Source organism: Vibrio sp. T3Y01 (assembly GCF_013114525.1).
Classification (GTDB): domain Bacteria; phylum Pseudomonadota; class Gammaproteobacteria; order Enterobacterales; family Vibrionaceae; genus Vibrio; species Vibrio chagasii_B.
Genome location: NZ_VTXJ01000009.1, coordinates 57,672 through 222,860 on the forward strand (window position 1 = coordinate 57,672; position 165,189 = coordinate 222,860).

Sequence of the window (165,189 nt, forward strand, 5' to 3'; positions counted from 1 at the left end):
TTAGCAAGATCAGTCGGCCATTGGTCAAACGGCACCGGGCGACTGTATAGGAAGCCTTGCGCCTGCGGACATTGTAGCTGTTTAAGCAAGTCAGCTTGCTGCTGAGTCTCAACCCCTTCAGCGACTAAGCTAACCTTGAAGCCTTTGGTGATATTGACGATAGCGGCAACAATTGAGCTGTCTAGGTTCTCTTTATCGAGCTTGCTGACGAAGCTGCGGTCGATCTTAAGGCAGTCGAATGGCAGTTTTTGTAGGTAGGCCAGCGACGAATATCCGGTACCAAAATCATCAATCGCAATTGAGATACCTAATGCTTTGAGTGTCAGCATGTTGTCGATGACCGTTGGGTCGTTGTCGACGATTCGCGATTCGGTGATCTCCAAGGTGAGGTTCTTCGCTGGTAGCTTGGTCTCACTCAGAGTCTTCTTCACTAAATCAATGAACCCATTCTCACTAAGCTGGTCAACTGAGAGATTAACGTGAATAGAGAAGTCTTCACTCCACTTGCCTGACTCGATTGCGATAGCCGTATCTCGGCAAGACTTGTGCAGGATCTGCTTACCTATGTCGTAGATAAGGCCGCTCTCCTCGGCAAGAGGAATAAACTCTAATGGTGAGATAATGCCTTCATCTGTTACCCAACGCGCTAGCGCTTCAGCCCCTATGGTTGAGCCTGATTCGAGATCGATGATTGGCTGATAAAATGGTTCGAACTGTTGAAGGTCGATCGCTTTATTGAGACGCGCCAACATCTTGGTTCTATGCCTAGAAGCGTTCCCCATTTCCGGGCTGTAGATACTGACGCGGGCTTTGTCTTGCTTGGCGTTGCTCAATGCAATGCTGCTATTGCGAAGCCACACAGCAATATCTTGATCGTTGGATACATGGACAATACCGATAGAGACTTTGACAACCACACTCTCAGACTCCATCGCAAACGGAGAGGCGAAGGTCTGCAGTAGGCGATTTGCCAGCAGCTGAACGTCACTCTCTTGAGTGACGCTTGGTGCGTAGATAGCAAACTCATCACCACCAGTACGAGCCAGTAGATACTCTGATGGCAGCATGCCTCGTAAGCGCGCTGCCGATATGATCAACAGTTGGTCGCCATTGTAATGACCAAGGCTGTCATTGATGTCGCGGAAGCGGTCTATACCTACCAAGAAAAGCGTGCCTTTATCGTTTCCTACACTTTTCTTGGCTGCATCGATAAAGCCCTCTCTGCTATAGAGCTTAGTGAGCGAATCATAAGTCAGCTGAGACTGAAGCTGCTTGAATGAGGTTTTCAAGTTGCTGGCCATCTCATTGAACGCTTCGACTAACATACTGGTTTCATAGATATTGCCAGACCTTGGCATGCTACTGTCCCAGTCACCGTTGGCAAGGCGCTTTGCAGCATCAGCGGTGGAGGTAATTGGCTGGGTTACTCGGTTAAAGGCAATTAAACCTAGGATGATGCCAATGCAGCTTAGTGCGAGTCCAATCAACCAGCTATTTCTTTGACTTTCAGGCAGTTCACCAAGCAGATTAGTTTCTGGGATCGACATGCCGATAAACCAAGTAATGCCGTATTCATCTTGATAAGGCGTTATTTGATTGAAGTACTGCTCGCCATCTAGGGTAAACCTGAAGCGTTGGACGCCCATATTTTCAATCAAGTGCTGCTGGTCAACGTAGCTGGCGCTCTCTCGTATCACAGGGTTAGCACTCTCGATGGCCAATAAGCGTTGGCCTTTATGTGTTTTTCCTGTCCCCCAAGAAACCACACTGCCACTACCTGAGTGGGCAACCAAGCGTTGCTGCTGATCGATGATGTAAACCGACGCATCGGTTTTTTCTTTCAGTTCTCTCAAGAATGCGTTGAAGGTGTTGATCTTGATATCGCTAACGATAACTGCTTTGAACTCGTTGTCGTCATAGATAGGAGCAAGAGCTGAAAGGGTGATCTCTTGGCGTTCGTCCGCGTTGGCATAGATTGGAGACCATGACGGCTGTTTGTCATTGACCACTGGGCGATACCAAGGACGAACTCTAGGATCGTATCCGGAAATGACCGAGCGAATATCGTCACTGATCTTACTGCCGCGATAGATAACCAGCTGATCTTGAGTGCGGTCATCTTGGAGCATTAAGGTATAGCCGTTGTTGGCCTCTTTACGAAAACCGATATAGTTACCGTCTTCTGAACCAAAGCCGATCACATCTAATTGAGGGACGGCTGTGAAATGGTCAGAAAACTTATAAAGGATGTAGTCTTGAACCTGACTCAGGTTTCCGGGCTGATAAAGCTTGTGATAGCCGATGTTCTGACTGAGCGAGAGATTGGCGTGAAATGGCCTTTCTAAGAATTCGGCCAGGCTTTTGTGAACGTTATCTGTGAGTGATGTTAGCTGACGTGCACTAATATCATTCACCATCTCTTTGTAGCTTTGCTTTTGAGTGAAAACCATTACGCCCATAGTGCACAGAAAAATCAACACGAAGGGCAGAACCACAGCGGTTCTCAATGTAATTTGTGTTTTCAAAGACATCGTTAGCTACAACTTTGGTGAATAGTGTACTGTAATTGTACCGACACTATTCAAACCAAGCGACACTTTTTTGGTTAAAAAGTAGCTGCATCGAGAGTCATATAAGGCCTAGTACAGTTCTTTGAGTTTACGAGTTAGGGTGTTCCTTCCCCAGCCCAAAACCTTGGCTGCGTCTTGTTTGTGACCATTCGTATGGTTGAGTGCAGCCTCTAGCAGTATACGTTCAAACTCCGGAAGAGCATAAGTGAGCAGCTCTTTTTCTCCTGAATCAAGCGCACATTTTGCCCAATTAGCAAGTAGCTGCTGCCAGTTATCTCCAGTACCTGATGGTGTGGCGGTTTTTTCTTCCAATAGCTCCGGTGGTAGGTCTGAAGGAAGGATTTCACTACCGCTCGCCATCACGGTCAACCAACGACAGATGTTCTCTAGTTGACGAACGTTACCAGGCCAATTTAGCTGGTTCAGTTTGATTATGGTTTCTGGGTGCAGCGTTTTCACTTCCACACCCAACTCTTCAGCCGCTGAGGCTAGGAAATGATGAGTCAGCTTTTCGATATCTTGTTTACGTTCACGTAGGGCAGGAATGTGAATCCGAATCACATTGAGTCGGTGGAACAAATCTTCACGGAAATCGCCTTCATGCACTAGTCGTTCTAGATCTTGGTGGGTTGCCGCAACGATACGAACGTCTACCTTAACTGCAGAGTGACCGCCGACACGATAGAACTGACCATCAGAAAGTACACGCAACAAACGAGTTTGAATATCGAGTGGCATGTCGCCTATCTCATCCAGAAATAGGGTGCCGCCGTTGGCTTGTTCAAAGCGTCCTTGGCGAACGCTGTTAGCGCCGGTAAAGGCACCTTTCTCGTGACCAAACAGTTCGGATTCGATGAGGTCTTTCGGTATTGCCGCCATATTGAGAGCGATGAAAGGCTTCTTTGCTCTTGGGCTATGACGATGCAAAGCGTGAGCAACCAACTCTTTACCGGTACCCGACTCACCATTAATCAGTACTGATATTGATGAGCGAGACAGACGACCAATAGCACGAAATACCTCCTGCATTGCCGGAGCTTCACCAATGATCTCTGGCGCATTGGTCTCTTCAGAGGCCTCACTGGCTTGTTCGCGCTTCTGCTCTTGGCTGTGGGCGATCGCTCGTTCTACGAGCGTGAGCGTTTCATCGATATCAAATGGCTTAGGCAGATATTCAAAGGCACCTTTTTGATAAGCATTGACTGCAGCATCTAAGTCGGAGTGCGCCGTCATGATGATCACCGGGAGGTCGGGAGAGCGCTGATGCACTTGATGCAATAGTTCGATTCCGTCAATGCCGGGCATGCGAATATCAGACACTAGTACATCGGGTGTCTCGCGTTCAAGAGCAAGCAGGACGCTCTCGGCATCAGCAAATGTTTCACACTTTATATCCGCAGACGAAAGTGTTTTCTCTACTACCCAGCGGATAGAGCTGTCGTCATCGACGACCCAAACGTATCCCTTACTCATAATTCAATTCCTTTGCAGCCAAATCTATTGTGATAATCATTGTTTTTATTGTTCTGTATTCGTTTCTTGCCTGAAACTCAGTTTCTCATTGAGGGGTGTCACTTCGTTTAAATCGGCAAGTAAATCGTAAATGTGGTGTTCCCTGGCCAGCTCTCGACATCGATTTTTCCGTTGTGCTGGTCGATCAGGTTCTGAGAAATGGATAGTCCCAGCCCTGTGCCGCCTTCACGGCCACTGACCATGGGGTAGAACAGGGTGTCTTTTAATTCATCGGGGATACCCGGACCGTTATCGCTGATCTCAATACGTGCCGCGAGTTTGTGTCGCTGACCATGAATGTTGGCTTGATGCACCGTTCTGGTGCGAATGGTAATTTTGCCCGAATCTTGTGCCTTTAAAATCTGAGCCGCATTGCTCACGATATTGAGCATCGCCTGTTCCACCTGCGCTGAGTCCATCACTATTGGTGGCAAGCTTGGATCGTAGTCTCGCTCAATCGCCAGTGTGGAGCCGGACTCGAGCTCGACCAACTGTCTGACTTTTTCGAGTATCTGGTGGAGGTTCTCTTCTGACTTGGTTCCCGGCTTTTGTGGGCCAAGTAGGCGGTCGACCAGAGCACGCAAGCGGTCGGCTTGCTCAATAATGATCTGGGTGTATTCATTCAGCGACTGATCGGGAAGCATCTTTCCAAGTAATTGCGCTGCCCCTCTTAAGCCACCTAAAGGGTTCTTTATTTCATGAGCTAAACCGCGCACTAACAGCTTCGCCGCTTGTTGTTGCGCATGTTGGTTTAACTCTTGGCTAAGGCGCCTTTGCTGGTCTATCTTGCGCATCTCTACGAGCAACAGGGTTTCACGCTGCCAGGTAATTGGACTAACCGTCACCTCAAGCATCAGCGGGCGGTTGTCGACGACAAAGGTCACGTCGCTATCGGTAATGCTCTGGCCGCTTTGTAGAGGTTGAGTTAGAAGCGCTAAGTCGAGCGAGGCGTGTTGGATAAGTTGACTTAATGGGTGATCAACAATGCGTCTCGCACTTTGTGAAAAGAGTTGTTCAGCCGCCGGGTTGGCGTATCGCACGTATAACTGCTCATCGAGCATCAATGTCGAAGTCACCATATTGTCGAGAATGGCGTTGGAAAGATGGTGTGTATCTATGCTGTCGCTTTTGGCTGATCGATTCACTGTTTCGTCCTTGAACTGGTGTTTTTTCTCACTGCACCAAATTGGTGCGTAGCTAAGTTCAAGTATGGCGCATATCAATCAGAAGCTAAAGATAATTCAATAAAGTTGCTGAAAGCTGTTGAGAACAGGTAAAAAATCGCGGTAATTCAGTCTCTTTTAACCCATTGGCCTACTTGATCGTCGCTCGATGTAAATACACGGTGACTGGAGTAGTAGATGCAATAAGCTTGCCGCTTCTATGTGCTTGAATTGCAATGGTGTGAGTACCTCGATCGATATCTTTCAACTGCCAAGTCGGTTGAGTTTGTGGTGCGCCATAACGTCGCCCATCGAGCATCAATTGCAGTTGCTCACCAATGCCCAGTTTGCGGTTGAGTTCGATTTGAATCGAGATTAACCCACGGTTGCTACGAATGGTTTGATCGTGAATAGGAGTGAGCATGGTGAGAGCTAGTGGCGCTGGGACCTCTCGCTCAGATTGCTGTGTGTTGGGTTGATCTTGGCTTGGAGAGGGTGTTGAAGCTTTTGCGTCAACGGGTTGAGAGCTCTCAAATTTAGGTGCGGGTGCTGAGGCTTGAACATCCGGAAGCTGAAGTGACTTGGCACCTTCGCCTGTTGGTGTATCACTAAAATGGAGTACGTCATCTTCATCCACCCAGGTATAAACCGTTTGAGCTGAGCATGAGAGTGCGACTGTTAACCCGATCAGGAACAGTATGTTTTTCATATGGTTGGCCTCTTTTCACCGTTAGGTGATTTCACGTTTGGCGTTGGCTTTGTTATTGATTTTATTGTATTTAGTTCGACAGGCTCTGAGGGCTTTTGTCTATTATCTTAGGCATGGTACGAAGAAGGAGGGGTTGGGAGAATATAAAAAAGGCCCGCCTGCGAGGCGAGCCTAATATTTAGTTAGCGATTCTTACAAGGTTGCAGTAAGAAATGGCTTATCTCTACCTGAGATTAAACTGAGTAGTACAGTTCGAACTCAAGTGGGTGTGTAGCCATGTTCACGCGTTGTACATCGTCAGATTTCAGAGCGATGTAAGAATCGATGAAGTCGTCAGAGAATACGCCGCCAGCTGTTAGGAACTCACGGTCTTCGCTAAGCGCTGCTAGAGCTTCTTGTAGAGATTCTGCAACTGTTGGGATTTCAGCTGCTTCTTCTGCAGGAAGGTCGTATAGATCTTTATCCATAGCTTCGCCTGGGTGAATCTTGTTCTTGATGCCGTCAAGGCCAGCCATAAGCATTGCTGAGTAGCATAGGTATGGGTTAGCTGCTGGGTCACCAAAACGTAGCTCGATACGACGTGCTTTAGGGCTTGGTACTACTGGGATACGGATAGAAGCAGAACGGTTACGTGCTGAGTAAGCAAGCATTACAGGTGCTTCGAAACCAGGTACAAGACGCTTGTACGAGTTTGTAGATGGGTTAGCAAACGCGTTGATTGCACGAGCGTGCTTGATTACACCACCGATGTAGTAAAGCGCCATTTCAGATAGGCCGCCGTACTTATCACCAGCAAACAGGTTAACACCGTCTTTTGCTAGAGATTGGTGAACGTGCATACCAGAACCGTTGTCACCAACTAGTGGCTTAGGCATGAATGTCGCTGTTTTACCAAATGCGTGAGCAACGTTGTGTACAACGTACTTGTAGATTTGAGTTTCATCAGCTTTTGCTGTTAGCGTGTTGAAGCGAGTTGCGATTTCGTTTTGACCCGCAGTTGCTACTTCGTGGTGGTGAGCTTCAACTACTAGGCCCATCTCTTCCATTACTAGACACATTGCTGAACGGATGTCTTGAGATGAATCTACAGGAGCTACTGGGAAGTAACCGCCTTTAACGCCAGGACGGTGACCTTTGTTACCGCCTTCGAATTCAGTACCTGTGTTCCAAGCTGCTTCTACGTCGTCGATCTTGAAGAAAGAACCAGACATGTCGTTTGAGAACTTAACGTCGTCAAATAGGAAGAACTCTGGCTCTGGACCAACTAGAACTGTGTCTGCGATACCAGTAGAACGTAGGTACTCTTCAGAACGTTTAGCGATAGAGCGTGGGTCACGGTCGTAGCCTTGCATTGTTGCAGGCTCTAGAATGTCACAACGGATGTTCAGTGTTGCGTCTTCTGTGAATGGGTCCAGTACAGCAGATGCTGCGTCTGGCATCATTACCATGTCAGATTCGTTAATGCCTTTCCAACCAGCTACTGAAGAGCCGTCAAACATTTTGCCTTCTTCGAAGAAGTCTGCATCAACTTGGTGAGAAGGAATAGAGATGTGCTGCTCTTTACCTTTTGTATCAGTAAAACGTAAGTCGATAAATTTAACTTCGTTCTCTTGGATCAGGGATAGTACATTTTCTACTGACATCTTGGATAACCTCCAGTGTTATTAATTCGGTATTAGCTCGATTCGGTTGAAACTAGCATTGATTAATGTCTAACAAGTGCATTAATCGATGCTGATTTATCTATAGCCAAAAGCGTGCCAAAAAAATTATTCCATTAATTTCAATGATTTACTTGTTTTGTTGTTTCGCTTACTTCTGATTTTGCACCAAAATGATCTCTGGTTGCACCAAGTTGGTGCGATTGTTTGTCTGTGCACCAATATGAGACAAAAGCGAACACCATTCAGCAATGAATTGCAGACATTGTCAATCCACTTTTGTTATTTAGCCAGAGTTTCGGCGAGTTACTCGCGTACGAGACTTTTTAGAATCCTACAGATTTTGCTAGCCAACACTGTACTGAATCAAAGTTAAGCCAATGTGAATCGCTAACTAAGAAAAAAGCCTTGGTTCAGATCACATATTTCTGGGTTTTTGTCTAGAATCTGGTATATTATTGACCGTTTTTTTAATCAAGCTAGTGGCATTTCCTCTATTTTCAGAGGTCATTTGCGGCTACTTTTATGAGTGAATCGAGAATCCATGTCTACTCCACAGATTGATAAGTTAAGAAATATCGCGATCATCGCGCACGTTGACCACGGTAAAACGACTTTGGTTGATAAACTGCTACAACAGTCAGGCACTCTTGAGTCTCGTGGTGAAGCTGAAGAGCGTGTCATGGATTCGAATGACATCGAAAAAGAGCGTGGCATTACCATCCTTGCTAAGAACACAGCAATCAACTGGAATGATTACCGCATCAACATCGTAGATACCCCGGGACACGCGGACTTCGGTGGTGAAGTTGAGCGTATCATGTCTATGGTTGACTCTGTTCTGCTTATCGTTGACGCAGTTGACGGCCCAATGCCTCAAACTCGTTTCGTAACGCAAAAAGCATTCGCACACGGTCTTAAGCCAATCGTTGTAATCAACAAGATTGACCGCCCAGGCGCTCGTCCTGATTGGGTTATGGATCAAGTATTCGACCTTTTCGACAACCTAGGTGCGACTGATGAGCAGCTAGACTTCACAGTTGTTTACGCTTCAGCTCTAAACGGTTGGGCAACAATGACTGAAGGCGAAACTGGTACAGACATGGAACCATTGTTCCAAGCTGTTGTTGATACAGTAGACGCGCCAGCTGTTGACCTTGACGGTCCACTACAAATGCAAGTTTCTCAACTAGATTACAGCTCTTACGTAGGTGTTATCGGTGTTGCACGTGTTACTCGTGGTTCTGTTAAGCCAAACCAACAAGTATCTATCATCGGCGCTGACGGTAAGAAGCGTAACGGTAAAGTAGGTACTGTACTAGGTTACCTAGGCCTTGACCGTCACGAAGTTGAACAAGCTAACGCTGGTGACATCATTGCAATCACTGGTCTTGGTGAGCTTAAAATCTCTGACACTATCTGTGATGTGAACAACGTTGAAGCGATGACTCCGCTTTCTGTTGATGAACCAACAGTAACAATGACGTTCCAAGTAAACACTTCTCCGTTCGCGGGTAAAGAAGGTAAGTTCGTAACTTCACGTAACATCCTTGAGCGTCTAGAGAAAGAACTAGTACACAACGTTGCACTACGTGTTGAACAAACAGACGATCCAGACCGTTTCCGTGTATCTGGTCGTGGTGAACTTCACCTTTCTATCCTGATCGAGAACATGCGTCGTGAAGGCTTCGAGCTAGCAGTATCTCGTCCAGAAGTAATCATCAAGAAAGACGAAGATGGCAACCTAACAGAACCGTTTGAAACTGTGACTATCGACGTGCTTGAAGAGCACCAAGGTGGCATCATGGAAAACATCGGTCTACGTAAAGGTGAGCTAACTGATATGTCTCCAGATGGCAAAGGCCGTGTTCGCATGGACTTCATGATGCCTTCTCGTGGTCTTATCGGTTTCCAAACTGAGTTCCTAACGCTAACGTCTGGTTCTGGTCTTCTTTACCACACGTTCGATCACTACGGTCCACACAAAGGTGGCGTAATTGGTCAACGTAACAACGGTGTTCTAATCTCGAACGCAACAGGTAAAGCTCTGACTTACGCTCTATTCAACCTACAAGAACGTGGTCGTCTATTCGCTGAGCACGCGGACGAAGTATACGAAGGTCAAATCATCGGTATTCACAACCGTTCAAACGACCTGACAGTAAACTGTCTGAAAGGTAAGCAGCTAACGAACGTTCGTGCATCTGGTACTGATGAAGCACAGGTTCTTTCGCCACCTATCCGTCACACTCTAGAGCAAGCTCTTGAGTTCATCGACGAAGACGAACTAGTAGAAGTAACGCCAGAAAACATTCGTATCCGTAAGAAGCTTCTTACTGAAAACGAACGTAAGCGTGCAGCACGTCCAGCTAAAGCTTAATTGCTCGCTGACTAGCTTCTAGCTAAATAAGAAAGCCCTGAGTAGCCAAGCTGCTCAGGGCTTTTGTTTTTTAGTTTGTTTAGATTCTAGTAAACGGGATGCGAGATATGAAGAGCGCGTTTAGACTGGAAATAGCTAGGTACTAAGAAGGTGAGTATCTTCGGTGCCTGTTCTTTTTTATCCATTTCCTGTCATCGAATCGTCATTCCAGAATTGAGGAACGAAATATCTGGAATTTCTCTTAGATATACACTGGCAGCAGGCAAGATATGCTCACTAAGTTAGAGCGTAGCTTTGATTGCTAGCTGACTTTCAACGAACAGCACTCGCTCAGCGACCGACATAAACGGCACTTCAACCACCTCATAACCTAGCTCTTGATAGACGTTGACTAGAGCGTGGTGAAGCTCTAACGCTTCTTCAAATGGGTAAGGGCGCACTTCATCTTGAACATAGATCGAAACCTCGGGGCGACAGAATAATACTTGAGAGTGGTAACCTTGGCTTGCATCTCGGTAGGTCGCATCTATCTCTAGGTTAGCCTGAGCCAAATAACCGCAGATGTCGGGAATGGCGCGATCGAGAAAGGCAATCGGATGTTGATTGGCTTGGTCTTTTTGCTCGCACATCACACCTAAACAAAGCTCAGCAAAGCCGGGAAGGTCTATCCAAGGCAAGGTACCGTCTTCAAGCTGACTTTGTTGTTCTATTAACTGGCGAGAGGACTCTGCGAAGTTGGGGTAACCCGCATCAGCCAAGGCATTAATAAGTGTGGTTTTTCCGGCGCCAGGGCCGCCAGTTATAATGATTGGGTTCATACGGGCCTATCTTGTTTTGTCTACTTTTGATTCAGCTGAGCAAGGAATTTATCCGACTCGGCAATCGCTGCATTCATCTGTTTGATCGCGTACGCGATGTCTTTTTCTAGGCTCATAAACTCACCTTGCAGTGAACCAACCGCACTCGCATTGAGGTTGTGTTTCAGATAAAGGGTGTTGTCTCGCAGAGTATTGAGTACTGGGTCCATCTTCTTCTCTGCACGCTTCATGGCTGACAGCATGGTTTGGTAAGACGATTTAGTTTCACGCAGTTTTTGTTCACTCGATCGACGTAGGGAGTCACTGGTGTAGAGGTCGAGTTCGGCTTGCCACTCTTCAAATAACGCATCAGACACATCTTCAATCGCAGCGATTCGGTCACTCACATTTTGCGCTGCTTTTTCGCTGTCTTGGTATTTATCGTTTATTTTGTTGTACATGTCTTCTAGGTCGCCGCCACTGAAATTAGTCAGGCTGCTGAGTGCTTCAAGTGCGCTGGTAAACTCTTCCTGAGCATCCTGCTGCGACTCTTTTGCATCTTCTACTCTGTCGACCATGATGTCACGTTTGTGATAGCCCACTTGCTCCATTGCAGAGTAATAAGCGGATTGGCATCCAGTAAGAGTAAAAATAGAGAGGACTATAACTATTAAATAAGGCATCCTTGTTTCCTATAGTTAAATAATATCAATCGTAGTAAATAACCGCTCAACCTAGCTTGTTAAAATGCTCGATAACGGCGTTAGAATTTTTGATTGTAGAATAACTACTTATCAAAACTATTCTTTGCCGAGAAGGGTTGCCTTGTTCTCAAGCCTTTTTCCTACGCTATTTTTGAACACTTATTCACTGTGATTGATATATCGGAATAATAATTAGGACTATGAACGAGTTACCAGGGAGTTACAAGTTGAAGATTACAAAGGTCGGCATACTTAGTATCCAGTATTTTCGCTACCTTTTAGCACGTATGACGCATGACCGAGTCAATGTGAATGCGGGCTATTTGGCGTACATTACCTTGCTTTCAATCGTACCCATGTTGACGGTTTTGCTCTCGATCTTGTCATCATTTTCCGTGTTCGCGGATGTGGGTATTGTGATTCAAAACTTCATCATTACTAACTTTGTTCCAGCATCAGGGGATGCGGTGCATGGTGCCTTGTTGGAGTTCGTTGCCAATACCGGCAAGATGACGGCGGTTGGTAGTGTGTTCTTATTCATCGCTGCGTTGATGCTGATCTCTAATATCGATAAGAACCTAAATTACATCTGGCGTGTTACTGAGAAGCGACGTGCAGTGCTGTCTTTCTCGATGTACTGGATGGTGCTCACTCTCGGGCCAATCTTGGTTGGGGCGAGCATTGCAGCCACCTCATATGTGACATCATTAAGCTTGCTACAAAACGAAGTGGTATCTGGCGCCTTTAATACTCTGATTCGCAAACTCCCTCTGATTCTCTCTTTCTTTGCGTTCTTTGGTTTATATCTACTGGTACCCAATAAGAAAATCCACTTTTCTCATGCAGCCGCTGGCTCTTTGGTAGCAGCATTACTGTTCGAACTCAGTAAGAAAGGCTTCGCTGCTTATATTACTCAGTTCCCTTCATATCAGGTGATCTATGGCGCGTTGGCGGCTATCCCGATTCTGTTTGTTTGGGTTTATTTATGCTGGCTGATCGTGCTGGTGGGTGCTGAGGTGACGGCTGCGCTCGGTGAGAAGGAAGAGTGGAGTGAGACGCAAAAAATAATGGTACACTCCACGGATAACGACAAAATCACAGAGCAAGGAAACAACAGTGATAGCACTGATTCAGAGAGTAAGTGAAGCTGCCGTCCGTGTTGATGGCGAAGTAGTTGGTGAGATTGAACAAGGCTTATTAGTACTATTAGGCGTAGAAAAAGGTGACGACGAAGCCAAAGCGAAACGTTTGATGGAACGAGTGACGACTTATCGTGTCTTTGGAGATGAAGACGATAAAATGAACCTCAACGTGAAGCAGGTGAATGGCAAGGTGCTAGTAGTTTCTCAATTCACACTGCCAGCCGATACCAAAAAAGGTACACGAGCAGGTTTTTCTCGTGGTGCTCATCCAGAAGATGCCGAGCGTCTTTACAATTATTTCTCTGACCAATGCGAATCAGTATTGCCAACGGAACGTGGCCGATTTGCAGCCGACATGAAAGTGTCTCTGGTTAATGATGGCCCAGTAACATTCTGGCTGCAGGTTTAAGCTTAAAGGAATAAGCATGTTTAAACTCATAACCCCAACCACCGAAAATCAACTGAACAAGTATTACCATTTTCGTTGGCAGATGTTGCGTGAACCTTGGCGAATGCCCGTAGGTTCTGAGCGTGACGAATACGATGGCATGAGTCACCATCGCATGATTGTAGATGGTCGAGGTCGTCCGATGGCGATTGGTCGTCTGTATATCACCCCAGATCTCGAAGGTCAGATCCGCTACATGGCGGTAAAAAACTCTCGCCGTAGTAAAGGCATGGGCTCACTGATTTTAGTCGCACTAGAGTCGCTGGCTCGCCAAGAGGGCGCTAAGCGCTTGGTGTGTAACGCGCGTGAAGATGCGATTTCATTCTATGAAAAGAACAGCTTTGAGCGTCGTGGTGAGATTAACGACCAACGTGGTCCTGTACGTCACCAACAGATGGTGAAGCCGCTTGATCCAATGGCGGACGTTTTGCGCAAGCCTGAATGGTGTAATGAGCTTCAGCAGCGTTGGGAGCACCAGATCCCTATCAGCGATAAGATGGGCATCAAGATAAACCAGTACACAGGTTATCAGTTCGAGTGTAGTGCTCAGCTAAACCCGAATCTGAACCCACATAACACCATGTTTGCAGGCTCTGCTTTTACGCTAGCAACACTGACTGGTTGGGGAATGACATGGTTACTGATGAAAGAGCGCGGTCTGACGGGCGACATCGTTCTAGCTGACAGTAATATTCGTTACCGCCATCCTGTGGAGCAAAACCCTGTCGCCTCTACTTCTTTAGATGGTATCAGTGGTGACTTGGATCGCCTCGCATCAGGAAGAAAGGCACGTATCATTATTCACGTGACCATCCACAGCGGTGATGTAGAAGCCGTAGAGTTTACTGGAACCTACATGCTTATCCCTGACTACAAGAAGATCCTGTCAAGTGACAGCAAGGTGAGCGAATAACTTCACGCTTGCTTGATGATAGGTTGAGTTATGGATTGAAAGCGCTACTCCCTTGGAGTAGCGCTTTTTTGTTGGCAGTCGCTAATCGCTGTGTACTCCGGTTGATCAAGCTTGCCAGAGATTTGGTTGCATGGGTCGGACAGCATAATTGAGAGAGTGTGTTGTTCAGTTTTAAGCAAGTCTAGCTCTCCAGAAACTTCGCCATTCAAAGTTTGAACTCTCTGTGAACCTTCCTCTGCAGCGGGTGCACCAATAATGTGCATCGGTTGAAGCGTGAAGCGACCACGGTCAAAACTCGCGTTGAGTTCAGGGATTTCAAACACGTTATCGGTCGAGGTTTCAGAAAGCGTATCGTTAAAGGTCATCACACCCTGACGAACGCTGCCTTTAAGTTGGCCTGTGGTTGAATAGCCCAACATGAGTGAATCGCCATATAGGCCAGAAGCTTGCAGTTCAAATTCACCATAGCCTGTGGCATCGAGTGGTAAGTCGAGTTGCTGCAGCATTGGCGAGATAGGTAAGCCATCCGCTGAGATATCGACACTCCACGGTTTGCTGACTTGGTTAAAATCGAGTGTTGCATTGGCTTCGATATACCCCTGCTTAAGTGGAGCAAATAGGCGTGTTAGAGTCCATTTCCCCTGGTCACTGTTCATTTCAATCACAGGTTGAGCGCTGAGAATACTTTGGTAGCTGGCATCGTTTGCGCTGGCCATCAGTTCTCCTTGCCACAATCCTAGCTTTCTATCCTGAAGCAGTTGAACTTGGTGTCCTTCAATGTGCAGCCTAGAGACTTGCCAGTAAGGCTTTTGTGCAAGTTGTATGAGCTGGGTGCGTTCTACATTCAATCGTTCTATAGAGGCTTGTTGAAGCTCTTTAAGCCAGGGTGAGAGGCGCGCTACTGGCTGTGTTTTATTTTGGCTTTCCGTGACCCATTTAATGCCCTGTAGGTCGAGCTGCACCAATCTAATGCTGCTAGGGGTGACCTCACCATTGAGCTGAACGGTGCCTTGCAGAAATTGAGTATAGAAATCTTCAATCAGTATCTGGTTTGGCTCTAGGCTTAGCTTGATATTTGGCTCGACAAACATGTCATCATCAACAGTGACTCCTTCGGCTTGCAGAGAGAAAAGCGCTTTCTGTTGTCTCCACAGTTCGAAAGGTAACTTGATGTTTTCTAGTGAAGCATCAAAGGCTGCAAGATGTCCGCTTTGCCATTCGATGTCGCTACGTAAAATATCTAAGCTGTTGATATGGTTGATACGAATGCCCGCTACATCCCACTCTTTGCTCACTAGGCTCTGAGTTTGCTGCTGGTTGAGGCGTAAGCCATCAACGGTAACGTTCACTAATGACCAATCATGCTTATATTGCTCTGCTTGCCCAGAAATTTTGGCTCCGCGCCACTCAAACGAAGCGCCATAAAGGGTGCTGTCGCTCGCTTTAAGGTCAAGGTTGATCAGAAGGTTATCGAAGGCTTCACCTTGCCAATAGAGTTGCGAAGCGGAAAGTTGGGTTTTGCCGTAAGGCAGCAGTGTTTGATTATTGCTAAAGGTTGGCTCGGCGATCTGTAGGTCGATGCCTCGCACATTAAAGCTGTTGGTTGAAAAATCCAGGTTATTGATCGCCAACTGGCGGAGCTTGAGCTTTTGTTCGGTTAACAGTGGTGAGAGCGTTTCTAGATCGTTCGCTTCCAACTGGATACCACTGATTAATACAGAGTCTAAGACGAGTTTGGCTTCAATGAGAGAGTCAGGGCTGAACCAGAGATCGACCTTATCGATATACAGAGGTGGTTGCTTTTCTGGTTGGGTATAGGTGATTCCCATTAGGGTGATGTGATAAGGCGCTTGATACTCGACATCTTCAATGACCACCGGTTGGTCAACCGTGTGCTTGATAAAAAAGTTAGCAACATCCGCACGGTATTGAGTCTGTAGGCTTAATAGCAACGCTGCGATAATCGCAACGGCGATAGCCAACACAATGCCGAACACCATGAATACCTTTTTCATTCCCTGAAAGCCTTACATTTCAATAGTCTTAAAACAGAGTGGAACAAAAAGGGGCAAGCATCAACAAAAAAGCCCCTCAAAAGAGGGGCTTGCTACAAAAATATCGTTTTAAATGGGCGTTCGCTTTTGGCTTAGCCCGAGCAGATGCTTGGATTAGTCGAGTTGTGGGCCTGCCGCAACCAGTGACTTACCTTCAGCGTTGTCAGTGTACTTATCAAAGTTATTGATGAAGCGTTCTGCTAGATCTTTCGCTTTGCTTTCCCATTGTAGTGGGTCTGTGTATGTGTCGCGTGGATCTAGGATCGCTGGGTCAACATCGTGCAGCGCTAGAGGCACTTCTAGGTTGAACATAGGGATAACCTTAGTGTCAGCCTTGTCGATAGAACCATCTAGGATAGCGTCGATAATGCCACGCGTATCTTGGATAGAGATACGTTTGCCAGTACCGTTCCAGCCCGTGTTTACTAGGTAAGCTTCAGCGCCAGCTGCTTCCATGCGTTTTACAAGTACTTCAGCGTACTGAGTTGGGTGAAGCGTTAGGAACGCCGCGCCGAACGCTGCAGAGAAGGTTGGAGTCGGCTCTGTGATACCGCGCTCTGTACCTGCTAGTTTCGCTGTGAAACCAGATAGGAAGTGGTACTTCGTTTGCTCTGGAGTCAGTTTAGAAACTGGTGGTAATACACCAAATGCATCAGCAGTCAGGAAGATAACCTTTTGAGCGTGACCTGCTTTTGATACTGGCTTAACAATGTTGTCGATGTGGTGAATCGGGTAAGAAACACGAGTGTTTTCTGTTTTAGAACCGTCATCAAAATCGATAGAACCATCGCCACGAACCGTTACGTTTTCTAGCAGTGCATCACGACGGATTGCATTATAGATTTCTGGTTCTGCTTCCTTAGATAGACGGATCGTCTTCGCGTAACAACCGCCTTCAAAGTTGAAGATACCGTCGTCATCCCAACCGTGCTCATCATCACCGATTAGTTCACGTTTAGGGTCTGTTGATAGCGTTGTTTTACCTGTGCCCGATAGGCCGAAGAATACCGCTACATCGCCTTTCTCACCAACGTTCGCACTACAGTGCATTGAAGCAATACCTTGCAGAGGAAGTAGGTAGTTCATCATTGCGAACATGCCTTTCTTCATCTCACCGCCGTACCAAGTACCACCGATGATTTGAACTCGCTCTGTTAGGTTGAAAGCAACGAAGTTCTCAGAGTTTAGGCCCTGTTTTTCCCAATTAGGGTTGGTTGTTTTAGCACCGTTCATTACCACGAAATCTGGCTCGAACGTTGCCAACTCTTCGTCTGTTGGACGAATGAACATGTTCTTAACGAAGTGCGCTTGCCACGCTACTTCAGTGATAATACGTACACTTAAGCGTGTATCTGGGTTAGCACCACAGTAACCGTCAATCACAAACAGGCGCTTGCCAGATAGCTGAGTTGTTACAAGCTCTTTTAGCTCGTTCCATACTTCAGTTGTGATCGGTTTGTTATCGTTTTTGCCTTGATCTGACCACCACATGGTATCGCGGGTCGTGTCATCTTTAACAATGTACTTATCTTTCGGTGAGCGGCCAGTAAAGATACCAGTGTCAACAGCAACAGCACCTAGCTCCGTTACTACGCCTTTTTCGTAGCCTTCCAAACCTGGCAGTGTTTCTTCAACGAATAACTGCTCATAGCTAGGATTGCGAAGAACTTCGGTAACGCCAGTAAGTCCGTGCTTAGTTAGATCAATTTGTGCAGCCTTAGTATGTTCCATAACGGTCATAGGTGCTCCTTGTAGGATATTTTGTAGGGATTTTGTATTAATTTTTTATTGTTATCTGCTCACCATGCTAGCAACGAGACTCGGGGGAAACAGGGATACAGCTCAAAAAATATCCATATTAACCATGGGGTTTTAAGTGTCTCGTCACATATTGGCCTAACTAGTCTATCCTGTACGCAAACCTTTGCGCTAGGGGCGGGAACATTATTAATTGATTAAAATTAAGCGGTGATTTTATTACGAGATGTTACGAAGTTTGCGCTATTTTGATCACAAAAAAGGCCAGCTTAGTGCTGACCTTTTTGGGGTAAATTACGTGTTTTTGGCACGACGTAAATTAATGAACCGTATTGCTGCCTTTATCTGCTGCTTCTGCATACAGTGCATCAACGTCGTTCTTGTCGAACGAGTAGTTCGTATCACAGTAATCACAGTGAAGAGCAACGCTACCTTCAGTACTTAGGATGTCGTAAATCTCTTCTTGAGCAACGGTAATGATCGCTGCTGCGCTGCGTTCACGAGAACAACCACAGAAGAATTCAACTGGCTGTGGTGTGAAAAGTTGTACTTTCTCTTGGTTGTACAAACGGTAAAGCAGTTCGTTTGCTTCTAGAGAGAATAGCTCTTCGTTTTTCACTGTGTCTGTTAGCTGTTCTAGGTGCTCGAAGTCATTTGGAGTACCAGTACCATCAGGCATAACTTGCAGCAACATACCTGCAGCGTGTGCTTTGCCTTCGTGCTCACCAGTACGTAGCCATAGACGAGTCTTAAGCTGCTCAGAGTTCGCGAAGTAACCTTCAAGTACTTGAGCTAGTGTGTCACCTTCAAGACCAACGATACCTTGGTAACGTTCACCTTTCTTAGGGTCGATAGTGATCACTAGGTGGCCTTTACCCATTAGGTCGTGTAGACCTGCGTCGTCAGCAATTTCGCCTTCAAAGCGAGCAACACCGCGAATCTTTTGGTTATGGTCGCCATTGATAACTGCTAGAGATACCGGGCCGTCACCTTGCAGCTGCATAGTGATAGAACCTTCAAATTTTAGGGTCGCAGTTAGTAGCGTAGTTGAAACCAATAGCTCACCCAGCAGCTTTTGTACTGGAGCTGGGTATTCCTTGCTAGAAATAATCTGTTGGTACGCTTCATCCATTTGTACCAATTCACCACGTACTGATAGGTCTTCAAATAGGTAGCGATTTAAAACATTGTTTGCCATTTGGCTATTCCTTCTAGCTTATTGATGCTTGAACTTGATGATGTCACGACGTTGCTTTTTATCAGGGCGACGCTCTGGAGCTGGGTTATGTGCATGCAGTTTACGCTGTTTTGCAAACTCTTCTCTTTTTGCCAAGCTCTCGGTGGTTTCTTCATAGAGGGTTTGAGCGATCGGTGCTCCACCACGATGGGCTGAGATTTTCTCGATCGTTACCGTCTTTTCTTCATTACCTTGGCGCAGTGTAATAACTGCCCCAAGTTCGACAATCTTACTTGGCTTGCTGCGCTGACCATTATAGTGGACTTTGCCACCATCGACCATGTTACGAGCAATAGACCGAGTTTTGTAAAAGCGTGCTGCCCACAACCATTTATCGAGTCTGACAGCTTCATTAGAAGTTTTCATATAGGGCTGTGCCTTATTAAGTGAGAAATGAATGCGGTTTAACTGTAGTGAACAGTGCGCAACATGTTTTTGATGATGCTTATCACATTAGGTAGAAGTTTTATGTGGAGGCGGTTAGCATTTTTTTCAAGTCATATTGCAAAATCGCTATGTAATGCCGATTTATCGATTTGCTATGATATAGTTCAAGATCTTATGCTTATATAAGCTCGGTATCGAACGAATGAATAAAAAAGCTGAAAGTTTAATAGTTTGCAGCGTTTGTTGTCATGAGAAGGGGCAAGGGAAGTGAACTTTTTAGAGCTCAAAAATCGTATAGGAAATTCTCCTATGTTGAGCCGCTTATTAGATAATGGATTTGTGCTTCAGCAGAAACTGAGTATCGCCACTTGTTGTGTACTCATTGCCGCTTCAGCATGGATTTTAGGACAACTTGTCTGGTTTGTTGAACCTGCCGAGCAAACGGTTGTGCCTTGGAAAGCAACGGTGTCGTCGTCTGCTACGCCTCAGTCGACTCTCGATATCTCTTCTTTACAACAGAGCAACATGTTTGGTGCCTATAACCCAAGCAAATCCGCAGTGGTTGAGCAACAAGTGATTCAAGATGCACCCAAGACACGCCTTAACCTCGTCTTGGTTGGTGCGGTTGCCAGTTCTAACCCTGAATTGAGCTTAGCGGTGATTGCCAACCGTGGTACGCAAGCGACTTATGGGATCAATGAACAGATAGAAGGCACCAGAGCTAAACTAAAAGCCGTGTTAATCGACCGCGTGATCATTGATAACTCAGGTCGTGATGAAACGCTGATGCTAGAAGGTATTGAGTACAAGCGTTTAGCGGTATCAGAACCTGCACCACGTCGTGCCTCTTCTTCAGTTCGTGGTAATAACCCGGCTTCTGCAGAAGAGAAGCTTGATGAGATTAAAGCGAAGATAATGAAAGACCCGCAACAAATCTTCCAATATGTTCGATTGTCTCAGGTGAAACGCGACGATAGTGTGATCGGTTATCGTGTGAGCCCTGGCAAAGATTCAGAACTTTTTAACTCTGTTGGGCTCCAAAACGGAGATATTGCAACTCAGTTAAATGGTCAAGATCTGACAGACCCAGCCGCGATGGGCAACATATTCCGTTCAATCTCAGAACTGACAGAGTTAAATCTGGTCGTTGAGCGAGATGGACAACAACATGAAGTGTTTATTGAATTTTAAAACTTTGCGTCTAACGAAAGACGAAAGTGTAGGAGAAGTACGTGAAGCATTGGTTTAAGAAAAGTGCATGGTTATTGGCAGGAAGCTTAATCTGCACACCCGCAGCCTTCGCTAATGATTTTAGTGCCAGCTTTAAAGGCACTGACATTCAAGAGTTTATTAATATTGTTGGCCGTAACCTTGAGAAAACGATCATCGTTGACCCATCGGTGCGCGGAAAAATTGATGTGCGCAGTTATGACGTACTCAATGAAGAACAATATTACAGCTTCTTCCTCAATGTATTAGAGGTTTACGGCTATGCGGTCGTTGAAATGGACTCAGGTGTTCTGAAGATCATCAAGGCTAAAGACTCTAAAACCTCTGCCATTCCTGTTGTCGGTGATCGTGATTCTATCGCGGGCGACAGCGTAGTAACACGCGTTGTTACCGTTCGTAATGTCTCGGTTCGTGAGCTTTCTCCTCTGCTTCGCCAACTGAACGATAATGCGGGCGCGGGCAACGTTGTGCACTACGACCCAGCGAATATCATTCTAATCACTGGTCGCGCGGCGGTTGTAAACCGCTTAGCTGAAATCATCAAGCGTGTTGACCAAGCGGGTGATAAAGAGATCGAAGTGGTTGAGCTAAAGAATGCTTCAGCTGCTGAGATGGTACGTATTGTCGATGCGTTGAATAAAACCACCGATGCGAAAAACACCCCAGCTTTCCTACAGCCTAAATTGGTTGCGGACGAGCGTACCAATGCAATCCTTATCTCAGGTGACCCTAAGGTTCGTAGCCGTTTAAGAAAGCTGATTGAGCAACTTGATGTTGAGATGGCAACCAAGGGCAACAACCAAGTTATCTACCTTAAGTATGCAAAAGCAGAAGACTTAGTTGATGTACTGAAGGGTGTGTCGGACAACCTGCAGTCAGAGAAGCAAACTTCAACCAAAGGTAGCTCATCTCAACGCGATAAAGTCGTGATTTCGGCGCACAGCGATACCAACTCGTTAGTCATTACCGCACAACCTGACATCATGAATGCGCTGCAAGACGTGATTGCTCAGCTAGATATTCGTCGTGCTCAAGTACTGATCGAAGCTCTGATTGTTGAGATGGCAGAAGGTGATGGAATTAACCTTGGTGTGCAGTGGGGTTCTTTAGAGAACGGTGGAGCAATTCAGTTCTCTAACGGTGGCCCCAAAATTGGTGAAGTAATGGTTGGTCTTGAAGAGGCTAAAGATACGACATCGACTACAGCTGTTTATGACTCAGATGGCAACTTTTTACGTAACGAAACTACCACAGAAGAGGGTGATTACAGTACGCTAGCTTCTGCGCTTGGCGGTTTGAATGGAGCTGCATTACCTATTGTTATGGGAGATTGGACAGCCTTGATCAGTGCCGTTTCGACTGATTCAAACTCAAACATCCTGTCTTCTCCAAGTATTACCGTGATGGATAATGGTGAGGCGTCGTTCATTGTTGGTGAGGAAGTACCGGTTCTTACTGGCTCGACGGCGGGCTCAAGCAACGACAACCCATTCCAAACCGTTGAGCGTAAAGAAGTCGGTATCAAGCTTAAAGTGGTTCCACAAATCAACGAAGGCAACTCAGTACAGCTGAACATTGAGCAAGAAGTATCGAATGTGTTGGGTGCAAATGGTGCAGTCGATGTTCGTTTTGCTAAGCGACAGTTGAACACATCAGTCATGATTGAAGATGGTCAAATGTTGGTACTTGGTGGCTTAATTGATGAGCGTGCACTAGAAAGCGAGGCAAAAGTACCAATCCTGGGAGATATTCCATACCTTGGTTACTTATTTAAATCTACTAGTACTCAGGTCGAGAAAAAGAACCTAATGGTATTCATCAAGCCGACCATTATTCGTGATGGTATGACGGCCGATGGTATTACTCAGCGTAAATACAACTTTATTCGTGCTGAGCAGTTGTATAAGTCAGAGCAGGGCCTGAAGCTGATGGATGACGATAATATTCCAGTGCTGCCTAAATTTGGCGAAAGCATGAGTTACCCGGCTGAACTTCAAGCCTTCATTGAACAGATGGAAACAGAATAATGGCTGAATTGGTAGGGGCGGCACGAACTTATCAGCGCTTGCCGTTTAGCTTTGCGAATCGTTACAAAATGGTGCTGGAGTATCAGCACCCAGAGCGCGCACCGACACTGTATTATGTTGAACCACTGAAATCAGCGGCGATCATCGAGGTGAGCCGTGTAGTGAAAGATGGTTTTACACCACAAGCGATCACTGCCGATGAATTTGATAAAAAACTGACCGATGCGTACCAACGTGACTCTTCAGAAGCTCGTCAATTAATGGAAGACATTGGTGCTGACAGTGATGACTTCTTCTCGTTGGCGGAGGAGCTGCCACAAGATGAAGACTTGCTTGAGTCAGAAGACGATGCGCCAATCATCAAGCTAATCAACGCGATGCTGGGGGAGGCGATCAAAGAAGGTGCTTCGGACATCCATATCGAGACCTTTGAGAAGTCGCTATCGATCCGTTTCCGTATTGATGGTGTGCTGCGTGATGTTCTTGCACCAAGCCGTAAATTGGCGCCGCTGCTCGTGTCACGTGTAAAGGTTATGGCGAAGTTGGATATTGCGGAAAAACGTGTGCCACAAGATGGTCGTATTTCACTGCGTATTGGTGGCCGAGCAGTCGATGTTCGTGTATCAACCATGCCTTCATCACACGGTGAGCGTGTGGTAATGCGTCTGTTGGATAAAAACGCGACCCGCCTAGATCTGCACAGTTTAGGTATGACGGCAGAGAACCACGAGAACTTCCGTAAACTCATTCAACGTCCGCACGGCATTATCTTGGTAACGGGTCCTACAGGTTCGGGTAAATCCACAACCTTGTATGCAGGCCTGCAAGAGCTCAACAGCAACGAACGCAATATCCTTACCGTTGAAGATCCAATCGAATTCGATATCGATGGTATTGGTCAAACACAAGTGAACCCTAAGGTTGATATGACCTTTGCTCGTGGTCTACGTGCGATTCTTCGTCAAGACCCGGATGTGGTGATGATTGGTGAGATTCGTGACTTAGAGACCGCGGAGATTGCCGTTCAAGCTTCTTTGACGGGTCACTTAGTGATGTCGACCCTCCATACCAATACCGCAGTTGGTGCGATTACGCGTCTGCGCGACATGGGCATCGAACCATTCCTTATCTCTTCTTCACTGCTGGGTGTTTTGGCCCAGCGCTTAGTTCGTACCTTGTGTAACGACTGTAAAGAGCCTTATGAAGCGGACAAAGAGCAGAAAAAGCTGTTTGGCTTGAAGAAGAAAGACAGCCTGACCCTTTACCATGCCAAGGGGTGCGAGCACTGTAGCCATAAAGGTTACCGAGGCCGTACTGGTATTCATGAATTACTGATGGTTGATGAATCGGTTCAAGAGCTGATTCACAGCGAAGCGGGTGAGCAAGCGATCGAGAAAGCAATTCGTGGCACAACCCCAAGTATTCGAGAGGATGGCTTGAGCAAAGTTCTGAAAGGGGTAACGTCCCTAGAAGAAGTGATGCGAGTGACCAAGGAAGTCTAGTATGGCGGCATTTGAATACAAAGCGCTGGATGCCAAAGGCAAAAGTAAAAAGGGCTCGATTGAAGCGGATAACGCTCGTCAGGCTCGTCAGCGCTTAAAAGAACAAGGCTTAATACCGGTTGAAATGGCTGAAGCCAAAGCAAAAAGCAGTAAGGGAGGCAGCGCGCCTTCTACTGGTTTTAAGCGTGGTATCAGCACGCCAGACCTTGCTTTGATTACTCGCCAAATTTCTACATTGGTTCAATCAGGCATGCCGCTAGAAGAGTGTTTGAAGGCCGTGGCAGAGCAATCGGAGAAGCCTCGCATTCGCACTATGTTATTGGCGGTTCGTTCTAAAGTGACGGAAGGCTACTCGCTAGCGGATAGCTTGGCTGATTACCCGCACATCTTTGACGAACTGTTCAGAGCCATGGTGGCGGCAGGTGAGAAATCTGGGCACTTAGACGCGGTACTGGAGCGATTAGCCGATTACGCCGAAAATCGCCAAAAGATGCGCTCTAAGCTGCTGCAAGCGATGATCTATCCTGTGGTGCTGGTGGTGTTTGCGGTGACTATCGTTTCGTTCCTATTAGCAACGGTAGTACCCAAGATCGTTGAACCAATCATCCAGATGGGACAAGAGCTTCCTCAATCGACCCAATTTTTATTGGCATCGAGTGAATTTATCCAGGATTGGGGCATCCAATTACTGTTGCTGATCATTGGTGTGATTGTGTTGATTAAGACCGCGCTCAAAAGACCGGGCGTGCGTCTAAGTTGGGATCGCAAATTGTTGAGTATCCCGCTGATCGGCAAGATAGCGAAAGGTATCAACACCTCTCGCTTTGCACGCACACTTTCAATTTGTACCTCAAGTGCGATTCCAATCCTTGAGGGGATGAAGGTTGCGGTTGACGTTATGTCGAACCACCATGTCAAACAACAAGTATTACAAGCATCAGATAGCGTGAGAGAAGGGGCAAGCCTGCGTAAAGCGCTTGATCATACTAAGCTCTTCCCGCCGATGATGCTGCACATGATTGCTAGTGGTGAGCAGAGTGGTCAATTAGAGCAGATGCTGACTCGTGCAGCCGATAACCAAGACCAAAGCTTTGAGTCGACGGTAAACATTGCGTTAGGCATTTTTACCCCGGCACTTATCGCTCTGATGGCAGGTTTGGTGCTGTTTATTGTGATGGCGACTCTGATGCCAATGCTTGAAATGAACAACTTAATGAGCGGCTAACACTGTTCGTAGAACGTTTTTGGATCATCGAGAAGAAGGACAATATTCCCCTCAACTCGTTGTCTGTAATTTGGAGAAAATAATGAAAAACAAAATGAAGAAACAATCAGGCTTTACTCTACTAGAGGTGATGGTGGTTGTGGTTATCCTTGGCGTGCTGGCGAGCTTTGTTGTACCTAACCTATTGGGTAACAAAGAGAAGGCTGATCAACAAAAAGCCATCACAGATATCGTCGCGCTAGAGAACGCGCTAGATATGTACAAGCTGGATAACAGCGTTTACCCAACAACGGATCAAGGTCTTGATGCACTTGTTTCTAAGCCAAGCAGCCCAGAGCCACGTAACTACCGTGATGGCGGCTACATCAAGCGTCTACCTAACGACCCATGGGGCAACGAGTATCAATACCTAAGCCCTGGTGATAACGGCACTATCGATATCTTTACACTTGGCGCTGATGGTCAAGAAGGTGGTGAAGGTATTGCTGCGGATATCGGTAACTGGAACATGCAAGACTTTCAGTAAGCCTAGGCTTATTGTCGCTTGACGCCGTTATTTGATGGTCGGACGTAAACATATGGAGTCTGCAAGGTGAAAACTACGCACAAACAGCCAGGTTTCACCTTGATTGAGATTCTTTTGGTGTTGGTATTACTTTCAGTAACGGCGGTCGCAGTGATTGCGACCATTCCTACCAATAGTAAAGATGTCGCCAAAAAATACGCTCAAAGTTTCTATCAACGAGTTCAGTTACTTAGTGAAGAAGCGATTTTGAGTGGGTTGGATTTTGGCATTCGCATCGATGAAAAGAAATCGACCTATGTTCTAATGACGCTGAAGTCTGAAGGTTGGCAGGAAGTCGAATTCGAAAAAATACCCTCTTCAACAGAGTTACCGGAAGATCTTGCTCTATCACTCAGCTTAGGCGGTGGCGCATGGGCAGACGATGATCGGTTATTCAACCCAGGAAGTTTATTTGATGAAGATATGTTTGCTGACCTTGAAGAAGAAAAGAAACCTAAGCCACCTCAAATCTACATCTTGTCGAGTGCTGAAGTGACACCATTTACACTCTCTTTTTATCCCAATACAGGCGATACCATACAAGATGGGTGGCGCATTAAAGCGTCGGATAATGGTGTGATTCGACTGTTGGAACCAGGAGAAGAAGATGAAGAGGAATAACCGTTCTCCTTATCGCTCTCGTGGTATGACGCTACTTGAGGTGTTAGTGGCACTCGCGATATTTGCTACTGCGGCGATCAGTGTGATTCGTGCCGTAACCCAGCACATCAATACATTGAGCTATTTAGAAGAAAAGACCTTCGCGGCTATGGTCGTTGATAATCAAATGGCTTTGGTGATGTTACACCCGGAGAAGCTGAAAAAGACACAAGGCACGCAAGAGTTGGCGGGTCGAGAGTGGTTTTGGAAAGTTACCCCAATTGATACGGCTGATAATCTGCTGAAAGCTTTTGATGTCAGCGTGGCAACCAGCAAGCAAGCTTCTCCAGTCGTTACGGTGCGCAGTTATGTGGTCAACTAAGAGAATGCGGTTAGTTAAAAGCATGACGGTAAATAACAGTATGGCTCGCAAACAAGGTCTATCTTCAAAAGGGAGAGGTTTTACCTTAATTGAAGTTTTGGTCTCAATCGCTATCTTTGCCACACTGAGCATGGCGGCCTATCAAGTAGTGAATCAGGTGCAGCGAAGCAACGAGCTTTCAGCTGAGCGCAGCGCTCGTTTGAATCAACTGCAGCGTAGTTTAGTTATCTTAGATAATGATTTTCGCCAGATGGCAGTGCGACAATTTCGTACTGATGGTGAGGAAGCATCATCTAAGCTGATTATAGTGAAAGAGTATTTATTGGACTCCGATAGCATTGGCATCGTGTTTACTCGTCTTGGCTGGCACAACCCACAGCAGCAGTTCCCTCGAGGTGAAGTCACTAAAGTGGGCTACCGCCTTAAAGAAGAGACCCTCGAACGCGTATGGTGGCGCTACCCAGATACACCTGCGGGGCAGGAAGCGGTTATTACCCCTTTGCTTGATGATGTTGAAACTTTGGAGTTCGAGTTCTACGACGGAAAGCGTTGGGGCAAAGAGTGGCAAGCTGATAAGTCGTTACCGAAGGCGGTGAGACTTAAGCTGACGTTAAAAGATTATGGTGAGGTAGAGCGAATTTATCTGACACCAAGTGGCACCCTAGATCAGGTTGGTGGTGACTCAAACAGTGACTCTTCAGGCAGTAGCGAGGGGAACGATGATGCCTCGAACTAATCAGCTTGCATTAACGAGACGAGCGTTAGGACGTAAGCAACGTGGTGTCGCGCTGATCATTATCCTGATGTTACTGGCGATAATGGCAACCATCGCAGGCAGCATGTCGGAGCGCTTGTTTACTCAATTTAAACGCGTTGGTAACCAACTGAATTACCAACAAGCTTATTGGTATAGCATAGGCGTTGAAGCGCTCGTGCAAGATGGTATTAGGCAAAGCTACAAAGACAGTGATACGGTCAACTTAAGTCAGCCGTGGGCGTTAGAAGAGCAGGTATTCCCGTTAGATTATGGACAAGTTAAGGGGCGTATTGTTGATGCGCAATCTTGTTTTAATCTCAATGCACTGGCTGGAGTGACAACCACTTCCAGCAACCAGACACCTTATCTAGTGACGGTTTGGCAAACCTTATTGGAAAACCAAGACGTTGAGCCTTATCAGGCTGAGGTTATCGCGCATTCAAGCTGGGAGTTTGTCGATAGCGATACTCGAGCAACTTCTTCAGCAGGCGTCGAGGACAGCACCTATGAGGCGATGAAGCCACCTTATGTCGCAGCAAACGGTTTAATGGCGGATGAGTCTGAGCTAAGAGCGGTGTATCAGGTGACTGGTGAAGTCATGAATAAGGTTCGTCCTTTTGTGTGTGCCTTACCGACCGATGATTTTCGACTGAACGTGAACACATTGACGGAGCAACAAGCGCCGTTATTGGAAGCGATGTTTGCACCTGGCTTAAGTGAGTCGGATGCGAAACAGCTGATTGATAAACGCCCGTTTGATGGCTGGGACACCGTAGATGACTTCATGGCCGAGAGCGCCATTACCGCGGTCAGTGCTGAAGTCAGCAAAAAAGCAAAAGCATATTTAACTGTAGATAGCGCCTATTTTGAGCTAGATGCAGAGGTTTTAGTTGAGCAATCTCGTGTACGTATACGAACGCTTTTCTATAGTAGTAATCGAGAAACAGTGACGGTGGTACGCCGTCGTTTTGGAGGAATCAGTGAGCGAGTTTCTGACCGTTCGACTGAGTAGCGAACCACAGAGCCCAGTGCAGTGGTTAGTTTGGTCGACAAGCCAACAAGAAGTGATAGCAAGCGGTGAACTATCTAGCTGGGAACAGCTTGGTGAGTTAACGCCTTACGCTGAAAAGCGCAGTTGTATCGCTTTATTGCCGGGAAATGAGTGCTTAATTAAGCGTGTTGAGATCCCGAAGGGTGCTGCTCGCCAGTTCGATTCTATGCTGCCGTTTTTATTAGAAGACGAAGTCGCGCAAGATATCGAAGACTTACATCTGACTATTTTAGATAAAGACGCAACGCATGCCACCGTGTGTGGTGTGGAACGCGAGTGGCTGAAGCAGGCGCTGGATACTTTCCGCGAAGCTAACATTATCTTTCGTAAAGTATTGCCTGATACCTTAGCGTTGCCTTTAGAAGAGCAGGGCATCAGTGCGCTACAGATCGACCAACATTGGTTATTGCGTCAAAGCAACTATCAAGCAGTGTCGATCAATGAGGCGTGGCTAGCGATGTTCTTACAAAGCGATTGGGTTGCCTTAGATGACGAAGAGCAATCACCAACGATTTTTAGCTACACCGCACTGCCAAGTGATGACGTTCAACAGCAAAGTGGCATTGAGTGGCAAGCTAAGCCTGCTGAACTAGTGATGTCTTTACTGAGCCAACAAGCCATCACAAGTGGCGTAAACTTACTGACTGGCACCTTTAAAACCAAATCTTCATTCAGTAAGTACTGGCGTGTATGGCAAAAAGTAGCGATCGCAGCTTGTTTGCTGGTGGCGGTGATCGTCACTCAGCAAGTCTTAAAGGTTCAGCAGTACGAAGCACAAGCCGAAGCGTACCGAACGGAGAGTGAACGTATTTTTAGAAGCGTACTTCCGGGCAAGCAACGTATTCCGACGGTCAGCTACCTTAAGCGCCAGATGAACGACGAAGCTAAGAAGTATGGTGGCTCGGGAGATGGTGATTCCTTACTTGGATGGCTAGCGTTACTGCCAGAAACTTTAGGACAAGTGAAAGCCATCGAAGTGAATAGCATTCGCTACGACGGCAACCGCTCAGAGGTGAGATTGGAAGCGAAAAGTTCTGACTTCCAACATTTCGAGACTGCGCGAGTGAAACTTGAAGAGAAGTTTACCGTTGAGCAAGGGCCATTGAATCGTAATGGTGATGCCGTATTTGGTAGCTTTACCCTTAAACCCCGTCAATAAACTGCGTAAGGAGATCAGTGATGAGAAATATGATTGAGCCACTCCAAGCGTGGTGGACTTCAATAAGTCAAAGAGAGCAACGATTAGTGATCGGTTGTTCTATTCTATTGGTGGTAGGCATCGTGTACTGGGGGCTATTGCAGCCGCTTAGTCAGCGAGCTGAGATGGCGCAAAACCGTATTCAAAGTGAGAAGCAACTGCTGACTTGGGTAACCAATAAAGCCAACGAAGTGGTGGAGCTGCGAGGAAGTGGTGGGATTGTTGCTAGCCAGCCTTTAAACCAATCTGTGCCAGCTTCTATGCGTCGTTTCAAGATTGAATTAATTCGAGTTCAGCCGCGTGGCGAGATGCTGCAAGTCTGGGTGAAACCTGTGCCTTTTAATCAGTTCGTAGATTGGCTGACATACTTGAAAGAGAAGCAGGGTGTCGAAGTTGAGTTTATGGACATTGATCGCTCCGATAACCCAGGGGTTATTGAGGTCAACCGACTACAGTTTAAACGAGGTTAATGTGAAACGCGGTTTATCTTTGAAGTTAGGTTTACTTTTTGGCGGCATCTTTATTGTCTTTTTCTCGGTTAGTCTGTTGCTGCATCTACCGGCCTCTTTTGTAATCAAACATGCACCGGCTGTGCGTGGCTTGAATATTGAAGGTGTTGAAGGAACGGTTTGGCAAGGCAGCGCTAATAATATTTCTTGGCAGCGTGTTAATTACGGTTCAGTACAGTGGGACTTCCAGTTCTCTAAACTCTTCCAAGCCAAAGCTGAATTAGCGGTTCGTTTTGGTCGTAATAGCGACATGAACTTGTCAGGAAAAGGGCGCGTTGGGTACAGCATGAGTGGTGCGTATGCGGAAAACTTAGTCGCATCAATGCCCGCTGCTAACGTGATGAAATATGCGCCAGCGATTCCAGTCCCGGTTTCAATTGGTGGACAGGTTGAGCTGACGATCAAGCATGCGGTTCATGCTCAACCTTGGTGTCAGTCTGGTGAAGGCACTGTGGCTTGGTCTGGTGCTGCCGTAGACTCGCCTGTGGGGGCGCTGGACCTTGGGCCTGTGATTGCTGACATCACTTGTGAAGATAATACACTGGCAGCCAAGGGCTCCCAGAAGAGTGCTCAAGTGGATAGCGAGTTCTCTGCGAACGTTACACCAAATCAAAGCTACACCTCGGCAGCATGGTTCAAACCGGGTGCAGAATTCCCGCCAGCCATGCAGAGTCAGCTTAAGTGGCTTGGTAATCCAGATAGCCAAGGTAAGTACCAGTTTAGCTATCAAGGACGCTTCTAGTTAGCTTCTTAATAACTAAGCTCTGCTGGTTATCCGATAACAAGACATTAAAAATGGGCACCTCATCGAGGTGCCCATTTTATTTTAATGCTGTACCAGCTAGCTTAGGTCAACAGACCCTAATCTTTGCTCTGTAAGATCTCGGCCCATGGTAAGTCTGCATCACCTAGAACAATGAAGTTCGGGTTCTCTAGCGTCTCTCTTTCATTGTAAGAGAGTGGCTCTAATTGCGTGCTTAAGATACGTCCGCCTGCTTCTTCCACGATGCACTGTGTCGCGGCGGTATCCCACTCGCCAGTAGGCCCAAGGCGCAAGTAACAATCGACAGCACCTTCTGCCACTAAGCAGGCTTTGAGTGCTGCAGAGCCTAATGGCACTAAGTCGTAGTTCCAAGCGGGACTCATACGGCTAGTGATACGATTGATGTCTTGGCGACGGCTGATCGCCATTGCAATAGATTGGTTTGGTAACTCATGACGATGCGTTTTGATTTTAACGCTGTCGTTAAGGTCTGGAATCTTCCAAGCTCCCTTACCGCTGTAAGCGTAATAGCTCACACCAGAAACTGGTGCATACACTACACCCATTACCGGCTTGTTGTGTTCAATTAAGGCGATAATTGTCGCGAAATCACCGCTTCTTGCGATGAACTCCTGTGTTCCGTCTAGTGGGTCAACCAGCCAGTAGCGGTCCCATTGTGCACGCTTTTCTAGGCTAATGTCAGCGGCCTCTTCAGATAGCACAGGGATATCTGGTGTGAGTTCACTCAGTTTTTTCGAGATCAGTTTATGCGCAGCTAGATCGGCACTGGTGACTGGCGTGTCGTCACTCTTGGTGAACTCTTCGTAATCTTTCTTTTCGTAGATCTCTAAGATGAGTTGGCCTGCGGAGCGAGCAACCTCAATCACAGAGGGTAGGAGATGAGACAAATCTTTTGTTGTTGGCATAAATATTCTCTTACTCTTCGGGGCGCTTATGGCTTTAATTATTATTTAGCGAGCGAAGGGTCAATAGTAGGGCGGTAATACTGCGAGCTTCACAGAAGTCGAGATGCGTTAATAGCTCTTCGGCTTGAGCAAGCGGCCAGCGCACAATGTCCAGTGGTTCAGGTTCATCACCTTCTAGCTTCTCTGGGTAGAGATCTTCCGCGATAAACAGCGTCATTTTGCTAGAAAAGTAAGAGGGAGCGAGAATCACTTCCTTGAGCGGAGTGAGTTTGTTAGCACCAAAGCCAATCTCTTCTTTGAGTTCACGAACCGCGGCGTCACTTGGTTGCTCACCTGGATCAATCAGCCCTTTTGGAAAGCCGAGTTCGTAGCGCTCAGTTCCCGCTGCATATTCACGTACTAATAGAATATCGCCTTGCTCAGTAATCGGAACCATCATCACTGCGTTGCGCCCGCTAGGCTTCATGCGTTCGTAAGTGCGCTCTTCACCGTTTGAAAAGCGTAAGTCGAGAGACTCGATAGAGAATAGTCTTGATTGAGCGACAGTTTGTTTAGCCAAAATCTCTGGCTTGGTCCTTTTTGTCATTGCGCTCGCTCCTTAGCTCATTGGAATTCTTTCTTATAAAGTCATTCTAATATAGGGGAAATGACCTTGAGTTCCTAGATCCGAGTTTTCATATCCGAAAATTATTGAAGCAAGAATCGATTACGATCACTTGAATACCTTACTCAAGATGGTAACGAGGTGAAGTTTTACTGGATAACAAAAGAGTATAGAGAGAACGTGATAGCCCTAACTTGCTAATCCATAAAACAAAAAAGGTTGACGCTTGCGCATCAACCTTTCAAAAAATCATTCATACTTAATCAGAGATTAGTAGTAAGAGTGCTCACCACGATCGTGCTCTGTTGCATCACGAACAGCAGTCAGTTCACCTTCGAACTGTTGAAGAAGTTCTTTTTCGATGCCTTCTTTTAGCGTTACATCAACCATAGAACAACCGTTACAACCACCACCGAATGCTACGATAGCTGCGCCGTCTTCAGTGATTTCTACCAAGCTAACGTGACCGCCGTGACCAGCAAGTTGTGGGTTAACTTGCGTTTGAATCGCGTATTCAACACGTTCTAGAAGTGGTGCATCATCTGAGACCTTACGCATCTTAGCGTTTGGTGCTTTAAGCGTTAGTTGAGAGCCCATTTTGTCACTAACGAAGTCAATTTCAGCTTCATCTAGGAACGGTAGGCTTAGCTCATCTACGTATGCAGAGAAAGCTTCGAATTTAAGTTCTGTGTCAGACGCTTCAATAGCATCTGTAGGGCAGTAAGAAACACCACACTCTGCGTTTTGTGTACCTGGGTTTACCACGAACACACGAATGTTTGTACCTTCAGGCTGCTGTGACAGCAGATTGGCAAAATGAGTTTGAGCTGTTTCTGTAATAGTAATATTTGACACGACGAATACCTGAGTAAATTTGTAGGCTATTAGCGCCATTCTACTCCTGTCAGATTTGTAATTCAGCCCTTTTTTGTTGGATTGCTGTACAAGTAGCGACTCACGCCAGTTATCCAGAGGGCTCAGGAGTGCGGCAGATGCAGTAAATATCAATCCTTTTCACCCCTACTTCAAGTAATAATTGGCATAATTGATACACAGTACTGCCTGTGGTTACAACATCATCAATTATCGCGACATGCGAGTAATCCATCGCTGAGAAGCTGGTGTTTCTCATCGCGAATGCGCCTTTCAAATTACTTTTTCTGGCTGATTTAGTGAGCCCTTGCTGCGAAGCGGTTGAACGGATGCGCTTGAATAAAACGGCATGCTCCACCTTGAGCTCTTGAGCGGTGTAACGCGCCAGTAGCTGACTTTGATTAAAACCACGATGAAAGTATCGACGCCAATGTAAGGGAACACTGGTGACTAGCGATGCCGGTTCTTTGATGCGTGACGCGAGCAAGGTCGACAGATCTCGGGCAAACCAGAATTTATCGGCATACTTCATCTGTTGGATATAGCCTGCAGTTGGAAAGGTGTAATCACCGACACAATAGAGCCGATGCCAAGGTGGCGGGTTAGCTAAGCACTCACCGCATTGTTCGACGGCTGTGACCGTTTTCAATCCGCACCTTTGACAGCGAGGCACTAGCTCGAACAGCTTTAGGCAACTATTGCACCATCGAGGGTGGTGATCATCTGGCTGTTTATCTAGCTTACAGAGGTGGCATTGAGGTGTGACCAGACGTGGTGTGTGTTTTTGTAGCCAATCGGATAACATAGCTCGCGATGCTTTTGGGTTATGGTGTTCCTTTTGCTCACCATACTGAAAAGTGCAGGTTATCGCTGATGGAAAAAGTAGGGAATATTGAGAATGAGTGACGCGTTATATTGGCATGTTTCAGGACAGGGCCCCGATTTGGTGTTGGTTCACGGCTGGGGAATGAACGGTGCTGTCTGGCAGCAAACCGTTAATGCGTTAGAGACTGATTTCCGTGTGCACGTTGTCGATTTGCCAGGTTACGGACACAGCTCTCATTGCCACGCTCAAGATCTTGAAGAGATAGCCCAGCAACTGTTGGCCGAAGCACCAAAGCAAGCGATTTGGGTCGGCTGGTCACTTGGTGGCTTGGTAGCGACGCATATGGCTCTTCATCACCCCGATTATGTGAGCAAGCTGGTGACGGTTGCTAGTTCACCGAAATTCGCAGCCGCGAAAGAGCCGGTGCTATGGCGCGGTATCCAACCCAACGTATTAACCGCGTTTACGGAACAGTTGGTGGAAGATTTCCAAACCACCATCGAACGCTTTATGGCATTGCAAGCCATGGGCAGCCCATCAGCAAGGCAAGATGTAAAACAGCTCAAGCAAGCGGTGCTGTCTCGCCCATTACCAAACCCTGATTCATTATTGTCAGGACTGAAGATGTTGTCTGATGTCGATTTAAGAGAGCAATTACCGGAGATTTCCGTTCCTATGCTGCGCTTGTATGGTCGATTAGACGGGCTAGTACCAATCAAGGTTGCCAAAGACTTGGGCAATGCACTGCCTCACACCGAGCAATACATCTTTACTCAATCCTCGCATGCACCGTTTATGACGGAAGCGGATGCCTTCTGCAGTGAGCTAGTCAGCTTCGCACAAAAATAATTGCTAAATTTATATCCGGCTCGGTCGATATATAACCTAATACCAATCACAGTAAGTGTTCAACAATAGCGTTTTAACAAGCTAGGATGATCAGTTATTTACTACGATTGGTATAACACCAACGTGTTGCATGATACTCAGACCTAACTCTCTCCAGAGCTGATTGCGGTAAGTTGGGCTATGCCTGTTGTGTGTTCTCGGTACAACAGTGTTATGGCAATAGTGATGGGCGATTCTTGAGGAGAGTTCGCGATGATTGTGTCACCTGCAACTGCAGTGAGTGTGCCACTAATCGCCCCGTCCGTTAATGTGCAAACAGAGCAAGTTGCGCGTGATAATAGAGTCCGAGAGCCTGTTGCTCCCGCAGTAGCATTGGCGAGAACCAATGCAGAGCGTAAGGTAAAATCAGACGATAAACGAAGGCAGCAGTCGGCTTGGGATCCTTCAGACCATCCAGGTTATGAAATGGAGAACGAGTCAGAGGCCAATTCGGTTAGCCAAGAAGAGCCACAAGACCCTTTTGAGCGGCTGTTCAGCTTGTTAGCGCTGAGAACATACAGTGCTGACCAAGGAAAAGGCTATACCATGCGTTTCCGCCTGCCAAAGCATGTTTTAGATGCGGCGATTCAGGAGGGACAGATGGAGAAACGACGTAAGGTCATAAAATATCATTATGGTCATGCTGTTGCGCCTCATGCTCCATCAGAGATGCTAGTCGTGTTGTAAGTCGAAAACTTATGACCCCATCAAGCTTCGATGTCTCTTTTGAACACATAATAAAAAAACCTGCATACCCTAAGGGATGCAGGTTTTCTGTTTTAGGCGAATCTGTTTTTCAAATGCGCTATTGGATTATTTTTTCGCTTTAGCAAAAGCAGCTGCGAATGCACCGCCCATTGCGCCATTTTGTTGTGGCTCTTCACGACGGCGTTGTCCACCTTGCGAGTGTTGATTCGGGCGGCTTTGCGTGCGAGGTGCACTTGAACGTTGAGCTCGGTTGTCTTGTCCCGGCTCATCTTTCATACGCATGCTGAGTGCAATACGTTTACGCTGAACATCCACTTCCATCACTTTCACTTTCACGATGTCACCCGCTTTAACCACTTCACGTGGATCAGAGACAAAGCGATCGGTAAGCGCTGAAATGTGTACTAAACCATCTTGGTGAACGCCGATATCGACGAAGGCACCGAAGTTAGCCACGTTTGATACCACACCTTCTAGAATCATGCCTGGCTCCAAGTCTGAAACGCTGTTTACGCCGTCGGCGAAGGTAGCAGTCTTGAACTCAGGGCGAGGGTCACGGCCGGGCTTATCCAGTTCTTTGATGATGTCAGTCACCGTAGGTACACCAAAGTTTTCATTGGTGTAATCAATCGCATGCAGGCCGCGTAGGAAGTCTGTGTTACCTACCAAAGACTTGATGTCTTTCTGGTTTTTCTCAGCGATGTTCTTCACCACTGGGTAAGCTTCTGGGTGCACCGATGATGCATCTAGCGGGTTCTTGCCGTCCATGATACGCAGGAAGCCAGCACACTGTTCAAAGGCTTTTGGTCCCAAACGAGCGACTTTTTTCAGTGTCGTACGCGCTTCGAAGCGACCATTTTCATCACGGTAGTCGACGATGTTCTGAGCGATAGCGCTAGAAAGGCCCGCTACGCGAGTTAGCAGCGCAGCCGAAGCGGTATTCACATCAACACCCACCGCGTTTACACAGTCTTCGACAATCGCATCTAGGCGCTTAGCAAGCATGGTTTGGCTTACATCGTGTTGGTATTGGCCCACACCGATCGATTTAGGGTCAATCTTCACAAGCTCAGCTAGAGGATCTTGTAGACGACGCGCGATAGACACAGCACCGCGCAGTGATACGTCCATATTCGGGAACTCTTTCGCTGCTAATTCAGATGCTGAGTACACCGATGCACCGGCTTCGCTAACGATGATCTTTTGCGCTTTGAGGTTGCCACGTTTAATCACATCAGCCACAAAGCTGTCGGTTTCGCGTGAAGCGGTACCGTTACCAATCGCAATAAGGTCAACGTTAAACTGACGAACCATTTGCTCAACAATGTGAGCTGATTTGTCGTATTGCTTTTGTGGTGGGTGAGGGTAAATGGTTTCTGTCGCGAGAACCTTACCTGTTGAATCAACAACCGCGATTTTCGAACCGGTACGTAAGCCTGGATCTAGGCCTAGCGTTGCACGAGGGCCAGCAGGAGCAGCCATCAGTAGGTCTTTTAGGTTGGTGGCGAATACTTCAATCGCTTCGATCTCTGCACGCTCTTTCATCGCGCCCATGAGTTCGGTTTCCATGTGCATAGAAACCTTAATACGCCATGCCCAGCTGATTACTTGCTTACGCCATGCATCTGCAGGTGCACTGCTCAGAGTAATACCGTAGTGATCAGAGATGATGTTTTCACAGTAAGAACCACGAGCGCCTTCTTCTTGCTCTGGGTCTGCGTTCATAGCCAATGTTAAGAAGCCTTCATTGCGGCCACGTAACATCGCAAGTGCGCGGTGAGACGGCACTTTGCTGAGAGTTTCGTTGTGCTCGAAGTAGTCTTTGAACTTCTCGCCTTCTTGCTCTTTACCTGCTACCACACGAGCGACGAGCTCTGAGTTGCGTGTTAGATGTTGGCGAATCTTTTCTAGCAGATTTGCGTCTTCCGCAATACGTTCCATGATGATCGCACGAGCGCCATCAAGAGCGGCTTTGGTATCGGCAATGCCTTTATCGTTGCTGATGAAGTTCGCCGCTTCCGTTTCTGGATCGTGCTGTGGTTCATTCCACAGTGTGTCGGCAAGTGGTTCTAAACCCGCTTCAATCGCGATCTGGCCTTTAGTGCGGCGCTTTGGTTTGTAAGGTAGGTATAAATCTTCTAGACGAGTCTTGCTGTCGGCTTGAGTGATATCACGCTCGAGTTCTGGCGTGAGTTTACCTTGGTCTTGAATCGACTTAAGAATTGTTTGGCGACGATCATCAAGTTCACGAAGGTAAGAAAGGCGACTATCAAGGTTACGTAATTGGGTATCGTCTAAGCCTCCCGTAACCTCTTTACGGTAGCGGGCAATAAAGGGAACGGTATTACCGTCGTCAATTAGGGTTACTGCAGCGGTGACTTGCTCAGAACGAACATTCAGTTCTTCAGCGATCAGTCGACAGATAGCTTGGCTCATCCGATGAATCTCTTATTTAATATCGTGACAAATACATGGGGGTGAGCGTACGCTTTTTCTAGCTTTGACTGTGTAATTATCCTGTCAGAAGTCGAATTTCCGTTTGTGATACCCGCTTTGTGCGAGATCTCTTACAAGTGATGTGAGACTAAGTCACTTTAAACTCAGAAAATTGTCCCAATAAAAATATAAGTTAATGATTTAGTTGGTTTTTATGTTTTTGGGCGTATTTCCCACAGTAAATGTTTTTTAGGACTATCTAGGAAACACGGCCATTTCCCGTAATATTTAACTTGTCGACAGGGAGTTGGCAGGAACAGGAAAAAGCCTAATGGACTAGGTATCTTCAGGATGAAGATTTGATTACTTAGGATGAGTGGTCAGCAAGGAAGTGATAATCTCTGGATGAGATTCGCCAGTCAGGACGACAGGCTAGAATGGACACCGCTAGGATGGCGATGAACAAAAAGGAAATTGGTTAAAGGATTTAGCCACTATCAAGGAAAGATGCAGGGAGCACCTTATCTCGAAGAGATAAACAGTAGCCGGATTGCTGCGATAGAGACTTAACCCCGCTAGGCGAAAGCCTTGCGGGGTTTTCTTTTATCTGGAGTTTGGGTTTTATAGATACTCAGTACATCGCTAAGTGACTAATAAGTAGAATTATTTGTTGTCTGCGTAGCAAATCGAGTTAATGAACCACTCTTTGTCGCCTTCCGGTGTTTTTACCGTAAATTCATCATCCACTTCTTTCTTAAGTAGAGCTCTAGCCATTGGCGAGTCGATAGAGATATAACCTTTAGCATCGCCATAGATCTCTTCTGGACCGACAATTCGAAACTTCTTAATTTCCCCATCATCATTCTCGATTTCGACCCAAGCCCCGAAAAATACCTTACCTTCTTGTTGTGGCGAGTAATCAACGATCGTGACATCAGGTAGGAACTTTCTCAAGAAACGAACTCGGCGATCGATCTGACGAAGTAGACGCTTATTGAAGGTGTAATCTGCGTTTTCTGAGCGATCTCCAAGGCTTGCCGCCCAAGTGACTATCTTAGTAATTTCAGGGCGTTTCTCGTGCCATAAGTGGTCATGTTCGGCTTTGAGCTTGTTATAACCTTCTCGGGTGATAAGTTTGGTTTTCATAAATCTTACTTAATGAAATGATGATCTAAGATAGAATATATAGAAAGGCAACATACGTTAACAATTATTTAGGCGACTTTTTCTCCAATAATGTTACATTTTTAATGTATTAACTCATTAGACTGTGCCCAAAAGCTTATAACCCAATAAGCGATTAATAGGTGGAACCATTACATGCAAGAAAACTACAAAATTTTAGTGGTCGATGACGATGCTCGTTTACGTGCACTGTTAGAGCGCTATCTGTCAGAGCAAGGCTTTCAAGTGCGTAGCGTGGCAAACAGTGAGCAGATGGACCGCCTGTTAACCCGTGAAAATTTTCACTTGATGGTATTGGATTTAATGTTGCCGGGCGAAGATGGTCTATCGATCTGTCGTCGTCTACGAAACGCAAACAACTCACTGCCTATTCTAATGCTGACGGCAAAAGGTGATGAAGTGGACCGTATTGTTGGATTGGAAGTCGGTGCTGATGACTACCTACCAAAACCATTCAACCCACGTGAATTGCTTGCTCGTATCAAAGCAGTATTACGTCGCCAAGTGATTGAAGCACCAGGCGCACCAAGCACTGAAGAGTCTGTGGTTGAGTTTGGTGAGTTCCGCTTGAACTTAGGTACACGTGAAATGTTCCGTGGCGAAGAGCCAATGCCGCTTACTTCGGGCGAATTTGCAGTGCTTAAGTCACTAGTTACCAATGCTCGTGAGCCAATGTCTCGCGATAAGTTGATGAATATGGCTCGTGGCCGTGAGTACTCAGCAATGGAGCGCTCTATCGATGTTCAGATTTCACGTCTACGTCGTCTAGTGGAAGAAGACCCAAGCAAACCTCGCTACATCCAAACGGTGTGGGGCTTAGGTTATGTCTTTGTTCCTGATGGTAAGGCTGTGTAAGTCAGCTTAATAAGCTCTACAGCAACTTTATTGATTCTGTGATTCAGAGTTCTCTATTTACGGGCCATCTCATTGATATGTGATGGCCCGTTTTGTATTCAGGATAATTGTTTAGAGTTATAGTCATATAACGCTTTGTTTTTTCTCTCTACACTTTGGGTGCCCCATGCGCATACGTAGCTCCTTTACTCAGTCGATAGTGCTTTTCTTAACGCTATTGGTCGCTAGCCAAATCTTTTCTTACTACGCCGTGTTTAACTACGCTTTGATGCCGAGCTTACAGCAGTTTAATAAGATATTGGCGCACGAGTTAAACCTAGTATTGGACCAAGGCAGTGATATCGAGATCGACGCACCACTGCGCCAGCGCGTACTTGAGCAACTTGGAGTAACGGTCCACGCCAAGGACAGCGAAGCGGCGGGTGAGTATTACCACGCAGTATCGATTGACCTGATGAGTGAGGAGATGACCAAAGAATTAGGCTCTGAAACAGAAGTGCGACTGATCTTAGGTAAAGAGAGCTATGTGTTGTGGATGGACATAGCACAGCTGCCTAACTCATTGATTCGAATTCCACTCTCTGAGCTACAAGAAGAAGACTTTGCACCGCTATTTCGTAATAGCTTGATCATGGCGATGTTGATTGTCGCTGGTGGTTGGCTGTTCATCCGATTGCAAAACCGCCCACTCATTGCACTTGAGAAAGCGGCGCAGGGTGTCGGTCGTGGTGATATTCCACCGCCACTGCCTGTGCAAGGTGCTCAAGAGATTCGTTCAGTAACTCGTGCCTTCAACCAGATGTCGAAAGGTATCCAAGAGTTAGAAGAAGACCGAGCTTTGTTGATGGCGGGTATCAGCCATGACTTACGCACACCATTAACACGTATTCGTTTGGCCACCGAGATGATGTCGCCAGAAGATGCCTATTTAGCGGAAGGGATCATCAGTGATACCGAAGAGTGTAATGAGATCATTAGCCAGTTTATGGACTACTTGAAGCCTGTCGATCGTGAATCATTCCAAGCGGTGTTTGTGGATGATATTGCCCGCGAGGTATCAAGTTCTGAAGGTGGCTATGAGGTGCAGATTGAAACTGATATTCCGGATACCATGAAGCCTGCATTAGGAAACCCGATCGCGATGAAGCGTGCGGTAAGTAACTTAGTGGTGAATGCGCTGCGTTACGGTAATGGCTGGGTCAAGGTATCAACCGGCATGACAGCGGATAACAAGCTAGCTTGGGTGACAGTAGAAGATAACGGTCCGGGCATCCCACAAGACCAGATCGGTAAGCTATTTGAACCTTTCACTCGTGGCGATACAGCGCGTGGTAGTGAAGGAACGGGGTTAGGTTTGGCAATCGTGAAACGCATTGTTAGCCAACACCAAGGTGCCGTTGTGGTGAATAACCGCAGCGAAGGCGGCTTAAAAGCGCAGATCAGTTTCCCTGTTAAACCCTAGTTGTCATCGGTCCGTGTGATTTCGATGAATTTGGTTCGGGGAACTATTAAGAGATCCCCGACTCGGTCATTCTTCCCTCTCGGGGATGACGGTGTGATAAGTATTCAGGTTCATTGAGTACAAACGGTGCGCTTAACCTTGAAGCTCTTTCTTATTATGTAGAACTGAGGCTAGAGAAAGAGGTTGAGTAAGACTGGTGGTAAAATCTGAGTCGGACGATACCAATCCGCAACCTTTCGTCATTCCCTATCGTGAGGAACGAAGGAGTAGGGAGTCTCGCTCTTGGTTTATTAACGTAATACGTAGAAAAAGGCTTCCTTATGGAAGCCTTTTTACGTTGTAAGCGGGAATGTGCGGGCCAATTACGCCTTAGAATACACATCACGTTCACCCAACCAGCGATTGATGATCGCCTTAGCGTTATCTGGATAGCTATCATGAATGTGGCGTGCGATACGCTGCACTTCAGGAATTAAACGTTGGTCTCGTACCAAGTCGGCAATCTTGAAGTCAGCCAAACCTGTCTGCTTAGTGCCAAGCAGTTCCCCGGGGCCTCTGATCTCTAAGTCTCGCTGAGCAATTACAAAGCCATCGTTACTTTCACGCAGTACGCCTAAGCGCTTCTGAGCGGTTTTAGACAGCGGTGAGTGATATAACAATACACAATGGCTTGCGACTGAACCACGGCCAACACGGCCACGTAATTGGTGCAGTTGTGCTAGGCCAAGACGTTCTGGGTTCTCGATGATCATTAAGCTCGAATTCGGAACATCCACACCGACTTCAATCACCGTTGTCGCAACCAATAGGTGCAGTTTGTTTTCTTTGAACTCCTGCATTACTGCCTGTTTCTCGGCAGGTTTCATTCGGCCGTGTACTAAACCAATTTTTACATCAGGTAGTTTGCGTTGCAGCTCTTCTGCAGTGTCTGCAGCAGCTTGCGCTTCCAATACTTCGGATTCATCAATTAGCGTACACACCCAATAGGCCTGCTTGCCTTCATTAAGGCACGCATTACGCACCCGTTCGACAATATCATCACGTTTAGTATCAGGGATCGCTACGGTTTGAATCGGTGTTCGTCCCGGAGGTAGCTCATCAATGATTGAGGTTTCGAGATCGGCATAGGCTGTCATGGCGAGCGTTCGCGGAATCGGTGTTGCGGTCATCACCAACTGATGTGGGTAATAGCCCTGCTTAGCGCCTTTCTCACGCAGCTCTAATCGCTGGTGGACACCAAATCGGTGTTGCTCATCAATGATGACTAAACCAAGGTTTTTGAACTCGACATGTTCTTGGAATAGGGCATGAGTACCGACCACCATTTGCGCTTCGCCACTGGCAATGCGCGCCAGTTCAGTCTCTCGAGCCTTACCTTTGAGTTTGCCTGCCAACCAACCGACTTGAATCCCCATGGCTTCAAACCAGTTGGCGAAATTGATTGCGTGCTGCTCAGCCAATAGCTCGGTTGGTGCCATCAGTGCTACTTGCTGGCCATGTTCCAGTGCGCGAACAGCCGCTAGTGCTGCAACCAAGGTTTTACCTGAACCTACATCGCCTTGTACTAAGCGCATCATTGGGTGTGGCTTTTCTAAGTCAGTTTCAATCTCTTGGGTTACGCGTGCTTGAGCATTGGTTGGCGAGAATGGCAGCTGAGCCAGTAGCTTATCTTTGAGTGTATTCACTGGCGGAAGCGGCATCGCTTTGTCTTGCTGTCCTTTACTGCGGACCGACAGCATCGATAGGTTTTGAGCCAGTAGCTCTTCCATAATCAAGCGCAGCTGTGCTGGGTGTTTACCTTCATCAAACAACTCTAGGTCGATACCCGGAGGCGGTCTGTGAATGGTATGCAGTGCTTGTGCTAGGGTAATTTGATGATCGTATAAGCCAGACGGTAGCAGCTCATTGACGGCTGCTTTGTCGATCAGTTCTAACGCTTGGTCGGTCAGGTTACGCAGCGTGACTTGTCTCAGTCCTTCAGTGGTTGGGTACACTGGAGTCAGGTTCGCTTCCACGTCTGGTTGCTGTCTTGGAGCAAAGAATTTGTAATCAGGATGGACGATCTCAAGTCCCATATTGCCACGCTTGATTTCACCATAAGCATGGACTTGTTTGCCTTCGGCAAAGTTGTTCTTCATACCTGCAGTGAAGTTGAAAAAGCGCAGCGTAATAGTGCCATTACCGTCGCTGATCTTTACCGCCAACATCTTACGTTTACCGAAAATGGTATCTACGCTCATCACCTTTCCTTGGACTGCGGCCCAGATTCCAGCGTGCAGTTTGATGATCGGGTAGATACGTGTTCTATCTTCATAGCGCAAAGGCAGATGAAACAGCAGGTCTTGCACATTGTTAAGCCCAACCTTTTCCAGTTTCTCTGCGACTTTAGCGCCGACTCCAGATAAAGAGTTGAGAGGGATAGCAGATAAAAGCTGTGACATAACAAGGCTCATAAACGTAAGAGTGATGATCTATTCAAGCATTTTACTGGATTTTTGTACAGGATAAAGCTTAGAAGCAGATACGGGATTCGAGTAAACGAGATGCGAAGAGATAAGAGCAGATTCGGGATGCGGGTAAACGAGATGCGAAAAGATTAAGAGCAGATGCGAGATGCGGGTAAACGAGATTCGAAAAGACTAAGAGCGAGTGCGGGGTGTATGTAAATGGGATATGAGAGGAATAGGGCGCTATAAAAAACTAAAGCAGACTCGAAATACGAAAAGTTGAGTGGTGAAAAGCTTTTGCTCTTCGCATCTCGAGACTCGTATCTCTCATCTGCCTTATCGCTTTATCTATCGATATTCAAAAACTAAAAGCGGATGTGGAGCCAAGATAGTGAGTCATGAACGAAGTTTTTGCTCTTCGTATCTCGCTATCTCGAATCCCTCATCTTTACTTTGCTCTAGTTCTTACGGCGTCTTACTTTGAGCGCGTGTGGCATCACACGTAGCTTCTTCATAATGCTCGCAAGGTGAACACGATCTTTAGTAGTCAGCAAGATTGTCACTGTGTACAAGCGTCCATCACGTTCTTCGGTCGAAATACCGTGAATGTTTGAGCCTGTTTTCGAGATAACGTTAGTTAACTCAGCCAGTGCACCTTGGTGGTTCTGCAGATCAACCTGAAGTTCAGCTGTGAACTCTTGGTCGTAATCGTCAGACCATTCCACCGCCATATACTTGTCTGGTTCTTTTTGGTAACCACGAACGTTTGGACACGTTTCACGGTGAACCACAAGACCACGACCTGGAGATACATGGGCAATGATGTGATCATCTGGAATCGGGTGACAACAGTTGGCGAACGTTAGCAGTAGACCTTCAGCACCACGGATTGGAAGTTTCTTCCTAGGCGTGTCGCTGTTGTTTTCTACTTCAGTCAGTTCGTCAGCATCACCTAGCAGGCGACGAGCAATCACGATACTCATTAGCTCACCAAGACCAATTGACGCGAGCAAGTCTTCAATGCTGTCGAGACGAAGATCAGACAATACATGTTCAACGTTCTCTTGGCCGATATCACCAATCGAGTGTTCGCCAAGTGCGTGGTTCAGTAGACGACGACCTAAGGTAATCGACTCTTCACGACGCATAGTCTTCAGAACCTGACGGATCTTAGTACGTGCACGTGATGTCACCACGTAGTTGAGCCATGCTGCATTCGGACGTGCGCCCGGAGCACTGATGATCTCAATGGTTTGACCGTTCTTCAGCGATTTACTTAGTGGGTAAGGGTTCATGTCTACACGAGCACCTACACACATGTTGCCGACATCGGTATGTACCGCGTAAGCAAAGTCGACCGCTGTAGCGCCAGCAGGAAGTTCGACAATACGACCCTTCGGCGTGAACACGAAGATCTCATCAGGGAACAGATCAGACTTAACGTTTTCAATGAATTCGAATGAGTTACCCGCGCTTTGTTGTAGCTCAAGTAAGCTCTGCATCCAACGTTGTGCTTTAACCTGTGCGGTTGTGCCATTACTGCTGCGTGAGCCGTTGCCTTTGTAAGACCAGTGTGCCGCGACACCTTTGTCTGCCATTTGATCCATATCTTCAGTACGGATCTGAACTTCAACTGGCACCCCGTGAGGGCCGATCATTGATGTATGCAGAGATTGGTAGCCGTTGGCTTTTGGTACCGCGATGTAATCTTTCATGCGGCCAGGACGAGGCTTGTACAGGCTGTGTGCCTGACCAAGTACGCGATAACAAGTATCTGGGGTATCAACCACCACGCGGAAAGCGTAGATGTCCATAATGGTGTGGAAACGCTGCTCTTTGGTTTTCATCTTGTTATAGATGGAGAACAGGTTCTTTTCACGACCAAGTACGCGAGCAGGTAAGCCAACTTCTTCAAGGCGGCCTTCAATTTCGCTATGGATACGTTGAATCATCTCCTTACGGTTACCACGCGCAGCTTTCACTACGTTTTTCAGTACGCGATAACGATTAGGGTAGAGGGCTTCGAAGCCCAGCTCTTCTAGTTCGGTCTTGATGTTATGAATACCAAGACGGTGAGCTAGTGGAGAATAGATTTCTAGGGTTTCACGAGCAATACGGCGCTTTTTGTCAGGGCGAAGTGCCCCAAGCGTACGCATGTTGTGAGTACGGTCAGCTAATTTGATCAAGATAACGCGGATGTCTTGCACCATGGCAAGAACCATCTTACGGAAGTTCTCTGCTTGCGCTTCTTTGCGATCACGAAATTTAAGCTTATCCAGCTTAGATACACCATCTACCAATTCAGCAACGGTATTGCCAAATTTTTCCTCTAGATCTTCTTTCGTGACATCACAGTCTTCAATCACGTCATGAAGTAGAGCAGCTTGTAGGGTTTCGATATCCAGACGCATTTCTGCCAGGATTCTTGAAACAGCTACAGGGTGGATAATGTATGGTTCACCGCTTGAGCGGGTTTGCCCTTCATGGGCGTCTCTCGCTACCACATAAGATTGACGCAGAGCCTCAATTTGAGGCTCTGTTAGGTATTCTTGGGCAACGTCTTTGAGGCTATCGAATAGATACAAATTAAAGGCCCGGAAGGTTAATTAGTTCGAATGACGTTCTTATCGAGTGTGAGCGATGCTGCTTACTGCTGCAAGTTCAGCCGCTTCTTGCTCTTGTTGCTCTTGACGTTCACGAGCATCTAGTACGTCTTTAGTGATAAGACCTTCTTCGATTTCGCGAAGAGCGATAACCGTTGGCTTATCGTTCTCTTCTGGCACTAGTGAATCTTTACCGCCAGTTTGCATTTGACGTGCGCGGCGAGCCGCAATAAGAACTAGGTCGAAACGGTTGCCAACTTTTTCAACAGCGTCTTGAACAGTTACGCGTGCCATGAGGACTCCAAATAGTAATTAACTAATAAATTTTTGATGACGAGAAAGTATACAAGTTTAACTAGAGACTTTCTAGATCACCGTATACTTATCTCAATGGAAAATCTAGCCTTGCTAGCTTATTCCGCCAGTAGAGCAGTAAGCATGCCGCTGTATTTTGCTGCTTGCTTATCTTCTTTTAAGCGCTCCGCACGAATGATAGCTCTGAAGTCCATTAGGGCTGCATCAAAGTCATCATTCACGATCACGTAGTCATACTCATTATAATGAGAGATTTCTGACTTCGCTTCGCTCATGCGTTTCGCAATAACTTCTTCGCTGTCTTGACCACGAACGTTTAGACGACGCTCTAGCTCACCATTTGATGGTGGAAGAATGAATACACTCTTCGCTTGAGGCATCTGTTCACGGATCTGACGAGCACCTTGCCAGTCGATATCTAGGAATACATCGATACCGCGGTCTAGGTTTTCTTCAATCCAAACGCGTGAAGTACCGTAGTAGTTGCCGAATACTTCAGCGTACTCTAGGAATTCATTCTTCTTGATGAGGTCTTCGAAGTGATGCTTCTCTACGAAGTGGTAGTGAACACCATTTTCTTCACCAGGGCGCATACCGCGAGTGGTGTGTGAAACAGATACCTTCATTGCGTAGGTTGGATTGGTTTCTAGCATTGCTGAGATCAAGCTCGACTTACCTGCGCCACTAGGTGCAGATACGATGTAAAGAGTACCTTTGCCCATCTGTATATTTCCACTGTTGGTTGGATTGAGTGAAGGCGATAAACCGACACTATAAAAGATAGCACTGACCTTAATTACGTTCCGGTAATTGCGCGTATAGAGCGGCAACTGGTGAAAATTAGGTCAGAAAAATGGAGGCGAAGAGTAGCATATTTAGATGATTGAGAACAACTGGCTTGATCGTTATTTATTGGCGAATGATCTTCTCAAAGATCGTTCTAGAAGTGTAATCACTCATCAACTGCACTTTTTTATGTGATCTCGACAAAATTTGTTGAAGTTTTAATCTCAATCCTTACAATCCGCGCAAACGATTAAATGCTGTATATGTTTGATGAAATGGATCAAATGTTTCTACTACCGAGCCTATCTTGGTGACTACAGTTTTTAGTGTAGAGACCTCTCTATTCTCACAGCATTTGAATCCCCAAATTCTTAATTTATTGCAAAGGTTTTGTTGTGAGTACCGATTCCACCCTGAAAGCCCAGAACACCTCTGGTTCGCTTGATTCAATGTTTAAAATCACTGAAAGAAAGACCACGATCGGCACTGAGCTGTACGCAGGTTTCATTACTTTCTTGGCAATGAGCTACATTCTGGCGGTTAACCCAGCGATTTTGGGTGGTATCCCGGGTATGGATAAAGGTGCGGTATTTACTGCAACGGCTTTGGCTGCGGCTATCTCGACGTTAATTATGGGCATCTGGGGTAATTACCCTGTGATGCTAGCTCCGGGCATGAGTATGAATGGCTTTTTCAAAGGCCTGCTATTGAGTGGTTCTGTGGCTGTGCTTTGGAATGAAGCGCTATTTGGTATCTTCCTTTCTGGTATTTTGTATCTCGCATTCTCATTGACCAATATTCGTAAATCGATGATTGAATCGATCCCAGAGGACTTAAAGCTGGCGATTACGGTCTCGCTCGGTTTGTTCATCGCGTTCTTAGGTCTTAAGAACGCGGGCATCATCGTTTCGAATCCGTTTGTATTGGTTGGTTTAGGGGATATCTCAGACCCACAAGTGATCATCGCTTACATCAGTATTTTTATTGCGCTTGGCTGTATGGTTCGTGATATCAAGCTAGCGACATTTATCTCATTCGTATCAGCGATTGCACTGACAATCCTAGCTGACGTGTTCATGGGTACATCAAATGCGCCAATCCCAGAGCAGCTAGTCGCGATGCCACCGAGCATGGCAGGTAGCTTCGGCGCGATTTTCGATTTCTCTGCGTTCACCCCTGAGAAAATGTTCGATCTATTGTTCATCGTACTTATCTTCCTGATTGTCGACTTCTTTGATGGCTTGAGCACGATTGTTGGTGTTGGCCGTGATGCAGGTATCATCGATAAAGATGGTAAGGTGCCAAATGCGAAGTCTGCTCTAGTGGCAGATGCGGGTGGTACGGTGATTGGTTCGATTCTTGGTACCACATCGATTACTGCTTTCTCTGAGTCGGGTATTGCCTCTTCTCAAGGAGCGAAGACAGGTTTGGCGGCAGTGATGGTTGCAGGCTTGTTCCTAATCTCGCTATTTCTGTACCCAATCTTCTCTATTTTCTCGGCGGCTATGGTTGCGCCGGCGATGGTCGTGGTAGGCATCTACATGGTGGGCCGCCTTGGTCAGATCAATTGGGAGAAGAAAGAGTCTCGCATTGCAGCCTTCTTCACCATTATGTTCACGGTACTAAGCTTCTCACCTGCAAATGGTATGGCGATGGGCTTTATCAGCTATGCATTCACTATGGTGGTCGCAGGTAAGGGTAAAGAAGTTCACCCGTTAATCTATGGCCTGTGTGTGGTGTTCCTAACCTACCTGATTCTGCTTTAAGGCTAATTGGCCGAGTTAAGCTGAGACAAAGAATGAATAAATGGCTCTGCAGTGAATGTGGGGCCATTTTTGTATCTGCTTCAACAAAAGGTGTGCCATTGTTGGTGTTCTCCGATAGAGAAGGGGCGACTTATATTGAGGCATGCTATTGTAGAGATTGGATTAATTATTTTTGAAGAGTGACTATGCCTTCTCATTTACCCAAATCTTTCAGTAAGCCTTTCTTAAAGGTTTTCCATATTCTTGAAGCGGTGCTGCTGGTGGCGATTACCCTTGCAACACTGTTTGCGATGCTTGAGGAGTTCATGCACGTCTTCACAGAGCGCAGAGTACAACTGACCGATATTCTGTTGATGTTCATCTATCTCGAAGTGTTGGCCATGGTTCAGCAGTTTGTGATGAACGGTAAGATCCCTGTGCGTTATCCAATCTACATCGCGATGATGGCGATCGCTCGTTACATTACTCTGGGAATGAAGGAACTCGATGCGGTTCTGATCGTTTGGCTATCTTTAGCAGCATTTATTCTAGCGGCCGCAACCTTGCTGATTCGAGTTGGTCATCACTACTGGCCGTATGTGGACCTTCGAACCAAGCAGCCGGACGAGTAAAACCGTCGACTTATAAGTCATTTAAGAGCCCAGCCATGTCGCTGGGTTTTTATTATCCCTATTGTGTCAAAAAGACATTAAGATGTCTTTTTGTATGTTGTTAATATGGAGTCTTAATGACTCCTTTGCTTGTCTTTTCCTTGATATATAAGTCTTTGTGTTGTGGCATGAATGTTGATTAGTGAGTATTAGACTCATATAAGGAACACGCTATGCATTTTGAAAGCACTCATTACAAACCTGAAATATTCTCCGAAAAGGTTGCGCTTCTTGTTACTCGACTTCTCAAAAAAACGCTTAACCTGTTTTATGGAAAACATTTAGCCAAACGTGCGATGTTGTTGGAAACCATTGCGGCTGTACCAGGCATGGTCGCAGGTGTATTTAACCACCTTAAAGCACTACGTCGTATGAAAGATGACGGCGGTTGGATTAAAGAGCTATTGGATGAAGCAGACAATGAACGGATGCATTTGATGATTTTCCTGACCGTTACCAAGCCATCCATTATAGAACGCATCTTAGTGATGTTACTGCAGTTTATCTTTCTCATCATCTACGGCGTTATCTACCTAGTTTCTTCTAAAACTGCGCATAGGATTGTCGGCTACTTTGAAGAGGAAGCCTGTAACAGTTATTCAGAGTACATATCCAAAATTGAAGAGGGGGCTCTGCCCAACCATCCAGCGCCAGAAATCGCGATTACCTATTATCGCCTACCTGAAGGCGCAACATTCTTAGATGTGCTTTTCCGTATCAGAGAGGATGAAGCTAAGCATCGCGACAAGAATCACGACATTGCCAATCTCTACAAAACGAAAGACTTACCTGAACATCAATGCTAATGCTCCTTTATTACTAAAATAAAGAAAAGCCCCTGCATCTTTCGATACAGGGGCTTACTTGTATTAGCTCTGCATTGGCTTATTCAATGTTCTGAATTTGCTCACGCATCTGTTCGATAAGAACCTTTAGCTCTACGCCAGATGCTGTGATGTCAGTGCTGATAGACTTAGACGCTAGCGTGTTTGATTCACGGTTGAACTCTTGCATCATGAAGTCCAGTTTACGGCCACATGCGCCGCCTTTCTTCAATACTGCATTGGCTTCTTTCACGTGAGAGTCAAGGCGGTCTAGCTCTTCGGCTACGTCTGACTTCTGTGCGAGTAAGATAAGCTCTTGCTCAACGCGAGAACCTTCAAGCTCAATTTTCGCTTCTTCAAATTTGTTAAGCAGTCGCTCACGTTGCCATTCTAGGATCTCAGGCATGCGTGCACGTACTTTTACCACTTCTTCAGTGATTGCATCTAAGCGCTGTACGATTAGCGCCTTCATGTTCTCACCTTCACGAGCACGAGCATCAATGAACTCTGCAATCGCATCGTTGAACGCTGCTAGCAGGTCTTTGTTGATCGCATCCATGTCTTGCTCAGGCGTTTCCATCACACCAGGCCAGTTCATTACTTGGAATGGATTCAGACGGCTCTCTTCACCTGTCATGGTCATCACTTGGTTCGCCGCATTGATCACTTGCTGCGCCAAACCTTCGTTGATGCTTAGCTCGCCTTTTGCTGCTGGGTTAGCTTCAAAGCGTAGGTTACATTCTACTTTGCCGCGCGCTAGGCGCTTACGGAAACGCTCGCGTAGGATTGGCTCTAAACCACGGAACTGTTCAGGCATACGGAAGTAAGTTTCTAGGTAGCGCTGGTTTACACTACGGATTTCCCATACTGCGCTGCCCCAATCGCCTTTTACTTCTTTGCGTGCGTACGCGGTCATACTATAAATCATCGAATTTTCCTGTCTTTTATCATTCTGAAAATAACGCGCACGCATAGTATCACGATACGGGTGACAGCCGAAGCTCATCACTTTTGCTAAGGAATCACTTTTCTTGAACAGCGTCTTCGAATGGTAAATAGCTTTGCACGATAAACTGCTATATAATCTCGCCCCAATCAAATATGTCTCACCCCTTTCTTAGGTGATGCACGCTTTCGATAGTAAATCACTTCAGACTGTTAATAAGGTAGATACCAATGCGTCCAAATGACCGCGCTGTAGATCAAATTCGTCCAATTAAAATTACTCGTAACTACACAGCTTATGCTGAGGGTTCTGTATTAGTTGAGTTCGGCAACACTAAAGTTCTATGTAATGCGACGGTAGAAGAAAACGTACCGCGTTGGTTGAAAGGTCAAGGAAAGGGTTGGGTAACGGCTGAATACGGCATGCTGCCACGTGCAACGCACACTCGTAACCGTCGTGAAGCAGCGAGCGGTAAGCAAGGTGGTCGCACGATGGAAATCCAACGTCTGATCGCTCGTAGCCTACGTGCTGTTGTGGATCTTAAAGCTATGGGTGAAATCATGATCACTGTAGATTGTGATGTTATTCAAGCAGATGGCGGCACACGTACTGCGTCTATCTCTGGTGCAAGCGTAGCAATGGCTGATGCAATCAAGAGCCTACTAGACAGTGGTAAGTTGAAAAAGAACCCAATGAAAGGCCACGTAGCGGCAGTTTCAGTGGGTATCGTTGGTGCAGAAGCACTGTGTGACCTTGAGTATGTTGAAGACTCAGCAGCCGATACCGATATGAACGTTGTAATGACGGAAGACGGTAAGATGATTGAGATTCAAGGCACTGCAGAAGGCGAACCGTTCAGCCACGAAGAGCTGATGAAGCTTTTAGCCCTGGCGAATAAGGGCATTGCCGATATCGTCGAAGCGCAGAAAGCAGCGTTGGCAGAATAGTTTTTAGATAGCTCCCAGATTGGGGGCTATTTTTTTGTCTGTAAAACCTGAAAGGGTAGTACAGAGCGTAAGTTAAGTTTTATTGAGTAAACATAGAGGATGAGCATGAAAGCATATCAACGTGAATTTATTGAATTTGCACTAGAGAAAGAAGTACTTAAGTTTGGTGAGTTTACTTTAAAGTCTGGCCGTAAGAGCCCTTACTTCTTCAATGCTGGATTGTTTAACACAGGCCGTGACCTAGCGCGCTTAGGTCGTTTCTACGCAGCAGCACTGGCGGATTCTGGTATTGAATTTGATGTACTGTTTGGCCCTGCATACAAAGGTATCCCAATCGCAACGACAACAGCTGTTGCACTGGCCGATCACCACGATGTAGACACGCCTTACTGCTTTAACCGCAAAGAAGCAAAAGACCACGGTGAAGGTGGCAACCTAGTCGGTAGCGCACTGGAAGGTCGCATCATGCTGGTGGACGACGTAATCACTGCAGGTACTGCAATTCGTGAATCGATGGAAATCATCCAAGCGAATGGTGCTGATCTAGCGGGCGTTCTTGTTGCGATTGACCGCCAAGAGAAAGGTAAAGGCGAGCTATCTGCGATTCAAGAAGTAGAACGTGACTTTGGTTGTGCGATTATCTCTATCGTTAGCCTGACTGACCTAGTAACTTTCCTTGAAGAGAAGGGCACTGACGCAGCGCACCTTGAAGCAGTGAAAGCGTACCGCGCTCAGTACGGCATCTAATACAATTTGTTATAGCTATAGAATGCAAAAGGGGCTGATGAATCATCAGCCCCTTTTCTTTTGGTTCAGAATAGTATTTATAGCGGCTACTCTACTTATAACGAACACCGCGTTCAGCTTCTGGGTCTTCCATGGTTTTGAAACGCTTGTGTAGCCACATCCACTGCTCTGGTGCGCGTAAAATAATCTTCTCAAGATAGCTATTCATGTAAGCGGCAGCCGCTTTTTCATCTTTTTGTGGATAGTTATCTTCGATGGACTCATCGGCCATGATTTCATATTTGCCGTTGTCGTTTCTAAAACCAGAGCCTGGAACAATCGCGCAGCGGCTGGTGTAAGCCAGAATACTAGTACCAGTAGTAGTACACGCATCAGGCACGGCGAAGAACGGTACAAACACTGACTTATTACGGCCGTAATCATGATCTGGAAGGTAGAAAAGGATCTCACCCTGACGCAAGATTCGGATCATGCGCTTCACATCTTTACGGTGAATTAGGCGGTTGCCGTTTTGGGTACGACCACGGTATTGAATGAACTCATAAGCAGGGTTGTTGTGTGGACGGTACACTCCTAAGCCAGGAATACCGAGTACAGCCATCGCTCGTGCGGTGATCTCTAGGTTCAAGGCATGTACACAGCACAGAAGGACACCTTTGCCATTGGCTTTGTGTGTACGCAGCATCTGAGTGTCTTTATCTACTAAGATTCGCTTAAAGCGCCACGTCGGCCAGAACCAAGTAATACCGGTTTCGATCAGCGCCATACCCGTATTCTTAAAGTTCTCGTTCACCATAGCCGCAACTTCATCTGCTGGCTTGTCTGGGAAGGCTAGTTCTAAATTGCGAGTGGCGACTGCGACGCGCTTTTTGCCATAACGAGCGCCTAAAGTGCCCAATGAGCGGCCTAACAGTAATAACAGGCGGTAAGGTAGAACGTTAACGATAAGCGCCAACAACCCAAAGCCGAACCATACTCCCCAATATTTAGGGTGAAGCAGTGCCAGTGTGAAAGGCGGCTTAGTAATAACGTGTTGTGCAGTGCTGCTTGTCGGAGAAGTTTTCGTCATAACCATCACTTAAAGTTGGATTGCTACTTAATCTGAGCGCTGAGTAGTGCCCAATAAGCATCGAAGTTTTCTGTCGGTTGATATTTGAAGTCAGAACGTACAAAGCGATTCAGACTGCCTTCAACTTGGCCGAGTAATTGTGCTGCTAAGATTTTCTCATCAACTGGGAATGATTTCCCTTCACGAAGCTTTCTCTCGCGCAGAATTTGGCGAAGTTGAGTCTCAATGCGTTCGAACAGTTGATTGATGCGGTCACGTAGGCGCTCGTTTTCAAACATTAGAGCATGGCCAGATAAAATTCGAGTCAAGCCTGGGTTACGTTCTGAGAAAACTAAGATCAGTTGCAGTACTAGGCGTATGCGCTCTAGCGTGTCTTTCTCTTCATCCAGAATGCGGTTGATTCGAGACATCAAGGCTTCTTCAATAAACTCGATAAGGCCTTCAAACATGCGAGCTTTACTAGGGAAGTGGCGGTAAAGTGCTGCTTCAGAAACGCCAACTTGCTTGGCTAATTTTACCGTCGTGATACGAGAAGCACCTTCGGTCGATTCCAACATTTGTGCGAGAGCTTGTAGGATTTCTTCACGACGGTTTGATTTTCGAGTACCAGCCATCTATTTACTTCCTTTCCTAAAGATGAGGATTGAGTGAAGAAGGATTATAAACACCATTCAATTCTGTTTCCTAGTTTTGTAAGCCCTAGGTCAACAGAATCGAGAGGTGTCAGCAGATTGTCAGCTCAAAATTGTCTATTTATCCGACAATATTGCTCTAATCAGTGAGTTAGTGATTCTTTTCTAGCAGTTGTTGGATCTGCTCAAGGATCTGGAATCCAAGCGCACCTTTGCTATCCAATGGCAGAGATTTATCGCCATCTTTCCAATAAAGGTGCAATTCGTTACTGCTACTATTGAAGCCTTGACCTTCAACAGATACATCATTAGCGCAAATCATATCGAGGTTCTTTCGCTCTAGCTTACCGCGGGCATATTTCTCTACATCTTGTGTTTCAGCCGCAAACCCTACTGTGAATGGACGTCCTTCAATCATTGCCGCGACAGAAGCGACGATATCTGGGTTTTTCACCATTTGAATCGTCATGTCATCTTTGCCATCTACTTTTTTAAGTTTCTGGTCTGCAATGGTCTCTGGGCGGTAATCAGCAACCGCGGCGCAGCTGATGAAAACATCGTGTTGAGCGGCGTGAGCAGTAACGGCATCAAACATCTGTTGAGCACTATCGACATCGACGCGAGTCACTTTGTCTGGAGTAGCTAGCGACACAGGGCCGCTCACTAAAGTGACCGTTGCGCCTTGTTTAGCTGCGGCTTCAGCTAACGCGTAGCCCATTTTGCCTGAGCTGTGGTTTGTGATGTAACGTACAGGGTCAATGGCTTCACGAGTTGGCCCAGCAGTAATAAGTACAGAGCGGCCAGCAAGTGGTTTAGGTTGGAAGAAGTCTTCACAGCGGTGCACAAGCTGCATTGGCTCTAACATGCGGCCCATGCCTACATCACCACACGCTTGTTCGCCAGCCGCTGGCCCCCAGATTTCACAACCACGACGTTTTAGCGTCGCGATGTTCTCTTGAGTCGCAGGGTGGCTATACATTTGTTGGTTCATTGCCGGTGATACCGCAACTGGTGCATCGGTCGCTAAAACCAAAGTGGTCAGTAGGTCATTACCCATGCCTGCAGTCATGCGTGCAATAAGATCGGCAGTCGCCGGTGCTAACAATACTAAATCAGCCCATTTTGCGAGTTCGATGTGACCCATTGAAGCTTCAGCAGCAGGATCAAGCAAACTATCAGACACTGGCCTTCCCGAGACCGCCTGCATGGTCAGTGGAGTGATGAACTCTTTGGCTGCATTGGTCATAACGACCTGCACTTGTGCCCCACGTTCAACCAAACGTCGAGTCAGCTCGGCACATTTGTAAGCAGCGATACCACCACTAATACCAAGAAGAATTTTTTTCCCTGCTAGGCCTTGTTGGTCAGCGTTACTCAGAGGGTTAACCTGTGTTTGCATGATTCTGTTCCTTAATTTTTCTGCGACTTACGATATCAGAACAAAGGATGAGTGCCTAGAAGCAGAACTTGAACAGACTTGACGCTCATCAAATTGGCGTTATCAAACTTATCAATTACACGATTTTGTTGATGGCTCGGCTGACTTTCTCTTTATTAAAGGATCTCTGGATACACGATAGTTACGCTGATGGGTTATGTTCATAAGCAATGGATTTGCTCTTCTATGCCGATAAATAAAATGCCTGCTGAATCGATGCCAAGAGAGAAACTACTCACCAGAGGGCCTGATTCTTTGAGTGATGCAGAGCTGCTAGCTATATTTCTTCGAACGGGCACGCAAGGAATGAACGTTCTAGAGCTGGCAGACAAGCTGCTCAAGGACTTTGGTTCGCTCAGGCACCTTTTTTCAGCAACACAAGCTGAGTTTTGTGCTCATAAAGGGATGGGGCAAGCGAAGTATGTCCAATTGCAAGCCGTACTGGAGATGACGCAGCGTTACCTCGCGGAGACTTTATCCCGAGGCGATGCACTGACCAGCCCGAGTCACACTAAGCTTTATCTCTCGAGTATTTTGCGCGACCGCCAGCGAGAAGCCTTCTATATATTGTTTCTTGATAACCAAAATAGGGTAATAAAGGATGAGGTGATGTTTGAGGGGACGATTGATGCTGCATCGGTTTATCCCAGAGAGGTCGTTAAACGGGCACTTCACCATAATGCAGCCGCGCTCATTCTGGCACATAACCACCCTTCGGGTATTGCAGAGCCAAGCCAAGCAGACAGACGAATAACTCGTCGATTGACTGATGCCTTAGCGCTGGTGGACATTCGAATTCTCGACCATTTTGTGGTCGGAGACGGCGAAGTTGTCTCTTTTGCTGAGCGCGGATGGATTTGAATCACATTTTAGGTTGTTAACTACGTTAAATCTGCTATCATTCCGCCCACATTTTTAGACCTAAAATCAGCTCTGATTACTCAAGCAAGCTGCGCTGCACAAAAAAAGATCACGAAATCCGCAAAAAGGATCTGTTCGGGTCTTGAGCAATGCGTGTCAAGTTAGTATAATGCGCGACCTTTGATAGCCTTGTATGGATTTTCCATAACGGTTTTTACCTTCTATTTTTATTGATAGAGAGGTTCGGCCACCAAGGTTGATATCGAGCTGAAACGATTGGAGAAGACATTCATGTCCCGAGTATGCCAAGTAACTGGTAAGCGTCCAGTAACGGGTAACAACCGTTCACACGCACGCAATGCTACTAAGCGCCGTTTTCTGCCGAACCTACAAACTCATCGTTTCTGGGTAGAGAGCGAAAAACGTTTTGTTAAACTACGTCTAACTGCTAAAGGCATGCGTATCATTGATAAGAAAGGCATCGATGCTGTTCTTGTTGATATCCGTGCACGTGGCGAAAACGTTTAAGAGGAATTAAGCAATGGCTAAAGGCATTCGTGAGAAAATTCGTCTAGTATCTTCTGCAGGTACTGGTCACTTCTACACAACTGATAAGAACAAGCGTAACATGCCAGGCAAATTTGAGATCAAAAAGTTTGATCCAGTAGTTCGCCAACACGTTATGTACAAAGAAGCGAAAATCAAGTAATTGATGCTTTTTTGGCTCTTCTTCAGTAGAAGAAAGAATTGAAAAACCCAGCTTAATCGCTGGGTTTTTTTATACCTAAAATTTGGTGACCTCACGTGCCTTTTAGTCTTTATAAGGATCTAGCCGGTACAAATAGCAACATAGAAAGTATCGCCACTTTCACGATATACTGAAGACTCAATAGGTTAGATGGCAGAATCAGATGAGATATCGTGGACGCAGGTGGAACAACATACTCATGTTAAGCGTGATCGCTTTTATTGGGGTGCTCAACCTTCCTACTTTGATCAAAGCGTATCTTATCGAGCCAGAACCTGAGCAACAGGTTAGTAGCCCCTATCCCTATCTGTTAAATCCTGGAGCAGAGCTTCAAGCGTTGCACTTTGCTAAGTGGTCATTGGTACTCGAAGATGGCCAGTGGAGCTATCAATTGAAAGGTTCCGCCCCAGCTCAAAGCATTAGCGCTCAAGAACGCTCTCAACGCTGGCAGCAGCTTGTTGGTACCGAGGTTGATTCGCAAACCTATACTGACCTTGCTTCTCAGCTTACTACCCCACACACCATAGAAGTGTGGTATCAAGACCAAGAAGAGCCTCAACGTATTACTTATTATCAGCTGCCTGAGTTTTGGTTGTTAAAAAACTGGAATGATCAGTGGTTGGCGGTGTCTATTGAAGAGAGCTACCTGTTTCCAAGTCTTAGCCAAGACAATCCCTCAACATCGGACGATTAGATTATGCCTGAATTACCCGAAGTCGAAGTAAGCCGCATGGGGATCTCGCCTCATTTAGTCGGCGAGACCATTAAGACACTGACCTTTCGTACGCCAAAGCTGCGTTGGGATATCCCACAAGAGCTTAAAAAGCTAGAAGGGCAGGTGATTCGTGCGATCTCGCGTCGTGCTAAGTACCTGTTAATAGAAACTGATACAGGTACTGCAATTGTTCATCTTGGAATGTCTGGATCACTGCGCGTATTAGATGCCGATTTCCCCGCGGCAAAGCACGATCACGTGGATCTCAAGCTGACTAACGGCAAAGTACTGCGCTATAACGATCCGCGTCGTTTTGGCGCTTGGTTGTGGTCGGCGCCTGATGAAGTTCACTCTGTGTTGCTTGGCTCTGGACCTGAGCCGTTAACCGACGATTTTAATGCTGACTACATCGCTGAGAAGGCAGAAAAGCGTAAAGTTGCGGTCAAGCAGTTCATCATGGACAACAAAGTGGTGGTCGGTGTCGGGAATATCTACGCTAATGAAGCTTTGTTCTCTGCAAAAATCCACCCGTTACGATCGGCAAACAAAGTGACCAAAGCCGAATGGATCTTATTAACCGATGAGATCAAGCAAGTACTCGCGACGGCTATCAAGCAAGGTGGTACTACGCTGAAAGATTTTTCTCAGGCTGATGGTAAACCAGGCTACTTCGCACAAGAGCTGCAAGTGTATGGTAAAGCAGGTGAAAAGTGCCCAAGCTGTGAAGCGCTGATTCAAGAGCTAAAAGTCGGTCAGCGCAATACGTTTTATTGCGAAGAGTGCCAAGTATAGAAAATCTGAACTCGTGTTCACTTTTTATTGCTAGTCGGTAGGCTAGCGAGTGGCTACAATTGTACTAATTATATGAATTGAGAATAGTAGAATGAAATATTTAGTAACTGGCGTTGCTGGTTTTATTGGCTCTGCAGTGTCAGAGCGACTATGTGCGGCAGGACATGAGGTTATAGGTATCGATAACCTAAATGACTACTATGAAGTCTCTCTGAAACATGACCGTCTTAAGCGTATTGAACATGAAAACCTTACCTTTATCGAGCTTGACCTTGCTGATAGAGAAGGTATTGCTGAGCTTTTTGCGCAGCAAAAATTTGACCGTGTGATTCACCTAGCAGCACAAGCTGGCGTTCGTTATTCAATCGATAACCCAATGGCCTATGCGGACAGCAACCTTGTTGGCCACTTAGCTATTTTGGAAGGCTGCCGTCATAATAAGGTTGAACACCTAGTTTATGCTTCTTCAAGCTCGGTATATGGCTTGAACCAGAAAATGCCATTCCACACGGCAGACAGCGTTGACCACCCGATTTCATTGTACGCAGCGACTAAGAAGTCGAATGAACTAATGGCGCATACCTATTCTCATCTATACGATGTGCCGACAACAGGTCTACGCTTCTTTACGGTTTACGGCCCTTGGAGCCGCCCTGATATGGCGATGTTTAAGTTTGCGAACTTAATCGTGGCGGGTAAAGAGATCGACATTTACAACAACGGCGACATGATGCGTGACTTCACTTATATCGATGATATTGTTGAAGGCATTATCCGTGTACAAGACCGAGTTCCAGAAAAACAGCCAAACTGGACAGTAGAGCAAGGTTCACCAGCGACCAGCTCTGCACCATACCGAGTGTTCAACATTGGTCATGGTAGCCCAGTTAAATTGATGGATTACGTTGAAGCATTGGAAACGGCTTTAGGCATTGAAGCGAAGAAGAACTTCATGCCAATACAACCTGGTGATGTATACGCAACTTACGCCGATACTGAAGATCTGTTTGAAGCAGTTGGCTACAAGCCTCAAGTTAAAATCCAAGAAGGCGCGAAGGCATTCGCAGATTGGTATAAGGTTTACTACTCACTGTAACCCCCAATTGTAGTTATAAAAAATAGCGCTCAATGAGCGCTATTTTTGTTTTTGAATGCAGGGTTATTCCACTGTTTTCAGTTTGATCTTATCTGCAACTTTCTGTGGCACAAACTGACTTATGTCTCCACCATGTATCGCGACTTCACGAACAATAGTCGAAGACAGGAAGGCATACTCTTCCGAAGGGGTTAGGAACACGCTTTCAAGGCCGGGGAGTAGCTTGCGGTACATGCTAGTGAGACCGAACTCGTACTCAAAATCCATAGTTGTTCTTAGGCCGCGTACCAATACGTTAGCTTTCTGCTCTTTGGCAAAGTCGACAAGTAAACCAGAAAAGCCTTCAACAGATACATTAGGTAAGTGAGACACGGCATCACGCAACAGCTCTACTCGTTCATCTAACTGAAACATGGTCTTTTTGCTTGGACTCGCGGCTACTCCCACCGTGATATGATCAAACATGCTAGCAGCACGGACGATAATATCGAGGTGACCATTGGTTACCGGATCGAAAGTGCCTGGGTAGATAACGTGTGTGGTCATATTAGCTTTCCTTGCTTGGTGCTTTACTAGAGTTTAAGGCCTTATCGAGTTGCTGCTTTACCATATCGAGTGTGATGTCTTTCATTAAATCATCGCCTTTTGCTCGAGTTCCCCACGGAAGGTCTTTAACCGGTTTCCCTTGTTGCGCCTCTACGTGCTGTTGATAAACACTGACTACGATATCAAGGTCATTGTAGGGGCCTGTTCTTCGAGGATCGCTGTGTGCGTATAACCCGATAACAGGTGTTGATTGTGTTGTTGCTAGGTGTGCTGGGCCTGTATCTGGTGCTATCACCACGGTCGCATGTTTAAGTACGGCGGTAAGTTGCTTTAGGTTAGTTTTGCCAATTAAGTTGATAGCAGGAGCTTGGCATAGCGCTTCGATGTCCTTACCAAGATTTACCTCTCGTGGAGCAGGAGAGCCACACAGCACCACTTGCATCCCTTTCTCTGCTGCATAATCGGCAATAGCGGCATATCGATCAGTTAACCAGTTACGTGAATCTTTGCTTGCGGCAGGGGAGATAACTAAGGTTTGTTTCCCAGCCATGGTGTCGATGGCTAGCTGTTCGTCTTCTGGCGTTAAAGGAATGTCCCATTGGGGTTTATCGAAAGGCACACCAATGTAGCGAGCAAATTCGGCAAAGTTATCTAAAACATGAAATTTGTCTGAAATAGGCAGATGGCGATTAGTAAAGAGTGATTGCATTTCACGAGTGCGATTTTTGCCAAACCCCACCTTGCACTTTGCCTTTATTCCCCATGATAGTACGCTGGCTCTGAGTGCGGCTTGCATATGCAGAAGAGCATCAAATTTACGACCAGATAGCTGGTGCCATAATTCACGCATTCCTTTGAAGCCTTGTTTCTTATCGAAAACAATTACCTCAATACCTGGCAAGTCGCCGATCAGCATGGCTTCTATTTTGCCGGTTATCCAAGTGATTTTCGTTTCAGGCCACTGCTTCTGGATGGCTTGAACCACAGAAATAGCATGACAAACATCGCCAATCGCGGAGAGGCGAAGTATGCAAAGAGATTGAGGTGCAGTTGAGAACAGTGACATAAAGTGCCCGAAAAAAGTGAATAACATCAGAATTATGCAGATACTCGCATTAGTTGTAAAATAGCAATGACGAAAAGCGACCCAAAGGCCTCATAGATGGAAACGATTAACACTAAGAACCAAACAATTTGGTATGACCCTGAACTTCTGGCACAAGTGCCGGAGGGTGAGATGGTTCAGATCTTTGAGGCAGAATACTGGCAGCAACGTGAGTCTATTTCAGGGAGTGCACAGGGGCGTGGTACCACCTGGTTTATTCAACTTGATGGAATGCAAGCCGCGTTGCGTCACTATCGCCGTGGTGGGCTATTTGGCAAACTCGTTGAAGACCAATATCGATTTTCTGATTGGGAAAGTACGCGCTGCGCGATGGAGCTTAATGTTCTTAATGTATTAGCTAATGCAGGTGTGAATGTACCTAAGCCTATTGCCGCTCGGGCAACGAAAAGCGGACTATTTTATCGTGCAGATCTGATGTCGGAACGAATCCCCAATGCGAAAGATCTGGTTGATGTCTTGGTTTCTGATCCGATAGATGCGGATGTTTATCAAAAGATTGGCCGCGAGATACGCAAAATGCACAATGCTGGGGTTAATCACACTGATCTCAACATCCATAATATCCTTCTTGATGACTCGCAAAGGGTGTGGATTATTGACTTTGATAAGTGTGGTCAGCAAGCGGGTGATGACTGGAAAGAAGGCAACTTGAATCGCTTAAAGCGCTCGTTCTTAAAAGAAGTGAACAAGCGCCAGATTCAATGGCATGAGTCTGATTGGGAACCGTTGTTAAAAGGCTATCAAGGTTAATAGCCATTAATTAATAATAGTAATTAACTAAGAATCGTCATTAATTAAGAATGTATTCCAAGGTTTTATTCAACGCCCCTCGGTTCTGTTCCACCACTTGATAAGCTGCTAATCCTTTAATTTTACGCAATTCTGATTGTTTGAACAGTTGTTGGAGTTGGCCTGCGATATCTTGGCTATCTTGACAAATAACCACGGCATTGGCTTCCAGTAGCTTGTCAGTGATCTCGCCGAAGTTAAAATAGCTAGGGCCATTCAGTAAAGGTAACTGAAGGGCCGCCGGCTCTAGCAGGTTGTGGCCACCTACCTTATCGCCCACAAGACTTCCGCCCATAAAGCAGACATCAGCGCCGCCGAGTAGTACTAACATTTCTCCCATTGTATCAGCTATATAGACTTCAGCATCAGACGTTATTGGCTGCTGACTCGTTCGAGTGATCGTGTTGAAGTCGTGCTGTTGAGCTAGCTCTGTCACTTGGTTAAATCGCTCTGGGTGGCGAGGCACGATCATCAGTAGCGCACTAGGGTTGTCTTTAAGAAGTTGCCTATGGGCATCTAAAACAATTTCATCTTCACCTTGGTGAGTGCTCGCAGCAATCCAGACATCACGATGAAAGCCGACTTGCTCCCTCAAAGCTTTACCTTTTTCTACTTGTTCAGAAGAGATTTCAATATCAAACTTGATTGAGCCCGTCACATGCACTGATGCTTTATCTAATCCTAGCCTTACGAAGCGTTTTGCATCACTAGGGTATTGGCAGAGTACTTGATAAAGGTTTTTCGCTAGAAGGTTAAAAACGGATTGGAATTTAGCATAGCGCTGGCACGAGCGCTCAGATAGGCGAGCGTTGAGTACTGAAATAGGAATCCCAGCTTTCGCGACGCAGTGCAGTGTGTTTGGCCATAATTCTGTTTCCATGATTAGCATCTGTTTAGGCTGAACAGTTTTCAAGAAGCCTCGTACACACCAAGAAAAATCAATCGGCATGTAGCGATGCTCGACCAAATCACCAAGCTTTTCTATTTGCTCAGCACCTGTGCTGGTTGTCGTGGTAACGATGATGGCTTGATTTGGGGCTCGCTGCTTCAATTGCTTGATAATAGGTATCGCAGCAATAGATTCACCAACGGACACCGCATGAATCCAGATAGGGCTTTTACCTTGAACTTGCGGCGTGATACCGAAATGTTCTTTCCAGCGCTTACCGAAACTTGGTTTGCCGGGTTTGCTCTTATAAAGCCCATAGAGGAGCAGTGGAGAGGCCAATGACAATATAAGAGTGTATATAAGTCGTATAAGCATAAGAACAGTGACACCAGAGGGTAAAATCAGTAATCAGAAGAGTATTTTCTTCAATCTCGAAAGTAAAGAGCGTTATAATTAAATGCTTAGTGACACTTTCAAACGGAAATGGTGAACTCTATCTCATCGCTTATTCAAACCGATCAATCCTATCGTTTTTTGCTCTATGTCGAGCAAAACTACTCATTTGCTATCCTTCGTCCATTTTATAACTACGCGAAGCAACTTGGCCATGACGTAAAGTGGTTGCTCGTTGGTGAGGATGCTTCTGAACATCTTTTATTAGAGCAAGAGCAGCGCGTGTCTTTGACAGAAGCTGTCGCCTATAACCCTTCTGCTGTTTTAGTACCCGGTGATCGCGTTCCTGCTTTTATCCCAGGTTTGAAGGTACAAGTGTTTCACGGTTTGAATGAGAGTAAACGAGGGAACTTATATCCTGAGCGTGGTCTATTTGATTTGTATTGCACAGAAGGCCATGAAAGAACCAGCTCATTGGAACCACTAGCTAAGAAGCGCGGCTACTTTCAAGTCAAAGAGACTGGCTGGTTGAAGCTAGATAGCTTGTTAAATTACCAAACCAGTGACAAGCCTTTTGAAAGACCTCAAATTCTATTCGCTTCCACTTTTTCGCCAAGTTTATCCTGTGCTGAATTGGTTTATGAAGAGCTTAAGCGCCTAAGTAAACTGAGCCAGTGGCAATGGTTAGTCACACTGCATCCTAAAATGAAGCAAGAGACACGAGAAAAATACCAAGCGTTAGAAGGCGATAATCTTCTGTTCTTCGATAATGATCGAGTGATTGAGATGCAGCATCGTGCTGATGTAATGGTATGTGACAACTCATCGATCTTTCAGGAGTTTTTGTTGCTCAATAAGCCTGTTGTTACGGTAAACAACCGAGATCCTCAAGCGAGCTTCATCAATGTTACCCAAGCAGAGCAGTTAGAATCAGCAATTCAACAAGCTATGCGACCGGATGAAGAAAGAGACAAAGCTATTGCTAATTATGGTCCCTCAATAACGCCATATTTGGACGGTCAATCCTCAGCTAGAGTTCTGAGTGCTATTACGGATGTGCTAGAAAGCGGTTGGCAGGATAAAAAGCCAAAAAATTGGATTCGTAACTTTAAAATCCGTAAATCATTAAACTATTGGAAATTCTAGGGCTGAATAATGAGAAAACATACCCTGTCTGTCATTGTTATTACCAAGAATGAAGAAGACCGAATTGAAACTTGCCTTAAATCTGTGGTTGATATTGCTGATGAGCTAATTGTGTTAGACAGCGGATCAACGGACGCAACCGTTGAGATATGCCAAAAATACACAGACAACGTGACCATCACAGATTGGCCGGGCTTTGGTAAGCAAAAGCAACGAGCGCTAGATAAAGCGACATGTGATTGGGTGTTATCAATCGATGCAGATGAGGCTTTAGACCCTGAAATGAGCAAGACTCTTGTTGAATTATTAAAACAAGATCAAATCAAACATACTGCGTACAAACTGCCTTGGGGAGTGACTCTTTATGGCACGACTCTAAAACATGGCCGCAGTGCTCGCGCAGTATTAAGACTGTTTAAGAGAGAAGGTTCTCGATATACGTTAGACGAGGTTCACGAGACAGTCGTTCCTGAGCAAGGCTCTACAGGAGTACTGAAGGGATTTCTTCTTCATTATACCCATCGCGATTATGGTCATGGTTTAGACAAAGCAGCGCAGTACGCTTGGCTTGGATCGCAAAAGTACCATCGCAAAGGTAAGAAATCACACGGCTTATTTTTAGCTTTATTACGTGCAATATGGACGTTCTTCCTTGTGTATATCATTCGCCGTGGCTTTATGGATGGCAGTGTCGGCTTCATTATGGCGATGACTTACGCTCAAGTGAATTTCAATAAATACGTCGGTTTGTGGATTCTTGAAAACCGCTCAGATGATCGCTCAAACGACCAAGCCAAATAGGAACCGAGAGATGAAGATTTTAGTTTGTGCATCTTACTTACATGCATGGAATAGTTTGCGTCCAGAAGCTGCGATTTTTATCGAGCTTGCGCGTCAAGGTCACCAAGTCACTATCATGACCCAAGGTGAGTCTGAGCATGTATCAAAGCTAGAAGAGTGCGGTATTCGAGTCGTTGATGGTTATCCAAAGCGTAAAGTTTGTTTTGACACCATTAAAAAGATTCGCCATGAGTTAAGAACGCATGATTACGACATCTGCTATGCTTTCAACTCAAAAACGATACCTAATGCGGCGTTTGCCTGTATTGGTTTCAAGGTTAAATTAGTCGTTTATCGAGGCACTACTGGAGGTTTATATCGACATGACCCAAGTGCTTATCTAACTCAGCTCCATCCTCGTGTGGATGGTATTGTGTGTGTATCTGAAGCAGTACGACAGGATGTAGTGAAGCGTGTTTGGAAGAATAAAGATAACGTTGTTACCATATACAAAGGGCACGAATTAGATTGGTACAAGGTACCACCAACTGAGCGCTCTGAATTTGGTGTGAGTGAAGAGGATGTTGTTGCGATTACTGCAGCGCACGTAAGGCCAAGTAAAGGTATTTCCGTTTTGCTTGAAGCGACCAAATACATTACGGCACCCAACTTCCACCTTATTTTAGCGGGTAGCGGCTATGAGCCTCACTTTGATGAGATGAAAGCGAGTCCTATGAGTGAGCGAATTCACTACATTGGCCATCGTACTGACATCCCTTCAATTATGTGTATGGCTGACTTTCAAGTTCAACCATCGATCAGCGGAGAAGGGTTACCACGCACCATTGTCGAAGCAATGGCAAATGGCACAACTTCAGTAGTGACAACCACCGGCGGTGCTCCTGAACTCGTTGTCGATGGTGAAACGGGTTATATTGTCCCTACGGGAGACGCTAAAGCACTGGGTGAGGCTATGGACAAGCTCGCACAAGACAAGGCCAAGTGCACAGCCATGAGTGAAGCGGCTAAGAAGCGCCTAGATGAAAGCTTTAGTTCACGAGTAACAGTGAAGAAGCATCTGGAATTTTTTGAGAAGTTGCTAGTCAGATAAAATAGCTAGATATTAATTTTGAATTTAAGGTTCTAAGTCAGAAGGCGTAGAATTTAAAGAAATACATTAGAGTAGTTGAGTATGCTAAATAACAAATCAGTACTAATTACCGGTGGCACAGGATCATTTGGTAAACAATTCATCAAAACCATTCTTGAGCGTTACCAAGACGTAAAGAAAATCATCATTTTTTCGCGTGATGAATTGAAGCAATTTGAGATCAAGCAACAATATCCCCACAAGGATTTCCCTCAATTACGTTTTTTTATTGGTGATGTTCGCGATCGTGAGCGCATGATACAGGCGTGTGAAGGTGTTGATGTCATCATTCATGCGGCAGCGATCAAGCAAGTAGATACTGCGGAATATAACCCGACAGAATGTATCCGAACGAATGTCGATGGTGCAGAAAATGTAATTAATGCTGCATTGAAGTGTGGTGTTAAAGATGTTGTAGCACTTTCGACTGATAAAGCCTGTGCACCGATCAATCTGTACGGGGCAACAAAACTGGCTTCAGATAAGCTGTTTGCTGCTGCGAACAATATTAAAGGTTCAAAAGATATTCGTTTTAGTGTGGTTCGTTACGGTAATGTGATGGGCTCTCGTGGTTCTGTTATTCCATTCTTTATGAAAAAGAAAGAAGAAGGCGTTTTACCGATTACCCATGAAGAGATGACTCGCTTTAATATCTCTCTTCAAGATGGTGTAAATATGGTGATGTACGCTCTTGAAAACCATTTAGGGGGGGAGATTTTTATCCCTAAAATCCCATCTTATAAGATTCTTGATATTGCCGAAGCTGTTGCACCTGATGTTCCGACAAAAGTGGTTGGTATCCGCCCTGGTGAGAAACTGCACGAAGAGATGATCACAGACACAGACTCTCTCAATACGATTGATTTAGGTCGTTATTATGCGATTCTGCCTTCAGTTTCTTTTACTTATACAGAAACTGAATATATGGAACACCACAAAGCTGAGAAGGTGCCTTTTGGATTTAAATACAACTCTGGGACCAATACTGAGTGGGAAACGATTGAAGGTTTACGTGAGCTCATTAAAGAGCACGTTGACCCAAATTTTACAGTGTGAGATGAAAAGTGATTCCTTACGGTAAACAAGATATCAATCAGCAAGATATTGACAGTGTGTTAAACGTTTTAAAATCGGATTTTTTGACGCAGGGCCCTCAGGTTCCTGCGTTCGAGAGTGCGCTGACCGAACATACTGGCGCGAGCTATGCGTTGGCTGTGAACAGTGCCACTTCGGCATTGCACATTGCCTGTCTCGCTTTAGGTTTGGGGCAAGGTGACTGGTTGTGGACATCTCCGGTCACTTTTGTGGCATCAGCAAACTGTGGCTTGTACTGTGGTGCAAAAGTCGACTTTGTCGACATTGACCCAGACACGTACAACATGTGCCCAAAGCGTCTTGAAGAGAAGCTGATTGAAGCTAAAGTCGCAAACAAGCTTCCTAAAGTTGTGGTCCCGGTACACTTATGCGGTCAACCGTGTGATATGGCTTCTATTGGTAAACTAGCAAAAGAGTATGGCTTTAAGGTCATTGAAGATGCGTCACATGCGATTGGTGGTCGTTACAAAGATCAACCGATAGGGAATTGCGAATACTCAGACATTACGGTGTTTAGTTTTCACCCAGTGAAAATTGTGACAACTGCCGAAGGTGGTGCCGCGCTTACAAACAGTAAAGAGTTGGCTGACAAGATGGCACTATTGCGTAGTCACGGTATTACGCGAGATCCGGAGTTGATGCGAGGCGAGTCTCATGGTGGTTGGTATTACCAACAAGTGGATTTGGGCTTCAATTATCGCATGACAGAGCTACAAGCGGCGTTGGGCGTGAGCCAAATGCAACGTCTTAACGATTTTGTTTCAGCCCGTCATGTTTTATCAAAACGCTACAATGAAATACTATCGACGTTACCTATTGTGCTCCCTCACCAGCTTGAAGATACCTATTCGGGCCTTCATCTGTTCGTCATACGCCTGAAAGTCGATGAAATATCACTAACTCACAAGCAAGTATTTGATGCTCTGCGTGAAAATGGGATCGGTGTGAATTTGCACTATATTCCTGTGCATACACAGCCATATTACCAATCGATGGGCTTTTCTGAAGGTGATTATCCTGAGTCTGAAAGCTATTACAGAGAAGCTATTTCACTTCCAATGTTTCATACGATGACGATTGAACAGCAGGATCAAGTGAAAGTTGTCTTAGAAAAGGTTCTGCAATCATGAGAGAAGCGAGAATAGTTGTTGCTATTCAAGCCCGCACTAACTCAAGTCGGTTGCCTGGAAAAGTACTACTGCCAATTGGTGGTATACCTATTTCCGTATTAGCTGCTAAAAGAGCTGGTCGCGATAAGCATTTTGATGTTTGCGTTTTAACGTCGAATGAGTCAACGGATGACTACTTGGCTTCAGTACTGGCTCAACACTCTGTTGATTGTTTTCGTGGTGATTTAAATAATGTGTTAAGCCGGTTCGTAGAGGCGTTTCAAGATTATCCTGAAGATACAATAGTGGTGCGCTTGACGGCTGATAATGTGTTTCCAGACGCCGAGTTTATCGATGATGTTATTGCTCAGTTTATTGCTAATGGTCTCGACTATATGTGTGCAAATGGGGAACAGTCTAAATTACCCTATGGGCTTGCTGCGGAAGTTACCCGCTTGGTGCATCTGAGAGAGGCTTTAAAAGCGACGGCTTCTGATTTTGATTGTGAGCATGTGACCCCTTATATTCGACGAAAATTTGGGGATTTTTATTACATGAATCACCAAACTAAAGAAGATTTGACGGGGTTTCGCTGCACGATAGATAGCTTGGATGATTACCTGCATGTTGCTAAAGTCTTTGAATATATAGATGACCCAGTTGCGATACCAGCTTTAGAGCTTTGCATGAAGCTGAACCCTAAAGCAAAGGCGGATTCAAGAGTTGCTAAATTGGTATTGGGTGGGGCGCAACTAGGACTCAATTACGGTGTGAACAATAGTATTGGGCAACCTACCACCGAAGATGCCCATCGTCTGTTATCGCAAGCCGTTCGTTCGGGTGTTTTCTATATAGATACCGCTAGAGCTTATGGTGTCAGTGAAAAAGTCATTGGAGAGTGGCTCAATCAAGGGTGGTCTGGCCGTTGCAAAGTGATTACCAAGTTAGATCCTCTTTCTTCATTAAATAAAGACTCAAACTTGGATTTGGTGCGGCTTTCCGTGAGCAACTCAATTACCCGCTCTTGCCATGCTTTAGGAACTAACACTCTTGATGTATTGATGTTACATCGAGCTGAACACATGACATTGTGGGGTGGAATGATTCTGGAAGAATTGTTACATCAACAAGCGCTAGGTACCGTTCAAGAGATTGGCGTTTCGGTCCAGAACCCAATGGAATTAGAGGCTGCGCTCGCTAACACCTCAATATCTTTTATCCAACTCCCATTTAATATATTGGATGAAAGATGGCAGTCCTCGATAGACAAAATTTTAGCTGAAAAGAGAAAACGTAACTTAACGATTCACGTAAGAAGCGTTTTTTTGCAAGGGTTGTTATTGTCGGATAACCCTACTAGTTGGCTTAATGCTCATGTCGAAAATTACCCAGAAGTTATTCAGTGGCTTACTGATACCGCTGCGCAATATAACTGCTCATCTATCTATGAGTTATGTATAAGGCATGCTTGTTCCCAAAGTTGGATTGATGCACTCGTTCTTGGGTGTGAAAGTCGAGAGCAATTAGAAAACAATATCGCAGCGATGAGCTTTGATGTCGCCTCGTTGGCATTTGATGCTTCGTTAAAAGTACCGTTTGAACTTGATCAGAAAACACTGAACCCAGCGATGTGGAGTTGAGCAGATGAAAGATAGTTTATTTAGCCTTCAAGGCAAGTCTGTGTTGATTACAGGTGCAGTGGGTTATTTAGGAAGAGAGATATGCTTTGGTTTGGCTGAATCTGGCGCTCATGTTTTAGTCAATTCTCGTTCTGAAATAAAAGCGCAAGAGCTCGTGAATCAATTAACGTTAAAAGGGTTCAGCGCTGAAGCCGCTGTGTTTGACGTTACCGTTCACAAGCAAGTCGATGCCTTCTTTGAAACTTACTCAGGACCATTGCACGTTATCATTAATAATGCATATGCGGGATCAGGAGGAACCATTGAGACCTCGACAAGTGAGCAGTACACATCTGCCTACGCTATTACCATCGAATCAGCTCACCATTTATTTCAGAGAGCGTTACTTTGTTTAAGGTCTGCCGTTAAAGAATGCGGTGACGCATCCGTCATTAATATTGCATCTATGTACGGTAAGGTGAGCCCAAACTTAGGTCTTTACAGAACGCCTGAAGGTTCGAATCCGCCATTTTATGGAGTGGCAAAAGCGGCTTTGATTCAATGGACTAAATATGGAGCGTGTGAATTCGGTAAAGAGGGCATTCGCTTTAACTCTATATCGCCAGGTCCTTTTCCTAACCTGAACAATAACGATCCTGATTTTGTTCAGTCTTTAGCTGATAAAGTTCCTCTACAAAGAGTAGGTATAGCCTCAGAGTTGAAAGGCCCCGTTGTATTTTTAGCGAGCTCTGCCAGTTCATTCGTAAATGGAGCTGATATCGCTGCCGATGGTGGTTGGACGGCTTGGTAATGAAAGTTGTTATAAGAGTAGATGCGTCACTATTTATCGGTAGTGGCCACGTCATGCGCTGTTTGGTGCTTGCTGATATACTAAAAAGCAAAGGTTTTTCTGTGTGTTTTGCTTGTCTGCCTCAACCTGGGGATATGATTACCTATATCCGTGATAAAGGCTTTGATGTATTAGAGCTTACCCCATCTTGCCTACAAATGACTCCTTCCCACAGCGCTGATTATAAAGCTTGGCTTCAACGTAGCGTCGAAGAAGATGCAAATGACTTTGTATCTAAAGTTGATTATTCCGAGTGGGTGATTGTGGATCACTATGCGCTAGACCATGAATGGGAAAATATCATAATTGGTAAGCTGTCATGCGCTATTTTATCGATTGATGATCTTAACCGTGAGCACTGTAGTGATATTATTCTGGATCAAAACTTATGGCCGAACATTTCTAACAGATATTCAAATTGCTCTGCGACCAAACTTCTTGGTCCTGACTATGCACTGCTAAGAGAGAGCTTTTCAACATTACGGAACTCACCTCGAGATTCAACATCCAATCAACTCTTAGTCTTTTTTGGAGGAACCGATCCTACAAATGAGTGCGAGAAGTTTATTCTTGCAGCAAATGAGTTTAGTGAGCTCCCGTTTAATACTATTTTGATTACGGGGAGAATCAACCCTCGTTTTGATGCTTTGTTAAAGCTTAATCAAAATAGCAATGTTTCTGTATACAAAAATTTAGAGAGCTTTGACTTATCTTTAAGTAGTAGTAAGTATGCAATTGGCGCTTCAGGAGTAAGTAATTGGGAGCGGTTTTGTCTTCGAGTTCCTGCCTCGATAGTTTCCGTAGCTGAGAATCAAGTAACACTTTCAAATTACTTGTCAGATTTAGGGGTTGTTGAATACTTGGGTGAAGGTATAACAACGAGTACTGAGACTTATGCACTTGAGTTAGCACGTTTATGTGAAAGGTGGGATGACATCAGACCTTTTAATGATTTTGAAGTTGACGGCTTAGGTGCGAATAAGGTCGTTCAAACCATGGAGAGTTTTTGTCGTGAAACAAAGAGTGATCAAATTTAGACCACTTGAAGAAAGTGATTTAGAAGAAATTCTTACTTGGAGAAACTCTCCAGATGTTAGAAAAAACATGTACACCTCTCATGAAATCTCTTTGGATGAACACAAATCGTGGTTTTCTAGCATGTCCAAGGATAGATCGAAAGAATATTTTCTAGCGGAGTTAAATGGAGAGCCAGCTGGTGTTGTTGGATTTACGGATATAAATCGAATTCCTGGAATCGCTTCTTGGGCATTCTATGCATCGCCCAATGCGGTAAGAGGTACAGGCTCTTTAATGGAATATCGAGCTCTAGAGCATGCATTTACTGAGTTAGATTTGCACAAATTATGCTGTGAAGTTCTAGGCTTTAATCAACCCGTAGTGAAATTACACTCCAAATTTGGCTTTAAAGTTGAAGGAACTCATCGAGATGCTTTCTTCAATGGGACTGAATATCACGATGTAGTGCATTTGGGTATCTTTTCACATGAGTGGAAAGGTATTAGAAACCTTATGAAAGATAAATTGAGAGTATACGAAGAAAATGAATAAAAACATATACATCGATAATCGAGAAATTGGTCCTAATTGTCCTCCATATATTATTGCTGAACTTTCTGCTAACCATAATGGTAATATAAACCGCGCTTTTCAGATTATGGAAGAAGCAAAAAAAGCGGGTGCTGATGCGATTAAACTTCAAACCTATACCCATGAAACTATCACTATGGATTGTGACTCGGAAGAGTTTCAAATTCATGGCGGTTTATGGGATGGTCAAACTCTGTATGAGTTGTATAAAGAAGCGCATATGCCTTGGGAATGGCACAAGCCTTTGTTTGAAAAAGCAAAAGAGTTAGGTCTTACGATATTTAGTTCACCATTTGATTTTTCCGCTGTAGATTTGTTAGAGGAGCTAGACGCTCCTGCATACAAGATAGCTTCTTTTGAAGTGGTTGACTTACCTTTGATCAAGCGCGTCGCACAAACTGGTAAGCCGATGATCATTTCAACGGGAATGGCGAACGAAGCTGAAATTGCGGAAGCGATAAAAACAGCGAGGGATAATGGTTGTAACGAGCTCGTTGTTTTACATTGTGTAAGTGGTTATCCAGCACCTGCTGAACAATACAACCTAAAGACAATTGCTGATATTGCAGAGCGATTTAACGTTCTATCTGGCCTTTCCGATCACACGATTGACAATGCGACGGCGGTTGCCTCGGTGACTTTAGGTGCATGTTTGATCGAGAAACACGTCACGATGGATCGAAATGGTGGTGGTGCTGATGATAGCTTCTCTCTTGAGCCTCATGAATTAGCAGCATTATGTAAAGATACGAAAACAGCTTGGCAAGCGATGGGACAAGTCAATTACGAGCGAACAGAAGCTGAAATGGGGAATGTGAAATTTCGCCGTTCTTTGTATGTCGTGAAAGATATTGTTAAAGGTGAGCCTCTAACTCCGGAGAATGTCCGTAGTATCCGTCCTGGATTTGGGTTGGCGCCAAAGTTTTATGAGGAAGTTATAGGAAGAACGGCAAAAAATAAAATAAACTCAGGAACTCCCTTATCCTGGAGTTTATTAACTTAGATTGCTAATTAATACTTGATAGCCTTAAAGATATTAACTCTTCGAGGCTGTCTTTATTTTTTTCTAAACTAACTAATATTTTTACGAAATTGTGGATGTCGTTGTCTGGAATTAATTTATAGATATTACAATAATCCTCCATACCCATCCCTGCTGAAGAATTAATGGAAATTATATTTACTTTATCGATACTTGAAAGTAGGTAGAGTTCCATTGGTAGTTTGTTTGATAAGAAAGTTACACCTTTTTCTTTGAGAGCTGAGTAGTCGTATATCTCTTCTTTTGGGTGAAGTTTTAAAATTGGTTCTAATCCATTCTCTCTACTTTTGGATATTATTAGGTCATAAATATCGTAAAAGAAATCATTGGTAGCAAGTTTTCCTTTCAATTTATTGAATATTGGTTGCGTGGCGATGATCAACTTATCTTTATCTAAGCTCTGGGTACTATCAAATTTAAAGCATCGATGAATATATGATATATTCTTTTGATCTCTTGATAGAATCAATTTCTCCCCTTTGTGCCTTACTGAATCTGGGAGTTTTTCTGGGTGGATAACATAGATACTATCACATTTTTTCCTTTCACCGAAAACATGATAGCTGGGTGTTTGGTTCAATAAAAATCGCAAAAGCTTTTTAGATTTACTATCTATTTTATGTTCTACGTAATTTCCCATCCCATCTTCAATTAGAGAGTATGACTTTGTCAGCAATCTAAATAGCCTTGACATTTTGTTGTTATCATTGAACAAGAATAGTTTATTTATATGACCGCTTAAGTCTAAGTTGTTATTGTTTTTCTTTATTATATCTATCAAGATAGTTTTTACGAAATTAGGGACTCTCCAACCGCGCATGGAAGAAAACAATATAGAACGCCCTATCAAACCAGTATCTTTTATACAGTTGACTAGCTCTTCTCTGTTCATCAAAACTAGATTTATATGGCTGGGTAACTGAGTAACATCAATTCCTTTTGGATCAACACCTTGGAAGTCATAAAAATAAATTATAGTCGACTGATTGCCTTCATCTTGTGCTTTATATAAGCTGAGCAATAGGTGCCGTACTGTAGAGCAGACATAAATGTCTTTATGTACTGAGGTCATAATCTACTTCTTCTAAGGTTGAATTTTATATTGTGAAGGTGTCGCTGAGTTGTTTCGTTTAAATTGAACCACTCTCGCTTGAATTTTTTTAATAGACTTCGAGTCGCAGTACGCTTAGTGTAACCAATGTCTGATTCAAACTTAGGATCATTTGTTAAACAAGCTTCTTCAGTTCCATAGCATTCGACATTATTTTTCCAGAATCTATCCATATAAATATCTACAGCCATATACCACTGATTAGAATGCTGAAGTAGCTTTTCAGCCCCAGAAGGTGTTAAAAAGTAACCTGTAGCGCTCATATGCCCTTTGGTGAACTTGTGTATATTAGTGGAGTTGCACTTCCAGGCAGAGTAAGAACTAAATTTGCGACGTTTGTTTTTGAACAGCCTTACGCATTCAATCTTTTTAGGTAGACCTGAACTATCTCTAATAAAATTTAAGAATGGAGTTTCAAACAGCAGTGCATCATCTTCTAGTACGATTATCGGTTGACCTAGATCGACACATTTTTGCCAGAGTAAAAAGTGGCTAGCGTAGCATCCCAACTGACCTGGGGTTAGGGTTTTTGCTCTAAATGTTTGGCTTAATTCATCATTATAGTGTTTGAGCAAGGGGTGTGGAGGTGAGGCTCTCCCATCTACTGCCGGAAATATATCAAAAGGTAAGGATAAAGAGTTTAGTTGACGACTTATGTTTTCTCGTCTCTCGGTCGATGATGTTAGATTTATGACGAAAATGTTAATCATTAGAAGATCTCTTGAATCTAGAACAAATAGGGACTAAGAGTAGTAAATACAGCATTAGAGGCTGAGGGTGGTTAAAAGGAACATCGGTCAAACCCGCAAAAAAGAAAAGAGACGTTGCACCAATAACAATGAGCTTTTCATAACCCTCTAAATTCTTTAATAATAGCAGTGGTAAAACTAATAGTCCCACAAGTAGCAATACCCCGACAATTCCTGACTTAACAAGCTTATCAATAAACTGGTTATGGTAATGACTAGATGCATAGTAATAAATGAAATGAGATATATTATTATTATCTAGTTTCTCTTTTAATATTTTCTCATACTTTTCACCATGACCCAGGCCTATTATAGGGCTTTGTAAATAAAACTCTGGAGCTAATTTCCATAGCTGAATTCGCCAACCAATGGAAGTGTCGTAATTTCCTGATTTTAGGTTATTAAATTCATATACTGTATGATTGTATCTATGGCTTATTTTATCTTTAAATATAAATAAACTAACTGAAAGTAAAATAGTACTCATGGTTACGAAAAATAAGACTTGATGCTTGGATGGTTTATTGGTTGAGCATCTAGCCAATATTATCAGAAAAATGCTTAATGATAGAGCTAGCCAGACCCCTCTGGCTTCACTCAAAATAATAGGAGGGAGGTAGAGCAGGGCAATCGAGCTGTCGATTAATTTATTCTTAAAACTTGATCTATCCATTAGTAACGAGAAAGCACAGATAAAGAGCAAAGCAGAAGCTGTAGCATAAGGAATGGGATTAATGTACCCAGCATCACGTTCAATACCAATATATACGTTAAAATAAAGGCTATTGATACATATAAAAAATCCTCCAGTAAGAAGCATAAGGCGAATGATTCTTTTTTGTAACAAAAAATTAGGAAAATACAAAAGGAACAATGTTATACCTATCAATGATCTTATCTCTCTAGAGCTTGTACCATGATAATAATAACTGAATATCGAATATAAGCATAAAGTACATAACAACCATATTAAAGGGTTCCGTAAATTTTTTAATACGGTGTTTTCTTTGTATGAAATAATGCTAGCTATAATGCTGGCTAAAAGAAATGGGATTATTTTCTTATCACCATCATCTATTATCATCATTCCAGTAACAGCGAAAAAATATGGTAATAATAAAAATAAAGTATATACGTGATTTTTTTTAATCATCATCGCTTTCTTTGTTAGCTATTATAAGGGTTTACATTACTGTCTGGACGAGTCTTAAGCAGTCTTAAGATCCACATATATTGCTCTGGTTTTTTGCTCACGTAATCTTCAATACATTGATTCATCATACGCGCATCCTGCTCTTCGCTTCCTGTTGGAAATGGCAAAGCAGGGTAAAAGTCCAGAGTGTATTGGCCAGTGTTGCTATCGTATTGAGCGAATAATGGAACAATCTTAGCCTTGCTGAGCTTAGATAATCGACCAAGGCCTGAAATAGTTGCTTTTTGTGTAGCAAAAAAATCAACGAAGACACTATGCTCGCGACCAAGATCTTCATCCGGGAGGTAATAACCTAGGTAACCATCTCTTACGGACTTGATGAAAGGTTTTATACCGCCGCTACGGTCATAAACTCGACCGCCGTATTGTACGCGCTGTCGATGCATCAGCCAGTCACTGAGCTTGTTTTTCTGGGCTTTCGCCATTGCAGACACCGGTAGATTGCGTGACGCGAGTAATACTGCCGGGATGTCGATCGCCCACGTATGTGGTACTAACAAGATAACATTCTCGCCATTGTCTGTAATATCAGTCAAATTGCTCAGGCCATTAATTGACGTATTGCTCTCTAGCCAATTTTTACTTTTGAGGGTTAGGGATGCAAAGCCCATCAAAAATGAGATGGATGTAACGTATGACTTATAAAGGACTTCTTCGCGCTCTTCGATTGATTGCTCAGGAAAACACATCTCAAGGTTTACACGCGCTCGACCATTGGCTTTATTTTTGATTTTCACGGCCTGCTTAGCCATAAATTTAGCTATAACTAAACGAATACTATTAGGTAAAAAGCTAACTAACGAAGATAGCAGTACTGCGATCCAGGTGCCCCAGTACTTCGGTGCTAAAAAGCTCCATTCAAATTCAGGATTGTATGCTTTCGGGTCAAAGTCATTGCGTTGTGTGGTCATCAATACACTACAGTCTTATTAGGGGGGCGAACTATGAACTCGCTCCTCAGGAAATGATCGTCTTTTTATAAGTATGGATTTAACAATAGAGTCCGTCATTAAATCCAATATTTGCTCACTTATTATGCGTTAACAAGCTTCATATATTCAGCAACACCGTCGGCGACAGATTTAAACTGAATATCACAACCTGTACTGCGTAGTTTGGTTAAGTCAGCTTGGGTGAACTCTTGATAAGCGCCTTTTAAGTGCTCTGGGAATGGGATGATTTCAATTTCTCCCTTGCCATGATGTTTGATTACCGCTTTTGCGACTTCTTCAAAGGACTCTGCATTGCCAGTACCTAGGTTAAAAATACCAGAAGCGCCATTTTCTAAGAACCAGAGATTTACTGCTGCCACATCACCAACATAAACAAAATCGCGCTTAAAGGTCTCGCTGCCTGCAAACAGTTTTGGATTTTCACCGGCGTTCATTTGATTGTTTAGGTGGAATGCAACGGATGCCATGCTGCCTTTGTGTTGTTCACGTGGACCATAAACATTGAAATATCTGAAGCCTACGATTTGCGAAAGTGTTTCGTTGTGTGCTGCTGCATCAGCCGTTAGGCGACGAACGTAATTGTCAAACTGTTGTTTTGAGTAACCGTATACGTTCAGTGCACCTTCGTATTCACGCTCTTCAATGAACGTATCAGTTTCACCATACGTTGCTGCGGAAGAGGCATATAGGAATGGAATTTCACGTTCAACACAGTAATGAAGCAGTTCTTTTGAGTACTCATAGTTGTTAAGCATCATGTATTTGCCATCCCACTCAGTGGTCGCAGAGCATGCACCTTCGTGAAATATCGCTTCAATATGGCCGAAGTCATCGCCAGCCATTACTTGAGTTAGAAAGTCATCTCGATCCATGTAATCTGTGATGTCTAGATCGACAAGGTTTTTAAACTTCTTACCGTCTTTTAAGTTGTCGACGACTAGAATATCGTTGTGGCCCGCTTCGTTAAGCGCCTTAACAATATTGCTGCCAATCATGCCAGCACCACCGGTTACGATAATCATAATTCTCTAACTCTTTTGAATACAAAACTATCACGAGTATAGCAAGGAATGGATAAGGCGGGCTAGTGGAATAATTCCCCAACCGGAGTATGATACGGCAAGCTAAGTTATAAAATTTGTTGAGTTAATTGCTCAAAACTATAGGTATTATCATGAAGATTACAGTAGCCGGTACAGGGTATGTAGGTCTCTCAAATGCGATGTTGTTAGCTCAGCATCATGAAGTGATCGCGGTGGATATCATCGATGAAAAAGTGACGATGCTTAACAATAAGCAATCGCCTATTGTTGATGCTGAAATAGAACACTTTTTGGCAAATAAAGCACTCAACTTCAGGGCAACGACCGATAAATCAGTGTATGAAGATGCTGAGTTTGTCATCATTGCAACGCCTACCGATTATGATCCCAAAAACAACTACTTTGACACCAGTTCCGTTGAGTCTGTTATCAAAGATGTGATGGCTGTAAATCCTAAAGCTGTGATGGTCATCAAATCAACGGTACCAGTTGGCTATACTGAACGTATCAAACAAGAACTGAACTGCGATAATATCATCTTCTCCCCTGAGTTTTTGCGCGAAGGTAAAGCGTTGTACGATAATTTGAACCCTTCTCGAATTATCGTTGGTGAATGTTCTGAGCGAGCGAAAGTGTTTGCAGACCTGCTTGTCGAAGGCGCAGAAAAAGACAATATCGATGTTTTGTTCACCAACTCTACGGAAGCTGAAGCAGTAAAACTTTTCTCTAATACGTACCTAGCAATGCGTGTTGCATATTTTAATGAACTTGATTCTTACGCGGAAGCACATGGCTTGGATTCTCGCCAGATCATTGAGGGTGTGGGCTTAGATCCTCGTATTGGCAATCACTACAACAATCCTTCGTTTGGTTATGGTGGCTACTGTCTACCGAAAGACACTAAACAACTACTAGCCAACTACCAAGATGTACCAAACAACATTGTCGGTGCTATTGTTGACGCTAACCGTACCCGCAAAGATTTTATTGCGGATTCAATCATCAAGCGTTCCCCTAAAGTGGTCGGCATATATCGCTTGATCATGAAGGCTGGTTCGGACAACTTCCGTGCCTCTTCCATTCAAGGGATTATGAAGCGTTTGAAAGCTAAGGGTATCGAGGTCGTTGTTTTTGAACCGGTATTAAAAGAAGAGCACTTCTTCAACTCGAAAGTATACTCTGACCTTGATGAATTCAAAGCTGTGTCCGATGTGATTGTTTCTAATCGAATGGTAGAAGAAATCGCTGATGTGGCAGACAAGGTTTACACACGAGATCTATTTGGTAGTGATTGATTTGGTTCTATTTTAGCTAGTGCTAATTAGACCAGATGTTAACAGCTCGATCTATCTGTTTAGTGGCGATATACTGAACTACTAAACGGATAGGGATACTAATAAATAATGAAAACACGTGACAAGATTGTTTACGCTGCTTTAGAGCTTTTTAACGAGCATGGTGAGCGTAGCATTACGACTAATCATATTGCTGACCACATCGAGATCAGCCCTGGTAACCTCTACTACCACTTTCGTAACAAGCAAGAAATTGTCCGTGATATCTTTACTCTTTATTCTACTGAATTGCTTGAAAGGTTCACTCCAATCCAGGGTCAGAAAGAAAGTCTGACGCTATTGAAGCACTACTTAGATTCTATATTCACGTTGATGTGGAAGTACCGATTCTTCTACGCAAACCTTCCTGAAATCTTGTCTCGTGACGAGAAACTTCATCTTGATTACATGGCTGTGCAAGAAAGGTTACAAACTAACCTTGTCGATATTATGAGAGCTTTTGTTGAGTTGAACTTGTTGAAAGCGACAGACTCAGAGATGAAGTCGATGGTGACTTCTCTTCACTTGATTGCATCGGGTTGGTTGGCTTACCAATCAGCAATGTCTCCAAAAGCACAAATAACGGAACAGGTGGTTCACCAAGGTATGCTACAGATGATCGCGACCGTTAAACCAATTGCGACTACGCAAGGTTTTGAACAGCTGACATTATTGGAAGATGGTGTAAGGGCGTTGAATTCTAAATAGAAAGATATGAGTAAGGGAGATGCGGGTAACGAAGATCGGGAAAGAGCAGATTCGAGTAACGGGATACGAGTAAACGAAAAGCAGGGTAGAGAGACGACGAGGCTAGCGTTTTTCATGTAACATTTTACTCTAACCTTGTATCGGCTTTCATGTTTTTTGTATCTCGGTGATCCGAACCTTGCGCTGCTCTTAAGCTCTTCGTATCTCGATGACTCGAACCCCGTATCTGCTTTCAAGCTCTTCGCATCTCGGTTACTCGAATCTCGCATCTGCTTTCAAGCTTTTCGCATCTCGTTTACCCGCATCCCGTATCTGCTCTTACCTAACCAACCAACTCTTTGGATTTTGAGCTTGGCTGTTTCTGCGGATTTCAAAATATAGTGATGGGCGGGTTTGGCCTCCAGTATTACCTGCAAGGGCAATTGCTTCACCGGCTTTAACCTTATCGCCTTCTTTCTTGAGTAGAGCTTGGTTAAAGCCATAGAGCGTCATATCGCCTTTACCATGGTCAAGAAGGACGACTAAGCCATAACCACGTAGATACTCAGCAAAAACAACGGTGCCTGAGTAAACAGATTTAACCTGCTGACCATATTTGGCATTGATCACCATACCTTTCCAGTTAACTTGCCCGGTTTGGCGTGAACCGTAGTTATGCAGAACCTTTCCTTTGATTGGCCAAGGTAGCTTTCCTTTACGTTTAGCTAAGCCATCCATAGGCACCGCATTACGTCTTTCTCGAGCGGCTTTCTCTGCTTTGGCGATCTCCGCTTTGAGGCGGGTTTCATTACGTTGCAGCTCGGCTAAGTAATTTTTATCGCCCGAGATGTTCTTCTTAATACTGCCAACGGTTTTCTTACGCTGCGTTTGAGTCTGGGCTAATTTATCGCGCTTTGTTGTCTGTTGTTTTAACAGAGTCGCAATTTGCTCTTGTTCAAGTTGGCGCTGCTTATGGCTTTCTTCTAACTCAAGTTGTGTTTGTTCAATTGTTTTGATTGTTGCAGAACGGGCTTTAGCAAGATGTTGGTAGTAATGGCTGATGCGATCTTCTTCGACACCCGTGTTGAGAATGTGAGATGAGGCTTTGGCGCGACTCGTCATATAATAAGTTTGAATTAGTTGTTCCAACTTATCGGTATGAACTTTTTTCTGGGCAGTAAGGGCTTTGATCTTAGCATCTAAGTTAGCAATATTGGCATTCGCCGTATTAAGCTGCTTTTTACTGTCTTGGATGGCTTTTTCCAGTGCAGCTATTGATAGCTCTTGTTTTTTTAGGCTCGCTTGTAGACTATCGAGCTTCTTTTGCTGTGAAGAGAGGGCTTTTTGCTGGCGAGAGATCTCGCTAGACACACCCTTTAATTCACCTTGAGATGCGGCAAATGACAATGTTGATAAAAGCGCAGCACTGAGGCTGGCTGATATAAGAAGAGTTCGGCTGATAGCTCGAATGTGTTTCATCATTATCGTCATTTAGTTGTATTCATCTGCTCTTAATTTTCGTATTTCTCTGAATCGAATCCATACTTGCTTTTGAGATCTCCGCATCTCGCATCAGCTTTCAATCTCTTCGCATCTCGATACTCGTATCCCGTTACTGCTGTTCTATATTCCATCACCATGGATAAAGCTTTGTGAGCGACCATTGAACCCTTGGTCCATATCTAGAGAAGGTTTATCTGTCTTTGGCTTACCAACAATCTTAGCGGGTACACCAGCGACCGTAGTATGTGGTGGTACAGCTTGTAGTACCACAGAACAAGAGCCAATTTTAGCGCCTTCACCCACTTCAATATTGCCAAGTATTTTCGCACCAGCACCAATCATCACGCCTTCACGGATTTTAGGGTGACGATCACCGCCTTCTTTACCGGTACCGCCGAGAGTAACATCTTGAAGGATGGATACGTCGTTTTCGACCACCGCCGTTTCACCTATAACAATACCCGTCGCGTGGTCGAGCATGATGGCTTTGCCGATACGCGCTGCAGGGTGGATATCCACTTGGCATGCGACTGAAATTTGGTTTTGCAGGTAAGTGGCAAGTGCAATACGCCCTTGCTTCCATAACCAGTTAGCGACGCGATAACCTTGCAGTGCGTGGTAGCCTTTAAGGTAGAGCAATGGCATAGAGTACATTTCTACAGCCGGGTCTCGAGTAACTGTCGCGCAGATATCACAAGCGGCCGCATCAATGATCGAGTCATCTTCTTCAAACGCTTGTTCAACCACTTCACGTACTGCCATTGCTGGCATCGAAGCCGTCTTTAACTTGTTAGCAAGAATGTAACTGAGTGCAGCCCCTAGACTTTCATGGTTGATAATCGTGGCATGGTAAAAACTCGCAAGCATAGGTTCCTGCTCAGACTGCTGTCGAGCTTCTTTTACAATGCATTGCCAAACTTTTTGTTGTTCACAGTGTTTCATTTTTCCATCCATTCCTTTAAACCAGATACGTGTAGCGAGATGAGAGATGCGAAGAGCTTAGAAAAGCCAATTAGAGCAAATGAGACTCTAGAATTGAGGAACAAGCGAGTTGGAGATCTTTCTTTGGGTAGTTCGCATCTCGATTACCCGTATCTCTTATCTGCTTTTATTCTCTTCGCATCTCGTTTACCCGAATCTCGTATCTGCTTCTTTATCTTTCTGACTTCTTATCTCGAGCTAGTAGATCTTGCGCAGCTAAGTGTGCGTCTTTTCCTTGATACAACACTTGATAAATTTGTTCAACAATTGGCATCTCAACGCCCATGCGTTCTGATAGTAACCAAACTTCTTTAGTGTTGCGATAACCTTCTACTACCTGACCAATTTCTTCTTGGGCGGTATCAACATCTTTACCGGAACCTAACGCTAAACCAAAGCGACGGTTACGCGATTGATTGTCAGTACATGTCAGTACTAGGTCGCCAAGTCCCGCCATACCCATAAAGGTCTCTGGTTGTGCACCAAGAGCAGCACCCAGTCGGCTCATCTCTGCTAAACCACGGGTAATTAACGCTGTACGCGCATTAGCACCGAAGCCGATACCATCCGACATGCCAGCACCAATCGCGATAACGTTTTTAACCGCACCACCAAGCTGCATACCAATGAAATCTGAGTTTGCGTATACGCGGAATGTTTTGCCACAGTGAATCTTTTCTTGAAGCTCTTCTAAGAAGGTCTCATCTGGTGACGCGACTGAAATTGCTGTCGGCATACCCATCGCAAGTTCTTTGGCGAAAGTAGGGCCAGATAGAACCGCTAGAGAGTAATCGTCACCAAGCACATCGTGCGCGACATCTTTAAGTAGTCGGCCTGTTTCAGGTTCTAGACCTTTCGTTGCCCAGCAGATACGAGAGTTATCAGATAAATGAGGCTTCAGGCTATTTAAGACGATGCCAAACACGTGACTAGGGACAACGACTAGGAGGTCACGACTGGCTGTTACTGCTTTCTCAAGGTCTGATTCGATGATCAGGCTTTCTGGAAAGTCGATATTAGGAAGAAACTCATTATTTGCGCGCTCTGACTCAAGGCGCGCCATGTGGATAGGGTCATGTCCCCAAAGAACAACGTTTGCACCGTTACGCGCTAGAGAAATAGCTAAAGAGGTTCCGTAAGAACCAGCGCCAATGACTGTCATGGCGATCTCTTTGCCGTAAGCGTTTGTCGTGTTAATCGGGCGAGTTGTATCTGTCATGCTTCCACCTAAAAATAATGAGGGAAATCGAAGAGTTTTGGACAAGCTTTCTACTAAATTAGAAGGCTCTATCTTAGTACAGTGTAAAGAAAAAATGCACATCGCAGAAGTTACGATGTGCATTTAAAAGCTAACTAACGATTGAATCGTTAGAATTAAGTTCTACTTTAAGGCTTAAGCCTGCTCGCCTTCAGCTTGCTGAGCTTGGTTCTGTAGGTAGTTCATGAACAAAGCATCGAAGTTTACAGGTGCTAGATTCAGTTGTGGGAACGTACCTTTAACCACTAGGCTAGAGATTGTTTCACGAGCGTATGGGAATAGGATGTTCGGGCAGAATGCGCCTAGGCAATGTGCTAGTTGGCCTGCTTCCATTTCGCTTGCAGAGAAGATACCACCTTGCTGAACTTCACAAAGGAATGCTGTGTCATCTGCGTTCTTAACAGTGACCGTTAGACGTAGGATTACTTCGTAAACACCTTGGCCAAGTTCACGGCTCTGAGTGTCTAGATCCAGTTTTACATCTGGGTTCCACTCTTTTTGAAACATGTCTGGAGAGTTTGGCGCTTCGAAAGATACGTCTTTTAGAAAGATACGTTGGATTGCGAAGTTTTGTTGTGCGTCTTGTTGTGCTGCTTCAGCCATTTTCTTGTCCTTAAAAATTTAAATTGGGCTTGGTTCGTCATATTTGTCGAACAAAACCCGAAAGTTAGTTTATTAGGTCAGCTTACTTTTTACCTTTTACTAAAGGTAGATTAGCTTCGCTCCAAGCCACTAGGCCACTTTTCAGCACGCTTACGTTTTCGAAGCCTGCTTTAACCAGTAAGTTAGCGCTTTCTTGAGCGGTTTGACCTGTCTTGCATACTACGATGATTGGGTCTGCTTTACGGCTTTCAAGGCTACCTAGGTTATTTGATTTGATGTCTGACGGCAAAATGTGAAGTGCGTCAGTAATATGGCCCTTTTTGAACTCATCTTTAGTACGAATATCAACCACAACGCCGTTTTCACGGTTAATCAGTTGCGTGGTTTGCGCCGCTGTGATCTCTTTGTAGGCTGCGTTTGATGTTTTGATTACGTTCGCAATGATGGCAACAACCAAGCCGATCCATACGATGGCTAAAATCATATTCTCTTGAACAAATGGAACTAACTCTTGCATGTCTTGAACTCTTATTCGTTATTGGGCGAAAAATTATAGATTGGGAGTATAGCGAGATTTGGAGTTGAGTGTACACAGAGTTCTCAATCTTTGAACAAACCCGATAGTAAACGCTACGATTTTTTTGATTATAATTTCTGATACATAGATAATAGCAACATTTACATTTTTAAATCTGAATGCGTAGTGTGGTTACCGCTTTGTTACCAAAGGGCGGTAGCATGCCTAGTGGGGATTGCTATATCGTGTTAAGTTTTTGATTATAAAGGTTTTGTCTTAGGAGTTTTTGTGAAGATATTAGTCACCGGTGGGGCTGGTTTTATTGGTTCTGCAGTTATTCGTCATATTATCAGTAACACATCTAACAGCGTGATAAACGTTGATAAGTTGACTTATGCGGGTAACTTAGAGTCACTTGTCGATGTTGATTCAAATGAGCGTTATACATTCGAGCAAGTAGATATTTGTAATCGTTCAGAACTTGATCGTGTTTTTGCTGAGCATAAACCGGATGCTGTAATGCACTTGGCTGCTGAGTCGCATGTTGACCGTTCTATCACTGGTCCTGCTGCATTTATTGAAACGAACGTAGTTGGAACATATACGTTGTTGGAAGCGACGCGCGAGTACTGGAATAAACTTGAAGATCAAGCGAAAGCAGAGTTTCGCTTCCATCATATCTCTACCGATGAAGTGTACGGTGACCTTCCCCACCCAGACGAAGTCCCTGAGGGAACCGAGCTACCAATGTTCTTGGAGACGACCTCTTACGAACCATCTAGTCCTTACTCTGCTTCAAAAGCATCAAGTGACCACTTAGTTCGCGCATGGCTGCGTACTTATGGTTTACCAACAATTGTCACTAACTGCTCAAATAACTACGGTCCGTATCATTTCCCTGAAAAATTGATCCCACTGGTTATCCTTAATGCTTTGGAAGGGAAAGAACTTCCGATTTACGGTAAAGGTGACCAAATTCGTGACTGGTTGTTCGTTGAAGATCATGCTAAAGCTCTTTACAAAGTAGTGACTGAGGGCAAAGTCGGCGAGACCTATAACATTGGTGGTCACAATGAAAAGCAGAATATCGAAGTTGTTAATACTATTTGTGACATCCTTGATACGTTAGTTCCGAAAGATACTAAATACGCTGAACAGATAACGTATGTACAAGACCGCCCTGGTCACGATCGCCGCTACGCTATCGACTCATCGAAGATGCAACAAGAATTAGGTTGGACACCGGAGGAGACTTTTGAAACGGGGCTTCGTAAAACTGTGCAATGGTATTTAAACAATGCCACTTGGTGTAAAAACGTCCAAGATGGCAGTTATCAACGTGAACGTTTAGGTGTGGAGTAATTTATGAAAGGTATTGTATTAGCTGGTGGTTCAGGCACTCGTTTATATCCACTTACTCGTGGTGTTTCTAAACAGCTACTTCCCGTTTACGATAAACCGATGGTGTTTTATCCTATTTCGACCCTTATGCTGGCGGGTATTCGTGATATTTTGATTATTACCACTCCTGAAGATCAAGCTGCTTTTAAGCGTTTACTTGGAGATGGGGCGGATTTTGGCATTAACTTAGAGTATGCAGTTCAAGCTTCACCAGACGGTTTAGCTCAAGCCTTTATTATTGGTGAAGAATTCATCGGTGATGATAATGTCTGTCTAGTGTTAGGGGATAATATATTCTATGGGCAGTCATTTAGTCGAACATTAAAAAATGCGACCATGCGAGAAAGAGGTGCGACTGTCTTTGGTTATCATGTAAAAGATCCAGAGCGCTTTGGCGTTGTGGAGTTTGATGGTGATTACAAAGCTCTAAGCATTGAAGAGAAGCCGCTACAACCAAAATCAAATTGGGCAGTGACTGGGTTGTATTTTTATGACAACCGAGTTGTTGACTTTGCAAAACAAGTTCAGCCATCAGAACGTGGCGAGTTGGAAATAACGTCTATTAACCAGATGTATCTTGATGACGCTTCATTGAGTGTGGAGTTACTGGGTCGTGGGTTTGCATGGTTAGATTCAGGGACACATGAAAGTCTTCATGAGGCTTCTTCCTTTGTTGAAACATTGGAAAATGTTCAAGGTTTAAAGGTTGCTTGTCTAGAAGAAATTGCTTGGGCTAATGGGTGGCTGTCTGATGAAGATATCATTCGCCTTGCTCAGCCGATGCTGAAAAATAGCTATGGCCAGTACTTGATCTCTCTGATTAACAATCGAACTTTAAGAGAATCCCTAAAGGTGAACCGATAATGAAAGTCACAAAAACTAAGTTGCAGGGTTGTATAATTATTGAGCCAACAGTCTTTGGTGACAATAGGGGCTTCTTTTTAGAAACTTTTCAAGAAGAAAGGTATTTTAATGCTGGGATTAAAGAACGTTTTGTGCAGGATAACCGTTCTAGATCCACTCACGGTGTGTTAAGAGGTTTACATTTCCAGAAGTCGAAGCCACAAGGCAAGTTAGTTAGTGTAACGCATGGGGAGGTCTTTGATGTTGCTGTTGATTTACGTCCAAATTCAGAGACGTTTGGTCAGCATGAGGCAGTAATTCTAACCGGTGACAATAAGCTTCAATTTTATGTACCTCCAGGCTTCGCTCATGGTTTTTGTGTATTAAGTGAATCTGCTGACTTCCAATATAAGTGTACAGACTATTATGATCCAAGTGATGAGAGCGGCTTACTATGGAATGATCCAGAACTAAAAATTGAATGGCCTCTTCTTGAGCCACAGCTGTCCGAGAAGGATCGAGTTCAGCCACTACTGAGCGAAATTGAAGATAGAATTAGACTAGGGTGGGTATGATGGAAAAGTTCACAGTTTTTGGTGGAAGAGGGTTCATTGGCTCTGCATTTGTAAACGAACTTAAACAGCAAGGTCATGATGTTAATGTACCAGAAAGAGACGATGGAAGTATTTACAACAGTGATCTAGGAACTGTCATATACAGTGCTGGTTATGGTGATTGTAATAAGGACCCATTTAATGTTCTAGACGCAAACGTGGTCTTACTTAGCTCTCTATTAAAGAAGGCACAATTTAGCAAACTTGTCTATGTATCTTCGACAAGAGTATATATGAACCAAAGTGATGCAAGTGAGAACAGTGACTTAAAAATTTGTGAAGAAGATAGTCGAAGATTGTTTAACCTGACTAAACTGACAGCTGAAGAGTTGTGTTTGAAAAGTAACCGGGACTGTCTAATAGTAAGGCCAAGTAACGTATACGGCTTAGCTATCAATAGTAACTTATTTCTACCTTCTATAATTAGAAATGCAATAAATGATGGCAAAATCGACATGTACATTGCAAAGTCTTACGCTAAAGATTATGTATCAGTGAATGATGTAGTTTCTGGTACATTATCCTTACTCAAGTTAGACGTTACACCGAGTATAGTTAATATTGCATACGGAAGAAACATTACTGCAAATGAAATTTCAGAGGTATTAACCGACAATATCGATACTGAAATTAACTGGTTGAATGAAGGCCAAAAGGGACAGGAGCTCTTTCCTGAAACGGATATTTCCACCTTAGTTTCACTTATTGATTACAAACCTAGGTATGTACTAGATGATTTAAAACTTCTTATTGAAGATTTTAAAAAGAAGTTACAACCAAATGAAGTATAGAGTAGAAAAAAAAGATGTTATTTGGGGGTACTTGTCACAAGCATTGAACATGGCATCTAGTCTAATGCTATTACCTTTTATCCTATATTTTCTAAATCAAGAAGATGTTGGGGTTTGGTATGTGTTTATAACCTTTATTGGGTTAATTCAACTGCTCGAGTTTGGATTCTTACCTACTATTTCCAGATATATTTCTTATGTTTTCTCTGGTGCGGATGAAATATCAGACAAGTATATCCCTGAGGAGATTAATAAAGATAGTGTGAATGTGCAACTGCTATCAAACATCATATCTGCATCAAGGAATATATATCTATTCGTCTCGATGATTTCATTTGCTATAATTTCAGTCGGAGGGACTTATTACCTTTCAACACTAGATTACTCTGGTGATAGAGTTCTTCTGTACTTTTCTTGGCTAGTGTATGGTTCAGCTACAGTTATCTTATTTTATTTTGGATACTATAATGCTTTATTGAAGGGAAGGGGAGACCAAACACAGTTGAATAAAGTGATTGTCTTTTCGAAACTAACCAATATTGCATGCGCGATCCCTTTGCTGTACTTGGGTTACGGATTGCTATCACTGTCTATTGGAATGTTATGTAGTGCTGTCGTTGACCGGATTTTAGTGAGGTTGAGTGTTTTTGATAGTCGTGCATATGAGACGATCGAGGCATTTAAATTAAAGTGTACCAAAGGTTACACTCGCGTTATATGGAAAAATGCAAAGCTCATGGGGGTTGTACAGTTAGGTAACTTCCTTACAGTTAGGGCAAGCGTATTAATAGTATCGTCTATTATTAGCTTAGAAGCTGCTGCTATGTATGGGTTTACCTTACAGATTACATCCATTGCTGTCATAGTGGCATCTATGTATTTTGGGCTCCAGCTTCCTTATATGAACTCTGAGCAAGTAAAGGGCAATATTGAAGGGATAAAGCGAGCTTTTTGTCGCTCACTCGGTCTATCATGGTTATTATTTCTTATCTTTGCCATTGCGCTTCTCACCATAGGGCCACACTTACTAGCTTTTGTATCTAAAAATACGCAGCTTCTCCCTAGTGCTATGTTGTTTGTTTTCTTGGTTGCTGCTTTTTTAGAGATGAATCATTCGCTATGCACGGCATTTCTAACCACGAAAAATGAGATCATATTTATGTGGCCTCTATTTATAACTGGTGTGTTGATTTCATTTTGTTCTATTGTTTTTGCATACTTTTATGGTTTGTGGGGAGTGGTTTTATCTCAATTAATATTACAAATCCTATACAATAACTGGAAGTGGCCTTTATTAGTATTTCGAGAGTTGAACATTAGGGGATTAGAACCAGTAACATCTTTATTGAGGTTAAAATAGTGAATATTATAGTTGATTTAATCAGACGCAATAATGAACATCACGTCTTTAATTCTGAAATTGTGAAATATTTTGACTTGTTAGGTGGTGCTATATTTTTTTTGGATAAAAATGCATCTTCTGCCGAGTGCGTTAAAGACCAAAATAATGTAAAGCTTATAGATGTTAAGGCAACAAAGTTTTATCTTTGGTTCGCATCTAATATACTTCTTGCTAAAATATTATTCACTAGCGGAAAGGGGAGCACTTATACATTTCTTTCATCAACACCGTTACAATACATAATCTTGTCTATTGTATCTAAGCTATTTGGAATGAAAATTAATATTTTCATGCATGGTGAGCTTGGCTACTTGAAAAAAGCAAACGGTCGTGGTCAAAAACTGGGAGCAAGATTTATAAGCCTAGCTTTTAGTTTAAAGTCCAAAGTAAAGTTTATAGCTATTAATGCATACATTTACGATAACTTAAAAAAGCTATACAAAGGTGATAATTTTGTTCATATAGAACATCCAATTCAAAGCAAATATGAGATATCAAAGAGTAACTATGATGGATTGGTTTTTGGTACTTTTGGGGTACAGTCAGTCAATAAAAGTAGTGAGGAAATTTATGCTCTATCTACTCTTCTGTCAAATGACTTTTATAAATCAAACAGTTTAATTACGGTCGGTGTGTCCGATGGTACATTTTCATATGACCGCAATGAAAAGGTCCAACACCAGTGTAAGGGGCTTTTGAAAGATAGCTTGATACCTTTTGATGAATTTATGAAGAATGTAGCATCAATTGATTGCGTTCTATTTTTTAATGAGAATAACAGTAACTACGAACTAACGCCTAGTGGTGTTTTCTCTGATTGTATTTCACTAGAGAAGCCAATAATAGCAATTAGAACTAATATGCTAGAAAGTTATTTTAAAAAATATGGTCAGTTAGGTTACCTCTGTAACGATATAAGTGAGATGGCTGTAGTTATGGACAAAATTGCCAATGATAAGCAGGGGATATTAGAAATAGTCTCAAACTTGCAACAGGTTAAGTCCGAGCTATCTAATGATTATTATATAAGAAAGATTAGCCAATTATCATGATATATTTTCTCGTCCTTACGTTAGTCTATTTTCTTGCTAATATTGATGTGGCACACCATAATGATAAAAAAATTCAATTAATATTTTTATTGTTTGTCGGACTAATGCTTTCGGTATTTATTGGCTTTAGGTGGGAGGTTGGTTCTGATTGGGATGTTTATTTAAACCATTACAATGTTGTTCAAGGTGAGCAGTTTGAATTAGGTTATGTGTTCTTGGAAAAGATATTCTATACCAATAACCTGGAATACTCATACTTTCTATTTTTTGTTACTTTAGTTTCTATTTTCTTTATATCGTATTTTTTATTTTCAAGAGTAGATTATGCTATCGTTGCAATAATGTTTTTTGTTGCAAACTATATGCTTTCTTTTATGGGAGGGAATCGCCAAATAATAGCAATTGGAATAGTGTTTCTTAGCAATGCTTTTATCATAGATAGGAATAAATTTGGTTTTATTTCGTGCATTTTATTAGCTTCCCTTTTTCATATTTCAGCAATCATCTATATCGTAGCATATTTTTTTACTATTGATTATGTATCAGCCAAAAGACGATACTTCATTCTAGTGGGATGTGTGGTTTTTGGTTCATATCTAGCGCCAGCGCTGATAGCAATTGCAATAAAAATATTTTCGCTTATTGGTGTTACATATGTGGTTGACAAGTTGACGACATATCAAAGTGTAATTTTTGATAATTTTAGTATAACGTCAATGCTTAAGAAAATTATTATACTACTCTTTTTTGATTTATATTACCAACAGGTGTTGAGTAAGGTAAAAAAAGAATTATGTAATGTTTTCTATAACTTGTACTTTTTTTCTGTGATCTTTGATGCGGTTGTTGGTCCAATTAATGCTGCATTCATGAGAGCTAGTGTCTACTTTAGAATATCAGAGATAGTTATTGTGTCTTTAATAGTTGCAACATCGAAAAGTAAAGCTCATCGTATTTTTCTAATATTCATTATCTTTGTCTTATGTTTAAGGCAGTTAAACTCAGCTCTTGCTTTTTACCCAGATTTATATGCTGATTATAAAAACGTGGTTTTTTGATGTTGATTCTCAATGTTAGCTTTAATGATTAAAATTTGGTTTTAAAATGAAAATAAAAATACTAGTTCTCAATATTAATGATATTGGAGGTATTGAGCGAGTTGCTTTCAATATGATTGATATGTTTAAAAAAGATAAATCTCTTTCTAATGTCGAAATAATTTCTATTCATGGTAAAAGTGATTCTTCGTATATTAAAGTTCTGAGTGGTAAAGATGAAAATAGGAAACTATTCCGCTTTTCTAAATCTTTAGAACCCGACACCATCGTTTTATCAATGTATGATAGGTTTAGTATTAAACTAAGCCTTATTCGAAGTGTGTTAAAAAGTGATTTTAAGTTATATGCATGTCAGCACGCTGATTATTTTGCGCATCGTATATCAACTAGGCTATTACGTCGCATCTTTTATCGTGGTGTGGATAAGATTATTGCTTTGACTGAAACTGATAGCAACTTATATAAAAAACATTTTTCAAATGTTTATATTATTCCAAACGTTTTAGGGTATTACCCAGAACATACCTTAAAACATAGTGATCGCATTATCGATTGCGCAGCTGCTGGTCGACTTGTGCCTATTAAACAATATGATCACTATTATCAATTCTTGTCAACTATAGAGCCTCTGAGAGAAAAACAATCTTTTAAATTATATGGGGACGGCCCAGAGAGTAAAAAATTAAGTGATATACTGATATCAAATGGTATGGTTCCAGAGCTTATTCAAGCCGGCACAACGAAAAATATTTATAAAGAACTTAATAATACGAAATTTTTCTTTGTAACTTCACTTAGAGAAAGCTTTTCGATGGTAATATTGGAAGCTATGGCAAGCGGATGTGTAGTCATTAGTTACGATTGCCCCACTGGACCTAGTGAACTCATACAGCATGGAGTGAATGGTTATTTAGTCAAGGCCAACGACATTTATGGGTTATCTGATTGTTACAAGGAATTATTTGAAAACCCAGAAACTTGTCAAAAAGTTAGCAATAATGCAAGAACTACTGCTTTAAAGTATGTAGAGTCAAATATAATAAAAATGTGGAAAGGTATCTGTGAATAAAAAAATATCTGTAGTTATACCGATGTACAATGCCGAATCTGTCATAATAAGAGCGGTACAGTCGGTACTAAACCAGACCATTGACGTCGATGAGATTATTATTGTAGATGATGGTTCGAAAGATAATTCACTCAATGTGATTAGTGACTTTGCTGTTGATAATAGCGATAAAAATATTAGAGTTTTAAGTAAAATAAACGGCGGTGCTTCTTCAGCTCGAAACTTTGGTATTTTAAATGCGAAAAATGAGATATTGGCTTTTCTTGACAGTGATGATGAGTGGACCAATGAGAAGTTAGAAAGTCAAATCAATTATATACTCAGAGATGATGTTGTATTGGTTGGGGGAAATCACTTTGATAAGAGTGTACAACGTATCTCACTAAAGAAAGCTCAAGATGTTAATGAAGTTACTCTTACAGACTTGTTGTTTAAGAACTACTTTCAGACTTCTACTGTAATGACTAAAAGATCTATAGCTTTAGACTTTGGTTGTTTCAATGAGAATCAAAAATATGCAGAAGAGGGTCAGTTTTACTACAATTTGTCAAAGTATGGGAAAATGATTCATATAAACAAGCAGTTAGTCATTTATGATGGTGGGGAAAAATCTGGATTTGGCGAATCTGGGTTGTCTGCTAATATAAAAGAAATGGAAAAAGGGGAATTGAATAATTTAAAGTATGCATATTCTAAACTTGACATTTCATTGTTGACTTATCTAGCTGCTTCTTTTTTTTCTATTTTGAAGTTTGTTCGACGTTTTTATCTGGTGAAATTTAAGAAATGATTTTTAAAAATGGAATTATTAACACGATCTACTTGTCATTTTGTTGGCTGCTAACAAAAATTCTTTACAACGAACAGAAGATTATACGATTTCCTTTTGAAGTTAGAGGTAAAAAAAATATATCCTTTTCTGAAAACTTGTCTACTGGCCGGTATTGTCGTATTGAAGCATACTCTACAAACCACGAAAAAGTTCTAAAAATCGGTCATAATTGCCAGATAAACGACAATGTTCATATAGTCGCATGTGAAAATGTAACTATTAAAGATAATGTTCTGATTGCTAGTAGAGTGTTTGTTTCTGATCTTAATCATGGCTCTTATTCTGGGTGTTATCAATCGCATCCATCCGAGTTGGCTGCAAAGCGAGTTTTATCTTCATCTCCTGTAATTATTGAAAGCAATGTCTGGCTAGGAGAAGGTGTAGTAGTTTTGCCTGGAGTCACTATAGGAGAAAATGTTATAGTCGGAGCTAACTCTGTAGTTTCTAAGAGTTTAGAAAGTAATTCCATATATGCTGGTAACCCAGCAAAACTTATTAAAAAATATAACTTCGAAACTGAGTCATGGGAAAGAGTTTGATGTTAGACTTAAATCTCAAAGATAAGAAAATAGCACTCTTTTGCCCTGCTTTCTTTGGTTATGATAATGATATAAAAGATACGTTAGAAGAAAGTGGTGCAAAGGTTTTTCTGTATGATGAGCGTGTCTTTACAAGTACTTTAGGTAGAGGCCTTGTTCGTTTAGGTTTCCATCGGTTAGTTAGTCCCTATATTGATAGATTTTATAGCGAAAATCTTGTAAATAAGGCAAGTGAATTAGACTATATACTGTTGGTCAACCCCGAAACTGTACCTGTCGAAGTTTTAAAAAGAGCCAAGAAAAATAATCCAAAAATTAAAATTATCACTTACATGTGGGACTCTTTTAACAACAAACCTTACTCAAACAAATATATAGAAGTATCATCTTCATTTTTCACATTTGACCCAAGTGATGCTAAAGAACATAATGTGGCTTTTTTGCCTCTTTTTTATGTTAATGAATATGAGAATTTGAGTAATAAAGAAGTTAAGTACGATCTTACCTTTATTGGAACGGCTCATTCAGAGCGATTTGAGTCTGTTTCTAATATCGTAAAACATTTCGATAACAAATTTTTATTTTTTTACTGCCCTAGTTATATGGTTTTTCTTTTTAAGAAATATATGAAAGGTGAGTTGCAAGGCTTGAATTTATCCGATGTCTCTTTCTCGTCAATGAGTAGAGATAAAGTGTTAGATTTAATCGAGAAAACTAATACAATTATAGATATTAGTCATCCATCTCAAATCGGCCTAACGATGAGAACTATTGAGATGCTAGGCGCAGGAAAGAAAATAGTTACGACGAACAGTCAAATATTATCTTATGACTTTTATCATCCGAGTAATATATTGTATGTGGATGATGAAACTTCTTCAGAAGAAATTAATTCTTTCGTCAATGCACCTTACTCTCCAATCGAGAGTGAACTTCGCAAAAAATACAGTATTAACTCCTGGATTGAGAGGCTTTTTATATGAGCAATATTTTACCCGTTATTTTAGCTGGGGGTTCAGGTTCGCGATTGTGGCCGATGTCTCGCACTCATTATCCGAAGCAGTTTTTGCCACTGACAAACGAAACCACAATGTTGCAAGATACTATCCTTCGATTGGGTGGGCTTGAACATGGTCCAGTGTCGTTAATCTGTAACGAAGCACATCGCTTTTTAGTGGCTGAGCAATTGCGTTCCAATAACATTAAGCACTCTGGGATAATCTTAGAACCCTTTGGACGTAACACGGCGCCTGCAGTCGCTTTGGCTGCTTTGAGAGCACTCGAAAACGAGCAAAACCCGATATTATTGGTATTGGCAGCCGATCATTTGATAAAAAATGAGCAATCATTTAGAGAAACACTGTCAATCGCGAAACCGCTAGCCGAGAGTGGGAAGCTCGTAACTTTTGGTATAGTTCCTACCAAACCTGAAACTGGCTATGGCTATATCCGAGGAGGTCATGAGATCGATGAGAGTGGTCTTTACTCTGTTGATACCTTTGTTGAGAAGCCGAGCCGCGTTGTAGCTGAACAATATTTAAAAGACGGCGGATACTACTGGAACAGTGGAATGTTCATGTTCACTGCCTCTCGTTATTTAGAAGAGCTTGAGAAGTTTCGTCCGGATATTTTGGCTGTCGTAAAAAAAGCTTACTCAGGAGCTAACTTTGACCTTGATTTCATTCGTTTGGATGAAGAGGTATTTGCTAAATGCCCTGACGAGTCTATTGATTACGCTGTAATGGAAAAAACGAACGATGCTGTCGTTTGTCCGATGGATGTTGGTTGGAGCGATGTTGGAGCATGGTCATCACTTTGGGAAGTCAGTGATAAAGATTGCAATGGCAACGTTGTAAAAGGTGACGTATTAACTGATAACACCCACAATTGTTACATTAACTCACCACATCGATTAGTTGCGACTGTCGGTGTAAATGATCTCGTTGTTGTTGATACTAAAGATGCATTATTAGTAGCACATCGAGATGAGGTTCAAAACGTCAAGAACATAGTGTCAAACTTAAAGGCCAAAGAACGAACCGAATTCTTACATCATCGCGAAGTATATCGCCCTTGGGGTAAGCACGAATATATTGCCGGAGGCAATCGCTATCATGTAAAAAAAGTTATTGTAAAACCGGGTGAGAAGACGGCTATGCAATTACACTATCACCGTTCAGAGCACTGGGTTGTCGTGTCTGGGACAGCTAAAGTATATAGAGGTAGCGATGAGTACGTTATCACCGAAAATGAATCGATTTATATACCTGTTGGTGAAGAGCACTGTTTTGAGAACCCAGGGAAGTTACCTTTGGAAATTATTGAGGTCAGATCAGGTAGCTATTTAGGTGAAGATGATATCGTAAGAACACCCCGCCAGGGTGAGGGTTACTAACTAATTTAAGGTCTTATTATGCTAATTACATCACAAGTGATCTCAGATTCTGGCATTCAGTTTGGAACAAGTGGGGCTCGGGGGCTCGTTGAGCAATTCACGCCAGAAGTGTGCGCTGCTTTTAGTCATGCGTTTATTGGTAGTCTTGAAGGTACTTATAGCTTTCAAAGAGTCGCTGTTGCTATTGATAATCGTCCAAGCAGCTTGGCAATGGCACAGGCAACTGTTTCAGCTATCAGAACCATGGGGTATGAAGCTATCTACTATGGGGTTCTTCCTACTCCTGCGTTAGCATACTCTGCAATGCAAGATAATATCCCTTGTATCATGATCACCGGAAGTCATATTCCGTTTGACCGCAATGGAATTAAATTCTATCGACCTGATGGCGAAATTACAAAAGCCAATGAACAAGTGATTCTGAACGCGAAATTCGAATTTGAACCACCGACTTTGGAGAAGTTACAAGTCTCGTCTAGAGCTCAAACACAGTATATCAAGCGCTATACAAAACTGTTCGCTTCTAGTTTCCTGAACGGAAAACGCATTGGTATCTACGAGCACTCTAGTGCAGGGCGTGATTTATATTCAATCTTGTTTCAGGAGTTAGGTGCGGAGGTTATTTCTCTTGAACGTACGGATGAATTTATCCCAATTGATACCGAAGCGGTAGCAGAAGTCGATAAAGAGAAAGCTCGTCAATGGTCCCAACAGTACAATCTAGACTTTATCTTCTCTACGGATGGCGATGGCGACAGACCGCTAGTCGCTGATGAAAATGGAGAATGGTTAAGGGGGGATATTTTAGGCTTGCTCTGTGCGGAAGCCATGAATATCGAAGCGTTAGCGCTACCAGTAAGCTGTAATACTGTAATTGATTCCTCCGAGTCATTTAAAAAAGTTACTCGAACTAAAATTGGTTCCCCGTATGTAATTGAAGCGTTCTCAAAACTTTCAGAAGTTTACAAAGCAATTGCAGGCTTTGAAGCGAACGGGGGATTCTTGCTTGGGAGTGATATAAAGATAAATGATCAAGTTTTAAAGGCTCTACCTACGCGTGATGCTGTCCTTCCTGCACTTATGCTACTTTGGGCCGCTCAGGAGGGGGAAATATCCTCATTGCTTGGTGAGCTTGAACCTCGTTTTACGAGTAGCGATCGCATTCAAAAGTTTGCGACAGATAGGAGTAAAGCTATTCTTGCCAGAGCTGCTGGACAAGAAGAAAACTTGATTCATGCTCTGGGGTTTAAATATTTGACGGTTCTTAACGTAGATACAACAGACGGCCTTCGTATGACATTAAGTTCGAATGATATCCTTCACCTTCGTCCTTCTGGTAACGCACCTGAACTCCGTTGTTATGCAGAGTCATCAACTGTAGAAGAGGCACAACAGATTGTAAGACAAGTGTTAAATGCCATTCAAAACCTTGATATGGATAAGTGGTAACGTTTAATGGCGATATTTAAGCTTAAAAATCGTATACAGAATTATGCTTGGGGTAGTAAAACATCCATGGCTGATCTGTTTGGTTTTGACAATGTAGATGATCAGCCACAAGCTGAGCTTTGGATGGGGGCTCATCCAAACGGCTGCTCTGAGCTTGAACCGTTAGGGGAATTGCTTTCGGACTATATTAGCAAAAACGCACATGAAGTTTTGGGGAGGCATACAGCACAGCGATATGGTCAGCTTCCCTTTTTATTTAAGGTGCTTGCTGCACACACACCACTGTCGATACAAGTACACCCAAATAAAGCGAATTCTGAGCGCGGCTTTGAATTAGAAACTAAGAAAGGTGTTGAACTTGATGCGAGCAATCGAAACTATAAAGACCCCAATCATAAGCCCGAGTTGGTATATGCAATAACTAAATACAAAGCAATGAATGGTTTTAGGCCAATTCGACATATTATTTCGTTATTTGATGAGGTTGCTCTTCCTTCTCTTGAATTTGAGCTTGAGGCTCTTAAAACGGAACCAAGTAAAGATGGGCTAAAGCGCTTTTTTACTACTCTTATGGTGTTATCAGGTGCAGAAAAATTAGCAATTCTGAATGAGTTTAAAGAGGTTTTTGAACGCTCAAATATGTCTGTAATGCTTCAGCAGGCGATTGGCTATAGTCAAAGTTTTGTAGAATATTATAGTGATGATATTGGTATATTGGCGCCATTAATTTTAAATATTGTAGAGCTTGAGCCTGGTGAAGCAATGTTTCTTCACGCTGAAACACCTCATGCATACGTGAAAGGCACCGCGCTTGAGATTATGGCAAGTTCAGATAATGTTCTTCGTGCGGGCTTAACGCCTAAACATATTGATGTTGATGAACTTGTTTCAAATACCTCTTTCGAATCTATCCCATTAGAGCAGTTGAAGCTTACCCCAATATCTGCTGAAGGGCGCTTGAGATTTCCAGTGCCGGTGGATGACTTCGCTTTTGATGTTCTTAATGTGGGGAACCCCGTTAGAGAGTTGCATACTCGCAGTGCTGAAATCTTGTTCTGTATTGAAGGTGAAGTGAAGATATGTTCTGGAGATGTTAACCTGAGTATGAAAGCAGGTGAAAGTGTATTTATTCCTTGTAGTATTTCATCTTATTGGTTAACGGGAGAAGGGAAGATTGCTAGAGCTTACAACTAGTAGCATTGAGCACCAATCATATTTGGCAGGTAATTATTAGTTATATGCAGACCACACTCTTTTCGTGAGAGTGGAGGAAGTAAAAAAACCGCCTTTGGGGCGGTTTTTTATTTTATCTTATATGCTTTAACTAGTTATGGTTATTTGCTGCCATGGGTACCGAGAGCTTACTAGTCATAGTTGCGATTTACTAGATGAAGCTTTATGAAACTTAATCCTTAAAAAAGCGGTTATTTTCCAAACATTACTCAAAAGAAGCAGATATATGAGAAAGCAACTTAGAAATGTATAAAGCATTATATACTCTGGTATGCCTATCATTTCAGCATAAATACCTATACCTGCAAATAAGATAGCGATACTACAGATTAAGACTAAAGTTTGAGTAGAGCTAAACCCCAAGCGTTGGAAAATATGATGCAAGTGTTCACGGTCTGGTTTGAATGGTGAGTCGCCACGTCTAATACGGCGAATCATAATTGCAGCCATATCCATTAATGGTATAGCAATTAACCATAGGGCAGTGACCGGGCGTAGAGGGGGTTTTGTACCATTTTGACTTGAAAGTAACAACAACCAGATAACAGTAAAGCCGATAAGCATACTTCCTGCATCTCCCATAAAAACTTTTCTTTTGCGACCAAAAGCTCCTAGGTTGAGAAGAATGTACGGGATTATGATTACCACGAGAACTAGACAGATATAAGCCAAATTATATTGTCCATCATAATTTAGCATAATTCCTAGGCCACCGAAGGTGACCACAGATAACCCACCTAAAAGTCCATCAATACCATCGACCATATTAAATGCGTTAATTGCTCCAACAACAGCAAGTACCGTAACTAGGTAACCAAACCAACCGAGTGTTACAACATCCCCAGATCCAAAAATGTCCCCAATAGTGTTTAGCTCAATGCCACCAATAACCATCATCGCGACAGATAGCGCAGCTTGAACAATAAAGCGTAGCTTGAAGCTTAGATCAAATTTATCGTCTAAAGCTCCTACTACCACTAGAAGTAAGATACATGCAGCATAAAGGCCACTGTTGGGTAATATGTCTGGGTTGTTAAGTAAAAAGTAAAGTGTTGATATGCATATTGAAATCCCCCCAACTAACGGTACCGCTCCTTCATGAAGTTTGCGTACATTAGGTTTATCAACTAGACCGATTTTCTTAGCAACTTTACGCATTAGAAAAATAGTCGCGAGAGAAAAGAAAAATAAAAAAGAGAGGTCAAGAAATGAAATGAGCACGACTAAGCCTAATAATGAATGTTGAGGAGAATATTAGTGTATTTGAGCTCAATATAAAAGGGTATGCAGCAGTCTCCGTGATCTATTCGTATAAATGTTTAGAAAGCATAATTTTGTATTGTTTAAAGGCATAGTATGCAATTTACATCCGATACGTATTGTTGGCTCGGTATAAAGTCATGCCAGGAGTTTGTAGCTGAGAGCCTCCTTTATCCCTTCTCTTAAGCTCTGTCTGATGCACGCATGTGATTTTGTAAGGCGTTTAAAAATCAGCGATGAGTCAATAGTTAATGACCATAAGATCGCTTTCATAAAGTTTACAACTCGGACAATACTAAAAGCCTAGGGTGTGGTAGTATTTTCATTATCAATTTTAGATGTTTTGAGAGATTTACAGTGAAACCTCAGATCCAATCACAACCATTTCCTGCCAACAGTTCAATGATGCGTACAGCTCCAAACGAACTAGATTTTAGAGAACTTTTTAAGGCATTGTGGGACGGTAAACTAGTCGTTATCTTGGTTACAGCTTTATTCAGTGTCGCGAGCATCAGTTTTGTATTGTTAGCTCAAGAGTGGTGGTCTTCAAGTGCAAAAATCACAAAAGCTCAGCCTCAAAATATCGCAGCATATCAGCAACAAGTTAGACAATTTCAGCCCGTTTTCAATGTTTACCAGGAAGATGGTACAGTATTGGTTAGTAAGGAGCTTGACAGCCTAGGGAATTCTAAAGTTCTCTTTCAACGTTTCATTAACACTTTTAACTCTGCTAATAATAAACGAGAGTTTTTAGATAATAGTCAATATTTTCAAGACTTTAAGGGTGCTAGCTCTGCCGAGGCTTCTGATGTGTCAGAAGTCGCGGAGCGTGCTTTATATTCGGATTGGTTTAAAAGAATTAAGGCGTCTTTAGAAAATATAGAAAATCATAACTCACCATATTTTGTACGCTTCCAAGCAACAACAAGACAAAGCAGCTTTGATTTACTATCTGCTTATATTACTTTCACAGAATCTAAAATTCACCAAGATGCATTTAATAACTTGCAGGCACTAGTGAATGGTAAACGAAATGAGCTGATTCAACAAAAGAGGATACTGGAAACCCAAGCAAGAAATAAATTGTCGGTTGAAACAGAGCGAACCAAGTATGCTGTGGGGATAGCTCGTGCTGCTGGTGCCGATAAGCCAATTCAAGCCGGAAATGAGCATGAACTATTCGCTATCGAGCTTGGATCAAAAGGATTAGAGGCGAAGGTTAAAGCGCTAGAATCAGTAAAAAATTTGAGTGTTATTGAGCCTCGTTTACTGCAGATAAATGCAAAATTAGACATGCTCAGTAACCTTGAAATTGATCGCAGCGTTGAGTTTCAAACATTTCGTTTCTTAGAAAATGTCCAACAACCCATTTCCAGGGATAAGCCTAAACGCGCTCTGATCGTTATTATTTGTACAATATTTGGTGGGTTGATAGGGGCTGCAATTGTTTTGATAAGATATGCGTTTAACAAAGAAGATTAACCCCCATTTCAATGGCTAGTGTTTATACACTGGCCATTTTTTATTCCCCTTACATATTCCCCCTTATTTAAAACCTGCGCGGCGAGTGTCTGCCGTTTCAACTAAATTTGAGGCTCAATTTTTGTGGAGCAGGAGGCCTTTTCTTGGTTGCGTAGAATACTAGACCTGTTTCATTAGCTGCATTCATAAAGCCTTGAGTAATGATGCTCGTGACCGAGGCAAATAGCGATGCTTAAGGCTCACGATATATGAGGTCTGTGCCAAACTTTACAGTTTTTCGTACTAGAGAGCTCTAATATGATGCTTTATAAGGTATTGTTTATGATTTACCCATTTACTTGAATGTGGTTATTAACTATCATGTTGTTCAATTAGTTGTTTAAGCTGAGTGCTTTATTTTGAGATATCTAATAAGTAAGAGGTTTTAGGGTCGGTTTACCTCTCTTACTTGTGGTGTTTTTTCATATCGCTTTCGAAATATCTTGCTTAGTTGATGTTCGGTGTTTCACCCCGTCACTTTCGTGAAGGAAAACCGTGCAGTAAAAGTGTCACGATACATGAATAAGTGAGGTGTACTGATATGTCCCTCGTTTGTATCGATATGATTTGCCTATAGCTCAGATTTGCTAGGAAAATCAGCCTCAGTTCAGTTTGAAATATGGAAGATATAATTATATGAAAATGCAGTGGTTAGCTAGGGTTTCACCGTTGTTGTTGCTATCAGCATCAGCTGTCGGAGCTGAAAACTTATACGTAGGTGCTAAAGTCGGTAATGTAACGGCCGATAACTTTGCACCGTTAGTCGAAAGCCGCACGGCTATTGATGATTCAGATACGTCTTACGGCTTATTTGTTGGTTACCATATCGTAGACACACTAGCGATCGAGGGTGGTTATAACTACCTTGGTGAGTATGATCTTAAAGATATTGCCGGCGGTAGCTACGAAGCAAGCAGCTTTGATGTTGTTCTAAAAGCATCTGGCAATGTAACCGATAGCCTAGCGTTATACGCAAAAGGTGGTTTTGCCGTTTATGACTGGAAAGCAAACGGCCCAGGTGTTGAGTCTGATGATTCTGGCGTTACTCCAACGATTGCTTTTGGTTCTGAATACTCGATTACATCAGCGATGAAGGTTGGTATTGAATACCAGCTATATCAAGATATTGGTGGCGTAGATATCGACTCGTTTAATGTTGCTTTGTCACATAGCTTCTAATCATTTGTAGGGATAAATTGTGAAATATAAAATTTTAGCGTTATCAGTCGTTGGTGCAATCCTTGGTGGTTGTGGCAGTGACAACAACAACAGCGTGCCACCTGAGCAAGCGTACCGTAATATCATGGCATTCGACCCAGCAGTTATGGGTATGAAAGGCACTTACAGCTGTGACAATGGTGCAACTGGTTCTCTTGAAGAAACAAACTACTATGGTGTTTCTGAAGTTACAGATATTACCGTTTTAAATTACCCAGAAACTTGCACATTTACTTACAATGCAACTCCTGGTGCAAAAGATGTTTCCAACGGCAAGGACATGAGCAAGGTGAGTTACAAGTTCCCTAAAGGTTTGGCGAACTACGATGACTTAGTGACCTCTTCTCCAATCTCTACTTTGATCGAGAAAGAGTTAGATGGTCAACCTTACAATGACTCGGCAGGCAACGATGTTCTAGTTGCTCTTGGTCTTGGTAATCTGCTGAACAACGGTAGTATTAGTAGTGTAGCTGACTTCCTACGCCGTACTGAAGAAGTGATTAAAACTCTTCCGGCATCTGAAGCTAGCCGAGTGTCAGCGACAGCGGCAGTATTATCAGACGTACTTGTCGTAAGCCCTAATTCAACAGCAAATGAACTAGCTTTAGCAACAGAATCGATTACAGATAAAGTTATTTCAGAGAATCCTAACTACCCGGTTGCAAACAATGGCGACACAATTTACTTGGATCTAACGGAAGATCCAACCTTAGTTGAAAAAGCCGTTGCAGACCCTACTGCACCAGTTGATGACCTTCCTCCACCTAAAAAAGCGGATCCTGTTCCAAACCCAGATGAAGGCACTAAGCCACCAACTGGTGGTACTGGTGGTACTGGCGGTACTGGCGGTACTGGCGGCGGCGGTAACGGCGGTGGTACTGGCGGCTAATTTTAGTATTGTAATAAAAAGGCACCAATCGGTGCCTTTTTTACATGCTGTTACCATCAACATAGTTACAATCAAACACAGTCGCTATTCAACTAGCCACTTGCGAATCCTGTTAGAACCTATTGCATACCAATGAAAATACTCAGTCACTCTAGAAACGCAGCGCTCATTGCATCCCTCAGTGCATTAGTTATTGCTCCTAATGCTTACGCTGTCGATAACTTAATGTCGTCTCAAAGCTACACTGGTGCGATCATCGTGCCCAATGCTCAAGTGATGGATACGGGCGATATCTCTTACCTCTATGGTCAAGGTGTACCGTATAAAGGAAAAACCAGCGAGCTAGACAATATTTTGTTTAGCGTTGGCCTTTTTGAAGGCTTTGAAGCCGCGGGGCGAATTGTTACCAAAACTTACGATTGCCACCTTTACACCAATGTGCCGAACTACAACCCAAACTGTGGGAACGGCATTCGTGACCTGTCTGCATCGTTTAAGTACCAGCTCCCGTTCGTTAAAGATTGGACTGGGTTTGATCTGGCGGTAGGTGTTCAAGATTTAGGTGGTGCTGCCAGCAACTTTGAGACCTTCTATGCGGTTGCTGATTACCAACCTGACTTTGTAGCAGCAAGGTTTAGTGCAGGTTACGGTAAGTCAGAGGTGAGTCATGGCGTTTTAAACGGGCCATTTGCTAGCTTAGAGTATCAGCCTCTGGACTTTGTTCAGTTTATTGCAGAGCATGATTCTCACCAGTTTAATGCTGGCCTTAAGGTGTTTACACCAGAACATTATTTACCCCTGGATACGCAGTTATCTTTTCAGTACCAGTTTTATACCAGTGGTAATGCCGATATCGATATTTGGTCGGTAGCGGCATCAACTCCTTTAATGGGCTTCTCCGAGTCTCGCCGAGTTAATGAATTAACCCTAGAAGACAAGATCGCAGTAGAGCAAGCACATCATAAATTCGCCGGTCTGGTTCAGCTTAAAAAAGCACTGGTCGATGAAGGTTTTCTTAATGTGAGAATCTCTGCAGACGATATTGGTTTAAACGTCGCGTTAGAAAACCGCCGTTATAATCGTAACCAAGTGGATGGTGTGGGTGTTGCGTTGGGTATCATCTCTTCTTACGTGGGAGAGGGCATGCTTCAAGACCTTGGCGTTAAGAATTACCAACAGCAAAACATTCGTTTGTTTAACTTGGTTAACGACATGCCGATGATGGAAGTGATCACTAGCGCACCATGTTACCGCGAGTTTGTAAAAACAGGTGAGCCTTGCAAAACACTTCTTGTTCGTACCTCTGATGTTAAAAAGAGCTACGCTAAAGCGAATTTTGGTGAAGAGGTTACTCGTTCTGGTTTCGGTCGCACACAGGTGATTGTGTCTCCTGCTTTGTATCACAACACGGCAACAGAGTACGGTGTATTTGATTACTCGCTAGCACTGGCGACTAACTTGTACACACCGCTTTGGAAAGGTGCCGCTTTGGACCTACGACATGTCATGCCACTGGCAGAAAGCGATGATTTCGAAGAGGGAGAAATTTGGGGCGATAATGCGTTTGAAAATGAAGTGGATAGGGTTCTTTTCCATCAAGCATTTCAACTGCCTTACAATCTCACCACTCAATTCTCATTCGGACAAGTCTACGGAAACTATTTAGGTGCCTTGAATGAAACCCAGTATGCGAGTAATAGCGGCCGCCACATACTAGGTGCTGAATTCGCAAACTTTTCCGCTCAAGATAAGTACGACTCTAGAGGCAAAGCTATCTTAGATGCGACTCCACTGATTGGCCACTACACTTACTCAAGACCGGACTGGAACTGGCAAGGTAAAGTGCAAGCTGGTCAATTCTGGAAAGGCGATGAGGGGGTGCGTGTGACTACCAGCCACTGGTTGGGTGATGTAAGAGTTGATGCTTCATACCAAACCACAAAAGCAGTAGGCAGCAGTGAAGCCGAAGATTTTGTTACACTCTCTATCGCGATTCCTTTGACACTATGGCGTGATATGAGCCCGGGCTATGTACAGTTGCGTGGTATTGACCAGTTTGTATATGCATTACAAACTCGTGTTGGTGATAGCCATAACAATTTAGGCACAGGTTTAGGTGTCGATACTGGCTTACAACACAATATTGAAAGGCAGTACTTCAACCGTAACCGCATTGGTGCAAGTTACTACCATGAAAACCGACAGCGCTTACGCAATGCTTACCTAAAATACTTAGAAGCCGTTAAATAGCGTAGCGTAAATATAAAATGAAGAGCTAACACCAAGTGTGTTGGCTCTTTTTTTGCTCTTACTCTTAGCTCTTCGTATCCCGTATACTCGAATCCTGCATCCGCTATTTTAGCTCTTCGTTTACTCGTATCTCGCTACTCTCATCTGCTCTTAGGCTCTTAGGCTCTTATTCTTTTCGTATCTCGTTTACCCGCATCCCGAATCTGCTCTTGAGCTCTTATTCTTTTCGTAACTCGTTTACTCGCATCTCGAATCTGCTCTTACCCCTTAAAACCATTCAACTAGGTTGATAATAAACACAATTTGTGGATAATGCATACGGATTAAACAAACCGTATGCAAACTTACTTTTTTGCTACGTTTTGGTCAAAAAATTCCTACTCAATTCCCATATTGATGGGAACATATGATCTACGCAGTGTGGTGTCGCGGACTATCAAAGGGCGGTAGCGTCTTTTAGTTTTTTTGACACTAAATGGGAACAGGATCACAGTAACTCTACCTCCTAACTCTATTAAATACAGTGTAGCTGATAAAATAAGTCGCTTAATTTCTTTTGGGTGTCCTTTGGGGTATCACAACACATTCCGTTTCTAGAACTTGGTTAACATGAAGATTAATAAAAATCGTCTCCTTTTGGCGCTCCTTCCTGTATTACTTGCAGGGTGTACGACTCCAGGTAGTCACCTATCTACTGGTGGCAAGAATGTGATTCAGACTTCTGAAGATCAGCAAGAGTCTGATATTTCTGAAGTGGTGAACGTTTACCCACTTACCGCACAGTCAGTATCGACTTACCAAACGGGTGAATTGTCGGTTTCAAGAGCAAACCCTGAGTTAGATGTAGACATCGCAAAGTATGAATATAAAGTCGGTGTCGGTGATATCTTAAACATCACGATTTGGGACCACCCAGAATTAACTATTCCTGCAGGTTCTTACCGAAGTAGTACCGAAGCTGGTAACTGGGTACATGCAGATGGCACCATCTTCTACCCTTACATAGGCACTGTAGAAGTCTCAGGAAAAACGGTTCGTGAAATTCGAGCAGACATCGCAGAACGTTTGGCTAAATACATCGAAAGCCCGCAAGTGGATGTCAACGTGGCGGCGTTCCGTTCTAAAAAAACCTACATTACTGGTGAAGTGTCTAAACCGGGCCAGCAGCCAATCACCAATATCCCATTAACGTTATTAGATGCGGTTAACCGCTCAGGTGGCCTTTCAGAAGATGCAGATTGGCGCAACGTGTCATTAACGCGTAACGGCGTAGAAGAAAACTTATCGCTTTATGGCTTAATGCAGCGTGGTGATTTAACACAAAACCGCCTATTGCAAGCGGGTGACATTGTTCACGTGCCACGTAACGACAATCAAAAAGTATTCGTGATGGGCGAAGTGAAAGACCCACAACTGTTGAAGATCGACCGTGTAGGTATGAGCCTAACTGAAGCACTCAGTAATGTAGGTGGAATCAACCAACTCACTGCAGACGCAACGGGTGTGTTTGTTATTCGTACCTCGGATGATAAATCAGAGCGTATGGCGGATATCTACCAACTGAATATGGAAGATGCCTCTGCATTAGTGATTGGTACCGAGTTTGACCTGAAGCCTTATGATATTGTCTATGTGACCGCCGCGCCAATCAGCCGTTGGAACCGTGTCATCGGTCAACTAGTACCAACTATTTCTGGATTCAACGAGCTAACCGAAGGTATGTTGCGCATTCGTAATTGGTAACAAGTAAATTAATCATCAGGTTACATTTAGCGTGTAGCCTGATTTTTTATGTTTTTAAGTGCATTCGGATTTATAAGTATATTTAGTTTGTAAGTCCGCTCAGCTTATAAGCTCACAATGGTTTAAAGTAATGTATGTTTAATAAAATTTTAGTCGTGTGCGTGGGCAACATTTGCCGTTCTCCAACGGGAGAGCGCGTTCTTCAAAAATTACTTCCAGGTAAAGAGATAGCCTCTGCCGGAATCGCGGCCGAAAAGAGTCGTTTACTCGGCAAGCCAGCCGATGATACGGCGATTTTAATCGCAGCAGAAAATGGCGTAGATGTAGAAAACCATCAAGCACAACAAGTGACGCCTCAGCTTTGCGCTCAATATGATTTGATCTTGGTGATGGAGAAGGGCCACTTAGAAGCGCTCACTCAGATCTCACCAGAGGCTCGCGGTAAAACCATGCTGTTCGGCCAATGGATTGGTCAGAAAGACATCCCCGATCCTCATCGTCAAAGCCGTGAAGCATTTGAATACGCTTATCAATTGATAGACGAAGCCGCGCAAGCGTGGGCAAAAAAACTGTAGCTTGAGATTTCGTCTTTAATCCGCGTATACGCCATTGGCCGTCGAAACGTCGCAAAGGCAACAATAACAGAATCATAGACAAGAGGTGCGTCGTTCATCCTCTTGAATAGCAATAATTTAGGAAGTAGCAAACAAATGACAACACAACCCTCCCAGCCATCACATACAGATAACTCTGATGAGATCGATTTAGGAAAGCTGCTTGGTATCTTATTAGATGCCAAATGGCTAATCATGCTCACCACATTCGTCTTTGCTGTGCTTGGTATTGCGTTTGCGCTGCTTTCAACACCGACCTACAAAGCCGATGCGCTGATTCAAATTGAACAGAAAAGCTCTGGCGGCATCTCTTCTATGGTCGGCGATATGGGGGAGCTGTTCTCGCAAGAGTCATCGGCCACCACCGAAGTCGAGATCATTAAATCACGTATGATTTTGGGCGAAACGGTGGATAAATTTAACCTAACGACAGTGACGACACCGATTTACGCCCCCATCGTTGGCAAAGGCTTTGCACGCTTAACTGGTGACATCAATCATATTGCGGTAAGCCGTTTTAATTTGCCAAGCTATGCAAGTGCTTACGGGCATACCATCCAGATTGTTGATGCTGAACAAGGCACCTATCAACTAGTGCGTGATGACGAGCGCGTTATCTTTAAAGGTAAAGTGGGTGAGCTAGCAACGGCCGATGACTACAGCTTGTTCGTCGCTGGGTTTGAATCTCACAACGGTTTCGAATTCTCTATTGGTCAACGCAGCCGACTAGAAGCGATCGAATGGCTGAAAAGATCCTTGTCTTTGTCTGAGCAAGGTAAACAAACCGGCATTCTGAAACTGAGCTTTGAAGGCGAAAACAAACAACAGATTACTGAGATTCTTAATCACATCAGCCAGATCTACTTCTTACAAAATGTGAAGCGCAATTCAGCGGAAGCAGAAAAGAGTCTAGAATTCTTAGAAAGCCACCTTCCAGGCATCAAGTCTGAGCTGACTGGTTATGAAGATACACTAAACAACTACCGCCAGAAGAACGAATCGATCGACTTGGGCTTAGAAGCGCAATCTACCCTAAAAGTAATGGTGGAGCTTGAAGCGCAATTGAATGAGCTGACTTTTAAAGAGAGTGAGATCAGCCAGCGCTTCACCAAAGATCACCCAGCTTATAAATCACTGCTTGATAAGCGTAAAACGCTGTTAGGTGAGAAAGAGCGCTTGAACAAGCAAGTACAAAAGCTGCCAAAAACACAGCGTGAAGTGCTACGTATGACACGTGATGTAGAAGTGAACCAACAAATCTACATTCAGCTGTTAAACAAGGTTCAAGAGCTGAGCATCATTAAGGCGGGCACGGTAGGTAACGTTCGTATTCTAGACGACGCACAAGCGTATGCTCGCGCCGTTAAACCTAAGAAGCCACTGATCGTAGTATTAGCGACCTTGCTAGGTGGCATGTTGAGTGTGGCGTTTGTATTAGTGAAAGCGGCGTTTCATCGCGGTGTTGAAAGCCCAGATCAAATTGAACAAATTGGTTTGCCGGTTTACGCAGCGGTACCAAAATCCGATTTGCAAATTGAGCTAACCAACCGCTTTAAATCGAAGAAAATACAGACCAAAGGCGCGCAGGCACTGCTGGCAGAATCTAACCCGGCAGATCTTTCGGTGGAAGCACTTCGCGGCCTTCGTACCAGCTTGCATTTTGCGATGCTTGAAGCCAAGAACAACGTGTTAATGATCTCTGGCCCTGCGCCGGGCATTGGTAAATCTTTCATCTCGACCAACTTTGCTGCAGTAGCGGCTAAAACAGGCCAGAAAGTGCTGATCATTGATGCCGATATGCGTAAAGGTTACCTACAGCAAAGCTTTGGTGTGAACTGGGACAACGGTCTTTCAGATGTGTTGAGCAACAAACAAGAGTTTGCGCAATCTATCAAAGCAACACCAGTAGAAAACCTAGACATTCTTACCCGCGGCCAAGTGCCACCAAACCCATCGGAACTGTTAATGCACCCACGCTTTGCAGAGCTTATGGAGTGGGCATCAAAAGAGTATGATTTGGTGATTGTCGATACTCCGCCAGTATTAGCGGTAACCGACCCGAGCATCGTTGGTGCTTTCGCTGGCACCACACTAATGGTGGCGCGTTACGGTCAAAACACCATTAAAGAGATCGACGTTGCCCGAAACCGCTTCGAACAATCAGGCATCGAAGTGAAAGGCGTGATATTCAACGCTATCGAGAAAAAAGCATCAAGCTCATATGGCTACGGTTACTACAATTACGCGTATTCGAGCGATAAGAAATAAAGAGCGGTAACGAGATGCGAGTAATCGGGTAAACGAAGAGCTGAAATTCAGAGCAGCGAGATACGAAAAACGCCACTCTTTTACCCCGTTTGCTCGAATCAATTGTATACTCTAAGTCTTTTCGCATCTCGCTTCCCCGTAACTCGTATCCTCTTGAGTCGTTTGTCGTATCATAGCAATAAAATAAATTATGAATACAAAGGGTATTACTGCGATGCAGCACTAGAAAAACATAGCTGCATAAGGAAGCAATGTTTGTAACGCGTACAATGCCTCTAGGTCAATAATTGATGAGATCTTGGTTCAAATTTCAAACTAGTCAATATGCACTTACTTTGCTAAAATGCGCATCAAATTAGAAACCGTATAGAAACCGTATAATTGCGATTGAATCACAAAACCTTGCTTGTAGGAGCCAAACCTAAGGGCGGTAGCGTGTCCAAATATGAATCGCTAGGATGCCCCAAAGGGCTACGAGCTGGAAAACTGTTTTGTTTCCTATCGGGACGGTTTTAAGAAAATATGCAAGATCTTATTTTTATCGCGGTTATCCGTAATAGGTAGCCTCAAAATAAAAGTGTCTCAGTAGTTCCAAAGTAACTGAGGCAATAAGTTTAAAAATCACTTCTTTTAATTTCATCAGTTGGCTAGAAATTCAATAAAATGACTAAGAAAAAAATTCTTACGGTTTTTGGCACTCGTCCAGAAGCCATCAAAATGGCACCTCTTGTTCATGCTTTATCGGCAGATGAGCGCTTTGAAGCAAAATGTTGCGTGACCGCGCAACACCGTGAAATGCTTGATCAAGTCCTTGAATTGTTTGAGATCAAACCTGATTATGATTTGAACTTGATGAAGGCCGGGCAATCTCTCAATGATGTGACTGCACGTATCTTGCTAGAGCTCAAACCTGTGCTGGAAGAGTTTAAGCCTGATGTGGTGCTTGTTCATGGTGATACAGCCACTACTTTTGCTGCGAGCCTTGCAGCTTACTACGAGCAAATTGAAGTTGGCCATGTAGAGGCGGGGTTACGCACAGGCAACATCTATTCGCCTTGGCCGGAAGAGGCGAACCGCAAGCTAACTGGTGCGCTAACCAAATACCATTTCGCGCCAACCGAAACCTCTCAAAATAACTTACTAAAAGAAAACACCAACCCAGCGGATATTTCTATCACCGGCAACACAGTGATTGATGCGTTACTTATGGTGAAAGACAAGATCGACAATGACGCAGCATTGAACGAGCAGCTCGCAACGCAGTTCCCAATGCTAAAAGCAGATAAAAAGTTGATTTTGGTCACCGGACATCGCCGTGAAAGCTTTGGCGGTGGGTTCGAGCGTATTTGTGAAGCGCTGGCACGCACAGCAAAAGAGAACCCTGATGCGCAAATCCTATACCCAGTTCACTTAAACCCAAACGTAAGAGAGCCAGTAAATCGCATTCTATCCAACGTGGATAACGTGCACCTTATCGAGCCTCAGCAATACCTTCCGTTTATCTACTTGATGAGCCGTGCGCACATCATCCTTACCGACTCTGGCGGTATTCAGGAAGAGGCGCCTTCATTAGGTAAGCCTGTATTGGTAATGCGTGACACCACTGAAAGGCCAGAAGCCGTTGCAGCAGGCACCGTGAAACTAGTGGGAACAGATGTCGATAAGATCGTCACAGGCTTAGAGGTGTTGTTAAAAGATGAAGAGGCTTATAAAGCAATGAGCTTTGCACACAACCCTTACGGTGATGGCCTAGCATGCCAAAGAATTTTAGACGAATTAGCAAAATAAAAAATTTCAGGAAATGAAAATGTCTTTTGAAACAATCTCAGTTATTGGCCTAGGTTACATTGGTTTACCTACTGCCGCGATGTTTGCATCACGTAAGAAAAAAGTGATTGGTGTTGATGTTAATCAGCACGCAGTGGATACCATCAACCAAGGTAAAATCCACATTGTAGAACCTGATCTGGATATGATCGTGAGTGCCGCTGTATCAGAAGGTTACTTAAAAGCTAGCACAACCCCAGAACCAGCGGATGCGTTTTTGATTGCCGTACCAACCCCGTTCTTACCTTGTGAAGAGGGCGAAGTACCAGCACCTGATTTGTCTTACATAGAAGCAGCAAGCAAAGCGATTGCTCCTATGCTAAAAAAAGGCGACTTGGTGATTCTAGAATCCACTTCTCCTGTCGGTGCGACAGAGCAAATGGCGGCTTGGCTTGCAGAAGCTCGTTCGGATCTTACTTTCCCGCAAACACATGGTGATAACGCGGATGTTAACGTTGCTCACTGCCCAGAGCGCGTACTACCAGGGCATGTTGTTCGCGAACTAGTAGAAAACGACCGCGTTATTGGCGGTATGTCGACTCGTTGTTCAGAGCGCTCTGTTGAATTGTACAAAACCTTTGTTCTAGGAGAGTGTGTGGTGACCAATGCTCGCACGGCAGAAATGGCGAAGCTAACCGAAAACAGCTCTCGCGATGTACAAATTGCCTTTGCTAACGAGCTATCCATCATCTGTGACAAGTTAGACATCAATGTATGGGAGTTGATTGCACTCGCGAACCGTCATCCACGTGTAAACATCCTTCAACCGGGCCCAGGTGTAGGCGGACACTGTATCGCAGTTGACCCTTGGTTTATCGTATCGAAAACACCAGAAGAGGCACAAATCATCCACACTGCGCGTAAAGTGAATGATGGCAAGCCGGAGTGGGTAATCAACAAAGTGAAACTGGCTATTGCGGACTTCCTACAAGCGAACCCAGATAAAACAGCAAGAGAAGTGACAGTCGCTTGTTACGGTCTGGCATTTAAACCGGATATTGATGATTTACGTGAGAGCCCTGCAATGTCCATTACACAAAAGATCGCAGAAATGCATGCTGGCCGTGTGATTGCAGTTGAGCCAAATATCGAGTCTATTCCTGAAAAACTAAAACATGTTGAACTTGTAGAATTTGATATCGCAGCAAAAGAAGCTGACGTACAAGTTTTATTGGTTGACCATAAAGCGTTTAAAGACTCTTTAGCGCCTAAAGGATTAATTATTGATACTAAAGGTATTTGGTAAAGGAGTTGATGTGGCTAATGTTTTTTACATTTTTTCAAATGGACAATTCCTTGGTGAAGAACTTGTATACAAGGTGGATCAAGAATGTTCGGTAAGATACTTTGATTATTCAAAGTATTCAAATAGGTATATTGCGACACTTTATCTCATCCTTAGAATAATACTATTTTTTATTACTGGATTAAGTAGTAAAAAGATTATCCACATCCACTATCCAACAAGGATTATATATAAATTAATTCCTTTATTTTCATTATTTTCAAATAAGTTATTGATCACATACTGGGGTAGTGATTTTTACAAAAACAAAGACTTAGTGAATCATTTTTTTTCCTCGATCAATAATCATGTGGATGTGATTACGTTTACTAATGAAAATACGAGTAGTGAGTTTGTTAGATTATTTGAATATGTTGGAAAAATAAAGATAACAAGGTTTGGTCTTAGTCCTATTGATTATATAGACACATATGAATCTGAAAAAGTACAATCACAGGTAATAAAGGACATAATTTCAAAGAGAAAAACAAAGAAATCAGTAATGGTTGGAACTAATGTTTCCCATAATCAGCAACTGGAAAAGCTAATACCAATTATTAACAATTATAGAAATAGAGAAAAGTTTTTTTTTGTATTTTGCTTTAACTATGGAGATTTAAAGCTTGCTAATAAGATGAAGAATGATATTGGTGATGATATTGACTGTATCATAATCGAAGAAAAGCTATCAGGTTATGACCTTGCTGGATTGAGGAGCAATACGGATATCTTGATTCAAGTTCAAATAACAGATCAACTTTCAGGAGCTATGCAAGAGACTCTTTATGCAGGGGGGCGTGTTGTAACAGGTAGTTGGCTACCTTACAGCGTATTGCTGGATCGTGGAGTGCATCTCTACCTTGTCGATAAGGTTGACACAGAAATCACTAATATACTCGATTCAATGGGGACAAATAACATATATTTGCAACAAAACAAGTCAGGAATATCAAACCTTAGCTCATGGAATAGCTGTTTAGATATGTGGTTGGATTTGTATAATGGCTAATTTTATTTATAGAATATTTAACGCTGATGGCCATTTTTTTATTCTTGCAAGTTTAATAAATAAGTTTTCTTCATTTGCGATAGCGATTGTATTATCTAGATATTTGTCGGTTGAAGGGTACTCGTTTATAACTTTGTTAATGTCTTATGTAGCTTTAGGTGCACCGATACTATCCTTGGGAGCAAATCAGGCAATATTACGAAACGCTACGTTGATAGAGGGAAATAGTGAGAAGTCTTATTATATAATTGAAAAACTAAAATACTTAAGTTTTTTTTATCTATTTGCTTTTGCTTTTGCTTTTTACTTATTTAAAAATGACAATCAAGAGAACATGGTTATATTTTTGATGGTCATATACGTTATCGTGAGCTCTGTTGTAAACTTTTTACTTGCTGTGATTCGTGTTATGAATGGTAATAAATTGTACTCAAAGTTAGTTTCTTTGACCACATTATTAACCCTAATGATACTATTTTCTCTGGTCGATGGGTTTCAAGTACTTGCATATCCACTTTCTTTGTTATTAATCCAACTTGCTCTTTTATTTTATTTGTTTTTAAAAATTATTCCTTATTTTAAGCTTATAGTGAAGGATGCAAAGTCAAGACCAAAGATTCATAGAGATAACAAAAAATTCTTTATGTATGGTGGCTCTATAGTACTTGCTAACTTTGCATCTCAGTTTTCACTGAATATTGATATATTAATGCTTGAGTATTTTAACTTCACTGAAGTTCTAGCTATTTATAGAAATGCATCAGTATTGATTGTGAGTATACTATTTATTCCTGCAATATTGATAGGCAATCAATATTTAGAGATTGTAAAAGTAAGTGGAGATAGAAATAAGCTAAAAACATTTTATTTAGACTATGCTAAATTATCTGGTCCGATATCGATACTAATCGTAGTAGGAGTATACTTATTAGGTGATCATTTTATTAGGTTTTCATTTGGTGAAAAATATATCGATAGCTCTAGCGTTTTAATTATTCTTTCCCTTTCTTTAATACCTAATTTTTTATTGAGGACACCTATAGGGAATATATTATCAGCAATGGGTAGAAGTAATTTGAATGTAATATTGTCGTTTGTTTGTGTGGCTATCAATATCTTTCTAAATTATTATCTTGTTCCCATTTATGGATTATTTGGTGCTGCTTGGTCAACAGTGATAGCTATGTATATATCTTCTATATTTTATTTAATAGCATTAAGAAGCATAATTAATGAAAAAAATTAATGTAGACTTCAAAACTATATCAAATCTGTTTTTTGAAGGTGAGACTAAACAAGCAATTGTTAAGATTTATGGCTATATAACTAACTTTAATGATATTTTACCGACAATGTCCAGCACAGAAGTTGTTGGGGGTATTTCTAAGTTGGTGTCAGAAGGAAAGTGTTTATTTGAGGCTTTTGATGGTGAGTTTGTCATACTGGTGCAGTCAAAATTAAACGGAAGTTATTATGTATGTCCCAATTATTATAGCAGTTACCCAATTTATTACTATGAAAGCGGAACTCACGTATGTATTTCTAGTTCAATAAAGTACATTTATGACTTAGTGAAGAATGAAGAAACGATTGATATAGATGCTTTAAAAATGCTTATGTCATACGGATTCCTTTTGGGTGATACAACTCCAGTTACGGGTATAAAGAAACTGATACCTGGTCATGACTTAACTCTCGATAGTGAATGTAACTTAAATTTCCGAAAATTTAGAAATTTTCTACGTACTGAAGAAGCTATAGATGCAGTTGAAGTCTTTGATGAGTTAGATAATCTATTTGATAAAGCTATCCATAAAACATTCGATTTTGCTAATAACTACAGTACTGTAAACTATACAACGTTGAGCGGTGGGCTTGACTCTCGAATGACTTTTCTTGGTTCTCAGGAACTTGGTTTTGATTCTGGTGCTTTGGTTACTTTTGGAGAGTTAGGCTCATTAGATATAAAGATAGCATCGCAAATTGCGAGAGATAATAACAAAACATTAATAGTTAACTCAATTGATGGTGGTGATTATTTATCTGACTCGGAAGTCCCAGTAAAACTGAACGAAGGTACTGCTTTATACAGTGGAGCGGCACATACACTTAACACTCTTAGAAAGTTAAGATTAAAAGATAACACTATAGTGCATACAGGCCAGTTAGGTGACGCTGTTCTGGGTTCTTTCTCTGATATGAGTATTAGGTCTGTATCAGATGAAACGTTGCTTTTAGGGGCATACAATAGAGATTATATTAAGAAGAATTTAGACTGTTTTAGACCTTACTTGGAGCCGTATGAAATTAACGAACAATTTTTGTTTTATAATAGAGCGTTTAATGGGGCGAATAATGGTTTGAATACCATAGGAAGACTATGCTGTTTTTCTTCTCCTTTTATGGATAGAGATTTTTTTGATTTTTGCTTAAAAATACCATCTAAATTGATGCACGGTGAAAAAATATATTTAGATTGGATTAATAAAAAAAGACCTGAATACACAAACTATGTTTGGGAAAAGTGGCGCTTAAAGCCTAAAAGTAAGTACTTTAAGTTAGCAAATTCTAAACCATATAAGTATGGAAAGTATAAGTTATTTGAGGTTGTTCTCAAGCAGGGAATGAATCCTTTCCAGAAATGGAAAAGCAATAATCCAATCTTAGTCGATAAGATGATCAGAAAGATACTAGATTTTGATGACAGAGCTCTGCTTGAAGAAGTATTATCTGACAGTGTTGGTAACTTTATATCTAGAGCCTCGCTAATAAATTTAATTCAAGCGGTTACAGTTGTAGAGGTGTGTAATTTATATGATTAACCCTTTGCTGATAATGTTACTTATCTCGGTTATAATATTATTTAAATCATCAAGAAAATTGGATGGTAAATTTGTCTTTTTGTATTTTTATTCATTTGTATTTCTTTTTGTTGTTTTTTTTATAACGCTCAAAATATCCGACATTTCAGCATTTTCTTATGGTGATGCAACATATTATCATAAGGGGGGGGAATATGTTTACTGGGCTATTTCTTCGGGTAGTTCGTTATATGAAGCTTTGTTTTCCTACACATGGGAACCCAAGTATTGGGGATTCATATATTTAAATTATCTATCTTATGACTTATACCCTGATTCAGTTGCATTTCAGTCGGCTATTCTTAAGGTATTTAACTTTATACTTTGGACGAACTTTTTATTTCATGCAGTAAACAATGTTCGAGGTTTCACCTTAAGTAATAATAAGATGCTATATGCACTTATTTTAACCTCAATTTTTCCAATATTTCTCAACTATAGAGATATGTTGGTATCTGTATCATTTTATTTCTTTTGTTACTTTGTCTTTCTAAAGAGAAATTATATCTTTGTTATTATTTCGATTGTTGTTATGTATTTCTTTAGGAGGGAGATGATTCCATTGATGTTTGTTGGAGTGGGAGTTTCTTATTTTTCTTACTTTATATATGATCGATTTTATAGATTCAGTTTGATTTTATTCTCGGTTGTGTCACTAGCAGTATGTCTTGTTCTTGTTTATTTGATAGGCCATGAACGTTTCTCTCTGGATGCTTTAATTAAACTCCCTCTTTCAATGGTAGGAACTTCTCCTTTCCAGGTAATAGCTCTATACTTGGATGGAGAGTCATATTATCAAGGACGGATATTTAATCATATCTCAGATGTATTGTTCTCCTTTGTATGGACGTATTTATTTTATAGCTACGTTAAATTGCTGGCTAAAAATAAAATTCATGAATTGAATTTTTTACTCCCAGTTTATTTTTCTATTTTTGTTTTTATCTTTAATTTGGTTGCTTATACGCTAATTAATGATGGTTTTCAAGCAAGGCTTAAAGTAAGTATTATGTCATTGTTTGTATTTATGTACCTACCTAAATCTAGGAGTTCCTTGGTGGCTGCGTTGATATCTGTAATCCTTTTCTTTCTTGTCGCGTTTCGTAACTTGAGGTGGGTGTTGTGAGTATCTTTCATATTATTGTACCTAAAGGTATTTCTAAAGCCGTATTTGAGTCTCAAATATTATCTAAATTCTCAGGCTTAGAATGCATATTTTATTCCTTTTCAGGCCTTAAAGAATTAAGTGACGTCAAACTTATTAGCACAACTCCAGTACTAAGTGAAAATGATGTGATTTACTTTCGATCTGTTGTTGATTATGCGAAGTTTAAGTCTAAGTTATCTAATAAACACGGATGCAAGTTAATTTATGACTTTAGAGGCTTGATATCTGAAGAATCTTTCTTAAAAAATAGATCGTTCATAAGAAGATTTATATTAAGATTTTTAGAAAAGTTTGCATATAAAAGCGCTGATGATGTTTGGACTGTGTCCAATAATCTCAAAGAGTATTTAGGAAGTAGATATGGAAAAAGAAATGTTAAGGTTTTTCCTTGTAAAATAAATAAAGATTGGGTTGTTAAAAGACAATTTAAAGATACAAACTCAATTAACTTCATTTATGTAGGGTCAATGAGTGAGTGGCAGTGCTTTGAAAAGGTTTGCTCTGAATATAAAAGGTTAATGAATTCAAATACGACTTTAACCGTTTTAACTAAAGATCTTAGTAAAGCCAATCAAATTCTATCAAAATATGGCCTGTCTGCACTCATTAAATCATGTGATAGAGATGAGGTTTTAGATTACTTAGATCGTGCGCATTTTGGTTTTGTATTAAGGGATAATAACTTGGTTAACTCTACTGCTTCTCCGATAAAAGTTGTTGAGTATGCATCTAGAGGTGTGTTTCCTATAATGACAAATAATGTTGGTGATTACTCTCTCGAGTTAAAAGGCGTAGCCGTAAATATTGAAGATACGTCTTTAGATATCGATTCGTTGGTTAATCACATTAGTCAAGAAAAGTTAGATTTATTATATGATTGGTCTTTAAAATATACGTGGTAGTTCGATGTCAAACTATATGATAATTGGAAAAATCCCTCCTCCTTTGGGAGGCGTGACTGTTTTTGTAGAAAGACTTGCAGATAAATTAAAGCAGTCAGGAGAAAAAGTTAATGTAGTTTCCCCTATCGAAGTTCATCGTGCATTTTGGGGCATGTTTCGTGCTGATCATATTCACATTCATACTATAAGTATCCTATATCTAGGTACTTTTCTGTTATTCCGTTGTTTGAATAAAGTGACAGTTTTTGATCACAATCATAGTCGCCACTTCGAGACTATGCCCAAATTTAAGTTTTTACTTATTAGCTATTTGTTAAGTAGAGTTGGATCTATAAAGGTTGCTAACTCTATACTTGTTGGTAACTACAAAGGTATATCAAAAGACCCAGATGTTTTTTCTCCTTTTTTGCCTCCAGTTTTAGACAAAAGAGCAGGTATTGTTCAATCTTATCCCCAGACAGTCTTAGACCTATTCGACAACACTAGCCCCTTAATTGTTACATCAGCTTGGAAAAACGTACATGAAAGTGGTGAGAGTGTATATGGCCTTGAATCATTTACCCAGGTTGCTGAAATGGCTTACGAACAAGGCTTGAACCTGTCCTTTTTGATAATGTTAGGAATTGAATCAGAAGAAGATGCACAACTTATGCACAAAGCATCTTCTCTTCCAAATTTAGTGGTATTAGTTGGTCAGTATGAATCTTGGCCGATACTTGAGAAAGCTGCATGTTTAGTTAGAAATACGTCTACTGATGGAGACAGTGTGAGCATTAGAGAAGCATTATATTTTAATACGCCAGTACTAGCTTCAGACCGTGCTCCACGCCCTGAAAAAGTAAAGTTATTTTCGAAAGATGACCACCAGCAAATTTTTAAACTTCTAAAAGAAATAATTTAAGGTTAGTTATGAAACAAGTACTTCAAGACATGGCTAAAGGTGGCTCTAATTTAGTGGAAGCTCCTGCACCAAAAGCTTCAGTTGGTAATCTACTAATTGATACCAGCATTTCATTGATTTCTGCAGGCACAGAACGCATGCTGGTTGATTTTGGTAAAGCAAGTCTACTGGATAAAGCGCGTCAACAACCTGACAAAGTAAAAATGGTATTGGAAAAGGTGCAAACAGATGGCTTAATGACAACATTGGAAGCAGTGCAGTCTAAGTTGGCACAACCATTACCTTTGGGTTATTGCAACGTTGGTGTCGTTAACGCTTTTGGTAAGGGTGTTCAGGGCTTTAAAGAAGGTGATCGCGTTGTATCTAATGGTCCTCATGCTGATGTTGTTCGTGTACCAAAAAACTTATGTGCGCTTATTCCTGACAACGTATCCGATGAAGAAGCGTCATTCACTGTTTTAGCTAGTATTGGCTTACAAGGTATCCGTTTAGCAGAGCCTACGCTGGGTGAAGCGTTTGTCGTGACCGGTGTTGGTTTAATCGGCTTAATGACTGTTCAATTACTCCGTGCTCAAGGTTGTCGTGTACTAGCCATCGATTATGACGATGCGAAACTAGAATTGGCTAAGCAGTTTGGCGCCCAAGTTTGTAACCCTGGCAAAGGTGAAGACCCTGTCGCTGCGGGTATGGCTTTTAGTCGCGGCAAGGGTGTTGATGGTGTAATTATCACGGCGTCAACGAAATCTAATGATCCAGTAACACAAGCGGCACGAATGAGCCGTAAACGTGGGCGTATTATTCTTGTTGGTGTTACTGGGCTAGAGCTTAATCGCGCAGACTTCTATGAGAAAGAACTGACATTCCAAGTGTCTTGTTCTTATGGTCCTGGTCGCTACGATGCAGACTATGAAGACAATGGTAATGACTATCCATACGCTTTTGTTCGTTGGACTGAGCAGCGTAACTTTGAAGCTATCTTAGATATGATGTCTTCGGGTCAAGTGGATGTTAAGCCTCTCATCACTCACCGATTCAAATTTGAAGACGCAGCTCAAGCATACGAGCTCCTGACGTCTGACAAGTCTGCTCTTGGAATTTTGCTTCAATACCAGAGTGACTCCAGTACTCGGCATGAGAAATCCGTGACGCTTAACAATGAAGCGACGTTCGAGGCATCTAAGCCTGTCGTTGGTTTTGTCGGCGCTGGTAACTATGCGTCTCGAATGCTGATCCCTGCGTTTAAGGCTGGTGGTGCTCAATTACATACTATCGCTACTTCTGGTGGTATTAACGGCGTAACTCATGGTGAAAAAGCAGGTTTTGCTAAAACGACCACAGATACAAGTGCCATGATTTCTGACTCAGAAATTAACACAGTTGCAATCGTTACGCGCCACAACAGCCACGCTCATTTTGTTTCTGAAGCGCTCAATGCTGGTAAAAACGTATTTGTAGAAAAGCCTTTAGCCGTCACGCTAGAAGAGCTTGCGGAAGTGGAAGCGACCTATTATTCGAAAGCATCTACTGCTTCGGCGCCAAAGTTAATGGTTGGCTTTAACCGCCGTTTTTCGCCTCAAGTGCAAAAAATGAAAGAGCTACTGTCGTCAGTCAAAGAGCCTAAGAGCTTTATGATGACGATGAATGCTGGCGCGATCCCGGCGGATCATTGGACGCAAGATAACGAAGTGGGTGGCGGTCGAATCATTGGCGAGGCATGCCACTTCATCGATCTGATGCGATTCTTAGCAGATTCAGAAATTGTTTCCGTACAGTGCCGTCGCATGGGAGATGTTGACGGTGTTGATATTACCGAGGATAAAGCGGCGATTATACTCGGCTTTGCTGATGGCTCATTCGGTACGATTCATTACTTAGCTAACGGAGCAGCGAACTTCCCTAAAGAGCGAGTAGAAGTATTTGCCGCAGGGCGTGTTCTTCAACTTGATAACTTCCGTAAGTTAAAGGCATTCGGCTGGCCAGGCTTCAGCAAAATGAATTTATGGAAGCAAGACAAGGGACAAACCGATTGTGCGGCGGCTTTCCTTAGTGCGATTGAATCTGGTAAAGAGTCTCCGATTCCAGCACGAGAGTTGTTCGAAGTGGCAAGAATCACGATTGAAATCGCAGAGCAGCTACGTAAACAGCGATAAGTTGTAAAAATAAGATGAGTTTTAAATTAAAAGCGCAAACAGCCATCGACTTAGGGCTTTTAAACTTAGCTCGAGTCGCAGGTTATCAACTTGGTGTTCGAAGCGGACTCAACCCAGTTAAGCGCCTTTCACAAGCCCCGATCTCGGGGCTTTTGTTCCGCCCTACTACTTGCTCAAGACAATTGAAATGCATTAAGCCATATAAGCTAGCTCCATTTGGTTGGTTGCCACAATTGCCTATAAAAGAACTCAGATGGGATAACAGCGTACTAACTGAACATCGCTTTTCAGAGATGAGTAAGCCTTGGTTCAACCTATCTGACTTTGATTCAAATGTTGGTGATATCAAAGGTATTTGGGAGGCATCAAGGTTTGATTGGGCTCTGGGGTTAGCGAGAAACTACCTTACAGGTAGAGATGCTGCTTTAGAAGAACTTAACGCTACCGCTAGAAGTTGGATGGATCAGAATGCGCCTTATTTGGGTCCAAACTGGAAGTGCGGGCAAGAAGCCTCAATACGGGTCATGCACTTAGCATTTACCGCTAAACTGCTTAATCAAGTTCATAATTCTGAACCTGCACTTTTGGCATTTATCAAAGCACACCTACAACGAATCGCGCCAACGATCTCTTATGCTGTAGCACAAGATAATAACCACGGTACATCAGAGGCTGCAGCTTTGTTTATTGGTGGTAGTTGGTTGGTCATCAATGGCGATGAAAGTGGAGAGCGTTGGCAAAAGTTGGGGCGCAAGTGGTTAGAGAACAGGGCGAAACATCTTGTCGCTAAAGATGGTACGTTCAGCCAATACTCAGTCAACTACCACAGAGTTATGCTAGATACCTATTCAATGGCAGAGCTTTGGCGTAGAGAGCTAGAACTAAGCCCATTTACTCGAGGATTAACCGAGAAAATAGGTCTTGCGAATCAATGGCTTTACCAGTTAATTGAACCATCAACTGGCGACGCCCCTAACCTTGGCCACAATGATGGTGCTCGCTTATTGCAGCTATCGAGTAGCGATTATCGAGATTTCCGACCATCGGTTCAGTTAGCCGCTGCCATCTTCCTTCAAGCAACAGCTTGGCAAAAGAAAGGTGAGTATGATGAGGCGCTTTCTTTACTAAAGCTTAAAAAGCCAGAGAAAGTCCTATCTAAGCCTACATCGTTTCATTTTCAACACGGCGGCTATATTGGGTTGAGAAATCAAGCAGGTGCATTTGCCTTATTCAATTACCCTAAGTTTCGATTTAGGCCTGCACAAAACGACGCGCTTCACGTTGACCTTTGGTTAGATGGTATCAATCTACTACGCGACGGTGGCACGTTCAGCTACAACGCGGGGCAAGACTACATTGATTACTATGGCGGGACACAAAGCCATAATACCATCCAATTTGACGGACACGAGCAAATGCCAAGGCTTAGCCGCTTTTTGTTAGGGGCTTGGTTGAAAGCAAAGGATGTTAGCTTTGATGAGCATAAGTTAACTGGGCAAGCCGGTTACCGAGACTATTTGGGGTGTGAGCATCAGCGACATATCTCTCTTACTGAAAGCTCTCTTACGGTAAAAGATCAAGTGCAAGGTATTAAAAGCAAAGCGATCCTTCGGTGGCGATTAAGCCCTGATAATTGGGTGGTGCAAGGTCGCAAGGTGACGAATGGCAATCACGAGATCAAAATCGATAGCGACGTAAAGGTTGAACGCTTAGAAATTGTAGAAGGCAGAGAGTCCCGTTATTACTACCAAGAAACTCCTATCCCAGTTCTTGAGGTAGAGATTTCGTCAGATGGCAACATTACAACAGAGTATCAATTTCACTCATGAATATTCTTTATTTTCATCAACATTTCTCGACACCGAAAGGTTCGACTGGAATACGCTCCTATGAAATGGCTAAGCGCTTGATTCATCATGGGCATAATGTCACTATGGTTTGTGGTACTTACGGTGGAGGCGAAACTGGCCTCGATTCTGTGTTTACCGCGGGTAAACGCGAAGGTCTTGTTGATGGTATTCGCATCATAGAATTTGATTTGGCTTATTCAAACTCAGATGGCTTTTTAAAGCGCAGCATGACGTTTGTTAAGTTTGCCTTGAAAAGTATTGGTCTTGCCTTTACTGAAAAATATGATGTACTTTTTGCTACCACAACGCCTCTTACGGCTGGAATTCCGGGTATATTTGCTCGCTGGTTACGTGGCAAGCCATTTGTTTTTGAAGTGCGAGATCTATGGCCAGAATTACCTAAAGAGATGGGGGTAATCAAAAATCCTATCATTCTGGGACTGATGTCTTTCTTAGAGTGGGCATCTTACCGCAGCGCGCATCGTTGTATTGGTTTATCTCCTGGTATTGTGGAAGGCATTAAGAAGCGCGGCATCGATGAAAGCAAAATAACCATGGTGCCTAATGGTTGTGATTTATCTATCTTTAGCCAGCCAAGCGAGCTTTGGCGCCCTAAGGGAGTAAAAGATAACGATCTGATGGCGATCTTTACAGGTACTCATGGAATGGCAAATGGTCTCAACGCTATTTTAGATACGGCTGTTGAGCTCCGAAAACGGGGCCGAGAAGACATTAAGCTAGTTTTAGTTGGGCAAGGTAAATTAAAGCCTGAACTAGAGAAACGAGCGGCAGAGTTAATATTAGATAATGTCGTGTTTCACCCGCCGGTAAATAAAGAAAAACTGTCTGGTTTAATGGCAAGTGCAGACGTAGGTATGCAGCTATTAGCGAATATTCCAGCCTTTTATTACGGGACATCTCCCAACAAGTTTTTTGACTACATATCGGCAGGATTACCAGTTATCAATAATTACCCAGGTTGGTTAGCAGGAATGATTGAGCAAACACAATGTGGATTTTCTGTTCAGCCGGAGGACCCGAAAGCATTTGCTGACGCGTTAGAAAATGCGGCAGACCAAAGGGAAGTTTTAGCTAAAATGGGAACGAATGCCCGTCAGCTTGCTGAAAGTAAGTTTGACCGCTCTCTATTGGCGGATAAATGGGTAGTTTGGGTGACTGGTGTTGATTCAACCGAGGTAACTTCTGCAGAGGTAAACGATGAAAAGACTGTTTGATTTTCTCGCGGCTCTTATTGCACTTATCTTGCTAGCTCCTGTTATCGCCTTGGTTGCTGGGAAAATACGTAAGAACTTAGGAACTCCTGTATTGTTTCGTCAAACTCGGCCTGGGTTGAATGGAAAGCCATTTGAAATGGTGAAGTTTCGCAGTATGAAAGATGCGGTTGATGCCAATGGCAATCCGCTACCAGATGACGAGCGTATGACACCATTTGGTGACAAGTTACGTTCAAGTAGCCTAGATGAGTTACCAGGCCTCTGGAACGTTTTGAAGGGTGATATGAGTTTAGTCGGCCCTCGCCCTTTATTGGCGCAATATCTCCCTCTTTATAACAAAGAGCAAGCTCGTCGCCATGATGTTCGTCCTGGGGTAACGGGATGGGCGCAAATTAACGGGCGTAATGCAATCAGTTGGGAAGAAAAGTTCGAATTAGACGTTTGGTATGTCGGTAACCGAACCCTTTGGCTAGATATTAAAATTCTTTTCTTAACGGTAAAAAAAGTCTTCGTTAAAGAGGGCATATCAGCAGATGGACACGTCACCATAGAACCTTTTACGGGTTCACAGCATCAAGGTAATAACCAATCATGAAAAGCTGCGCCATTTTAGGTGCCAGTGGGCATGGAAAAGTAATCGCCGAGATAGCCGAACTTAACGGCTATCAGAATATTGTATTTTTTGACGACCGTTGGCCAAGCTTAAAAGCCGTTGAACATTGGTCTGTGTCTGGTGATACAAGTACGCTTCTTTCTAACGTGAAAGAGTATGACCTGACTGTTGTCGCTATTGGTCACAATGCGACTCGCTGTTCCAAACAGCGTGAATTGACTTCTGCGGGAGCGAACTTTGGTGTACTTACTCACCCCAAAGCCGTAATAAGTAAGTACGCTAATATTGGCATCGGTTCGGTTGTTATGGCGAATGCGGTCGTTAACCCTTTTTGTCATATTGGCGTGAGCTGTATTATTAATACTGGCTCTACTGTTGACCATGATTGCAAGCTCGATGAAGGCGTCCACATTAGCCCTGGTGTTAACTTGGCTGGCGGCGTTGAAGTTGGCAAAAACACTTGGATAGGAATCGGAAGCCAAGTGAAACAACTTGTTGTTATTGGATGTGATGCCGTCGTTGGTGCAGGTTCAACGGTTATCAAGAGTGTTCCAAATTTTAAAACCGTCGTGGGCTCTCCGGCTCATGAGCTTATCAAATCATAAAAATTAAAACTGATTAGGTGACATCGTGCTTAATACATCATTTTCTCCATGGCCTTCGTTTACTCAAGAAGAAGCGGACGCCGTAAGTAAGGTTGTACTTTCAAATAAAGTTAACTATTGGACGGGTCAAGAAGGTCGTGAATTTGAAAAAGAGTTTGCGGCTTGGGTTGGCTGTGAATACGCAGTAGCTCTGGGTAACGGTACGCTAGCGTTAGATGTTGCATTAAAGGCATTTGGGGTTGGTCAGGGTGATGAAGTGATCACCACATCTCGTACTTTCTTAGCATCGGCTTCGTCAATTGTAACGGCCGGTGCGACGCCTGTTTTTGCGGATGTGGATCTGAACAGTCAAAACATTACCGCTGAATCGATACAAGCGGTACTTACACCAAAAACTAAAGTCGTGATTGTTGTTCACCTAGCGGGCATGCCAGCCGAGATGGATGCGATTATGGCGCTCTCTGAAAAGCATGGTTTCAAGGTTATTGAAGATTGTGCTCAAGCGCATGGTGCGAAATACAAAGGTCGCAGTGTCGGTACTATTGGTCATATTGGTGCTTGGTCTTTTTGCCAAGACAAGATCATGACAACAGGCGGTGAAGGTGGCATGGTAACCACGAACGACAAAGATTTATGGTCGTTTATGTGGTCTTATAAGGATCATGGTAAAAGCTTTGATGCTATTTATAACCGCAAGCACCCACCAGGCTTTCGTTGGCTTCATGAAAGCTTTGGTACCAACTGGCGCATGACAGAAATGCAAGCGGTTATTGGCCGTATCCAAATTCAACGCATGACTGAATGGACGAAAAATCGTCAAGCAAATGCAGCAGTGATTGAAGCGGCGATTGCTGATCTTCCAATTGTTCGCTGTGTGGATATTCCTGAATACATTGAACATGCGGAATATAAGCATTATATGTTTATTCGCCCTGAGCATCTAAAATCAGGTTGGACTCGCGATAAAATTGTTGATGCGATTGTTGAGCAAGGTGTGCCTGCATACCAAGGCAGTTGTTCTGAGGTTTATCTGGAAAAAGCATTTGATGGCACAAGCTTCAGGCCAGAAATACCATTAAAGAACGCAGTTGAGTTAGGTGAAACCAGCTTAATGTTTTTAGTGCACCCAACCTTAACGCAGGATGAGATCGACAAAACGGCGGAAGTGCTGCGTGCTGTTTTACTTGAAGCACAAGCTTAATCACTCTCACCAGTAAAAAGAGCTTTTTCTTTCAGCATCTTTGCTCTCAATATTACTGGCTTACTGGCTTACTGGCTTACTGGCTTACTGGCTTACTGGCTTACTGGCTGAATGTTCAATATATGAGGTGTCAGTTAGCTTAAGCTCGTTTTTAAGCTTCCACCAACCCCCAACAGTTGAAAGTTGTCGAACTGTTGGGGCTTTTCAATTAATAATAAATTAAAGCGCGAATTAAATATTCGGGTTATCTTTTGCAAGTTCTCTTTGCGAATTTAAATAATGTTCAACACATCCCACTCATGCAGTCTTTGTGGTTTATTAAATACTCATAAATAAGAATAACTTTATGCAACGTCTAAACTTCATATGGCACCTTTCTCGTTTTAAAAAACGGATTATCAGTGTTTCTATTGATGCTTTACTCATTATATTTGCTCTGCACATTGCGCTGTGGACAAGGCTAGGCGATTTCCAATTTTTGAATGATGGCGATAATTTATTACTGACAGGCTTAACAGTAATAATGACGGTGCTTATATTTACTAAATTAGGGCTTTATCGCGCAGTACTTAGGTACCTTACCTTTCAAGCGCTGTTTGTGGTAACGGCAGGCGCAATATTGTCGGCAATCTCTTTGGCTCTGTTTGCGTATTATCTGCAAGAACCAGTCCCTCGTACGGTGCCTATTATTTACGGTGCTTATTTAGCTTTGCTATGTGGCGGCTCTCGTTTGGTGGTTCGCAATCTTGTCGCGACGACGTCGAAAGATTCACGTCAAGAAGTATTAATTTATGGTGCGGGCTCAGGCGGTCGACAATTGGCTGTCGCGTTAAGAGCGTCTGAAAACTATCGAGTACGCGCGTTCATTGATGAAGATAAAACGCTCACCAATACGATGATTTTGGGTTTGCCCGTTATTGTATTAGACAAAGCGGAAAGGTTGATTGAGAAGCACGATGTTTCTAAAATCTTGCTCGCGATCCCCAGTGCTTCTCGTGCTCGCCGTAAGCAAGTGTTGGATTTACTAGCGCAGCTGCCCGTTGAGATTCAAACCGTTCCTGAAATGGCCGATATTGTGTCAGGTAAAGCGAAAATTGATGAGCTTACCGATGTTCCTATCGAAGATTTGCTAGGGCGTGATGCGGTTACTCCTCAGCAAGCTCTGATGGAAGCTAACATCAAAGGTAAAGTGGTGATGGTGACCGGTGCTGGCGGCTCTATTGGCTCTGAGTTATGTCGTCAAATTCTCAAACAACAGCCAAAGACACTAGTGCTTTTTGAAGTGTCTGAGTTTGGCTTGTACCAAATTGATCGTGAGCTTTCTCTGGTGAAAGAGGCAGAAGGTTATGGAGTAGAAATCGTTCCGCTGCTAGGTTCAGTGCAGCGACCACATCGATTATTAACCTCAATGCAGTCATTTGGTGTACAAACTGTTTATCATGCAGCCGCTTATAAACACGTTCCACTTGTTGAGTATAACGTGGTCGAGGGTGTGCGTAATAATGTTTATGGTACTTACTATACTGCAAAAGCTGCGATTGAGGCGGGTGTTGAATCCTTTGTGCTTATCTCGACAGATAAAGCAGTACGCCCAACCAACGTGATGGGTACTACCAAGCGTATGGCGGAATTAGGCCTGCAAGCTTTGGCTGAGCAAGAGAATCAAAGAGAGCACGGCACACGTTTTTGTATGGTTCGCTTTGGCAATGTGCTGGGATCGTCTGGTTCGGTCATTCCTCTGTTTAAAAGGCAGATTAAAGCTGGTGGTCCACTCACTGTTACCCACCGCGATATTACTCGTTTCTTTATGACGATCCCTGAAGCCGCACAGCTGGTTATTCAGGCGGGCGCTATGGGTAAAGGCGGTGATGTTTTTGTTCTTGATATGGGTGAATCGGTCAAAATCACAGACCTTGCAGCAAACTTGATCAACCTTTCAGGGCTTTCTGTTAAAAATGAAGAGAACCCTCATGGTGATATTGAGATTAAATTTTCAGGTCTGCGCCCTGGTGAGAAGCTCTATGAAGAGTTGTTGATTGGCGATAACGTATCTCCAACAGCTCATGAGCGAATCATGACAGCACAAGAAGTGTTCTTACCAATTAACGAATATGACACGCTTCTTGAGTCATTGGATTTCGCTTGTCATAACCTACAACATGATACGATTCGCCAGCTTCTTCTAGATGCGCCAACCGGGTTTAAGCCGACAGATGGGGTAGGGGATTTGGTTTGGAATGCCGCTCAGAACAAAGAAGAGCTCCTTCTAGAGCCTAGAGCCTAGAACCGATATTGGGTTCGGTTATTTGAATTATGACCTTCCGTTAGCGTGTTTTTTACACAATTCTTTCGAAGGTGTTCTGTTTATTGTCCATAATTACTGTGAGCTTTGACACAGATATGAGGCAATATTCATGATAATCGATATTTCGTCTAATCAAGAAATTGAAGAAAGTTTGGATCAAATATTGTGGGATGATTTTAGCTTTCAATATGTTACTAACAAAACCATAGTGATAGACCAACCTTTGGTGCGTCACCTGAAGTCAAATGACGATAATGAAGAGCATGAAACTGAGGTTGACCTTCTGCACTAAAGAGCTATCAAATTATTGTTATTCAGCTTTCTGAATCTAGATTGTGGGGATATAAACGCTCATATCCCTACTTTTCTCTCTCCTAAAATGACATTTTTTTTCACATCCGCTCCGCTTACTAGAGACGTTTCTTGATCTTCCACTACAGTTTTGACTGTAAACTGTAGTAAAATTACGCTAATTTGTTTTTATACCGATTTATTTTGAATTGAACGAGGTCAGTCCTATGTCAGCTAAGAAGCCAATGGCTCTAGTGATCCTTGACGGTTACGGTTACCGTGAAGACAACCAAGACAACGCTATCGCGAACGCTAAGACACCAGTATTAGACGGTCTTATTGCTAACCAACCTAACACGCTAATCTCTGCTTCTGGCATGGATGTAGGCCTACCTGATGGCCAAATGGGTAACTCTGAAGTGGGTCACACCAACATCGGTGCTGGTCGTGTGGTATACCAAGATCTTACTCGCATTACTAAGTCAATTGCAGACGGTGAATTCGGTCAAACTGAAGCGCTAGTGAATGCTATCGACAAAGCTGTGAAAGCGGATAAAGCGGTTCACATCATGGGTCTTATGTCACCAGGTGGTGTTCACTCTCATGAAGATCACATCTACGCAGCCGTTGAAATGGCAGCAGAGCGTGGCGCAGAGAAAATCTACCTACACGCATTCCTAGATGGCCGTGACACGCCGCCACGTAGCGCAGAAAACTCTCTACAACGTTTCCAAGATCTGTTCGCTAAACTGGGCAAAGGCCGTGTGGCTTCTTTGGTTGGTCGTTACTACGCAATGGACCGTGACAACAACTGGGAGCGTGTTCAAACTGCTTACGAGCTACTAACTGAAGCAAAAGCAGAGTTCACATTCGATACTGCAGTTGCTGGCCTAGAAGCCGCTTATGCTCGTGATGAAAACGATGAGTTTGTAAAAGCGACTGAGATTAAAGCAGAAGGCGAAGAGTCTGCTGCTATCGTTGACGGCGATGCAGTTATCTTCATGAACTACCGTGCCGACCGTGCTCGTCAAATCACTCGCACATTTGTTGCTGACTTTGATGGTTTTGAGCGTAATGTATTCCCAGCAATCGACTTCGTGATGCTGACTCAATACGCTGCTGATATTCCACTGTTATGTGCATTCCCACCAGCTTCTCTAGAGAACACTTACGGTGAGTGGTTATCTAAGCAAGGTAAAACGCAGCTACGTATTTCAGAAACAGAGAAATACGCGCACGTGACTTTCTTCTTCAATGGCGGTATCGAAGACGAGTTCGAAGGCGAAGAGCGTCAACTTGTTGCTTCTCCAAAAGTAGCTACTTACGACCTACAGCCTGAAATGAGCGCTCCAGAACTAACTGAAAAGCTAGTTGCAGCAATCAAAGGCGGCAAATACGATGCTATCGTTTGTAACTTCCCTAACTGTGACATGGTTGGCCACACTGGCGTTTACGATGCAGCGGTTAAAGCCGTAGAGTCTCTAGACGAGTGTCTTGGTAAAGTGGTTGAAGCAATCAAAGAAGCTGACGGCCAACTGCTTATCACAGCAGACCACGGTAACGCAGAAATGATGGTTAACCCAGAAACGGGCGGCATCCACACTGCACACACTAACCTACCAGTGCCACTTATCTACGTAGGTAACAAAGACGTTGAGTTCAAAGAGGGCGGTAAACTGTCTGATCTTGCACCAACAATGCTTTCTCTAACTGGTACAGAGATCCCTGCTGAAATGTCAGGTGATGTTTTAGTTAAATAACTTTTAACTTTCATCGAATACTAGAACGGCTGCACGCGAGTGTGGCCGTTTTTTTGTATCTGGATTTTGAGGAATAGATGCGGGATACGAGTAAGCGGGATTCGAAGAGCTGAAGGGCAGATTCGGGATACGAGTAAACGAGATACGAAGAGCTTAAGGGCAGATACGGGATACGGGTAAGCGAGATGCGAAGAGCTGAAGGGCAGATTCGGGATGCGAGTAAGCGGGATGCGAAGAGTTGAAGGGCAGATGCGAGATGCGAGTAATCGGGATACGAAGAGCTGAAGGGCAGATTCGGGATGCGAGTAAGCGGGATACGAAGAGCTTTAAGAGCAGATGCGAGATGCGAGTAATCGGGATACGAAGAGCTGAAGGGCAGATTCGGGATGCGAGTAAGCGAGATGAGAAGAGCTTAAGAGCGGGTGCGCGATGCGAGCAAACGGGTCACGAACAGAATGAGAACCGTACATGTTTACGCATCTCGAATCTCGCCACTCTCATCTGTTCTAGTCTGTCATTCCAGAATTGAGGAACGAAATGTCTGGAATCTCATGTCACGTTGATGTGTCATATTCAGTACCCTGAAAGAGATTCCCTATCACGCTCGTGCCTCGCTGTAGGGAATGACGTTGTCCAACAAAGGGTAGATAAGGGATAGGAGTACGCGAGATACGAAGAGCTTAAGAGCGGATGCGGGATTCGGGTTAACGAGTGACGAAAAGCGGTAAAGCCAAAAACAGGAAGGGAATGCCCTGTTTCTTTTGGCATCCCGAATCTCGTTACTTTCATCTGTTCTAGTCTGTCATTCCAGAATTGAGGAACGAAATGTCTGGAATCTCATGTAAGTTTATGTGTCATATTCAATACCCTGAAAGAGATTCCCTATCACGCTCGTGCCTCGCTGTAGGGAATGACGTTGTCAAACAAAGGTAGATATGGGATACGAGTAAGCGGGGTACGAAGAGCTGAAGAGCGGTTGCGTGATTGGATTTAAGTATGAGTCGTGTCTTTTCGTATTATCTTGTTGCTTTTCGTCTCGTATCCCGCCGCTCGTATACTCGCATCTAAGCTATATGCTTTTCTTATCTCGCATCCCGTTTACTCTCATCTCGCTTTCAGAACTGACTGTTCAAAATCCAACAACCACTCTTTGCGGTTCATGCCGCCGGTGTAGCCAGTTAATGTCCCATTTGCACCAATCACTCGGTGACATGGGACTACGATGCTAAACGGGTTCTTGCCGTTCGCACCACCCACTGCTCTTACTGCTTTTGGGTTATCCATTCTTTTCGCTTGTTCACCGTAACTGATGGTTTCGCCATAAGGAATAGAGGTGAGAGCGTGCCAAGCTGATTTTTGAAAGTCTGTACCTTTTGTTGCTCTTAATGGCAAATCAAATTCAGTTCGTTTACCAGCAAAATACTCGTCTAGTTGGCGAGATACTTTGAGGCATAATTCATCGTGGTTGCAAACAATAGCCTCATCATGGTTCACATGGTCAATTTCTATAATTGATACGCCATCACTAACAATGATCATCTTACCAATCGGCGCTTCGTAGAGCATTTTGTAAGTATAGCCTTCCATGTCATCTTCCTTCTTCTAGCCTATTTCTGCTCTCAAGCACTTCGAATCTCGAATCTCTCATCTGCTCTTAAATCTTTTCGCATCTCGATACCCGAATCTCGTATCTGCTTTTTAGCTACTCGCATCCCACATCTGCTTTAGCTCTAACACGAAGCGCAAACAGGTACCCTGAAATGCCACCCATTATGTTTCCTAGCGCTAGGCCAATAAACAGTCCTTCGACACCATCAATTTGGCTGCCCACCCAGGCAAACGGCAGGGTAAATATGAACAGGCGCATGAAGCTCCATTGGAAGGCTTTGAGTGGTTGATGCATGGCATTCATTGCACTGATTAACATCATCACAATGCCTTGGAAACCGTAGCTGAATGGAACAACTAACAGATAGTGCCATAAGATCCCGCGAACAGACTCTTCCTGAGAAAAGAGCGCGGCTAAAGGGATGCTCAGTGGCACCATCATTAAAAAGATCAAACCTTGGAATAGCACGGCGAAACGCATGCTCAAGAATAGAGCTTTGAAACTGCGTTGTGGATTCTCTGCTCCAAAGTTTTGCGCCATAAAAGGGGTGAGAGCTGAAGTGAGAGACATCAAGACTATGATCAGAATCGACTCAATACGCTGAGCAGCGCCATAAGCGGCAACGGCTTCGGTTCCTTGCTTAGCCAGCATCATCATAATGATGGCACCCGCGAGTGGGTTTAGGGCGTTTGAAAGTGCAGCGGGTGTACCAATCGTGAGGATTTGCTTCCAGTCGCGGATAACCTCTTGAGCTTTGGGTGGAGCAAGTAGCTTTTCTCGTTTGATTAATACATACAGTGAACCACACAACGCACCAAACCAACTGAAACCACTAGCGATGGCGGCGCCTTGTATCCCGAGTTCAGGGAAAGGTCCGTAACCGAAGATCAGCAAGGGGTCGAGGATGCCGTTAATCAGGCCCGCCAACATCATGATCTTGGCGGGGGTTTTGGTATCACCACTCGCTCGTATCGCGCTATTGCCTGCCATTGGGATAACAAGCAGCGGAATGGCTAAATACCAAACCGTCATGTATTCAGATATCAGTGGTAGTAACTCTGCTTCTGCCCCTAATAAGGTAAACATGGGTTCTAGAGTTACAAGCCCCAGTGTTGATGCAAATCCAACAAGCAGCACGGCAAGCAATAATCCATGACAAGTAAAGCGAGCGGCATTTTGTGCACAGCCTTGGCCCAGTAACCGCCCAATACATGTGGAAAGCCCCACACCTATGCCCATGGTGATGCAGTTAATGGCGAAGGTAACTGGAAAGGTAAAGCTCACTGCTGCAAGTGCTTGTGTGCCGAGTAGTGAGATAAAGAAAGTATCGACCAAGTTAAACATCAAGATCGCAATCATGCCGAAGATAGTCGGAATGGTCATGGTACGTAATGTACTCGCAATGGGGGCGGTCAAAAGCCCGTGCTTATCTTGCATGTAAAACGCCAGTTGGAACGAAAGGTGTAGGATAAACAGATGTGGGCGGGAAGGGAATAGCTTAAAGAGCAGATACGAGATGCGAGTAATCGGGATACGAAGAGCTTAAAAGCAGATACGGGATTCGAGTAAACGAGATACGAAGAGCGAGAGGGGCAGTTGCGAGATACGGGTAAACGAGTATCGAAGAGCTAAAAGCGGGGAAAAGATATGCAGCCTTCTTTTGTTTTATCCCTGACAGTTACACAGGGTTATTCGCAGTGGTGTTTTTGCTTTTCGTATCTCGCATCCCGTTTACTCGTATCTGCTCTCATCCCGTATCCGCCTCTTAGATCACAAAATTTCCCTTCCACCCCTTGGGATCTTTCACTTCGCCCCAACATACTCTTTAACCCCATGCCAATCGTGGCAACTATCAAATTAAATGGAAATTATCAGGAGATACGACCGATGAATATCCGTCCTCTACACGACCGAGTTATCGTTGAGCGCCAAGAAGTTGAATCTAAATCTGCTGGTGGCATCGTTCTAACTGGTTCTGCCGCTGAAAAATCAACTCGCGGTACAATTCTAGCTGTTGGCAAAGGCCGCATCCTAGAAAACGGTTCAGTACAACCATTGGACGTTAAAGTTGGCGACACTGTTATCTTTGCTGAAGGCTACGGCACTAAGTCTGAAAAAATCGACGGTAAAGAAGTTCTGATCATGTCTGAAAACGACATCATGGCGATCGTTGAGTAATCCGCGCTATACAAACTGAACTGACTGAATAAAGAATTTAAAGGAAATAAAGATGGCTGCTAAAGACGTTAAATTTGGTAACGACGCACGTATTAAAATGCTAGAAGGTGTAAACGTTCTGGCTGACGCAGTAAAAGTAACGCTAGGTCCTAAAGGCCGTAACGTTGTTCTAGACAAATCATTTGGCGCACCAACTATTACTAAAGATGGTGTTTCTGTTGCACGTGAAATCGAGCTTGAAGACAAGTTCCAAAACATGGGCGCACAAATGGTTAAAGAAGTGGCTTCGCAAGCGAACGACGCTGCGGGCGACGGTACAACTACAGCTACAGTTCTAGCTCAAGCTATCATCACTGAAGGCCTAAAAGCGGTTGCAGCTGGCATGAACCCAATGGACCTTAAGCGCGGTATCGACAAAGCGGTACTTGCTGCTGTTGAAGAGCTAAAAGGTCTTTCTGTTCCATGTGCTGATACTAAAGCTATCGCGCAAGTAGGTACTATCTCTGCAAACTCTGATGCGACAGTAGGTAACATCATTGCTGAAGCGATGGAAAAAGTAGGTCGTGATGGCGTTATCACAGTTGAAGAAGGTCAGGCTCTACAAGACGAGCTAGACGTAGTTGAAGGTATGCAGTTCGACCGCGGTTACCTATCTCCTTACTTCATCAACAACCAAGAAGCAGGTTCTGTTGATCTAGAAAGCCCATTCATCCTTCTTATCGACAAGAAAGTTTCAAACATCCGTGAACTTCTTCCGACTCTAGAAGCAGTAGCTAAGGCATCTCGTCCACTTCTAATCATCGCTGAAGATGTAGAAGGCGAAGCGCTTGCAACTCTAGTTGTAAACAACATGCGCGGCATCGTGAAAGTTGCGGCTGTTAAAGCACCTGGTTTCGGTGACCGTCGTAAAGCAATGCTACAAGACATCGCTATCCTAACTGGCGGTACGGTTATCTCTGAAGAGATCGGTCTAGACCTAGAGAAAGTAACGCTAGAAGACCTAGGTCAAGCTAAGCGTGTAACGATCACTAAAGAAAACTCAACCATCATCGATGGCGCGGGTGAAGAAGCGATGATCCAAGGTCGCGTTTCTCAAATCCGTCAACAAATCGAAGATGCAACGTCTGACTACGACAAAGAGAAACTACAAGAGCGCGTTGCTAAGCTAGCTGGCGGTGTTGCAGTAATCAAAGTTGGCGCTGCGACTGAAGTTGAGATGAAAGAGAAGAAAGACCGCGTAGAAGACGCACTTCACGCGACTCGCGCTGCAGTTGAAGAAGGTGTGGTTGCTGGTGGTGGTGTTGCACTTATCCGTGCTGCATCTAAAGTGGCTAACATTGAAGGTGACAACGAAGAGCAAAACGTAGGTATCCGCGTTGCACTACGTGCAATGGAAGCACCTATCCGTCAAATCACTAAGAACGCAGGTGACGAAGAATCTGTTGTTGCTAACAACGTTCGCGCTGGCGAAGGTAACTACGGCTACAACGCTGCGACTGGCGAATACGGCGACATGATCGCAATGGGTATCCTAGATCCAACTAAGGTTACTCGTTCTGCACTACAATTCGCGGCATCAGTTGCTGGTCTTATGATCACAACAGAAGCAATGGTGACAGACAAGCCTCAAGAAGCAGCTCCTGCAATGCCTGATATGGGTGGCATGGGCGGTATGGGTGGCATGGGCGGTATGATGTAATCATCCCTCGCTATTCATAGTGAAATTGAAAACGGAGACTTCGGTCTCCGTTTTTTTTGGAGCAGATTCGGGATGCGAGTAAGCGGGATGAGAAGAGCTTGAAAAGCAGATGCGAGATTCGAGTAAGCGGGATGAGAAGAGCTTAGAAGCAGATACGGGATTCGGGTAAACGGGATACGAAGAGCATAAGAGCAGATACGAGATGCGGGTAAACGGGATTCGAAGAGCATGAAGGCTGATGCGGGATGCGAGTAAACGAGATGCGAAGAGCTTAAAATCAGATGCGAGATTCGGGCAAACGAGATTCGACAAGATTAAGAGTAAGTTCGAAATTACAAGAGACTATTGAACAGAAGTCTCGAACTTTGGTTCTTTTTTGGGGCTTTTCAATGGGGTACTTTTGAGATGATTAGGCTTTCGGTCTTTAGGTAGAAATTGTGCTCTATAGAAAACTAGATGTTTGGCAGCGTAGTCGTCTGCTGTCGATTTCTGTTTATAGGGAAATGGCGACTTGTCGTGACTATGGCTTCAAAGACCAGATTACTCGTAGTGCGCTGTCCGTCCCTAGTAATATCGCTGAAGGCTGTGAGCGGAGGTCTCTTAAAGAGCGTAAGCATTTCTTTGCAATCGCCAAAGGATCCATTGGTGAGTTTGCTACTCAAGCCGATATCGGTTCTGAAGTTGGTTTTGTAGCTAAAGATGTTGCTGTTAGGTGGCAATCGGAGGCACTTCAAATATCACGAATGTTAGGAGCTTTAATCAAGTCACTAGAACAATAACTTCCCCTTCTTCTTGCTTAATAAACTCGCTGTTATGTTTTAGTCCTTCACCTCCGCTCTTGAGCTTCTCGTATCTCGTCACCCGAATCTCTCATCTTATTTTCCTCACCCGCTTTTATTCTTTTCGCATCCCGTCACCCGAATCTCTCATCTTATTTTCCTCATCCGCTTTTATTCTTTCTCATCTCGCTACTCGAATCCCTCATCTTATTTTCCTCACCCGTTTTTTAGTCTTTTCGCATCCCGTTACCCGAATCTCTCATCCGCTTTTATTTTTTCGAATCTCGTTTACTCGCATCCCGTATCTGTTTTTCCATTGCTCTTTCTGATTTACCGTCTTATATTCAACAGTACAGTTATGACATTGATATAACATGGATAGCTGTTGAATAAAGGACAATAAACGCTTGATTGATAATGTATAAATCAAGTTAACAATAAGTCAGTGGAGACTCCCAATGAAAAAACTACTTTCAGTTCTTGCTGTGTCGGCAGCAGTAATGGCACCAGCGGCATTCGCTTCTTCGCCTGTTATGTTTTCAACGATCAATGGCTTCAACGCACCTGATTCAGATGCAGTTGGCGGTGTGCGCTTGGCTCTGCTTCACGGACAAGTAAACGATCTTAAAGGTGTCGACCTTGCGGTTGTGGGTATGTCTGAGACTCAAACAACAACGGGTGTGAACCTTGGTATTTTTGGTGCATCTAAAGTAAATCAAGAGATGACAGGTGCATCGCTAGGTTTCTTCAACTGGAATACGGGTAAAACAACGGGTCTTAACCTAGGAGCTGTGAACATCACTAACGATGTAAAAGGCGCTAACGTAAGTTTCGTAAACTACTCTGAAGGCGACACTATGGTTGATGTTGGTGCGGCGAACCTTTCAGAAGTGTCGACTGTACAGGTTGGTATCTTCAACAAAACCAACAAAATCGAAGGCGTACAGGTTGGTCTGATCAACTGTGCAGATAACGGTTTCTTCCCGTGCTTCCCGATTGTAAACTTTGCTAAGTAAGGCTTAGTGTTACTATTGTGATTCATAACGCCTAAGTGCATCTGACTTAGGCGTTATTGCAACTCAGCAATTTCTTATAGATTTCCAAATGCCCTTTCCTAAATAAGATAAGCATATTGTTTTATATTTGCTGTTGCAGTGATTGTATTTATGAGTACAATGTGCGCTAAATTTTCAACGATGATTTATATGCTTTGATTAATCCCCATACTATCGATTTTAAGAAGGCTTTCTTAGGCCTGACCGCCAGTTTTTTAGTAGTTTTGAGCTTATTGCTCGTTGATTCAGCGGAAGAATCAGGTAAACAGTATGGAAATGAAAACCAAGGCGTAACACGCTCTTTAGCGGAGCTCACACAGATCATTAATGCGCTTGAATACAACATCACGGCGCTCTATCCGTTGCATGGTGACACCTATGCTTTTTCGCACGACAAAAAGGTAGAGGACGAGACGTGTTATTTCATTAGTGAGGACCTGCAAGCCCCTCGCTTTGATTTCATGTTTTCAGGTCCAACTGAGATGTGTGACCCTAACTCCGGGCTATATTCGGAGGCGGGGAAGCGTTTGTTTATAGCACCTACCATGGCTTATTTCGCTAATACCATTGATACCATTTCAGCGATTTATTTTATCTCGAAAGAGAAGTTTGTTATCTCTTCCCCCTCTGATATTGCCCAATATATGAAAGGCGATGCGTTCGATTCTGTCGTAAATAGCCGGCCATATTGGATTAATACGGTTCGCTTTGGTTTGTCACAGGACAAGCATCAGGTTGTTTATACCGGACAGTACGATGATTACCTAACAGGTGAGAAGGTGGTGACCTTGACCAAGGGAATCTACGTTGACGGTGAGTTCAAAGGGATATTAGGTGTTGATGGCTACGTTTCTAATCTGGTATCAAACCCTAAACACGGTTATGAGATAACCAGCGTTAGAGGGCTAAATAAGTATGGTCTGATGGACTTTACTCACTCTCGACCGCTATATGTAGATGGTATTAATACCCAACTCTATCTGACCATCGAAGAGGACAAGAGTGAACACTTCTTACATGTGTTGGAGATGGAGCGCGCTCAGTTATCGATACTGTTGGCGCTATATATTGTCTCAGCATTATGGTTATGGCGCTTTTATACCAAGCAAGAACATAACCGTTTGAATGACTTAGCGATGCAAGACCCATTGACGGGTTTATTGAATCGACGTGGCTTTGAAGCGCGACTGTTAGCGCAAGATGAAGAACCTATTATTGGTGTTGGTGTGTTTGATATCGATGACTTTAAAGTGGTTAATGATCACTATGGTCATAAGATAGGGGATGAGGTGATTTGTCATGTGGCTCAGCTGATGACTAACAGCGTGCGTCAGCAAGATATCGTCGCTAGGTTTGGCGGTGAAGAATTTGTGGTCGCGATTACAGGTGAATCCTCTGAGCTGCTTTCATCGATCTTTGAGCGAATTCAGAACGACATCAGCTTGCAGTGCTACCGAACACCAACTGGGGATAAGGTTAATATTTCAGTGTCTGGTGGAGCAACCCTTTACTCCCTGTATAAGTTCGACAGTGTAGGGCACTTGTGGGAAAACCAGAGTATCCGCTCTTCTGATGAGCAGCTTTACAAGGCCAAAGCCGCGGGTAAGAACCAAGTGTGTATTGAGGTGTATTAGTACCCCACCAAATAACGAGAAGCCTAGTCGATTGACTAGGCTTTTTTGTATCAGAGGCCGTGCATTTAGGTCTTGAGGAAAAGGCTTTGAAGGACGGTATTATTTCTTCACGCGGCCTTTTCTCATCCATTTCTGGTGAACACCACGACGTAGGCTTTGGAAACTGTTTTCCACCTTATCGACACCAAGCAAGATCGCTAACGCTAATAGCGTGATAATAACCGATTGTGAAAGGTGACCAAGCGCTATCATCATCCCAAGTGCTGCCAATACCCAAATAATGGCAGCTGAAGTCACGCCATGAATCTTACCATCGAGTGTCATCATCACACCCGCACCCAGGAAACCAACACCAGTAATGATCTGACCAAGTACACGAGCCTGATCGAGTGTGTTTGGAGATAGGCTAATCGCCATGGTAAGGAAGAAGTAGGTACCACTGATGATCAGAATCGAGGTTCTGATACCTACCGGTTTGCCGCGTGTTTGTCGCTCGATACCGATTAACGAACCACACAGCATACACACTGCAAGACCTGCCCAGCTAAAGGGGGCAAGGTTGAGAGTTTGTTCTATAAATTGTGTCATATCACCCCTCCTAAAAATTTAGAATAGAGCCGAGTATGCTAATAATAGACCGGACGATCGAACAAAAACTTTTTGTCTTAACGATTGATTAAGGTTACTTAAAACCTAGCAGCCGCTTGTGGTTAATTCAAAGGTCGGTGCGGAAGAGGAGGTAGCTTCGTTATAAAGTAAGAAGCAATCTTCAGAAGACTTTTTCTTACTCTTGGTCATGAAGCGAATCCAAGGCTCATTTCTAGAAGTATTGTGGAAGTACCATTCAGCAGGGTCATTTTCGTTAAATATTGAGTCGGCAAAAGTACTCTCAATCAGTAAGCTCCATGCGTTCGCAGAGTCTGCTGCAGGATATCCATAAACTAGTTCTATGTTATCCCCTTCGATAGTGATTTGTGCAGAACTCAACTTTTCTAAATTTCGCTGTATAGCTATCGGATAAACCATATCAGCAGCTCCCTGCATACCACCTCTTAAGCCTTGAAGGGCTAATATACGAGCATCGCTTTGAAGGTTGAGAAATTTAGAAGCCGCCGTCACAGACACAATGCCCAGAATCACGATCACCACAACCAGTTCAATAATGGTAAAGCCTTTTGAACGGTGTTTCTGGGCTGGTGGAGTAACAGCGGCATGGTGTTTCATGGATAGGACTTCTTTATTCAATGTGTAGGTCGAGAGGTGTCTTACTGCTGCGGCCACCGATCTCGCGGGTTAACTTGGGTACTAGGTAGCCAGAAACTTCAGAGATTAATCCCTTAAAGTGATGTTTTGCCTCTTCATCTGAGATGTAGAAGTGAGCGGCGCCCTGAACCTTATCCAGTACATGCATGTAATACGGTAGAATGCCAGCGTTGAATAGCTTTTCACTGAGTGCTTTTAATGCGTCAGCACTGTCGTTCACGCCTTTTAGCATCACGCCTTGGTTAAGTAGAGTCGCGCCAATAAGCTTTAATTTAAGGAAGGCTTGTTTGAGCTCTGCATTGATTTCATTGGCGTGATTAATATGGCTCACCATCACTACATTGAGGCGAGTCTTAGATAAGATTTGGCACAGTTCGTCAGTAATACGAGTCGGGATCACCACTGGTAAACGACTATGTATACGAACGGTTTTCACATGTGGAATTTGTTCGATAGCATGAATCAGCCATTCGATTTCGCTGTCTTTGGCCATCAGTGGATCGCCACCTGATAAGATAACTTCATTAATCTCAGGATGTTGAGTTACATAGTCGAGGCTGGTTTGCCACACCGATTTAGAACCCTTGTTGTCTTGATAAGGGAAGTGGCGTCGAAAGCAGTAACGGCAGTTAACCGCACAGCCACCTTTCACAATCATCAAGGCTCGGTTTTTGTATTTATGCAATAACCCCGGGATCGCGTTGTCTTGCTCTTCTAGTGGATCGGCCGAGTAGCCCTCATGAACTTCGAACTCTTCACTTAACGGTAAAACCTGACGTAATAGCGGGTCGTGTGGGTTGCCTTTTTCCATTCGTTCGACAAAGCTTAACGGTACGCGCAACGCAAATAGATTGCGTGCGGCAAAGCCTGCTTGCCATGGTGTTGGGTCTATTTCCAATGCTTCAAGGAGTTTTGTCGGGTCTGAGATCGCATTCGATAGTTGTTTGAGCCAGTTTTGCTCAACAGATTCGACTTTTCGGGTTATGATATGCGGCATTGAAATCAACTCAAAGATGTGTAAGAGGAAATCATGGCGTCAGTAAGCACCAATGAATTCAAAGGCGGTTTAAAATTCATGATGGATAACGAGCCTTGCTCAATTATCGAAAATGAATACGTTAAGCCGGGTAAAGGCCAAGCGTTTAACCGTGTAAAACTTCGTAAACTGCTGTCAGGCAAAGTGTTAGAGAAAACATTTAAGTCAGGCGATACAGTAGAACTAGCTGACGTTGTAGACGTTGAACTAGGCTACCTATACAGCGATGGCGAATTCTACCACTTCATGAACAACGAGACATTCGAGCAAATCGCTGCTGAAGTAAAAGCAGTTGGCGACACAGCTAAATGGCTAGTTGAAAACGACGTATGTACTCTAACGTTGTGGAATGATAACCCTATCACAGTAACTCCACCAAACTTTGTTGAGATCGAAGTAACTGATACAGATCCTGGCCTAAAAGGCGACACACAGGGTACTGGTGGTAAGCCTGCAACTCTAGCAACTGGCGCGGTAGTTCGCGTACCTCTATTCATCGCTATCGGTGAAGTTGTAAGAGTAGATACTCGTACTGGCGAATACGTTGGTCGTGTAAAGTAATTTGATTGTTCTCACCTTGATTTAAGGTGGTTCAGTGAAATGAAAAAGGTCGCTTAGGCGGCCTTTTTTACATTTAAAAAGCAGATACGGGTAAACGAGATGCGGGATGCGAAGAGCTTGAAGGGCAGATGCGAGTAAACGGGATTCGGGATGCGAAGAGCTTGAAGGGCAGATGCGAGTAAACGAGATACGAAAAACAAAAAAAGCAGAACAAAATAGTATTGTGCTGCTTTGATTCTTTTCGCTCTTAAGCTCTTCGATACTCGTTTACCCGAATCCCGTATCTGCTCTTAAGCGCTTCGATACTCGTTTACCCGAATCCCGTATCTGCTCTTAAGCGCTTCGATACTCGTTTACCCGAATCCCGTATCTGCTCTGAAGCGCTTCGATACTCGTTTACCCGAACCCCGTATCTGCTCTTAAGCGCTTCGATACTCGTTTACCCGAATCCCGTATCTGCTCTTAAGCGCTTCGATACTCGTTTACTCGAATCCCGTATCTGCTCTTAAGCGCTTCGATACTCGTTTACTCGAATCCCGAATCTGCTTTTCGTCCCTAACCCGCTATGGCTTAAGCAAGCTAAACACTAAAGCGCTCACGGCGACGATACCCACCAACAAGACGAAGACGCAGGATAAATCCTTTCTGTAGCGGCGTAACGCCTCCACTTTGTACACAGCCATCATCGGCATAACGAACAAGATCATCGCGATTACAGGCCCAGACAAGGCTTCCATCATCCCTAAAATGCTCGGGTTGACAATCGCTACCACCCAGATCGATGCAAACAGCGAGATTATTGTGACTTTATGAGCCAAAGGTGTGGATAGGGAAGTACTTTTGGTCAGCATCCCGACCATGCTTTCTCTCGCACCTAAGAAGTGGCCAATAAATGATGATGTTATCGCTAGGAATGCCACGATCGGGCCAAGTGTCGCAATGAACGGGTTGTCTTTAACATTGGCCAGATAAGACAGAATCGACACGTTTTGCTCCTTGGCTTGTGCTAGCTGTTCAGGAGACAGTGTCAAAACACAAGAAAATACAAACAGCATCACAAACATGATCAGCATGATGCTGGTACGTCGTAAGACGTGCTCTGATTTTCCTCTAGCGCTGTCATCGTAATGGCTGCGTTGTGCGTGAGCAAATGAGGAGAGCGCTGCTAAATGACTGAATGAGAAGATCACCACTGGCGTCGATAGCCATAGCGTGCTGCCCAAAGAAGATAATGAAGGCATTGTCAGCTCAGGAACCTGCCAGCTTGGAATCAAGTAGACGGATAAAAATAACAGAATCGCGACTAGGGGATAAACCATCAACGAGAGTGTACGAAGTATGATCTTCTCGCCAGCGATCATCACTGCGATTAACCCTGTCACTAAGGCTCCTGACAGAAAAGGTCGCGGCAGTGACTCTAGTCCAGCTTGGTTAACCATAAAGCTATCGACGGTATTCGTTAATCCGACACCATAAATTAATAAAATCGGGAAGATAGACAAAAAGTACAGCAGTGAAATGATTTGTCCTGCGGTAGCTCCAAAATGTTCAGCGACGACATCAGTAAAGTCTGCGTCTTTTTGGCTGGAAGATAGAACGAAGCGAGTAAAGCCACGGTGCGCTAAGAAAGTCATAGGGAATGCCAAGGCTGCCATGATGAGCAATGGAACGAAACCACTAAGGCCTAGGTTAATAGGTAAGAATAGAATACCTGCGCCGACAGCTGTACCAAATAAACTCAATACCCATTGAGTATCGTGCTGTGTCCAACGCCCGCTTTGACTGTTTAAGGCTGTATCTGATTGGTGCATGGATAGGTAACCGTTTGTATAAGAAAGGGGCGAATGCTAATGGTTTTATCAATGACTTCAATTTAAACAATGGGTTGCGATTATGGTAATCGCAAAAATCAAAATCAAGGAGCTCTTATTAGTGATAGAGATCGTGCTATTAACTTTCTTTATTTGCGCTAATGATGAGCCTCAAATGCGTTCTCAAGCGACTTTTTAAAACCAATTGATGCGAGGCAAAGAACGGTTGGTGAATAGTTGAACTGCATCTCACTATCACGTTGATTTGATGACGATAAACAGGCGAGTCGAAAATTTGTGACTATAGTGAATCAAACACCAGTAAGCGCAAGGAAGCACAATGTCGACACCAGAACAACATCATCCGCTTAACGATTTTGTGGAATATCCGCCACAAGAAATGGTAGTAAGAGCACTTCATAACCTTGAGCAACTTCAGAGGCGTCATTCAATTCGGAGCTTCTCTGAGCGCCCTGTCGCAAAAGAAGTGATTGAACACTGCATTCGAGCGGCAGGAACTGCCCCGAGTGGTGCTAACCATCAGCCTTGGCATTTTGTTGCTATTAATAGTGCCGACGTTAAAGGGCAGATACGCCAAGCGGCTGAAGAGTTGGAGCATTCTTTTTATCAAGGTCGAGCAGGGCAAGAGTGGTTAGACGCACTTAAACCTCTTGGCACCAATGCCAGCAAACCTTACTTAGAAAAAGCACCATGGCTCATTGCGGTGTTTGCAAAGAAGAAAGGCGGCATGACGAACGATGGCGAACAGGTCAATTATTACGTGCATGAGTCTGTCGGGATTGCCACTGGTTTTTTGCTTCAAGCGCTACACAATGCTGGCTTGGGTACTTTGACTCATACACCTAAGCCAATGAGTTTCTTGAGTAAGATTTGTGGACGGGACAATGAGATCGATCGCCCTTACATGTTAATTGTTACCGGCTACCCTGAAGAGGATGCAACCATCCCCGAACACGCGATGCATAAGAAGTCACTGGATGACATCGCTACCTTTCTTTGATGAGCATATCTCGATGAGATACAACCCGTAGCTCACAACAAAGCTGGCAAGATGCCAGCTTTGTTGTTTTTATCTTTGCTTTTTTATTAGTCAGTTACTTATTGGCAAAGAAGTGTGTCTCTAGGTAGTTGTTTAACGGCATAAATGCAGGGTTAGCCCAAGAGACAAATACAGAGGCAGGATCACTATCTAAATTGCCAGAACCAATCTCGCCAGCGATTTTGAACTTAGTGCCTTTTGAACCGATCAGTTCACCGCCACCTTCACTCAGCTTTGGAGAGACTTTGTATTCGTAAATCAAACCAAGTAGTGAGCCTGGGTTCAGGTTTACATTGGTATCTTCATGTATCGGGTCAATCTTACCATTGGAAATGTCATTTCCGTCATCATCGGTTGTTTTACCACCCTCAGTACACGGGTTTGGTGTCCCCAATGCTCGCTGAGCTGTCAGTTGGCCATTTCCGTAGTTACATTCGTTAAAGTGCAGCGACTCCATGCCAGCGGCAGATGCCAAGCCACCTTGAACGGCGAGCACCGCTCTGAATGTGTCGTATGCGTCACTCAAGTTAGAACCTAACAGGTTGTTTTGGTTATCATCGACGTAGTAATCAAAAAGCTGCATCAGCTTTTGGTATGTCGTCGATTTTTTTGTCTCGTCTTTTCCGCCAAGAGCGGTATACACCAACTCAACACCATCTACGATTTGCTTCGCTTGGCTCAGTGCAATAACAAATTGGTCGGCGGCTGTAGAGCCATCAGGTTCTGTCTCCATGACCCCAATGATTAGGCTTTTCTTGTTCAACTGCTTTTGAACGTCTTCACTTGCCCATGTCGTGAAGTTCTTTACTTGGCTTATTACACGCTGGTGCTGTTCATCCGTTACGGTTGAATTCGCTTTTAATACGTAAATACCTTTCTCGAAGCTACAGTTTGGCACGTCTGCTGCTGTTGAGCAGTTATCTACAGATGAATAAACGGTGACTAGTGACTTTGGTTTCGCTGTTGATGTAGAAGTCGAAGAGTTGCCGCTAGATGAACCATTACAACCCGCCACGGCTAGGGTAAGTAATGCTAAAAATATTGGTTTCATAATATTCACTAATTTAATTGAATGGGTGTTGAGTGATTTGTTTTTATTATTTGTCGCAACGGTATCATTTAGTGAAATGAAGGAATGTAAGTCAGCGTAAGCCTTTGTAAGGGCAGATGCGCGTAAACGAGATGCGGGATACGAAGAGCGGGAAGAGCAGATTAGAGTAAGCGGGATGCGAGATACGAAGAGCTGGAAGGGCAGATGAGAGTAAGCGAAATACGGGATACGAAGAGCTGGAAGGGCAGATGAGAGTAAGCGAAATACGGGATACGAAAAGCAGGAAGAGCAAGAGCTAGTGAGCTAGGTGTGTGATATTCGACAAGCAACAAAAAAGCAGAACAAGATAATCCTGCTCTGCTTTTAGTCTTTTCGCTCTTAAGCTCTTCGAATCTCGATTACCCGAATCCCGCATCTGCTCTTAAGCTCTTCGACACTCGATTACTCGAATCCCATATCTGCTTTTAGATCATAAAGATGAAAATAACAGACAATGCGCTGATTAGGCCTGCAAAGAAGTAGCAGCCCACTTTACCTGCAACGCCGACGTGGAATTTCAGGTCGTGCATGCCGTGGTGAAGACGGTGCATTGCGTGCCACATTGGCAGTGCTAGTGTACCGATGATGAATAGTGCACCGATAATGCTAGTGGCGAACTCTGACACACGCTCGTAGCTCATTGCTTCTGCATCGATGATGCCCATTGGTACTAAGATACCTAACACTAGAATCGTGATTGGCGTGATCATCGCGAACCAAGTACCGCCAGCGCCGAATAGACCCCACCAGATTGGTTCATCAGAACGTTGAGGGTTGTGGTTCACAGGTTTCACTTTGTAATTTGTGTTCATAACGAAAGCTCCTTACACCACAACAAGAACGATTAAAGAAATAAAAGCCACCGCAGCCCACTGAGTCAGTACGATGATTCTTTTATCTACCAATTTACCTTTTAGGCGGATTGGCATCACTTGAGGCATCATGCTGAAGAAGGTTTGAGCGTGCATTAAGCTACCTAGCAGTGCCACGATATTAATACCGACAATGATAGGGTTCGCCATAAAGCTCAACCAACCAGCCCACGCTTCAGGGCCTTTCACTAGCGCACCCAAACCAAAGGTTAGGAATACCGTGAACAGAATCAAAGGCAGTACAGTTGCTTCACGTAGCATGTAGAAGCGGTAGAACGGATGGTTGCTCCACCACGTTCTCTTCATCTCACGAACATAAGGCTTACGATTGCTCATCTTATGCCTCCTCTGTTGTTTTTACTTGGTTCTTGCTAACTGATGTACCGTCAGGTTTGAACATCGAGATAACGAAGTCCATTGAAGACTCAACTTTACCTTGGTTAACCGCCGCTGCTGGATCTACTTTCTTCGGACATACTTCAGAACAGTAACCAACAAACGTACAGCCCCAAGCACCATTTTCACCATTGATAAGCTTCATACGCTCATCTTTACCGTTGTCACGGCTATCTAGGTTGTAACGGTGAGCAAGAGTCAGTGCCGCAGGGCCAATGAACTCTGGGTTTAGACCGAATTGAGGACACGCTGCGTAGCAAAGACCACAGTTGATACAGCCAGCGAACTGTTTGTATTTCGCCATTTGCTCAGGTGTTTGAAGGTTAGTGCCGTCTTCAGGTTTACGGTCGTTGCCGATGATGTAAGGCTTGATTGCTTCTAGGCGCTCGATGAACGGTGTCATGTCGACAATCAAATCTTTCTCGATTGGGAAGTTAGCTAATGGTTCGATAGTTAGGCCGTTCGGGTAGTCACGTAAGAAGCTCTTACACGCTAGCTTAGGCACGCCATCAACCATGATGCCGCAAGAACCACAGATCGCCATGCGACAAGACCAACGGTATGAAAGGTCTTTGTCTTGGTGGTCTTTGATGTAACCAATCGCGTCAAGCACTGACATAGTTTCATCGAATGGCACTTCGAAAGTCTGCATGTAAGGTTCTGCATCTTTCTCTGGGTCGTAGCGCAGAATGTCTACTTTTTGGATACGGTTCGCTGACATTATGCTTGCTCCTCTTCGCTCTTCTCATCTTTCTTAGCATTCGCTTCTGCAGCTTTTTCAGCGGCAGCGGCTTTCTCTGCTGCTTCACCGTATAGACGAGCTTTAGGTTGAGATTTAGTAATCTTCACGCCGCTGTAGTCGATAGTTGGTGCTGCATCTTCGTTGTAGAACGATAGAGAGTGTTTCAGGAAGTTCACGTCATCACGTTCTGTGCAGTTGTCGTCTAGACGTTGGTGTGCACCGCGAGACTCTTTACGAAGGATTGCTGAGTGAACCATCGCTTCTGCGACTTCTAGGCCGTAGCCCACTTCGATAGCGTAAAGTAGGTCAGTGTTGAACACCTTGCCTTTGTCTTTAATGCTGATCTTCTTGTAGCGCGCTTTCAGTTCAGTGATCTTGTTGATGGTCTCTTGCATCAAGTCTTCTTGACGGTAGATACCACAGCCCGCTTCCATGGTGTGACCCATTTCAGTACGGATATCAGCCCAGTTTTCGTCGCCTTCTTGGTTCATCAGCGTTGCGATGCGATCTTCAACCGCTTTTACTTGCTTAGCGATAGACTCTTCATTCCAGCCCTTGAATTCAGCAGCGCGTTTCACGGCGTGTTCACCAGCGACGCGGCCAAATACCACGAACTCAGCCAGAGAGTTAGAACCAAGGCGGTTTGCACCGTGTAGGCCAACTGAAGCACATTCACCAACCGCGAATAGGCCTTTGATGCGAGTTTCACAAGTACCGTTAGTTTCGATACCACCCATGGTGTAGTGAACGGTAGGACGGATTGGGATTGGCTCTTTTGCAGGATCAACGTTCACGTACGCTTTTGCTAGCTCACAGATGAACGGTAGACGCTCTTGCAGGTACTCTTCACCAAGGTGGCGAAGGTCAAGGTGTACTACATCACCAAGAGGGTGCTTGATGGTGTTGCCTTTCTGCTGCTCGTGCCAGAATGCTTGAGAAACTTTGTCACGTGGACCCAGTTCCATGTATTTGTTTTTCGGCTCGCCCACTGGAGTTTCAGGGCCCATGCCGTAATCTTGTAGGTAACGGTAGCCGTTCTTATTAACGATGATACCGCCTTCACCACGACAACCTTCGGTCATCAAGATGCCAGTACCCGGTAGGCCTGTTGGGTGGTATTGAACGAATTCCATGTCACGCAGTGGTACACCGTGGCGATAAGCCATTGCCATACCGTCGCCCGTTACGATGCCGCCGTTAGTATTACAGTGGTAAACACGACCTGCGCCACCCGTTGCTAGAACAACAGATTTCGCTTTAATGGTAACAAGCTCACCTTCAGACATATGAATCGCGATAAGGCCTTGTACTTCGCCCTCTTCAACGATCAAATCCACCACAAAGTACTCGTCAAATCGTTTGATTTGGTCGTACTTCATCGAAGTCTGGAACAGAGTATGAAGCATGTGGAAGCCAGTTTTATCGGCTGCGAACCACGTTCTTTCTACCTTCATACCGCCGAATCGGCGTACGTTTACTTCACCGTTTTCTTTACGACTCCATGGGCAGCCCCATTGTTCCATTTGGATCATTTCGCGAGTCGCGTTTTCAACAAAGTATTCAACAACATCCTGTTCACATAGCCAGTCGCCACCGCCAACAGTATCGTTGAAGTGGTTATCTAGGCTATCTTCGTCTTTAATTACCGCTGCTGAACCGCCTTCTGCTGCTACCGTGTGCGAGCGCATTGGGTAAACTTTAGAAATCAGTGCTACTTCCAAATCAGGATTAGCTTCAGCTGCTGCAATAGCTGTACGAAGACCAGCGCCGCCTGCGCCGATGACTGCGATATCTGTGGTAATTGTCTTCACAGTTATTCTCCAGTGTGATGCGGAGTATTCCGCTTGTTATTATAAAAAGCCTATTTAGAGAGCAGTAAACGGCATCAACCGATCATCACCCCTAAGCCTTAAGTGGTAGGTTCAGTGTAAGAGAGGAGGGGGTTTGAAAAATTGATGTATTTAGGTTTTTGCTCCGGTAATGCATATGGAGGCATAGAAATTATAGGTTATGTGACTGCAATCACGGCAATCAATTATTGATAACGATTCGTCCACAGGGCTTGTGTTAACGGCTTGTTGAGTATGATTTTTGTTATCAATGTTGGGTCAGCTTGAATATTAATAATTGTATTGTAGAACGTGATTTCATGGCTTCATCTAAACAACACGACGGTTTAATTAATGCAAAGATAGAAGCTTACAAAAGCAGCGAAAAGTGATAATTTTCGTCGCCTAGAATTCAGTGATATGGAACTTAGTAATGCACTCTACATGGCAACCTGCCGCAACCATTAAGCAGTTAAAGCAACGTGCTGATATCCTTAGTCAAATCCGCCAGTTTTTTGCAGAGCGAGACGTGATGGAGGTGGATACGCCAGCCATGAGTCACGCCACGGTGACCGATGTGCATTTGCATACCTTCAAAACTGAATTCGTTGGCCCAGGTTACGCGCAAGGCCAGCCTCTGTTTTTTATGACAAGCCCTGAATTTCATATGAAGCGCTTGTTGGCAGCAGGTAGTGGCTGTATTTACCAAATTTGTAAGTCGTTTCGTAACGAAGAGAACGGCCGTTACCACAACCCCGAGTTCACTATGCTGGAGTGGTACCGTGTCGGTTTTGATCATCATGACTTAATGGATGAGATGGACTTGCTCCTACAGAAAATCTTAAAGTCAGGCGAGGCAGAACGCATGACTTACCAACAAGCCTTCATAGACGTGCTAGGTGTGTGTCCGCTTGAAGATTCTATGGATACGCTAAAACAAGCGGCAGCCAAGCTTGGGTTAAGTGATATTGCCGATCCTGAAGAGGACCGTGATACCTTGCTGCAACTGCTATTTAGCGTGGGTGTCGAAGAAAAGATTGGCCAGACAGTGCCCGCATTTGTTTATGATTTCCCAGCTTCACAGGCGGCATTAGCCAAGATTAACCCGAATGATCCGCGAGTGGCTGACCGTTTTGAGGTGTACTTCAAAGGTATCGAGCTGGCAAACGGCTTTCATGAGTTAGATAAGCCACAAGAGCAGCTTAAACGCTTTGAAGATGATAATGCCAAGCGTATCGAGATGGGCTTGTCGCCTCAGCCGATTGACCATCACTTGATTGAGGCATTAAAAGCGGGCTTACCTGATTGTGCGGGTGTTGCATTGGGTATTGATAGGTTAATCATGCTGGCTTTGGGTTACGACCATATTGATGATGTGACTGCTTTCCCATTCCCACGTTCTTAACTTTAGTTGGCAGAAGTTAGCTAGCAGCTCGATTAGCTGACAAGAATACCAGTACCACTATCTTATTAGGATACCTGTGCCGACCACTGCAACAATGGCACCGATCCAAGCATAGGCGTTTGGTCTCTGCTTGGTGTATAGCCATAGAATGGGCAGCAACATGATAGGTGTGGTTGAAGAGAGTAGAGCAACCATGCCGACATTTCCTTCTTGCAGTGCATATAAGATCAGCGTCATTCCCACCGCCATAGCAAGAAAGCCGTTCACTGCGGTAATCGCGAATATTTGACCATTCATTGGGTTGATTGCGCGTGAAAGTTTAGCGCCCGTTAAACGAAATGCGGAATGGGCGACAAAGGCGGTGATCATTCGAATAGCAGAAGCGGCTACTGGGTCGATGCTAGTTTGCATCACAGGTTTGGCAATAATACCGCCCAATGCTTGGCAGATAGCGGCCGTGATGCCCAGAGCGACACCAATCCACACGGTGCCCTTGATGGTTTCAAGCTGGTTGTTTGCTTGGCCTCGACGACCAAAGAAGATCGCAGTTAATACGCCACTGAATACCAAGGCCGAGCCAATAAGCTCGCCAGAGGTCATGCTCTCGCTAAACAGGAAGTAACCGAGAATCGCAGAGAACACAGCGTGACAAGAGAACAGTAAGCCAGCTTGGCGCGGGCCCATTCGGTTCAAACAGGCAAATAGGGCGGTATCACCAATGAAGATGCCAATCAGCCCTGATAGCATCATCGGTGTGACTAAGTCTGTTTCGACAGTTGACCAGCCACCCGTAAACCAAGCCATGCTTGATAAGATGACCGCAGTGCAGCCCATACGCCAGCGGCTATAGGCAAAAGAACCTAAGTGTTGAGCAGGCTTTACGGACATTAGGCTTGCGATAGCCCAAAGAAAAGCAGCAGCGAGAGCCAACCATTCGAACCCCATCGATTAACAGTCCTTGTGTCTGGGATAAATTAGCTCATCAATATGCATCAAACCGAACTGAGAACAAAGCGATTCTTAATAAATGCACCGCTTTGCTCCTCAGTGATAGGTTTACTCCAGTTATCTGTTTCGTTTGTCTAAATAGCGAGGCTTTATACCTTAAAGCGCTCGACATCTCGACGCATCGACTCAGCAGCGTTACTCATTTCATTTGAGCTATTGCGGCTGCTTTCAGCTTGCTGGGCTAGGTCGTCAGAGGCATCTTTGATCCCTTGTGTATTACGGCTGATGTCTTCGCTTACTGCTCGTTGCTCTTCGGCTGCGCTGGCTATCTGTAGTGCCATATCGTTGATTTCACTGATGGCTTGGGTGATTTTAGACAGGCTGTCGTGTGCTTGTTCTGCGAAGCCAACACTGTTTTCTGCCAGTTGAGTGCTGGTGGTCATGCTATCCACCGCATGTTCAGTATTCTTCTGTAGGGTATCGATCATCACACGGATTTCTTCCGTCGAGCCATGCGTTCTTTGGCTTAGCACTCGAACTTCATCGGCGACAACGGCAAACCCACGACCTTGCTCGCCCGCACGTGCCGCTTCAATGGCAGCATTCAATGCCAATAGATTGGTTTGTTCAGCAATGCCTTGAATGGTGGATAGAATTTGGTTGATGCTTTGCGCGTTGTTTTCCAGCTCTCGGATAACATTGGCCGCGTCTTCTACTTGGGTCGCAAGGCGAGTGATGGCATCGCGGTTCTGTTGAATCACTTCTTGGCCGTCATTACACGCGGTTGCAGAGGCTTGAGAAGCGGATGCGGTTAATTCTGCATGGCTCGCTACTTCGGCTGCGGTAGCCGACATCTCATGAATTGCAGTCGCAATCTGGTTGATATCGTTTTGTTGATTCTCCACACGAATGGAGGATTGCGTTGCCAACTGGTTGGCTTTTTCGGCGTGGTTGTTTAAATCGTGGCTGTGCTCAACGACACCTTTCAGCATGCTCTGCATTTGACTTAAGAATTGGTTCACCAGCTCAGCAAGCTTACCTATCTCATCCATGCGGGTTATATCGATGCGTTGAGTAAGGTCACCTCGGCCTTGAGCAAGCTGGGTTAGCGCCTCTGACAAGGTTTGTAATGGGTAAAGCAGCCGGTTGATGACCATGGTGCTAGCGATTGAAATCACAATGTACAGAACAAGTGAGGTTAGGGCGATGAATTGAATCGCATCAGTGACCGCAGAGAACGCCAGCTCTTTATCGATAACAATGCCCAGAGACCAATCGGTATTCGGCACGTTAGCAATGTAAACCAACTTATCTCCCTGACTCGGCCAAGCCAATGTGGTGATCGTTTGGTTCTGAATCAGTTGTGACACTCGGTTTGCGGTCAGCTCTGGATTTAAGCTTGTGAGTGGTTTTTGACTTAATGCTTCATCGCTGTACGCAACGATGTTGTTGTTACCATCCACCAAGAAGGCGAAGCCATCGTTATCCAGTTTTACGTTGAGAACCGTATCGATAATGCTCGTCACGGTTAAGTCCGCAGCCAGTACGCCCTGCTTTTGGCCGCTAAAGGCTTTCGCAAAGCTGATGACGATACTGCCATCGAAATCTTGATACGGTTCAGTAATGATCAGGTCTGATGCGGTATTCGCATCTTTGTACCATGGACGCGTGCGAGGGTCGTAGTCTGCTGGCCAACTTTCCGTTTTATCACCATAAGCGATCGTGCCATCGCTAAAACCAGCATAAACAGACAAGAACTGCCCGGCTTGTTTGGTGATCAATAATTCGCGGTCTGAGTTACTGTTGCTTGAAATGGTTGGCTCATTGGCCAGCATCATGTCACTGCGAGTCGAGAGCCAATCGGCAATGTAGTTGGTCGTCCCTACACTGACATTCTTCATTTCTTGGTTGATCGCGACTTCAGTCTCTTGGGTGAGCTGGGTAACCGATATCCAGGCTTGGGTGCCACTCACGACGGCGATAATGATCGCAATGGCGATCTGAATTTTAAACTTAATAGTATGTCTCAAGGTCCATTCCTCTTTTATTAGACAAAAACCTAACTACAGTGACGTACTTGATGGTGAATTGATGTGTCTCTGATAGGCGTATAGTGCCGTTGTCTTAGGCAGAATGAATGTGTTTAAAATCATAAATTATAAATATATTTACTCTTCTTTTTGCAAAACAGTGAAGTAAAGTCACAGTTGTTTATTGATTTAAAAATCAACTGTTTGTTCTGGCAGTTATTCGTGATGCAGCGCGAATAGGCGCTAAATTTATATTTAGCGCCTTAGTCCGTAATAGAAGTGATCGTTGAACGCTTACTAGGTGATGATAAACAGGGCGAGGTAGACCAATAGCAAGCCGACAATCCCCAAGATGATCCCCATCTTCGCCATGTCTTTGCTTTCGATAAGTCCGGTAGAGTAAGCCAGGGAATTAGGGGGCGTTGATACTGGAAGAATCATGCCGAGTGATGCAGAGAAGGCAACCACAACCAATAATCCTTGTAAGCCCCCAATTGTTGCCAAGCTCTCCATAGAAGCGCCAATTGCCGCGGCTATTGGCATCAGTAAGTTGGCCGTAGCGGTGTTCGACATGAAGTTTGCCATTAACCAGCACACGATGGATAGCGTGATGACTACGGCTGCAGGGGAAAGAGACTCATAGTCGATCGCGTGTGCCAATGCAGAGGCCAAGCCTGTTTTATCTAAGCCGATACCAATCGCAATACCACCGGCGACTAGCCACAACACATCCCAGTTGATTAGTTTCAGTTCTTCTTTGCCCATGATGCCGGTCAAAGTGAAGACCGCCAGTGGAATGATAGAGACCACATAGGTGTTCATGCCGTGCAGTTTGGTAGTCATCCACAACAAGATGGTCGCGGCAAAGGTGACGTAAACGACGATCGCACGCCAACTCTTTCTGAACTGCCCATCGAGTTTAAGCACCATGTTTTTCTGCGTGGAAGGGAAGATTTTCTGAAGAAGGAACCAAGCAATGGTGAGTTGGATGATTACAAAAGGTAAGCCCATCATCATCCAGCTCAGGAAGTCGATGGTGTTTTCACCGGTTAGGTATTGAAGTGCAATGGCATTGGGAGGCGTACCGATTGGTGTCGCGATACCACCAGTATTGGCGGCAATCGGAATACACAATACGAGTGCTTTGATCCCCATATCGCCTTTGGGTGCCGAAGCTACAATTGGGCCAAGCAGGGCCAGCATCATGACAGTGGTTGCGGTATTCGACATAAACATTGAGAACACGGCGGTGATCAGCATTAAGCCAAGCATGATGAAGCGCGGTTCTGTACCGAATGGTTTCAGCAGCACTCGAGCTAGGTTGTTATCGAGTTCGTACTTAGATGCCGAGATTGCGAGAGCAAAGCCACCCATGAATAGAATGATGATTGGTGATGAAAATGCACCGAATATGTCGGTATATTTAATTAATTCACCAAGATCGTGTCCCGCTGGTGGATTTCGAAATAGGTGCAGACCTTTGTCGGAAATCATCACCAGTTCAAGTGCAATGATCAGTATTGAGGTGGCGAAAACTGGAACGGGTTCAAGTACCCAAAGTAGGGCAGCAAGTAGAAATATCGCTAGCAGGCGGTGTTGAATCAGCGTCAGGTCATCGATAGGTATTGAATCTATTGGCATGAATAACACGCCCAAGGGAATCGCAAAACAAATCAACAGCTTGACCAGAACGCCAACATTGAGTTTAGGCATGTACAAAGACCCTATGAATAAAATATCTTCAAATAGAGTAAGTTATCTGGATTTTTGGTACTTGGAGACGGGTTGGAAAATCAAAAAGTTGTTTAAGGTTTCGGCAACTGTTTTGTTTTTGGTCAATCTTTTATAGCGCTGATTTATGCATTGCTCTTTTAGGTCAGGGCTTAGGGGTATTGGAAGGTTAGAGGGCTGGGTAATAAAAAGGCACGTTATTCATTCAAATAACGTGCCTTGAAAGCTAAATGAGTTTACTCAAATCATTACGCTTGGTCTGTGTTCTCTACTGAATCAACAGCTTCAGTCTCAACTTCTTTACCAGCGATGTGCGCGTAAGGCGTACCAAGAACCGTTTTCTCACCATTTTGCATAGTGTCGTCGAACTTGATTGCATCTTTCGCAAATAGGTTGATAACCGTTGAACCAAGCTTAAAGCGACCCATTTCTTCGCCTTTCTTCAAGATGATTGCTTTATCGCCTTGTGCTGGGTAATCCCATTTGTACACAGAGTTACCGCGTGGTGGAGTAATAGTGCCAGCCCATACTTGCTCGATGCTACCTACGATAGTGGCGCCAACCAGCACTTGTGCCATTGGGCCAAACTCAGTATCAAAGATACACACTACGCGCTCGTTACGTGCGAATAGGTTTGGAACATTCTCAGCTGTTAATGGGTTAACAGAGAAAAGGTCACCTGGAACGTAGATCATCTGACGCAGCGTACCGTCACATGGCATGTGTACGCGGTGGTAATCACTTGGAGATAGGTAAAGCGTTGCGAATTCACCGTCTTTAAACTCTTCAGCAAGACCGGCATCACCACCTAGCAGCTCACGTGCAGAGTAGTCGTGGCCCTTCGCTTGAATCAGTTGACCGTCAGTAATTGGGCCAAATTGGCTTACGCGAGCGTCTGCTGGGTGAACGATAACAGAGTCGCCTTCAGCGATAGGGCGCATGCCCTCTTTCAATTCACGTACGAAGAATTCATTGAATGTTTTAAAGTGTTTTGGGTCGCTATGTAGCGCTTCATCCATGTTCACTTTGTATTGTTTGATGAACCAATTGATGATCGCTGTCGTTAAGCCACCCGCTTTAGCAGACGCCAGTTTGCCTACTAGACGAGTTAGTCCATGTTGTGGAATCCAGTACTGCAATCCAACTTTAATCTTATCCATTGTATTAATTTTCCAATGCTATGTGTTTTTCAATTCAATCTATCGATGACGCTTTAGGGCGCGAGATGTTACTTAAATTCGCGCCAATTGTCAGTAACTGCACATATTTGTTCACAAAAACGCGATTAAAGATCTGCTTTTTTGTTTCGTGAATACTGACGGTTGTCTTTGTTGTTGACCATGCTCTCAATGATGCGGTGGTAGTTGTCGAAGCGCAGTCGACTGATCTTCCCATCCTCAACGGCTTCACGCAGGATGCAGCCTGGATCATCATTGTGCTTACAATCGCGGAACTTACAGCCGCCAAGGTAAGGCTTGAACTCAACGAAAGCTTCGGTGATTTCATCGGCTTCTAAGTGCCATAGACCAAACTCACGAACTCCAGGTGAATCGATTAGGTCACCACCTGAAGGGAAGTGGTACAAACGAGCGGCAGTGGTGGTGTGCTGACCAAGGCCTGAGTTTTCAGAAACTTCACCTTCTTCGATGTCGAGTGTCGGCATTAGCGCATTCACTAGGCTGGACTTACCTACACCAGATTGGCCAACAAAGATATTGATGCGGCCTTTAAGTTCAGCTTCTAGCTCTTTAATGCCGTAGCCAGACTCTTTACTCACGAACATCACCTTGTAGCCGATCTGTTCGTAAATTTTCAGTGTCTCTTGGTACTCAGCAATTTGCTCTTCAGTCAGTAGGTCGACCTTGTTGAGTACAACAAGCGGTGCGATTTTTACTGTTTCTGAAGCAATTAAATAACGGTCGATAATATTAAGCGATAGCTCTGGAAGTACAGCAGACACGATAACCATCTGGTCTACATTAGCCGCAACCGGTTTTAGGCCATCGTAGTAATCAGGGCGAGTAAGCATTGAGGTTCTTGGTTCAACCGCTTCCACAACACCTGAAATACCAGCCATCGACTCTAAGCCTGCACGCCAAGTCACTCGGTCACCAGAAACTAAAGTCTCGATACTACGGCGTAAGTTACAACGATGAACTTCGTTTGTTTCAAGATCTTCGATATCAGCATGTTGACCAAAGCGTGTAATCACGAGTCCGCTTTTGGTGCCACCAAGCATGTTCTCATCCCACTGGATAGAATCTTCTTTCTTGAGTCGCTTGTTCTGGTTGCTACGTACACGACGTACCTGACCTTTAGTTAACTTCTTTTTTTTAGCCACAATTTTTCACTTAACACATCTAACTTGATGATTGGGAACTCAAACTGGTGTTGCTGGTGCCATTTGATTTCGATGGTCCTAAAGCTAGTTTGAGTATAGTTATTTGGGTATAGTACCTCTTTTAAACATAAACAAATAGGCGACGCCTTATGTCCTTTAGCGATCAGAACCTAATTTGGGTAGATCTAGAGATGACGGGACTGGATCCTGAAACTCATAAAATCATTGAAATTGCGACTATCGTGACTGATAGTGAGCTTAACATCCTTGCTGAAGGACCTGTTTTGGCTATTCACCAACCTCAAAGTGAACTAGACAAAATGGACGAGTGGTGTACAACGACGCACACTGGCAGTGGTCTGGTGAAGCGAATTCAAGAAAGCACCGTGACTGAACAAGATGCTATCGAACAGACGATCGCGTTTCTTGAAAAGTGGGTACCAAAAGGTAAATCGCCGATTTGTGGTAACAGCATTGGCCAAGACCGCCGTTTCTTATACAAGCATATGCCTGAATTAGAAGAGTACTTCCACTACCGTTATGTCGATGTAAGCACCCTAAAAGAGCTAGCTCGTCGTTGGAAACCTGAAGTATTAGATGGTTTTTCTAAGTCAGGAAGCCACCTAGCATTAGACGATATTCGTGAGTCGATTGCCGAACTGCAGTACTACCGAAAAACAATTATTAACATCTAGCCGGATAAACTGATCACGTTTGTCTAACTTTTCAGGGACATAAGAGCCAATTTTTTTGCAAATCTGTGTGCTTTTACAGCAGTTGAATAAAAAGTTTCGTAATTTTGCATTAAGGACTTGCATCACAAAAAAATGCTCTTATAATTCGCAGCCCTGAACGGCGAAAGACGTTTTCAGAATGCGACACTAGCTCAGCTGGTAGAGCGCAACCTTGCCAAGGTTGAGGTCACGAGTTCGAACCTCGTGTGTCGCTCCAATTTGTAGATTATGGCGAAAGCGGTAATCAGAAGGTGAAAGACCTTTCTATGCGATACTAGCTCAGTTGGTAGAGCGCAACCTTGCCAAGGTTGAGGTCATCGGTTCGAACCCGATGTATCGCTCCAATTTGTAGGTTACGGCGAAAGCGGTAATCAAAAGGTGAAAGACCTTTTCTAATGCGATACTAGCTCAGTTGGTAGAGCGCAACCTTGCCAAGGTTGAGGTCATCGGTTCGAACCCGATGTATCGCTCCAAATTCGCCTCTTAGAGGCAAGATTCA

At 43.8% G+C, this 165,189-nt stretch carries 145 protein-coding genes, 3 tRNA genes and 1 riboswitch (1 of these 149 cut by a window edge); of the genes, 93 read left to right on the forward strand and 55 right to left on the reverse strand.

Features of this window, described 5'->3' with window-relative positions; genetic code table 11:
- From F0232_RS11790 to glnA, 5 genes are all read right to left on the reverse strand, one after another.
- Window positions 1-2,531, reverse strand: partial view of an EAL domain-containing protein gene (locus F0232_RS11790; protein ID WP_105057728.1) — the 5' portion only. Its footprint begins 34 nt before the window's first position; only the first 2,531 of its 2,565 coding nucleotides appear in the window; the start codon lies at window positions 2,529-2,531; the stop codon falls past the left edge of the window.
- Between the two features lie 108 nt (window positions 2,532-2,639).
- Complete coding sequence (gene glnG / locus F0232_RS11795; protein ID WP_061033102.1) at window positions 2,640-4,043, reverse strand: nitrogen regulation protein NR(I); 1,404 nt, start codon at window positions 4,041-4,043, stop codon at window positions 2,640-2,642.
- A 107-nt stretch (window positions 4,044-4,150) separates the two neighbouring features.
- A complete protein-coding gene (gene glnL, locus F0232_RS11800; RefSeq protein WP_061033103.1) occupies window positions 4,151-5,227 on the reverse strand; it encodes a nitrogen regulation protein NR(II) in 1,077 nt (358 codons plus the stop codon).
- A gap of 169 nt (window positions 5,228-5,396) precedes the next feature.
- A complete protein-coding gene (locus F0232_RS11805) occupies window positions 5,397-5,954 on the reverse strand; it encodes a DUF4124 domain-containing protein (RefSeq protein WP_105057729.1) in 558 nt (185 codons plus the stop codon).
- A gap of 233 nt (window positions 5,955-6,187) precedes the next feature.
- Window positions 6,188-7,597, reverse strand: coding sequence for a glutamate--ammonia ligase (gene glnA / locus F0232_RS11810; protein WP_008218471.1), 1,410 nt, complete (start codon window positions 7,595-7,597; stop codon window positions 6,188-6,190).
- 562 nt (window positions 7,598-8,159) lie between these two features.
- On the opposite strand from glnA, the gene typA reads away from it, so the two are divergent.
- On the forward strand, window positions 8,160-9,995 hold the full coding sequence (gene typA / locus F0232_RS11815) for a translational GTPase TypA (RefSeq protein WP_008218470.1): 1,836 nt from the start codon (window positions 8,160-8,162) through the stop codon (window positions 9,993-9,995).
- A gap of 281 nt (window positions 9,996-10,276) precedes the next feature.
- Here the strand turns inward: typA and F0232_RS11820 are convergent, their stop codons facing one another.
- Together F0232_RS11820 and F0232_RS11825 are read right to left on the reverse strand one after the other, a co-directional pair.
- Complete coding sequence (locus F0232_RS11820) at window positions 10,277-10,813, reverse strand: AAA family ATPase (RefSeq protein ID WP_105057730.1); 537 nt, start codon at window positions 10,811-10,813, stop codon at window positions 10,277-10,279.
- Window positions 10,814-10,833: 20 nt separating this feature from the next.
- Window positions 10,834-11,475, reverse strand: a complete 642-nt coding sequence (locus tag F0232_RS11825) for a DUF2959 domain-containing protein (RefSeq protein WP_032498329.1) — start codon at window positions 11,473-11,475, stop codon at window positions 10,834-10,836.
- A gap of 221 nt (window positions 11,476-11,696) precedes the next feature.
- Here F0232_RS11825 and F0232_RS11830 point away from each other — a divergent pair, with 221 nt between their 5' ends.
- From F0232_RS11830 to F0232_RS11840, 3 genes are read left to right on the forward strand one after another with little or no spacing between them, the layout of a single operon-like run.
- Window positions 11,697-12,641 carry a virulence factor BrkB family protein gene (locus F0232_RS11830; protein WP_032498328.1) on the forward strand — a complete coding sequence of 315 codons (945 nt, stop codon included), beginning with the start codon at window positions 11,697-11,699 and terminating at the stop codon, window positions 12,639-12,641.
- Complete coding sequence (gene dtd, locus F0232_RS11835; RefSeq protein WP_004741469.1) at window positions 12,613-13,047, forward strand: D-aminoacyl-tRNA deacylase; 435 nt, start codon at window positions 12,613-12,615, stop codon at window positions 13,045-13,047. The genes F0232_RS11830 and dtd overlap by 29 nt, the downstream gene beginning before the upstream one ends.
- Before the next feature lie 16 nt (window positions 13,048-13,063).
- On the forward strand, window positions 13,064-13,999 hold the full coding sequence (locus F0232_RS11840; protein ID WP_004741468.1) for a bifunctional GNAT family N-acetyltransferase/hotdog fold thioesterase: 936 nt from the start codon (window positions 13,064-13,066) through the stop codon (window positions 13,997-13,999).
- Window positions 14,000-14,043: 44 nt separating this feature from the next.
- Here the strand turns inward: F0232_RS11840 and F0232_RS11845 are convergent, their stop codons facing one another.
- The 4 genes from F0232_RS11845 to hslR all read right to left on the reverse strand — a co-directional run bounded on the left by F0232_RS11845 (window position 14,044) and on the right by hslR (window position 19,414).
- Window positions 14,044-16,014 (reverse strand): AsmA family protein, encoded by a 1,971-nt coding sequence (locus tag F0232_RS11845; protein WP_105057731.1) that lies wholly within the window; start codon window positions 16,012-16,014, stop codon window positions 14,044-14,046.
- A 153-nt stretch (window positions 16,015-16,167) separates the two neighbouring features.
- Complete coding sequence (gene pckA / locus F0232_RS11850; protein WP_105057732.1) at window positions 16,168-17,793, reverse strand: phosphoenolpyruvate carboxykinase (ATP); 1,626 nt, start codon at window positions 17,791-17,793, stop codon at window positions 16,168-16,170.
- Between the two features lie 337 nt (window positions 17,794-18,130).
- On the reverse strand, window positions 18,131-19,009 hold the full coding sequence (gene hslO, locus F0232_RS11855; protein ID WP_105057733.1) for an Hsp33 family molecular chaperone HslO: 879 nt from the start codon (window positions 19,007-19,009) through the stop codon (window positions 18,131-18,133).
- Window positions 19,010-19,027: 18 nt separating this feature from the next.
- Window positions 19,028-19,414: a ribosome-associated heat shock protein Hsp15 gene (gene hslR / locus F0232_RS11860; RefSeq protein WP_004741464.1), complete on the reverse strand. Its 387-nt coding sequence runs from the start codon at window positions 19,412-19,414 to the stop codon at window positions 19,028-19,030.
- A 330-nt stretch (window positions 19,415-19,744) separates the two neighbouring features.
- On the opposite strand from hslR, the gene gspC reads away from it, so the two are divergent.
- The 12 genes from gspC (at window position 19,745) to F0232_RS11920 (ending at window position 31,223) form a co-directional block, all read left to right on the forward strand.
- A complete protein-coding gene (gene gspC, locus F0232_RS11865; protein WP_105057734.1) occupies window positions 19,745-20,626 on the forward strand; it encodes a type II secretion system protein GspC in 882 nt (293 codons plus the stop codon).
- Window positions 20,627-20,667: 41 nt separating this feature from the next.
- Entirely contained in the window at window positions 20,668-22,692 is a 2,025-nt protein-coding gene (gene gspD / locus F0232_RS11870; protein ID WP_061033111.1) for a type II secretion system secretin GspD, read from the forward strand.
- Complete coding sequence (gspE, locus tag F0232_RS11875) at window positions 22,692-24,194, forward strand: type II secretion system ATPase GspE (protein ID WP_061033112.1); 1,503 nt, start codon at window positions 22,692-22,694, stop codon at window positions 24,192-24,194. The genes gspD and gspE overlap by 1 nt, the downstream gene beginning before the upstream one ends.
- 1 nt (window position 24,195) lies before the next feature.
- Window positions 24,196-25,419, forward strand: a complete 1,224-nt coding sequence (gspF, locus tag F0232_RS11880) for a type II secretion system inner membrane protein GspF (RefSeq protein ID WP_061033113.1) — start codon at window positions 24,196-24,198, stop codon at window positions 25,417-25,419.
- 82 nt (window positions 25,420-25,501) lie between these two features.
- A complete protein-coding gene (gene gspG, locus F0232_RS11885) occupies window positions 25,502-25,945 on the forward strand; it encodes a type II secretion system major pseudopilin GspG (protein ID WP_004741459.1) in 444 nt (147 codons plus the stop codon).
- Between the two features lie 66 nt (window positions 25,946-26,011).
- Window positions 26,012-26,605, forward strand: a complete 594-nt coding sequence (gene gspH / locus F0232_RS11890) for a type II secretion system minor pseudopilin GspH (RefSeq protein ID WP_105057735.1) — start codon at window positions 26,012-26,014, stop codon at window positions 26,603-26,605.
- A complete protein-coding gene (gene gspI, locus F0232_RS11895; RefSeq protein ID WP_105057736.1) occupies window positions 26,592-26,966 on the forward strand; it encodes a type II secretion system minor pseudopilin GspI in 375 nt (124 codons plus the stop codon). Before gspH ends, gspI begins: the two co-directional genes overlap by 14 nt.
- A complete protein-coding gene (gene gspJ / locus F0232_RS11900; RefSeq protein ID WP_171730399.1) occupies window positions 26,953-27,702 on the forward strand; it encodes a type II secretion system minor pseudopilin GspJ in 750 nt (249 codons plus the stop codon). The genes gspI and gspJ overlap by 14 nt, the downstream gene beginning before the upstream one ends.
- Window positions 27,686-28,735, forward strand: coding sequence for a type II secretion system minor pseudopilin GspK (gene gspK / locus F0232_RS11905; protein WP_061033116.1), 1,050 nt, complete (start codon window positions 27,686-27,688; stop codon window positions 28,733-28,735). The genes gspJ and gspK overlap by 17 nt, the downstream gene beginning before the upstream one ends.
- Window positions 28,704-29,933 carry a type II secretion system protein GspL gene (gspL, locus tag F0232_RS11910; RefSeq protein WP_061033117.1) on the forward strand — a complete coding sequence of 410 codons (1,230 nt, stop codon included), beginning with the start codon at window positions 28,704-28,706 and terminating at the stop codon, window positions 29,931-29,933. The genes gspK and gspL overlap by 32 nt, the downstream gene beginning before the upstream one ends.
- A 20-nt stretch (window positions 29,934-29,953) precedes the next feature.
- The gene (locus F0232_RS11915) at window positions 29,954-30,442 is read left to right on the forward strand and encodes a type II secretion system protein M (protein WP_061033118.1); all 489 of its coding nucleotides are present in this window, start codon (window positions 29,954-29,956) and stop codon (window positions 30,440-30,442) included.
- A gap of 1 nt (window position 30,443) precedes the next feature.
- On the forward strand, window positions 30,444-31,223 hold the full coding sequence (locus F0232_RS11920) for a type II secretion system protein N (RefSeq protein ID WP_081090347.1): 780 nt from the start codon (window positions 30,444-30,446) through the stop codon (window positions 31,221-31,223).
- Between the two features lie 119 nt (window positions 31,224-31,342).
- Here F0232_RS11920 and cysQ read toward each other — a convergent pair whose 3' ends face one another.
- The 4 genes from cysQ to F0232_RS11940 all read right to left on the reverse strand — a co-directional run bounded on the left by cysQ (window position 31,343) and on the right by F0232_RS11940 (window position 34,452).
- Complete coding sequence (cysQ, locus tag F0232_RS11925; protein WP_004741451.1) at window positions 31,343-32,170, reverse strand: 3'(2'),5'-bisphosphate nucleotidase CysQ; 828 nt, start codon at window positions 32,168-32,170, stop codon at window positions 31,343-31,345.
- A gap of 34 nt (window positions 32,171-32,204) precedes the next feature.
- A complete protein-coding gene (gene nudE, locus F0232_RS11930; RefSeq protein ID WP_061033119.1) occupies window positions 32,205-32,756 on the reverse strand; it encodes an ADP compounds hydrolase NudE in 552 nt (183 codons plus the stop codon).
- A gap of 288 nt (window positions 32,757-33,044) precedes the next feature.
- Entirely contained in the window at window positions 33,045-33,629 is a 585-nt protein-coding gene (gene nfuA, locus F0232_RS11935) for a Fe-S biogenesis protein NfuA (RefSeq protein WP_105057873.1), read from the reverse strand.
- Window positions 33,630-33,738: 109 nt separating this feature from the next.
- Entirely contained in the window at window positions 33,739-34,452 is a 714-nt protein-coding gene (locus F0232_RS11940) for a ComF family protein (protein ID WP_171750793.1), read from the reverse strand.
- Between the two features lie 93 nt (window positions 34,453-34,545).
- Between F0232_RS11940 and bioH the strand changes: the two genes are divergently transcribed.
- Window positions 34,546-35,322: a pimeloyl-ACP methyl ester esterase BioH gene (bioH, locus tag F0232_RS11945; protein ID WP_061033120.1), complete on the forward strand. Its 777-nt coding sequence runs from the start codon at window positions 34,546-34,548 to the stop codon at window positions 35,320-35,322.
- A gap of 252 nt (window positions 35,323-35,574) precedes the next feature.
- Entirely contained in the window at window positions 35,575-36,048 is a 474-nt protein-coding gene (locus tag F0232_RS11950; protein WP_061033121.1) for a hypothetical protein, read from the forward strand.
- A 126-nt stretch (window positions 36,049-36,174) separates the two neighbouring features.
- Here F0232_RS11950 and F0232_RS11955 read toward each other — a convergent pair whose 3' ends face one another.
- Together F0232_RS11955 and greB are read right to left on the reverse strand one after the other, a co-directional pair.
- Entirely contained in the window at window positions 36,175-38,505 is a 2,331-nt protein-coding gene (locus tag F0232_RS11955; protein ID WP_105057738.1) for a Tex family protein, read from the reverse strand.
- Between the two features lie 663 nt (window positions 38,506-39,168).
- Window positions 39,169-39,651: a transcription elongation factor GreB gene (gene greB / locus F0232_RS11960; protein WP_061033123.1), complete on the reverse strand. Its 483-nt coding sequence runs from the start codon at window positions 39,649-39,651 to the stop codon at window positions 39,169-39,171.
- 174 nt (window positions 39,652-39,825) lie between these two features.
- Here greB and ompR point away from each other — a divergent pair, with 174 nt between their 5' ends.
- Window positions 39,826-40,545 (forward strand): two-component system response regulator OmpR, encoded by a 720-nt coding sequence (gene ompR, locus F0232_RS11965; RefSeq protein ID WP_008218409.1) that lies wholly within the window; start codon window positions 39,826-39,828, stop codon window positions 40,543-40,545.
- A 166-nt stretch (window positions 40,546-40,711) separates the two neighbouring features.
- On the forward strand, window positions 40,712-42,007 hold the full coding sequence (gene envZ, locus F0232_RS11970) for a two-component system sensor histidine kinase EnvZ (protein WP_105057739.1): 1,296 nt from the start codon (window positions 40,712-40,714) through the stop codon (window positions 42,005-42,007).
- A gap of 362 nt (window positions 42,008-42,369) precedes the next feature.
- Here the strand turns inward: envZ and recG are convergent, their stop codons facing one another.
- The 4 genes from recG to gmk form a co-directional block, all read right to left on the reverse strand.
- Complete coding sequence (recG, locus tag F0232_RS11975) at window positions 42,370-44,448, reverse strand: ATP-dependent DNA helicase RecG (RefSeq protein WP_105057740.1); 2,079 nt, start codon at window positions 44,446-44,448, stop codon at window positions 42,370-42,372.
- A 464-nt stretch (window positions 44,449-44,912) separates the two neighbouring features.
- Window positions 44,913-47,039 carry a bifunctional GTP diphosphokinase/guanosine-3',5'-bis pyrophosphate 3'-pyrophosphohydrolase gene (spoT, locus tag F0232_RS11980; protein ID WP_019826453.1) on the reverse strand — a complete coding sequence of 709 codons (2,127 nt, stop codon included), beginning with the start codon at window positions 47,037-47,039 and terminating at the stop codon, window positions 44,913-44,915.
- 39 nt (window positions 47,040-47,078) lie between these two features.
- The gene (gene rpoZ, locus F0232_RS11985) at window positions 47,079-47,351 is read right to left on the reverse strand and encodes a DNA-directed RNA polymerase subunit omega (RefSeq protein WP_009848003.1); all 273 of its coding nucleotides are present in this window, start codon (window positions 47,349-47,351) and stop codon (window positions 47,079-47,081) included.
- Between the two features lie 119 nt (window positions 47,352-47,470).
- Window positions 47,471-48,094 (reverse strand): guanylate kinase, encoded by a 624-nt coding sequence (gene gmk, locus F0232_RS11990; protein WP_008224466.1) that lies wholly within the window; start codon window positions 48,092-48,094, stop codon window positions 47,471-47,473.
- 301 nt (window positions 48,095-48,395) lie between these two features.
- Window positions 48,396-48,495: riboswitch (purine riboswitch) on the forward strand.
- Window positions 48,496-48,553: 58 nt separating this feature from the next.
- Between gmk and F0232_RS11995 the strand changes: the two genes are divergently transcribed.
- From F0232_RS11995 to F0232_RS12005, 3 genes are all read left to right on the forward strand, one after another.
- Window positions 48,554-49,924, forward strand: coding sequence for an NCS2 family permease (locus F0232_RS11995; RefSeq protein WP_061033126.1), 1,371 nt, complete (start codon window positions 48,554-48,556; stop codon window positions 49,922-49,924).
- Between the two features lie 185 nt (window positions 49,925-50,109).
- On the forward strand, window positions 50,110-50,535 hold the full coding sequence (locus F0232_RS12000; protein ID WP_008224461.1) for a phosphate-starvation-inducible protein PsiE: 426 nt from the start codon (window positions 50,110-50,112) through the stop codon (window positions 50,533-50,535).
- 212 nt (window positions 50,536-50,747) lie between these two features.
- Window positions 50,748-51,380 (forward strand): alternative oxidase, encoded by a 633-nt coding sequence (locus F0232_RS12005; RefSeq protein ID WP_008224459.1) that lies wholly within the window; start codon window positions 50,748-50,750, stop codon window positions 51,378-51,380.
- A gap of 79 nt (window positions 51,381-51,459) precedes the next feature.
- On the opposite strand, the gene F0232_RS12010 is transcribed toward F0232_RS12005, so the two are convergent.
- The gene (locus F0232_RS12010) at window positions 51,460-52,326 is read right to left on the reverse strand and encodes a YicC/YloC family endoribonuclease (RefSeq protein WP_061033127.1); all 867 of its coding nucleotides are present in this window, start codon (window positions 52,324-52,326) and stop codon (window positions 51,460-51,462) included.
- Window positions 52,327-52,574: 248 nt separating this feature from the next.
- Here F0232_RS12010 and rph point away from each other — a divergent pair, with 248 nt between their 5' ends.
- Together rph and pyrE are read left to right on the forward strand one after the other, a co-directional pair.
- A complete protein-coding gene (rph, locus tag F0232_RS12015) occupies window positions 52,575-53,291 on the forward strand; it encodes a ribonuclease PH (protein WP_105057741.1) in 717 nt (238 codons plus the stop codon).
- Window positions 53,292-53,396: 105 nt separating this feature from the next.
- Entirely contained in the window at window positions 53,397-54,038 is a 642-nt protein-coding gene (gene pyrE / locus F0232_RS12020) for an orotate phosphoribosyltransferase (RefSeq protein WP_004741430.1), read from the forward strand.
- 91 nt (window positions 54,039-54,129) lie between these two features.
- Here pyrE and lpxL read toward each other — a convergent pair whose 3' ends face one another.
- The 3 genes from lpxL to coaBC form a co-directional block, all read right to left on the reverse strand.
- Entirely contained in the window at window positions 54,130-55,113 is a 984-nt protein-coding gene (lpxL, locus tag F0232_RS12025) for an LpxL/LpxP family Kdo(2)-lipid IV(A) lauroyl/palmitoleoyl acyltransferase (protein ID WP_105057742.1), read from the reverse strand.
- A 17-nt stretch (window positions 55,114-55,130) separates the two neighbouring features.
- Window positions 55,131-55,721 (reverse strand): nucleoid occlusion factor SlmA, encoded by a 591-nt coding sequence (gene slmA, locus F0232_RS12030; RefSeq protein WP_004741428.1) that lies wholly within the window; start codon window positions 55,719-55,721, stop codon window positions 55,131-55,133.
- A 169-nt stretch (window positions 55,722-55,890) separates the two neighbouring features.
- Window positions 55,891-57,138, reverse strand: a complete 1,248-nt coding sequence (gene coaBC / locus F0232_RS12035; RefSeq protein ID WP_061033130.1) for a bifunctional phosphopantothenoylcysteine decarboxylase/phosphopantothenate--cysteine ligase CoaBC — start codon at window positions 57,136-57,138, stop codon at window positions 55,891-55,893.
- Window positions 57,139-57,363: 225 nt separating this feature from the next.
- Here coaBC and radC point away from each other — a divergent pair, with 225 nt between their 5' ends.
- From radC to F0232_RS12065, 6 genes are all read left to right on the forward strand, one after another.
- Entirely contained in the window at window positions 57,364-58,038 is a 675-nt protein-coding gene (radC, locus tag F0232_RS12040) for a DNA repair protein RadC (protein ID WP_061033131.1), read from the forward strand.
- Between the two features lie 291 nt (window positions 58,039-58,329).
- Window positions 58,330-58,566 (forward strand): 50S ribosomal protein L28, encoded by a 237-nt coding sequence (gene rpmB, locus F0232_RS12045; RefSeq protein WP_004728407.1) that lies wholly within the window; start codon window positions 58,330-58,332, stop codon window positions 58,564-58,566.
- A 13-nt stretch (window positions 58,567-58,579) separates the two neighbouring features.
- Window positions 58,580-58,747, forward strand: a complete 168-nt coding sequence (rpmG, locus tag F0232_RS12050) for a 50S ribosomal protein L33 (protein ID WP_002535344.1) — start codon at window positions 58,580-58,582, stop codon at window positions 58,745-58,747.
- 202 nt (window positions 58,748-58,949) lie between these two features.
- The gene (locus F0232_RS12055) at window positions 58,950-59,480 is read left to right on the forward strand and encodes a hypothetical protein (RefSeq protein ID WP_081090348.1); all 531 of its coding nucleotides are present in this window, start codon (window positions 58,950-58,952) and stop codon (window positions 59,478-59,480) included.
- Between the two features lie 3 nt (window positions 59,481-59,483).
- Window positions 59,484-60,293 (forward strand): bifunctional DNA-formamidopyrimidine glycosylase/DNA-(apurinic or apyrimidinic site) lyase, encoded by an 810-nt coding sequence (gene mutM, locus F0232_RS12060; protein WP_105057743.1) that lies wholly within the window; start codon window positions 59,484-59,486, stop codon window positions 60,291-60,293.
- A gap of 91 nt (window positions 60,294-60,384) precedes the next feature.
- Window positions 60,385-61,389, forward strand: coding sequence for an NAD-dependent epimerase (locus F0232_RS12065; protein ID WP_105057744.1), 1,005 nt, complete (start codon window positions 60,385-60,387; stop codon window positions 61,387-61,389).
- 63 nt (window positions 61,390-61,452) lie between these two features.
- On the opposite strand, the gene coaD is transcribed toward F0232_RS12065, so the two are convergent.
- Window positions 61,453-61,935, reverse strand: coding sequence for a pantetheine-phosphate adenylyltransferase (coaD, locus tag F0232_RS12070; RefSeq protein WP_105057745.1), 483 nt, complete (start codon window positions 61,933-61,935; stop codon window positions 61,453-61,455).
- 1 nt (window position 61,936) lies between these two features.
- A complete protein-coding gene (locus F0232_RS12075) occupies window positions 61,937-63,001 on the reverse strand; it encodes a glycosyltransferase family 9 protein (RefSeq protein ID WP_105057746.1) in 1,065 nt (354 codons plus the stop codon).
- Window positions 63,002-63,097: 96 nt separating this feature from the next.
- Here F0232_RS12075 and F0232_RS12080 point away from each other — a divergent pair, with 96 nt between their 5' ends.
- Complete coding sequence (locus F0232_RS12080; RefSeq protein WP_105057747.1) at window positions 63,098-63,811, forward strand: 3-deoxy-D-manno-octulosonic acid kinase; 714 nt, start codon at window positions 63,098-63,100, stop codon at window positions 63,809-63,811.
- A 40-nt stretch (window positions 63,812-63,851) separates the two neighbouring features.
- On the opposite strand, the gene waaA is transcribed toward F0232_RS12080, so the two are convergent.
- Entirely contained in the window at window positions 63,852-65,114 is a 1,263-nt protein-coding gene (waaA, locus tag F0232_RS12085) for a lipid IV(A) 3-deoxy-D-manno-octulosonic acid transferase (protein WP_105057748.1), read from the reverse strand.
- Window positions 65,115-65,246: 132 nt separating this feature from the next.
- On the opposite strand from waaA, the gene F0232_RS12090 reads away from it, so the two are divergent.
- The 10 genes from F0232_RS12090 to pseI all read left to right on the forward strand — a co-directional run bounded on the left by F0232_RS12090 (window position 65,247) and on the right by pseI (window position 75,492).
- Entirely contained in the window at window positions 65,247-66,278 is a 1,032-nt protein-coding gene (locus F0232_RS12090) for a UDP-N-acetylglucosamine 2-epimerase (protein ID WP_105057875.1), read from the forward strand.
- 9 nt (window positions 66,279-66,287) lie between these two features.
- Window positions 66,288-67,079, forward strand: coding sequence for a glycosyltransferase family 2 protein (locus F0232_RS12095; RefSeq protein ID WP_171750794.1), 792 nt, complete (start codon window positions 66,288-66,290; stop codon window positions 67,077-67,079).
- Window positions 67,080-67,089: 10 nt separating this feature from the next.
- A complete protein-coding gene (locus F0232_RS12100; protein ID WP_105057750.1) occupies window positions 67,090-68,169 on the forward strand; it encodes a glycosyltransferase family 4 protein in 1,080 nt (359 codons plus the stop codon).
- An 81-nt stretch (window positions 68,170-68,250) separates the two neighbouring features.
- Entirely contained in the window at window positions 68,251-69,264 is a 1,014-nt protein-coding gene (pseB, locus tag F0232_RS12105) for a UDP-N-acetylglucosamine 4,6-dehydratase (inverting) (protein WP_105057751.1), read from the forward strand.
- An 8-nt stretch (window positions 69,265-69,272) separates the two neighbouring features.
- Window positions 69,273-70,433, forward strand: coding sequence for a UDP-4-amino-4,6-dideoxy-N-acetyl-beta-L-altrosamine transaminase (gene pseC / locus F0232_RS12110; RefSeq protein ID WP_105057752.1), 1,161 nt, complete (start codon window positions 69,273-69,275; stop codon window positions 70,431-70,433).
- Window positions 70,430-72,052 (forward strand): aldo/keto reductase, encoded by a 1,623-nt coding sequence (locus F0232_RS12115; protein WP_105057753.1) that lies wholly within the window; start codon window positions 70,430-70,432, stop codon window positions 72,050-72,052. The genes pseC and F0232_RS12115 overlap by 4 nt, the downstream gene beginning before the upstream one ends.
- A 4-nt stretch (window positions 72,053-72,056) precedes the next feature.
- On the forward strand, window positions 72,057-72,842 hold the full coding sequence (locus tag F0232_RS12120) for an SDR family NAD(P)-dependent oxidoreductase (RefSeq protein WP_171750795.1): 786 nt from the start codon (window positions 72,057-72,059) through the stop codon (window positions 72,840-72,842).
- Window positions 72,842-73,918 carry a UDP-2,4-diacetamido-2,4,6-trideoxy-beta-L-altropyranose hydrolase gene (gene pseG / locus F0232_RS12125; RefSeq protein ID WP_105057755.1) on the forward strand — a complete coding sequence of 359 codons (1,077 nt, stop codon included), beginning with the start codon at window positions 72,842-72,844 and terminating at the stop codon, window positions 73,916-73,918. Before F0232_RS12120 ends, pseG begins: the two co-directional genes overlap by 1 nt.
- Window positions 73,893-74,450, forward strand: coding sequence for a UDP-4-amino-4,6-dideoxy-N-acetyl-beta-L-altrosamine N-acetyltransferase (pseH, locus tag F0232_RS12130; protein ID WP_061033147.1), 558 nt, complete (start codon window positions 73,893-73,895; stop codon window positions 74,448-74,450). Before pseG ends, pseH begins: the two co-directional genes overlap by 26 nt.
- Complete coding sequence (pseI, locus tag F0232_RS12135) at window positions 74,443-75,492, forward strand: pseudaminic acid synthase (protein ID WP_171750796.1); 1,050 nt, start codon at window positions 74,443-74,445, stop codon at window positions 75,490-75,492. Before pseH ends, pseI begins: the two co-directional genes overlap by 8 nt.
- Before the next feature lie 4 nt (window positions 75,493-75,496).
- Here pseI and F0232_RS12140 read toward each other — a convergent pair whose 3' ends face one another.
- The 5 genes from F0232_RS12140 to rfaD form a co-directional block, all read right to left on the reverse strand.
- Window positions 75,497-76,603 carry a glycosyltransferase family 52 gene (locus tag F0232_RS12140; RefSeq protein ID WP_105057756.1) on the reverse strand — a complete coding sequence of 369 codons (1,107 nt, stop codon included), beginning with the start codon at window positions 76,601-76,603 and terminating at the stop codon, window positions 75,497-75,499.
- Complete coding sequence (locus tag F0232_RS12145; RefSeq protein WP_105057757.1) at window positions 76,600-77,352, reverse strand: glycosyltransferase family 25 protein; 753 nt, start codon at window positions 77,350-77,352, stop codon at window positions 76,600-76,602. Before F0232_RS12145 ends, F0232_RS12140 begins: the two co-directional genes overlap by 4 nt.
- Window positions 77,345-78,547 carry an O-antigen ligase gene (locus F0232_RS12150; protein WP_171750797.1) on the reverse strand — a complete coding sequence of 401 codons (1,203 nt, stop codon included), beginning with the start codon at window positions 78,545-78,547 and terminating at the stop codon, window positions 77,345-77,347. The genes F0232_RS12145 and F0232_RS12150 overlap by 8 nt, the downstream gene beginning before the upstream one ends.
- A gap of 11 nt (window positions 78,548-78,558) precedes the next feature.
- On the reverse strand, window positions 78,559-79,515 hold the full coding sequence (gene lpxM, locus F0232_RS12155) for a lauroyl-Kdo(2)-lipid IV(A) myristoyltransferase (protein WP_105057759.1): 957 nt from the start codon (window positions 79,513-79,515) through the stop codon (window positions 78,559-78,561).
- A 122-nt stretch (window positions 79,516-79,637) separates the two neighbouring features.
- Window positions 79,638-80,579 (reverse strand): ADP-glyceromanno-heptose 6-epimerase, encoded by a 942-nt coding sequence (gene rfaD / locus F0232_RS12160; protein WP_105057760.1) that lies wholly within the window; start codon window positions 80,577-80,579, stop codon window positions 79,638-79,640.
- A 152-nt stretch (window positions 80,580-80,731) separates the two neighbouring features.
- Here rfaD and F0232_RS12165 point away from each other — a divergent pair, with 152 nt between their 5' ends.
- Both F0232_RS12165 and F0232_RS12170 read left to right on the forward strand, forming a co-directional pair.
- On the forward strand, window positions 80,732-81,895 hold the full coding sequence (locus F0232_RS12165) for a nucleotide sugar dehydrogenase (protein WP_105057761.1): 1,164 nt from the start codon (window positions 80,732-80,734) through the stop codon (window positions 81,893-81,895).
- A gap of 108 nt (window positions 81,896-82,003) precedes the next feature.
- Window positions 82,004-82,642: a TetR/AcrR family transcriptional regulator gene (locus F0232_RS12170; RefSeq protein ID WP_105057762.1), complete on the forward strand. Its 639-nt coding sequence runs from the start codon at window positions 82,004-82,006 to the stop codon at window positions 82,640-82,642.
- Between the two features lie 318 nt (window positions 82,643-82,960).
- Here F0232_RS12170 and F0232_RS12175 read toward each other — a convergent pair whose 3' ends face one another.
- From F0232_RS12175 to F0232_RS12195, 5 genes are all read right to left on the reverse strand, one after another.
- Window positions 82,961-84,112 (reverse strand): murein hydrolase activator EnvC, encoded by a 1,152-nt coding sequence (locus F0232_RS12175; protein ID WP_105057763.1) that lies wholly within the window; start codon window positions 84,110-84,112, stop codon window positions 82,961-82,963.
- Window positions 84,113-84,244: 132 nt separating this feature from the next.
- Entirely contained in the window at window positions 84,245-85,066 is an 822-nt protein-coding gene (gene cysE / locus F0232_RS12180) for a serine O-acetyltransferase (protein ID WP_102424919.1), read from the reverse strand.
- Between the two features lie 211 nt (window positions 85,067-85,277).
- Window positions 85,278-86,324, reverse strand: a complete 1,047-nt coding sequence (gene gpsA / locus F0232_RS12185) for an NAD(P)H-dependent glycerol-3-phosphate dehydrogenase (protein ID WP_105057764.1) — start codon at window positions 86,322-86,324, stop codon at window positions 85,278-85,280.
- A 174-nt stretch (window positions 86,325-86,498) separates the two neighbouring features.
- Entirely contained in the window at window positions 86,499-86,966 is a 468-nt protein-coding gene (gene secB, locus F0232_RS12190) for a protein-export chaperone SecB (protein WP_004741403.1), read from the reverse strand.
- Window positions 86,967-87,048: 82 nt separating this feature from the next.
- On the reverse strand, window positions 87,049-87,483 hold the full coding sequence (locus tag F0232_RS12195; protein ID WP_004741402.1) for a rhodanese-like domain-containing protein: 435 nt from the start codon (window positions 87,481-87,483) through the stop codon (window positions 87,049-87,051).
- 288 nt (window positions 87,484-87,771) lie between these two features.
- Here F0232_RS12195 and rfbB point away from each other — a divergent pair, with 288 nt between their 5' ends.
- Genes rfbB through manA form a run of 14 tightly spaced genes read left to right on the forward strand, consistent with a single transcriptional unit; the run spans window position 87,772 to window position 102,122 of the window.
- On the forward strand, window positions 87,772-88,845 hold the full coding sequence (gene rfbB / locus F0232_RS12200) for a dTDP-glucose 4,6-dehydratase (RefSeq protein WP_105057765.1): 1,074 nt from the start codon (window positions 87,772-87,774) through the stop codon (window positions 88,843-88,845).
- 3 nt (window positions 88,846-88,848) lie between these two features.
- The gene (rfbA, locus tag F0232_RS12205; RefSeq protein WP_105057766.1) at window positions 88,849-89,748 is read left to right on the forward strand and encodes a glucose-1-phosphate thymidylyltransferase RfbA; all 900 of its coding nucleotides are present in this window, start codon (window positions 88,849-88,851) and stop codon (window positions 89,746-89,748) included.
- Complete coding sequence (rfbC, locus tag F0232_RS12210; RefSeq protein WP_105057767.1) at window positions 89,748-90,302, forward strand: dTDP-4-dehydrorhamnose 3,5-epimerase; 555 nt, start codon at window positions 89,748-89,750, stop codon at window positions 90,300-90,302. Before rfbA ends, rfbC begins: the two co-directional genes overlap by 1 nt.
- A complete protein-coding gene (locus F0232_RS12215; RefSeq protein WP_105057768.1) occupies window positions 90,302-91,132 on the forward strand; it encodes an NAD(P)-dependent oxidoreductase in 831 nt (276 codons plus the stop codon). The genes rfbC and F0232_RS12215 overlap by 1 nt, the downstream gene beginning before the upstream one ends.
- On the forward strand, window positions 91,122-92,492 hold the full coding sequence (wzx, locus tag F0232_RS12220; protein WP_105057769.1) for an O-unit flippase-like protein: 1,371 nt from the start codon (window positions 91,122-91,124) through the stop codon (window positions 92,490-92,492). The genes F0232_RS12215 and wzx overlap by 11 nt, the downstream gene beginning before the upstream one ends.
- On the forward strand, window positions 92,492-93,586 hold the full coding sequence (locus F0232_RS12225) for a hypothetical protein (protein WP_105057770.1): 1,095 nt from the start codon (window positions 92,492-92,494) through the stop codon (window positions 93,584-93,586). The genes wzx and F0232_RS12225 overlap by 1 nt, the downstream gene beginning before the upstream one ends.
- Before the next feature lie 47 nt (window positions 93,587-93,633).
- Entirely contained in the window at window positions 93,634-94,644 is a 1,011-nt protein-coding gene (locus tag F0232_RS12230) for an EpsG family protein (protein ID WP_171750798.1), read from the forward strand.
- Window positions 94,645-94,690: 46 nt separating this feature from the next.
- Window positions 94,691-95,713: a glycosyltransferase gene (locus tag F0232_RS12235; protein ID WP_105057772.1), complete on the forward strand. Its 1,023-nt coding sequence runs from the start codon at window positions 94,691-94,693 to the stop codon at window positions 95,711-95,713.
- Window positions 95,706-96,503, forward strand: coding sequence for a glycosyltransferase family 2 protein (locus F0232_RS12240; protein ID WP_105057773.1), 798 nt, complete (start codon window positions 95,706-95,708; stop codon window positions 96,501-96,503). Before F0232_RS12235 ends, F0232_RS12240 begins: the two co-directional genes overlap by 8 nt.
- Window positions 96,500-97,084 carry a DapH/DapD/GlmU-related protein gene (locus tag F0232_RS25190; RefSeq protein ID WP_105057774.1) on the forward strand — a complete coding sequence of 195 codons (585 nt, stop codon included), beginning with the start codon at window positions 96,500-96,502 and terminating at the stop codon, window positions 97,082-97,084. The genes F0232_RS12240 and F0232_RS25190 overlap by 4 nt, the downstream gene beginning before the upstream one ends.
- On the forward strand, window positions 97,084-98,067 hold the full coding sequence (locus F0232_RS12250; protein WP_105057775.1) for a lipopolysaccharide biosynthesis protein: 984 nt from the start codon (window positions 97,084-97,086) through the stop codon (window positions 98,065-98,067). The genes F0232_RS25190 and F0232_RS12250 overlap by 1 nt, the downstream gene beginning before the upstream one ends.
- Window positions 98,064-99,479 (forward strand): mannose-1-phosphate guanylyltransferase/mannose-6-phosphate isomerase, encoded by a 1,416-nt coding sequence (locus F0232_RS12255; RefSeq protein ID WP_105057776.1) that lies wholly within the window; start codon window positions 98,064-98,066, stop codon window positions 99,477-99,479. The genes F0232_RS12250 and F0232_RS12255 overlap by 4 nt, the downstream gene beginning before the upstream one ends.
- 18 nt (window positions 99,480-99,497) lie before the next feature.
- Window positions 99,498-100,928, forward strand: coding sequence for a phosphomannomutase (locus tag F0232_RS12260; RefSeq protein WP_105057777.1), 1,431 nt, complete (start codon window positions 99,498-99,500; stop codon window positions 100,926-100,928).
- Window positions 100,929-100,934: 6 nt separating this feature from the next.
- The gene (gene manA / locus F0232_RS12265; RefSeq protein ID WP_105057778.1) at window positions 100,935-102,122 is read left to right on the forward strand and encodes a mannose-6-phosphate isomerase, class I; all 1,188 of its coding nucleotides are present in this window, start codon (window positions 100,935-100,937) and stop codon (window positions 102,120-102,122) included.
- A 174-nt stretch (window positions 102,123-102,296) separates the two neighbouring features.
- On the opposite strand, the gene wecA is transcribed toward manA, so the two are convergent.
- Window positions 102,297-103,382 (reverse strand): UDP-N-acetylglucosamine--undecaprenyl-phosphate N-acetylglucosaminephosphotransferase, encoded by a 1,086-nt coding sequence (gene wecA / locus F0232_RS12270; RefSeq protein ID WP_105057779.1) that lies wholly within the window; start codon window positions 103,380-103,382, stop codon window positions 102,297-102,299.
- A gap of 444 nt (window positions 103,383-103,826) precedes the next feature.
- Here wecA and F0232_RS12275 point away from each other — a divergent pair, with 444 nt between their 5' ends.
- From F0232_RS12275 to gpmM, 23 genes are all read left to right on the forward strand, one after another.
- Window positions 103,827-104,903, forward strand: a complete 1,077-nt coding sequence (locus tag F0232_RS12275; protein ID WP_105057876.1) for an LPS O-antigen chain length determinant protein WzzB — start codon at window positions 103,827-103,829, stop codon at window positions 104,901-104,903.
- 675 nt (window positions 104,904-105,578) lie between these two features.
- Window positions 105,579-106,121 carry an outer membrane beta-barrel protein gene (locus tag F0232_RS12280; RefSeq protein WP_008219136.1) on the forward strand — a complete coding sequence of 181 codons (543 nt, stop codon included), beginning with the start codon at window positions 105,579-105,581 and terminating at the stop codon, window positions 106,119-106,121.
- A 19-nt stretch (window positions 106,122-106,140) separates the two neighbouring features.
- Window positions 106,141-107,049: a serine/threonine protein kinase gene (locus F0232_RS12285; protein WP_105057780.1), complete on the forward strand. Its 909-nt coding sequence runs from the start codon at window positions 106,141-106,143 to the stop codon at window positions 107,047-107,049.
- A gap of 132 nt (window positions 107,050-107,181) precedes the next feature.
- Window positions 107,182-109,299 (forward strand): YjbH domain-containing protein, encoded by a 2,118-nt coding sequence (locus tag F0232_RS12290; protein WP_105057781.1) that lies wholly within the window; start codon window positions 107,182-107,184, stop codon window positions 109,297-109,299.
- 609 nt (window positions 109,300-109,908) lie between these two features.
- Window positions 109,909-111,042: a polysaccharide export protein gene (locus F0232_RS12295; protein ID WP_171750799.1), complete on the forward strand. Its 1,134-nt coding sequence runs from the start codon at window positions 109,909-109,911 to the stop codon at window positions 111,040-111,042.
- A 134-nt stretch (window positions 111,043-111,176) separates the two neighbouring features.
- Window positions 111,177-111,617: a low molecular weight protein-tyrosine-phosphatase gene (locus tag F0232_RS12300; protein ID WP_171750800.1), complete on the forward strand. Its 441-nt coding sequence runs from the start codon at window positions 111,177-111,179 to the stop codon at window positions 111,615-111,617.
- A gap of 135 nt (window positions 111,618-111,752) precedes the next feature.
- Window positions 111,753-113,924 (forward strand): polysaccharide biosynthesis tyrosine autokinase, encoded by a 2,172-nt coding sequence (locus F0232_RS12305; RefSeq protein WP_171750801.1) that lies wholly within the window; start codon window positions 111,753-111,755, stop codon window positions 113,922-113,924.
- A 663-nt stretch (window positions 113,925-114,587) separates the two neighbouring features.
- On the forward strand, window positions 114,588-115,712 hold the full coding sequence (gene wecB / locus F0232_RS12310; protein WP_171750802.1) for a non-hydrolyzing UDP-N-acetylglucosamine 2-epimerase: 1,125 nt from the start codon (window positions 114,588-114,590) through the stop codon (window positions 115,710-115,712).
- 19 nt (window positions 115,713-115,731) lie between these two features.
- Window positions 115,732-116,997 (forward strand): UDP-N-acetyl-D-mannosamine dehydrogenase, encoded by a 1,266-nt coding sequence (gene wecC, locus F0232_RS12315; RefSeq protein WP_171750803.1) that lies wholly within the window; start codon window positions 115,732-115,734, stop codon window positions 116,995-116,997.
- Window positions 116,998-117,007: 10 nt separating this feature from the next.
- On the forward strand, window positions 117,008-118,045 hold the full coding sequence (locus tag F0232_RS12320) for a hypothetical protein (protein WP_171750804.1): 1,038 nt from the start codon (window positions 117,008-117,010) through the stop codon (window positions 118,043-118,045).
- Window positions 118,038-119,291: a polysaccharide biosynthesis C-terminal domain-containing protein gene (locus F0232_RS12325; RefSeq protein WP_171750805.1), complete on the forward strand. Its 1,254-nt coding sequence runs from the start codon at window positions 118,038-118,040 to the stop codon at window positions 119,289-119,291. The genes F0232_RS12320 and F0232_RS12325 overlap by 8 nt, the downstream gene beginning before the upstream one ends.
- Complete coding sequence (locus tag F0232_RS12330; RefSeq protein ID WP_171750806.1) at window positions 119,278-120,867, forward strand: hypothetical protein; 1,590 nt, start codon at window positions 119,278-119,280, stop codon at window positions 120,865-120,867. Before F0232_RS12325 ends, F0232_RS12330 begins: the two co-directional genes overlap by 14 nt.
- Before the next feature lie 1,161 nt (window positions 120,868-122,028).
- The gene (locus F0232_RS12335) at window positions 122,029-122,976 is read left to right on the forward strand and encodes a hypothetical protein (protein WP_171750807.1); all 948 of its coding nucleotides are present in this window, start codon (window positions 122,029-122,031) and stop codon (window positions 122,974-122,976) included.
- A gap of 4 nt (window positions 122,977-122,980) precedes the next feature.
- Entirely contained in the window at window positions 122,981-123,877 is an 897-nt protein-coding gene (locus F0232_RS12340; protein WP_171750808.1) for a glycosyltransferase, read from the forward strand.
- Between the two features lie 8 nt (window positions 123,878-123,885).
- Window positions 123,886-126,027, forward strand: coding sequence for a bi-domain-containing oxidoreductase (locus F0232_RS12345; RefSeq protein ID WP_171750809.1), 2,142 nt, complete (start codon window positions 123,886-123,888; stop codon window positions 126,025-126,027).
- A gap of 14 nt (window positions 126,028-126,041) precedes the next feature.
- Window positions 126,042-127,856: a heparinase II/III-family protein gene (locus F0232_RS12350; RefSeq protein WP_171750810.1), complete on the forward strand. Its 1,815-nt coding sequence runs from the start codon at window positions 126,042-126,044 to the stop codon at window positions 127,854-127,856.
- A complete protein-coding gene (locus tag F0232_RS12355) occupies window positions 127,853-129,112 on the forward strand; it encodes a glycosyltransferase family 4 protein (protein WP_171750811.1) in 1,260 nt (419 codons plus the stop codon). Before F0232_RS12350 ends, F0232_RS12355 begins: the two co-directional genes overlap by 4 nt.
- Window positions 129,096-129,707 carry a sugar transferase gene (locus tag F0232_RS12360; protein WP_171750812.1) on the forward strand — a complete coding sequence of 204 codons (612 nt, stop codon included), beginning with the start codon at window positions 129,096-129,098 and terminating at the stop codon, window positions 129,705-129,707. Before F0232_RS12355 ends, F0232_RS12360 begins: the two co-directional genes overlap by 17 nt.
- Window positions 129,704-130,330: an acetyltransferase gene (locus F0232_RS12365; protein ID WP_171750813.1), complete on the forward strand. Its 627-nt coding sequence runs from the start codon at window positions 129,704-129,706 to the stop codon at window positions 130,328-130,330. The genes F0232_RS12360 and F0232_RS12365 overlap by 4 nt, the downstream gene beginning before the upstream one ends.
- Window positions 130,331-130,355: 25 nt before the next feature.
- The gene (locus F0232_RS12370) at window positions 130,356-131,531 is read left to right on the forward strand and encodes a DegT/DnrJ/EryC1/StrS family aminotransferase (protein WP_171750814.1); all 1,176 of its coding nucleotides are present in this window, start codon (window positions 130,356-130,358) and stop codon (window positions 131,529-131,531) included.
- Window positions 131,532-131,877: 346 nt separating this feature from the next.
- The gene (locus F0232_RS12375) at window positions 131,878-133,815 is read left to right on the forward strand and encodes a nucleoside-diphosphate sugar epimerase/dehydratase (RefSeq protein ID WP_171750815.1); all 1,938 of its coding nucleotides are present in this window, start codon (window positions 131,878-131,880) and stop codon (window positions 133,813-133,815) included.
- A 130-nt stretch (window positions 133,816-133,945) separates the two neighbouring features.
- Window positions 133,946-134,128: a hypothetical protein gene (locus tag F0232_RS12380; RefSeq protein ID WP_061033186.1), complete on the forward strand. Its 183-nt coding sequence runs from the start codon at window positions 133,946-133,948 to the stop codon at window positions 134,126-134,128.
- A gap of 226 nt (window positions 134,129-134,354) precedes the next feature.
- Window positions 134,355-135,887, forward strand: a complete 1,533-nt coding sequence (gene gpmM, locus F0232_RS12385) for a 2,3-bisphosphoglycerate-independent phosphoglycerate mutase (RefSeq protein ID WP_105057795.1) — start codon at window positions 134,355-134,357, stop codon at window positions 135,885-135,887.
- A gap of 1,104 nt (window positions 135,888-136,991) precedes the next feature.
- Here the strand turns inward: gpmM and F0232_RS12390 are convergent.
- Together F0232_RS12390 and F0232_RS12395 are read right to left on the reverse strand one after the other, a co-directional pair.
- Window positions 136,992-137,474 (reverse strand): methylated-DNA--[protein]-cysteine S-methyltransferase, encoded by a 483-nt coding sequence (locus tag F0232_RS12390; RefSeq protein WP_171750816.1) that lies wholly within the window; start codon window positions 137,472-137,474, stop codon window positions 136,992-136,994.
- A gap of 115 nt (window positions 137,475-137,589) precedes the next feature.
- Window positions 137,590-138,933 (reverse strand): MATE family efflux transporter, encoded by a 1,344-nt coding sequence (locus F0232_RS12395; RefSeq protein WP_171750817.1) that lies wholly within the window; start codon window positions 138,931-138,933, stop codon window positions 137,590-137,592.
- Window positions 138,934-139,383: 450 nt separating this feature from the next.
- On the opposite strand from F0232_RS12395, the gene F0232_RS12400 reads away from it, so the two are divergent.
- From F0232_RS12400 to F0232_RS12420, 5 genes are all read left to right on the forward strand, one after another.
- A complete protein-coding gene (locus tag F0232_RS12400; RefSeq protein WP_017061289.1) occupies window positions 139,384-139,674 on the forward strand; it encodes a co-chaperone GroES in 291 nt (96 codons plus the stop codon).
- A 52-nt stretch (window positions 139,675-139,726) separates the two neighbouring features.
- On the forward strand, window positions 139,727-141,373 hold the full coding sequence (groL, locus tag F0232_RS12405; protein WP_105057798.1) for a chaperonin GroEL: 1,647 nt from the start codon (window positions 139,727-139,729) through the stop codon (window positions 141,371-141,373).
- A gap of 437 nt (window positions 141,374-141,810) precedes the next feature.
- Entirely contained in the window at window positions 141,811-142,152 is a 342-nt protein-coding gene (locus F0232_RS12410; protein ID WP_171750818.1) for a four helix bundle protein, read from the forward strand.
- Window positions 142,153-142,610: 458 nt separating this feature from the next.
- Window positions 142,611-143,168 (forward strand): hypothetical protein, encoded by a 558-nt coding sequence (locus F0232_RS12415; RefSeq protein ID WP_061033192.1) that lies wholly within the window; start codon window positions 142,611-142,613, stop codon window positions 143,166-143,168.
- 194 nt (window positions 143,169-143,362) lie between these two features.
- On the forward strand, window positions 143,363-144,841 hold the full coding sequence (locus tag F0232_RS12420; protein WP_171750819.1) for a sensor domain-containing diguanylate cyclase: 1,479 nt from the start codon (window positions 143,363-143,365) through the stop codon (window positions 144,839-144,841).
- 99 nt (window positions 144,842-144,940) lie between these two features.
- Here the strand turns inward: F0232_RS12420 and F0232_RS12425 are convergent, their stop codons facing one another.
- The 3 genes from F0232_RS12425 to epmB all read right to left on the reverse strand — a co-directional run bounded on the left by F0232_RS12425 (window position 144,941) and on the right by epmB (window position 147,101).
- Complete coding sequence (locus tag F0232_RS12425; protein ID WP_050633676.1) at window positions 144,941-145,429, reverse strand: MgtC/SapB family protein; 489 nt, start codon at window positions 145,427-145,429, stop codon at window positions 144,941-144,943.
- Between the two features lie 105 nt (window positions 145,430-145,534).
- A complete protein-coding gene (locus F0232_RS12430) occupies window positions 145,535-146,065 on the reverse strand; it encodes a prepilin-type N-terminal cleavage/methylation domain-containing protein (RefSeq protein WP_171750820.1) in 531 nt (176 codons plus the stop codon).
- 13 nt (window positions 146,066-146,078) lie between these two features.
- Window positions 146,079-147,101: an EF-P beta-lysylation protein EpmB gene (gene epmB / locus F0232_RS12435; protein WP_171750821.1), complete on the reverse strand. Its 1,023-nt coding sequence runs from the start codon at window positions 147,099-147,101 to the stop codon at window positions 146,079-146,081.
- A 33-nt stretch (window positions 147,102-147,134) separates the two neighbouring features.
- Here epmB and efp point away from each other — a divergent pair, with 33 nt between their 5' ends.
- The gene (efp, locus tag F0232_RS12440) at window positions 147,135-147,701 is read left to right on the forward strand and encodes an elongation factor P (RefSeq protein WP_004741343.1); all 567 of its coding nucleotides are present in this window, start codon (window positions 147,135-147,137) and stop codon (window positions 147,699-147,701) included.
- Between the two features lie 563 nt (window positions 147,702-148,264).
- Here the strand turns inward: efp and F0232_RS12445 are convergent.
- Complete coding sequence (locus F0232_RS12445) at window positions 148,265-149,512, reverse strand: aromatic amino acid transport family protein (RefSeq protein WP_105057802.1); 1,248 nt, start codon at window positions 149,510-149,512, stop codon at window positions 148,265-148,267.
- A gap of 340 nt (window positions 149,513-149,852) precedes the next feature.
- Here F0232_RS12445 and F0232_RS12450 point away from each other — a divergent pair, with 340 nt between their 5' ends.
- Window positions 149,853-150,533: a nitroreductase family protein gene (locus F0232_RS12450; RefSeq protein ID WP_105057803.1), complete on the forward strand. Its 681-nt coding sequence runs from the start codon at window positions 149,853-149,855 to the stop codon at window positions 150,531-150,533.
- A gap of 94 nt (window positions 150,534-150,627) precedes the next feature.
- Here F0232_RS12450 and F0232_RS12455 read toward each other — a convergent pair whose 3' ends face one another.
- From F0232_RS12455 to frdA, 5 genes are all read right to left on the reverse strand, one after another.
- Entirely contained in the window at window positions 150,628-151,623 is a 996-nt protein-coding gene (locus F0232_RS12455) for a histidine ammonia-lyase (protein WP_105057804.1), read from the reverse strand.
- A 464-nt stretch (window positions 151,624-152,087) separates the two neighbouring features.
- The gene (frdD, locus tag F0232_RS12460) at window positions 152,088-152,474 is read right to left on the reverse strand and encodes a fumarate reductase subunit FrdD (protein WP_004741337.1); all 387 of its coding nucleotides are present in this window, start codon (window positions 152,472-152,474) and stop codon (window positions 152,088-152,090) included.
- Window positions 152,475-152,486: 12 nt separating this feature from the next.
- Window positions 152,487-152,870: a fumarate reductase subunit FrdC gene (gene frdC, locus F0232_RS12465; protein WP_008219063.1), complete on the reverse strand. Its 384-nt coding sequence runs from the start codon at window positions 152,868-152,870 to the stop codon at window positions 152,487-152,489.
- Between the two features lies 1 nt (window position 152,871).
- Window positions 152,872-153,651, reverse strand: coding sequence for a succinate dehydrogenase/fumarate reductase iron-sulfur subunit (locus F0232_RS12470; protein WP_105057805.1), 780 nt, complete (start codon window positions 153,649-153,651; stop codon window positions 152,872-152,874).
- Window positions 153,651-155,483: a fumarate reductase (quinol) flavoprotein subunit gene (gene frdA / locus F0232_RS12475; protein ID WP_105057806.1), complete on the reverse strand. Its 1,833-nt coding sequence runs from the start codon at window positions 155,481-155,483 to the stop codon at window positions 153,651-153,653. Before frdA ends, F0232_RS12470 begins: the two co-directional genes overlap by 1 nt.
- A gap of 451 nt (window positions 155,484-155,934) precedes the next feature.
- Here frdA and epmA point away from each other — a divergent pair, with 451 nt between their 5' ends.
- The gene (epmA, locus tag F0232_RS12480) at window positions 155,935-156,906 is read left to right on the forward strand and encodes an elongation factor P--(R)-beta-lysine ligase (protein WP_061033201.1); all 972 of its coding nucleotides are present in this window, start codon (window positions 155,935-155,937) and stop codon (window positions 156,904-156,906) included.
- 57 nt (window positions 156,907-156,963) lie between these two features.
- On the opposite strand, the gene F0232_RS12485 is transcribed toward epmA, so the two are convergent.
- The 5 genes from F0232_RS12485 to rsgA all read right to left on the reverse strand — a co-directional run bounded on the left by F0232_RS12485 (window position 156,964) and on the right by rsgA (window position 163,956).
- Window positions 156,964-157,851 (reverse strand): DMT family transporter, encoded by an 888-nt coding sequence (locus F0232_RS12485; protein WP_061033202.1) that lies wholly within the window; start codon window positions 157,849-157,851, stop codon window positions 156,964-156,966.
- A gap of 152 nt (window positions 157,852-158,003) precedes the next feature.
- A complete protein-coding gene (locus F0232_RS12490) occupies window positions 158,004-159,884 on the reverse strand; it encodes a methyl-accepting chemotaxis protein (protein WP_105057807.1) in 1,881 nt (626 codons plus the stop codon).
- Between the two features lie 297 nt (window positions 159,885-160,181).
- A complete protein-coding gene (locus tag F0232_RS12495; RefSeq protein WP_105057808.1) occupies window positions 160,182-161,597 on the reverse strand; it encodes a DASS family sodium-coupled anion symporter in 1,416 nt (471 codons plus the stop codon).
- Window positions 161,598-161,863: 266 nt separating this feature from the next.
- A complete protein-coding gene (gene asd / locus F0232_RS12500) occupies window positions 161,864-162,775 on the reverse strand; it encodes an archaetidylserine decarboxylase (RefSeq protein ID WP_105057809.1) in 912 nt (303 codons plus the stop codon).
- 125 nt (window positions 162,776-162,900) lie between these two features.
- Entirely contained in the window at window positions 162,901-163,956 is a 1,056-nt protein-coding gene (rsgA, locus tag F0232_RS12505; RefSeq protein WP_061033206.1) for a small ribosomal subunit biogenesis GTPase RsgA, read from the reverse strand.
- A 149-nt stretch (window positions 163,957-164,105) separates the two neighbouring features.
- Here rsgA and orn point away from each other — a divergent pair, with 149 nt between their 5' ends.
- The 4 genes from orn (at window position 164,106) to F0232_RS12525 (ending at window position 165,163) form a co-directional block, all read left to right on the forward strand.
- Window positions 164,106-164,651 (forward strand): oligoribonuclease, encoded by a 546-nt coding sequence (gene orn / locus F0232_RS12510; protein ID WP_105057810.1) that lies wholly within the window; start codon window positions 164,106-164,108, stop codon window positions 164,649-164,651.
- 180 nt (window positions 164,652-164,831) lie between these two features.
- Window positions 164,832-164,907: transfer RNA gene (locus tag F0232_RS12515), tRNA-Gly, on the forward strand.
- Between the two features lie 51 nt (window positions 164,908-164,958).
- Window positions 164,959-165,034 (forward strand) — tRNA-Gly (locus F0232_RS12520).
- A gap of 53 nt (window positions 165,035-165,087) precedes the next feature.
- Window positions 165,088-165,163 (forward strand) — tRNA-Gly (locus F0232_RS12525).
- The last annotated feature ends 26 nt before the right edge of the window (window positions 165,164-165,189 follow it).

Bases quoted from the DNA above. Each gene is read 5' to 3' on its own strand.
- glnG (WP_061033102.1), bottom strand. From the start codon at position 4,043: ATGAGTAAGGGATACGTTTGGGTCGTCGATGACGACAGCTCTATCCGC.
- F0232_RS11805 (WP_105057729.1), bottom strand. From the start codon at position 5,954: ATGAAAAACATACTGTTCCTGATCGGGTTAACAGTCGCACTCTCATGC.
- glnA (WP_008218471.1), bottom strand. From the start codon at position 7,597: ATGTCAGTAGAAAATGTACTATCCCTGATCCAAGAGAACGAAGTTAAA.
- typA (WP_008218470.1), top strand. From the start codon at position 8,160: ATGTCTACTCCACAGATTGATAAGTTAAGAAATATCGCGATCATCGCG.
- F0232_RS11820 (WP_105057730.1), bottom strand. From the start codon at position 10,813: ATGAACCCAATCATTATAACTGGCGGCCCTGGCGCCGGAAAAACCACA.
- F0232_RS11825 (WP_032498329.1), bottom strand. From the start codon at position 11,475: ATGCCTTATTTAATAGTTATAGTCCTCTCTATTTTTACTCTTACTGGA.
- F0232_RS11830 (WP_032498328.1), top strand. From the start codon at position 11,697: ATGAACGAGTTACCAGGGAGTTACAAGTTGAAGATTACAAAGGTCGGC.
- F0232_RS11840 (WP_004741468.1), top strand. From the start codon at position 13,064: ATGTTTAAACTCATAACCCCAACCACCGAAAATCAACTGAACAAGTAT.
- F0232_RS11845 (WP_105057731.1), bottom strand. From the start codon at position 16,014: ATGAAAAAGGTATTCATGGTGTTCGGCATTGTGTTGGCTATCGCCGTT.
- pckA (WP_105057732.1), bottom strand. From the start codon at position 17,793: ATGACCGTTATGGAACATACTAAGGCTGCACAAATTGATCTAACTAAG.
- hslO (WP_105057733.1), bottom strand. From the start codon at position 19,009: ATGGCAAACAATGTTTTAAATCGCTACCTATTTGAAGACCTATCAGTA.
- hslR (WP_004741464.1), bottom strand. From the start codon at position 19,414: ATGAAAACTTCTAATGAAGCTGTCAGACTCGATAAATGGTTGTGGGCA.
- gspC (WP_105057734.1), top strand. From the start codon at position 19,745: ATGTTGAGCCGCTTATTAGATAATGGATTTGTGCTTCAGCAGAAACTG.
- gspE (WP_061033112.1), top strand. From the start codon at position 22,692: ATGGCTGAATTGGTAGGGGCGGCACGAACTTATCAGCGCTTGCCGTTT.
- gspF (WP_061033113.1), top strand. From the start codon at position 24,196: ATGGCGGCATTTGAATACAAAGCGCTGGATGCCAAAGGCAAAAGTAAA.
- gspG (WP_004741459.1), top strand. From the start codon at position 25,502: ATGAAAAACAAAATGAAGAAACAATCAGGCTTTACTCTACTAGAGGTG.
- gspI (WP_105057736.1), top strand. From the start codon at position 26,592: ATGAAGAGGAATAACCGTTCTCCTTATCGCTCTCGTGGTATGACGCTA.
- gspJ (WP_171730399.1), top strand. From the start codon at position 26,953: ATGTGGTCAACTAAGAGAATGCGGTTAGTTAAAAGCATGACGGTAAAT.
- gspK (WP_061033116.1), top strand. From the start codon at position 27,686: ATGATGCCTCGAACTAATCAGCTTGCATTAACGAGACGAGCGTTAGGA.
- F0232_RS11915 (WP_061033118.1), top strand. From the start codon at position 29,954: ATGAGAAATATGATTGAGCCACTCCAAGCGTGGTGGACTTCAATAAGT.
- cysQ (WP_004741451.1), bottom strand. From the start codon at position 32,170: ATGCCAACAACAAAAGATTTGTCTCATCTCCTACCCTCTGTGATTGAG.
- nudE (WP_061033119.1), bottom strand. From the start codon at position 32,756: ATGACAAAAAGGACCAAGCCAGAGATTTTGGCTAAACAAACTGTCGCT.
- F0232_RS11940 (WP_171750793.1), bottom strand. From the start codon at position 34,452: ATGTTATCCGATTGGCTACAAAAACACACACCACGTCTGGTCACACCT.
- bioH (WP_061033120.1), top strand. From the start codon at position 34,546: ATGAGTGACGCGTTATATTGGCATGTTTCAGGACAGGGCCCCGATTTG.
- F0232_RS11950 (WP_061033121.1), top strand. From the start codon at position 35,575: ATGATTGTGTCACCTGCAACTGCAGTGAGTGTGCCACTAATCGCCCCG.
- F0232_RS11955 (WP_105057738.1), bottom strand. From the start codon at position 38,505: ATGAGCCAAGCTATCTGTCGACTGATCGCTGAAGAACTGAATGTTCGT.
- greB (WP_061033123.1), bottom strand. From the start codon at position 39,651: ATGAAAACCAAACTTATCACCCGAGAAGGTTATAACAAGCTCAAAGCC.
- ompR (WP_008218409.1), top strand. From the start codon at position 39,826: ATGCAAGAAAACTACAAAATTTTAGTGGTCGATGACGATGCTCGTTTA.
- envZ (WP_105057739.1), top strand. From the start codon at position 40,712: ATGCGCATACGTAGCTCCTTTACTCAGTCGATAGTGCTTTTCTTAACG.
- recG (WP_105057740.1), bottom strand. From the start codon at position 44,448: ATGTCACAGCTTTTATCTGCTATCCCTCTCAACTCTTTATCTGGAGTC.
- rpoZ (WP_009848003.1), bottom strand. From the start codon at position 47,351: ATGGCACGCGTAACTGTTCAAGACGCTGTTGAAAAAGTTGGCAACCGT.
- gmk (WP_008224466.1), bottom strand. From the start codon at position 48,094: ATGGGCAAAGGTACTCTTTACATCGTATCTGCACCTAGTGGCGCAGGT.
- F0232_RS12000 (WP_008224461.1), top strand. From the start codon at position 50,110: ATGCCTTCTCATTTACCCAAATCTTTCAGTAAGCCTTTCTTAAAGGTT.
- F0232_RS12005 (WP_008224459.1), top strand. From the start codon at position 50,748: ATGCATTTTGAAAGCACTCATTACAAACCTGAAATATTCTCCGAAAAG.
- F0232_RS12010 (WP_061033127.1), bottom strand. From the start codon at position 52,326: ATGATTTATAGTATGACCGCGTACGCACGCAAAGAAGTAAAAGGCGAT.
- rph (WP_105057741.1), top strand. From the start codon at position 52,575: ATGCGTCCAAATGACCGCGCTGTAGATCAAATTCGTCCAATTAAAATT.
- pyrE (WP_004741430.1), top strand. From the start codon at position 53,397: ATGAAAGCATATCAACGTGAATTTATTGAATTTGCACTAGAGAAAGAA.
- lpxL (WP_105057742.1), bottom strand. From the start codon at position 55,113: ATGGTTATGACGAAAACTTCTCCGACAAGCAGCACTGCACAACACGTT.
- slmA (WP_004741428.1), bottom strand. From the start codon at position 55,721: ATGGCTGGTACTCGAAAATCAAACCGTCGTGAAGAAATCCTACAAGCT.
- coaBC (WP_061033130.1), bottom strand. From the start codon at position 57,138: ATGCAAACACAGGTTAACCCTCTGAGTAACGCTGACCAACAAGGCCTA.
- radC (WP_061033131.1), top strand. From the start codon at position 57,364: ATGCCGATAAATAAAATGCCTGCTGAATCGATGCCAAGAGAGAAACTA.
- rpmB (WP_004728407.1), top strand. From the start codon at position 58,330: ATGTCCCGAGTATGCCAAGTAACTGGTAAGCGTCCAGTAACGGGTAAC.
- rpmG (WP_002535344.1), top strand. From the start codon at position 58,580: ATGGCTAAAGGCATTCGTGAGAAAATTCGTCTAGTATCTTCTGCAGGT.
- F0232_RS12055 (WP_081090348.1), top strand. From the start codon at position 58,950: ATGAGATATCGTGGACGCAGGTGGAACAACATACTCATGTTAAGCGTG.
- mutM (WP_105057743.1), top strand. From the start codon at position 59,484: ATGCCTGAATTACCCGAAGTCGAAGTAAGCCGCATGGGGATCTCGCCT.
- F0232_RS12065 (WP_105057744.1), top strand. From the start codon at position 60,385: ATGAAATATTTAGTAACTGGCGTTGCTGGTTTTATTGGCTCTGCAGTG.
- coaD (WP_105057745.1), bottom strand. From the start codon at position 61,935: ATGACCACACACGTTATCTACCCAGGCACTTTCGATCCGGTAACCAAT.
- F0232_RS12075 (WP_105057746.1), bottom strand. From the start codon at position 63,001: ATGTCACTGTTCTCAACTGCACCTCAATCTCTTTGCATACTTCGCCTC.
- F0232_RS12080 (WP_105057747.1), top strand. From the start codon at position 63,098: ATGGAAACGATTAACACTAAGAACCAAACAATTTGGTATGACCCTGAA.
- waaA (WP_105057748.1), bottom strand. From the start codon at position 65,114: ATGCTTATACGACTTATATACACTCTTATATTGTCATTGGCCTCTCCA.
- F0232_RS12095 (WP_171750794.1), top strand. From the start codon at position 66,288: ATGAGAAAACATACCCTGTCTGTCATTGTTATTACCAAGAATGAAGAA.
- F0232_RS12100 (WP_105057750.1), top strand. From the start codon at position 67,090: ATGAAGATTTTAGTTTGTGCATCTTACTTACATGCATGGAATAGTTTG.
- pseB (WP_105057751.1), top strand. From the start codon at position 68,251: ATGCTAAATAACAAATCAGTACTAATTACCGGTGGCACAGGATCATTT.
- F0232_RS12115 (WP_105057753.1), top strand. From the start codon at position 70,430: ATGAGAGAAGCGAGAATAGTTGTTGCTATTCAAGCCCGCACTAACTCA.
- F0232_RS12120 (WP_171750795.1), top strand. From the start codon at position 72,057: ATGAAAGATAGTTTATTTAGCCTTCAAGGCAAGTCTGTGTTGATTACA.
- pseG (WP_105057755.1), top strand. From the start codon at position 72,842: ATGAAAGTTGTTATAAGAGTAGATGCGTCACTATTTATCGGTAGTGGC.
- pseI (WP_171750796.1), top strand. From the start codon at position 74,443: ATGAATAAAAACATATACATCGATAATCGAGAAATTGGTCCTAATTGT.
- F0232_RS12140 (WP_105057756.1), bottom strand. From the start codon at position 76,603: ATGACCTCAGTACATAAAGACATTTATGTCTGCTCTACAGTACGGCAC.
- F0232_RS12145 (WP_105057757.1), bottom strand. From the start codon at position 77,352: ATGATTAACATTTTCGTCATAAATCTAACATCATCGACCGAGAGACGA.
- F0232_RS12150 (WP_171750797.1), bottom strand. From the start codon at position 78,547: ATGATGATTAAAAAAAATCACGTATATACTTTATTTTTATTATTACCA.
- lpxM (WP_105057759.1), bottom strand. From the start codon at position 79,515: ATGACCACACAACGCAATGACTTTGACCCGAAAGCATACAATCCTGAA.
- rfaD (WP_105057760.1), bottom strand. From the start codon at position 80,579: ATGATTATCGTAACCGGTGGTGCTGGCATGATTGGCAGCAATATTGTT.
- F0232_RS12165 (WP_105057761.1), top strand. From the start codon at position 80,732: ATGAAGATTACAGTAGCCGGTACAGGGTATGTAGGTCTCTCAAATGCG.
- F0232_RS12170 (WP_105057762.1), top strand. From the start codon at position 82,004: ATGAAAACACGTGACAAGATTGTTTACGCTGCTTTAGAGCTTTTTAAC.
- F0232_RS12175 (WP_105057763.1), bottom strand. From the start codon at position 84,112: ATGACGATAATGATGAAACACATTCGAGCTATCAGCCGAACTCTTCTT.
- cysE (WP_102424919.1), bottom strand. From the start codon at position 85,066: ATGAAACACTGTGAACAACAAAAAGTTTGGCAATGCATTGTAAAAGAA.
- gpsA (WP_105057764.1), bottom strand. From the start codon at position 86,324: ATGACAGATACAACTCGCCCGATTAACACGACAAACGCTTACGGCAAA.
- secB (WP_004741403.1), bottom strand. From the start codon at position 86,966: ATGGCTGAAGCAGCACAACAAGACGCACAACAAAACTTCGCAATCCAA.
- F0232_RS12195 (WP_004741402.1), bottom strand. From the start codon at position 87,483: ATGCAAGAGTTAGTTCCATTTGTTCAAGAGAATATGATTTTAGCCATC.
- rfbA (WP_105057766.1), top strand. From the start codon at position 88,849: ATGAAAGGTATTGTATTAGCTGGTGGTTCAGGCACTCGTTTATATCCA.
- rfbC (WP_105057767.1), top strand. From the start codon at position 89,748: ATGAAAGTCACAAAAACTAAGTTGCAGGGTTGTATAATTATTGAGCCA.
- F0232_RS12215 (WP_105057768.1), top strand. From the start codon at position 90,302: ATGGAAAAGTTCACAGTTTTTGGTGGAAGAGGGTTCATTGGCTCTGCA.
- wzx (WP_105057769.1), top strand. From the start codon at position 91,122: ATGAAGTATAGAGTAGAAAAAAAAGATGTTATTTGGGGGTACTTGTCA.
- F0232_RS12235 (WP_105057772.1), top strand. From the start codon at position 94,691: ATGAAAATAAAAATACTAGTTCTCAATATTAATGATATTGGAGGTATT.
- F0232_RS25190 (WP_105057774.1), top strand. From the start codon at position 96,500: ATGATTTTTAAAAATGGAATTATTAACACGATCTACTTGTCATTTTGT.
- F0232_RS12250 (WP_105057775.1), top strand. From the start codon at position 97,084: ATGTTAGACTTAAATCTCAAAGATAAGAAAATAGCACTCTTTTGCCCT.
- F0232_RS12255 (WP_105057776.1), top strand. From the start codon at position 98,064: ATGAGCAATATTTTACCCGTTATTTTAGCTGGGGGTTCAGGTTCGCGA.
- F0232_RS12260 (WP_105057777.1), top strand. From the start codon at position 99,498: ATGCTAATTACATCACAAGTGATCTCAGATTCTGGCATTCAGTTTGGA.
- manA (WP_105057778.1), top strand. From the start codon at position 100,935: ATGGCGATATTTAAGCTTAAAAATCGTATACAGAATTATGCTTGGGGT.
- F0232_RS12275 (WP_105057876.1), top strand. From the start codon at position 103,827: ATGCGTACAGCTCCAAACGAACTAGATTTTAGAGAACTTTTTAAGGCA.
- F0232_RS12280 (WP_008219136.1), top strand. From the start codon at position 105,579: ATGAAAATGCAGTGGTTAGCTAGGGTTTCACCGTTGTTGTTGCTATCA.
- F0232_RS12290 (WP_105057781.1), top strand. From the start codon at position 107,182: ATGAAAATACTCAGTCACTCTAGAAACGCAGCGCTCATTGCATCCCTC.
- F0232_RS12295 (WP_171750799.1), top strand. From the start codon at position 109,909: ATGAAGATTAATAAAAATCGTCTCCTTTTGGCGCTCCTTCCTGTATTA.
- F0232_RS12300 (WP_171750800.1), top strand. From the start codon at position 111,177: ATGTTTAATAAAATTTTAGTCGTGTGCGTGGGCAACATTTGCCGTTCT.
- F0232_RS12305 (WP_171750801.1), top strand. From the start codon at position 111,753: ATGACAACACAACCCTCCCAGCCATCACATACAGATAACTCTGATGAG.
- wecB (WP_171750802.1), top strand. From the start codon at position 114,588: ATGACTAAGAAAAAAATTCTTACGGTTTTTGGCACTCGTCCAGAAGCC.
- wecC (WP_171750803.1), top strand. From the start codon at position 115,732: ATGTCTTTTGAAACAATCTCAGTTATTGGCCTAGGTTACATTGGTTTA.
- F0232_RS12325 (WP_171750805.1), top strand. From the start codon at position 118,038: ATGGCTAATTTTATTTATAGAATATTTAACGCTGATGGCCATTTTTTT.
- F0232_RS12330 (WP_171750806.1), top strand. From the start codon at position 119,278: ATGAAAAAAATTAATGTAGACTTCAAAACTATATCAAATCTGTTTTTT.
- F0232_RS12340 (WP_171750808.1), top strand. From the start codon at position 122,981: ATGTCAAACTATATGATAATTGGAAAAATCCCTCCTCCTTTGGGAGGC.
- F0232_RS12345 (WP_171750809.1), top strand. From the start codon at position 123,886: ATGAAACAAGTACTTCAAGACATGGCTAAAGGTGGCTCTAATTTAGTG.
- F0232_RS12350 (WP_171750810.1), top strand. From the start codon at position 126,042: ATGAGTTTTAAATTAAAAGCGCAAACAGCCATCGACTTAGGGCTTTTA.
- F0232_RS12355 (WP_171750811.1), top strand. From the start codon at position 127,853: ATGAATATTCTTTATTTTCATCAACATTTCTCGACACCGAAAGGTTCG.
- F0232_RS12360 (WP_171750812.1), top strand. From the start codon at position 129,096: ATGAAAAGACTGTTTGATTTTCTCGCGGCTCTTATTGCACTTATCTTG.
- F0232_RS12365 (WP_171750813.1), top strand. From the start codon at position 129,704: ATGAAAAGCTGCGCCATTTTAGGTGCCAGTGGGCATGGAAAAGTAATC.
- F0232_RS12375 (WP_171750815.1), top strand. From the start codon at position 131,878: ATGCAACGTCTAAACTTCATATGGCACCTTTCTCGTTTTAAAAAACGG.
- F0232_RS12380 (WP_061033186.1), top strand. From the start codon at position 133,946: ATGATAATCGATATTTCGTCTAATCAAGAAATTGAAGAAAGTTTGGAT.
- gpmM (WP_105057795.1), top strand. From the start codon at position 134,355: ATGTCAGCTAAGAAGCCAATGGCTCTAGTGATCCTTGACGGTTACGGT.
- F0232_RS12390 (WP_171750816.1), bottom strand. From the start codon at position 137,474: ATGGAAGGCTATACTTACAAAATGCTCTACGAAGCGCCGATTGGTAAG.
- F0232_RS12395 (WP_171750817.1), bottom strand. From the start codon at position 138,933: ATGCAAGATAAGCACGGGCTTTTGACCGCCCCCATTGCGAGTACATTA.
- F0232_RS12400 (WP_017061289.1), top strand. From the start codon at position 139,384: ATGAATATCCGTCCTCTACACGACCGAGTTATCGTTGAGCGCCAAGAA.
- groL (WP_105057798.1), top strand. From the start codon at position 139,727: ATGGCTGCTAAAGACGTTAAATTTGGTAACGACGCACGTATTAAAATG.
- F0232_RS12415 (WP_061033192.1), top strand. From the start codon at position 142,611: ATGAAAAAACTACTTTCAGTTCTTGCTGTGTCGGCAGCAGTAATGGCA.
- F0232_RS12425 (WP_050633676.1), bottom strand. From the start codon at position 145,429: ATGACACAATTTATAGAACAAACTCTCAACCTTGCCCCCTTTAGCTGG.
- F0232_RS12430 (WP_171750820.1), bottom strand. From the start codon at position 146,065: ATGAAACACCATGCCGCTGTTACTCCACCAGCCCAGAAACACCGTTCA.
- epmB (WP_171750821.1), bottom strand. From the start codon at position 147,101: ATGCCGCATATCATAACCCGAAAAGTCGAATCTGTTGAGCAAAACTGG.
- efp (WP_004741343.1), top strand. From the start codon at position 147,135: ATGGCGTCAGTAAGCACCAATGAATTCAAAGGCGGTTTAAAATTCATG.
- F0232_RS12445 (WP_105057802.1), bottom strand. From the start codon at position 149,512: ATGCACCAATCAGATACAGCCTTAAACAGTCAAAGCGGGCGTTGGACA.
- F0232_RS12450 (WP_105057803.1), top strand. From the start codon at position 149,853: ATGTCGACACCAGAACAACATCATCCGCTTAACGATTTTGTGGAATAT.
- F0232_RS12455 (WP_105057804.1), bottom strand. From the start codon at position 151,623: ATGAAACCAATATTTTTAGCATTACTTACCCTAGCCGTGGCGGGTTGT.
- frdD (WP_004741337.1), bottom strand. From the start codon at position 152,474: ATGAACACAAATTACAAAGTGAAACCTGTGAACCACAACCCTCAACGT.
- frdC (WP_008219063.1), bottom strand. From the start codon at position 152,870: ATGAGCAATCGTAAGCCTTATGTTCGTGAGATGAAGAGAACGTGGTGG.
- F0232_RS12470 (WP_105057805.1), bottom strand. From the start codon at position 153,651: ATGTCAGCGAACCGTATCCAAAAAGTAGACATTCTGCGCTACGACCCA.
- epmA (WP_061033201.1), top strand. From the start codon at position 155,935: ATGCACTCTACATGGCAACCTGCCGCAACCATTAAGCAGTTAAAGCAA.
- F0232_RS12485 (WP_061033202.1), bottom strand. From the start codon at position 157,851: ATGGGGTTCGAATGGTTGGCTCTCGCTGCTGCTTTTCTTTGGGCTATC.
- F0232_RS12495 (WP_105057808.1), bottom strand. From the start codon at position 161,597: ATGCCTAAACTCAATGTTGGCGTTCTGGTCAAGCTGTTGATTTGTTTT.
- asd (WP_105057809.1), bottom strand. From the start codon at position 162,775: ATGGATAAGATTAAAGTTGGATTGCAGTACTGGATTCCACAACATGGA.
- orn (WP_105057810.1), top strand. From the start codon at position 164,106: ATGTCCTTTAGCGATCAGAACCTAATTTGGGTAGATCTAGAGATGACG.